Annotated in this window: 235 protein-coding genes and 2 pseudogenes (1 of these 237 running past the window's edge); 134 read left to right on the forward strand and 103 right to left on the reverse strand. The window is 63.7% G+C overall.

What is annotated here, in order from left to right; translation table 11 throughout:
• Together BLV27_RS04400 and BLV27_RS04405 are read right to left on the reverse strand one after the other, a co-directional pair.
• Positions 1–276 (reverse strand): annotated as a pseudogene (locus BLV27_RS04400) (transposase); the annotation flags it as partial.
• A 381-nt stretch (positions 277–657) separates the two neighbouring features.
• Positions 658–2,937, reverse strand: coding sequence for an adenosylcobalamin-dependent ribonucleoside-diphosphate reductase (locus BLV27_RS04405; RefSeq protein WP_092643039.1), 2,280 nt, complete (start codon positions 2,935–2,937; stop codon positions 658–660).
• 78 nt (positions 2,938–3,015) lie between these two features.
• Here BLV27_RS04405 and BLV27_RS04410 point away from each other — a divergent pair, with 78 nt between their 5' ends.
• From BLV27_RS04410 to BLV27_RS04420, 3 genes are all read left to right on the forward strand, one after another.
• Positions 3,016–3,438 carry a DUF1489 family protein gene (locus tag BLV27_RS04410; protein ID WP_092643042.1) on the forward strand — a complete coding sequence of 141 codons (423 nt, stop codon included), beginning with the start codon at positions 3,016–3,018 and terminating at the stop codon, positions 3,436–3,438.
• A gap of 96 nt (positions 3,439–3,534) precedes the next feature.
• Positions 3,535–6,033, forward strand: a complete 2,499-nt coding sequence (locus BLV27_RS04415; protein ID WP_092643045.1) for a GcvT family protein — start codon at positions 3,535–3,537, stop codon at positions 6,031–6,033.
• On the forward strand, positions 5,996–6,541 hold the full coding sequence (locus tag BLV27_RS04420; RefSeq protein ID WP_092643048.1) for a hypothetical protein: 546 nt from the start codon (positions 5,996–5,998) through the stop codon (positions 6,539–6,541). Before BLV27_RS04415 ends, BLV27_RS04420 begins: the two co-directional genes overlap by 38 nt.
• 18 nt (positions 6,542–6,559) lie before the next feature.
• Here BLV27_RS04420 and BLV27_RS04425 read toward each other — a convergent pair whose 3' ends face one another.
• Positions 6,560–7,528 carry a DUF2125 domain-containing protein gene (locus tag BLV27_RS04425; protein ID WP_170831347.1) on the reverse strand — a complete coding sequence of 323 codons (969 nt, stop codon included), beginning with the start codon at positions 7,526–7,528 and terminating at the stop codon, positions 6,560–6,562.
• 67 nt (positions 7,529–7,595) lie between these two features.
• Between BLV27_RS04425 and BLV27_RS04430 the strand changes: the two genes are divergently transcribed.
• From BLV27_RS04430 to BLV27_RS04440, 3 genes are all read left to right on the forward strand, one after another.
• Positions 7,596–8,138, forward strand: coding sequence for a gamma-glutamylcyclotransferase (locus tag BLV27_RS04430; RefSeq protein ID WP_092643056.1), 543 nt, complete (start codon positions 7,596–7,598; stop codon positions 8,136–8,138).
• Positions 8,139–8,216: 78 nt separating this feature from the next.
• On the forward strand, positions 8,217–9,437 hold the full coding sequence (locus tag BLV27_RS04435; protein WP_092643059.1) for a biopolymer transporter ExbB: 1,221 nt from the start codon (positions 8,217–8,219) through the stop codon (positions 9,435–9,437).
• Position 9,438: 1 nt separating this feature from the next.
• Positions 9,439–11,502, forward strand: a complete 2,064-nt coding sequence (locus BLV27_RS04440) for a peptidoglycan -binding protein (RefSeq protein ID WP_092643062.1) — start codon at positions 9,439–9,441, stop codon at positions 11,500–11,502.
• Between the two features lie 4 nt (positions 11,503–11,506).
• Here the strand turns inward: BLV27_RS04440 and BLV27_RS04445 are convergent, their stop codons facing one another.
• From BLV27_RS04445 to BLV27_RS04465, 5 genes are all read right to left on the reverse strand, one after another.
• A complete protein-coding gene (locus tag BLV27_RS04445) occupies positions 11,507–12,352 on the reverse strand; it encodes an extensin-like domain-containing protein (protein WP_244504537.1) in 846 nt (281 codons plus the stop codon).
• Entirely contained in the window at positions 12,349–13,263 is a 915-nt protein-coding gene (locus tag BLV27_RS04450) for a prephenate/arogenate dehydrogenase family protein (RefSeq protein WP_092643827.1), read from the reverse strand. Before BLV27_RS04450 ends, BLV27_RS04445 begins: the two co-directional genes overlap by 4 nt.
• Positions 13,260–14,348 (reverse strand): histidinol-phosphate transaminase, encoded by a 1,089-nt coding sequence (gene hisC / locus BLV27_RS04455; protein ID WP_092643066.1) that lies wholly within the window; start codon positions 14,346–14,348, stop codon positions 13,260–13,262. Before hisC ends, BLV27_RS04450 begins: the two co-directional genes overlap by 4 nt.
• Positions 14,349–14,424: 76 nt before the next feature.
• Positions 14,425–16,614, reverse strand: coding sequence for a primosomal protein N' (locus BLV27_RS04460; protein WP_092643829.1), 2,190 nt, complete (start codon positions 16,612–16,614; stop codon positions 14,425–14,427).
• Between the two features lie 43 nt (positions 16,615–16,657).
• Entirely contained in the window at positions 16,658–17,287 is a 630-nt protein-coding gene (locus BLV27_RS04465) for a LysE family translocator (protein WP_092643069.1), read from the reverse strand.
• 82 nt (positions 17,288–17,369) lie between these two features.
• On the opposite strand from BLV27_RS04465, the gene fsa reads away from it, so the two are divergent.
• The 3 genes from fsa (at position 17,370) to BLV27_RS04480 (ending at position 19,771) form a co-directional block, all read left to right on the forward strand.
• Entirely contained in the window at positions 17,370–18,023 is a 654-nt protein-coding gene (gene fsa, locus BLV27_RS04470) for a fructose-6-phosphate aldolase (protein WP_092643072.1), read from the forward strand.
• Positions 18,024–18,149: 126 nt separating this feature from the next.
• Positions 18,150–18,848, forward strand: a complete 699-nt coding sequence (locus tag BLV27_RS04475) for a DUF484 family protein (protein WP_092643075.1) — start codon at positions 18,150–18,152, stop codon at positions 18,846–18,848.
• Positions 18,845–19,771: a tyrosine recombinase XerC gene (locus tag BLV27_RS04480; RefSeq protein WP_092643078.1), complete on the forward strand. Its 927-nt coding sequence runs from the start codon at positions 18,845–18,847 to the stop codon at positions 19,769–19,771. The genes BLV27_RS04475 and BLV27_RS04480 overlap by 4 nt, the downstream gene beginning before the upstream one ends.
• Before the next feature lie 119 nt (positions 19,772–19,890).
• On the opposite strand, the gene BLV27_RS04485 is transcribed toward BLV27_RS04480, so the two are convergent.
• The 5 genes from BLV27_RS04485 to BLV27_RS04505 form a co-directional block, all read right to left on the reverse strand.
• Positions 19,891–21,294: an alpha,alpha-trehalose-phosphate synthase (UDP-forming) gene (locus tag BLV27_RS04485; protein WP_092643081.1), complete on the reverse strand. Its 1,404-nt coding sequence runs from the start codon at positions 21,292–21,294 to the stop codon at positions 19,891–19,893.
• 4 nt (positions 21,295–21,298) lie between these two features.
• The gene (otsB, locus tag BLV27_RS04490; protein WP_092643084.1) at positions 21,299–22,084 is read right to left on the reverse strand and encodes a trehalose-phosphatase; all 786 of its coding nucleotides are present in this window, start codon (positions 22,082–22,084) and stop codon (positions 21,299–21,301) included.
• 20 nt (positions 22,085–22,104) lie between these two features.
• The gene (locus BLV27_RS04495; RefSeq protein WP_092643087.1) at positions 22,105–22,950 is read right to left on the reverse strand and encodes a UTP--glucose-1-phosphate uridylyltransferase; all 846 of its coding nucleotides are present in this window, start codon (positions 22,948–22,950) and stop codon (positions 22,105–22,107) included.
• Positions 22,951–23,091: 141 nt separating this feature from the next.
• Positions 23,092–24,504, reverse strand: coding sequence for a UdgX family uracil-DNA binding protein (locus BLV27_RS04500; RefSeq protein WP_092643090.1), 1,413 nt, complete (start codon positions 24,502–24,504; stop codon positions 23,092–23,094).
• A gap of 1 nt (position 24,505) precedes the next feature.
• A complete protein-coding gene (locus BLV27_RS04505; protein ID WP_092643831.1) occupies positions 24,506–25,735 on the reverse strand; it encodes a putative DNA modification/repair radical SAM protein in 1,230 nt (409 codons plus the stop codon).
• A 281-nt stretch (positions 25,736–26,016) separates the two neighbouring features.
• Between BLV27_RS04505 and BLV27_RS04510 the strand changes: the two genes are divergently transcribed.
• Genes BLV27_RS04510 through BLV27_RS04520 form a run of 3 tightly spaced genes read left to right on the forward strand, consistent with a single transcriptional unit; the run spans position 26,017 to position 27,811 of the window.
• Complete coding sequence (locus BLV27_RS04510; RefSeq protein ID WP_092643093.1) at positions 26,017–26,514, forward strand: hypothetical protein; 498 nt, start codon at positions 26,017–26,019, stop codon at positions 26,512–26,514.
• Positions 26,511–26,909: a phage holin family protein gene (locus BLV27_RS04515; protein ID WP_092643096.1), complete on the forward strand. Its 399-nt coding sequence runs from the start codon at positions 26,511–26,513 to the stop codon at positions 26,907–26,909. Before BLV27_RS04510 ends, BLV27_RS04515 begins: the two co-directional genes overlap by 4 nt.
• Positions 26,909–27,811, forward strand: a complete 903-nt coding sequence (locus BLV27_RS04520) for a DUF3618 domain-containing protein (protein WP_170831349.1) — start codon at positions 26,909–26,911, stop codon at positions 27,809–27,811. Before BLV27_RS04515 ends, BLV27_RS04520 begins: the two co-directional genes overlap by 1 nt.
• Positions 27,812–27,901: 90 nt before the next feature.
• Here BLV27_RS04520 and BLV27_RS04525 read toward each other — a convergent pair whose 3' ends face one another.
• Positions 27,902–28,249 carry a RidA family protein gene (locus BLV27_RS04525; protein ID WP_092643104.1) on the reverse strand — a complete coding sequence of 116 codons (348 nt, stop codon included), beginning with the start codon at positions 28,247–28,249 and terminating at the stop codon, positions 27,902–27,904.
• 65 nt (positions 28,250–28,314) lie between these two features.
• Here BLV27_RS04525 and BLV27_RS04530 point away from each other — a divergent pair, with 65 nt between their 5' ends.
• The gene (locus BLV27_RS04530) at positions 28,315–28,689 is read left to right on the forward strand and encodes a rhodanese-like domain-containing protein (protein ID WP_092643107.1); all 375 of its coding nucleotides are present in this window, start codon (positions 28,315–28,317) and stop codon (positions 28,687–28,689) included.
• Between the two features lie 856 nt (positions 28,690–29,545).
• Here the strand turns inward: BLV27_RS04530 and clpA are convergent.
• Entirely contained in the window at positions 29,546–31,882 is a 2,337-nt protein-coding gene (gene clpA, locus BLV27_RS04535; RefSeq protein WP_092643110.1) for an ATP-dependent Clp protease ATP-binding subunit ClpA, read from the reverse strand.
• Between the two features lie 157 nt (positions 31,883–32,039).
• On the reverse strand, positions 32,040–32,801 hold the full coding sequence (gloB, locus tag BLV27_RS04540; protein WP_092643113.1) for a hydroxyacylglutathione hydrolase: 762 nt from the start codon (positions 32,799–32,801) through the stop codon (positions 32,040–32,042).
• A gap of 56 nt (positions 32,802–32,857) precedes the next feature.
• Here gloB and BLV27_RS04545 point away from each other — a divergent pair, with 56 nt between their 5' ends.
• The 8 genes from BLV27_RS04545 (at position 32,858) to BLV27_RS04580 (ending at position 40,589) form a co-directional block, all read left to right on the forward strand.
• A complete protein-coding gene (locus BLV27_RS04545; protein WP_092643116.1) occupies positions 32,858–33,610 on the forward strand; it encodes a class I SAM-dependent methyltransferase in 753 nt (250 codons plus the stop codon).
• A gap of 570 nt (positions 33,611–34,180) precedes the next feature.
• Positions 34,181–34,741 (forward strand): F0F1 ATP synthase subunit delta, encoded by a 561-nt coding sequence (locus tag BLV27_RS04550; RefSeq protein ID WP_092643833.1) that lies wholly within the window; start codon positions 34,181–34,183, stop codon positions 34,739–34,741.
• A complete protein-coding gene (gene atpA / locus BLV27_RS04555; protein WP_092643119.1) occupies positions 34,741–36,279 on the forward strand; it encodes a F0F1 ATP synthase subunit alpha in 1,539 nt (512 codons plus the stop codon). The genes BLV27_RS04550 and atpA overlap by 1 nt, the downstream gene beginning before the upstream one ends.
• A gap of 12 nt (positions 36,280–36,291) precedes the next feature.
• The gene (locus BLV27_RS04560) at positions 36,292–37,161 is read left to right on the forward strand and encodes a F0F1 ATP synthase subunit gamma (RefSeq protein ID WP_092643122.1); all 870 of its coding nucleotides are present in this window, start codon (positions 36,292–36,294) and stop codon (positions 37,159–37,161) included.
• Between the two features lie 46 nt (positions 37,162–37,207).
• Positions 37,208–38,632 (forward strand): F0F1 ATP synthase subunit beta, encoded by a 1,425-nt coding sequence (gene atpD, locus BLV27_RS04565; protein ID WP_092643125.1) that lies wholly within the window; start codon positions 37,208–37,210, stop codon positions 38,630–38,632.
• Positions 38,633–38,635: 3 nt separating this feature from the next.
• Entirely contained in the window at positions 38,636–39,040 is a 405-nt protein-coding gene (locus BLV27_RS04570; RefSeq protein WP_092643128.1) for a F0F1 ATP synthase subunit epsilon, read from the forward strand.
• A gap of 130 nt (positions 39,041–39,170) precedes the next feature.
• Positions 39,171–39,521: an H-type lectin domain-containing protein gene (locus BLV27_RS04575; protein WP_092643131.1), complete on the forward strand. Its 351-nt coding sequence runs from the start codon at positions 39,171–39,173 to the stop codon at positions 39,519–39,521.
• Between the two features lie 90 nt (positions 39,522–39,611).
• Positions 39,612–40,589 carry a type I glyceraldehyde-3-phosphate dehydrogenase gene (locus tag BLV27_RS04580; RefSeq protein ID WP_092643135.1) on the forward strand — a complete coding sequence of 326 codons (978 nt, stop codon included), beginning with the start codon at positions 39,612–39,614 and terminating at the stop codon, positions 40,587–40,589.
• Here BLV27_RS04580 and BLV27_RS04585 read toward each other — a convergent pair.
• The 10 genes from BLV27_RS04585 to BLV27_RS04630 form a co-directional block, all read right to left on the reverse strand.
• Entirely contained in the window at positions 40,573–42,468 is a 1,896-nt protein-coding gene (locus BLV27_RS04585) for a beta-galactosidase (RefSeq protein ID WP_092643138.1), read from the reverse strand. The two genes, BLV27_RS04580 and BLV27_RS04585, sit on opposite strands and share 17 nt — an antisense overlap.
• The gene (locus tag BLV27_RS04590) at positions 42,465–43,328 is read right to left on the reverse strand and encodes an SMP-30/gluconolactonase/LRE family protein (RefSeq protein ID WP_092643141.1); all 864 of its coding nucleotides are present in this window, start codon (positions 43,326–43,328) and stop codon (positions 42,465–42,467) included. Before BLV27_RS04590 ends, BLV27_RS04585 begins: the two co-directional genes overlap by 4 nt.
• A complete protein-coding gene (locus BLV27_RS04595) occupies positions 43,325–43,945 on the reverse strand; it encodes a 2-dehydro-3-deoxy-6-phosphogalactonate aldolase (RefSeq protein ID WP_092643145.1) in 621 nt (206 codons plus the stop codon). Before BLV27_RS04595 ends, BLV27_RS04590 begins: the two co-directional genes overlap by 4 nt.
• Complete coding sequence (locus BLV27_RS04600; RefSeq protein WP_092643148.1) at positions 43,946–44,824, reverse strand: 2-dehydro-3-deoxygalactonokinase; 879 nt, start codon at positions 44,822–44,824, stop codon at positions 43,946–43,948. It abuts the gene before it with no gap.
• Position 44,825: 1 nt separating this feature from the next.
• Complete coding sequence (locus BLV27_RS04605; protein ID WP_092643151.1) at positions 44,826–45,596, reverse strand: SDR family NAD(P)-dependent oxidoreductase; 771 nt, start codon at positions 45,594–45,596, stop codon at positions 44,826–44,828.
• A 78-nt stretch (positions 45,597–45,674) separates the two neighbouring features.
• The gene (locus BLV27_RS04610) at positions 45,675–47,807 is read right to left on the reverse strand and encodes an alpha-galactosidase (protein WP_092643154.1); all 2,133 of its coding nucleotides are present in this window, start codon (positions 47,805–47,807) and stop codon (positions 45,675–45,677) included.
• A gap of 20 nt (positions 47,808–47,827) precedes the next feature.
• Entirely contained in the window at positions 47,828–48,676 is an 849-nt protein-coding gene (locus BLV27_RS04615; RefSeq protein WP_092643157.1) for a carbohydrate ABC transporter permease, read from the reverse strand.
• The gene (locus BLV27_RS04620; RefSeq protein WP_425283637.1) at positions 48,677–49,018 is read right to left on the reverse strand and encodes an MmcQ/YjbR family DNA-binding protein; all 342 of its coding nucleotides are present in this window, start codon (positions 49,016–49,018) and stop codon (positions 48,677–48,679) included.
• A gap of 5 nt (positions 49,019–49,023) precedes the next feature.
• The gene (locus BLV27_RS04625; protein ID WP_092643163.1) at positions 49,024–49,971 is read right to left on the reverse strand and encodes a carbohydrate ABC transporter permease; all 948 of its coding nucleotides are present in this window, start codon (positions 49,969–49,971) and stop codon (positions 49,024–49,026) included.
• Positions 49,972–50,088: 117 nt separating this feature from the next.
• Positions 50,089–51,294 (reverse strand): ABC transporter substrate-binding protein, encoded by a 1,206-nt coding sequence (locus BLV27_RS04630; protein WP_425283638.1) that lies wholly within the window; start codon positions 51,292–51,294, stop codon positions 50,089–50,091.
• Between the two features lie 159 nt (positions 51,295–51,453).
• On the opposite strand from BLV27_RS04630, the gene BLV27_RS04635 reads away from it, so the two are divergent.
• A complete protein-coding gene (locus tag BLV27_RS04635; protein ID WP_425283639.1) occupies positions 51,454–52,260 on the forward strand; it encodes an IclR family transcriptional regulator in 807 nt (268 codons plus the stop codon).
• A gap of 7 nt (positions 52,261–52,267) precedes the next feature.
• On the forward strand, positions 52,268–53,323 hold the full coding sequence (locus tag BLV27_RS04640; protein ID WP_092643166.1) for an ABC transporter ATP-binding protein: 1,056 nt from the start codon (positions 52,268–52,270) through the stop codon (positions 53,321–53,323).
• Between the two features lie 197 nt (positions 53,324–53,520).
• On the opposite strand, the gene BLV27_RS19285 is transcribed toward BLV27_RS04640, so the two are convergent.
• Both BLV27_RS19285 and BLV27_RS04645 read right to left on the reverse strand, forming a co-directional pair.
• On the reverse strand, positions 53,521–53,670 hold the full coding sequence (locus tag BLV27_RS19285; protein WP_170831351.1) for a hypothetical protein: 150 nt from the start codon (positions 53,668–53,670) through the stop codon (positions 53,521–53,523).
• Positions 53,670–53,957: a hypothetical protein gene (locus BLV27_RS04645; RefSeq protein ID WP_092643169.1), complete on the reverse strand. Its 288-nt coding sequence runs from the start codon at positions 53,955–53,957 to the stop codon at positions 53,670–53,672. The genes BLV27_RS19285 and BLV27_RS04645 overlap by 1 nt, the downstream gene beginning before the upstream one ends.
• 417 nt (positions 53,958–54,374) lie before the next feature.
• Here BLV27_RS04645 and BLV27_RS04650 point away from each other — a divergent pair, with 417 nt between their 5' ends.
• Genes BLV27_RS04650 through BLV27_RS04660 form a run of 3 tightly spaced genes read left to right on the forward strand, consistent with a single transcriptional unit; the run spans position 54,375 to position 57,344 of the window.
• Positions 54,375–54,941 carry a TRAP transporter small permease gene (locus BLV27_RS04650; RefSeq protein WP_244504539.1) on the forward strand — a complete coding sequence of 189 codons (567 nt, stop codon included), beginning with the start codon at positions 54,375–54,377 and terminating at the stop codon, positions 54,939–54,941.
• A 14-nt stretch (positions 54,942–54,955) separates the two neighbouring features.
• Entirely contained in the window at positions 54,956–56,248 is a 1,293-nt protein-coding gene (locus tag BLV27_RS04655) for a TRAP transporter large permease (RefSeq protein WP_092643172.1), read from the forward strand.
• Positions 56,249–56,276: 28 nt separating this feature from the next.
• Positions 56,277–57,344 (forward strand): TRAP transporter substrate-binding protein, encoded by a 1,068-nt coding sequence (locus BLV27_RS04660; RefSeq protein ID WP_092643175.1) that lies wholly within the window; start codon positions 56,277–56,279, stop codon positions 57,342–57,344.
• A 42-nt stretch (positions 57,345–57,386) separates the two neighbouring features.
• On the opposite strand, the gene BLV27_RS04665 is transcribed toward BLV27_RS04660, so the two are convergent.
• Together BLV27_RS04665 and BLV27_RS04670 are read right to left on the reverse strand one after the other, a co-directional pair.
• Entirely contained in the window at positions 57,387–58,952 is a 1,566-nt protein-coding gene (locus BLV27_RS04665) for a methyl-accepting chemotaxis protein (protein WP_170831352.1), read from the reverse strand.
• A 72-nt stretch (positions 58,953–59,024) separates the two neighbouring features.
• Positions 59,025–59,492 (reverse strand): tetratricopeptide repeat protein, encoded by a 468-nt coding sequence (locus BLV27_RS04670; protein WP_092643181.1) that lies wholly within the window; start codon positions 59,490–59,492, stop codon positions 59,025–59,027.
• Between the two features lie 12 nt (positions 59,493–59,504).
• On the opposite strand from BLV27_RS04670, the gene BLV27_RS04675 reads away from it, so the two are divergent.
• The 8 genes from BLV27_RS04675 to BLV27_RS04710 all read left to right on the forward strand — a co-directional run bounded on the left by BLV27_RS04675 (position 59,505) and on the right by BLV27_RS04710 (position 68,469).
• Entirely contained in the window at positions 59,505–60,770 is a 1,266-nt protein-coding gene (locus BLV27_RS04675; RefSeq protein WP_092643184.1) for a cytochrome-c peroxidase, read from the forward strand.
• Positions 60,767–61,609: a PfkB family carbohydrate kinase gene (locus BLV27_RS04680; protein ID WP_092643187.1), complete on the forward strand. Its 843-nt coding sequence runs from the start codon at positions 60,767–60,769 to the stop codon at positions 61,607–61,609. Before BLV27_RS04675 ends, BLV27_RS04680 begins: the two co-directional genes overlap by 4 nt.
• On the forward strand, positions 61,606–62,634 hold the full coding sequence (locus tag BLV27_RS04685; RefSeq protein ID WP_092643190.1) for a tagatose 1,6-diphosphate aldolase: 1,029 nt from the start codon (positions 61,606–61,608) through the stop codon (positions 62,632–62,634). Before BLV27_RS04680 ends, BLV27_RS04685 begins: the two co-directional genes overlap by 4 nt.
• Positions 62,634–63,971: a hypothetical protein gene (locus BLV27_RS04690; protein ID WP_092643194.1), complete on the forward strand. Its 1,338-nt coding sequence runs from the start codon at positions 62,634–62,636 to the stop codon at positions 63,969–63,971. The genes BLV27_RS04685 and BLV27_RS04690 overlap by 1 nt, the downstream gene beginning before the upstream one ends.
• On the forward strand, positions 63,968–65,059 hold the full coding sequence (locus BLV27_RS04695) for a Gfo/Idh/MocA family protein (RefSeq protein ID WP_092643197.1): 1,092 nt from the start codon (positions 63,968–63,970) through the stop codon (positions 65,057–65,059). Before BLV27_RS04690 ends, BLV27_RS04695 begins: the two co-directional genes overlap by 4 nt.
• A gap of 84 nt (positions 65,060–65,143) precedes the next feature.
• Positions 65,144–66,046: a hydroxyacid dehydrogenase gene (locus BLV27_RS04700; protein WP_092643200.1), complete on the forward strand. Its 903-nt coding sequence runs from the start codon at positions 65,144–65,146 to the stop codon at positions 66,044–66,046.
• Between the two features lie 20 nt (positions 66,047–66,066).
• On the forward strand, positions 66,067–67,020 hold the full coding sequence (locus BLV27_RS04705) for an aldose epimerase family protein (protein WP_092643203.1): 954 nt from the start codon (positions 66,067–66,069) through the stop codon (positions 67,018–67,020).
• Positions 67,021–67,023: 3 nt separating this feature from the next.
• Positions 67,024–68,469: an NAD-dependent succinate-semialdehyde dehydrogenase gene (locus BLV27_RS04710; RefSeq protein ID WP_092643206.1), complete on the forward strand. Its 1,446-nt coding sequence runs from the start codon at positions 67,024–67,026 to the stop codon at positions 68,467–68,469.
• Between the two features lie 45 nt (positions 68,470–68,514).
• Here the strand turns inward: BLV27_RS04710 and BLV27_RS04715 are convergent, their stop codons facing one another.
• From BLV27_RS04715 to BLV27_RS04735, 5 genes are read right to left on the reverse strand one after another with little or no spacing between them, the layout of a single operon-like run.
• The gene (locus BLV27_RS04715; protein WP_092643209.1) at positions 68,515–68,991 is read right to left on the reverse strand and encodes a methylated-DNA--[protein]-cysteine S-methyltransferase; all 477 of its coding nucleotides are present in this window, start codon (positions 68,989–68,991) and stop codon (positions 68,515–68,517) included.
• Positions 68,988–69,938 (reverse strand): 2-hydroxyacid dehydrogenase, encoded by a 951-nt coding sequence (locus tag BLV27_RS04720; RefSeq protein WP_092643212.1) that lies wholly within the window; start codon positions 69,936–69,938, stop codon positions 68,988–68,990. Before BLV27_RS04720 ends, BLV27_RS04715 begins: the two co-directional genes overlap by 4 nt.
• Positions 69,935–70,270, reverse strand: a complete 336-nt coding sequence (locus BLV27_RS04725) for a tRNA-binding protein (RefSeq protein WP_092643215.1) — start codon at positions 70,268–70,270, stop codon at positions 69,935–69,937. Before BLV27_RS04725 ends, BLV27_RS04720 begins: the two co-directional genes overlap by 4 nt.
• The gene (gene proC / locus BLV27_RS04730) at positions 70,267–71,061 is read right to left on the reverse strand and encodes a pyrroline-5-carboxylate reductase (RefSeq protein WP_092643218.1); all 795 of its coding nucleotides are present in this window, start codon (positions 71,059–71,061) and stop codon (positions 70,267–70,269) included. The genes BLV27_RS04725 and proC overlap by 4 nt, the downstream gene beginning before the upstream one ends.
• 52 nt (positions 71,062–71,113) lie before the next feature.
• Positions 71,114–71,620, reverse strand: a complete 507-nt coding sequence (locus BLV27_RS04735) for a type III secretion system chaperone family protein (protein ID WP_092643221.1) — start codon at positions 71,618–71,620, stop codon at positions 71,114–71,116.
• Positions 71,621–71,856: 236 nt separating this feature from the next.
• On the opposite strand from BLV27_RS04735, the gene BLV27_RS04740 reads away from it, so the two are divergent.
• Genes BLV27_RS04740 through BLV27_RS04750 form a run of 3 tightly spaced genes read left to right on the forward strand, consistent with a single transcriptional unit; the run spans position 71,857 to position 73,970 of the window.
• A complete protein-coding gene (locus tag BLV27_RS04740) occupies positions 71,857–72,510 on the forward strand; it encodes a DUF3047 domain-containing protein (protein WP_092643224.1) in 654 nt (217 codons plus the stop codon).
• A 45-nt stretch (positions 72,511–72,555) separates the two neighbouring features.
• On the forward strand, positions 72,556–73,314 hold the full coding sequence (locus BLV27_RS04745; protein ID WP_092643227.1) for an SDR family NAD(P)-dependent oxidoreductase: 759 nt from the start codon (positions 72,556–72,558) through the stop codon (positions 73,312–73,314).
• Positions 73,311–73,970 (forward strand): GNAT family N-acetyltransferase, encoded by a 660-nt coding sequence (locus BLV27_RS04750; protein WP_092643230.1) that lies wholly within the window; start codon positions 73,311–73,313, stop codon positions 73,968–73,970. The genes BLV27_RS04745 and BLV27_RS04750 overlap by 4 nt, the downstream gene beginning before the upstream one ends.
• Here the strand turns inward: BLV27_RS04750 and BLV27_RS04755 are convergent.
• The gene (locus BLV27_RS04755) at positions 73,967–74,665 is read right to left on the reverse strand and encodes a response regulator (RefSeq protein ID WP_170831353.1); all 699 of its coding nucleotides are present in this window, start codon (positions 74,663–74,665) and stop codon (positions 73,967–73,969) included. The genes BLV27_RS04750 and BLV27_RS04755 overlap by 4 nt on opposite strands.
• Before the next feature lie 139 nt (positions 74,666–74,804).
• Between BLV27_RS04755 and mce the strand changes: the two genes are divergently transcribed.
• Both mce and BLV27_RS04765 read left to right on the forward strand, forming a co-directional pair.
• Positions 74,805–75,209 carry a methylmalonyl-CoA epimerase gene (gene mce, locus BLV27_RS04760; protein ID WP_092643236.1) on the forward strand — a complete coding sequence of 135 codons (405 nt, stop codon included), beginning with the start codon at positions 74,805–74,807 and terminating at the stop codon, positions 75,207–75,209.
• On the forward strand, positions 75,209–75,487 hold the full coding sequence (locus tag BLV27_RS04765; RefSeq protein ID WP_092643239.1) for a DUF1467 family protein: 279 nt from the start codon (positions 75,209–75,211) through the stop codon (positions 75,485–75,487). The genes mce and BLV27_RS04765 overlap by 1 nt, the downstream gene beginning before the upstream one ends.
• Here BLV27_RS04765 and BLV27_RS04770 read toward each other — a convergent pair.
• From BLV27_RS04770 to BLV27_RS04780, 3 genes are read right to left on the reverse strand one after another with little or no spacing between them, the layout of a single operon-like run.
• A complete protein-coding gene (locus BLV27_RS04770) occupies positions 75,484–76,170 on the reverse strand; it encodes an EI24 domain-containing protein (protein WP_092643242.1) in 687 nt (228 codons plus the stop codon). The genes BLV27_RS04765 and BLV27_RS04770 overlap by 4 nt on opposite strands.
• A complete protein-coding gene (locus BLV27_RS04775) occupies positions 76,167–76,763 on the reverse strand; it encodes a nitroreductase family protein (protein ID WP_092643245.1) in 597 nt (198 codons plus the stop codon). Before BLV27_RS04775 ends, BLV27_RS04770 begins: the two co-directional genes overlap by 4 nt.
• A 25-nt stretch (positions 76,764–76,788) precedes the next feature.
• Complete coding sequence (locus tag BLV27_RS04780; protein WP_092643248.1) at positions 76,789–77,667, reverse strand: serine hydrolase domain-containing protein; 879 nt, start codon at positions 77,665–77,667, stop codon at positions 76,789–76,791.
• Here BLV27_RS04780 and BLV27_RS04785 point away from each other — a divergent pair.
• From BLV27_RS04785 to BLV27_RS19515, 5 genes and pseudogenes are all read left to right on the forward strand, one after another.
• Positions 77,666–77,854 carry a hypothetical protein gene (locus tag BLV27_RS04785; protein ID WP_092643251.1) on the forward strand — a complete coding sequence of 63 codons (189 nt, stop codon included), beginning with the start codon at positions 77,666–77,668 and terminating at the stop codon, positions 77,852–77,854. The two genes, BLV27_RS04780 and BLV27_RS04785, sit on opposite strands and share 2 nt — an antisense overlap.
• A gap of 32 nt (positions 77,855–77,886) precedes the next feature.
• Positions 77,887–78,009, forward strand: coding sequence for a hypothetical protein (locus tag BLV27_RS19990; RefSeq protein ID WP_280140287.1), 123 nt, complete (start codon positions 77,887–77,889; stop codon positions 78,007–78,009).
• Positions 78,010–78,102: 93 nt separating this feature from the next.
• Positions 78,103–78,249 (forward strand): annotated as a pseudogene (locus BLV27_RS20280) (SMP-30/gluconolactonase/LRE family protein); the annotation flags it as partial.
• Positions 78,250–78,395: 146 nt separating this feature from the next.
• Complete coding sequence (locus BLV27_RS20185; protein ID WP_425283640.1) at positions 78,396–78,848, forward strand: SMP-30/gluconolactonase/LRE family protein; 453 nt, start codon at positions 78,396–78,398, stop codon at positions 78,846–78,848.
• Positions 78,731–78,979: an SMP-30/gluconolactonase/LRE family protein gene (locus BLV27_RS19515; RefSeq protein ID WP_244504541.1), complete on the forward strand. Its 249-nt coding sequence runs from the start codon at positions 78,731–78,733 to the stop codon at positions 78,977–78,979. The genes BLV27_RS20185 and BLV27_RS19515 overlap by 118 nt, the downstream gene beginning before the upstream one ends.
• Positions 78,980–79,032: 53 nt before the next feature.
• Here BLV27_RS19515 and topA read toward each other — a convergent pair whose 3' ends face one another.
• From topA to tldD, 3 genes are all read right to left on the reverse strand, one after another.
• The gene (topA, locus tag BLV27_RS04795; protein ID WP_092643254.1) at positions 79,033–81,690 is read right to left on the reverse strand and encodes a type I DNA topoisomerase; all 2,658 of its coding nucleotides are present in this window, start codon (positions 81,688–81,690) and stop codon (positions 79,033–79,035) included.
• 200 nt (positions 81,691–81,890) lie between these two features.
• Positions 81,891–83,054, reverse strand: a complete 1,164-nt coding sequence (gene dprA, locus BLV27_RS04800; protein WP_092643257.1) for a DNA-processing protein DprA — start codon at positions 83,052–83,054, stop codon at positions 81,891–81,893.
• A gap of 114 nt (positions 83,055–83,168) precedes the next feature.
• On the reverse strand, positions 83,169–84,590 hold the full coding sequence (gene tldD / locus BLV27_RS04805) for a metalloprotease TldD (RefSeq protein WP_092643261.1): 1,422 nt from the start codon (positions 84,588–84,590) through the stop codon (positions 83,169–83,171).
• Between the two features lie 474 nt (positions 84,591–85,064).
• On the opposite strand from tldD, the gene coxB reads away from it, so the two are divergent.
• The 11 genes from coxB (at position 85,065) to BLV27_RS04860 (ending at position 94,817) form a co-directional block, all read left to right on the forward strand.
• A complete protein-coding gene (coxB, locus tag BLV27_RS04810; RefSeq protein ID WP_092643264.1) occupies positions 85,065–85,934 on the forward strand; it encodes a cytochrome c oxidase subunit II in 870 nt (289 codons plus the stop codon).
• A gap of 6 nt (positions 85,935–85,940) precedes the next feature.
• A complete protein-coding gene (cyoE, locus tag BLV27_RS04815) occupies positions 85,941–86,882 on the forward strand; it encodes a heme o synthase (RefSeq protein ID WP_092643267.1) in 942 nt (313 codons plus the stop codon).
• Positions 86,882–87,079, forward strand: coding sequence for a hypothetical protein (locus BLV27_RS04820; RefSeq protein WP_244504542.1), 198 nt, complete (start codon positions 86,882–86,884; stop codon positions 87,077–87,079). Before cyoE ends, BLV27_RS04820 begins: the two co-directional genes overlap by 1 nt.
• Positions 87,076–87,672 (forward strand): cytochrome c oxidase assembly protein, encoded by a 597-nt coding sequence (locus BLV27_RS04825; protein ID WP_092643270.1) that lies wholly within the window; start codon positions 87,076–87,078, stop codon positions 87,670–87,672. The genes BLV27_RS04820 and BLV27_RS04825 overlap by 4 nt, the downstream gene beginning before the upstream one ends.
• A gap of 11 nt (positions 87,673–87,683) precedes the next feature.
• Positions 87,684–88,487, forward strand: a complete 804-nt coding sequence (locus BLV27_RS04830; RefSeq protein ID WP_092643273.1) for a cytochrome c oxidase subunit 3 — start codon at positions 87,684–87,686, stop codon at positions 88,485–88,487.
• Between the two features lie 67 nt (positions 88,488–88,554).
• Positions 88,555–89,217: an SURF1 family protein gene (locus BLV27_RS04835; RefSeq protein ID WP_092643277.1), complete on the forward strand. Its 663-nt coding sequence runs from the start codon at positions 88,555–88,557 to the stop codon at positions 89,215–89,217.
• Between the two features lie 14 nt (positions 89,218–89,231).
• Complete coding sequence (gene thrC / locus BLV27_RS04840) at positions 89,232–90,611, forward strand: threonine synthase (RefSeq protein WP_092643280.1); 1,380 nt, start codon at positions 89,232–89,234, stop codon at positions 90,609–90,611.
• A 13-nt stretch (positions 90,612–90,624) separates the two neighbouring features.
• Positions 90,625–91,884 (forward strand): M16 family metallopeptidase, encoded by a 1,260-nt coding sequence (locus BLV27_RS04845; protein ID WP_092643283.1) that lies wholly within the window; start codon positions 90,625–90,627, stop codon positions 91,882–91,884.
• Entirely contained in the window at positions 91,881–92,468 is a 588-nt protein-coding gene (locus BLV27_RS04850) for a GNAT family N-acetyltransferase (protein ID WP_092643286.1), read from the forward strand. The genes BLV27_RS04845 and BLV27_RS04850 overlap by 4 nt, the downstream gene beginning before the upstream one ends.
• 121 nt (positions 92,469–92,589) lie before the next feature.
• The gene (locus tag BLV27_RS04855) at positions 92,590–93,393 is read left to right on the forward strand and encodes an MBL fold metallo-hydrolase (RefSeq protein WP_092643841.1); all 804 of its coding nucleotides are present in this window, start codon (positions 92,590–92,592) and stop codon (positions 93,391–93,393) included.
• Positions 93,393–94,817 (forward strand): FAD-binding oxidoreductase, encoded by a 1,425-nt coding sequence (locus BLV27_RS04860; protein WP_425283641.1) that lies wholly within the window; start codon positions 93,393–93,395, stop codon positions 94,815–94,817. Before BLV27_RS04855 ends, BLV27_RS04860 begins: the two co-directional genes overlap by 1 nt.
• 152 nt (positions 94,818–94,969) lie before the next feature.
• Here BLV27_RS04860 and BLV27_RS04865 read toward each other — a convergent pair whose 3' ends face one another.
• From BLV27_RS04865 to BLV27_RS04875, 3 genes are read right to left on the reverse strand one after another with little or no spacing between them, the layout of a single operon-like run.
• Positions 94,970–95,506, reverse strand: a complete 537-nt coding sequence (locus BLV27_RS04865; protein ID WP_092643289.1) for an adenine phosphoribosyltransferase — start codon at positions 95,504–95,506, stop codon at positions 94,970–94,972.
• A 3-nt stretch (positions 95,507–95,509) separates the two neighbouring features.
• Entirely contained in the window at positions 95,510–96,226 is a 717-nt protein-coding gene (locus tag BLV27_RS04870) for a DUF2927 domain-containing protein (RefSeq protein WP_170831354.1), read from the reverse strand.
• Between the two features lie 2 nt (positions 96,227–96,228).
• Positions 96,229–97,086: an S-methyl-5'-thioadenosine phosphorylase gene (locus tag BLV27_RS04875; RefSeq protein WP_092643296.1), complete on the reverse strand. Its 858-nt coding sequence runs from the start codon at positions 97,084–97,086 to the stop codon at positions 96,229–96,231.
• 445 nt (positions 97,087–97,531) lie between these two features.
• Between BLV27_RS04875 and BLV27_RS04880 the strand changes: the two genes are divergently transcribed.
• The gene (locus BLV27_RS04880; RefSeq protein ID WP_425283642.1) at positions 97,532–99,142 is read left to right on the forward strand and encodes a SulP family inorganic anion transporter; all 1,611 of its coding nucleotides are present in this window, start codon (positions 97,532–97,534) and stop codon (positions 99,140–99,142) included.
• A gap of 185 nt (positions 99,143–99,327) precedes the next feature.
• Here BLV27_RS04880 and BLV27_RS04885 read toward each other — a convergent pair whose 3' ends face one another.
• Positions 99,328–99,930: a flavin reductase family protein gene (locus tag BLV27_RS04885; protein WP_092643299.1), complete on the reverse strand. Its 603-nt coding sequence runs from the start codon at positions 99,928–99,930 to the stop codon at positions 99,328–99,330.
• 336 nt (positions 99,931–100,266) lie between these two features.
• Here BLV27_RS04885 and BLV27_RS04890 point away from each other — a divergent pair, with 336 nt between their 5' ends.
• The 4 genes from BLV27_RS04890 (at position 100,267) to BLV27_RS04905 (ending at position 102,894) form a co-directional block, all read left to right on the forward strand.
• On the forward strand, positions 100,267–100,737 hold the full coding sequence (locus BLV27_RS04890; protein ID WP_092643302.1) for a GNAT family N-acetyltransferase: 471 nt from the start codon (positions 100,267–100,269) through the stop codon (positions 100,735–100,737).
• Positions 100,738–100,773: 36 nt separating this feature from the next.
• Positions 100,774–101,544 carry an EcsC family protein gene (locus tag BLV27_RS04895; protein ID WP_092643306.1) on the forward strand — a complete coding sequence of 257 codons (771 nt, stop codon included), beginning with the start codon at positions 100,774–100,776 and terminating at the stop codon, positions 101,542–101,544.
• Positions 101,545–101,856: 312 nt separating this feature from the next.
• Positions 101,857–102,132, forward strand: a complete 276-nt coding sequence (locus BLV27_RS04900; RefSeq protein WP_092643309.1) for a hypothetical protein — start codon at positions 101,857–101,859, stop codon at positions 102,130–102,132.
• A gap of 75 nt (positions 102,133–102,207) precedes the next feature.
• The gene (locus BLV27_RS04905; protein ID WP_092643312.1) at positions 102,208–102,894 is read left to right on the forward strand and encodes an SDR family oxidoreductase; all 687 of its coding nucleotides are present in this window, start codon (positions 102,208–102,210) and stop codon (positions 102,892–102,894) included.
• A gap of 9 nt (positions 102,895–102,903) precedes the next feature.
• Here the strand turns inward: BLV27_RS04905 and BLV27_RS04910 are convergent, their stop codons facing one another.
• Positions 102,904–103,221: an ArsR/SmtB family transcription factor gene (locus BLV27_RS04910; protein ID WP_092643314.1), complete on the reverse strand. Its 318-nt coding sequence runs from the start codon at positions 103,219–103,221 to the stop codon at positions 102,904–102,906.
• Positions 103,222–103,413: 192 nt separating this feature from the next.
• On the opposite strand from BLV27_RS04910, the gene BLV27_RS04915 reads away from it, so the two are divergent.
• The 6 genes from BLV27_RS04915 to BLV27_RS04940 all read left to right on the forward strand — a co-directional run bounded on the left by BLV27_RS04915 (position 103,414) and on the right by BLV27_RS04940 (position 106,934).
• Positions 103,414–103,770: an AtpZ/AtpI family protein gene (locus BLV27_RS04915; protein WP_092643317.1), complete on the forward strand. Its 357-nt coding sequence runs from the start codon at positions 103,414–103,416 to the stop codon at positions 103,768–103,770.
• Complete coding sequence (locus BLV27_RS04920) at positions 103,763–104,518, forward strand: F0F1 ATP synthase subunit A (protein WP_092643321.1); 756 nt, start codon at positions 103,763–103,765, stop codon at positions 104,516–104,518. Before BLV27_RS04915 ends, BLV27_RS04920 begins: the two co-directional genes overlap by 8 nt.
• A 61-nt stretch (positions 104,519–104,579) precedes the next feature.
• Complete coding sequence (locus BLV27_RS04925) at positions 104,580–104,819, forward strand: F0F1 ATP synthase subunit C (RefSeq protein ID WP_092643324.1); 240 nt, start codon at positions 104,580–104,582, stop codon at positions 104,817–104,819.
• A gap of 80 nt (positions 104,820–104,899) precedes the next feature.
• Positions 104,900–105,454, forward strand: a complete 555-nt coding sequence (locus tag BLV27_RS04930; RefSeq protein WP_092643327.1) for a F0F1 ATP synthase subunit B' — start codon at positions 104,900–104,902, stop codon at positions 105,452–105,454.
• Positions 105,455–105,457: 3 nt separating this feature from the next.
• Positions 105,458–106,012, forward strand: a complete 555-nt coding sequence (locus BLV27_RS04935; RefSeq protein ID WP_092643330.1) for a F0F1 ATP synthase subunit B — start codon at positions 105,458–105,460, stop codon at positions 106,010–106,012.
• A 118-nt stretch (positions 106,013–106,130) separates the two neighbouring features.
• Positions 106,131–106,934, forward strand: a complete 804-nt coding sequence (locus BLV27_RS04940; protein WP_244504543.1) for an alpha/beta hydrolase — start codon at positions 106,131–106,133, stop codon at positions 106,932–106,934.
• Positions 106,935–106,977: 43 nt separating this feature from the next.
• Here BLV27_RS04940 and hrpB read toward each other — a convergent pair whose 3' ends face one another.
• Positions 106,978–109,320 (reverse strand): ATP-dependent helicase HrpB, encoded by a 2,343-nt coding sequence (gene hrpB, locus BLV27_RS04945; protein WP_092643333.1) that lies wholly within the window; start codon positions 109,318–109,320, stop codon positions 106,978–106,980.
• Positions 109,317–110,036, reverse strand: coding sequence for a DUF3108 domain-containing protein (locus BLV27_RS04950; RefSeq protein WP_092643335.1), 720 nt, complete (start codon positions 110,034–110,036; stop codon positions 109,317–109,319). The genes hrpB and BLV27_RS04950 overlap by 4 nt, the downstream gene beginning before the upstream one ends.
• 101 nt (positions 110,037–110,137) lie before the next feature.
• Here BLV27_RS04950 and meaB point away from each other — a divergent pair, with 101 nt between their 5' ends.
• From meaB to BLV27_RS04965, 3 genes are all read left to right on the forward strand, one after another.
• A complete protein-coding gene (gene meaB / locus BLV27_RS04955; protein ID WP_092643845.1) occupies positions 110,138–111,118 on the forward strand; it encodes a methylmalonyl Co-A mutase-associated GTPase MeaB in 981 nt (326 codons plus the stop codon).
• Between the two features lie 91 nt (positions 111,119–111,209).
• Positions 111,210–111,512, forward strand: a complete 303-nt coding sequence (gene rpmB / locus BLV27_RS04960) for a 50S ribosomal protein L28 (RefSeq protein WP_092643338.1) — start codon at positions 111,210–111,212, stop codon at positions 111,510–111,512.
• A 123-nt stretch (positions 111,513–111,635) separates the two neighbouring features.
• Positions 111,636–112,364, forward strand: a complete 729-nt coding sequence (locus tag BLV27_RS04965) for an aspartate/glutamate racemase family protein (protein WP_092643846.1) — start codon at positions 111,636–111,638, stop codon at positions 112,362–112,364.
• Here BLV27_RS04965 and BLV27_RS04970 read toward each other — a convergent pair.
• From BLV27_RS04970 to BLV27_RS04985, 4 genes are all read right to left on the reverse strand, one after another.
• Positions 112,361–113,041 carry an NAD-dependent deacylase gene (locus BLV27_RS04970; protein ID WP_092643341.1) on the reverse strand — a complete coding sequence of 227 codons (681 nt, stop codon included), beginning with the start codon at positions 113,039–113,041 and terminating at the stop codon, positions 112,361–112,363. The two genes, BLV27_RS04965 and BLV27_RS04970, sit on opposite strands and share 4 nt — an antisense overlap.
• A gap of 99 nt (positions 113,042–113,140) precedes the next feature.
• Positions 113,141–113,650: a hypothetical protein gene (locus tag BLV27_RS04975; RefSeq protein WP_139176553.1), complete on the reverse strand. Its 510-nt coding sequence runs from the start codon at positions 113,648–113,650 to the stop codon at positions 113,141–113,143.
• Positions 113,643–113,984, reverse strand: coding sequence for a hypothetical protein (locus BLV27_RS04980; RefSeq protein WP_244504544.1), 342 nt, complete (start codon positions 113,982–113,984; stop codon positions 113,643–113,645). The genes BLV27_RS04975 and BLV27_RS04980 overlap by 8 nt, the downstream gene beginning before the upstream one ends.
• A gap of 122 nt (positions 113,985–114,106) precedes the next feature.
• A complete protein-coding gene (locus BLV27_RS04985; RefSeq protein ID WP_092643347.1) occupies positions 114,107–115,426 on the reverse strand; it encodes a DEAD/DEAH box helicase in 1,320 nt (439 codons plus the stop codon).
• 457 nt (positions 115,427–115,883) lie between these two features.
• Between BLV27_RS04985 and BLV27_RS04990 the strand changes: the two genes are divergently transcribed.
• The 5 genes from BLV27_RS04990 to BLV27_RS05010 all read left to right on the forward strand — a co-directional run bounded on the left by BLV27_RS04990 (position 115,884) and on the right by BLV27_RS05010 (position 120,804).
• Positions 115,884–116,264, forward strand: coding sequence for a VOC family protein (locus BLV27_RS04990; RefSeq protein WP_092643350.1), 381 nt, complete (start codon positions 115,884–115,886; stop codon positions 116,262–116,264).
• A gap of 53 nt (positions 116,265–116,317) precedes the next feature.
• A complete protein-coding gene (locus tag BLV27_RS04995) occupies positions 116,318–117,364 on the forward strand; it encodes an alcohol dehydrogenase family protein (RefSeq protein ID WP_092643352.1) in 1,047 nt (348 codons plus the stop codon).
• Between the two features lie 82 nt (positions 117,365–117,446).
• Entirely contained in the window at positions 117,447–119,249 is a 1,803-nt protein-coding gene (gene lepA / locus BLV27_RS05000; RefSeq protein ID WP_092643355.1) for a translation elongation factor 4, read from the forward strand.
• A 128-nt stretch (positions 119,250–119,377) separates the two neighbouring features.
• On the forward strand, positions 119,378–120,403 hold the full coding sequence (locus tag BLV27_RS05005) for a hypothetical protein (protein WP_092643358.1): 1,026 nt from the start codon (positions 119,378–119,380) through the stop codon (positions 120,401–120,403).
• Between the two features lie 92 nt (positions 120,404–120,495).
• Positions 120,496–120,804: a TraR/DksA family transcriptional regulator gene (locus BLV27_RS05010; protein WP_092643361.1), complete on the forward strand. Its 309-nt coding sequence runs from the start codon at positions 120,496–120,498 to the stop codon at positions 120,802–120,804.
• Positions 120,805–120,867: 63 nt separating this feature from the next.
• Here the strand turns inward: BLV27_RS05010 and BLV27_RS18995 are convergent, their stop codons facing one another.
• Genes BLV27_RS18995 through BLV27_RS20000 form a run of 4 tightly spaced genes read right to left on the reverse strand, consistent with a single transcriptional unit; the run spans position 120,868 to position 121,457 of the window.
• Positions 120,868–120,999 (reverse strand): entericidin, encoded by a 132-nt coding sequence (locus BLV27_RS18995; RefSeq protein ID WP_244504545.1) that lies wholly within the window; start codon positions 120,997–120,999, stop codon positions 120,868–120,870.
• Positions 120,999–121,133, reverse strand: a complete 135-nt coding sequence (locus BLV27_RS19995; protein WP_280140288.1) for a hypothetical protein — start codon at positions 121,131–121,133, stop codon at positions 120,999–121,001. The genes BLV27_RS18995 and BLV27_RS19995 overlap by 1 nt, the downstream gene beginning before the upstream one ends.
• 58 nt (positions 121,134–121,191) lie before the next feature.
• Positions 121,192–121,323: an entericidin gene (locus BLV27_RS19000; protein ID WP_244504546.1), complete on the reverse strand. Its 132-nt coding sequence runs from the start codon at positions 121,321–121,323 to the stop codon at positions 121,192–121,194.
• Complete coding sequence (locus tag BLV27_RS20000; RefSeq protein WP_280140289.1) at positions 121,323–121,457, reverse strand: hypothetical protein; 135 nt, start codon at positions 121,455–121,457, stop codon at positions 121,323–121,325. The genes BLV27_RS19000 and BLV27_RS20000 overlap by 1 nt, the downstream gene beginning before the upstream one ends.
• Positions 121,458–121,670: 213 nt before the next feature.
• Between BLV27_RS20000 and BLV27_RS05015 the strand changes: the two genes are divergently transcribed.
• Entirely contained in the window at positions 121,671–122,147 is a 477-nt protein-coding gene (locus BLV27_RS05015) for a pyridoxamine 5'-phosphate oxidase family protein (protein WP_092643364.1), read from the forward strand.
• Here the strand turns inward: BLV27_RS05015 and BLV27_RS05020 are convergent.
• Positions 122,144–122,563: a VOC family protein gene (locus BLV27_RS05020; RefSeq protein WP_092643367.1), complete on the reverse strand. Its 420-nt coding sequence runs from the start codon at positions 122,561–122,563 to the stop codon at positions 122,144–122,146. The two genes, BLV27_RS05015 and BLV27_RS05020, sit on opposite strands and share 4 nt — an antisense overlap.
• A 74-nt stretch (positions 122,564–122,637) precedes the next feature.
• On the opposite strand from BLV27_RS05020, the gene BLV27_RS05025 reads away from it, so the two are divergent.
• Together BLV27_RS05025 and BLV27_RS05030 are read left to right on the forward strand one after the other, a co-directional pair.
• The gene (locus tag BLV27_RS05025; RefSeq protein WP_092643370.1) at positions 122,638–124,656 is read left to right on the forward strand and encodes a M3 family metallopeptidase; all 2,019 of its coding nucleotides are present in this window, start codon (positions 122,638–122,640) and stop codon (positions 124,654–124,656) included.
• A gap of 232 nt (positions 124,657–124,888) precedes the next feature.
• Positions 124,889–125,725, forward strand: coding sequence for an inositol monophosphatase family protein (locus BLV27_RS05030; protein ID WP_092643373.1), 837 nt, complete (start codon positions 124,889–124,891; stop codon positions 125,723–125,725).
• A gap of 59 nt (positions 125,726–125,784) precedes the next feature.
• Here the strand turns inward: BLV27_RS05030 and BLV27_RS05035 are convergent, their stop codons facing one another.
• Positions 125,785–126,300, reverse strand: a complete 516-nt coding sequence (locus tag BLV27_RS05035; RefSeq protein WP_092643848.1) for an SH3 domain-containing protein — start codon at positions 126,298–126,300, stop codon at positions 125,785–125,787.
• 100 nt (positions 126,301–126,400) lie between these two features.
• Between BLV27_RS05035 and BLV27_RS05040 the strand changes: the two genes are divergently transcribed.
• Positions 126,401–127,387 (forward strand): 2-hydroxyacid dehydrogenase, encoded by a 987-nt coding sequence (locus BLV27_RS05040; protein ID WP_092643376.1) that lies wholly within the window; start codon positions 126,401–126,403, stop codon positions 127,385–127,387.
• 61 nt (positions 127,388–127,448) lie between these two features.
• Positions 127,449–129,068 carry a saccharopine dehydrogenase family protein gene (locus tag BLV27_RS05045; RefSeq protein ID WP_092643379.1) on the forward strand — a complete coding sequence of 540 codons (1,620 nt, stop codon included), beginning with the start codon at positions 127,449–127,451 and terminating at the stop codon, positions 129,066–129,068.
• Between the two features lie 6 nt (positions 129,069–129,074).
• Here BLV27_RS05045 and BLV27_RS05050 read toward each other — a convergent pair whose 3' ends face one another.
• Entirely contained in the window at positions 129,075–129,893 is an 819-nt protein-coding gene (locus BLV27_RS05050) for a sulfotransferase family protein (protein ID WP_092643382.1), read from the reverse strand.
• A gap of 115 nt (positions 129,894–130,008) precedes the next feature.
• Between BLV27_RS05050 and BLV27_RS05055 the strand changes: the two genes are divergently transcribed.
• From BLV27_RS05055 to BLV27_RS05110, 12 genes are all read left to right on the forward strand, one after another.
• The gene (locus BLV27_RS05055; RefSeq protein ID WP_092643385.1) at positions 130,009–131,586 is read left to right on the forward strand and encodes a DUF5928 domain-containing protein; all 1,578 of its coding nucleotides are present in this window, start codon (positions 130,009–130,011) and stop codon (positions 131,584–131,586) included.
• A gap of 22 nt (positions 131,587–131,608) precedes the next feature.
• On the forward strand, positions 131,609–131,974 hold the full coding sequence (locus BLV27_RS05060; RefSeq protein WP_092643388.1) for an HIT domain-containing protein: 366 nt from the start codon (positions 131,609–131,611) through the stop codon (positions 131,972–131,974).
• Positions 131,975–132,002: 28 nt separating this feature from the next.
• Positions 132,003–133,292, forward strand: coding sequence for a hypothetical protein (locus BLV27_RS05065; RefSeq protein WP_092643391.1), 1,290 nt, complete (start codon positions 132,003–132,005; stop codon positions 133,290–133,292).
• Entirely contained in the window at positions 133,289–134,029 is a 741-nt protein-coding gene (locus tag BLV27_RS05070) for a DUF3750 domain-containing protein (RefSeq protein ID WP_092643394.1), read from the forward strand. The genes BLV27_RS05065 and BLV27_RS05070 overlap by 4 nt, the downstream gene beginning before the upstream one ends.
• Positions 134,030–134,208: 179 nt before the next feature.
• Entirely contained in the window at positions 134,209–134,418 is a 210-nt protein-coding gene (locus tag BLV27_RS05075; RefSeq protein ID WP_092643398.1) for a DUF6732 family protein, read from the forward strand.
• Positions 134,415–135,620: a sirohydrochlorin chelatase gene (locus BLV27_RS05080; RefSeq protein WP_092643402.1), complete on the forward strand. Its 1,206-nt coding sequence runs from the start codon at positions 134,415–134,417 to the stop codon at positions 135,618–135,620. Before BLV27_RS05075 ends, BLV27_RS05080 begins: the two co-directional genes overlap by 4 nt.
• Positions 135,617–136,246 carry a precorrin-8X methylmutase gene (locus tag BLV27_RS05085; RefSeq protein ID WP_092643405.1) on the forward strand — a complete coding sequence of 210 codons (630 nt, stop codon included), beginning with the start codon at positions 135,617–135,619 and terminating at the stop codon, positions 136,244–136,246. Before BLV27_RS05080 ends, BLV27_RS05085 begins: the two co-directional genes overlap by 4 nt.
• An 87-nt stretch (positions 136,247–136,333) precedes the next feature.
• Positions 136,334–137,539 carry a precorrin-6y C5,15-methyltransferase (decarboxylating) subunit CbiE gene (gene cbiE, locus BLV27_RS05090; protein ID WP_092643408.1) on the forward strand — a complete coding sequence of 402 codons (1,206 nt, stop codon included), beginning with the start codon at positions 136,334–136,336 and terminating at the stop codon, positions 137,537–137,539.
• A complete protein-coding gene (gene cobI, locus BLV27_RS05095) occupies positions 137,536–138,231 on the forward strand; it encodes a precorrin-2 C(20)-methyltransferase (protein WP_092643411.1) in 696 nt (231 codons plus the stop codon). The genes cbiE and cobI overlap by 4 nt, the downstream gene beginning before the upstream one ends.
• Positions 138,222–140,024, forward strand: coding sequence for a precorrin-3B C(17)-methyltransferase (gene cobJ, locus BLV27_RS05100; RefSeq protein WP_092643414.1), 1,803 nt, complete (start codon positions 138,222–138,224; stop codon positions 140,022–140,024). The genes cobI and cobJ overlap by 10 nt, the downstream gene beginning before the upstream one ends.
• Positions 140,021–140,788 (forward strand): precorrin-4 C(11)-methyltransferase, encoded by a 768-nt coding sequence (gene cobM, locus BLV27_RS05105; protein ID WP_092643416.1) that lies wholly within the window; start codon positions 140,021–140,023, stop codon positions 140,786–140,788. The genes cobJ and cobM overlap by 4 nt, the downstream gene beginning before the upstream one ends.
• Before the next feature lie 130 nt (positions 140,789–140,918).
• Positions 140,919–141,293: a hypothetical protein gene (locus BLV27_RS05110; RefSeq protein WP_139176554.1), complete on the forward strand. Its 375-nt coding sequence runs from the start codon at positions 140,919–140,921 to the stop codon at positions 141,291–141,293.
• 4 nt (positions 141,294–141,297) lie between these two features.
• On the opposite strand, the gene BLV27_RS05115 is transcribed toward BLV27_RS05110, so the two are convergent.
• Positions 141,298–142,089, reverse strand: a complete 792-nt coding sequence (locus tag BLV27_RS05115) for a M15 family metallopeptidase (RefSeq protein ID WP_092643422.1) — start codon at positions 142,087–142,089, stop codon at positions 141,298–141,300.
• A gap of 62 nt (positions 142,090–142,151) precedes the next feature.
• Between BLV27_RS05115 and BLV27_RS05120 the strand changes: the two genes are divergently transcribed.
• Positions 142,152–143,006, forward strand: coding sequence for a D-amino-acid transaminase (locus BLV27_RS05120; RefSeq protein WP_092643425.1), 855 nt, complete (start codon positions 142,152–142,154; stop codon positions 143,004–143,006).
• Positions 143,007–143,095: 89 nt separating this feature from the next.
• On the opposite strand, the gene BLV27_RS05125 is transcribed toward BLV27_RS05120, so the two are convergent.
• The 3 genes from BLV27_RS05125 to BLV27_RS05135 form a co-directional block, all read right to left on the reverse strand.
• Complete coding sequence (locus tag BLV27_RS05125; protein WP_092643428.1) at positions 143,096–143,347, reverse strand: hypothetical protein; 252 nt, start codon at positions 143,345–143,347, stop codon at positions 143,096–143,098.
• Position 143,348: 1 nt separating this feature from the next.
• Positions 143,349–143,663: a hypothetical protein gene (locus BLV27_RS05130; protein WP_092643432.1), complete on the reverse strand. Its 315-nt coding sequence runs from the start codon at positions 143,661–143,663 to the stop codon at positions 143,349–143,351.
• Positions 143,664–143,745: 82 nt separating this feature from the next.
• Positions 143,746–144,057, reverse strand: a complete 312-nt coding sequence (locus tag BLV27_RS05135) for a DUF1244 domain-containing protein (protein ID WP_092643436.1) — start codon at positions 144,055–144,057, stop codon at positions 143,746–143,748.
• Positions 144,058–144,261: 204 nt separating this feature from the next.
• Between BLV27_RS05135 and pyk the strand changes: the two genes are divergently transcribed.
• Both pyk and BLV27_RS05145 read left to right on the forward strand, forming a co-directional pair.
• Positions 144,262–145,707: a pyruvate kinase gene (pyk, locus tag BLV27_RS05140; protein ID WP_092643439.1), complete on the forward strand. Its 1,446-nt coding sequence runs from the start codon at positions 144,262–144,264 to the stop codon at positions 145,705–145,707.
• A gap of 53 nt (positions 145,708–145,760) precedes the next feature.
• The gene (locus BLV27_RS05145) at positions 145,761–146,021 is read left to right on the forward strand and encodes a hypothetical protein (RefSeq protein ID WP_092643441.1); all 261 of its coding nucleotides are present in this window, start codon (positions 145,761–145,763) and stop codon (positions 146,019–146,021) included.
• A gap of 16 nt (positions 146,022–146,037) precedes the next feature.
• Here the strand turns inward: BLV27_RS05145 and BLV27_RS05150 are convergent, their stop codons facing one another.
• Positions 146,038–146,634 (reverse strand): peptide-methionine (R)-S-oxide reductase, encoded by a 597-nt coding sequence (locus tag BLV27_RS05150; protein WP_092643849.1) that lies wholly within the window; start codon positions 146,632–146,634, stop codon positions 146,038–146,040.
• Positions 146,635–146,848: 214 nt separating this feature from the next.
• Here BLV27_RS05150 and rpmI point away from each other — a divergent pair, with 214 nt between their 5' ends.
• Together rpmI and rplT are read left to right on the forward strand one after the other, a co-directional pair.
• On the forward strand, positions 146,849–147,049 hold the full coding sequence (gene rpmI / locus BLV27_RS05155; protein WP_092643444.1) for a 50S ribosomal protein L35: 201 nt from the start codon (positions 146,849–146,851) through the stop codon (positions 147,047–147,049).
• 12 nt (positions 147,050–147,061) lie between these two features.
• Complete coding sequence (rplT, locus tag BLV27_RS05160; RefSeq protein WP_092643447.1) at positions 147,062–147,421, forward strand: 50S ribosomal protein L20; 360 nt, start codon at positions 147,062–147,064, stop codon at positions 147,419–147,421.
• Between the two features lie 323 nt (positions 147,422–147,744).
• Here the strand turns inward: rplT and BLV27_RS05165 are convergent, their stop codons facing one another.
• Both BLV27_RS05165 and BLV27_RS05170 read right to left on the reverse strand, forming a co-directional pair.
• A complete protein-coding gene (locus BLV27_RS05165; protein WP_170831355.1) occupies positions 147,745–148,026 on the reverse strand; it encodes a DUF1330 domain-containing protein in 282 nt (93 codons plus the stop codon).
• A 13-nt stretch (positions 148,027–148,039) separates the two neighbouring features.
• On the reverse strand, positions 148,040–149,146 hold the full coding sequence (locus BLV27_RS05170) for an NmrA family NAD(P)-binding protein (RefSeq protein ID WP_092643454.1): 1,107 nt from the start codon (positions 149,144–149,146) through the stop codon (positions 148,040–148,042).
• 82 nt (positions 149,147–149,228) lie between these two features.
• On the opposite strand from BLV27_RS05170, the gene BLV27_RS05175 reads away from it, so the two are divergent.
• The 5 genes from BLV27_RS05175 (at position 149,229) to BLV27_RS20005 (ending at position 153,538) form a co-directional block, all read left to right on the forward strand.
• Entirely contained in the window at positions 149,229–149,891 is a 663-nt protein-coding gene (locus BLV27_RS05175) for a winged helix-turn-helix transcriptional regulator (protein ID WP_092643457.1), read from the forward strand.
• 206 nt (positions 149,892–150,097) lie between these two features.
• Positions 150,098–150,775: an SGNH/GDSL hydrolase family protein gene (locus BLV27_RS05180; protein WP_092643460.1), complete on the forward strand. Its 678-nt coding sequence runs from the start codon at positions 150,098–150,100 to the stop codon at positions 150,773–150,775.
• Positions 150,776–150,903: 128 nt separating this feature from the next.
• On the forward strand, positions 150,904–151,641 hold the full coding sequence (locus BLV27_RS05185) for a MauE/DoxX family redox-associated membrane protein (protein ID WP_092643463.1): 738 nt from the start codon (positions 150,904–150,906) through the stop codon (positions 151,639–151,641).
• Between the two features lie 57 nt (positions 151,642–151,698).
• Positions 151,699–152,763, forward strand: a complete 1,065-nt coding sequence (pheS, locus tag BLV27_RS05190; protein WP_092643466.1) for a phenylalanine--tRNA ligase subunit alpha — start codon at positions 151,699–151,701, stop codon at positions 152,761–152,763.
• Positions 152,764–152,938: 175 nt separating this feature from the next.
• Positions 152,939–153,538 (forward strand): methyl-accepting chemotaxis protein, encoded by a 600-nt coding sequence (locus BLV27_RS20005; protein ID WP_092643850.1) that lies wholly within the window; start codon positions 152,939–152,941, stop codon positions 153,536–153,538.
• Here the strand turns inward: BLV27_RS20005 and BLV27_RS05200 are convergent.
• From BLV27_RS05200 to BLV27_RS05255, 12 genes are all read right to left on the reverse strand, one after another.
• On the reverse strand, positions 153,535–154,773 hold the full coding sequence (locus BLV27_RS05200; RefSeq protein ID WP_092643470.1) for a lytic murein transglycosylase: 1,239 nt from the start codon (positions 154,771–154,773) through the stop codon (positions 153,535–153,537). The genes BLV27_RS20005 and BLV27_RS05200 overlap by 4 nt on opposite strands.
• Before the next feature lie 32 nt (positions 154,774–154,805).
• Positions 154,806–157,049 (reverse strand): ribonuclease R, encoded by a 2,244-nt coding sequence (gene rnr / locus BLV27_RS05205; RefSeq protein WP_092643473.1) that lies wholly within the window; start codon positions 157,047–157,049, stop codon positions 154,806–154,808.
• A 29-nt stretch (positions 157,050–157,078) separates the two neighbouring features.
• On the reverse strand, positions 157,079–158,107 hold the full coding sequence (locus BLV27_RS05210; protein ID WP_092643476.1) for a DNA recombination protein RmuC: 1,029 nt from the start codon (positions 158,105–158,107) through the stop codon (positions 157,079–157,081).
• Entirely contained in the window at positions 158,104–159,897 is a 1,794-nt protein-coding gene (gene mutL, locus BLV27_RS05215) for a DNA mismatch repair endonuclease MutL (protein WP_244504547.1), read from the reverse strand. The genes BLV27_RS05210 and mutL overlap by 4 nt, the downstream gene beginning before the upstream one ends.
• Before the next feature lie 60 nt (positions 159,898–159,957).
• Positions 159,958–161,274: a M16 family metallopeptidase gene (locus tag BLV27_RS05220; protein ID WP_092643482.1), complete on the reverse strand. Its 1,317-nt coding sequence runs from the start codon at positions 161,272–161,274 to the stop codon at positions 159,958–159,960.
• Positions 161,271–162,659: a M16 family metallopeptidase gene (locus BLV27_RS05225; RefSeq protein WP_425283643.1), complete on the reverse strand. Its 1,389-nt coding sequence runs from the start codon at positions 162,657–162,659 to the stop codon at positions 161,271–161,273. The genes BLV27_RS05220 and BLV27_RS05225 overlap by 4 nt, the downstream gene beginning before the upstream one ends.
• Before the next feature lie 104 nt (positions 162,660–162,763).
• On the reverse strand, positions 162,764–163,153 hold the full coding sequence (locus BLV27_RS05230; protein WP_211605479.1) for a Rid family hydrolase: 390 nt from the start codon (positions 163,151–163,153) through the stop codon (positions 162,764–162,766).
• Between the two features lie 7 nt (positions 163,154–163,160).
• Complete coding sequence (locus BLV27_RS05235) at positions 163,161–163,673, reverse strand: DUF3035 domain-containing protein (RefSeq protein ID WP_092643485.1); 513 nt, start codon at positions 163,671–163,673, stop codon at positions 163,161–163,163.
• Between the two features lie 57 nt (positions 163,674–163,730).
• Positions 163,731–164,207, reverse strand: a complete 477-nt coding sequence (gene lspA / locus BLV27_RS05240; protein ID WP_092643488.1) for a signal peptidase II — start codon at positions 164,205–164,207, stop codon at positions 163,731–163,733.
• Positions 164,207–165,781: a bifunctional phosphoribosylaminoimidazolecarboxamide formyltransferase/IMP cyclohydrolase gene (gene purH, locus BLV27_RS05245; RefSeq protein ID WP_092643491.1), complete on the reverse strand. Its 1,575-nt coding sequence runs from the start codon at positions 165,779–165,781 to the stop codon at positions 164,207–164,209. Before purH ends, lspA begins: the two co-directional genes overlap by 1 nt.
• Before the next feature lie 16 nt (positions 165,782–165,797).
• Complete coding sequence (locus tag BLV27_RS05250) at positions 165,798–167,591, reverse strand: heparinase II/III family protein (protein ID WP_244504548.1); 1,794 nt, start codon at positions 167,589–167,591, stop codon at positions 165,798–165,800.
• A gap of 9 nt (positions 167,592–167,600) precedes the next feature.
• A complete protein-coding gene (locus BLV27_RS05255) occupies positions 167,601–168,881 on the reverse strand; it encodes an RsmB/NOP family class I SAM-dependent RNA methyltransferase (RefSeq protein WP_244504549.1) in 1,281 nt (426 codons plus the stop codon).
• 66 nt (positions 168,882–168,947) lie between these two features.
• Here BLV27_RS05255 and BLV27_RS20190 point away from each other — a divergent pair, with 66 nt between their 5' ends.
• Positions 168,948–169,244 (forward strand): DUF1674 domain-containing protein, encoded by a 297-nt coding sequence (locus tag BLV27_RS20190; RefSeq protein WP_425283644.1) that lies wholly within the window; start codon positions 168,948–168,950, stop codon positions 169,242–169,244.
• 51 nt (positions 169,245–169,295) lie between these two features.
• On the opposite strand, the gene BLV27_RS05265 is transcribed toward BLV27_RS20190, so the two are convergent.
• Entirely contained in the window at positions 169,296–169,637 is a 342-nt protein-coding gene (locus tag BLV27_RS05265) for a hypothetical protein (protein ID WP_092643494.1), read from the reverse strand.
• A gap of 42 nt (positions 169,638–169,679) precedes the next feature.
• A complete protein-coding gene (gene dapB / locus BLV27_RS05270; RefSeq protein WP_092643497.1) occupies positions 169,680–170,501 on the reverse strand; it encodes a 4-hydroxy-tetrahydrodipicolinate reductase in 822 nt (273 codons plus the stop codon).
• A gap of 112 nt (positions 170,502–170,613) precedes the next feature.
• On the opposite strand from dapB, the gene rbfA reads away from it, so the two are divergent.
• From rbfA to BLV27_RS05295, 5 genes are all read left to right on the forward strand, one after another.
• Complete coding sequence (rbfA, locus tag BLV27_RS05275; protein WP_092643500.1) at positions 170,614–171,039, forward strand: 30S ribosome-binding factor RbfA; 426 nt, start codon at positions 170,614–170,616, stop codon at positions 171,037–171,039.
• Positions 171,036–171,749 (forward strand): phosphodiester glycosidase family protein, encoded by a 714-nt coding sequence (locus BLV27_RS05280; protein WP_092643503.1) that lies wholly within the window; start codon positions 171,036–171,038, stop codon positions 171,747–171,749. The genes rbfA and BLV27_RS05280 overlap by 4 nt, the downstream gene beginning before the upstream one ends.
• Positions 171,750–171,751: 2 nt before the next feature.
• Complete coding sequence (gene truB / locus BLV27_RS05285) at positions 171,752–172,651, forward strand: tRNA pseudouridine(55) synthase TruB (RefSeq protein ID WP_092643506.1); 900 nt, start codon at positions 171,752–171,754, stop codon at positions 172,649–172,651.
• A 188-nt stretch (positions 172,652–172,839) separates the two neighbouring features.
• On the forward strand, positions 172,840–173,334 hold the full coding sequence (locus BLV27_RS05290; RefSeq protein ID WP_092643509.1) for a hypothetical protein: 495 nt from the start codon (positions 172,840–172,842) through the stop codon (positions 173,332–173,334).
• A gap of 42 nt (positions 173,335–173,376) precedes the next feature.
• Positions 173,377–173,898 carry a DUF1643 domain-containing protein gene (locus BLV27_RS05295; RefSeq protein WP_092643512.1) on the forward strand — a complete coding sequence of 174 codons (522 nt, stop codon included), beginning with the start codon at positions 173,377–173,379 and terminating at the stop codon, positions 173,896–173,898.
• A gap of 956 nt (positions 173,899–174,854) precedes the next feature.
• On the opposite strand, the gene BLV27_RS05305 is transcribed toward BLV27_RS05295, so the two are convergent.
• Positions 174,855–175,847, reverse strand: coding sequence for a calcium-binding protein (locus BLV27_RS05305; RefSeq protein WP_092643518.1), 993 nt, complete (start codon positions 175,845–175,847; stop codon positions 174,855–174,857).
• 306 nt (positions 175,848–176,153) lie between these two features.
• On the opposite strand from BLV27_RS05305, the gene rpsO reads away from it, so the two are divergent.
• Together rpsO and pnp are read left to right on the forward strand one after the other, a co-directional pair.
• Positions 176,154–176,423, forward strand: coding sequence for a 30S ribosomal protein S15 (rpsO, locus tag BLV27_RS05310; protein ID WP_092643522.1), 270 nt, complete (start codon positions 176,154–176,156; stop codon positions 176,421–176,423).
• 351 nt (positions 176,424–176,774) lie between these two features.
• On the forward strand, positions 176,775–178,907 hold the full coding sequence (pnp, locus tag BLV27_RS05315; RefSeq protein ID WP_092643525.1) for a polyribonucleotide nucleotidyltransferase: 2,133 nt from the start codon (positions 176,775–176,777) through the stop codon (positions 178,905–178,907).
• Between the two features lie 422 nt (positions 178,908–179,329).
• On the opposite strand, the gene BLV27_RS05320 is transcribed toward pnp, so the two are convergent.
• Genes BLV27_RS05320 through BLV27_RS05330 form a run of 3 tightly spaced genes read right to left on the reverse strand, consistent with a single transcriptional unit; the run spans position 179,330 to position 182,099 of the window.
• A complete protein-coding gene (locus BLV27_RS05320; protein WP_170831356.1) occupies positions 179,330–181,039 on the reverse strand; it encodes a methyl-accepting chemotaxis protein in 1,710 nt (569 codons plus the stop codon).
• On the reverse strand, positions 181,032–181,349 hold the full coding sequence (locus BLV27_RS05325) for a hypothetical protein (protein WP_092643531.1): 318 nt from the start codon (positions 181,347–181,349) through the stop codon (positions 181,032–181,034). The genes BLV27_RS05320 and BLV27_RS05325 overlap by 8 nt, the downstream gene beginning before the upstream one ends.
• 48 nt (positions 181,350–181,397) lie before the next feature.
• Entirely contained in the window at positions 181,398–182,099 is a 702-nt protein-coding gene (locus tag BLV27_RS05330) for a glutathione S-transferase family protein (RefSeq protein WP_092643534.1), read from the reverse strand.
• A 145-nt stretch (positions 182,100–182,244) separates the two neighbouring features.
• Here BLV27_RS05330 and mscL point away from each other — a divergent pair, with 145 nt between their 5' ends.
• Entirely contained in the window at positions 182,245–182,676 is a 432-nt protein-coding gene (gene mscL / locus BLV27_RS05335; protein ID WP_092643537.1) for a large conductance mechanosensitive channel protein MscL, read from the forward strand.
• 62 nt (positions 182,677–182,738) lie between these two features.
• Here the strand turns inward: mscL and ald are convergent, their stop codons facing one another.
• Complete coding sequence (gene ald / locus BLV27_RS05340; protein WP_092643540.1) at positions 182,739–183,854, reverse strand: alanine dehydrogenase; 1,116 nt, start codon at positions 183,852–183,854, stop codon at positions 182,739–182,741.
• A 140-nt stretch (positions 183,855–183,994) separates the two neighbouring features.
• Here ald and BLV27_RS05345 point away from each other — a divergent pair, with 140 nt between their 5' ends.
• Positions 183,995–184,453 carry an Lrp/AsnC family transcriptional regulator gene (locus BLV27_RS05345; protein ID WP_092643856.1) on the forward strand — a complete coding sequence of 153 codons (459 nt, stop codon included), beginning with the start codon at positions 183,995–183,997 and terminating at the stop codon, positions 184,451–184,453.
• A gap of 5 nt (positions 184,454–184,458) precedes the next feature.
• Here the strand turns inward: BLV27_RS05345 and BLV27_RS05350 are convergent, their stop codons facing one another.
• Positions 184,459–184,782, reverse strand: coding sequence for an AzlD domain-containing protein (locus tag BLV27_RS05350; protein WP_092643544.1), 324 nt, complete (start codon positions 184,780–184,782; stop codon positions 184,459–184,461).
• Positions 184,779–185,474 (reverse strand): AzlC family ABC transporter permease, encoded by a 696-nt coding sequence (locus BLV27_RS05355; RefSeq protein ID WP_092643857.1) that lies wholly within the window; start codon positions 185,472–185,474, stop codon positions 184,779–184,781. The genes BLV27_RS05350 and BLV27_RS05355 overlap by 4 nt, the downstream gene beginning before the upstream one ends.
• A 61-nt stretch (positions 185,475–185,535) precedes the next feature.
• On the opposite strand from BLV27_RS05355, the gene BLV27_RS05360 reads away from it, so the two are divergent.
• From BLV27_RS05360 to BLV27_RS05375, 4 genes are all read left to right on the forward strand, one after another.
• Complete coding sequence (locus BLV27_RS05360; protein ID WP_244504550.1) at positions 185,536–186,360, forward strand: formate dehydrogenase accessory sulfurtransferase FdhD; 825 nt, start codon at positions 185,536–185,538, stop codon at positions 186,358–186,360.
• A gap of 243 nt (positions 186,361–186,603) precedes the next feature.
• A complete protein-coding gene (mobA, locus tag BLV27_RS05365; protein ID WP_092643548.1) occupies positions 186,604–187,203 on the forward strand; it encodes a molybdenum cofactor guanylyltransferase MobA in 600 nt (199 codons plus the stop codon).
• Positions 187,200–187,673: a molybdopterin-guanine dinucleotide biosynthesis protein B gene (mobB, locus tag BLV27_RS05370; RefSeq protein WP_092643551.1), complete on the forward strand. Its 474-nt coding sequence runs from the start codon at positions 187,200–187,202 to the stop codon at positions 187,671–187,673. Before mobA ends, mobB begins: the two co-directional genes overlap by 4 nt.
• Positions 187,661–189,691: a molybdopterin-binding protein gene (locus BLV27_RS05375; RefSeq protein WP_092643554.1), complete on the forward strand. Its 2,031-nt coding sequence runs from the start codon at positions 187,661–187,663 to the stop codon at positions 189,689–189,691. Before mobB ends, BLV27_RS05375 begins: the two co-directional genes overlap by 13 nt.
• Before the next feature lie 70 nt (positions 189,692–189,761).
• Here the strand turns inward: BLV27_RS05375 and BLV27_RS05380 are convergent, their stop codons facing one another.
• The 3 genes from BLV27_RS05380 to irrA form a co-directional block, all read right to left on the reverse strand.
• On the reverse strand, positions 189,762–190,715 hold the full coding sequence (locus BLV27_RS05380) for an NAD(P)-dependent oxidoreductase (protein ID WP_280140290.1): 954 nt from the start codon (positions 190,713–190,715) through the stop codon (positions 189,762–189,764).
• Complete coding sequence (locus BLV27_RS05385) at positions 190,673–191,425, reverse strand: SDR family NAD(P)-dependent oxidoreductase (RefSeq protein ID WP_092643562.1); 753 nt, start codon at positions 191,423–191,425, stop codon at positions 190,673–190,675. Before BLV27_RS05385 ends, BLV27_RS05380 begins: the two co-directional genes overlap by 43 nt.
• An 87-nt stretch (positions 191,426–191,512) precedes the next feature.
• The gene (irrA, locus tag BLV27_RS05390; protein ID WP_092643566.1) at positions 191,513–191,932 is read right to left on the reverse strand and encodes an iron response transcriptional regulator IrrA; all 420 of its coding nucleotides are present in this window, start codon (positions 191,930–191,932) and stop codon (positions 191,513–191,515) included.
• A gap of 145 nt (positions 191,933–192,077) precedes the next feature.
• Here irrA and fabA point away from each other — a divergent pair, with 145 nt between their 5' ends.
• The 8 genes from fabA to BLV27_RS05430 all read left to right on the forward strand — a co-directional run bounded on the left by fabA (position 192,078) and on the right by BLV27_RS05430 (position 198,602).
• Positions 192,078–192,587 carry a bifunctional 3-hydroxydecanoyl-ACP dehydratase/trans-2-decenoyl-ACP isomerase gene (gene fabA, locus BLV27_RS05395; protein ID WP_092643569.1) on the forward strand — a complete coding sequence of 170 codons (510 nt, stop codon included), beginning with the start codon at positions 192,078–192,080 and terminating at the stop codon, positions 192,585–192,587.
• Positions 192,588–192,817: 230 nt separating this feature from the next.
• Positions 192,818–193,303, forward strand: a complete 486-nt coding sequence (locus BLV27_RS05400) for a P-loop nucleotide/nucleoside kinase family protein (protein WP_092643572.1) — start codon at positions 192,818–192,820, stop codon at positions 193,301–193,303.
• A gap of 146 nt (positions 193,304–193,449) precedes the next feature.
• The gene (fabB, locus tag BLV27_RS05405) at positions 193,450–194,679 is read left to right on the forward strand and encodes a beta-ketoacyl-ACP synthase I (protein ID WP_092643575.1); all 1,230 of its coding nucleotides are present in this window, start codon (positions 193,450–193,452) and stop codon (positions 194,677–194,679) included.
• A 5-nt stretch (positions 194,680–194,684) separates the two neighbouring features.
• A complete protein-coding gene (locus BLV27_RS05410; RefSeq protein ID WP_170831357.1) occupies positions 194,685–195,464 on the forward strand; it encodes an enoyl-ACP reductase FabI in 780 nt (259 codons plus the stop codon).
• 190 nt (positions 195,465–195,654) lie between these two features.
• On the forward strand, positions 195,655–196,086 hold the full coding sequence (locus BLV27_RS19520) for a hypothetical protein (protein ID WP_211605480.1): 432 nt from the start codon (positions 195,655–195,657) through the stop codon (positions 196,084–196,086).
• Positions 196,087–196,168: 82 nt separating this feature from the next.
• Positions 196,169–196,858, forward strand: a complete 690-nt coding sequence (locus BLV27_RS05420) for a haloacid dehalogenase type II (RefSeq protein ID WP_092643859.1) — start codon at positions 196,169–196,171, stop codon at positions 196,856–196,858.
• Positions 196,858–197,688, forward strand: coding sequence for an alpha/beta fold hydrolase (locus BLV27_RS05425; protein ID WP_092643581.1), 831 nt, complete (start codon positions 196,858–196,860; stop codon positions 197,686–197,688). The genes BLV27_RS05420 and BLV27_RS05425 overlap by 1 nt, the downstream gene beginning before the upstream one ends.
• Positions 197,670–198,602, forward strand: coding sequence for a threonine ammonia-lyase (locus BLV27_RS05430; protein ID WP_092643584.1), 933 nt, complete (start codon positions 197,670–197,672; stop codon positions 198,600–198,602). Before BLV27_RS05425 ends, BLV27_RS05430 begins: the two co-directional genes overlap by 19 nt.
• On the opposite strand, the gene BLV27_RS05435 is transcribed toward BLV27_RS05430, so the two are convergent.
• The 4 genes from BLV27_RS05435 to pobA form a co-directional block, all read right to left on the reverse strand.
• Complete coding sequence (locus BLV27_RS05435) at positions 198,569–199,774, reverse strand: TCR/Tet family MFS transporter (RefSeq protein ID WP_092643589.1); 1,206 nt, start codon at positions 199,772–199,774, stop codon at positions 198,569–198,571. The two genes, BLV27_RS05430 and BLV27_RS05435, sit on opposite strands and share 34 nt — an antisense overlap.
• 118 nt (positions 199,775–199,892) lie before the next feature.
• Positions 199,893–201,176 carry a lyase family protein gene (locus BLV27_RS05440; protein WP_092643592.1) on the reverse strand — a complete coding sequence of 428 codons (1,284 nt, stop codon included), beginning with the start codon at positions 201,174–201,176 and terminating at the stop codon, positions 199,893–199,895.
• The gene (gene pcaD / locus BLV27_RS05445) at positions 201,173–201,931 is read right to left on the reverse strand and encodes a 3-oxoadipate enol-lactonase (RefSeq protein ID WP_244504551.1); all 759 of its coding nucleotides are present in this window, start codon (positions 201,929–201,931) and stop codon (positions 201,173–201,175) included. Before pcaD ends, BLV27_RS05440 begins: the two co-directional genes overlap by 4 nt.
• 11 nt (positions 201,932–201,942) lie before the next feature.
• The gene (pobA, locus tag BLV27_RS05450; protein ID WP_092643599.1) at positions 201,943–203,115 is read right to left on the reverse strand and encodes a 4-hydroxybenzoate 3-monooxygenase; all 1,173 of its coding nucleotides are present in this window, start codon (positions 203,113–203,115) and stop codon (positions 201,943–201,945) included.
• Between the two features lie 122 nt (positions 203,116–203,237).
• On the opposite strand from pobA, the gene BLV27_RS05455 reads away from it, so the two are divergent.
• Genes BLV27_RS05455 through BLV27_RS05465 form a run of 3 tightly spaced genes read left to right on the forward strand, consistent with a single transcriptional unit; the run spans position 203,238 to position 205,868 of the window.
• On the forward strand, positions 203,238–204,302 hold the full coding sequence (locus tag BLV27_RS05455) for an alcohol dehydrogenase catalytic domain-containing protein (RefSeq protein WP_092643602.1): 1,065 nt from the start codon (positions 203,238–203,240) through the stop codon (positions 204,300–204,302).
• Positions 204,299–205,555, forward strand: a complete 1,257-nt coding sequence (locus BLV27_RS05460; protein ID WP_092643605.1) for a mandelate racemase/muconate lactonizing enzyme family protein — start codon at positions 204,299–204,301, stop codon at positions 205,553–205,555. The genes BLV27_RS05455 and BLV27_RS05460 overlap by 4 nt, the downstream gene beginning before the upstream one ends.
• Before the next feature lie 49 nt (positions 205,556–205,604).
• Entirely contained in the window at positions 205,605–205,868 is a 264-nt protein-coding gene (locus BLV27_RS05465) for a hypothetical protein (RefSeq protein ID WP_139176556.1), read from the forward strand.
• A gap of 387 nt (positions 205,869–206,255) precedes the next feature.
• Here BLV27_RS05465 and BLV27_RS05470 read toward each other — a convergent pair whose 3' ends face one another.
• Positions 206,256–207,791 carry a DEAD/DEAH box helicase gene (locus BLV27_RS05470; protein WP_092643612.1) on the reverse strand — a complete coding sequence of 512 codons (1,536 nt, stop codon included), beginning with the start codon at positions 207,789–207,791 and terminating at the stop codon, positions 206,256–206,258.
• Positions 207,792–208,021: 230 nt separating this feature from the next.
• Between BLV27_RS05470 and BLV27_RS05475 the strand changes: the two genes are divergently transcribed.
• Positions 208,022–208,447 carry an OsmC family protein gene (locus BLV27_RS05475; RefSeq protein ID WP_092643615.1) on the forward strand — a complete coding sequence of 142 codons (426 nt, stop codon included), beginning with the start codon at positions 208,022–208,024 and terminating at the stop codon, positions 208,445–208,447.
• Positions 208,448–208,500: 53 nt separating this feature from the next.
• Here the strand turns inward: BLV27_RS05475 and BLV27_RS19525 are convergent, their stop codons facing one another.
• Complete coding sequence (locus BLV27_RS19525; protein WP_211605481.1) at positions 208,501–208,836, reverse strand: hypothetical protein; 336 nt, start codon at positions 208,834–208,836, stop codon at positions 208,501–208,503.
• Positions 208,837–209,111: 275 nt separating this feature from the next.
• Positions 209,112–209,480: a hypothetical protein gene (locus tag BLV27_RS05485; RefSeq protein ID WP_092643621.1), complete on the reverse strand. Its 369-nt coding sequence runs from the start codon at positions 209,478–209,480 to the stop codon at positions 209,112–209,114.
• 303 nt (positions 209,481–209,783) lie between these two features.
• Here BLV27_RS05485 and BLV27_RS05490 point away from each other — a divergent pair, with 303 nt between their 5' ends.
• Complete coding sequence (locus tag BLV27_RS05490; protein ID WP_092643624.1) at positions 209,784–209,999, forward strand: hypothetical protein; 216 nt, start codon at positions 209,784–209,786, stop codon at positions 209,997–209,999.
• 140 nt (positions 210,000–210,139) lie between these two features.
• Here BLV27_RS05490 and BLV27_RS05495 read toward each other — a convergent pair whose 3' ends face one another.
• The gene (locus tag BLV27_RS05495) at positions 210,140–211,762 is read right to left on the reverse strand and encodes a peptide chain release factor 3 (RefSeq protein ID WP_092643628.1); all 1,623 of its coding nucleotides are present in this window, start codon (positions 211,760–211,762) and stop codon (positions 210,140–210,142) included.
• Between the two features lie 108 nt (positions 211,763–211,870).
• On the opposite strand from BLV27_RS05495, the gene BLV27_RS19530 reads away from it, so the two are divergent.
• Positions 211,871–212,137, forward strand: coding sequence for a hypothetical protein (locus tag BLV27_RS19530; protein ID WP_211605482.1), 267 nt, complete (start codon positions 211,871–211,873; stop codon positions 212,135–212,137).
• A 319-nt stretch (positions 212,138–212,456) separates the two neighbouring features.
• Here the strand turns inward: BLV27_RS19530 and BLV27_RS05505 are convergent, their stop codons facing one another.
• The 3 genes from BLV27_RS05505 to clpS are packed head-to-tail and all read right to left on the reverse strand — an operon-like array spanning position 212,457 to position 214,607.
• Positions 212,457–213,269, reverse strand: coding sequence for an SDR family NAD(P)-dependent oxidoreductase (locus tag BLV27_RS05505; RefSeq protein WP_092643634.1), 813 nt, complete (start codon positions 213,267–213,269; stop codon positions 212,457–212,459).
• The gene (locus tag BLV27_RS05510; protein WP_092643637.1) at positions 213,266–214,246 is read right to left on the reverse strand and encodes a class I SAM-dependent methyltransferase; all 981 of its coding nucleotides are present in this window, start codon (positions 214,244–214,246) and stop codon (positions 213,266–213,268) included. Before BLV27_RS05510 ends, BLV27_RS05505 begins: the two co-directional genes overlap by 4 nt.
• Before the next feature lie 16 nt (positions 214,247–214,262).
• Entirely contained in the window at positions 214,263–214,607 is a 345-nt protein-coding gene (gene clpS / locus BLV27_RS05515; RefSeq protein ID WP_092643640.1) for an ATP-dependent Clp protease adapter ClpS, read from the reverse strand.
• Between the two features lie 79 nt (positions 214,608–214,686).
• Between clpS and BLV27_RS05520 the strand changes: the two genes are divergently transcribed.
• Entirely contained in the window at positions 214,687–215,382 is a 696-nt protein-coding gene (locus BLV27_RS05520; protein ID WP_092643643.1) for an HAD family hydrolase, read from the forward strand.
• A gap of 30 nt (positions 215,383–215,412) precedes the next feature.
• On the opposite strand, the gene serS is transcribed toward BLV27_RS05520, so the two are convergent.
• Positions 215,413–216,705 carry a serine--tRNA ligase gene (serS, locus tag BLV27_RS05525; RefSeq protein WP_092643645.1) on the reverse strand — a complete coding sequence of 431 codons (1,293 nt, stop codon included), beginning with the start codon at positions 216,703–216,705 and terminating at the stop codon, positions 215,413–215,415.
• A gap of 169 nt (positions 216,706–216,874) precedes the next feature.
• Here serS and yajC point away from each other — a divergent pair, with 169 nt between their 5' ends.
• The 4 genes in view from yajC to BLV27_RS05545 are tightly spaced (at most 7 nt apart) and all read left to right on the forward strand, a layout consistent with a single transcriptional unit that may run on beyond the window.
• The gene (gene yajC / locus BLV27_RS05530) at positions 216,875–217,195 is read left to right on the forward strand and encodes a preprotein translocase subunit YajC (RefSeq protein ID WP_092643648.1); all 321 of its coding nucleotides are present in this window, start codon (positions 216,875–216,877) and stop codon (positions 217,193–217,195) included.
• A 1-nt stretch (position 217,196) separates the two neighbouring features.
• A complete protein-coding gene (gene secD, locus BLV27_RS05535; protein WP_092643650.1) occupies positions 217,197–218,864 on the forward strand; it encodes a protein translocase subunit SecD in 1,668 nt (555 codons plus the stop codon).
• Position 218,865: 1 nt separating this feature from the next.
• Positions 218,866–219,831, forward strand: a complete 966-nt coding sequence (gene secF, locus BLV27_RS05540) for a protein translocase subunit SecF (RefSeq protein WP_092643653.1) — start codon at positions 218,866–218,868, stop codon at positions 219,829–219,831.
• A 7-nt stretch (positions 219,832–219,838) separates the two neighbouring features.
• Positions 219,839–219,986, forward strand: the start of a protein-coding gene (locus BLV27_RS05545) for a sulfite exporter TauE/SafE family protein (protein ID WP_170831358.1). The gene runs 596 nt beyond the window's last position; the window shows 148 of its 744 coding nt (coding positions 1–148); its start codon is at positions 219,839–219,841; its stop codon lies off the right edge, out of view.

A 219,986-nucleotide genomic window follows, 5' to 3' on the forward strand; every position in this document is an offset into this window, starting at 1 on the left:
TCATCTTGCATCCTTGGCGAAGTACGCGGCTGCCTTTTTTAAGATATCGCGCCCCTCAGTCATCCGCGCCAGCTCGCGCTTGAGCCTCCGGTTCTCAGCCTCGTGGTCCACAGATGATGCCTGTGACGCGGCTTTCGCATACAACTTCATCCATTTGTAGAGCGAGTAAGTGCTGACGCCTAAGCGCTCTGAAACCTCACGAACGGCGTACCCCCGCACTGCAATCTGATGCACCGCATCACGCTTAAAATCTTCACTGAAATTTGGCTTCCCCATAACGGCCTCCCTGCCTCAAAATTAGGGAAGAAAGCGTCTACAATACTAAGGGCTATTCAGAGATCTGGCACCGACATCGTCTAACTTCTGAGCTACGGATGCCAATCGCTCAGGATGAGCTGAGGGTCTGAAAGAAGGCTGAAATCAGAAACAGGATAGGCTGCGGATAATCTGCGGCCTGTTTTTGTTTTCTGGCTCGTAGCCGATAACTTGCTCTGGTGTTCAGCCCGGCCTACGTCTGTGAAGCAGTGACGCGATGTCGACGCCCTCGGTCCCCGGCCACCTCGTCAATGTGCACGGATTTCTTGTAAAATGTGCGCGAAACTATCCAAAGAGTGGAAAGTTTGCTTGGCGACACAGCTCAGGGCGGAGCCTGCCCGCTCAACTGCACTTCGAATAGCCGCAGCTTGCGCAGGTCGCGCAGCCTTCTGCCATGTGTACGTCAAAGCTGCCGCAGTTCGGGCAGCTCGGGCCCGGCGGCGCGGTCGGCCTGATGTCGGCCTGCGCGTGGGCAGGATCGATCTTCAGGCCGAGACCCTCGCCCTTCAGGAACCCCGTCGCGACCATATGCTTTTCGATCACGCCGCCGATGGCTGCCAGAATCGAGGGGACGTATTTTCCTTGCATCCAGGCCCCGCCGCGCGGGTCGAACACCGCCTTCAATTCCTCCACCACGAAGGACACGTCGCCGCCACGCCGGAAGACCGCGCTGATCATCCGGGTCAGGGCAACGGTCCAAGCGAAATGCTCCATGTTCTTGGAGTTCACAAAGATCTCGAACGGGCGTCGCTTACCTTCCAGCGTGATGTCGTTGATCGTGATATACAGCGCATGTTCCGACTGTGGCCATTTGATCTTGTAGGTCTCGCCCGTCAGGCGTTGCGGCCGGTCGAGAGGGTCGGCGAACGTCGTCTTCGTGGCGGGGACGGAGGGTTCGGGGGACGCTTCCTCGCTCAGGACACTTCCTGTAACTGCATTCGGGCGATAGGTCGTACATCCCTTGCAGCCCTGTGACCACGCCTGCATGTAGACGTCCTTGAAGGCATCGAAGTCGATTTCCGCGGGGACGTTGATCGTCTTGGAGATGCTGGAATCCACCCAAACCTGCGCGGCGGCCTGCATGGCGACGTGATCGGCGGGGGTCAGGTCGGCAACGCGAACCATGTGCCCGGGCAGGGGCAATGTGCCGTGCAGTTCGCGCCAGAGTGCGACAGCGTAATCCTCAACCACCTCCTCGGTTCGGGTGCCGTCGGGTTGCAGGACCTTGCGGGTGTAGCTGTGCGCGAAGATCGGTTCGATGCCCGAAGATACGTTCCCCGCCAGCAGGCTGATCGTGCCGGTGGGCGCGATGGATGTCAGCAGGGCGTTGCGCAGCCCGTGTTCCGCGATCAGGGCGCGCGTGTCGTCGGACAGTCGCCGTATCATCGGCGCGGCCAGGATCGCATCGCGATCATAGAGCGGGAACGCCCCCTTTTCGGCGGCCAGCCCGGCGGAGGCGGCATAGGCGGAATTGGCGATCACCTCCAGCCAATCGCTTGTGGCGGCCACGGCGTCCGGTGCACCGTAGCGCAGCCCGCACATCGCCAGCGCATCGGCCAACCCCGTGACACCCAGCCCGATGCGCCGCTTGGCGCGCGCCTCCTCGGCCTGCTGGGGCAGGGGGAAACGGCTGGCATCGACGACGTTGTCCATCATGCGGATCGCGGTGGCTGTCAGGTCGGCAAGTTCGGTTGGGTCCAGCCTAGCCTCCGCCGTGAATGGATCACGGACCAATCGCGACAGGTTCACCGATCCCAGCAGACAGGCACCGTAGGGCGGAAGGGGTTGCTCGCCGCAGGGGTTGGTGGCTGCTATCGTCTCGACATAGGAAAGGTTGTTGGTGGTGTTGATCCGGTCGATGAAGATCACGCCCGGTTCAGCATAGTCGTATGTCGCCTGCATGATTGCATCCCAAAGATCACGGGCGCGGATCGTGGTGTGGGTCTTGCCCCCGAAAACAAGCGGCCAGTCGGCGTCGATCTCCACCGCCTCCATGAACGGATCGGTGACGAGGACTGACAGGTTGAACATCCGAAGCCGCGTGGAGTCGGACTTGGCCGCCACGAAGTCCAGAACATCGGGATGATCGCAGCGCAAGGTCGCCATCATCGCACCGCGCCGGGATCCGGCGGACATGATCGTGCGGCACATCGCGTCCCACACATCCATGAACGACAATGGCCCCGAGGCATCGGCGGCCACCCCCGTGACTCCCGCGCCCTTTGGCCGGATGGTCGAGAAGTCATAGCCGATACCGCCCCCTTGTTGCAGGGTCAGCGCAGCTTCGCGCAGGGCGGTAAAGATTCCGGACATGCTGTCTTCGATGGTGCCCATGACAAAGCAATTGAAAAGCGTGACTGCGCGCCCCGTGCCCGCGCCCGCGACAATGCGCCCCGCTGGCAGGAAACGGAAATCCTGCAAGGCGTCGCGGAAGCGGTCCTGCCAGGCGGAGGGATCCTGCTCCGGGTCGGCGAGGGCTTTGGCGACCCGATCCCAGGTGGCGTCGATATCGGCATCTATCGGGGCACCGTCTGCTGATTTAAGCCGGTATTTCATGTCCCAGATCTGCTCCGCTATGGGGGCGGCAAAGGTTGAGGACAGTCGGCGGGCGGTGTCGGGCATCACAGTCACGTTTCGCTAGGGATGGTTGCGCGCATGGGTGGGAAGTCTAGATATACGTTATCCGCCGGGAGAATCCTAATGATCAATCTCATAAAGCTGTCCGTGGGCACCGAGGGAATCGAGGACTTGGCAGCGTGGCAACAGACCCCGCGTGCCCGTGCCAGCGACGGCTTGCCGCGCCATGTCACCCGCATGTGGCCCAAGCGCGAGACGGAGATCCTGGATGGCGGTTCGATCTACTGGGTCATCAAGGGGGCGATCCAGTGCCGTCAGCCTATCGTTCGGTTGGATGAGGTGATCGGTGGTGATGGTATCCGTCGTTGCGCCATCGTCCTCAAGCCCGGCCTAATCCCTGTTGCGGCGTCCTTGAAGCGGCCGTTTCAGGGTTGGCGCTACCTCAAGCCCGAAGATGCGCCCATCGACCTCGATCCGGCCCGCGCTTCGGAGCAGCCTCTGCCCGCCGAACTCTCGGTTGCGCTTGCGGAAATCGGCGTGCTCTGAGCGCGCAGGTCGCAAATCGCCCCCGTCCCGTCGGACCCGATTGCGTCCCCTTCGCCCGATCCGTCAGATTGGCGGCATCACGAGCGAGGACGGTCCATGAAATCCCATGTCAAAGCATTGATCGTCGGCGGCGGTGCCGTGGGCACGGGCATCGCGTATGCGCTTTCCAAGGCGGGCTGGCGTGACATCGTTCTTTTGGAGCGTGACGAGCTGACATCCGGATCCACCTGGCATGCGGCGGGTCTGCTACCACTGTTCAACATGGGCTATGCCACCAGCCACATCCACGACCACTCCGTGAAGATGTACAAGCAGTTGGAGGAGGAAACCGGTCTGAACCCCGGTTTCAGCGTCGTCGGAAACCTGCGCATGGCCCAAAGTCAGGAGCGTATGGACGAATATGCGCTCTATGCTTCCACCGCCGAGACGGTGGGCATTCCGTATGAATGGATGACGCCTGATCAGATCAAGGAGCGCTGGCCGCTGGTGCGGACCGACGACCTGAAGGGTGCGATCTTCCATCCGACGGACGGCTATATCAACCCAGCGGACGTCACGATGGCCATGGCCAAGGGGGCGCGCGACCGGGGTGTCACGATCGAGCGGCGCTGGCAGGTGGACGGCTATGACTGGCAGGGCGACCATTGGGCGGTCACCGTCACGAAGATGGTCGAGAAGGGGGGCAACCTGATCCCCTCTGAAGAGCAGACCGTGATCCACGCCGAGCATGTCGTGACAGCGACCGGCAACCACGCGCAGCGCACCGCGCGCCTGCTGGGCGTAAAGATCCCCGCGATCCCGGTGGAGCACCAGTTCATCGTGACCGAGCCGGACCCGGCGCTGGTGAATTACCGCAAGAGCAACCCGGAGCATCCCGTCCTGCGCGATGCCGATGGCAAGTGGTACGTGCGCGAAGAACGCGGCGGCTGGATCCTGGGCCCGTACGAAAAGAACGCGCCCGCGCGTTTCCTGTATGACGTTCCCGACAGCTTCCGCGCCGATCTGTTCCCCTTGGATCTGGAGCGGATCGAGGAGGAGTACATGTCCTTCATCCACCGCATTCCGTCTTCGGAGACGACCGGCCTCAAGGATGATTATAACGGCCCCATCTGCTACACGCCCGACGGTAACCCACTGGTTGGTCCGGTGCCGGGCCTGCGCAACTTGTGGCTGGCCGAAGGGTTTTCGTTCGGCATCACCGCCGCCGGTGGCGCGGGGCATTACCTCGCCCAGATGATGACCGAAGGCGAGGCCGAGATCGACATGGCCTCGCTCGACCCGCGCCGGTTCGGACGGTGGATCACGACGGAATACGCCGCCCGCAAGAACGAGGAGGCCTATGACCACGTCTATATCCTGCACCACCCCGACGAGGAGCGGCCCGCCTGCCGCCCTCTGAAGACCGCACCCAGCTATGACCGGATGAAGGCCCGCGGCGCGCAGTTCGGCTGCGTCAACGGTTGGGAGCGCCCCAATTACTTCGGGCCGCTGGATGCGCCCGACAGCTTCGACCACGACGCCCGGTCTTTCCGCCGGGGTGGCTGGTGGCAGCATGCCGTGGATGAGGCGCGCGCCGTCCGCGAAACCGCAGGCATGATCGACGCGACCGCCTTCACCAAGCACAAGCTGCGCGGGCCGGGGGCGGCGGCGTTCCTAGATTGGTTCACGACGAACAAGCTGCCCAAGGTCGGGCGTATCAACCTGACCTATGCGCTGACGGCGACCGGCACGACACGCACGGAATACACCATCGTTCGGCAGGCCGAGGATACTTTCTATCTGGTCTCCGCAGGGGCGTGGCAGAGCTACGACAGCGATTATCTGGCACAGGCGATGAACGACACCGTGGACCGTTTCGGGCCGATGTGGCTGGACGATTGCACGGCGCAGCATGGCGTTTTCGCGCTGGCCGGGCCGACGTCCCGCGCGCTCCTGAACGAGCTTGTGCGGGATGCGGATGTGTCCACGGTCCTGTCGAACAAGCGTTTCCCTTGGTTGTCGGCCCGTCGGCTTGAGCTGTTGATGTGCCCGGTGAACGCGATCCGCGTGGCTTATACTGGTGAGTTGGGGTGGGAGCTGCATCACCCGATGGAGATGCAGAACTATCTGTTCGACCGCCTGATGGAGGCCGGGGAAGGTCACGGCCTGAAACTGGTCGGAGCGCGGGCGCAGAACTGGCTGCGGCAGGAGAAGAGCTACCGCGCCTTCGGAACCGAACTTGGCCGCGATGCCTCGCCGCTTGAGGCCGGGCTGGACCGGTTCGTGGACCTGTCCAAGGATTTCCACGGCAAGGACGCGATGCGGGCCATCGGCATTCGGTCAAAATGCGTCACCGTCCTGATCGACGGTCCGTCCGACGCAGACCCGTGGGGGCGCGAGGCGCTTTATATGGGTGACGAAAAGGTCGGGCGCTTAACCTCGGGCGGCTATTCGGTCGCATTCAACAAGAGCATCGGGATGGGCTACGTCCGCCCGGAGCTTGCCGTTCCGGGCACCAAGTTGAAGGTCCGGATGCAGCGGCAGCTCTGGGACGCGGAAGTGACCGAGGACAGCCCCTATGACCCGACGAACGCGCGGATTCGCCAAGACGGTTAAGCGCCTGATCCTGCTGATCCTGGCCTTTGCCGCCGGGGCCGCGACCCACCGCGCTATTACGCCGATTTCGCCGCATGACGTACACGTCAGCGGGGACGGGGCTGCCCAATTGGCCGAGGCGCTTTTCACTTGGCCGGGCCCCGAGCGTGCCGGTGATGCGGCGATCGCGACGACGCAGGTCATCACCGTGCGTCGCTGGCAAAACCTTGAGGGTTTGACCGATATCGCGCGGCTGTGCGGTGTGGCCTGCGACGGGCGAGCGGGTGTCGTGATCCTTCGTCGGCCATCCCTCAACGGGTTGACGCGGGTCGTTTTGGTCAATCTCGGCAATTACGGTGCAGGCGAGATGTTGGACGCCGGGCAGCCGATGCCGGATCAAATCGTCGCTTGCGTCGTGCAGGGCATCGAAACCGCGCGCAACGACGGGCGAGTCAATGTCACTGAGTGCGATGTGCCGGAGCACGTAACATTGCTCCGCCCCCGGCTCTGGACACCAAGACCCCAGTAGCCGGAGATCCTGCGAGCTTTACAGGCGCGGCAACACCGCGATCGGCAGGCCCAGAACGCTCAGTTGCCCATCTGCCAGCGTGACGGGCACCTGCGCTTCGCCGTCGCTTCTTGCCAGCCCGCCGATCCCGCCATTCAGGACCGCGGCCTCGCCGGGTGTCAGCAGACCCTGCGCGACGGCGTTCAGGATCAACGGTTCCCAATTGCGCAGGCCCAGCATCAGGGCACCGGCGGGAAAGCCGTCGCTCCCGACCGATACCTCTCCCGCCAGGTTGGCGCGTGTTTCGCCCCATGTGACCTCGGCCCGGCGTATCAGAACGCTCTGCACCTGCGGCGTGCGGCCCGGACCGACTGCGTCCGTGAGACCGACCTCGACCTCGATTTCCACCCCGTCAATCAGCTCCGGCAATCGCTCGGCCGGGTCCAGTGCGGCGCGGACGCTAGGTGAGAGGGTCAGCCGGGAAAGCGACAGTGCCACGTCATGCGCAGTCTCTCCCCCCGCCTGCCGGGTTGCGAATCGGCCTGTCGCAACTTCAACCCAGAGGTCGGCCAGGGCCACGCGCAAGGCCTCCATCGTCACGGTGGACCGGTCAAGCACCGGCTGCGCCGAGGCGGACAGGACAACCGACGCACGCAGGTCGGCGTTTGTCACGTCGATAGCCTCCCCGGGTACCTCGAAGGACATCCGGGGTGGGGCGACCGCGATCACATGATTCAGCCGGTAGGCCAGCGAAAAGACCTGCACGAAGGGTGCCGACCATTCGACCGTGCCATCGGGCGTGGTCACACGCGGTTCGCTCACCGTGGTGTCGAATCGGTTTGGAAAGCCAGCGACAGAAAGGTCATCATAGGCGATGGTCCAGCCCTGCGCGCGGGCCGCGTCGATTCCGGCAATCGCGCCCTGTTGGGCGGCGCGCGATCCGATGAACCACCACCCGCTCCAAAGTGCCGCGACCACCACGGTCACGATTGTCATCCACTTTGCCATCCTCGGCCCCTTCACCATTCCGCGCGCCCCGTCTATCGGGGGGGAACACCACGCGAAAGGACCGGAGATGACCAATCCCGACGAACTCTGGGTGTTCGGCTATGGCTCGCTCATCTGGAACCCGGGGATCGAGGTGGCCGAAATGAAACTGGCTTCGCTCGCCGACTTCCGGCGCAGCTTCTGCATGTGGTCCATCCACCATCGCGGGTCCGAGGAAGAGCCGGGTCTCGTCCTGGCTTTGGAGCCACACGCGGGGGCGACCTGCACGGGGCTGGCCATTCGCGCGGCGGACCCCGACGCCGCGCTGGCGGAGTTGCGCGCGCGGGAGTTGATTTCCTCGGCCTACTACGAGCAGCACATCACGCTGCTGGATACGGATGGCACCCCGATTACCGCGCTGGCCTATGTCATCGACACGAACCACACACAGTATTGCCCCGACCTGACGCTGGAACACCAGGCCCAGATCATCGCCAACGCGGTGGGTGGTCGCGGGCCGAACCATGAATACCTGACCCGGACATCCGCCGGGTTGACGACTCTGGGCATACAGGACGACGACATGGGGTGGCTGGTCACGCGTGTGCAACAGATCATGGATGCCAGATGAGGCCCCATTGTGAGGGGGCGGTGCCCCGGCTAGGGTTTTTTGCAATCACAAGGGTCCGCACGGGGCCACAAGGGGCAGATGTCACGCGAACCGCTTGAAACAGGCACGCAATTCTCTCAGCCGATCCGTCAGATCGTCCAGATGCTGGTCGTGCTGGGGGCGGTCACGGGCGGTGTGGTGCTGGCCTATCCGCAGGTATCGCCGATCTTCGCCGCGAATCCTTGGCTCAATGGCACGATCATCCTCGTGTTCTTTCTTGGTGTGCTGGCCTGTTTTGCGCAGGTGTTCCAGCTGTTCAGCTCCGTAAGCTGGATCGAGGGATTTGCCGAACAGCGCCTGGGCCATGACATCACACGCCCGCCGGGCCTGCTGGCCCCTTTGGCCGCCTTGTTGCGATCTAGGTCGGCACGCAGCCAGATATCCTCATCCTCGTCGCGCTCGATCCTCGATTCGGTCGGTGCGCGGATGGAAGAAGCCCGAGATATTACGCGGTATATCGTCAACACGCTGATTTTTCTGGGTCTTCTGGGCACGTTCTGGGGGCTGGCTACGACAGTTCCCGCAGTCGTCGATACGATCCGCAATCTGAATCCCGACAGTGGCGAAGGCGGCGTCGCGGTCTTCGGACGTCTGATCGGCGGTTTGGAAAGTCAACTCGCGGGTATGGGTACGGCCTTCGCGTCGTCCCTGCTGGGTTTGGCCGGATCGCTGGTTGTGGGCCTTCTGGAATTGTTCGCGGGGCATGGCCAGAACCGCTTCTACCGCGAGATGGAGGACTGGCTGTCGTCCATCACCCGCGTGGGCCTCGTGGGCGATGGTGGCGAGGAGACCATCGACCAGTATTCGCTGGCCGCCGTTCTGGACCATATGAATTACCAGATGGAGAGCTTGCAGGACATGTTCGCCAAGGCCGAGGCCGGGCGTTTGGCGGCCGACAGCAAGATGGCCAGCCTTGCCGAGTCGGTGGGCGCGATGGCCAGCCGGATGGACGGCGGGGCCGGGACCGCAGAAGCGCTGAACCGGGTGGCGGAAGGCCAGCAGAACATCGTGACCGTTCTGCAGGGGTCGGTGGGCGGAACTGGCGATGGCGGATTGGACGCCGAGAGCCGGATGCGCCTTCGGTCGATCGACGTTCAGCTTCTGAAGGTGTTTGAAGAACTGCAGCAAGGTCGTCAGGCCGCCATCGACGATCTGCGCGGCGATCTGGGGTCCCTGACGCGGACGATGCGCCAAATGAACCGCCTTTTGCAACTGTCGTCTGGGCAGGTCCATCGGGACAACGGCGAAGGCGGGGGCTGACATGGCCTTCACCCGGCGTAGCGGACAGCGGTTCACGGCCAACGTGTGGCCCGGCTTCGTCGACGCGATGACGGCGCTGCTTCTGGTGCTGATGTTCGTGTTGTCGATTTTCATGATCGTGCAGTTCGTCCTGTCGGAAACCATTGAGGGGCAGGGTCAGGAGTTGGACGCGCTTGGCGAACAACTGGCCTCTCTCTCGCTGGCGCTGGGATTGGAGAACCAGCGGGCCGCTGCCTTGGAGGACGACGTCGCGGCGCTGGGGGCGGAACGGGACAGTCAGGCCGCGATGATCGCGACGCTTTCGGCGCAACGCAACGATCTGACCGCCCGCGTCGCCAGTTTCGAGGAGCAGGTGGCCAGTCTGATCGCCACGCGCGACCGCCTGAGCACCTCGCTGGAGGAGACCGAAGGCGAACGCAGCACACTCGCCGGGCAACTGGAGACGACGCAGGGAGAGCTGACGCGTATCATCGACGAGCGGGAGGCGTTGCAATTAGCCCTTGCCGCAGCTCGCGAGGAGATCGACGCCGAAGCCGAGGCCGCGCGCCTGGCCGCCGCACAACGCGACGCCACCGAGGCGCTTCTGGCCGATCTGCGGGCCGAGGCGCAAACGCGGGAGGCGACGCTGGCCCAGACGCTCGCCGCGCTAAACGGTCAGCAGGCGCAGGCCGAAACCTTGCAAGCGCGGGTCACCGATCTGGAAGCGTCGGTTGACGAGGCCGAAGCCGCCCGCCTCGCCGAACTGGCCGCCGCCGAGGCTCTGCGCGCGCGGCTGTCCGATGCAGAAACCGAATTGACCGAAGCGGAAGCCGCGCAGCTTGCCGAAGCCGCGGCCGCGCAGGCTCTGCGGGATCGGTTGGCTAATTCCGACGCTGAGCTGACGGCGATGACGCTGGCGCTGGAAGAACAACGGCAGGCGGCGGAGGACACCCTGACATTGCTGGCTGCGACCGAGGTGGCGCGTGACGACCTGACCGATCGGTTGTCGCAGGCGCTGGTCGACCTCACGGCCAACCGGGACGCGGTGACGTCGATGGAAGAGCGTCTTTCGGTGGCGTTGGCCAGCCTGAGCGAAAGCGAGGCGACCGAAGCGGAACTGCGGGCTGAAGTTGCGCGATTGCAGGCGACCTTGGACGCGCGGGGGGGCACGGTTGCCGAGGCCCAAGCGCGTCGGGCCGAGTTGGAGTTGCGGCTGAACGATGCGCTGGCCGCGCAGGAAGCGGCGCGGGCCTCAGAAGCCGAGCTGCGCGATGCGCTGGCTGCGGAACTCGCGCAGCGGCTGACCGCTGAAGGCGAGATGGATGCGGCGCTGAGCGATGCCGAGCAGACGGCGATCCTTCTGGGCCGGGCGCGTGCGGAGCTGGCCGAGGTTGACGGCGAACGCATCGCCGCCCAGCGGGAGGCGGCCGTCCTGAACCAGCAGGTCGCCGAACTGCGTGCGCAGCTGGGCGGGTTGCAGACCCTTCTGTCCGACGCCGAGGCGCGCGACGCCCAGGCGCGGGTGCAGATTGACAGCTTGGGAAGTCGCCTGAACGCGGCCCTTGCCCAAGTCGCCGCCGAGGAGAAGGCCCGCGCTGAACGCCTGGCCCGCGAGGCGCAGGAGTTGGAGCGCTTCAAGTCGGAGTTTTTCGGCCAGCTGCGCGACGTTTTCGCCGGGCGCGACGGGATCGAGGTTGTGGGAGATCGCTTTGTCTTCTCGTCCGAGGTGCTGTTCGCGCCGGGCGACGTGCAATTGCAGAACGCAGGACGGGAGCAGATCGCGCAGGTTGCGAGTATCATTCTGGGCGTGGCCGATCAGATCCCGGCGGACATTGATTGGGTGCTGCGTATCGACGGACACACCGACGACGTGCCGCTTCTGGGGCTGGGAAAATACGCCAACAACTGGGAATTGTCGCAGGGCCGCGCACTTTCGGTCGCGCTCTACATGATCAACGAACTGGGCGTTCCGCCCGACCGGGTCGCGCCCACCGGTTTCGGCGAATTTCGTCCCGTCGATCCGCGCCAAACACCCGAGGCACGCGCCCGCAACCGGCGGATCGAGCTGAAGCTGACGGAGCGCTGACGCCCTAGCGGCAGTAAGGACCAGAGCGGTAACTGGCCACATCAAAGTGGAAATGGTCGCGGTGGAAGCGGTCGCTCTCGGGCCCCAAAACCGTGCCGAACGGCCCGCAGGCCCGCACCCAAAGCCTGCGCAGAAGCTGCCCCTTTGAGCTGCGCCCCCAATCGTCGAGGACCGTCAGCCGCTCACCGTTGGCCAGCTCGATGGCCGAGATGTCGATGGCATTGCCCTTGGAGTGTTCGCTGAGCTTCGCGCCGGCTTGGCTGTTGCGCGTGCGACAGCTGTAACCGGCAGCGACCTGCAGGGCGACAGCCCCGCCTCCGGTACGCCCGATCGTGGGCAGTACGCCCTGCTGCACCCAATCGTCCAATGCGCGGGCCGTGGTGCAGTTCATACGGGTTGGCCGGCTCAGCGCGACGCCGCCGACGCCGGTAATGCGTACAGGGTCTGCGATGCCGCAGGCCCCGGCCCCTTTGACCGGCTCGACCCGCGTTCCCTGAATCGAGTTGCGGCCGCATGTCCCGCCGCTGTCTTGGGATCTGCGAGGTGTGCGGCTGGCGGCGAGGACCGGGCCGTTTGGGCGAGATATCGGGCGGGCAGATTGGCGCAGACCGCTACCTGCGTCGATGCCCCGTGTGGGCGAAGGGATCGACGCCGGGTTCATCAGGGCCAGCCGGTCGTCCGCCGAAAGGCGCCTGACCGGGCGGATCGAGCGGGGGATCGCGGTGACGACCCCGGCGTCCGTTGTGCCGCGCGTCGACATCAATTTGACCTCAGGCATCGGACGGGGCAGGGGGCGGACCTCCGCCGCGGCGGGGACAGCCAGAAGGGCAAGTGCGAGCAACCACTTCAAGACGCATCCCCCCGACCGAAGTTGGGCTTGTCGGTGTCCTGCCCCGCCTCGATGATCCCGCGGCGGATAGCGCGCGTGCGGGTGAAGTAGGCGTGCAGGTGGTCACCGTCGCCCTTGCGGATCGCACGTTGCAAGGCAAACAGTTCCTCGGTGAAGCGCCCGAGGATCTCCAGCGTCGCCTCCTTGTTGTTTAGGAATACGTCGCGCCACATCACCGGATCGCTGGCCGCGATGCGGGTGAAGTCACGGAAACCGGCTGCTGAGTACTTGATGACTTCGCTGTCCGTGACACGGCGCAGATCGTCCGCCACGCCCACCATCGTGTAGGCGATCAGGTGTGGCGCGTGGCTGGTCACGGCAAGCACGCGGTCGTGGTGATCCGGCTCCATCGTGTCGACGTTCGACCCCATCGCACGCCACAGTCGCGCCAGGCGGTCCGCCGCCTCGGGTGCGTCGCCGGTGGGTGTCAGCAGGCACCAGCGGTTATCGAAAAGCTCGGGAAAACCGGACCGGGGGCCCGAATGCTCGGTCCCGGCCAAAGGGTGCGCGGGGATGAACGCGACCCCTGCGGGCAGGTGTGGGGCAACCGCGTCGATAACCGCCCCCTTGACCGAGCCGACGTCGCTGACGGTGGCACCGGGCTTCAGGTGTGGAGCGATCTCCCGCGTGACGGTTTCCATAGCGCCGACCGGCACACACAGGACGACAAGATCGGCGTCCTTCACGGCCTCTGCCGCCGTATCTGTCACGCGGTCGCAGAGACCCAATTCGATCGCGATGCTCCGAGTCTCGGGCGAGCGGGCGGTGCCGACGATCTCCCCGACGAGCCCGTCCCGTTTCATGCGCAGCCCCATCGAGCCGGCGATAAGCCCTAGACCGATCAGGGCGACGCGTTCATAGAGCACATTCATCGGTTCTGCGCGCGCCATGCCGTCAGCGCCTCCAGCAGGCGGGAGGTTCCGGCTGCGTCGCCCACCGTCATCCGAAGGCAATGCGGTAGGCCGTAGTTAGCTGGGTGGCGCACGATCACGCCCATCGATTTCAGGAAGGTGTCGCAGGCGCGCGCCTCGTCCGCGTCGGCAAAGCGGGCGAGCACGAAATTTGCCTCTGAGGGGTCGGAGGGCAGACCGAGGTCGGCAAGACCGGCGCGCAGACGGGCGCGTTGCTCGGTGTTGTCAGCCAAAGACAAGGCGGCGAAGTCCCGGTCGCGCATCGCGGCCTCGGCGGCAGCCAGCGCCACGTTCGACAGGTTGAACGGCCCGCGCAGCCGGTTCAGCACGTCGATGATTGCCTGCGGTCCATATCCCCAGCCCACGCGCAGGCCGCCCAGTCCATACATCTTGGAGAAGGTCCGCGTCACGAAGACGTTGTCCCGCGTTGTCGCCAACCCCAGCCCGCCATCGAAATCGGGCACGTACTCGGCATAAGCCCCGTCCAGCACCAAGAGGCATCCGTCGGGCAAACCGTCGGCCAGCCGTGTGACATCCTGCCCGTTCAGGAACGTGCCGGTGGGGTTCGCGGGGTTGGCAATGAAAACCAATTTCGTGTCGTCCGTAACACCCGCCAGAAGGTTGTCGACATCAACGGTCCGGTTTGTCTCGTCCACCTGCACGGGCGTGGCCCCGGCCCCGCGCGCGCTGATGGCGTACATCAGGAAGGCGTATTCGGTGTGCAGTACTTCGTCCCCCGGACCGACATAGGCTTGGCAGAGCAGGTGGATGATTTCGTCCGATCCGACGCCGCAGATGATGCGATCGGGGTCCAGCCCGTGCACCTCGGCAATGGCGGTGCGCAGGCCCGCGTGGTCGGTGCTGGGATAGAGGTGCATCGTCTGCGCGGCCTCGGCGGCTGCGGCGCGGGCGCTTTCGGGGGCACCGTGGGGGTTTTCGTTGGACGACAGTTTCAGGATGTCCGTCACGCCATCCACCTTGGATGCGCCGCCCACGTAGAGGTCGATCTCCATGATCCCCGGCTGGGGTTTCGGTGCGGCGGTCATGTCGTGGCTCCGGGATAGGTCGGGGGTGTTCTAAGCGCCCCGGACCGACGGGGCAATCCTGACGGTATGTCGCGCATCACAGGAAGCTTTGCGGGTCGATGTCGATGCTCAGGCGGGTGGAGCGGGGCAGGGTGATGCGAGCGACCCACTCGGCCAGGGCGGGCTGGATCGGGGCCTGTCGCGGGGCCTTGACCAGAAGTCGCACACGGTGCCGCCCCCGGATGCGCGCGATTGGTGCCGGGGCGGGGCCGAAGACCTCCGCGCCTACCTGGTCCAGCGGCTGCGTGTTCCGCGCCAGCGCGTTGCCCACGTCGAAGGCGACCGCGCCATCCGGATCCGAGATGACGATCCCGGCCATCCGGCCGTAGGGCGGCACGCCCGCCGCGCGGCGCTGATCGGCCTCCTCGCGCAGGAAGGCCTCCTCGTCGCCCGACAGGATCGCGCGAATGACGGGATGTTCGGGTTGATACGTCTGAAGCAGGGCAACACCCGGCTTGTCGGCGCGGCCAGCCCGACCCGAGACCTGTCGCATCAACTGGAACGTGCGTTCCGCGGCGCGCAGGTCGGAGCCTTGCAGGCCGAGGTCCGCGTCGATCACTCCGACCAGCGTGAGCTTGGGGAAATTGTGCCCCTTGGCCACCAGCTGCGTGCCGACGATGATATCGGCCCCGCCCTGGGCGATTTCCTCGACCTTGGCTTTCAGGCTGCGGGCCGAGCCGAACAGGTCCGACGACAGGATCGCGACGCGCGCTTCGGGGAAGAGCGTGGCGACCTCCTCGGCCATGCGCTCCACACCGGGGCCGACGGCGGCCAGCTTACCCTCCACCCCGCAGGACGGGCAGGCGGGCGGCATCGGGGCCGTCTCGCCGCATTGGTGGCACATCAGCCGTTTCTGAAACCGGTGTTCGACCATCCGCGCGTCGCATTGGTGACAGGCGACCTGCTGGCCGCAGGCTCGGCAGAGCGTGACGGGGGCATAGCCGCGACGATTCAGGAAGATCAGGCTTTGTTCGCCCGCGATGATCCGCGCCTCGATCGCCTGCTTCAGGGTTGGGGAAATCCAACGCCCACCCGGCACTTTCTCGTCCCGCATGTCGATGGTTGACAGCTTGGGCAGAACCGCCTCCCCGAACCGCGACGTGAGGTCCAGACGCTTGTATTTGCCCAATTCCGCGTTAGCCCAACTCTCAAGGCTGGGCGTCGCCGTGGCCAGCACCACCTGCGCCGCTTCGCAGGACGCGCGCAGCACCGCCATGTCGCGGGCGGAGTAGAGCACGCCGTCTTCCTGTTTGTAGGACGTGTCATGTTCTTCATCCACGACGATCAGCCCAAGGTTCTGGAACGGCAGGAACAGCGATGATCGCGCGCCCACCACCAAACGCGCCTGTCCCGTGGCGACCTTGGACCAGCAGCGGCGGCGTTCGGCCTGTGTCACGCCCGAATGCCATTCGGCGGGGCGCGCGCCGAAGCGGGCCTCGACCCTGTGCAGAAATTCGCCCGTAAGCGCGATTTCCGGCAACAGGACCAATGCCTGAAGGCCCCCTGCCAGCGCCTCTGCCACGGCCTCCAGGTAGACTTCGGTCTTGCCCGATCCGGTAACGCCCTTGAGAAGGGTCGTGCCATAGGTGTCCGAGCGGACGGACGCCCGCAGGGCGCTTGCGGCGACCATCTGATCCTCCGCCAGTGCCTTGCCGGCGCGATCCGGGTCGAGCGTCGGATAATCGGCGTCACGCGGTGTGTCTTGTTCCAGAACGGCCCCGGACTTTACCAGCCCCTTCACCACGCCGGTCGATACACTGGCCATGTCCGCAAGCTCCGACAGGGCGAAGACGTCGCCGGGGCGTTCCCTCAGCGCGGCGATCACGCGGGTGCGGGCCTCGGTTGCGCGATCCGGCTCTCCGGTGCCGAGGGCGTAGACGCGGCGCTTGCCCGGCGCTTCGCCCAGACCTGGCGCGCGCAGGCCGAGTCGCAGCATCGCGGAAAGGGAGGTCAGGGTGTATGCGGCGGCCCGTTCTGTGAAGTCGCGGAAGGCGTCTGACATCGGCGGCACGGGAAGGATACGCAGGATCGGGCGCAGCTTCTCCACCGGCCAGTCACCCGCCGCCTTGCCCCAGACGACGCCCAGTACCTTGCGGGGCCCGAGCGGCACCTCGACATAGGCCCCGTCTTCGATGCCGCCGGCGGGCGCGCGGTAATCCAGTGCGCGGTCCAGCGGCTGGGTGGTGAGCACGGCGACGGGGGTGCCGGGGGCATGAAAGTGCGACATGGGGGTCATATCGCCCCTGCGGGCCTCCATTGCCAGAGGGTGTTCAGGCGGCCCGCCGCGTCAGGGCCATGACCAGACCCATTCCCATCAACGCGATGCCGCCGCCCTGCGTCAGCCGGCGCAAAACGGCGGGCCGCTTCAGACCCGCTCGCATCCGGTCAGCCAGCAGGGCGTAGGCGATGGCATTGACTGTCGCGAGGCCCACGAACGTCGTCGTCAGGATCGCGAACTGTGGCATGAGCGCAGCGTCGGGACGGATGAATTGCGGCACGAAGGCGATGAAGAAGACGATGGACTTGGGGTTGAGCGCGGTGACCACCGCGGCATGACCGAAAACCGCTCGCGCCGGAACGTCCGCCGCGCGCCCTATATCGCTTAGTCTGGCGGACCCCGCAGAGCGAAACAATTTCCATCCCATCCAGATCAGGTAAGCCGCGCCGATCCACTTGAGCACGGTGAAAAGTGTGGCGGACGCCAGCACCAGCGCGCCCAGACCCGCAAGCGACGCCGACATGGCGATCGCATCGCCCAGGGCGACTCCGGTGGCAGAAGCGATAGCGACGCGCCGGCCTTGGCTAAGCGCATAGCTCATCACCAGCAGGATCGTCGGACCTGGGATCAGCAGAAGGGCGGTTGAGGCGGCTACGAAGGTAAGCCACAATGTCATATCCATTGACGCCTGGTCCTTAAGTTATGTTTGCGATAACATCACACCGTAACTGATAAGACTGAACCACACCCACCCCGAGGACAAAATGAAATTCTTCGTTGATACCGCCGACATCGATGCCATCCGCGACCTGAACGAAACCGGCATGGTCGATGGCGTGACAACCAACCCGTCGCTGATCGCCAAGTCGGGTCGCGACATTATGGAAGTGACCAAGGAAATCTGTGATCTGGTGGATGGTCCGGTCTCGGCCGAGGTCGTTGCACTTGACCACGAGTCGATGCTGGCCGAAGGTCGCCACCTTGCCAAGATCGCCGACAACATCTGCGTCAAGGTGCCACTGACATGGGCCGGTCTGCGCACCTGCAAGATTCTCTCGGACGAGGGCACCAAGGTGAACGTCACCTTGTGCTTCAGCGTCAATCAGGCCCTGCTGGCCGCCAAGGCCGGGGCCACCTACATCAGCCCCTTCATCGGGCGTCTGGACGACCTGAACCTCGATGGAATGGACCTGATCCAGGACATTCGCACGATGTACGACAACTACGGCTACGAGACCCAGATCCTTGCCGCGTCGATCCGCACTGCGAACCATATGAAGGACGCCGCCTTGATCGGGGCCGATGTCGCCACCGCGCCGCCCGGCGTCATCAAGGCGATGGTCAATCACGTGCTGACCGACAAGGGCCTGGATGGTTTCATGGCCGACGTGAAAAAGGCGGGCATCAAGATCCTGTAGGGGGCCGGTCGGGCCTCAGGGTCACACCCGCGCGCAATGACAGGGCCGGGGGCGTTTTTGCGTCCCCGGCTTTCGTTATCCGTGGTATCCCGCTCGGAAACCGGCATCAGACCGAAGAGAGAGCAGATGGCAGAAAACACCGCCCGCATCGCGGCACCCGATTGGCGTGACCGCGTTTTGACCAACCCCGATTTGATCCTGGAAGACCGCGATTTGATGCGCGCGCTCATCGCCGCGAACGAACGGCAGATGGGCAAGAACATCGTTGACCTGCGCGGGATTGCGATGGAGCGGCTGGAGGCACGGCTGGACAGGCTGGAAGATACGCACCGCAGCGTGATCGCCGCCGCCTATGAGAACCTCGCAGGTACGAACCAGATCCACCGCTGCGTCCTCAAGTTGCTGGAGGCGGAAAATCTGGCGCATCTTCTGGACCTGCTGCCGGGCGACTTGGCCGATATCGTGCGTGTGGACCGTGTGCGGCTGGTGCTGGAAAGCCCCGCCCCGTCCAAGGCCCCCCACCCGACCGTCGCTCCCGTCGACCCCGGGTTCGTGGCTGAATACATCACCCAACGTCGCGCCGTGCCCGTGCGCCAGGTCACGCTGCGGCAGTGCAACCCCGCGTCTGAATGGGTGTTCGGCGAGGATGCCGGCTGGATCCGGTCGGAAGCCCTTTTGAAGATCGACCTCGGCGAAGGCAAATTGGGCGCGATGTTGGTTTTCGGAGCCGAGGATCCGCACCAGTTCCGCGCCAACCAGGGCACCGAACTGCTGACATTCTTCGCACAAGCCTTCGAGTGCGTTTTGCGCAGGCATCTGGGGTGACAATCGAGATCTCTCCGGGTGCGCGCGATGCATTGTCCGCCTGGATTGATCACATGCGCGCGTTGGATGGGGCGGCAGAGAATACGCTGACCGCCTATGCACGAGACGTTACAGCCTTTCTGAGCTTTCAGGCCGGGCATCGCGGCGGGCCGATGGGCCTGTCGGAGATCGCGTCAATTCGAACGCCCGACATGCGTGCCTGGATGGCTGATCAACGGTTGCGCGGCACCGGCCCCCGGTCGGTCGCGCGCCACTTGTCGGCGGTGAAATCCTTTTTCCGCTGGCTGTCCGAGCGGGAAGGCTTTGATCCCACCGCGATTCTGTCGACCCGCGCGCCGAAATTCCGCAAGCCACTGCCTCGCCCGGTCTCCAAGGGCGCGGCGAGAGACCTGATCGAAACAGTGGGGATGCAGCACGAGACGCCTTGGATCGCGGCGCGAGATGTGGCCGTTGTGACTGTGCTTTACGGGTGCGGGCTTCGCATTTCCGAAGGTCTGTCCCTGACTGGCGCGGATGCTCCGCTCAAGGACATGCTGCGCATTCGTGGCAAGGGCGGCAAGGAGCGTCTGGTTCCCGTACTACCCGCGGCGCGCGCCGCCGTTGACCGCTACGTCGCTGCCTGTCCCTTCGACCTAGCCGCCGAAGGCCCCCTCTTTCGCGGTATGCGGGGGGGCGCGTTGAACCCCCGGTTGGTGGCCGGCGTCATGGAGCGGGCGCGGATGCAGTTGGGCCTGCCATCCTCGGCGACGCCCCATGCCCTGCGGCACAGTTTTGCAACGCACCTGCTGGAGGCGGGGGGCGATCTGCGCTCCATCCAGGAACTTCTGGGCCATGCCAGCCTGTCCACGACGCAGGCCTACACCGCTGTCGATCAGGTGCATCTGATGGAAACCTACGCTCGCGCCCATCCGCACGGTCGTTGAGGCTCAGTACCTAAATCACTGCGCCTTTCACTGTGTTTGGAACTGACGTGGACAGCTTGGGTACATGGATGCCGCGTCGCTCAACCTTGTGGGCGCAGGTCGCGGAGCGGCACTGACGGTCAGTCGGGGTCTGAGTAACCCCGCGGCACGCCGCGCAGACAGGTCAGGAAGCTGTTTGTCCACCAGGCTATATCCTGTTCGAACACGGTCTTGCGCAGGACGGCATGCCGGTCCCGTCGTTCGTCCAAGGGCATTTCGATCGCCCGCTCGATCGAGTCTGCAAACCGATGCCTGTCGAACGGATTGACGAGGATTGCTGCCGACATTTGTTCGGCGGCCCCCGCGAAATGCGACAGGATCAGCACGCCTGGATCTTCCGGGTCCTGCGCGGCCACGAACTCCTTCGCGACAAGGTTCATCCCATCGGCCAAGGGCGTCACCAGTGCCGCATCGGCGCGGCGATACAGGCCCGCAATCACATTGCGTTCGAAGCTGCGCCGGACGTAACGAATCGGTGTCCAATCAAGGTCCGAATGTGCCCCGTTGATCGACCCGGAGGCGCATTCCAGTTCCTCGCGAATGTCCTGATACGCTGTCACATCCTCGCGCGAGACGGGGGCAATCTGAAGGAATGTCGGACGGACCGAACCTGACTTGCGGCGCGACAGGTAGTCGCCGAACGCCTCGAACCGATGAACGAGGCCCTTGGAATAATCCAGCCGGTCGACGCCGATCAGAAGCGGTGCCTTGGGGGCCAATTGCAATTCGGGTGTCGGAGCGGATTCGGCGGTGTCGCTGAATCCCTTTGCGTCGATCCCGATCGGAAAGCTTAGAAGACGGAACGTCCGGTTCTCCCTCCGCCAGCAGCCATTCGGCAACTGCTCCGCCTTTGGGTCGTGGCGCAATGTTTCATCGGCGGAGGCGACATCGCGCATGGTTTGCAAGCCAAACACGTCATGGGCCGCGATCCAGGACGACAGGGCCGCCACTTGGGGCAGGGCCATTACGTCGGTCGGGTTTGGAAAAGGGATATGCAGAAACAGGCCGGTGGGGTTCTTCACGCCCAGATACCGCAACTCCTGTGCGACCATCAGAAAATGGTAGTCCTGAATCCAGATCACGTCGTCTGGCTCGGCGATGTGGGCGATTGCTCGCGCCACACGCCTGTTCACGGCCGCATAGGCCTCAAAATCACCGTCTTGAATGTCGAGAAGGTCGGGGCGGTGGTGGAACAGCGGCCAGAGTACCGAGTTCGCATATCCCAGATAGAAGCCGTGATGCTCCTCCTCGGTGATGGCAAAGGTCGCCCTGTCATAAATGCCCGACCCGATCGGGGTCAGCCCGTCAAGAGCCTGTTCGGTTGGGTCAGCAGCTCCAATCCACAAACCGCCGCCGCCGGACAATGCCTCGTGTATCGCGAAAACGAGACCACCCGCAGGTACGTCACCCTTTGGAATGCGGTTCGAGACGACGATGATTCGACCCGGTCTATTTGTACCGTTGCTTGTCCTGGCAGGGTCCATTGTTTCAGGAGAGCCAATCATCCAGTATTTTCAACAGGGCGGCCGGGTCGTGCAGGCGGGCCTTGGCGACCGATTCTGCCTGCCCGATCTTGATCCCCGTCCCGCCCATTTCCTGGACCAGTTCCAAGGCAGGTTCATCTGTGAGGTCGTCGCCCGCAAACACCGGAATTGTTCCCTGGAACATTGGCAGGTCAAGCAAGCGCTTCAGGGCGATGTCCTTGCCCACACCTTCCGGTTTCAACTCGTATGCCATGAGCGCGGGTTGCAGGCGAAACCCGTCCGCCGCCATCGCCAGGCTTTCCATGAATCGCAGGGCCAGCGCACCGTGGTGGTCGGCTTGGCGGTAGTGCAGCACGACGCCCGACGGTTTCGGTTCAACAAGGAACTCGGGCCGTAGAACCGCAAAGTCCTCGGCCAGTCGAGTTAGGAGGCCGATCGTATTGTGGTCGAGACCGATCGTATTCTCGTGCTTGCCTTCATGGCGAATTTCCGCCCCGTGCGTGCCGATCAAAGTGCCCCGAAAGGTCGGTAAGAACCGTTCGATGGTTTCGATTGACCGCCCCGACACGAGCGCGACACGACCGTTCAGGCGGTTCATCGCGCGATCAAGGATATCGCTTACCTCGTCCGACACGAGAATCCCTTCGGGACGCTCGGCGATATCTACAAGTGTTCCGTCGAAATCCAGAAGAAGCGTGGCTTTGTCGAGTGGTGGCAGCGCGGTTGACAGATCCTCGTCTTCGACCGCGTCGGGCTGTCCCATGAATCCGGTCATTTGATAGAATTCCATCGGTTCGCTGCCTCCATATGTTACTCGGCTGCAATTTTCAGTGCTGGCTCTTGTCGCAACTCCTGTACGGCGAGAGTCGCTTCTACAATACCATCTGGATTGCCGCAGTCGAACCGCTTTCCTGAAAACCGGAAAGCGTGGATGCCACCGCTGATCGCGATTGCGTCGGTCAACTGAATTTCGCCGCCCGCACCGGGGGCTGTGCCGCGGAGCGCGTCGAACACATCCTTGGTGACAATGTAGCGTCCGACAGCCGCAAGCGTGGAGGGCGCGTCGGCCGGGGAGGGTTTCTCGACCAGACCGGCCGCGGCCGTTACCGCAGACGCCCCTGGCGTGCAGTCGAAGATGCCGTAGCTCGACACGCGATCGCGGGCTACGTCCTGCGCGGCGATCAGGCTGGTCATGCGACCTGCGTCGAAGGCGGCACCCATTTCGGCCAAGCACGGTTCGCCAAGCATCAGGTCATCGGGCAAGACGATCCCGATCGGTCCGTCCAACAGGTGATCGGCGGCCTGCAGCACGGCGTGACCCAAGCCGAGAGGCTCGGGTTGCATGACGAAAACGACGTCTACGTCATCGGGGACGGTCGCATTCCGTACTGCCTCCAACAGGTCATCCTTGCCCTTCGCCTTCAGCCCCGTTTCCAAACGCAGGTCGGGGCGCAGATAATCCTCGATGGCCGATTTGTCGGGGTGCGAAACGAAGATCAGTCGCTTGGCCCCTGCGGCTAACGCCTCCTCAACGGCAAATTGCAGCAACGGCGTATCGTAGACCGGCAGCAACTCCTTTGGGGTGGCCTTGGTCGCGGGTAACATGCGTGTGCCCATGCCAGCGACGGGAAAAATTACTGTGGCGAGGTTGGTCATGGCAATTATCCTGTCAATTTGTCAGACATCATTCGTATAGCCGAAGAACCCCCGAGAGGCTTGGCGGGTTCCGCCGGGTTCGGGTTGCAGCCCGCGATACGGCCCATTTTTCTGCGGTTGCAGCGTTCAGGGCGAATATGCCTAATTTTTGAGCAGGTGCGGAATGCGGGACAGATCGCCTCGCATATCCCGAGTCGCACTCTCCCGTGCTTCGGGCACCCGCAATCGCATCAGATAGCTTGGATGTAATGTGACCAGCAGGGGGCGTCCGTCTTTCGTGCGCTCGATAGTTCCGCGCCGACGCAGCAAGTCCCGCCCGTCACCCGTGAGCGCATGCAGGGCCGTCGCGCCCAATGCCACGACAAGTTCGGGTTCGACGGTCGACAATTCGCGGTCCAGCCACCAGCGGCAGGCATTCACTTCTCCGGTGCTGGGAGTTTGGTGCAGGCGGCGCTTGCCCTTCTGGACAAACTTGAAATGCTTCACAGCGTTGGTGACATAGGCATTCTGGCGGTCCAGCCCCGCCTCTTCGGCCAGCTGGTCGAAAAGCTGCCCGGCGGGACCGGTGAAGGGTCGCCCCTCGATATCCTCCCGGTCGCCGGGCTGTTCGCCCACGATCATCAGGCGCGCATCGGCGGGACCCTCGCCGGGCACAGCCTGCGTCGCCGGGCCGTACAGGGGACAGCGGGTGCAAGCGTCAATCTCACCGTGCAGGGCGGGCAGGCTGACAGGCCGGTGGATCATCGGCGCAGGCACCGTCTGATCGACCCGCCGACCCGGACGCGGCGCGCTGGCACCGGCGTTGTGCATCGCCTGTGTTCGGGCGCGCGCGCTCGCGATCAACTCGGGGATGACCTGCGCCTCGGGCAGGTTTTTCCAGTATTTCTTAGGCATCTCCGCGCGCATTGCGCCGGGCTTCAACCGCGCCGGATTGAAGATGTTACTATAGTATGTCGTCCAGAGCTGTTCCAGCGGGTCGTCCGTGTGGGGGCGTCGACTGTCGATCGCGTGCAGTGTCAGGTTCGCATCGTGGAAGCGGATCGTCACCTCGGGCGTGACAATCGTCCAGTCCATGTCACCGAAACGGTTGACGAAGAAATCGGCCACGGGCTCCTCGATCCGGTGGGTGGGCTCGAACCAGGCGGCGAACCTGCGTTTTCCTTCACCGGAAACTTCGCGGAACCGGACGAAAGCATGCATTTTATGCAGATCGCGGTGGATCGACTTGGCGATGTCGCGGGCTTGCGCCACGTCGCGGTCCGCCCGGTTCGACAGCAGTTTCGGCTCTTCCTGCAACCGCATGAGCAGGACGTAGGCCAGAGTCATGCCTTTCCCCGTCCGTTCGGGGATCAGGCTACGGGTGAGGTCGGTGAAGCTGGTCGGCACCCTTAGGTCGCCTCGTTCTACTGGCAGCGGAGCGTTGAACATCGAGGCGTCGTCGCCCTCCAGTCCCCATTCGACCTGAGCGGCGGGGACGCCGGCGCGCGCCAGACGCCGCGCCATCCCGCGCCAAGCGGCATGCGTCCCGATGCGTGGCAGCCGGGGGGCGTACACCTCAGAACAGTTCCATCTGTTTGGGTTTCACAAATCGCGCTCGCAGATCCGACGCGTCCAGCATCTGCCCGGGTGTGTGCCCTCGCGCCACGACGAAGGACGAGGCTTGCTTCACGCGACCGCCCATCCGGCGAATGTCTTGCAGCGCCAAGGCTCCGTTGCGCCGGGCGGCAATGATACGCTGTACGATCTTGGTGCCGAAGCCCGGCACACGCAGCAGGGCCTCCTTGTCGGCCCGGTTCACATCCACTGGAAAACGGTCGCGGTTGGCCAGCGCCCAGGCCAGCTTGGGATCGACGTCAAGGTCGAGCATCCCCGCCCCATCGCGGGTCACGATTTCGTCCAGCCCGAAGTCGTAAAACCGCAGAAGCCAGTCCGCCTGGTACAGTCGGTGCTCGCGCATCAGTGGCGGATCGACCAACGGCAGCACGGCGCTGGCATCCGGGATCGGCGAGAAGGCCGAATAATAGACCCGCTTCAGGCCATATGCTCCGTAAAGCCGGCTGGCATTGCCTAGGATCGTCGCATCGTTCGCCGCGTCCGCCCCGACGATCATCTGGGTCGACTGTCCGGCGGGCGCAAACTTGCCGCGCCGCCGGCCGGTATGGGTTCGGTCGGCATAATCCTCCTTGGTCAAACGGACCTTGCCCATGGCCTGACGAATGCCCGCGGGGTTCTTTTCAGGGGCGAAGGCGCGCACGCTCGCATCTGTTGGAAGCTCCACGTTGATCGACAGACGATCGGCGGCCAAGCCGGCGCGCTCGATCAACTCGGGTGAGGCGTCGGGAATCGTCTTGAGATGGATGTACCCGCGAAACCCGTCAGACCGCAGCCTTTCAGCAATGCGCACCATCTCCTCCATCGTGTAGTCCGAAGACTTCAGAATGCCCGACGACAGGAACAGCCCCTCGATGTAATTGCGGCGGTAGAATTCGGTCGTCAGCCAGACTACTTCGCCCACCGTGAAGCGCGCGCGCGGGACGTTCGATGAGACGCGGTTGACGCAATACGCGCAGTCGTAGACGCAATAGTTCGTCATCAGGATCTTGAGCAGACTGATGCAGCGGCCATCGGGTGCATAGGCGTGACAAATGCCCGATCCAGTGGTCGAGCCGAGGCCCTTGCCATCCCGCGACCCGCGCTTGGTCGTTCCCGAACTTGCGCAACTGGCGTCGTATTTCGCAGCATCGGACAGCAGCGCCAGCTTATCCTGAATCGTCATTTTAACCATGATGTTCACACTATGTTCCACTTTAACCCCAAGCAACCCGGAAAGATCGCCGGAACATTTTGCCGCACCCCGGTGTTAACCTGAGGAATGAACTTCGTGGCACGTCGCGATATGAGGCAACGCTGCCAGCCACTGGGAGGAAAGGAGATTCCGAAATGAATAGCATCTTCTACGTCATTGGCGTCGTCGTCGTGGCGCTTGCCGTCATAAATTTTATCGCCTGACAGCGAGTCATCCGACGGTCCACCCGCTCAAATCAGATACGAACATGGAGATTCCCAATGGCTGACAAGTCGACACCCGCAAAGAAAAGCCCAGCAGCGAAGCGCACATCGTTCAAAACAGTGTCCGAGGCGTCAGTGAATTCGCCCGCCGCAAGGGCCAGTCTCGATAAGACTGACGAACGTGGTCCCGATCTTGGAACACAGGCCCGCGCCAAGGCTGAAAAGCTTGCGGATCAAGCCAAGGTTGCTGCTGGTGCAAAGGCCGATGACGTCAAAGACAAAGCGGGTCACCGGATATCCGACACCGCCGACACCATTCGGAATGCGGGCCGCGAATTTGGGGCCGACAGCTATCAGGCGTATGCCGCCGACTATCTGGCCGACAGCCTGAACAAGGCGGCTGAACGCATCCGGACGCATGATCTCGAGGGCGTCGCCCTTGAAGCCAGTGCTTTCGCCCGCCGTAATCCCGCGGTCGTGTTGGGCGGGGCCGCTCTTCTGGGCTTTGCTGCGGCGCGCCTGCTCAAGGCATCTGACAGTCGGGGGCGGGCATGAACGATCAGTCCCCCAACTCCGGCAAAGGCCCTGTCAATTTGATCAACGATATACTGACGCACGTGACGGCACTGATCCGAAAGGAATTCGACCTTGCCCGCGCAGAGATATCAGAGAACATCAATCGCGCTGCCGTGGCTATCGGCCTATTGGTCGGCGCGCTGATTGTCGCGCTGGTATCTTTGAACGTTTTGGCCGGGGCGCTGGTTGCCGGGGTTGCGAAGCTTGGCGTTGCACCCGGATGGGCGGCGCTGATCGTGGGGGGAATCATGGCACTCGTTGCGGCCGTGATGGTCGCCAAAGGCGTGCGTGATCTGAAACTGGTCAGCCTCGCCCCGACCCGGATGGCCAAGAACATCCGCCGCGATGCCGAAGCCATGAAGGAGTCGATATGATGTCCAAAAATCAATCCACCGACGAAATCGAACGCGACATCGAGGGCGAACGCGTTGCGCTCGCCCGTGCGGTGGAGGAATTGCAACGCCAGCTTTCCCCCGACGCCATTGCCATACAGGCCCTCTCGGTTCTCCGTTCCAATAGCGGCGACATGGTGGGCTCCATTGTCCGGCAGGCCCGCGAGAACCCCTTGGCCTTGGCCGTGACCGGAGCCGGGCTTGCCTGGTTGATTACTGGTCCAGCCGCGCGGTCGAATGCGACAGTCGGTTCACCCGATCCGAAGGTCGACTATGACCGAAGCGAGCACCCAAAGGCCCCCGGTCTTCGCCGTTCAACACCTGACGAGAGCTTCGAGACGCGCGTCGGGCACGCTCACAAAGAAAGTCATAGCTACGATCCGACAATCCGCGCAGATCCGGAGCAATCGTCGGAAACAGAAACCAACACCGCGCCGGGTGATTGCAGCCTGCGTGACCGTTTGATGGAGGGAACTGAAATGATGACCGATGCCGCACGTGACCGCGTGATCGCCGCCCGCGAAGCCGCCATTGCTGCCGAGCGGCGTCTCGAGGCGCAGGCGCGGGACTATGGCTCCGCCGGCAAGGATGCGTTCGAGGGACACCCCTTGATGGGTGCGCTCGTCGCCTTTGGTGTCGGTGCCTTGGCCGGTGCGCTATTGCCGCGCACGCGGGTCGAGGACAGGAACCTTGGTGCCGCCCGCGATCATGCGCAGAAGGAAGCGGAGAGCGTCTACCGCGCCGAAGCAGCGAAGCTTCGCGCGCGAATGGAGGAGACGGCAGCAGATGGCATTACCGCTGTATCCGACCCCCATCGCAATCAGGCGGATGAAAAGACCGGCAAAGCCGATCATGACGAGAGCAAGGGGACGACCGTCAACTAAGGATCAATGGCCCCAAACTCGAAAGGGCGCGCCTTGGCTGGACACGCCTTTTCACATTTCACTATGGTCGGCAGCTCCGAAAGCGAAGTTTCAGCCCCTTGCGGCGATGACCAAGACTTCGACTCGCAAATCGGCGCGGGCCAGCCTCGCTTCCCCGCACGCGCGAGCGGGGGCGTGCCCCTTGGCGACCCAGGCATCCCAGACGCCGTTCATTTCCGCGAAATCAGCCATGTCCGCCAGCCAGATCGTAGATTGGAGTATCTGGGTCTTGTCGACGCCGGCCTCGGCCAGCAGCGTGTCAATCTTGTCGAGGCAGGATTGCGTCTGCGCCGCGACGGTTTCCCCTTCGCCGACTTGCCCGGACAGGTAGATGGTGTCGCCGTGCACGACAATCTGGCTCATGCGCTGACTGGTGTGATGACGAGCGATGTCAGTCATGGGGATGTCTCCGATAATGCACCATGGGGCTTGCGCCCAAAGCGGGCCGGGGTCAACGTGAGGCTATGAAGACAGTAAAAGATATGGTTGCTGCCGCCCGTGCGCAGATCGAAGAATGGGACGCAGCAAAGCTGAAGGCTATGCCTGACGCGGTGATCGTCGATATCCGCGACGTGCGTGAACGGGCCAAGGGCAAGATTCCGGGGTCGGTGCACGCGCCGCGCGGGATGCTGGAGTTTTGGTGGGACCCCACCTCTCCCTATCATCGCGACGTGTTTGCCGGGCCAGGCCCTTATGTGCTGCATTGCGCATCGGGTTGGCGGTCGGCCCTTGCCGCGGCCACCTTGAAGGACATGGGGTTCGAAGTCGCACACCTGCGCGGCGGCATGAGTGAGTGGGTAGAATCGGGCGGCACTGTCGACGTGCCAGATGAGAAGTAGTGCCAGGTTCCATTTCTTGGGGGTAACCGGGGACACGATCCGGCCCTGGCCTCAGCCGTCGCGAGGCCGCCATTGTTCCGATACTGCACCCATTCGCCGACTTGAGCGCCGTCAGGCGTCGTCGGGTCCCGCAGAACAGCAATGCGGCGGTACGCGCTCCGATTGAATCAGCGCCCTGCAAGCATCGTGCCCGGAGGGGATGATGAACATCAGGATGATGACATCGCTTGGTCGTTTCCTGAAAGTTGAAGCGCTCTTGTTGCGGGCCTGCGCGTAGACCGGTAGCGCACCGCAACCGGCACGTCCGTCTTGATCTCCGTGACCTCTGCGAGGGCATTAACCAGTGGCCCTACTCGTAGTCCGGTTCGTTCAGCCGCCGATCCGCAGAGAAAGGATCGACAATCCAGAGGTGTTTTTGGATGGCCATCCGGGTGCGGGGATTCTGCGCACGCGATCCATACATGTTTCGCGGGGTCGGCTGCCCCGCGCGCCATGTCGTTCTTTACGAACTGCAACAAGCAAGTGACGAAATGAAATAGGGGGCCTTTCAAAATTTTTGGCGTGACCGATGCCGTTCGGGCCATCGCGACGCTTTTGGCGGATTTTATTCGGGCTCATCGTCGCGGTGGGTGACCCGCGCGCGACCTAGGTCCCGAGACTGACAAGAAATGCCTGTAGGCGTTGTGGCTTAGCGATCTGTCGGTGAAGTCGTGTGCCCGATCCTGGGTCTTGCATGTCGCTGATTGAAACAGGCGTCGACGGTGTGCGGTCGTGGGAAATGCCGGTCAGATCATCCGCCCAGATATTAAGAACCCCCGCCTCATTTCTGACGCGGGGGCTGTTTTCGAAATCCGGATCATTCGGCCGTAAGAAGCGGTGGCTTCTTTTTGGTGATCTTGCCCGGTCCGGGCTCGGAGAAGCGCAGGTCGAGCTTGCCATCCTTGACGCCGACTTTTACCAGGCCGCCCTTGGCAAGCTTACCGAACAGCAATTCTTCGGCCAGTGGCTTCTTGACGTACTCTTGAATAACGCGTCCCAAGGGGCGCGCGCCCATCTTGTCGTCGTAGCCCTTGTCCGCGATCCATTCCGCAGCGGCCTTGGTCAACTCTATCGACACGTTGCGATCCAAAAGCTGCGCTTCCAGCTGGAGGACAAACTTCTCGACCACCTGCAGGATTGTATCCTTGGGCAGCGCGCCGAAGCTGATAACGGCGTCCAGACGATTGCGGAACTCGGGCGTGAACGTCCGTTCGATCGCGGCTGTATCCTCGCCTTCGCGCTTGGACCGTCCGAAGCCGAGTGGTTCGCGCGCGGCGTCGGATGCACCGGCGTTGGATGTCATGATGAGCACCACGTTGCGGAAGTCGACGGCACGACCGTTGTGATCGGTCAGTTTGCCGTGATCCATGACCTGCAACAGGATGTTGAAGACATCCGGATGGGCTTTCTCGATCTCGTCGAGAAGCAGCACGCAATGCGGATGCTGATCAACGCCATCGGTCAGCATTCCACCCTGGTCGAACCCAACGTAACCCGGAGGCGCGCCGATCAGACGTGAGACCGCGTGCTTCTCCATGTATTCCGACATGTCGAAGCGCAGCATTTCAACGCCCAGCGTATCCGCCAACTGCTTGGCCACCTCGGTTTTGCCGACGCCGGTGGGCCCTGCGAAAAGGTAGTTACCGATCGGTTTTTCGGGTTCACGCAAACCGGCGCGCGCCAGCTTGATCGCGGATGACAGCGCTTCGATGGCTGCGTCCTGTCCGAAGACGACGCGCTTCAGGCTGCCCTCCAGATCACGCAGAACCTCCGAATCATCCTTGGAGACGGTCTTTGGCGGAATGCGCGCGATCTTGGCGACAACATCCTCGATCTCTTTCACGCCGATCGTCTTGCGGCGTCTGCTGTCGGGCAACAGAGCCTGGGCCGCGCCAGCCTCGTCGATCACGTCGATCGCCTTGTCGGGCAACTTGCGATCATTGATGTACCGCGCCGACAGTTCCACCGCGGTCTTTATCGCCTCGGCGGTGTATTTGATCGAGTGGTGATCTTCGAAATAGGTCTTCACCCCTTTCAGGATCTTCACGGTATCCTCGACCGAGGGCTCGTTCACGTCGATCTTCTGGAAGCGGCGGCTCAGCGCGCGATCTTTCTCGAAGTGCTGGCGGAACTCCTTGTATGTGGTCGACCCCATCGTCCGCAGCTTGCCACCGGCCAGCGCGGGCTTGAGCAGGTTCGAGGCATCCATCGCGCCGCCCGACGTGGCACCCGCACCGATCACGGTGTGGATTTCGTCGATGAAGAGAACGGCATCGGGATGCTCTTCCAGCTCGGTGACGACAGCCTTCAAACGCTCCTCGAAGTCACCACGATACCGCGTCCCAGCCAGCAACGCGCCCATGTCGAGGCTGTAGATCGTGGCACCCGACAAAACCGCCGGGACTTCGCCCTGCACAATCTTGCGGGCCAAGCCTTCGGCGATTGCGGTCTTGCCCACGCCGGGGTCACCAACGAGCAGGGGGTTGTTCTTGCGCCGACGGCACAAGACCTGAATTGCACGTTCCACTTCGTGGGAGCGGCCGATCAAGGGGTCTACGTCGCCCTTTTCGGATTTCTTGTTCAGGTCGACCGTGTATTTGGCCAGTGCGCTCTCGCGGTTTTCGGAAGGATTCGGACCCGAAGCTTCGGCTTCGCCGAAACTGTCGCTCTCGTCTTCATCGCCCTGCAAGGGGCGATGGTCGCCGAAATCCGGGTCTTTGGCCACGCCGTGCGCGATGAAGTTCACCGCGTCGTAACGGGTCATGTCCTGCTCCTGCAGGAAGTAGGCCGCGTTGGATTCCCGCTCCGCGAAAATCGCGACGAGCACGTTGGCCCCCGTAACCTCCGTCCGGCCGGAAGATTGGACATGGATCGCGGCGCGCTGGATCACGCGCTGGAAGGCCGCGGTGGGGACCGCTTCGGATCCTTCGACGTCTGTCACGAGAGTCGAGAGGTCATCTGAGATGAACTCTTCAACAGTCTTCTTCAAATCGTCGAGGTTTACGCCGCAGGCCTGCATGACGCGGGCGGCATCAGGTTCGTCTATAAGGACAAGCAGGAGATGCTCCAGCGTGGCCAACTCGTGACGACGGGCATTGGCTTGGGCCAGGGCCGCATGAATGGCTTGTTCCAGTGTGTTCGAGAACGAGGGCATGGTGCTCTCCTGCCTGTATGCGGTTCACGGGAGTATGGACCGCGTTTCTTTAAGTTTTGGTTGTCAGCGACGTGTCTTCAAGCTTTTTTCTTGTTTTATCGCTGATCCGTGATCGCGTGATGAAAGGGCAACGCATTATTTCAGTCGGATCGCCGCTTCAGAAGGCATCCTTCGCGCGGCGAGCCGCAGCGAACGTGTCGACGTCTGGCTGCCCGGTGGTTCCTGTCGCGGCCTTCAGATCGGGGTCATGCGCCCGCAGGAACGGGTTGGTGTGGCGTTCTGCCATCAAGGTGGACGGTACGGAAGGCTGACCCCGGCTCCGCAATCCCTCCACTTCGGCTAGTCTAGAAATAAGCGCCGGGTTGCCCGGTTCAAGGGACAAGGCAAAGGTCAGGTTCGACGTTGTGTATTCGTGACCCGACGCGATCAGCGTCGCATCCGGCAAGTCCGCGAACTGGGCGAGCGAAGTGTACATCTGTTCAGGCGTGCCCTCGAACAGACGCCCGCACCCCGCGGCCATCAGGCTGTCGCCGGTGAAGGCAATGCCGTCGAACAGGTAGGCGATGTGATTTATCGTGTGCCCGGATACGTCGATGACATGCCCGGTTTCCGTGCCGAGCGTGACCTCGTCGCCGGGCGACAGCGGGTGGTCCAACGTCGGCAGGCGGTCCGCGTCCGCCTTGGCACCCCAGACTTGTGCGCCGGTGGCGGCGACCAGATCGGCCACGCCATCAACGTGATCCCAGTGATGGTGGGTCAGCAGGATGTCCGTCAGTTGAAGGTCGTGGTCCTTCAGCGCGGCAAGGATCGGGGCGGCATCGGGTGCGTCGACCACGGCCACGCGATCGCCCGACCGAATGATGAATGCGTAATTGTCCGACAGGCAAGGAACCGTGATCATCGTGTCGGAAAGGGTCATGGTAATCTCCGCTGGTCTGGATAGCATGACAGGTAGGAGCGGAAGGGCAATGAACAATGCATCTCGACGTGTTGGACCTGCGGCAATTCTATTATCGCACGCGCCTGGGCCGTGCTGCGCAGAAGGCTGTGCGCGACCGGCTGGTCGAGCTGTGGCCCGAGGCCAAGGGACAAACAGTGGTGGGATTCGGCTTCGCGGTCCCGCTTCTGCGCCCATATTTGGCGACGGCGCGCCGGGTGATCGGCCTCATGCCGGGGCCGCAGGGCGTGATGCATTGGCCTGCGGGGATGGCAAACGTTTCGTTGCTGGTCGAGGAGACGCTATGGCCGTTGGACACGGGGGCGGTGGACAAACTGGTCCTGCTCCATGGGTTGGAAACATCCGAAAATCCGACTGCCGTTCTTGATGAATGTTCGCGCGTGCTGGGGCCGGGGGGGCGCGCCGTGTTTATCGTGCCCAATCGTTCGGGCCTTTGGGCGCGGCGCGATGGGACGCCGTTCGGCTTTGGTCGCCCCTATTCACTGGGCCAGCTTGAGGCGCAGGTGAAGCAGGCCGGCCTGATCCCGGAGCGTCACGCCGCAGCGCTGTTCGCGCCGCCTAGTGACGGCAAGTTCTGGCTGCGGTTTGGCGGCTGGTTCGAGCGTCTGGGGCAAAGACTGTCCCGTTCCGGAGGAGGCGGGGTCATCCTGCTAGAGGTATCGAAACAAGTGCCCGCAAGGCCGCGTGCGGGGTTGGCTTCGCGCGTGCGCCAACCGCTTCGTGTGCTGGAGGGCGTGCCGGAGCCGGTCGCGGCCGGTCGCAGCAGTTGATGCGATCCGATCCCGGCGCAACGCGCGATCTTGCATCAATATATTCATCTCGGACCTGATGTGCCGATCCGGCAATGCCCCGGCGAAAGCAATTGAGCGCAACAAGACCCCGAACGCCGCATGGGGAAGCGACTCAATTTCTGCCGGGATAATAGCCGAGTGAGCGCAAAAATTCAGCACCTGGTGTCCCGATGAAGCCTGACACCCCGGTGATGCAGGCAGATTTCGGTATGCTGACCTGCAAGGCAACAGTCCTGACGTGGTGGGGCCTTGATCCAGTGCATGACGTTTGCAGCGACCGCCCTGGCGGGCCGTGCGCTCTTTGTGCGCCTGCTGTTTTCACTGGAGGGCGAATCGCACCCGGTTTCGACGCGGCACCTATCACGAAACCAAAATCAGCCCCGCGCAAGGCTGATGATCGGGATGGAACTGCGGCGTTCAAGCGCTGTTGCAGGGTGCGAACCCCTCTGCTAGAGGAAGCGCGATTTCGTGATCCGGCCCCTCTCGGGACGGGTCTGTATAGGGTCGGCCAACGCTGGTCGCGCCAAAAAGACTGTCGAAAGGGTGGACGTGTCCGAACCAGCTTCGATTTCCACGGGGATTGCCGCGCGATACGCGCGCGCTGTCTTCGACCTCAGCCGCGAAAGCGGCGATCTCAAGGCCCTCGCAAGTGATGTCGCGGCTCTGGACGAGGCGATCAAGGCCTCGCCCGAACTGCGCGGCGTCCTGACCTCGCCGGTCATTTCGCGCGAAGAGCAGGGCAACGCCGTCTCCGCCGTCGCGGCCAAGATGGGGCTCGGCGCGGTTGTGGCGAACACCCTCAAACTGATGGCCTCCAAGCGCCGTCTGTTCGTGACGCCGCAGATGGTCGAGGCGCTCAAGGGCATGCTCGCCGACGACGCCGGCGAGGTAACTGCCGAGGTGCGCGCGCCCAAGGCGTTGACCAAGACACAGTCCGAAAAGCTGTCCAAGGCGCTGAAGGCGTCCACCGGCAAGGACGTGAACCTAGATGTCACCATCGACGACGGCCTCATCGGCGGTCTCGTGGTCAAGATCGGCTCGCAGATGATCGATACGTCGGTCCGCGCGAAGCTCAATGCACTCCAGAATACGATGAAAGAGGTCCGGTAATGGCGATCCAGGCAGCGGAAATCTCCGCGATCCTCAAAGATCAGATCAAGAACTTCGGGCAGGACGCCGAAGTCGCCGAGGTCGGACGCGTGCTGTCCGTCGGTGACGGTATCGCCCGCGTCTACGGTCTGGATAACGTCCAGGCCGGCGAGATGGTCGAGTTCCCCGGCGGTATTCAGGGCATGGCGCTGAACCTCGAAGCCGACAACGTCGGCTGCGTGATCTTCGGCTCGGACCGGGACATCAAGGAAGGCGATACCGTCAAGCGCACGAACTCCATCGTGGACGTGCCCGCCGGTAACGAGCTTCTGGGCCGCGTCGTTGACGGTCTGGGCAACCCGCTGGACGGCAAGGGCCCGATCAACGCCTCCGAGCGTCGCGTCGCCGACGTGAAGGCCCCGGGCATTATCCCACGGAAGTCGGTTCACGAGCCGATGGCGACCGGCCTGAAAGCCGTCGACGCCATGATCCCGATTGGTCGCGGCCAGCGCGAGCTGATCATCGGCGACCGTCAGACCGGCAAGACAGCCGTCGCTCTCGATGCGATCCTTAACCAGGCTTCCTATAACAAGGCAGCCGGGGACGACGAGAGCAAGAAGCTCTACTGCGTCTACGTCGCAATCGGTCAGAAGCGTTCGACCGTGGCCCAGCTGGTGAAGCGTCTGGAGGAGACGGGTGCGATCGAGTATTCGATCGTCGTCGCCGCCACCGCCTCTGATCCGGCACCTATGCAGTTCCTGGCCCCCTATGCCGCGACCGCGATGGCCGAGTTTTTCCGCGACAACGGCCGCCACGCCCTGATCATTTATGATGACTTGTCCAAGCAGGCCGTTTCCTATCGTCAGATGTCGCTGCTGCTGCGCCGCCCGCCCGGCCGTGAAGCTTATCCCGGCGACGTGTTCTATCTCCACTCGCGCCTGCTGGAGCGGTCGGCCAAGCTGGGCGACGATTATGGCAACGGATCGCTGACGGCCCTGCCGATCATCGAAACTCAGGGCGGCGACGTTTCGGCGTTCATCCCGACCAACGTGATTTCGATCACCGACGGCCAGATCTTTCTGGAAACCGAGCTGTTCTATCAGGGCATCCGTCCCGCCGTGAACACCGGTCTGTCAGTGTCGCGCGTCGGGTCCTCGGCCCAGACCAAAGCCATGTCTTCGGTTGCGGGCCCGGTTAAGCTTTCGCTGGCCCAGTACCGCGAGATGGCCGCCTTCGCGCAGTTCGGCTCGGACCTGGATGCCTCCACCCAGCAACTGCTGGCCCGTGGCGCGCGTCTGACCGAGTTGATGAAGCAGCCCCAGTATTCGCCGCTGACCAACGCCGAGATCGTCTGCGTCATCTATGCGGGGACCAAGGGTTACCTCGACAAGGTTGCTGTAAAGGACGTCGGTCGTTGGGAGGCGGGCCTGCTGGCTCACCTGCGCAACAAGCACCCCGAAGTGTTGGCCGACATCACTGAAAACGACCGCAAGGTGAAGGATGATCTGGCCGACAAGATCGGTGCGGCCATCGACGGTTTCGCCTCGAACTTCGCTTGAGGGGGCAGATAAATGCCCAACCTCAAGGACCTGAAGAACCGGATCGCGAGCGTTAAATCGACGCGCAAGATCACGAAGGCCATGCAAATGGTCGCGGCGGCCAAGCTTCGCCGCGCCCAAGATGCGGCCGAGGCGTCGCGCCCCTACACGGAACGGTTCAATGCCGTTCTGGGTGGTCTGGCGGCGTCTGTCGGCGGCTCCGACACGGCCCCTCTTCTGCTTTCGGGCACCGGGTCCGAACAGACGCAGTTGCTGATCGTCATGACCTCCGAGCGGGGGCTGTGCGGTGGCTTTAACGCCAACATCGCCAAGCTGGCCAAGACCCACGCTGACAAGTTGCTGGCGCAGGGCAAGACAGTGAAGATCCTGACTGTTGGCAAGAAGGGCCGCGAGTCGCTCAAGCGCGAGTATGGTCAGTATCATACCGGGCATGTCGACCTGTCGAACGTGAAGCGCATCGGCTACGCAGACGCCGTTGGTATTGCCACGGACGTGCTCAAGCGGTTCGAGGAAGGCGACTTCGACGTCGCGACGATCTACTATGCGCAGTTCCAGTCGGTGATCAGCCAGACGCCGACCGCGCAACAGATCATTCCCGCCAAGTTTGAAGCGGGCGATGAAGTTTCGACCCTGTACGACTACGAGCCCAGCGAAGAGGCCATTCTGGCCGATCTGCTGCCGCGCGGTGTCGCCACGCAGATCTTTGCGGCTCTGCTGGAAAACGGGGCGTCCGAACAGGGCGCGCGGATGTCCGCGATGGACAACGCGACGCGCAATGCGGGCGAAATGATCGACAAGCTGACGATCGAGTATAACCGCTCGCGCCAGGCCGTCATCACCAACGAGCTGATCGAAATCATTTCGGGCGCCGAAGCGCTCTGACATTGGCCGGTGCCTCGGCACCAGAGAAACCGGAGAGACATACGACATGGCAAATGCAGTCGGAAAAATCACCCAGGTCATCGGCGCCGTCGTCGACGTGCAGTTCCCCGATGAACTGCCGCAGATCCTGAACGCCCTCACCACCGAGAACGGGGGTAAGAACCTAGTCCTCGAAGTGGCCCAGCACCTTGGCGAGAACACGGTTCGCACCATCGCGATGGACGCCACCGAAGGTCTGGTTCGCGGCCAGAAAGTCACCGATACCGGCGACCAGATACGCGTTCCCGTGGGCAATGCGACCCTTGGGCGGATCATGAACGTTACCGGCGAGCCGGTGGACGAAAAAGGCGAAGTGAAGACAAAGGAAACGCGCGCGATCCACGGCGAAGCCCCGAGCTTTGCCGAGCAATCGACCGAGACCGAAATCCTCGTGACGGGCATCAAGGTCATCGACCTGATGGCCCCCTACACCAAGGGCGGCAAGATCGGCCTGTTCGGCGGTGCCGGGGTGGGCAAGACGGTTCTGATCATGGAACTCATCAACAACATCGCCAAGGTGCACTCGGGTCTGTCCGTGTTCGCGGGCGTCGGGGAGCGGACCCGCGAGGGGAACGATCTCTACCACGAAATGATCGAATCCGGCGTTATCGTTCCTGATGACCTCGAAAAGTCCAAGATCGCTCTCGTCTATGGCCAGATGAACGAGCCTCCGGGTGCGCGGATGCGCGTTGCCTTGTCCGGCCTGACCTTGGCCGAACAGTTCCGCGATCAGTCCGGATCGGACGTTCTGTTCTTCGTCGATAACATCTTCCGGTTCACGCAGGCAGGCTCCGAAGTGTCGGCCCTGCTGGGTCGTATCCCGTCGGCAGTGGGCTATCAGCCGACGCTGGCAACCGATATGGGTGCCATGCAGGAGCGGATCGCGTCGACGCGGTCGGGGTCCATCACATCGGTTCAGGCCGTTTACGTGCCCGCCGACGACCTGACCGACCCAGCGCCGGCCACGTCGTTCGCGCACCTTGATGCGACGACGGTTCTGGACCGTTCGATCTCGGAAAAGGGCATTTATCCGGCTGTGGATCCGCTTGGTTCAACGTCGCGTCTCATGGACCCGGCGATCATCGGCGAGGAGCATTACGAAGTTGCCCGCGATGTGCAGGGGGTGCTTCAGCGCTACAAGTCGCTGCAGGATATCATTGCCATTCTCGGAATGGACGAACTCAGCGAAGACGACAAACTGGCGGTGACGCGGGCGCGCAAGATTGAGCGTTTCCTGTCGCAGCCCTTCGACGTCGCCAAGGTCTTCACCGGCTCCGACGGCATTCAGGTGCCGCTGGCCGACACGATCGCCTCGTTCAAGGCCGTTGTTGCCGGTGAGTACGATCACCTGCCGGAAGGTGCCTTCTACATGGTAGGTGGCATCGACGACGTGAAAGCCAAGGCCGAGCGCATGGCTGCGGAGGCCGCATAAGCCATGCAGTTTGAACTCGTCTCACCCGAGCGGCGGCTGGCCTCAGAAGAGGTCACGGCCGTTCGCATCCCCGGCGCGGACGGGGACATGACCGCCATGGCGGACCACGCGCCGACGATCACGTCGCTGCGGCCCGGCATCCTGACCATCGAGACATCGGGCGGCGAGGATTCCTTCGCCGTGACCGGTGGCTTTGCCGAAATCGGCGAGGGTGTGACCGTTCTTGCGGAACGCGCCCTGCACGTTTCCGATGTGACGCAGGCGGTTATCGATGACTGGGTTGCGGAAGCTCATGCCAAGCACAAGGAAGCCAGCGGCGATGCGATAGATGTCGCGGCCAAGCTTCTGGCAGACATGGTGGCCATGGGCGGCCATATTGGCCTGTATCCCTCTCAGGGCAATTCGTGATCTGGACTCACCGGTTGTGCTGCATCCGACACGTCACATTCAAAGGCCCCTGCAGAGATGCCGGGGCCTTTGCTTTTGCCAAGCTACTTGGCCTATGAATATTCGGGCGAACGCTGACCTAAGGTTTTGAATGCGCAGATTATCCAACCATCTGATCGGCATTCAGCAGGGCAGCCACGTCATGTTCTCGGATTTCGAGACCGGTGGCCCGATGTGGTCCGGCACCGGCACGCGAGAGGCGCGTTTGCGCGTCGAGTTCGAGGAAAGCTTCAAGGCCCCGCCCGCGATCCTGACGGGGCTTGCAATGTTCGACATGGACGAAGGCTCCAACCAGCGGGCTGACCTGAGTCATGGGAACGTCACCGAGGCAGGGTTCGACCTTATCTTTCGCACTTGGGGCGATACCCGAGTCGCCCGCGTCCGCGCCGACTGGACCGCCATCGGTGAAGTGCGCGCCGTGGATGAATGGGACGTGTATTGAGACATTTGCGTCTTTGACATTGCCCGGCTCGCGCCCCCAGAGAAGGCGGGCACGGCGACCTTGGTCGTGCGGAATTGCCTGGGGCTGACCATGAAGACCTTCATCAACGGCTTTGGGCGTATTGGCCGGTCGATCCTGCGCGCGCACCTGACAGGAGCGGGGCAGGGCTGCGACGTGGTTGGCATCAATGATATCGCGCCGCTGGAGACCTGTGCCTACCTCTTCAAGTACGACAGTGTCTTTGGCCCATGGCCCGGAACCGTCGAGGCAAAGGACGGGGCACTGGTCATCGATGGGCGATCCATTCCCTTCCACCGAACCCCCGATCTGCGAACCCTGTCGCTGGGCGGTGTGGAGCTGGTGATGGAATGCACCGGCCACGTAGACACCCGGCCCGAGGTGGAACGCGGATTGCTTGCGGGCGCGTCGAAAGTGCTGATGTCTGGCCCGTCCGCCGTGGCTGACGCGACAATCGTCATTGGGGCAAATGACGTGGCGCTGAAGCCTGCGCATCGCATTGTCTCCAACGCCAGTTGCACCACCAATGCGGTCGCGCCGCTGCTGGCGGTGCTGGATCAGGCCTTCGGCGTCACGACCGGATCGATGACGACCATTCATTGCTACACTGGCAGCCAGCCGACTGTGGATATGGCCCTGGGTGGCCCGCTGGCCCGGTCGCGCGCAGCGGCGCTGTCGATGGTGCCCACGACGACCAGCGCGGGACGCCTGGTGGACGAAGTTCTGCCCCACCTCGCGGGGCGCGTGCCCTGCCAGTCGGTCCGGGTCCCGGTCGCCAGTGTCTCTGCCGTTGACCTGTCCTTCGTGCCCAAAACCCGTGCGACCGTGGCCGAAGTTAACGCTGCCCTTTATGCCGCGGGCGGGGTCATCGGGGTCGAGGATGGCCCGCTGGTCAGCTCTGACCTGCGTGGACGCCCTGAAAGCTATATCCACGCCAGCGGGGAAACACGTGTCGGGCAGGGCGGATTGATCCGTGTATTCGGCTGGTACGACAACGAGTGGGGCTTCGCGAACCGGATGTTGGAGTTGGGCCTCAGAATGGCCGGCTGAGGCGCAGGACGCCTGCGGGTTCCACGGTATGGCCGTCGTATTCCGACGGATGGCTGGCATAGTTGAAAACGAACCGTTCCGTTGCCGTATCGCGTACGCGTAGCCCTTCGGGCAGGAACGTCACCCTCAGCCCCACCTCCCGCGCCAGAGCGCCCATGATCCGACGCGCCGCTGCCTTGTTGGGCCAGCCCGCCAGATGCAGACGCTTGCCTGCCCGCAACAGGACGGCTGTACCGTCTATCGTCCGTTCGATCACCTGTGCGTCGCTTTCCAGATGTTCCAGCCATAGGCCGATGCCGCCGCCATTCTCTAACCCGCGCGGAGAATCGGGCGGGAAGGTCTCTTCCATCAGCGATGTCGCCTCCAACCCCGGAAGGTTCGGCCCAATCGGCATGGCGATTCCCAGTTCGGCGGTCTTCAGATCGGTGCGGGGGCCTGTCAGCACGAGACCCTTCGCCGTTTCGATTGCCGTGCGCAAAGGTTCGGAAAGGGTGAGCATTCCCGGCACAAGCGTCAGGGCATAGCGATCCAAGCAAGCTGTGTCCGGCGAGAGTATATCGACGGATAAACCTAGGCTGCGCAGCGCACGATACAGGTCCAGGCAAAGTGCGAAATGGTCGAAACCCGCCCCTTGTGGCTGCACCTCCCACGCCCATTGGGAAACGTAATCGAAGATCAGCGCGACCGGGGCCTGCGCCGGGACGACATCGGGCGCGTCGCGCAACTCTGCGGCGACCTGCGCGGCTTCGGCAAAGCCCGATGCCTCGGTCGAGTCCCGGCGCAGCAGGCCGGCGTGCTGTTGTTCCTGGCCCTGCGGGAACTGTCGCCAGCGGAACCAGCAGACCGCCTCAGCGCCGTGGGCGAACGCCTCCCATGACCAAAGGCGCACCATACCCGGCAGGGGGGCGGGGTTCCACGGGGCCCAGTTCACCGGCCCCGGCTGCTGCTCCATGATCCACCAGCGTCCGTTTCCACAGGCGCGGTACAGGTCATGGTGAAATGCCTGAAAATCCGGGTCTCCCTGCCGCAGGTACGCCGCCGTGTCGCCGCCGGGCACGCGGTCCAGCAGAAAGCCCAACGGGTAGCTGTCCCAGGTCGCGATCTCCATCTGGCGGCCCGTTGCATAGTGGTCGAACTCCGTCACCCGGCCCATGTAGTTGTGCGATATCGGCGCGTTTGAATGCGCCCGGATCGCTTCCACCTGCGCCGCGTTCCAAGTAACGACCATGTCCGAGGCGAAGCGCCGAAAGGCGAGTGCATGGGCGGGGTTCGGCTCGGTCACGGTCAGATTGGGTAGGTCGATCTGATCGAAGCTGGAGTAGGTCATCGACCAGAATATGTTTCCCCACGCCTCGTTCAGGGCCTGAATGGTTCCGTATTTGTCTGCCAGCCAATTCCGGAACGCGTCGCGCGCCACCGGTGACCAGCTGCGCACCGTATCGTGGCAACCGTATTCGTTGTCGGTCTGCCAGGCGGCAACCCGGTTGCCGTACCGCGCGGCCATCCGTCCGGCCATCGCAGCGGCGGCGTTCCGGTAACCGGCGTGGGCGAAATCGTAATGGCGCCGCGATCCAAAGGCGCGCGGTCGCCCCTCGGCGTCCCAAGCCAGCATGTCTGGGAACCGATCCAGCATCCAACGGGGCGGCGTCGCCGAAGGCGTGCCCAGCACGACCGACAGCCCTGCTTCGGTCAATACATCGATCGCCCGGTCAAGCCAGTCCCAGTTATAATCGCCGGGTGCGGGCTCCAACATGCTCCAGGCGAATTCGCCGATCCGTACCCAGGTCAGGCCCAGTTCCGCCATCCGGCGCGCGTCCTCGGGCCATTGGGATTCGGGCCAATGTTCGGGATAGTAGCAGACGCCGAGGGTGCGTTTCACAGGATGACTTTCCGTTCCGGGATACCCCTGACCGGCATATCGGCGACCCAGGTGCGACCGCCGCCGGAATGATGATCTTGCGCGTTGTCGTCCAGACCTTGCGTGGCCGAGGTCACAAAGATCTGCCCCAGTTTCTCCCCGCCGAAAGCGGGACAGGTCGTATGCGCCGCGCCGCAGGGCAGGGCCATGCGGAAGCGTCCATCCGGCCCATGGCAAGCGACGCGCCAGGCCCCCCACTGTGCGATCCACAGATTGCCCTGTGCATCGCAGACGGCACCGTCCGGGGCGAGGCCCACGCCCGAGAAGTCGATGAACAGCTCCGGCTTGCCCGAGGGCCAGCCCGCGCGGTCGATATGCTGCTTCCAGATCGCCCCTTTGGCCGTATCGGCGAAATAGGCCGTGTCGCCGCCCGGCGAGAAGCAGATCGCGTTCGGGATCGTGATGTCGCGGAAGATCTGCCGCACCTCGCCCCGGAAATAGCGGTAGATCGCGCCCGCGCCCTCTTCGGCGTTCCGGCCCATCGTTCCGATCCAAAAGCCGCCGACCGGGTCCGCGCGGCCGTCGTTCGACCGTGTATCCGGCTGATCGGCCTCCAGCGGAGCGATGATCGCACGCGTCCCGGTTTCAATGTCAAACGACCAGAGCGCGCTGGCCCCCGCCACCATAAGGGTATCGCGGTCGATCCAGCCTGCGGCGCTGACGGGCTCGTCGAAATCCCAGGCCAAGGCGTCGTCGCCCACCCGCGACAGCAGACGCTGGCCCGTGATGTCGAACCAGAACAACTGCTCCCGCTCCGGATGCCAAAGCGGACCTTCGCCAAGCGCGCAGGTGCGATCGTCATAGATGCGAACGGGCGTCATGCCATGCTCCCGCGTCCCGCTGCCTTGTCAAAGGCCGCGACGATCCTGTGCGCTCGGGCTGCGATCTCTTCGATCGGCAGATCAGGAATATAGGCCGCGGTCCCCAGTCCGAACCCATCGGCCCCCGCGTCGAGCCATTCGCCGAAATTCTCGGGACCTGCACCGCCCACGGCATAGACCGTCGTGCCCACCGGCAGAATTGCCCGGATCGCCTTCAGCCCCGATGGCCCGGCCACCGAACCAGGGAACAGTTTCAGGCCTGTCGCCCCGGCTTTCAGTGCGGAAAACGCCTCGGTCGGGGTGAAGACCCCCGGCCAGCTTTCCATCCCGAGGTTTCGTGTGGCCCGGATCACGTCGGGATCCGCGTTTGGCGATACGATGATCCTGCCCCCGGCGTCTGCGACCGATTGCACTTCCTCAACAGAAAGGACGGTGCCTGCTCCGATCAGCGCCTGCTGGCCGAAGGCATCGGCCATCGCCGCGATGGAGGAGAGCGGTTCGGGCGAGTTAAGTGGCACCTCGATCTTGGTGATGCCAGAGTTGAGCAGCGCCGCGCAGGCAGGGATGGCGTCGGGCGGGGTGATCCCGCGCAGGATGGCGATGAGGGGGCGTGTCATTCAGGTGCCTTTCGCAGCGGTCAGCCCGGCAAGCGTCATGTCTCGGGCAGGCAGGATTTTGGGGTTCAGCCCCTGGGAGGTGAGGGCGGCGGCATAGGCGCGGGTTGTCTTGTCGGAGCCTGTGATGACGATGTCGCGCCCCATCCACCACGGCTTCGTGGCCGCCAGTTCCGCACCGATCAAGAGACCCGACAGGATGCCACGCCCGATGGCGGCGTCCTGCCCATGCAGAAGGTCGGCGGCGCGCAGTTCGAACATCTTCGCAATTAGCGTCTCGGGGCGCGACAGGGCATCCGACACGGCAGCGAGGAACGCATCCTCGTCCCAGCCGTCCCCGCTCAGAGAATGCCGCAGCACGGTTTGGCCGGTCAGGGTTGCGAACAGCTCCCCGGTCATCACAGTGCGGAAGCTGACGATTTCGCCGGCCGACAGATGCGCCCATTTCGTGTGGGTGCCGGGCAGGCAGGCGACGCCCTCGAACTCCGGCAGCTTGGCCAGGATGCCCGCGATCTGCGTTTCCTCGCCGCGCATGACATCCGGGTGGGGCTTCAACTGGCGCACGCCCGGCACGATGGAGACGTCCAACCGGGCGTCCTGCGTCGTCACTTTCGTCAGTCCGCTGTCCAGCGGTGTGCAAGGCAGGCTGCGATAAGCTGCTTCGGCCCAGCCCTGTCGCGCGCCGACCATGCCGCAGGCGATGACCTGCGTCGGCCCGTCGATCCAGTCGCCGGCCATCGCCAGCAGCGCAGGCTCGAACTGCTCGCGCGTCAGGGTGTTCATGCCCTGGTCGCTCTCTCGCGTCTCAAGGGCACGCGTCCCGTCCATCCGGGTAATGCGGAGCGTTGTGGTGCCCCAGTCGGCCGCGATCCAATATGTCATGTCAGCCCGTTACCACGACGCCGCCATCCACCACCATGGCCTGCCCGGTCATCATTCTTGATGCGTCAGACGCAAGGAACAGCGTCGGGTTCACAATGTCCGCCGGTGTCAGATGCTCTTTCAGGCAGGCGCGATCCAGATGAGCCCTGAGGCTTTCCGGATCGGCCCAAAGCTCCAGCTGCTTGGGTGTCAAAACCCATCCGGGAGCCAGCGCATTCACCCGGATTCCGTTCGGCCCGAACTCGCGGGCCAGGCTGCGGGTCATGCCCGTGATGCCTGCGTTCGCCGTGGTATAGATCGCGTATCCCGCGTTCCCCATCATGTAGCTGATGGAGGAGAAGTTAACGATGTGCCCTCCACCGACGGTTTTCATGCCGCGAATGGCGTTCTGACAGGCGAAGAAATAGGCCTTCAGGTTGATCGCGATGGACCAATCCCAGAAGGCCTCGTCCACCTCCAGCGAGGCGTGGCGTTTATCGTTGGCCGCATTGTTGATCAGTCGGGTGATTGGCCCGTGGGCATCGGCGGCGGCGTCCATTGCACCGCGCAGGGCACCCAGGTCGGTGATGTCGCCTTGGACGAACAGGGGTTTGTTCCCGGTCTCTTCGGTCATTCGCGCGACGAAATCGCTCGCATCCGAGCGCCCGATGAAGGCGACTTTTGCCCCCTGTCTCAAGAACCCTTCGGTCAGGTCCGCGCCGATGCCGGATCCGCCACCGGTGATGAAAACGGAGGCACCGTCGAGATCCGGGTAGGTCGCTGTCTGGGTCATTTCGGCTTCCCTTCAGGATTGGTTTGTCGCGGGCATTGGGTGCATCTGCACTTTATTGTCTGGGCGGGGCAACGGGCATCACAGACGGTGCCCTTCGATCACCCACATGGTCTCCGGGAAGCTCCATGGCAGGGTAACTCCGTGTTGCATCAACCAAGCGCCGGAGACGTCCATCGGCCCCTCCTTGAGGATCGGATCGCCCCGCGAAAGGTCGGGGGCATCATTTCGATTGATCAATTCGATCCGGTAACGCGCGGCCGGATCAAGCGCCGTCAGCCGCAGGGGGCGCGGCGCGATCTGGTTGGAGGTAGCCGCCTTGCCGGCGAAGACGACGAAGCGGTGCCCGTCACGCGGCATCTGCTGCTCGGCCAGAATGGCGGGATCGCTGCTGTCGAGGCGAAGAATATCCGCCAGCGTGGTCCAGTCGCGGTTGGCCTTCCACCAGGCCGTCACCTCGGTCAGGACGGCGGCCTCGTGGTCGGTCAACTCGCGGGGGTCCATCTCGAACCCCAAATGGCGTTGGGCGGCGACCCAGGCACGGAAGCTGATGTCAAAGACGCGCCCTGACGTGTGGCATCGGCGCGGACCGACGTGACTGCCCGAGACGGCCATCGGCAGGAACAGCGCCGCGTCGTGCTGAATGCGCAGGCGTTCCAGCGCGTCGTTGCTGTCCGACAGCCAGACCCGCTGCGCGCGTTTAAGAATACCGAAGTCGATGCGTCCACCACCGCTGGCGCAGCTTTCGATTTCCACGTTCGGGAAATCCGCCCGCAGCCGATCGAGAAGGGCATAGGAGCCGCGCGTCTGTTCCGCGTCGGGCATCGGCAGCACGCGATTGTGGTCCCACTTGATGTAGTCGATTTCATGGGCGGTCAGGATCGCGGCCATCCGGTCGAAGATGAAGTCCCGCACCTTGGGCAGGGCCATGTTTAGGGCCTTCTGCTGGCGGCCCAGGGTCTGATCCTCCGCGCCCAGTGTCCATTCGGGGTGCGCGCGGTAGAGGTCGCTATCGGGGTTTATCATCTCGGGCTCAAACCAGATGCCGAAGGTCATGCCCGTACCGTGCACGTGGTCGATCAGCGGGCCGAGGCCGTCCGGATATTTGCGCGGGTCCACGGTCCAGTCCGAGAGGGACCGGGTGTCGTCGTCGCGCTGCCCGAACCATCCATCGTCCAGAACGAACCGTTCGGCCCCGAGTTCGGCGGCGCGGCTGGCGATGTCTTTGAGGACGGGCAGGTCGTGGTTGAAATAGACTGCTTCCCAGCAATTGTAGTGCACCGGCCGGGGCACGCCGGGTCTGGGCCAGTTAACGATGCGGTCGCGCAGGTGCCGCTGAAACGCGGTCGCGCACCCGTTCAGCCCGGTTTGGGAACAGGTTACGTAGAGAGTTGCACTCTCGAACCGCGTGCCCGCCCGCGTCTCCATCCGCGCGGCATGGCCCCATTGGACCTGGCGGCGCCCGTCAGGGAGTTCTTCCGCGATCATCCTGTGCCCACCGGACCAGCCGTAGTGGAAGCCGTAGGCCTCGCCCTGGGTGTTGGTCGCCCCGGAGCACGGGATCAGAAGGCCCGGAAAATGTTCGTGCCCGGTGCGCCCGGTCCGGTTTTCGCGGGCACGGATGCCGGGGGACCAAGCGGTGCGGTTGAGCTGAAACTCCCCGCACCAGCGCCCCGTGACGTCGATCATCTCGTCCGAATGTTGCGGCGCGGGCAGGACCGGCGCGGCCAGCCAATGAAGGTGGACCGGGGTTCTTGCCGTCAGAACCGTCTTCGCCGTGATGACCCGCGTCGCCGCGTCGGTCGTGAAGCGGAACCTGAGGGTAAGCCCGGCGTCGGCATCGCCATAGGTGAAGTCAAGGGACGTCGGGCCTTGGGTGGCGTCGCGGTAGGCAAATCGGGGCAACATCGGCACGCCGTTCCCGTCGCGCAGGATCAGGCCGGGCTGGCCGGGAAAGGACCGCGACGCCTCGGGGCATAGGCCCAGGTCGGGGTTGGCGTCCAGCATCCCGCCGGTGACGTCGATGGCATTGGCGCGGGCAACGGTCTCCAGGTTTTCGTCCATGGGCAGGGGCGCGCCCCAGTAGACAACCTGCGGCTGGCGGTCGCCCGCGGCCGCCAGGACCATGGTCTGACGCGCCCCGTTGGTCGGATCATGATCGTCAAGGCGCCAGGTGCGGATCAAGGGGGCACCCGCGGAGGTGGAAGAAGTCATCGGCAGGTCCGAGGTGGGGGTTATTTGACGGCACCCAGCGTGAGGCCCGCGATGAAGTGCTTCTGCATCAGGAAGAACATGGCCACGGGCGGAAGGGCGGCGACGATGCTGCCCGCGCTCATCAGGTGGTAGGCCGCGCGGTATTGCGAGTTGAAGGCCGTGATGCCCGCCGTGACCGGCTGGCTGTCTGGGCCCTGAGTCAGTACGATTGCCCAGAAGTAATCGTTCCAGATGAAGGTGAAGATCAGCACCGAGAGAGCCGCGATCGCGGGCTTCATCAGGGGCAGCACGACATAGACGAAGATGCGCCATTCGGAGACCCCTTCGACCCGCGCGGCCTCGATCAGGGGGAAGGGGAGCGCGCGGATGAAATTGCGCATGAAGAGGGTGCAGAATCCGGTCTGGAACGCGATGTGGAACAGCACGAGGCCGGTCTTCGTGTCGTACAGGCCAAGGTCCAGCGTCAGGTCGCGAACAGGCACCATCAGGATCTGAAACGGCACGAAGTTACCCGCGATGAACATGAAGAAGATCAGAAGGTTGCCCTTGAACCGGTAGATGCCCAGCGCGAAGCCGGTCATGCACGACAGGGCCACCGCACCGATCACCGTGGGAATGGTGATCAAGGCAGAATTGAGCAGGTAGCGCGGCATGTCGCTCTCGAAGAAGACCTTGCCGTAGTTGTTGAACAATTCGAACGAGCCGGGGACGCCCCAGTAGTTGCCTTGGGTGAAATCGGTATCGGGTTTGATCGAGAAGAGCATCACCGCAATCAGCGGCAGCAGCCACAGGATCAGCGCGATCGGCAGCAGGCCCTGGTAGGTCAGTTGCCACTGGCGGGAGGATTTGGCGATGGGGGTTGGAAACATCTACAGCGCCTCGCGCGTCGCTTTGGGCAGGTTGGCCCGGATGGTGTCATAGCTAACTCGGATGCGGTGCTCGGCCTCGGCCACCTCTGTCGTGGCATACGGCAGGCGTACCCAATCGGGCCCGAAAGACGGTGAGCGGACGGCCACGCCTGCGTCGATAAGCATGGCCGCTGTCTCTTTATCCGCGCATTTGACCGAGACGCGGTTTCCCCCACCCGGCCCCCCGAAAGCCACGAACGTCCGGCCGGCCAGTTTCCAGCTGTCGAATTCCCCCGGTCCAGACGGGTTGGCACTGGGCAGCGCGGAGCAGAGTGCGTCGATATCGGACCGTTCGAGAGGCAAGCCAATCACCGCGCCGCCCTTTCATCCCGCCACATGGACCACAGGAAATATCCGATGAAGATCAGCATCAAAAGGAACAGCACCACCGCGATGGCCGCGCCGTAACCCATGCGGAAGCCGTATTCCGACAGCGCCTTTTCGAACATGTAGAACGACAGCACGCGGGTCGAACCGAAGGGGCCACCATTCGTCATGATCGAGATCAGATCGAAGGACCGCAGCGCGCCGATGATGGTGACGACAAAGGCGATGAAGGTGGCCGGTTTCAGTTGCGGGATGATGATGTACCAAAGCATCTTCCAGCGCTTTGCGCCGTCAAGGCGCGCGGCCTCGATCTGTTCGGGGTCAACTGCGTTCAGGCCAGTGAGGTAGAGGATCATGCAATAGGCCGTCTGTGGCCAGATACCCGCCGCGATGATGCCATAGGTCGCGGTGTCGGGGGAGCCGAGGATGTTAACGCCGGTGATCCCGAACCACTCCAAGACGATGGCCAACATGCCGACGTTGGGCAGGTAGAACCATGAGAACACGAGGCCGACGACAACCTGCGAAATCACGAATGGAAAGAAGAACAGCGACTTGTAGAGGCGGATGCCCGTCACTGTCTGGTTCAGGAACAGCGCGATGGCCAGGCCGAGCGGGATCGCCAGCAGGTACAGCAGCAACCATCGGATATTGTTCCAGAAGCTGATCGAGAAATTCCGGTCGCTGGCCAGCTCGCGGTAATTCTCCAGCCCGATGAACTTTCCTTGTTCGGTCAGGTCGCCAAGTCCGTCCCAGCGATAGAAACTGACCTGGAAGGACTGAAAGATCGGCAGGATCACATAGGCCGCGAAGAACAGCACGCCCGGCAGCAGGAACAGCCACGGCGTCAGCGCGATCTCGTTGCGCTTGTACCAGCCGCGCCTGGGTTGTGACGCGTGGGTCGTGGGAACGGCGGTGGCATTGGTCATTGCATTGCCCTCGGGTCAGCGGCTCGGATTGTCTGCGGCACATGCGGAAACCCGATGGGCGCTTGCGGATGGGCCGCTTGGGTCGGCCCTAAGGCCGACCCGGTTGGCTGCGCTCGATTATTGCGCGTAGATGCGCTCACGGGCCTGCTCAAGTCGCTGAAGAATGTCGTCCAGGTTGTCCGGGAACACCATGAACTCCTGAAGTCCTTCCATGCCGATCGACGCCATCTCGGCCGGGAAGTCCCGATCGAAGAACTGGGCGATGCCGCCCGGCGCGTTCGATGTCAGCATCTCGAACCCCTGGTTCAGGAACTCGTCATCATCCACTGAGGATGCCGCGTTGACGGGCAACTGGCCCAATGCATCGCCCGCGTTGATCGCGGTCTGCACCTCGGCACTGGTCACGAATTTGAGAAATTCGCGCGCGGCGTCCTTGTTCGTCGCTCCCGACGGGATGTGGAACGTGTCGATCGGCGCGTCCTCGCCTTTAGGGAAGTCGCCGATTGTCGGGAACTGATAGAAGTCGAGTTGATCGTCGGTCAGGCCGCCTTCACGCATGGGGGCGACCGCGAAGTTGCCCATCAGGTAGGCCGTGGCCTCGCCGTTGAGCATGAAGGGCAGCGCCTCCTGCCAGGAATAGTTCTGGTGGTCGTCGATGTAGGCACCCATGTCGATCAGCTTGCGCCAATTGGCAAAGGTTTCGCGGACGCGATCATCGGTCCACTCCACCTCGCCGCGGGCCAGTGCCATGTGGAAGTCAAAGCCGTTGGTGCGCATGTTGAGGTAGTCGAACCAGCCGCCCGCGGTCCACAGGAACTTCGTTCCGATGGTGTAGCACTTACGGCCCGAGTCGATGATGACCTGACAGTTGGCCAACTCTTGCTCGAAGGTCTCGGGCTCCTCCAGGCCAAGTTCGGCGAAGATGTCCTCGCGGTAATAAACGCCCCACTGGTAGTAGGTATAGGGCACGCCCCACTGTTTGCCGTCGATGGTCAGCGCGCCTTTCACGGAGTCCAGCCCCTCGATCTCCGCCCAGGTGTCGGACACATCTTCGAACAGGCCGGCATTGACATAGGGCCCCATGCGATTGGCGGCGTACCAGTTGATCAGATCGGGCGGATTCGACGTCAGCGCGTTGCGGATCTGGGATTTCCAGCCGTCGCGGTCGACCACCTCCAACTCGATGTTGAGGTCGGGGTGCATCGCGCCGAAGTCCGCGACCAGACCCTCCATCACGGCGCGGGGCGCGGGGTTGGACATGTCGGAGATGATCCGCAAATCGCCTGACAAGGCGTGGGCGTCAGCATAGGCGGCGCCGGACATGAGGGTTGAAGCGGCAAGAGCCGTAAGAATGGATCGCATAATTCCTCCCGAATTGCATCCCGTTGGTTCCATTTAATGAAACCGTGTTTCTTATATTGAAAACGATGCGACCTTCCGCCTAGGCTGTCAACAAGTTTGCGGAAGGGGAGGTCCAGCAGCGTGAATATCCAGCCAGACGCGGTGCGCGAACGGGGCGACGGCACTGTGGGCAAAGCGCTCGACGTGCTCGATCGCGTGTCGGCCTTTGGCCGGCCCGTGCGGTTTTCCGAACTGCTGGAGACTGCGCCCTTCCCCAAGGCCACGCTCTATCGTCTGGTCCAGACACTGACATCACAGGGGATGCTGCGTTTCGACGCCGACCGGGGAACCTATGCGCCCGGAATGCGCCTTGTGCGCATGGCCCATGCTGCTTGGGCGCAGTCCAGCCTGGCCCCGATCGCACGCGATCATCTGGATGGGCTCAGCGCGGTGGTTGGCGAGACGGTTCACCTGGCGCAACTTGATGGGGGGCAGGTTCTTTACGTCGACAAACGAAACGCCGCGCGCCCGGTTCGGATGTATTCCGAGGCGGGCAAGATTGGACCCGCCTATTGCACGGGCGTCGGTAAGGCCATGCTCGCCTACTTGCCCGAATCGGTCCTTGATAAAGTATTGGTCCAGCAAAGCTGGCACCGTTTCACCGATACCACCCTGACCGACGCTGATGCCATGCGCACCGAGATCTTGGCCATTCGGGCCGCTGGCTTCGCGCTCGACCGTGAGGAGCATGAGCCGGGTATCCACTGCATTGCCCTGCCGATCCTGTCGGCGACAGGCCAGGTCATGGGCGCGCTCTCGGTTACCTCGTCGACTGACCGCGGCACGCTTACCGAAATGGAGCGTTATTTGCCCCAGATGCGGCTGGCGGTTGAAAAAATTTCCGGGGATATGCGTGATTGGCGCTTCCCCGATCAACGGGAAGGATAATCCGAATATGGCAGGCGTCGAACTCACCAATGTCGTCAAGCGATACGGCGACGTGCAGGTCATGCACGGCGTCGATCTGAGCATCGAAGAAGGCGAATTCTGCGTCTTCGTCGGCCCGTCGGGTTGTGGCAAATCCACTCTTCTCCGCATGATCGCGGGGTTGGAGGAGACGACCGAGGGCCGGATCACCATCGGGGGCCGCGATGTGACCCGCGAAGACCCGTCGCAACGCGGCGTGGCGATGGTGTTTCAGACCTATGCCCTTTATCCGCATATGACGGTGGCCGACAACATGGGGTTTGGCCTCAAGATGAACGGCCACCCCAAGTCCGAAATCGACAGCAAGGTTTCCGAGGCGTCGCGCATCCTTAAGCTCGATGAGTATCTCAAACGCAAGCCCGCGGCCTTGTCTGGGGGCCAACGACAGCGCGTCGCCATCGGTCGCGCCATTGTGCGGGGACCGGAGGTCTTCCTGTTTGACGAGCCCTTGTCGAACCTCGACGCCGAATTGCGGGTCGAAATGCGGGTCGAGATCGCGCGCCTGCACAAGGAAATCGGCGCGACGATGATCTATGTCACCCACGATCAGGTCGAGGCGATGACAATGGCCGACAAGATCGTGGTGTTGCGGGCGGGCCGGATCGAACAGGTCGGCGCGCCGCTGGAGTTGTACCGAAACCCGAACAATCGCTTTGTCGCGGGCTTCATCGGGTCGCCCTCGATGAACTTCCTGAAAGGCAAGGTGACCGGAGGTGGAGTCGAGGTGCCGGGGCTGCAAACCACCGTCACCCCCGCCGTTACCCTGCCAGCCGAGGGCACGGACGTGATCCTTGGCATGCGCCCGGAGCACCTGAGCGTGGAGGACGGCGACACCCTTACCGTGGATCTGACCGAGGCGCTGGGCGGTGTCAGCTACGCCTATCTGACCACCGACACCGAAGAGAAGATCATTGTCGAGGAGCGCGGCGACATCCGTTCCGACGAAGGCGACCGCATCGGGCTGAGTATCGATCCGGCGCGCATCCTGGTCTTTGATGCCAAGACGGAATTGCGCCTGCGGTGAAACTGCGCCCGGGATGTGAAACGGGGGCTGCGAAACGGTCCCCGGTCAGTCTCGCGAATTGCTACGTCTCAGACCTTGCGTAGGATGCCGAAACTCACCTTCGTGTATTCGAACTTAGCGCGCACGTTGTTGGCTGCGGCAGAGCCTTCGAGACGCTCGTCGCCGAAGCCCATGTAGAGGCCCTGCGCCCGCATCGTCTAGCTATCGTTGAGCGGGCCTTCGAGACCGAAGCCGACCGCGAAGCCGAAGCTTGTCTCGTCAAGTTCGCAGATGACAGAGCCGCAGGCACCGGTGTCGGCTGTCGCCGATACCTTGCCCACTGCAAGACCGGAGGTCACATAGAGCATCAGTCCGTTCGGGAGCGCAATGCCATAACGCGCGCGAACCGTGGCCACCGCATCGAAATCATTGGAGCAGGCTTCACCGAAAATGATTCAGGGTGCGTTCCACCGACGGCGAAGCCATCGGCATTCGATGCGCTCAGATCGCCCTGGTAGCCGAACACCGAAGCACCGGACTGCCAATTGCGACCGTAGATCAAGCCGAAGGTCGCGCCATCCACGTCGACGTTTACGCCGCCTGGCGTGGCGACCCAAGAGTGGTCATCGTCGCCCGTCAGATAGCCGATTTCCACCCCCGCATATCGCCCGGCCCAATCCGGGGCCAAGGCTGGGTGCCGATCATAAGCGCAAAGGTGATCGCGGTGGTGATCGCTCCGGGTGTCACGTGGCGGTCTTTCATTTCGGCCAATAAGGCATTTTGGGGGTTGCGGTAGCCCAAGCGAAGGCGCGCGTATCATTATGTCGAGTAATGTATGGGGCGAAAGCGATTTGTTTGCAGTTCTGACTTGGGAATCCTTCTGATTTTTTCTGACGGGCCGCTACGAATCCGGGAAGTTGCGCTCGCCGCTGCGTGGGTCAAAGACCGAACGGAGATGATGTTGTCTACACGCTAACTCGGTTGACGTGGCGCATCTGACCGCGTTCAGTCAATTTGCAGCCCGCGTCTTTGGCGCGGTCGTCACGAGCGGGGAGGGCGCGTGCGAGCATTCTTGGCAGCATTGTATGCTTTGGGGGCCATAAACGCCGGTGTCCTGGCCGTTGGCCGTTGGGTCGGCATCGCCTGTATGGCCGTGATGGTGATCTTCATCCTGATCCAGGTCTTCTGGCGTTACGTTCTCTCCAACCCGCTTCCCTGGCCCGAGGAGGCCGCGCGTTTCCTGATGCTTTGGCTGATGGTTGTCGCCCCAACAGCACTGCGCCGGGGCGGCTTTGTCGCCATCGACATGGTTCAGCTTGTCCTGCCGCGCGGGGTTGGCGCGACGCTGAATCTGATCCTGATGGCGATCTCGCTCATCGTTCTGGTTGTCGCGGTCCAGATCGGCTGGTCCGAGGTCACCGGCTTTTCGGGCCGTTTCAAAACGTCCTCTCTCTTTTACCCCACCGGTGACGGTTTGGAAAAGATACCGCGCAGCTGGATGATGGCCTCCCTTTTGGTGGGCATCGCGATGATGATTTCCGTGATGGTGGAGTTGATCGGGCGGCAGATCGCAGTCATGGCCGGGCGAGGCGATCAGCTGATTGAAATTCCCGAAACCGCGACCGTGGGGGCGGAATAGATGCTGAGACCGCCATGCTAGTCTGGTTCCTACCACTTTTTCTTGTGCTGCTGATGATCGGTCTGCCGGTCTTTTTCGCCCTGCTGGCCGCGCCCGGCGCTCTTCTTTGGTTGAACGGCCAAGAGAAGGACCTCGTCCTGCTTTACCGTAACACTTACAACGGGATGGACAGCTTCCCGCTGATGGCGATCCCCTTTTTCATGCTGGCCGGCGAGATGATGAACCGGGGCGGCATCACGATGCGGCTTGTGGAGTTCTCGCAGGCCCTCGTCGGGCACTTCCGGGCCGGTCTGGCGCAGGTCAATATCCTGTCGTCGATGCTGTTTGCGGGGCTTTCCGGGTCGGCGGTGGCGGATACATCCGCGCTGGGCTCCATGCTGATCCCGGCGATGGAGAAGGAGGGGTATACCCGCAAGTTCGCCGCCGCCGTCACCGCCGCGTCTTCCGTCATCGGTCCGATCATTCCGCCGTCGGGCATCATGATCATCTATGCCTACGTGATGGAACAATCCGTCGCCGCATTGTTTCTGGCGGGCATCGTGCCGGGCGTGCTGGTGGGCGTCGGGCTGATGACGGTGACCAATGTCATGGCGCGCCGAAACCCGGGCGGCTTCCCCGAGCTCAAGCGCCGGGCCACGTGGGGCGAAAAGGGGCAGGCGTCGCTCAAGGCATTCTTCCCTTTGCTGACCCCTGTCATCATCCTGGGTGGGATCCTCGGTGGCATCTTCACCCCGACGGAGGCCTCGGCCGTGGCTGTGGCCTACGCCGCCGTCGTCTCGCTTTTCATCCTGCGGGAGATGACCTGGCGCGACCTGCCGGACGTTCTGGGCAAGTCGGCCCTGATCTCATCGGTGGTTCTGCTGCTGGTGGGCGCGGCGCTGGCGTTCAAAACGGTGGTCGCCCTGTCCCACGCGCCCGAAGCGCTGGCCGCGATGATCCTGTCGCTGTCGTCGAACCCGCTGGTTCTGCTGCTGCTGATTAACCTGCTCTTGTTCATCGTCGGCATGTTCCTGGATGCCGGACCCGCGATCATCATCCTCGGCCCGATTCTGGGCCCGATTTTTACCTCGCTGGGCGTGGACCCGGTGCATTTCGCCATCATCATGTCGGTCAACCTGACCGTCGGGCTTGCCACGCCACCAATGGGGCTGGTCCTCTTCGTGGCGAGTTCTGTTTCCGGCGAACGGGTTGAGACCATCGCCCGCGCCATCCTGCCGTTCCTTGCTGTCGAAGTTTTCGTGATCGGCCTGATCACCTACATCCCGGCCATTTCGCTGGCGGTGCCACGCTTCTTCGGCTTCCTGTAAATATCGGTCCAAAAGGGAGAGAGACCAAATGAAACTAACCAACATCCTGAAAGCGGGCGCATTGGCTGCGATCACGGCCCTTCCGTCTCTGGCCTTCGCGGACGCGCATGCCATCAACATTCGCGCCACCGCCAACTCCAACGAAAACGACGAGGATTATGACGGTCTGGTCGTCTTCAAGAACTATGTCGAAGCTGCGTCGAACGGTGCGGTCACCGTCGAGCTCTTTATCGGGACGCAGCTTTGCTCGAACGGCGCGGAATGTCTGCAAGGCGTGGCCGATGGCTCGATCGACGTTTTCGTGACGACGTCGGGCGGCGCGGCGGGCATCTTTCCCTATGTGCAGATCTTCGACCTGCCATACCTGATGTCCGACGACCGCATCGCGGAGGAAGTCCTGACCGCCACCGACCTGACGGCGCAGCTTCGCGCCAAGGCGCTGGAGGATTCGGGCGACACGATCCGCATCATGACCGTGGGCAACACAGGCGGCTGGCGCAACTTCGCCAACACGCAGCGCCGCGTCGCGACGCCCGATGATATCGCCGGTCTAAAGATCCGCACGGTCGTGGCCGATCTGCCGCAGGAGCTGGTCCGCGCGCTGGGGGCCTCGCCCACACCGATCCCGTGGCCAGAACTGTTCACGTCGCTTCAGACCGGTGTTGTCGAAGGCTCCAAGAACGGAATCACCGACATCATGGGCATGAAGTTTCCCGATGCGGGGCTTCAGTATCTCACGCTCGACGGTCACGCCTACATGGCCGCCATCTGGGTGATGAACAACGAGAAGTTCCAAGCGATGGATGACGGCATGAAGCGCGTCATCGTTGATGGCTTCGCGGCATTGCAACAGGCCACGTTTGCCAGCCCCAAGCGCAAGTCGATCCAGGCCTACGAGGATTTCGTGGCCGGGGGCGGCGATCTCTACGTGCCCACACCCGAGCAGAAGCAGGCTTTCCAAGAGGCCGCGAGCCCGGTCTATGACTGGTTTGCGAGCAACGTGGACGGGGGGGATGAGATGCTGGCAAACTTCCGCGCCGCGATCGCATCGGCCGAAGAGAGCGTGAACGCGCGTCGTATGTCCGACATGCAGTGATACGACCGGTTGCGGGCGGCTTGTCGCTCGTTGCCGACCGGATCAGGCGGCGGACGCGTCGCCCGGTTTTGTCATATCGGGTTTGCCGCCTGACGCGGGTCCAGGATCCCGCTCGAAGCTGCTGATCACCTCGGTCAGGTCGCCGGTGGCGGCCGACATGGTCCGGGCCAGCATCACCCCTTGCTCTGACGCCTCGACGTTGCGCTCAATAGATCGGGACATGGACACCATGGTCGCCTCCAGAACGCTGAATTCCGCAGCCTGCGCCTCGTTGGTGGCGATGATGCCGTCGAAGACCGACCTGATGTCCGCCATTTGTTTCTGCAACCGGGCGAGGACTGTCCCGGTCTCCTCGGTGATCTCGCGTCCGGCTATAACCTGCAGGGCGTTGTCGGTCACCAGCGTCCGGATGTCTTCCGCGCCGTTGGCGACGCGCGTCGCAAGTGCGCGGACTTCCGTGGCGACGACGGCGAATCCAAGCCCCGCGTCACCGGCTCGCGCCGCTTCGACCGCAGCGTTGAGAGAAAGCAGGTGGGTCTGGTGGGCGATCGTGTCGATCAGGTCGGCGAGGCCTTGGACCGCGACGCTGCCTTCTTCGATCCGGGACATGTTGGACGTGATGCGATTGATGCCCGTGCCCGCATTGGCCGCTTCCGCCGCGATTGCATCAAGGGCGGCCTGCGCCTGCCCGGCGGCATCCCTGTTGGCATCAAGGGTATCGCGCATTGCCGCTGATCCACTGTTCAGCACACTGATATTCGTTTGCTCCGTCGCCGCGCGTTCCCTCAGGCCGGATGCCTGTTCGCGCAGGGCATCGGAGGCGGACATGATCTGCTCAGCGGCCGATCCGATCCGCGAGAGTGCATGGTCGACGGCTCCGACGGTCGTGGCGATATTGTTCTGCAATTTTCTGAAGTCGCCCGAAAATGTGCCCGCCATCTGCGCGTTGAGCCGCCCCTGTGCCAGGTCGTCGAGGGCCAGCATCGCCGACCGCAGGCCTGCGCCCAGCGTCTCCATCAGGGCGTTCAGGTCGGCCCCGATTCCGGCCAACACAGGGTCGGTCAGATCCCCCTCGACACGGTGTGCGAGGTTCCCGTCCTGCGCGCCGCGCAGGACGGTTCCGAGCGATCTGCGAAGCTGGTCCTCCAAGGCCTCGCGCTCCCGGGCACGGGCCTGCGTTTCCAGATCGTTGAAGGCCTCCAGTATGGACATCTGTTCCCTGTTCATAACCCGCAGAAATATGTCCGCACCCTTGGGGCCAAGGCCCAGGTACCAGGATGTCCGTTGCAGCAGTGATCCGAGCATGAGTGTCTGAAGGTGTTGATGACGTTGCGAGAAATCCTGAAACGTTCGCCCGTGGGCGATAAGGCTCCGCGCCATGGCCAGATGGTTTCGCGCGCGCTCCGCGTCGTCCGGGTTCAGGAACGCATCCGTCACACGCTGGATCGTGCGCGCGACATCGCTTTCGCTGGCCGGATCGGAGATGGCCTCGGTGCTTTTGGCCAGAACCGTCCGGACGTGGGCCTCCAGGTCGTAGGCGCAGATGCGGAATACCCTCTTGGGGGTGTCCGGTTGTGTCGGGCGTGGGAATTTGGGGGCTGCATTCATCATAACAGCTCGCGGAGAGGAAGATTCGCCCGAGCTTATCCGCTTCGCCTGAATATGACCTTAACGCCCAGTTCAGCGGAAAGGATACATCCAGACCTTGTAGTCGTCGATCAGCTCGTGCGCCTTGACGATCTGCGCGCGCGTCATCTTCTTGACGACCTCTTCCTGGCTGATCGCCGCGTCAGGGTCGCCTCCGATGGCGCTGAGCGCGTACCACATATAGGCGCGGATCAGGTCGGAGGCAGGCATCCCCAGCCCGACTTCGTAGTACCAGCCGACGCCGGATTGCGCGCCGGGATGCCCCTTCATTGCCGCCCGCAAGTACCATTCAAAGGCACGGATCTCGTCGCGGTCAACGCCCAGGCCCAGAGCGTACATCACCCCGATCAACTCCTCCGCGTCCGCATTTCCCGACCGGGCCGCAGGCCAAAGCGCTTCGCGTGCTTGCGCAAACTGACCCGCCTCCATCAGGTCGCGCGCATCTTCGATGTCGGCCAGCGTGGGCGTCGCAAGCAGCAACGCAAAGGCAAGGTATTTCATCGTCTCCTCCTGATGATCACCTTGGTCGCCGGGCCCGCAGCGGCGCAAGAGGTGACATTCCACCCCTACGACGAAGCCCGTGCCGCCATTGGTCGGTTGCTTTTCTACGATCCAATCCTGTCGGGCAACCGCAACATCAGTTGTGCAACCTGCCACCACCACGAGACCTTTTCTGCCGACGGCTTATCGCTTGGCATCGGCGAGGGCGGCACGGGGATCGGACCCCAGCGTGCGGTGGCTGACGGGGGCATCGTCAAGCGTATCCCCCGCAACGCGCCGGGTCTTTGGAACGTTGGTGCGACTGAATTTACGACCTTTTTCCATGACGGGCGCGTGTCGCAGTCGAACGCCTATGGCACCGGGTATGACAGCCCGGCCGAAGAATGGCTGCCGCCGGGTTTGCCCAACCTTCTGGCGGTTCAGGCGCTGTTTCCCCTGACCGCGCAGTTCGAAATGGCGGGCAACGTGGGCGAGAACGAGGTGATCGGAGCGGTCAGCGACCGGATCGACGGGGGCTGGCCGATCCTGGCGAAACGTGTGCGCACGATCCCGGCCTATGCAACTGCTCTGACGTCGGCCTTCGGACTGGCGCATGCCGAAGACATCCGCATCGGGCACATTGCCGTCGCCTTGGCCGACTTCATGAACGCGGAATGGCGCAGCCTTGATGCGCCGTGGGACAAATGGCGCGCGGGGCAGGGAAGGCTGACGCCCGCACAGCATCGGGGGCGCACCCTGTTCTTCGGCAAGGCCGATTGTGCGTCCTGCCATTCGGGGCCGCTGTTCACTGACCACGACTTTCACGCGCTGGCCCTGCCGCCGTTCGGACCCGGCCGGACGCGGCGGTTCGACCCGATGCCGCGCGATGTCGGGCGGATGGCAGAAAGCGACGATCTTGATGATGCCTATCGCTTCAGGACACCGAGCCTGCGCAACGTGACCCTGACCGCGCCCTACGGGCACAACGGGTCCTATCCGACGCTGGCGGGGATAATTCGGCATCATGCCGACCCTGCGCGCGGGTTGGCTGGCTGGACGCCCGACATGGCCCGGCTTCCCGAAGCGCCCTGGCTTGCGGCGACCGATTTCGTGATCCAGTCTGATCGGCGGGAAATGCAGCGTGTGGCCGCGCGCATCGATATCCAGCCGATCGACCTGTCCGAGGCGGACATCGCCGATCTCGTCGCCTTTTTGGGAGCCCTGGAGGGCACCGCCAGCAAATACGGACGTCTCGGCGTGCCGGAATCCGTGCCTTCGGGGAGTGAGGTGGAGCGATGACACGCTTGTTGGTCTGCGGCATCGCCGTCATGGACTACGTCCACCGGGTCGAGACGCTGCCCACCGTCGAGGGCAAGCACCGCAGCACCTCGTTCGAACGGATCGGCGGCGGCTGTGCCGCGAATGCAGCGGTCGGAGCCGCGCGCCTTGGGGCGGAGGTGACGCTGATGACGCGGCTGGGGGCGGATGCGACCGGTGACGAACTGGCCGCGATGTTCGCCGACCGTGCCATAACGCCAGCTTTTGCGCGCGGCGGGCGCACGCCGCTCAGCTCGATCCTGATCGATTCCAGGGGTGAGCGGATGATCGTCAATTTCCCCGGATTGGACCTGCCGACCGCCCCGCCGTCCCCGCCGGAATTCGATGTCGTCCTGTCGGACTGCCGCTGGCCCGAAGCGGCCGACGCGGCTCTGCGCGCGGCGCTTGACAGGGGCGTGCCCAGCGTCCTTGACGGAGAAAAATACACGCCCGAACCCCTTGCGGCATTGGCCAGCCATGTGGTTTTTAGCGCACCGGGACTGCGCGATTTCACCGGCATCCACGACCTGCCCCGCGCGCTGGCTGATGCCGCTGCCCGGCTTCCGAACCGCGTTGCCTATACCGATGGGCCGAACGGGGTGTATTGGGCAGATGGGCCTCATGTCCCGGCACCGCGCATCATGCCCGTCGACACTCTGGGAGCAGGGGATCTGTGGCATGGGGCCTTTGCTCTGGCTCTTGGTCGAGGGCTGGATCTGATCGCCGCGTCGACTTTCGCCAATACCGCCGCCGCGCTCAAATGCACCCGCGCGGGCGGCTGGGATCACTATCCGACATCAGACGAACTGGAAAATGCATGACGACCCAACTCACCCCCGGCAAGCAACTGGGATTTCGTCGCATGGCCGATGCCGCGGGCCGCTTCAAGATGACAGCAGTGGATCAGCGCCCGCCTATCAAATCGTCCGTCGAGGCGCATCATGGCGGGCCGAACTGGGACGACGTGGCGCGCGTGAAGACCGAGCTTTTGGCGGCGTTACAACCCTCGTCCACGGCAATGCTGATGGATCCGCACTATGCGATCCCGCATGGCTGGACGGTGTTCGACCCGCGCAAGGGATTGATCGTGACGCTGGAGGACAGCCAGTTCCGCGATACCGGACAGGGGCGCTTCTCGGCGGAGATCGACGACTGGTCCGTGGGTAAGATCAAGCGGATGGGCGGCGACGCGGTCAAGGTTCTGGCCTGGTACCGGCCCGACATCTCGCAGGAGGTGCGCGAGGCGCAACACGACTTCGTCAAGCGCACGGGCGAGGCCTGTGCCAGGTATGACATTCCGTTCCTGTTCGAACTTCTGGTCCATCCTGTCGACAGCGACGCCGAGCAGACCAGCGAGTATACCGAGATGGCGACGAAGCATTCCGATCATGTTCTCGCCTCGGTCGAGGCTTTTGCGGGCGCGGACTACGGCGTGGATGTCTTCAAGCTGGAAAGTCCTGTTCCGGCCAAGGGCATCACCGGCGGCGACGCGTCAGTGCAGGTTCTGTTCGACCAGATGGGCCGGTTGGCGGCCCGGCCCTGGGTCATGCTCTCGGCGGGTGCGGGCAAACCCGACTTCAAAACGGTGCTGGAGTACGCCTATGCCGCAGGGGCCAGCGGCTATCTTGCCGGTCGGGCGATCTGGCTCGATGCGTTCAACAGCTATGCCGACTGGGATGCAATGAAGGCGGGCCTCGCACGCGATTCCGTTCCGTACATGGCCGATCTGAATAGGCTGACCGACGCGCGCGCGACGCCTTGGCATGACCACGCCAGCTACGGAGGTGAGGGCCTGCGCTTTGTCGATCCGACGGCTGGCTTCCGCCACGGTTACGGAGATATCTGATGCGGATCGCCATACTGCCGCTGGGGCGGCCCACGTTCGATGTGCCCTATGCCGAGGAAAAGCTGGCCGCGATGCTGGCCCGGCTGGATACCTTCGCAATGAAGCAAGGGTACGAAGTCACGGGCCCGCGCACCCTTTTGATGGGGCCGGACGAGGTGGCGCTGGAGGCCGCGAAGGACGCGGATGTCTTGTTGATCCTTCAGATCACCTTCACCGATGCAGCCTTCGCCACCCGCGCCGCAGTCGCGCACGATGGCCGCGTCGCGATCTGGGCCGTGCCGGAGCCGCGGGTGGGCGGACGCCTGCGGCTGAACGCGTTTTGCGGATTGAACCTTTTGTCCCACGCACTCGGCCTGAACGCCCGGCGGTTTGCCTGGGCCTATGGCGATGAGGTCGACCTGTCCGCCTTGCTGACCGGGCCGCAAGTGACGCCGAAACGGGGGCTTCCCACAGATGCGTCCCCTGTCGCGATCCGTGGCGACCTGAAAATCGCCCGCATTGGCGCGCGGCCCGACGGGTTCGATACCTGTGCGTATGACAAGGCTGACCTAGCGGACCTGACCGGTGCGCACGTGACCGAATTGGATTTGCCCGACCTGTTTGACCGCGCGCGTGCCTTGCCCGATGCGGCTGTTGCACCCTACGCGGCAAAGGCCGCGCATCTGGGTGGCCTGGATACGTTGGACAAGGGTGAACTTGACCGTTCCCTCCGCCTGGCCGGGGCGTTGGATCAGTTGAAGTCCGAATATCACTTCGACGCCATGGCGATCCGCTGCTGGCCCGAGACGTTCACTGAATACGGCGGTGCAGTCTGCGGCCCGGTTTCCATGCTGGGCGAGGCACGGATTCCCTGCGCCTGCGAAGCCGACGTTTACGGCGCGGTTACCCAGATCATTCTGCAAGACGTGGCAGATGTGCCCGTGTTCCTTGCCGACCTGGTTGACATGGATGGCGACACGGGCGTGGTCTGGCACTGCGGACAGGCCCCCGTTTCCATGGCCGCCCGCGCGCCCGACGCCACGGTTCATACCAATCGCAAGCAGGCGCTCCTGCTGGAATTTCCGCTGAAGGCCGGGCGCGTGACGCTCTTCCGCCTCAGCCAGGCCTACGGCACGCCCCAGGTCGTGATCGCCACGGGGACGGTAGTGGATGCGCCGATGGCCTATACGGGGACCAGCGGTGTTGTCCGCTTCGACAATCCCGCCGGTGCCGTCTGCCAAGATATCATGGCGTCGGGCCTCGAGCACCACATGGCGCTGGCCTACGGCGATCATGCGGACACGTTGCGCGGTGTTGCGGCGGGGCTGGGTCTGACGGTGCTGGAGCTGGGTGCATGATCCGTTATGGGCTGATCGGTGCCGGCATGATGGGGCAGGAGCATATCCGCAACATCACTCTTCTTGACGGCGCGACGGTCGCCGCCGTGATGGACCCGGATGAGGGCATGCGCCGCGCCGCGATGACAACCGCCGGTGCGCAGGGGTTCTCGGACCCCGAGGCAATGATCGCGGCGGACCTGGCGGACGTCTACCTGATCGCCGCGCCAAACGACGTGCACGCGGGGCTGGTTCAACGCCTGCTGGCCACGGACAAGCCGATAATGGTGGAGAAACCGCTTGCCACCACCACGGCCGAATGCCGCGATCTGCTCAGCCAGGCTCAGGGGCGCGTGGCCCCGGTCTGGGTGGCGATGGAGTACCGCTACATGCCGCCCATTCAGCGCCTGATCCAGATGCTCGACCAAGGGGCGGTGGGGGTGCCGCGCATGGTCTCTATCCGCGAACACCGCTTTCCGTTCTTGCAGAAGGTGGACGCATGGAACCGCTTCAACGCGCGCACCGGCGGCACGCTGATCGAGAAATGCTGCCACTTCTGGGACCTGATGCGCTTGCTGCTCGGGGCCGATCCGATCCGAGTGTACGCCAGCGCCGGCGTCGACGTGAACCACCGGGACGAGCGTTATGCCGGGGGCATACCCGACATTATCGACAACGCATATGTCATCGTCGATTTCGCCAATGGAACCCGCGGGATGCTGGACCTGTGCATGTTCGCCGAAGGCTCTCACTGGCAGGAGTCGATCGCGGTCACCGGGCCAAACGCCCGGGTCGAGGCCCTCATTCCGGGACCCGCCCGTTTCGCGCCGGACGGCAAGCCGCGGGAGGCAGAGGTCGTGACTTCGATCCGCGCCCTTAGGAAAGAAGTGCGCGAGGTCGTGCATACGCCGGCGGAACTGCTGACCGCCGGTGATCATCACGGCTCGACCTTCTATCAACACAAGCGGTTCATCGACCTCGTGCGGCACGGCTCCGGCCTGCCAGAGGTCAGTCTGGATGACGGCTACTGGTCCGTGCTGGTCGGTGAGGCGGCGGAGGAATCCGCGCGTTCCGGTCAGGCGATCGATCTGCGGGGGCGCGGGGCCTGAGCGTGCTTCCCCTTGCCATAAATATCCTGGACCAAGCGCGGTCTGCCGCACCCGGCGGACACCACTTATAACAAAGGAATTAGAATGATCCTCATTACCGAATTCATGGACGAGACATGGGTCGACTGGCTGCGCGAGCGGGCCGAGGTCCATTACCAACCCGACCTGCCAGACTTCCCCGAGGAGTTGGCCCAGCATGCGCAACTGGCGCAGGCCCTGATCGTGCGCGACCGGACGCAGGTGCGCGGCGACTTGCTCTATGCCGGGTTTTCCTGCGTGGGGCGCCTTGGCGTCGGGCTCGACAATATCGACATGGCCGGATGCGCGGACCAAGAAATTTCCGTGTTTCCCGCCACGGGGGCAAACACATTGTCGGTGGCGGAATACGTGGTGACGACGGCGGGCATGTTGCTGCGTGGGGCCTACACGATGCGCCCGCAGATGGAGGCCGGTGACTGGCCGCGTGCGGCTGCCGGACAGGGGCGGGAGATGTCGGGCAAGACCCTGGGCCTGATCGGCTATGGCGAAATCGCACGCAAGACGGCTGAACTGGCTGCGGCTCTGGGCATGAAGTGCCTGGCCTCCGACCCCTATGCCGAAGACTTCCCGGGCGCGCTGGAAGGCACGGAGGAGGAGGTTCTGACGAAAAGTGATGTTATAACATTGCATGTCCCCCTGACCGAGGAGACGCGCGACATGATCGACGCGCAGGTCATAGCGTCCATGAAGCCGGGCACGATCCTGATCAACGCCGCACGCGGCGGGGTCATGGACGAAGCGGCTGTCTGCGAAGCGCTCCGCTCGGGGCACCTCGGCGGGGCCGCGATCGACACCCACGTGACCGAGCCGCTGGGCGCGGACAACCCCTTCGCGGGGGTGCCCAACCTGATCTTGACGCCGCACATCGGCGGCGTGACGCGCGAGGCGAATGCCCGCGTGTCGGAAATGACGGCGCGCAGGGTGGCGGGGCATCTGGGCTTGGACTAAGGCAGTCGCCGGAGGACATTATGAATCTGAACCGCTTTGCCATCGCCGGCCACGGGCTGACGGCGACGTTTACCGAATGGGGGGCATCGCTGGTCGATTTGCGGATGGACGGAGTGGATCATCCACTGGTTCTGGGCTTGGCCGATCTGGGGGACTATGCCGCCGGGCACGCCAACTACATGGGGGCTACGGTGGGACGCTTTGCCAACCGTATCGGCGATGCAAGGTTCACGCTGGACGGCGTGGAGCATCGGCTGGACCGCAACTTTCAGGAGCGGCACAGCCTGCATGGCGGGTCGAAGGGCATCGGCAAGCGCGTATGGGACGTGACCGCGCGAACCGACAGTTCCATCACCTTCTCCATCGCGCTGACCGACGGAGAGATGGGCTATCCGGGCCCGGTGCAGATCACCGCGACATTCACCTGCGCGCCGGGTGCATGTCTGGCGGTTCAGTATAGCGCGATCAGCGATGCGCCGACGATCGTGAACCTGGCGCATCACACCTATTGGAACCTCGACGGGACTGACGACGTGTCGCGCCACTACCTGACCGTCAAGGCGGACCGCTACCTGCCGGTGGACGAGGGGCTGATCCCGACCGGTGTTGCGACGGTGGCCGGGACGGACTTCGATTTTCGTGCCGGGCGGATGCTGCCCGGCCAAGGGCTGCTGGATCATAACCTGTGCCTGTCGGACGCACGGGTCGCCTTGCGCGACGTCGCAGTGCTGCACGCACCCGGCATGTCCATGACCGTGGCCACGACCGAACCCGGATTGCAGGTTTATGGGGGGGCCAAGCTGGCCACCCCCGTGCAGGGGATTGACGGGCGGACGTACCGGGCCCACGCCGGCGTCGCCTTGGAGCCGCAGAACTGGCCGGATGCGCCAAACCACGCCGATTTCCCGAACTGCGTCCTGCGACCGGGCGAGACATACGAACAGACAACGACGTTCAACTTCGTAAAAGGATAAAAAATGGCATTTCAAGACTGGATTAAGCAGGCGAACCTGATTGGTGGCGACTGGGTCGGGGCTGACAGCGGCGAGACGATCGACGTCGCTAATCCGGTTAATGGCGACGTGATCGGCACGATCCCCAAGGGCGGCACCGCCGAGGCGGACCGGGCTATCAAAGCGGCCTCCGACGCCTTCCCGGCGTTCCGGGACATGTCGCTGATGGAGCGGTGCAACCTGTTGTGGAAGCTGCACGACGCGCTGATGGACAACCAACGCGACCTGGCCGAGCTGCTGACGGTCGAGATGGGCAAGCCCATGGCCGAGTCCATGGGCGAGATCGCCATCGGCGCGCAATACGTCCGCTGGTTCGCCGAGGAGGCGCGCCGCGCCAAGGGCGAAATCGTACCCGCCGGCGTGAACGGCCGCCGCATTCTGGTGACGAAGCACGCCATCGGCGTGGTCGGCATGATCACACCTTGGAACTTCCCGTCGTCGATGCTGGCGCGCAAGGTGGCACCCGCGCTGGCCGTCGGTTGTACGGTGGTGGCAAAGCCCGCGACGGCGACGCCGTACTCCGGGTTGGCGTGGGGCAAGCTGTGTGAAGAGGTTGGCTATCCCAAGGGCGTGATGAACGTCGTGACGGGATCGGCCCGCGAGATTGCCAAGTCGATGATCGACAGTTTCGATGTCCGCAAGATCACGTTCACCGGTTCCACCGAGGTTGGCAAAGAGCTCATCCGCGGGGCCGCCGATACGGTCAAGAAAGTGTCGATGGAATTGGGCGGCAACGCACCTTTCGTGGTCTTCGACGATGCCGATCTGGACCGCGCGGTCGAGGGCGCGATGGTGTCCAAGTTCCGCAACGCGGGCCAAACCTGCGTCTGCGCCAACCGGATGTACGTCCAGTCGGGCATCCATGATGCCTTCGTCGCCAAGCTGACGGAAAAGACCAAGGCGATGAAGGTCGGTGACGGGCGCGATGCGGGCGTCGAACAGGGCCCGATGATCGACATGGACGCAGTCGAGAAGGTCGAGGAGTTCGTGGCCGACGCCAAGGCCAAGGGTGCGAAAATCGCCACCGGCGGCGAACGTCATGGCAATGGCGGCACGTTTTTCCAGCCGACCATCGTGACGGGGGCCACCCAGGCGATGAAATTCGCCAAGGAAGAAATCTTCGGACCGCTGGCCCCGGTCTTCAAGTTCGAGACAGAGGAGGAGGCGATCGCGATGGCCAACGACACCGTCTATGGCCTGGCCTGCTATGCCTATACGTCGGACCTGGCGCGGGCCTTCCGCCTGAACGAGGGACTGCAATACGGGATGATCGGCATCAATTCCGGTTTGATCACGACAGTCGAGGCCCCCTTCGGCGGGGTCAAGGAGTCGGGCCTTGGCAAGGAAGGCGGATCGCAGGGCTTGGAGGACTACCTGGAGACGAAATACGTCTGTATCGACGGGATCTGAACGGTTCGGACGGGTCTTCGCCGAAGGCCCGTCCAGTCGACCCAGTCAGATCAAGCGGCTTTGAACGGGCAAGGCCCCTTCCAACTCCAGCAGGTGGCGTTTGATGGCGGGTCCGTGCGCGTAACCGCCAGGGCCGCCATCCGCGGCAATCACGCGGTGGCAGGGGATCAGGATCGCGATAGGGTTCTTTCCATTGGCCTGCCCCACTGCCTGCGTACCGCCCGGACGTCGAACCGCCTGTGCCAGATCGGCGTAGGAACAGGTTTCACCCGGCGGTATCGCCTGCAAAGCATGCCAGACGCGGCGCTGAAACGGTGTGCCGCGTGGGGCAAGCGGCAGATCGAAATCCACACACTTCCTGTCGAAGTAGGCGTCGAGCTGGCGACGCGCTTGCGCGAATGCGTCGGGGCACTCTTGCCACTCCGCGTCGGGGGGCGCGTTGAGCCTTGCGTCAGTCAGCACCTCGCCTTGACCCGCAAGGCAAAGCGGGCCAGCCGCCGTCTCGTGTCGGACGAAGATCACCCAGACACTGGGTTTGGCGGGGTCCGGCCCTCGGCAATGGCAATCGCGTTTTCCATCGCCATGCGGCCCATATCTTCGCGCACTTCCAGCGCGGCGGTTCCCAGATGTGGCAGCAGGACGACATTTTCCATCGCCCGAAGCGCGTCTGGAACCAGCGGCTCCCGTTCGTAGACGTCCAGCCCCGCGCCCCCGATTTGTCCGGATTGAAGGGCCGTGATCAGGGCCGCTTCGTCCACCACGTCACCGCGTGCGATGTTCACCAGGATTGCGTGGGCTTGCATTGCAGCCAGCGTCCGTGCGTTCATGATGTGCTTGGTTTCAGCATTAGCCGCGACGGCGGTGACCACGATATCGGCGGCGGCGCAGACGTCAGCCACGCTGTCCAATTGCTCTGCCCCGTCGATCGTCTTGGCCGAGCGGTTCCAGAAGACGACCTTCATTCCGAAACCGGCGGCGCAGCGGCGGGCGATAGCCTGCCCGATCCGGCCCATTCCGATAATCCCGACGGTCTTGCCCGAGACATGCAGCCCCAGCATCTGAACCGGGTGCCAGCCCGTCCAGTCGCCCGCACGAACCATCCGCTCGCCCTCACCCGCGCGCCGTGCAGACATCAGGATCAATGTCATGGCCGTGTCCGCGGTGGCGTCGGTTACGGCACCGGGCGTGTTGGTCACGATCAGTCCGGCGGCGTGGGCGGCGCCCACGTCAATGTGATTGAAGCCTACCCCGAAGTTGGCAAGACCCATTGCGCGGATTTCGCCGGTAAAGGCATCAGGACCGAAGGCATCCCCAAGGGTGGGCAGCACGACGTCATAGCCTGCAAGCGCTGCCCGGCATTCATCCAGGTCCATCGGCTGCGTCGTGTCGCGGCAAGTCACGTCGAAATGGTTGGCCAGTGCCGACATGATGCTGTCGGGCAGGGCGCGGGAAACGAGCAGGGTCTTCAATGCATCCGCCCTCCTTCGGGCACCTCTTGGTCGGGCGACAGCAGTACGACCTCCCCGTTTTCATCGGGTAGGCCGAGGACAAGCACCTCGGACATGAACTTGCCGATCTGGCGGGGCGGAAAATTGACGACCGCCACCACCTGTCGGCCCACCAGCGCCTCGGGCGTGTAATGTGCGGTGACCTGGGCGGAGGTCTTGCGCTCCCCGATGTCATCACCAAAATCGACCCACATCTTGATCGCCGGTTTGCGCGCTTCGGGGTAATGTTCCGCGCGGGTCACGCGACCCACGCGGACATCGACTTTCAGGAAGTCGTCAAAGCTCAGGTTCATCCCTTCAACTCCCGCGACCGTTCGGCTGCGGCCCCGACGGTTCGGGCCATGAGGTCGGGCAGATCCTTCATCAGTACCTCAAGCCCGGCCTGCGTGGTTCCGTTCGGGCTGGTGACGTTGATCCGGAGCTGGCCCGGCTCCTCGCCTGTCATCGCCAGCTCGCCTGCGCCTGCGACGGTGGCGCGCGCCAGTTGCAGCGCCAGGTCGGGCGACAGGCCCTGCGCCACGCCCGCGTCGCGCATCGCCTCGATCATGTGGAAGACATAGGCCGGGCCGGAGCCTGACAGGCCGGTAACCGCATCCATCTGGTCTTCGTGCTCCAGTCGTACGACCTCGCCGACGGCGGACAGGAACCCTTCGGCCAGGTCCAGGTCTGCGGGGCCGGTTTGTGGGTTGCCGATGATCGCGGTGATGCCGCGACCCACGGCGGCGGGCGTGTTGGGCATGGCACGCACGATCCGGGCATCTGATCCGAAGACGGCCTCGAACGCGGAGATCGGTGTGCCCGCCGCGACCGAGACATAGAGCGTGTCGGTCAGGCTTTGCAGCGCGGGAAGCGCGTCGCCCATCATCTGCGGCTTTACCGCGATCAGCGTGATGGCCGGCGCGTCGGGCAGGTCGGTGTTCAGGTTCACGCCGGTGCCCTGCAACCAAGCGGATGGCTTGGGGTCGAGAACGGTGACGGCAGCGGGGCTCAGCCCCTTGGCCAGCCATCCGGCCAGCATCGCGCCACCCATCTTGCCGCATCCCAGAAGCACGACACCGCGTGCATTGATATCTGTGAAGTCCATAGTGGTCCCCTTTCAGCGCGCACCCTAGGGGCCGCGCCGCAGGGTGCAACCCTCAGGCGTGGCCGTAGGCTTCGGCCATGGCGATTTGGATGGCGTCCGTCGGCGCGCGCCCGCCCCAGCAGACCAGTTGGAACGCGGGGTAATACCGCTCGCCGGTCAGGATCGCCTCGGCGACGATATGATTGATCTGCTCGACCTGCGCGCAGGCACCGCCCGCCAAGACCAGACCGTAGCGCCAGACCATCATCTTCTGCGCGGTCCAATAGGTGAACGAGCCGGACCAGCTTTCGTCGTTGGCAAGGTTGAGCACTTCGTAGAGCTTGGGAAGGCTTTCTTCTGGCGGCTCCATTTCGAAACAACACACGAGCCGCAACGTCTCGTCCATTTCGGACCAGGCCAGAGTTACGGAATAACTGCGCCACTGGCCTTCGACGACCATCGATATCTGGTCTTCGCCCGTGCGGTCGAAGTCCCAGTCGTGGGTCTCGGCCACCGTCTCCACCAAGTCGATTGGATGAAGGTCACCGGTCTCCGAGAACTGATGTCGCTGATGCAGCATGGTCGGCCTTCCGTTGTCGCCCATAGGGCTTGTGTAGAACGCGACCCCTATGTTTGGCGTCGGCCCCCCGATACAAGATATGGTGGAGTGGCGCGGAGTCTCTGTAAAGGGTGGTTTTCCCTTCTCCACAGCTTTCCGACCCTTGGCACCGTATTCCACAGGCCTGTGAGCAGTATTGCGCGCATTTCACGGCCATGTGACGCCCCACATCCGGCTGTCGCCCTAGGTAAACCGCTATGAAACACATCCTTTCTGCTTCAAATGTCGCTCGCGCGCTGTTGTTTATCTTGGCTGTGCCTGCTGCGGCGCAGCCGTTATCCTTCGACGGGAGTTGGAGGGAGCAAGGTTTCTTGCGCTTCTCCTCCAACAATTACGTGCAGAACGGCGGATCTTTGCAGGTGGTCTCGGACGGGACGGTCTCGCTGCTGTGGCGCGCGGTCCCCGAAAGCTTGCGCGGGTCACGCTCGGCCAGCTGGACTTGGGCCGTTGCGGAAGGCGTGCCCGCGACCGACCTGCGCCGGAAAGGCGGAGACGATCGCAACCTAGCCATCTATTTCGCATTTACCGATGCCGCGACGGCGGCGACCGCGAACGCGAACCGCGCGACGGCGTTGTTGCGCGATCCAAATACCAAGGTCTTGGTCTATGTATGGGGCGATGACGAGCCGCGTGGCACAAACTTCGACAGCCCCTACCTGCCGGGGTTGAAGACGGTCGTGCTGCGACAGGCGGGGAGCGGCCAGCATACGGAGAGTGTGGACTTGGCTGCGGATTACGACCGTGCATTCGGCGGCAGTCCCGAGGTCTTGATCGGAATGGGCATATCGGCCGACAGCGACGACACCAACACCAAGGTTCGTGCCTCGATCACCGCGCCCGACTTGCGCTGACGCCCCGGGCCGCTACCGTCCCGTCCAACGCAAACGGAGGGCAGGATGGACTTGAACGGATGCAGGGCGGCGATCACCGGCGGGGCCGGGGGGCTGGGCGAGGCAACGGCGCGGCATGTGGTGGAGGCGGGCGGAACGGTAGCGATTCTTGACCTTGACGCGCGCGGGGCAGACCTTTCCGAGGAGCTTGGCGGTACGTTTCACAAACTGGACGTGACCGATGCGACGGCCTGCGCGGACGTTCTTGCCAAGGTGGCGTCGGGCGGTCGTCTGGACCTGATGGTGAATTGCGCCGGCATCGCACCCGGGGCCAAAACGGTCGGGCGAGACGGGGCGCATGATCCCGCGCTTTTCGCCAAGGTGATTGCGGTCAATCTGATCGGCACGTTCAATTGCGCATCGGCTGCGGCCGCAATCATGTCTGCGCAGGATGGGCGCGGGCCGGATCAGGAGCGGGGCGTCATCGTGAACACTGCCTCCGTCGCCGCATTTGAGGCGCAGGTTGGACAGGTCGCATATGGTGCGTCCAAGGGCGGCGTCGCAGCCATGACCTTGCCGATGGCGCGCGACCTAGCCAAGCTGGGCATTCGCGTCGTCGCAATCGCGCCAGGTCTGTTTCTGACGCCGATGCTGGAGGGGCTACCGCAAGACGTCCAGGACTCGCTGGGGAACCAGGTCCCATATCCCTCACGCCTCGGGCATCCGTCGGAGTTTGCTTCGCTGGTCGGCCATATCGCGACCAATCCCATGCTGAATGGTGAGGTGATCCGCCTTGACGGTGCGATCCGCATGGCTCCGAAATGACCGATCTGTCGAATTGGCAGCCCTTGGGCTGGTTCCCGCCTGCCACGCTGGAGGGCAATTTCACCCGGCTGGAGCGGTTGACCGTGGCTGGCCATGCCGCCGCCCTGCACGCGGCAAATCCGACCGACGCGGCGCACTGGGCCTATATGCCCTACGGCCCGTATCCTGACCTCGATGTCTACCGCCTCTGGGCTGCGGGGGCGGAGTCCAGCGACGATCCTGTCTTTTACGCAATCCATGGGCCGCAGGGCTGGGGTGGGGTTGCTTCGTTCATGCGGATCGATCGGTCGAACGGCGTGATCGAGATCGGGAACATCGCCCTGTCCCCCGGATTGCAGCGCACACCGGCCTCGACTGAAGCGATCCACCTGATGATCGATCACGCCTTTGCCGCCGGGTTTCGCCGTGTGGAATGGAAGTGCAATGCCGAGAATGCGGTGAGTCGCCGCGCGGCCCTGCGGTATGGGTTTACGTATGAAGGAACGTTTCGTCAGCACATGGTGGTGAAGGCGGCGAACCGAGACACCGCCTGGTTCGCAATCGTCGACGGCGACTGGCCGCGTCTGCGCGCGGCGCATCGCGCATGGCTCGATCCGGAGAATTTCGATACCTCGGGGCGGCAGAAAGAGTCTCTGGCGGAGCTGACGGCGCGCTAGATAATTTGCCGGTCCTGCAATCGGTCGGTGATCAGGGCACGCAACTCCGGACGCAGTTCTTCAAGCGTGCGGTTGGCAAGGCCCTGGGTGCGGTGCAGCAGGTCCATATCGTTTCCCGTGCGCGCCAGCCCGGTCAGGAAATCGGCGACGAATGCCGGAGCAACCCGGTTTTCTGTCAGCAGGCGTTGCGCGTAGATCAGGTCCTCGCTGAGCGCGAATGTATCCGGCTCAACGGATTCCGAGCCGACGACGCGCAGGCCCTTGGGCCAGAATTCCGCAGGCAAATGACGCATGATGGCCATCTGGAACGCGGCGAGGCTTTCGATCGGTTTGGCGAGGAGGCCATCCGCCCCGGCCTCCATCGTCGCCTGCTCCACCTCCGAGGCGTCGCGACCGGATGTGCCCAGCAGGACATTGGGGCGCTGCCCCGCGCGGTCCAGCCGACGGATCAGATCAAGCCCGGACCCATCGGGAAGGCCAATGTCGATGATCGCAATGCCCGCACGATAGGTCAGCAGGTGACGTTCGGCCGATGCGATGCAGTCCGCCCGACGAATCCGTGCGCCGGACCGCAGGGCCAGAAGCCGGACCGCTTCGGAGGCATATCGGCTGTCTTCTACCAACAGGACGGTCTGTCCCAGCAGGGGACGTTGCGGCGTAGGTACGGGGCGGATCATTAAGTCCGATTCGGGCATTGATATTCTCCGGCAGATGCCTGTGCAGGATGCGCTGAACAACGTTAATGAAAGTTGAATGACACGCGACATATCGCGCCTGCCGCTTGCGGGCGGGCCGGGACGTCGCCTATGTCGCCTGCAACGAAGGGAGTCTGACATGATCGGAAATCTCAACCATGTGGCCATCGCCGTCCCGGATCTGGAAGCCGCTGCCGCGCAGTATCGCGACACGCTTGGCGCGAAAGTGAACGCGCCGCAGGATGAGCCCGATCACGGCGTCACGGTCGTGTTCATCGAACTGCCCAACACCAAGATCGAATTGTTATACCCGCTTGGAGATGACAGCCCGATCAAGGGATTTCTTGAAAAGAACCCCTCGGGAGGGATCCACCATATCTGTTATGAGGTCGAGGATATCCTGGCCGCGCGAGACAGACTGATCGCTTCAGGCGCGCGCGTTCTGGGCAATGGAGAGCCGAAGATAGGTGCGCACGGCAAACCCGTCCTGTTCCTGCATCCCAAGGATTTCACCGGCACCCTGGTCGAATTGGAGCAAGTCTGATGTCCGTCTTTTCCGCGATCGTCGTCTTCATGATGATCTGGGCCATGGTTTTCATGCTGGGTCTGCAGGTCGGGCAGAAAACGCAGGGCGATCAGGGCAAGGTTTCAGTCGGGACACATGCGTCCACCCCGGCAAACCCGATCCGCGTCTGGCGTCGGGTCGGCTGGGCGACGGTGATCACATTGGTTATGTGGGTGCCGCTGATCTGGTTCATCACCTCGGGCAACTTGACGATCGACGACCTGCGTCGCTGGACCGGGCGGGAGGCCCTAGGCTAAGCCCGGCTCAGACGATGGAACAGGTGAGCGAAGCTGGCCACGCCCACGACCGGCACAAGAAGATTCAGGACCGGGACGGACAGGGGCACGGCCATCAGGATGCCCATCGCCCAGATCGCCCCGCGATTGCGGCGGCGGAAGGCGGCGGTCTGATCCGCTGACAGGCACCGGGCGGCGACCATCTGCGCGTATTCCCGGCCGAGAAGGAATCCGTTGACTGCCCAGAAAATGAAAAGCGCGAACGGGGCCAGAAAAATATAGGCGACCAGCGCCAGCAGGTTGATACCCACAACCAACCCGAGGAACCCGGCGCTTTCCGTGATCATCTCGGTCCAGCCTTGGGCGCGGGCGGGGGGCAGGCCGGGATAGTGCCGGTCCTCCACCGCGTCGACGATGCGGTCCAGAAACAGCCCCGTGAACGCCGAAGCGACGGGCACCATCAGGAAGACCGACGCAATCAGCGTGAACGGTACGGCCGCCCAGCCTGCGACATTGTTCAGCCAAGTCACCTCGCCAAACCATGGCAACGTGACCGACGGCCCAACCAGCGCCGTTGCCCCCCAGATCATCAGCGCGGAAAACCCGATCAACAGGACAAGCGACAGACCGACGCCCGTCAGCAGCACCCGGCGGAACCGCGGATCGCCCAGCTGTCCGATCGCCCTGAGGACGTCGTCGATCATTCGTTGACCCAATCAGTCACGGCACTCAGGTTCGGGCGGGGCCGGTCGGATGGAACGATCGTCTCGGTGCCCAGAACGATAAAGCCAGCGACCCATTCGTCGGGTGTCAGCTTCAGCCCATCGCTGAGCCATGCGCGGTCGGTTGCCATCCAGCCCGTCAGCCAGTTCGCCCCCCAACCGGCGGCAAGACCAGCGTTCACGAGGGCCAGGCACACGGCACCCGCCGAGAGAGTCTGCTCAACTTCGGGGATCTTCTCCGACGGTTTGGGGGAGGCGACGACGGCGACCATCAGGGGGGCTGCGTCGAACATCGCCCGCGCCTTGGTCAGCTTGTCGGCGTCCAACCCGAGCTCCGTGCCGATCTCGGCCGTCAGCGCGCCCAGTCTTGGCAATGCAGCGCCCTCCAGAACAATCAGGCGCCAAGGCTCCAGCTTGCCATGGTCCGGGACGCGCAGCGCAGCGGTCAGCAGTTGCCTCAACGCGGCGTGGTCGGGGGCGGGGGCCACCAACGTCTTCGCGGGGCGGGACCGGCGCGCCAACAGGAATTCGATTACATCGGGGCGCGGTGTCAGGGGGGCGATGGCATCGGGCATGGGCGCTGTCCTTTTGGGTCGTTCATCATGTCGCGTGGCGTGATCCGGGTTTCAAGGCGCGCGCCATTCGCAGGGCGGCATGTTCCGCCGGTGCCTCGTCCCCGCCAGCGACGAAGGTCGCCACCACGGGGGTGCCCGGACAATCGGGAAAGGCATAGACGGCGTTGGCGGAAAAGGGCCCGCCGCCCGAGTGGCCGATTGCCCGCCCCGCCGGTCCTACCCGCCCGATCATCAGGCCCAGACCATAGCCCGTTTCTGTCCAGGGCCGCCCCGCAACGTTGGCATCCACAGGCAAGGCTATCTGCATTCCGGTCAACGCTGGGTCATGCAGGATTGCGCGCAATAGGCGCACCGCATCCGATGGTGTGCCCATCAGGCAGCCATGCGCCACCCATCCGGGATGATAGCCGCCAGCCGGAAAAGGCAGATCGGCGAAATCCTCGGCAGTCTGCGCCAGCCGCACCGAAGTCAGGCCAAGGGGCGCTGTCAATCGATTCAACAGGGCGGCCAAGGGTTGACCTGTGACCGTTTCCAGCGCCTGCCGCGCCAACAGGTAGCCGATGTTGGAATAGGCGAAGCGGGTTCCCGGCGGCGTGTCAGGTTTGTCTGGCGGGACGACCCGTAGGAAATCCGCCGGGGTCCAGATCGGACCGCCCGTTGCAATGGCCCGGTGATAGGCGGGCACGGCGAAATAGTCGCCCAGCCCGGCGCGGTGGCCCAGCAGGTCGCGCAAGGTCCACTCATGACCGGGGCAAGGCGAATCGAGATCGACCTCGCCGCGCGCGGCGGCCCCGACCAGAAGCGCGGCGATCACCGTCTTGGAAAAGCTCCACCACGGGAGCGGAGGGGCATCTGCCCCGGTCAGGTGTCCGTCGGCGGTCAGGCGGGCGGTGAATACGGTCATGCTGAATCCTCTGCTGCGTGTGTGGGCCATGCAGCGGCGAGCGCTCCTTCTGCGGATTCACGCCATTACCGACCTCAGCGCAACTCGAATCGAAGAAAATCTGGAAACGGCAAAAGGTGGCGGAGCGGCACATGCCGCAAGGGCGAGGAAGAGCATGACAAAGATCTATCCAAACCTGTCGCGCTGACCGTAGTTGCCGCGCGGGCCCAATCGACGGCCGTGGAGCCGCTGACCACCATAACGATGCCGAGCCGTGATTTCGGCCCGGATGCGCAGCCGAACGTCTGCTTCTGGGACCTGGACCTGGTGGCCGCCGACGACCGGTTCTGGGGTATGATGTAGCCGATCGCCTCGATCGAGCGGCTGTGGACAGGAGCGCGCTGGGCCGAAGGCCTTGCATGGAACAGCGTTGGCAAGTTCCTGATCTGGTCGGACATCCCCGAAAACCGGCAGATGCGCTGGCTGGACGAAGATGACCACGTCAGCGAATTCCGGATGCCGTCCAACAATTCCAACGGGAACAGCCTCGACCGCAGCGGTCGGCAGCTTTCGGCGGAGCATCTGGCACGCAGGGTCATGCGATATGAACATGATGGGTCGGTTACGATCCTGGCCGATATGTTCGAGGGAAAGCGGTTCAACTCGCAAACGACATCATCGAACATACCGATCGCAGCATCTGGTTCACCGATCCGCCCTATGGCGGCCAGTTGTATGAGGTGCCCCGGATGCGCCGGCGGGCCGTCGAATGCCGCCAGCCTGCTGAACCCGCGTCTGGGACAGCCGCCAGAATTCGGCGATTACGTCCGCGAGGTGGAGACGGCGACCTACCGGATCGGGACGGACGGGGGATCACCCGCGTGCCAACCGAAGCCGATGCGGCGGATCCGAACGGGCTGTGTTTTTGGCCTGATCACAAGACCCTCTACATCGCATCGACGGGCAAAGGGCCGCGCGATGCCGGTCCGGGCGGTCAGGGAGAGGTCATCGCGCTGGACGTGGCGGATGACGGCACAAGTTCGAACCAGCGGGTGTTTTCGGACTGCGAGGTCGACGGCGTGAAATGTGGGCCGGATGGGTTGCGAACCGACGTGGCGGGCAACCTCTGGGAATCATCGAACGCGGGCGCAACGTGGGCTACTCGGGCGTTACGGTCTGGGCCCCGGACGGCACGCTGCTGAATCGGATCCGTTTACCGGAAATCTGCGGCAACATCTGTTTCGGCGGGCCGAAGCGCAACCGGCTGTTCATGGCCGCATCGCAGTCGATCTACTCGGTCTTTAACGGCACGCAGGGGGCAGGCCCCGCCTGACGCGCCCCACCCGCGCCCCGGTTACGCCACCCAAGCGCCGACCGGGGGGCGGATCACTCGTCAGATTTCGCCGCAGCGGTCGTTTTCGCGGCGGGTTTCTTCGCCGCAGGCTTTTTTGCCGCTGTCTTCTTCGCCGCAGGCTTTTTGGCGGCGGTCTTTTTCTTGGGCGATTTGGCGGCCTTGGCGGCGATCAATTCGATCGCTTGCGCCATGGTTACGTCTTCGGGCGCAACGTCCTTGGGCAAGGTCGCGTTGACCTTTTCCCACTTGATGTATGGCCCGTACCGGCCTTCCATCACGCTGATCGGCCCACCGCTCTCGGGGTGTTCGCCCAATTCGCGCAAGGGTGGCACCGCTTGCCCGCGTCCGCCGCGCTTGGCCAGCTTTTCGGCCAGCAGGTCCACCGCGCGATTGATGCCGACGGTGAAGATCTCTTCCTCCTCGGGCAGGTTGGCGTAGACCTTGTTCCACTTCACATACGGTCCGTAGCGGCCCAGGTTTGTCTCGATCGGCTCCCCGTCCTCGGGGTGCGTGCCGACCAGTCGGGGCAAGGACAAAAGCTGCATCGCGCGGTCGAAATCAACGATGTCCGGTGACCAGCTCTTGGGCAGGCTGGAGCGCTTGGGCTTCTTGTTCTCCTCGGTCACCTCGCCCAGTTGGACATAGGGGCCAAAGCGACCTGTCTTGAGCCAGACTTCCTGACCTGACTCCGGCTCCACGCCCAGCATGCGTTCGTCGCCCTGCTGCTCGCCTTCCATGCCGGGTGGGCCGAAGGGGCGAGTGTAGCGGCACTCGGGATAGTTCGAACAACCAATGAAGGCACCGCCCGATCGCGCCGTGCGCATCGACAGGCGACCCGCTTCGCATTTCGGGCACAGGCGCGGGTCCTTTCCGTCGCCTTGGTCTGGGAAGATGTGGGGCGACAGGACCTCGTTGATCTTGTCGAGAACCTCAGTGATGCGCAGCTCCGACGTCTCGCCGATGGCGGCAGAGAAATCGCGCCAGAACCGGTCAAGCACGTCCTTGTAGTCCCGGTCGCCGGCAGAGACCTGATCCAGTTCCTCCTCCAGCGCGGCGGTGAAGTCGTAGCTGACGTACCGGCGGAAGTAATTGGACAGGAACACCGTCACAAGACGGCCTTGATCTTCGGGGAACAGGCGGTTGCCTTCCTTGCGGACGTATCCGCGGTCCACGATCGTGGACAGGATCGACGCATAGGTTGAAGGCCGCCCGATGCCCAGTTCCTCCATCTTCTTGACCAGCGTCGCCTCGGTATAGCGGGGCGGCGGCTGGGTGAAATGCTGCTGGCCCAGAACGGCGTTTGACGGGGCCTTGATCATCTTGTTGTCCGAAGTCTCGCCCTCGTAAGCGGCGACCTTCTTGGCGGCGTCACCCTCGTGGATCGCGGGCAGACGCTTGTCGTCGTCGCCGGTGGCCGCGTCGTCGTCGCGGCCTTCGGTGTAGACTTTCATGAAGCCGTCAAAGACAACGACCTGACCGGTTGCGCGCAACTCCACCTGCTCCGCACTGTCGCGGATGGTGACGGTCGTGCGCTCCATCTTGGCGGCGGCCATCTGGCTGGCGAGGGTGCGTTTCCAGATCAGGTCGTAAAGCTGTTTCTGGTCCTTCTCCAGTCGCAGTTCGTCGGCGGCCTTGGTCATGTCGGTGGGGCGGATGCACTCGTGCGCTTCCTGCGCATTTTTGGCCTTGTTCTTGTAAACGCGGGCCTCGGACGGAGTGTATTGCTTGCCGTAGCGGTCTTCGATGGCCGCGCGGGCGTCGGCGACAGCCTCGGGGGCCATGTCGATGCCGTCGGTCCGCATATAGGTGATGAGCCCGGCTTCATACAGACGCTGTGCCGTCGACATGCAGGCCTTGGCCCCCATGCCGAACTTGCGGCTGGCTTCCTGTTGCAGGGTCGAGGTCATGAAGGGTGGGCTAGGGTTGCGCGTGGCGGGCTTGGCTTCGACGGCCGCGACGGTCAGGTCGCGGCTTTCGACGGCCTGGACGGCCAGTTCGGCCTGCGTCTCGTCCGAAAGGTCGAACCGATCCAGCTTCTTGCCGGCCAGGGTAACGAGGCGGGCCTCGAAGGACTGGCCGCGGGGCGTTTCCAGCGTGGCGCGCACCGACCAGTATTCGCGCGCATCAAACGCCTCGATTTCCATCTCTCGGTCCACGACCAGTCGCAGGCAGACCGACTGGACGCGGCCTGCCGATTTCGACCCCGGAAGCTTGCGCCACAGAACCGGCGACAGGTTGAAGCCTACCAGGTAGTCCAGCGCGCGCCGTGCCAGGTAGGCGTGAACCAGCGGCGTGTCGATCTCGCGCGGGTTGGCGATGGCATCCTGCACGGCTTTTTTGGTGATCGCATTGAAGGCGACGCGGCTGACCGGCATGTCCTTCTTGATCCCCCGGCGGTTGAGCAATGCCTCCTGAAGGTGCCAACTGATCGCTTCGCCTTCCCGGTCCGGGTCGGTTGCGAGGATCAGGTTCGGGTCATCGGCCAGCGCGTCTGCGATGTCCTTGATGCGCTTCTTGCTGTCGGCGGGCACTTCCCAGGTCATGTCCCAGCCGCCTTCGGTATCGACTGAGCCGTCCTTGCCAACCAGGTCGCGGACGTGGCCATAGCTGGCCAGGACGGTGTAGTCCTTGCCCAGATAGCCGTTAATGGTCTTGGCTTTGGCCGGTGATTCGACGACGACGACGGGCATGGGTGGTGACCTCGGAACTGTTCGATCTGGGGTGCGGGAGGGTGCGAGATTTGCCCGATCCCCTTGGGCCGCGGACCATGTGGGGCCTGCCCGGGTATTGTCAATGGTGGTCGGCCGGACCCGGCTCTGAACGAGCGAGGGCATCCCTCCGTCGATAAAATGGCGCGTTTCCCGGCATATTTGCGAAGTCAGGACGCCGGTCAGAGGCGGACGAGGCCACCTCCGGGCCGCCGCCCGACTTGACCGGAAATCTCCAACTCCGACAGGTGCGCCGATAGGTGATGGGCGGCGACATCTCCATCCGGGGACAGATCGCGGAGCAGTTGATCCTCCGCGACGGGCACCGGGGACAGGAGCGATAGGATGCGTTCCTGCAGCGCGCCTTGCGCGGGGATCGGCGCAGGGCCTCCCAGGGGTGGCGGTGCGGTCTGCGTGGGGCCCGGGGCGAGATCGTCGAGATACTCCAGAACGTCCGCGGCCCCGCGCACCAGCGTCGCTCCGTCGCGCAGCAGCAGGTTGCACCCGGATGCACGCCCGTCGAACGGATGCCCAGGCACCGCCATAACCTCGCGTCCCAGGTCCAACCCATCGCGCGCCGTGATCATGGAGCCGGACTTCGCCGCGGCCTCCACCACCACGACGGCCTGCGCCACACCTGCGACGATGCGATTGCGCCGGGGAAAGTCGCGTGCCTGCGGGGCGAGGCCGAATGGCCGTTCGGACAGGTTGCAGCCCCCTTCGGCGATTTTCGCGGCCAGTTCGGCATTTTCCGCGGGGTAAACGCGGTCCAATCCACCCGCATGGACTGCGACCGTATGCCCGACGAGGGCGGCGTCATGCGCCACGGAGTCGACGCCGCGCGCCAGTCCTGAAACGACTGTCACCCCGGCCTCGGCCAGATCACGGCCCAAGGCGCGGGCCATGCGCAGCGCAAGCGAGGAGGCGTTGCGCGTCCCAACGATGGCTACGGTCGGGGCCGTCAGGATCGACGGGTCGCCCTGCGCCCAGAGCACCGAGGGGGCCGATCCGACCTCTGACAGACGCGCGGGATATCCCGGAGCACCCAAAGTCAGCAGGCGCGCACCGTGTTTGCGGGCGGCGCGGATTTCACGCCGGACAAGGGTTTCGTCGGCCACCGCGTAGTCCGCGTCCCCTGCGGCACGGGCGATTTCGGGCAGCACTGCCAGGGCTGTTTGCGCATCACCATGTTCTGCGATCAGCCTACGAAAAGTTGCGGGGCCGATGCGCCGCGACCGCGACAAGCGCAGGCGCGCGAAGAGTTCCTCCTGCGAAGGGGGGCCTTCGAAGGCAGGCAAGGGGGCTTCGGCCAAGTCATCGGGCAGACGGAGCAAGTCATCGGGCATCGCGTAATTCATGCCCGGATGGTGGCGCGTTCAGATTTAGGAATGGTTAATGCTGTCGACGCATTCTGACGGTTCAATGTCTTTCAGGCAGGCCCTGCGCAGCAGCACGCGCGGTCATGCCGCCGAGCCGCCCACGGTCAGCCCGCCGATCAGCAGGGTCGGCTGGCCGACACCCACGGGCACCCACTGGCCCGCCTTGCCGCAGTTTCCCATGCCCGGATCCAGCGCCATGTCGTCGCCGATGGCGCGGATGTTCGTCAGTGCGGTTGCCCCGTCGCCGATCAGGGTCGCGCCCTTGACCGGGTCGCCGACGACGCCGTTCTTCACGCGATAAGCTTCGGTGCAGGAAAAAACGAACTTACCGTTGGTGATATCAACCTGACCCCCGCCGAAGCCGACGGCATAGACGCCGTCCTTCACGTCAGACACGATGTCGCCGGGAGCCACGTCGCCGCCCAGCATGTAAGTGTTGGTCATGCGCGGCATGGGCGTGTGGGCATAGCTTTCGCGCCGCCCGTTGCCGGTGGCTGCGACGCCCATCAAGCGCGCGTTCTGACGGTCTTGCATGTAACCGACAAGGATGCCGTCCTCGATCAGGGTGTTTTTCGCCGATGGCGTGCCCTCGTCGTCGACGGTGATCGACCCGCGGCGGTCGGGGATGGTGCCATCGTCCAGCACTGTGACGCCGGGGGCGGCGATCCGTTGACCCATCAGGCCGGCGAAGGCGGACTGGTCCTTGCGGTTGAAGTCGCCTTCCAAACCGTGCCCGATCGCTTCGTGCAAAAGGATGCCAGGCCAACCTGCCCCCAGGGCCACGTCCATCACGCCCGCAGGGGCCGATACGGCTGACAGGTTCACGACGGCGATACGCAATGCCTCGCGCGCCAACCCCTCCCAGTGGTTGCGGTCCATCAGCCCGGTCAGGCCCAGACGCCCCCCGCCGCCCGCGGTTCCGGATTCGCGTCGGCCGTTCTGTTCGACGATGATCGACACATTCAGGCGGACCATCGGGCGCGCGTCCGAGACCGAGGCACCTTCGGGGCGCAGAATTTCGACCTCTTGCAGGGAGGCGGACATCGAGGCGCTGACCTGCACCACCCGGGGGTCGAGTGCGCGGGCGTAGGCGTCGATCTCGCGTAGGGTGTCCAACTTGACGTCAAAGGCGACGCCGGTGATCGGGTTATCGTCGGTATAGAGTTTGCGGTTCGTCCCCTGCGGTGCCTCGGCCAGCGTGCCGCCCCCGCCGCCAACGGCCAGGCGCGCGGTTTCGGCGGCGCGTTTCAGGGATTGCTCGGAAATTTCGGTGGAATGGGCATAGCCCGCCGTCTCGCCGCGCACGGCGCGCAGCCCGAACCCTTCGGATGCGTCATAGCTGGCCGTCTTGATCCGACCATCGTCGAAGACCACCATTTCGGAGCGGCGACGCTCCAGAAACAGTTCTCCGTCATCGGCCCCGGACAGGGTTTTGCGCAGCAGGGTCAGGGCCGCGTCGCGGTCCAGAAGCGTCTCGAAGGGGCGGAAGGGAGTGTCGGTCATTGTGGCGTCCTCGGGCATCGGTCCGCTTGGATATAGGGCGCTTTCTGTCCGGACCCCAGAGGCCGGTCGTGGAAATCAAGGATGGACGGCATGGAAACGACCAGGGGCGGGGCTTGCGCGAACGAAGGTGCAGGTGGCCGTCGTTGCGAGCACGATGCCCCTCCCAGAGCCGAAACCTGAGGCGGCCCGTCGTCATGATGTCGATCCGAAAGAGCGAACGCCGCCGCCTTGTAACATTGAGGGCTCAGGCTTTCGTGGAAGATCCGGGTCTACTCATGTTCGGTTACAGCACGGATGGCGATCCTTCCGTTCGGAACGGTAGAAAAGGTTTCCGCGAAAGCGCTTCGCCCCCCTGCGACCCGTGCGACATATGGCGCTGAGGTCTTGCGGACTCGGGTCGAGATATGGTCTTAGGCGTTCCAAACGACATGCGCTGCTGCGACCTGCGGCGCCCCGCTACACAGGATAGACATCATGCAGATGCCCTCGCTCAAGGCCACCGGCCTGTTCGCCGCCACAGCGCTCGCTCCGTTCGCCGCAAGTGCCCAGTCGATGCTGGGTGACCTGCCGATCATCGGTCAGCCTCAGGCCGGGGGCATCGGGTTTCAGCCAGCCGTGACCTCCCTGGCAGAGGAGATTCACTGGCTGGATGGCTTCCTGCTGGTCATCATCACGATCATCGCGCTGTTCGTGACGGGCCTGCTGGCTTGGGTTGTCGTCCGGTTCAACAACAAATCTAACAAAGAGCCGGCGACCTTCACCCACAATTCGCCGCTGGAAGTGGCCTGGACGATCGTGCCGATTCTGATCCTCGTGGGAATCGGTGCCTTCTCCCTTCCGGTGCTGTTCGATCAGCAGCGCATCCCCGAAGGTGAAGTTGTCGTGAAGGTCACCGGCTACCAGTGGTACTGGGGCTATGAGTATCCCGAGGAAGAGGGTGTCGAGTTCTCGTCCTACATGATCGGTGCCGACGCCGGGAACATGATGACCGCCGAGGTGTCCGAGCAGTTGACGCAGGCAGGGTATTCCGATGACCAGTTCCGTCTGGCCACCGATACCGCCGTTGTCGTGCCCGTGGGCAAGACGGTTGTGATGCAGGTCACCGGCGGCGACGTCATCCACTCTTGGACAATCCCGGCCTTCGGCGTGAAGCAGGACGGCATCCCCGGCCGCCTTGCCCAGCTTTGGTTCAAGGCCGAGGAGGAGGGCATTTACTTCGGTCAGTGCTCGGAGCTTTGCGGCATCGCCCACGCTTACATGCCGATTACCGTTAAGGTCGTCTCGGAAGAGAAATACGCCGAGTGGCTTGAGGCCGTGAAGGCCGGCGAAATTGAGACCTGGTAAGGTCAATTGACCGACCTCTCGCTTCATATCGCAACCGCTGAGAGCCCGACCGAGGAGGCCGGGCTGCGCGACTACTGGCAGCTATTGAAGCCGCGCCTGATGTCGCTGTCGGTGTTTACCGCGCTGGTCGGTCTTCTGGTCGCGCCGGTCGGGGTGCACCCGTTCATCGGAGCGACGTCGATCCTTTGGATTGCGCTGGGGGCCGGGGCATCGGCGGCATTGAACATGTGGTTCGATGCGGACATCGACCGCGTGATGAAGCGCACCCGGAATCGCCCCATTCCGTCGGGTCGGGTACAGCCGGGCGATGCGCTGGCGCTGGGTCTGTTCCTCACGGCGGTGTCGGTGGTCATGCTCGGCCTGACGGCCAACTGGGTCGCGGCGGGCTGGCTGCTTTTCACGATCTTCTTCTACGCCGTCATTTATTCGATGTGGCTCAAGCGAACGACGTCCTGGAATACGGTCATTGGCGGCCTTGCCGGGGCCTTCCCGCCGCTAATCGGCTATGCTGCGGTGACCGGGACAACTCCGATCGAGGCCTGGCTGATGGTCGGCCTGATCTTCATGTGGACGCCGCCGCATTTCTGGGCGCTCGCCCTGTTCGTCAAACTTGACTACCACGAGGCCCGCATCCCTATGCTGACCGTGACGCATGGCCGTGAGGAGACGCGCCGGCAGGCATGGTTCTGGTCGCTGGGTCTGGTTGCGGTCTCCTTCGCGACGGCCTTCACGGCAATCGGCGGGCCTTTGACGCTGGTGGTGGCGACCGGTCTAAACGTCGTATGGTTGCAGCGGGCCTGGGCAATGTGGCGGCGAACCGACGCCGACAGCGAGGCCGACAAGCACTTGGCCGAGCGCAAGTTGTTCAAATGGTCGCTGATTTATCTTTTCGCGCATTTCGCGGTCTTCGTGGGGGATGCCGCGCTTGGCCCCTATGGAGGCTGGTGATGCATCAGGACCATGAACTCCACATTCGCCGTCGCGGCCGCAACTTCGGTCTTCTGGCCGTCCTCCTGGCGTTCATCGTGGTGATCTTCGGTCTGACGGTCGTGAAGGTGACATCGGGCGGTTTCTCGGAGGCGTTTGACCATGTGGCGCGCCCCGCGCTGGTGCCCGATGCGTCGCTAAACGAGGTGACAGAATGAAGAACTGGTGGAAAAACCTTACCGATAACGGTCGCGTCGTCGCGATGACCCTCTGCACGGTTTTGGGCATGGGGTCGCTCGGCTGGGCGGCAGTTCCGCTTTATGACCTCTTCTGCAAGGTCACCGGCTATGGCGGCACCACCGCGCGTGCGGAGGCGGAATCGTCGGAGATCCTTGAGCGGACGGTTCTGGTGCGCTTCGACGCCAGCAAGGAACGCGGGATGCCGTGGGAGTTCAAGCCCGTGCAGGCCAAGATGCGTGTGCGAATCGGTGAGACGAACCTGGCGTTCTACGAGGCGACGAATCCGACGGACGAACCGGTTGCCGGCACGGCCAGCTTCAACGTGGCCCCCTATGCCGCTGGCCCCCATTTCGTGAAGATCGCCTGTTTCTGCTTCGAGGAGCAGATACTGGCCCCCGGCGAAACCGTTTCGATGCCTGTCACCTTCTACGTCGACCCCGCGATGGTCGACGACCCCGAGGCGACAGGTATCCCCGAAATCACACTGTCCTACACGTTCCACGTGACGGACTTGCCCGAAGACTACGCCGCGCTTAACAGCAATGCAGATGCGGCGACGCAGACCAACTGAGAGGCGACCAAATGGCCCACGCCAAGAACCACGACTATCACATCCTTCCCCCGTCGATCTGGCCGTTCCTTGGGGCCGTGTCTGGCTTCATCATGCTGGTCGGTGCGGTCTTCTGGATGAAGGACCACTCCAACCCGTGGATGTTCGCGGTGGGTTTCGTCGGCGTTCTGGGCGTCATGTTTGCCTGGTGGTCGGACGTTGTAAGGGAATCGAAAGTCGGCGACCACACCCCCGTCGTCCGCATCGGCCTGCGCTATGGCTTCATCTTCTTCATCATGTCGGAAGTGATGTTCTTCTCGGCTTGGTTCTGGAGCTTCTTCAAGCATGCGATCTACCCGATGGGTCCCGATTCGCCTGCCGTCGACGGCGTCTGGCCGCCTGTCGGGATCGAAACGTTCGACCCTTGGCATCTGCCGCTGATCAACACGCTGATCCTGCTGTGTTCGGGGGCTGCGGCGACCTGGGCGCACCATGCACTGGTGCATGAGAACAACCGTCAGGACATGAAGTGGGGCCTGATCCTTGCCGTGGCCCTGGGCGCGTTGTTCACCGCGTTCCAGCTCTACGAATACAGCCACGCGGCCTTTGGCTTCGCAGGCAACATCTATGGCGCGAACTTCTTCATGGCGACGGGCTTCCACGGCGTGCATGTCTTCATCGGGACGATTTTCCTGCTGGTGTGCCTGTTCCGTTTGCAGGCCGGGCACTTCACGCCGACCAAGCACATCGGCTTCGAAGCCGCTGCCTGGTATTGGCACTTCGTTGATGTGGTGTGGCTGTTCCTGTTCGCTGCGGTCTACGTCTGGGGCGGCTGAGCTTTCTATCCGACGACGGCTTGAGCGGCGCGGATTTTCCGCGCCGTTCTCCATTTGAGAGGTCTCAATGCGTTTCGTGATCCCCGCACTTTTCGGACTGACCGGCTTTGCCGTGCTTTGCGCGCTGGGCGTCTGGCAATTGCAGCGGATGGATTGGAAACACGCCATGATTGCCGAGATCGCCTCGCGCATAGATGCAGTGCCGGTGCCGCTGCCCGACAAGCCGGTCGAGAGCACCGACAACTTCACGCCGGTGACGTTGACGGGCACGGTCGATGGGGAACCGTTGCGGGTGTTGGGCGCGTGGCGTGCGGCTGGAACGGGGTTCCGTATCATCGCACCTGTCTTGACCGATGGCCGGCGCGTCATGGTGGATCTGGGCGTCCTGCCGGTTGATGCAGCCGATACGCTGGTTCTGCCGCGAACATCTCTGCGGATCACCGGCAACCTGAACTGGCCCGACGATCAAAATGCCGGCACGCCCGAGCCGGACGGCACGAACTGGTACGCACGCGACGTCGGCCCCATGGCGCAGGCGCTGGGCACCGAGTCGGTGATGGTCGTCGCCGCGCAGGTTGAGCCGCCGCTGCCGATCACGCACGTACCTGTGGGCATCGACGGCATCCCCGACAACCACCTCGGATACGCGATTCAATGGTTCGGGCTGGCCGCTGTCTGGGTGGGGATGACACTCTTCCTGCTGTGGCGTATCAGACGCCGCACCATTTGAAGGCGGACGATCCGATGCGTTACATCTCGACCCGTGGCGAAGCCCCCGTTCTGGGGTTCGAAGACACCATGCTGACCGGCCTCGCGCGGGATGGCGGGTTGTATGTCCCCGAGGAACTTCCGGTGATGAGCCGGGGCGACATCGCAGCGCTGGCAGGCCTGCCCTATGAGGAGGTCGCGGTGCGCGTCATGGCCCCCTTTGTAAAGGACGCCTTCGACGAGGCGACTTTCGCAGATCTGGTCGCCAAGGCCTATGCCGGATTCGGCCATGACGCGCGCGCGCCCCTGGTGCAGCTTGGCCCGAACCATCATCTGCTGGAACTGTTCCACGGGCCGACGCTGGCGTTCAAGGACTTCGCGATGCAACTGATCGGACAGATGTTCGAGCATTCGCTGATGAAGCGCGGCGAGCGGGTGACGATCGTCGGTGCCACGTCCGGCGATACCGGGTCGGCCGCGATGGAGGCGTTCCGGGGACTGGATGCCGTAGACCTGTTCATCCTCTATCCGCATGGCCGCGTGTCGGAGGTGCAGCGCCGCCAGATGACCACGCCGTCCGAGTCGAACGTGCATGCGCTCGCCATCACCGGACATTTCGACGACGCACAGGCCCGCGTGAAGGACATGTTCAACGATTTCGATTTCCGCGACCGGGTGCGTCTGGCCGGGGTCAATTCGATCAACTTCGCCCGCGTGCTGGCGCAGGTGGTGTATTACTTCACCTCCGCGACGGCCCTTGGCGCACCGCACCGCGAAATCTCCTACACGGTGCCCACCGGCAACTTCGGCGATATCTTCGCGGGCCATATCGCCAAGCGCATGGGCCTGCCGATCAGGCAACTGGTCGTCGCCACCAATCAGAACGACATCCTGCACCGGTGCCTGACGACGGGCGACTACCGCCCCGGCACGGTAGAGCCGTCGATATCGCCGTCGATGGATATTCAGGTCAGCAGCAACTTCGAACGCGCGTTGCATTTGGCCTACGGCGGTGACGGGCGGGCCATCGCGCAATTGATGGCGGAGTTGAAGGACGGCGGATTTACCGTCAGCCAAGGGGCTTTGCAGACGCTACAGGACACCTATTTATCAGGAAGAGCGACCGAAGCGGAAACCTCTGCTGCGATCGCTGACTTCCTGAACCGCACGGGTGAACTGCTGTGCCCGCACACCGCCGTGGGCACCCACGTGGCTGAGGCGCATCTGGGCGATACGCCGATGGTGACACTGGCGACGGCGCACCCGGCCAAGTTCCCCGACGCGGTCGAAGCCGCAACCGGAATCCGCCCCCCCTTGCCTGCGCGAATGGCCGATCTGTTTGACCGGGACGAGCGGATCACGCGGGTCGAGAACGACCTGTCGGCCATCGAGGCCATCATCGATGCACGAATCTGAAAGGTTCATCTGAATGAGCACCCGCTTGCACCGCCTGTCGAACGGTTTCCGCGTCGTGACGGAGTACATGCCCGGTCTGCAATCGGCCAGCGTTGGCGTCTGGGTCGGTGCCGGAGGGCGCCACGAGGCTGTCGAGCAGAACGGCATCGCGCATTTCCTTGAGCACATGGCGTTCAAGGGCACGGCGCGCCGGTCGGCACTGCAAATCGCCGAGCAGATCGAGGACGTGGGCGGCTATATCAATGCCTACACCTCGCGAGAGGTGACCGCCTATTACGCCCGCGTGCTCAAGGAAGACGTGGCATTGGCCACGGATCTGATCGCGGACATCGTGCTGAATCCGGTGTTCGATCCGCGAGAGATCGAGATCGAGCGCGGCGTCATCCTGCAAGAAATCGGTCAGGCGCTGGATACGCCCGACGACATCATCTTCGATTGGCTGCAGGAAGCGGCCTATCCCGAGCAACCCATTGGTCGCACCATCCTTGGCCCTTCCGAACGGGTGCAGACCTTCAACCGGGCGGACCTTGAGCATTTCACGGCGCAGCATTACGGCCCCGAGCAGATGATCCTGGCGGCCGCCGGGGCCGTCGATCACGATGCGCTTTGCAAGATGGCCGAAGATCTTTTCGGTCACCTGAAGCCCAAGCCGCTGTTGATGCCTGATCCGGGGCTGTTCAAGGGCGGGGAGATTCGCCACGCCAAGGTGCTTGAACAGGCGCATGTCGCGATCGGTTTCGAGCAGCCGGGCTACCGCGATGACGGGATCTATGCCGCGCAGATCTTTGCGGGTGCGATGGGCGGCGGCATGTCGTCCCGGCTGTTCCAGGAAGCGCGCGAAAAGCGGGGCCTCTGCTATACCATCTTTGCCAGCGTGGGGGCGCATTCTGACGGCGGAATGCTCACCATCTATGCGGGAACCGGGGCCGAGGATGTGGGCGATCTGGCCCACCTGACGATCGACGAATTGAAGCGTGCCGCCGAAGACATGACCGAGGTGGAGGTCGCCCGCGCCCGCGCCCAGATGAAATCGGGCATGCTTATGGGACTGGAGTCGCCCTCCAGCCGGGCTGAACGGCTGGCGCGGGTCGTCGCTGTCTGGAACCGCGTGCCGCCCCTGTCCGAGGCGATCGAGAAAATCGACGCGGTGGACGTGGCCGCCGTGCGCGCCCAAGCTGAGGCCCTGACGCAGACGGCCCCGGCGCTGGCCCTTTACGGGCCGGTCGACGCGGCCCCCGACGTCGACAGCCTGCGCGCAAGGCTGGCCGCATGATCTTCGGGGCCCTGCGGAAACCCCGCATCCAGACCGAACGCATGATCCTGCGCTTGCCGCAGCATTCCGACTACCGCGCCTGGGCCGCATTGCGCGAAAGTTCCGCCGCGTTTCTGCAACCCTGGGAACCGGAGTGGGCCCCCGACCATCTGAGCCGGAAAAGCTTTACCAACCGTGTCTACTGGGCCAGTCGCAGCCACGGGCAGGGCAGCGCGCTGGCGCTTTTTCTGACGCGGAAGTCCGACGATTCGATCCTGGGCGCGATCACGCTCGACAATGTGCGCCGCGGGCCTGCTCAGTCTGGTACGCTGGGGTATTGGGTCGGCCAAAATCACGCGCGGCAAGGCTACATGCGCGAGGCGATCCTTGCCGTATCGCACCACGCTTTCGTCCGCTTGGACCTCAGCCGTCTGGAGGCCGCCTGCCTTGAAGGCAACACCGCCTCGCGCGGTTTGCTGGAGCGGTCGGGGTTCAAGTACGAAGGCGTCGCGCAAAGCTACCTTCAGATTGCGGGGCGGTGGCGCAATCATGTGCTCTACGCGATGTTGCGATCCGATCGGCGCGGCCGCTCCGACGCGGGCTGACCTCATCCAAGGATTCATTTTCAACTGCGGCTGGATGACCTCTGGCCCGAAAGGTCTGATTGGGCAACACTCTGGGCAGGAGGGAATGCCCGTGTCGAGAACGTACCTTTTCGTCTTTGCCATGTCGCTTTTTCTGCCCGGCTTCGCCGCCGCGCAGGACCAGGGTCGCCGCCCCAGCCACTGCATCGCCATCGCCGACGCGCCGGGCATCGAATATCTGCACAAGGCCGCTTTTGCCGCGCCTCTGCCGGATTACACCGTCCGCCTGAACTATGTTGATCACTCGATGTTCATGCTGGAAACGCAGGGCGGCCTGCGCGCCGTTACCGATTTCGCGGGGTTCATCGGTGCCACCCGTTTGCCGGATGTGGTAACCATGAACCGGGCGCATATTTCTCATTGGACGCCAGTGCCCGATCCGGACATCCCGCATGTCCTGCCCGGATGGTCGGATCGCGTGGGCGAACCGGCTGATCATCACCTCGACCTGGGTGAGATGCTGATCCGGTCCGTTTCGACCGACATTCGGTCACGCGCCGGGGGCGGCATCGAGGTCAACGGCAATTCCATCTTCGTGTTTGAAGTCGAGGGTCTGTGCATCGGGCACTTGGGCCACCTGCACCATGAACCCGATGCAGCGCAGTATGCCGCACTTGGCCGACTGGACGTGGTGATGGCCCCGGTTGATGGTGGCCTGACGCTGGACTTATCTTCGATGATCCGGGTCCTGCAGCGCCTGCGCTCCTCGGTGGTGATCCCGATGCACTGGTTCGGGCCGGGATCGCTGGACCGCTTCGTGGAAGGCATGTCACAAGACTTCGACATCGACCGCCGCGACACCAGCTTCATCGAGGTTTCGCTCAATACTCTGCCGCGCCGACCGACCGTGGTCGTCCTGCGCCCCTCTTATCTTACGGACCCTTAGTGACATCTGATCTGACTGCCGCCACCGGCCCCTTCGCAGACGACCTTCGGTCCAAACTGCCCGCCGCCACCTTTCGTGACATGGAGGCCCGTTACCTCGAAGAACCACGGGGCCGCTGGGCCGGGACCGACGGCTTGCTGCTGGCCCCTGCGACGACGGAGGAAGTCTCGCTGATCGTGACAGCCGCGGCAAAGGCGCGCGTAGCGGTGATCCCATATGGCGGCGGTACCGGTCTGGTCGGCGGACAGGTCAGCGCGGATTTGCCAGCGCCCGTGATCCTTTCGCTGGAACGAATGACCAAAGTCCACAAGGTCGATGCGACCGAGAACGCGCTGACCGTCGAGGCGGGCGTGATCCTGCAGCACGTGCAGGAGGCGGCCGAGGCGGTGGACCGTCTGTTCCCGCTGACCATCGCGGCGCAGGGCTCGGCCCGGATCGGCGGCATCCTGTCGACCAATGCGGGCGGCGTGAACGTGCTGCGCTATGGTAATGCGCGCGACCTCTGCCTGGGGTTGGAGGCGGTGATGCCTGACGGCAGCATCCTCAACGGCCTGTCGCCGCTGCGCAAGAACAACACCGGCTACGACCTACGCCATCTTCTGATCGGGGCCGAGGGCACGCTGGGCATCATCACGGCGGCGACGCTGAAGCTGTTGCCGCGCCCGGCCAAGACGGGTGCCGCAATGATGGCGATCCGCGATCCGCAGGCCGCGCTGGAGCTTTTGAACATGGCGCGGGCGCAGATCGGTGAGGGGGTCTCGGCATTCGAGCTGATCGGGAAGACCGGCATGGACTTTCTGGCCGAGACGATGCCCGAGGTGCGCCTTCCGCTTGGAAACCCCGATTGGTCGGTGCTGATCGACCTGGGGCTCGGAGCGTCGGGCGATCCGGCGCAGGCCTTGGAAGACCTCTTTGCTACCGCACACGAGGCTGGCCTCGTGACAGACGGTGTGATCGCGCAATCCGAACAGCAGCGTCGCGAATTCTGGCAGGTCCGAGAGTCAATCCCCGAGGGCAATCGTCGCATCGGGTCGGTCAGCAGCCACGACATCTCAGTGCCCACCGCGTCGATCCCCGACTTTATCAAGGACGGTCCGGGCGTGATCGGAAGAATCGGTGACTTCCGCATCAATTGCTTTGGCCACGTGGGCGACGGGAACTTGCACTACAATGTTTTCCCCATGCCCGGTCGCGCGCGCGCCGACCACGATAGCGAACGCGAAGCGATCAAGACTGCGGTCCACGATCTTGTGCACGCATACGGTGGGTCGGTCAGCGCGGAACATGGGGTTGGACGGCTCAAGGTCGGCGATCTGGAGCGTTACGTGGATCCGACGAAATTGGCAGCGATGCGCGCGATAAAGGCCGGCTTGGACCCGGCCGGAATCATGAACCCCGGCGCGGTGCTACGGTGCGCAGTCTGAGAGGCGTACTCCCAAAGAAGGGCGCGCCCTGCCAAGGGAAGACAGGGCGCGGGGGATCCGTGAGGTCTGGTAAAACACCCACTCCAGAACAATCGCAGAAAATCCTTACCAATAAGTTTACGCCGGGCCTCCAAGGCGGTTCATTCGAACGCTCATTCCCCTTCGAAATCGCATAGCGTGTGGATCTGCATGTTCATCGCTTCCAGCGCCTTACGACCGCCAAGTTCCGGCAGGTCGACGACAAAGGCGCAGCCGACGACCTGCGCGCCCAACCGCTCCAGCAAGGCTATCCCGGCGCGCGCCGTGCCGCCGGTGGCCAGCAGATCATCCACCAGCAGGACGCGGGCCCCGGCGGGCAGGGCATCTCGGTGAACCTCCACCGCCGCGGTCCCGTATTCCAGCGCGTATTCCTGTTCATAGGTCGCACCCGGCAGCTTGCCCTTTTTTCGGATCGGCACGAAGCCGCAGCCCAGCTGATGCGCCACTGCGCCCCCCAGGATGAAACCGCGCGCCTCCAGCCCGGCGACTGCATCGATCTCCTCTCCGGCCCAGGGGGCCAGCAGCTGATCCACGCATAGCCGCATGCCTCGCGCATCGGCGAACAGGGTGGTCACGTCGCGGAACATGATCCCCGCGTGCGGAAAATCGGGAATGGTGCGGATGTAATCCTGAACGGTCTTCTTTTGCATCTGTCAGCTTTCCTCGGCCTTTGGCCCGGTTGGTTTGTCTGTCGTCCTCCGCACGGCGGTTTCGTCACTGTGCGTTCCGGGGGCGTAATGGCGACGGAGTGCCATTGCATCCTGCCCCCTAAGGCGCGTTACGGAATTGCCGTCCTCCGAGAACAGGCTGCGGCGATAGGCAGGGCCGCGGATGTCCGTCATCAGGCCGAGACCTTGAACAACTTCCTCCAGCAGGACCGAGGCGATCTCCCGTCGCCGTGCTTGGGCCGAGACGGCGATCAGGGCTTCGCGGATTTCGCCATTCCGGACTCGCAAGGCGACCCGCCCCAGCGACAGGAGCGCGCCGTCAAGATCGGGCACGCCGGTGTCTTGCATGACTTCGCCGGGTGGGGTGGCGACGACATGGACCTCGATATCCGCATTTTCAGATGCGCGCGACAGGCGCACGCCTGCATCCAGCGTATTGATTTGTGCCACCGCATTGTCCAGCCCGCGTTCGTAAAGCGCACGTTGCCAGCTCTCCAGTCCGGCACTGACCGAGATGAGGGCGACGGTCAGATCCTCGCGTTTTGCGTTGGACCAATGCAGGAACGGCTTGCGGCACGCCTCTCCGGGGGCGGCTGCACAGGCCACTGCGCGGTAGAAAGCGTCATCGCCCAGCGGACCGGGAACGGCAACGAACTCCTGCGCGAACGTGGCTCCGGGCAGCAGCAGAAGAGCAGCCCACATTCTCACAGCACGCGGCCCGCGATCGTTTGCAGGCGGACCACCATGTCGGGATCGCGCGCGTCCGGCGCGGTCATCACCGCATGGTTCAGGGCATGGTCGCATCCCTCCGCGCAGGGTGCGTCCCGTACCAGACCTGGCAGGGCGGCAACCATTGCGGCGGCACGCCCGACGTTGCACTGAAGGGTTCTTATGACATCGCTGACCTGAACCGAGCCGTGGTCGGGGTGCCAGCTGTCGTAATCGGTGACCATCGCAACGGAAGCGTAGTGAAGTTCCGCCTCTCGCGCCAGCTTGGCTTCGGGCATGTTGGTCATGCCAATCACGTCGCAGCCCCAGTCGCGGTAAAGTCTGGATTCGGCCAGCGTCGAAAACTGCGGGCCTTCCATCGCCAGATAGGTGCCGCCGTCGTGAACCGTGGCACCGGCCTGCGTGGCAGCTTGTGAACAGGCTGCCGAAAGGGCGGGGCAGACCGGATGCGCGACCGACACATGCGCCACAAGGCCGGGGCCGAAGAACGTCTTGTCGCGGGCAAACGTGCGGTCGATGAATTGGTCCACGATGACGAAATCACCTGGGGCCATGTCTTCGCGGAAACTACCGGTGGCCGAGACCGACACCAGGTGCGTCACCCCGGCGGCCTTCATCGCCGCGACGTTCGCGCGGTATGGGACGGTCGAGGGCGTGTGGACATGCCCCCGCCCGTGGCGCGGCAGAAAGACCATTCTTGTACCGTCCAGCGTTCCGTGCAGCAGCGCGTCCGACGGTCTGCCCCAGGGCGTGTCGGCGTCACGCCATTCCGCGTCCCGCAATTCTTCCACCGCATAGAGGCCCGAGCCTCCGATGATCCCGATGACCGGCATCCGTCTCTCCTGTGTTGCCGGCGCACCCTAGCAGGCGGCGGGACGGGGAAAAGGTGTCAATCGCGTTCTCGCTCGATCACATTGGCGTGGTGGCGGTGGGCGATGCCTTGCCCTGCCGCCAGACCTGCACGCGTGTCTCTTGGTGCGCCGACCTGTTGCGGGCAGCGGCGGTCAAGCAGACCCCAAGGCCGACCCGGCAACGATCTGGTATCCAAGCCCGGAGATGGAAGCTCCTTCGCCGTCTTGGAGCGCCCTGATAGGTATCAAGGCGGATTTGGAAAAATCGGCGCGGAACAGGGCATGTAATGGCATCGCGATGAGGCCAATGCGGTTGGGAGGGTGCGCCGGTTCCACATCCGGGTAACCGACACGCCTCAAGGGCTGTAACCCCGCGCGAAACCCTGCTATCGCGATCAAAACCCGACACGACCGAAAGATCTGAACCTTGAACAGCCCCTCCCTGCTGGCAAGATTTGCCAACCGTTTCGACGCGCCCGACCTGCGCGTCGCGCCCACCTCGACGCTGACATTCGCTGGCATCCGTATCGAGGTGTTGGCCGGCCTGACGGTGGCCCTTGCATTGGTGCCGGAAGCGGTGGCCTTCGCCTTCGTGGCGGGTGTCGGCCCGCTGGTGGGGCTTTATGCGGCATTTATCGTGGGGCTTGTGACGGCGCTGATCGGTGGGCGTCCGGGCATGATTTCAGGCGCGACGGGCGCGCTGGCGGTCGTGATGGTGTCGCTGGTGGCGCAGTTCCCCGAAGGCGTGGGCGTTCAGTACCTTTTTCTGACGGTCGTCCTGATGGGGATCATTCAGATATTCGTGGGCATCATGCGCTGGGGCAAGTTCATCCGGCTGGTGCCGCACCCGGTGATGCTGGGCTTCGTTAATGGCTTGGCGATCGTGATCGGCAAGTCGCAGATCGGGTTCTTCAAAACGGCAGACGGATCTTGGATGGCGTCAAGTCAGCTGATACTGGTGCTTGCCCTCGTGGCGCTGACGATGGCGGTCATCTGGGGCGTGCCCAAGCTGACCAATGCGATCCCCGCGCCGCTGGCCGGGATTGCGATCACGGCTGCAGTGGTGATCGGTTTTGGCCTGCCGGTCCCCAAGGTGGGCGACCTGGCTTCGATCTCGGGCGGGTTGCCGCAGTTCGCGCTTCCGGATGTCCCGCTGAATTGGGAGACGCTTCAGATCATCGCGCCCTATGCGTTGATCCTGGCTGCAATCGGCCTGATCGAGAGTCTGCTGACCCTGAACCTCGTCGGCGAAATCACGGGCCAGCGCGGTGGAGCCAGCCAGGAATGCATCGCCCAGGGCGCGGCCAACACCGTGACCGGTTTCTTCGGCGGCATGGGCGGTTGCGCCATGATCGGCCAGTCGATGATCAACGTGAATTCGGGCGGACGGACGCGCATCGCGGGGGTGGCGGCGGCGCTGTTCCTGTTGTTGTTCATCCTGGTTGCCTCGCCGCTGATCGAGCAGATCCCCCTGGCCGCACTCGTGGGTGTGATGTTCATGGTCGTAATCGGGACATTTGCCTGGAATTCGCTAAAAATTCTGTTCCGCGTGCCCAAGATCGACGCGATGGTCATCATCCTGGTGACCATCGTGACGGTGATGACCGACCTTGCTATCGCGGTCGTCGTGGGCGTGATTGTCAGCGCGCTGGCCTATGCATGGCAGAACGCGACGCGCATTTATTCCAAGGCCCACACCACGCCCGAAGGGGCCAAGGTCTATGCGGTGCAGGGGCCGCTGTTCTTCGGCTCGGCCACCGGTTTCATCGAAATGTTCGATATTCAGAATGACCCGGCGCTGGTGATCGTGGACTTCGCCGACAGCCGCGTGGCCGACCAGTCGGCGTTGCAGGCGATCGAAGCGGTCGCCGCCAAGTATCAGTCCGCTGGCAAGTCGATCCAGCTGCGCCACCTTACACGCGACTGTCACCGCCTCCTCACGAAGGCCGGGCACCTGATGGTCGACAGCGACGACGACCCCGACTACGCGGTCGCGGCGAACTATGGTGTTCGGACGGGGATCTTGGGCGGTCACTAGGCCCCGGGGCCGGGGATGACCCTGACCACCGTGCAACGCATCGGTCTGTTACCTGTCCCGACGGATTATAGCCGCTCTGCGCGGCAAGGACCGGGCTGACACCGTCGCCGTTCGACTCGCGTTAGAGGACGACAACGGCTGAAGCAGCAGGCAGGGACGATGATCTGCTCCGCGACGTCCACCGATTATTCGTCGGGGCGGGCCAGTGAAAACAGTCTTTCGACGCGCGTGTAGTCCTTGTAGCCCAGCCGGGCCAAAGGGCTGAAGGACATCACGTCGAATATGCCATCCTTCAGGCAGTCGTCGCGGATATGCACGCCCGTCACCTCGCCGAAGACGGCTACGTTGGACGCGCCGGGCAAGGTCACGATCTGCGTCACCTTGCATTCCAGCGACGCGGGCGCGCCGCCGACGCGAGGGCAGTCGATCGTATCGCATTGCACCTTCTCGACACCTGCGATGGCGAACTCGTCCTCTCCGGCGGGCAGGGCGGCGGACGAGGCATTCATCGCGTCGCGCATCGCGTATTCCACGATGTTGACGCAGAACACGCCCGATTCCCGCAATTGGGCCATGCTGTCCTTGGTGTTGTCGCGGTCAGGCTTGGCCGAGGTTGAGGCGAACATGACCTGCGGCGGTACATAGGCGACCGCATTGAAGAATGAATAGGGGGCAAGGTTGTCGCCCAGCGTGCTTCGCGTGCTGATCCAGCCGATGGGTCTGGGCGAGACGATGGCGTTGAACGGGTTGTGCGGCAGGCCGTGGCCATCCTCGGGGCGGTAGAACATTGGGGTCCTCTCAGGTGTCTGCGACAGACTAGGGCGCGCCGCGAATGGGCGAAAGCCCCAAAACCTGTGTGTTCGCAAGAGCTATGCGAATTTCGCCCCCGCACTTGCGCCGGCTCTGGGCCGCGCCGCCTCCACACCCGGTCACGGGCTCCCCTTTATGACGTGTCCGTGCCGGCCAACGCCCGCAGGTGCCGGGCGCGCTACAGATTGCTTGCTCCAAGGCTGTGCCGGCCAATCTTCTGTCACGCTTTGAGTTAGGATGCCCGGGCGAGCGGGGCGGCGAAAATCCTGCTTCGGAGGCTGGCCACTCCGCGCCGTTCGGGCAACAAGACCCGCATGGAATTGCACCGCGAAACCGAAGACGACGCTTGGGAAGTGGAAGCGCTCCTCGACACCTGTTTCGCTCCGGGACGGACTGCGCTGTCGTCTTACCGGTTGCGCGAGGGCGTGCCGCCGGCGCGCGACTTGTGCCTGGTGGCGCGTGGCTCGGCTGGCGAGGTCGCGGGCGTGATCCGCTTTTGGCCCGTGCGCGTGGGCGAGCATCAAGCGATGCTGCTCGGCCCGATAGCAATCCACCCGACGCGGCAGGGGGAGGGGCTGGGGGCATTCCTGCTGCAATCGGGCCTCGACCGCGCGGCCGTCGCAGGCGTGGACCGCGTGCTGCTGGTGGGCGATGAGCCGTACTATGGCCGTTTCGGCTTTACCCGGTTGCATGGCGTGACCATGCCACCGCCGACCAACCCCGACCGCGTTCTGGGTGTCTGGGATTGGGACGGAGTGACCGGGGACGTGACGCGCGGGGCCTGACTTGCCTTGGGCGCGGAGTATTCCCATCTGTTGACGATGGCCCAGAAACACCGCTCCCCTGCCAACCCCCAGATCTTCCCACCCCTGAATCGGGAGGCGGAGCTGGATCGACTGGCGCTCAAGATGCGAACGGCCTCCGGCGTTGGAATACAGTTGCTCGGCCTGATCGGGACCCAGGCCGAGAACCTGCTGGACATGCTGCCGGCACCCGCTCGCGCCGGGCTTGAAAAGGCGACGGCTGCCGCGCTGGAGCAATCTTTCAATGCCGCGCAGGCTACGCGCAAAGGCCGCGTGGCCGACGCGCCCGACTGGCTCAGCCGTGCGATTTCAGTGGGCACGGGGGCGGCGGGTGGCTTTGGCGGCTTGCCGTCGGCGTTGGCAGAATTGCCGGTAACGACCACCGTGATCCTGCGTGCGATCCAATCAATCGCCGATGAACATGGGCTGGACCCGGCCCTGCCCGAGGTGCGCGCCGCCTGCCTGCGCGTCTTTGCCGCCGCCGGGCCGCTGGACGATGACGATGGCACCGATCTCAGCTTCCTGACGTTGCGCCTGAGTGTCACGGGCAGTGCCGTGCACGGGCTGATCACCAAAGTGGCTCCACGTCTGGCGATCCCGATGGGGCAGAAGCTGGCCGCACAGACCGTGCCCCTGATCGGGGCCGCCGCCGGGGCCGCGACGAATTACATCTACACCAGCTATTACCAGGACATGGCGCGGGTGCAGTTCGGCCTGATGCGCTTGGGCGCGCAGACGGGTGAGGACATGGAGACACTTTCGGCCGCGTTGAAGCAGCGGCTGGCGTAACGGGGGTATCGCCGCCACCTTGGCCTGTGGCGAAACGCCCGCACGCCGCCCAAGTCTGGTCTTGCTCCATGTCCGACCGTCTTCGCATCCTGATGATCGCCTCCTAATCTGTCAGAGGATTTGACGGGGAAGCGTATGTGGGCTTCCGGTGGGCCAAGGCGCTGTCGCCGCTGGTCAACCTGACCGTGGCCACGTTCCAGAGCCCGAAACACAGCCTCATATCGGATCAGTTGCCGCAGGCCCGCACGGTCACTTGGCCCTCGCCGCGCCTCATTCCGCGCGGCGGGCGGTCGTGTCGATGTCCAAGCCCGAGTGGCCGATTTTCGTGGGTCACATCTGGCGACACCGGCGCGCCCACGTCGGCGACTACGACATCGGACATTAGATCATGCCGCCGGCAATGCACCATCCCAGGCAGCCGCCGCAACGATCGGCAGCCCCCAGCGCATCGCCGCGGCGCGGCACCGCCTGATCGACGATCCGGGGCTGCGGCTGGGGCGGCACGCACGCGCCAAGGTCGCGGCCGAGGGCCTTTGGCCCAACAAGGCGACGGGTTTGGTCGAATTGTACCGCAAGGTGTTGGCCTGACCTGACGTTGGACATGCAACCGGATGGCGCGCCCGTGTGTTGGTCCCCGACTCAACACACGGGCGGAGAAATACCATGGCCGACAGCAAAACCCTTTTCATCACCGGCGCATCCTCGGGCATCGGGGCGCAGACGGCCCGGCAGGCGGTTGCCGCGGGTTGGAACGTGGGCCTTTTCGCCCGCTCCGAAGATAAGATCACCAAGCTGGCAAAGGAACTGGGACACGCCGCGCTTGTTCTTCCCGGCGACGTCGCCGATCGCGATGTGCAGGCCGCAGCTCTGGATGCTCTGGCGGACAAATTCGGCGGCATCGACGCGGTGTTCGCCAATGCCGGTACGGGTGTCCAGACGGCGGGCACCCAGAACGGAAACCCCGAGGAATGGCACGAGATGATCCATGCCAACGTGATGGGCGTGCTCTATACTGCGCATGCCGCGCTGCCCCATCTGCGCAGGACCAAGGGGCATTACGTCGTCACGGGGTCCGCAGCCGGGCGCAGACACATCAAGGGCTCCATCTATGGCGCGACCAAATGGTTTGTACACGGATTCGCCGGCAACCTGGCGGAAGAGATGACCGAATGGGGCGGGCGCTGCACTGTCATCTCGCCCGGAATGGTTGATACGGAATTCTTCGACGAGGCTGACCCGACTCGCCTGCATCCGTCGGACGTGGCCGATGCGGTGATGCATGCACTGAGCGCGCCGGGCCGGGCGGATGTGCGGGAAATCCACCTCATGCCCAACCGGAACGCGGGCTGAACCGACAGGTCAGGTGGGGTCGCCCAGCAGCGCCTCCAACGCGTCGAGGTCGAGGTCGTCGAATTGCCCAAACCCTTGCATCCAGGCGCTTGCTCCGCGCATCGCGTCGGGGTCCAATTTGCACCAGACGACGCGCCCGCGCCTCTCCTGCTGGATCAGGCCGGCGCGGGCCAGCACGCCAAGATGCTTGCTCACGGCAGCCAAGGAGACAGGAAAGGGGGCCGCGACGTCGGTGACGGCCATGTCGTCCTCCAGCAGCATCGCCAAGATTGCGCGGCGAGTGGGATCGGCCAAGGCAGCGAAAACGGAGGAGAGGGCGTCGGACATGCCCCCTGCGATGCACCGGCCCGCACCATCCGTCAACGACGTTCAACCTTTGCGTTGAATGTCCGAATGGCGTGGCAGTACGTCGCGGGGACCAAATGGTGCACCATATCATATTGAATCTGATGATAATTTGGTGCCGTTGACTCGAGTGGCGGCGAGCCGTAAACCGCCAACGACTTCCGGGGGTGCCCCATGTCCGACAATTCCGACGCTGATCGTCTTGCAGCCCTTGAGGCGAAGCTGGCGGCAAAGCGGCCAAAGCCGGACAAGCATCACATGGAGGAGCACCATTCTCAGGCGCAACTTGCCTGGCGGATGGTCATCGAATTGGTTGCGGGCTTGGGGATCGGGTTCGGGATCGGTTACGGACTAGACTTTCTGCTGGGGACGACACCTTGGCTGATGGTTGTGTTCGTACTTCTGGGCTTTGCGGCCGGTGTGAAGACGATGATCAGCTCCGCGAAAGAAATGCAGGGGCAGCTTGATCCGGCTGCCGCGTTGAACGAACCGGGCGCGGGCGCGCCGAACGATGGGGACAAAGATGGCTGAATCAGCATCCGAAGGCGGCCTGAGCTTCCACCCGATGGACCAGTTCATGATCAAGCCGTTGCTCGGCGAATACGGCGAGCCGGTGCAGTGGTACACGATCACGAACTTGACGTTGTGGATGGCGCTGGCCGTTCTGTGTGTGGTCGGATTGTTCATCTTCGGAACGCGCGGTCGGGCCATCGTGCCGGGACGCGGACAATCGGTGGCCGAACTGGCCTACGGTTTCGTCTACAAGATGGTCGAGGATGTGACCGGCAAGGATGCCGTGCGTTATTTTCCGTATATCTTCACGGTCTTCCTGTTCATCCTCTTTGCCAACTTCCTTGCGCTGATCCCGACATCCTTTTCCACCACCAGCCATATCGGCGTGACCGCCGTTCTGGGTTTTGGTGTGTTCTTTGCCGTCACGATCCTCGGGTTCGTTAAGAACGGCCCGTCGTTCCTCGGCCTCTTCTGGGTGAGCTCGGCCCCGCTGGCGCTTCGCCCGGTCCTGGCCGTGATCGAGATCATTTCATACTTCGTTCGCCCGGTAAGCCATTCCATTCGTCTTGCGGGCAACATCATGGCCGGCCACGCGGTTCTGAAGGTCTTCGCGGGCTTTGCCGCCATCACGGCCATCGCGCCGGTGTCGGTCCTTGCGATTACCGCGATCTACGGGCTGGAGGTGCTGGTCGCCTTCATTCAGGCCTACGTGTTTACCATTCTGACGTGCGTCTACCTCAAGGACGCGCTGCATCCGCATCACTAACGCGGTGGGCCAGCCGGCTCGCCTCACCTATCGCTAAGCTTCCATCGTAAGGAGATAACACATGGAACTCGAAGCCGCTTCCGCCCTGGGTCAATTCGCTGGTGCGGGCCTTGCCGCCATCGGTTCGGGCATGGCCGCCATCGGCGTGGGTAACGTCGCAGGTAACTTCCTGGCCGGTGCCCTGCGCAACCCCTCGGCTGCCAACGCGCAGACCGCCACGCTCTTCATCGGCATCGCCTTCGCCGAGGCTCTGGGCATTTTCGCCTTCCTCGTCGCGCTGCTGCTGATGTTCGCCGTCTAAGACAGCGATATCATCCTTACGACTGGCGGGGGGCTTTCGGGTCGCCCGCCGGGAACGAAACGACCTGACGGGACGGAATAATGGCCACCGAACCATATCAACAAGATCTCGCTGGCGAATGCGTCAACAGCATCGGCAACGCCATCGGCATGCCGCAGTTGTGCGATTCCTGGTTCGGCAACCAGATTTTCTGGCTGCTCGTCGCCCTTGTCGTGATCTACCTGATCCTGACCCGGATCGCCCTGCCGCGCCTCAGCGCCGTGCTGGCCGAACGGTCGGGGACGATTTCAAATGACCTTGCGAGTGCCGAAGATCTGAAGCGTCAGGCTGTCGAAGCCGAAGCCGCTTACGAGCAAGCGTTGGCCGATGCCCGCTCGGAGGCCCAGCGGATCGCGGACGAAGCGCGCGCCTCGATCAAGGCGGACCTTGATGCCGCCATCGCCCAGGCGGACGAGAAGATTTCCGCCAGATCCGCCGAGAGCGAGGCGCAAATCGCTGAGATCCGCGACGGTGCCGCGGCCAGCGTTGCCGAAGTCGCGCGCGACGTGGCAGCAGAAGTCGTAAAAGCGCTTGGTGGCAAGGCCGACGCCGACACCGTGGCCGCCGCCGTCGATGCCCGTGTGAAGGGGAACTGAACCATGCGTATGATCCTGCCCCTGGCCGCGCTGACGGCGACGCCCGCGTTCGCCGCGTCCGGCCCGTTTTTCAGCCTGTCGAACACCGATTTCGTCGTGACGCTCGGCTTCCTCGTGTTCATCGGTATCTTGTTCTACTTCAAGGTGCCGACGCTTCTGATCGGTCACCTCGACGCCCGTGCCGAGGGCATCCAGAAAGACCTCGACGAGGCAAAGGCCCTGCGCGAAGAGGCTCAGGCCCTCCTCGCCTCCTACGAGCGCAAGACCCGTGAAGCGCAGGCCAAGGCAGACGAGATTGTCGCCGCCGCCAAGTCCGAGGCGACCGCCGCCGCCAAGCAGGCCAGGGCCGATCTGGAAACCTCTGTTGCTCGCCGTATGGCGGCCGCTGAAGACCAGATTGAAAGCGCGCAGAACGCCGCCATCCGAGAAGTGCGTGACAGCGCCATCACCGTGGCTATTGCTGCAGCGGGCGAGGTGGTTGCAAAGCAGCTGACCGCGACCGAGGCGAACGCCATGATCGACAGTTCGATCGATCAGGTTGCAGCAAAGCTGCACTGACCCGCTTCTCGAGTTACAGATTGAAGGGCACCCCGGCGGGTGCCCTTTATCATGTCGGTCCAGGCTTGAGCCTGCCCGCATCCGGCGCAATTCGGGCCACAGGGAGAAGGAGCGCGCGATGATCGGCTGGCAGGACATGGACCAAGCGGCGCTGGACGACGCCTACGCCAATGCCGCGTATATCGACGGCGCGATGGAGTTCCCACCACGTTGGGCCGCCGAAGCCGCCGCGTTCCGGGCGTGTACACATGCGGACCTCGATGTCGCCTACGCGGATACGCCGGGGGCCGCGCTGGATCTTTTTTACCCTGACGGTGCACCGCAGGGCCTCGTCGTCTTCGTTCATGGCGGCTACTGGTACCGCTTTGGCAAGTCCGACTGGTCTCACTTCGCCGAGGGGGCGCTGGCACACAAGCACGCTGTCGCCATCGTGGGCTATCCGCTCGCTCCAAGTGTGCGGATATCCGAGATTACTCGCTTTGTATCCAGTGCCATCGACGCTGCCTCCGCGCGCATCCCGGGTCCGATCCGCCTGACCGGTCACAGCGCGGGCGGTCACCTTGCCGCGCGGGCAGTCATGCCCGACGCGGCCCCAGCCTGCGCTGGGCGCATCGCCACCTGCGTCCCCATCAGCCCCCTGGCCGACCTGCGGCCGATCGTCCCGCAGAGCATGAACGCGGACTTGCGCTTCGACGCGGTCGAGGCCGCTTCCGAAAGCCCAGTCCTTGGCCGACCCATCGACGGTCCGCGCATCACCGTCCACGTTGGCACAGACGAGCGCCCCAGCTTCCTATGGCAAGCCGAGGCCCTGGGAACTGCCTGGTCAGTCCCGGTCCGGCGGGTTCGCGGCGCACATCATTTTGATGTCATCGACACGCTGCGCGACCCCGGCTCGCACGTCCTTGCCGATCTGCTCGCCTGACAGTTCTCTGTTTTCCGAATACTCCCGCCGAAGGGGGCCGCAGTCAGGTGCGGCGTGGTTTCGCCCGCGTGGTCGGGTCGGCCTCGGTCGGGTCCTCCGGCCAGGGATGGCGCGGATATTGGCCCCGCATGTCCTTGCGCACATCGGCATAGGACCCGGCCCAAAACCCCGGCAGGTCCTGCGTGATGGCGATCGGACGCTGCGCCGGGGACAACAACTCCATCCGCAGGGGCACGGTGCCGATCATCGGATGCCGCGTCTCGCCCAACACCTCCTGCAGGCGGAGCGATATGGTCGGGATTTCGGGCGCGTAGTCGATGGATACCTTGCGGCCCAGTGGCGTACGGTAATGCGCCGGTGCGGCGGCATCGACCTTCTGCATCGCGTCCCAGCCCAGCCAGCCTTGCAAGGCATCGAACGGGTCAAGTCGACCCAGCCCCTCCGCGTCCTTGATCCCATCCACAACAGGCAGCAACCAACCCTCCAACGCGTCCATCATTGCGTCGTCTGATACATCCGCGACACCCGAGGCTGCGATCCGCGCGCGGTACAGCCGTGCCCGTTTCGACCACCCCAGACACCCCAGCCCCAGCGACCGCACCCCGTCCAGAACCGCCGCTGCAACCGCGTCCGGCGGCGCGTCGGTCCAGACGCGGTCGTCCAGCGCGATAGCGCCAAGCCGCTCCTGCCGCCGGGCCTCGACCCGGCGATGGCGCACGGACCAGTGGCAGCCGTCGACCCAGGCAATCCGGTCGTCCAGCACCTCTCGCAACTCGTCCTCGGAAATAGGCAGGGCGCGGCGTACGCGCGCCTCGGTCGGGTCCCCGTCAAGATCGCACGCGACGATCAGGCGCGTGCTCGCCAGCGCGCTACCCTTGTCCATCTTCGCGCCCTTCCCCCCCGACAGCAGCCATCGCGCGGCGTCGCCCGACCGGCGCAGACCCACGCGATCGGGATAGGCCAGTGCAAGCCGCTGCGCGTCCGACAGGTCGGGCCCATCTTCGAAGCGGCGGAGCCGCTTGGCCTCGGCCCGTGCCTCGGCCGAGGGACGCCGCAGAACCTCGCCCAGATCCACTGATCCCGGCGGCATTCGTGCTGATAGAATGCCGGCCAGCATGGCCGCGCCACGCCCGCCGCGCAGGACCATGTGTCCAAGGCGCGGATGCAGCGGCAGACGCGCCAGCGCCCGTCCGTGATCGGTGATCCGCCCATTCTCCAATGCGCCAAGCTCGGTCAGCAAGGCGCGCGCTTCGGCCAATGCGCCTTCGGGCGGGGGCGTCAGGAAAGCGAGATCGTCCGAGCCCCAGACCGCGAGTTCCAAGGCCAGCGCGGCAAGGTCCGCCGCCGCGATCTCCGGGTCGGGGAAGGCGCGCATTGCCCCCTCCTCCCCGCGGGTCCAATTGGCGAAGGCCATCCCTTCGGCCACGCGACCGGCGCGGCCCGCCCGCTGCGTGGCTTCCGCCCGTGTTACGCGTTCGGTGACCAGCCGGGACATTCCGCTGGCCGGGTCAAACCGGGCGCGGCGCGCGCGGCCCCCATCGACCACCGCACGGACGCCTTCGATTGTAAGCGAGGTTTCGGCGATCGACGTGGCGAGTACCACCTTGCGTCGTTGGCCGGGGTGGATGGCGGCCTGTTGCTCGGCAAAGGGCAGGGCTCCGTAGAGGGGGCGCACGTCCGCCGTCACGCCCTGCAGCAGCCCCGCACAGCGCCGGATCTCGCCTTCGCCGGGCAGGAAGGCCAGCACGTCGCCCTCGACTACCTCCAGCGCTTCCACCACCAAGGCGGCGACCTGCGCCTCCAGGCGTTGGCCGTCGGGGGGCGGGCGGTCGCGCCAGCGGCGTTCGACGGCAAAGCTGCGCCCTTCCGACGTGACCACGGGCGCGTCCAGCATCTCTGCCACGGGCCCCGCGTCCAGGGTGGCCGACATTACCAGCACGGCCAGGTCCGGGCGCAATGCCTGACGCGCCTCCCAAGTCAGGGCTAACCCTAGGTCCGCATTCAGGGACCGTTCGTGAAATTCGTCGAAGATCACCGCGCCCACGCCCGGCAGTTCGGGGTTGGCCTGTATCATGCGGGTCAGGATGCCCTCGGTTACGACCTCGATCCGTGTGGACTTCGACACTTCGGATGCGCCGCGCATTCGGTAGCCGACGGTCTGACCGACCGCCTCGCCCAATGTTTCGGCCATGCGGACGGCGGCAGCACGGGTGGCAAGGCGGCGTGGTTCCAGCATGATGATCCTGCCCGTCACCACCGGCAGCAGCGCCAGCGGCACGCGGGTTGTCTTGCCCGCCCCGGGCGGAGCCTGAAGCACGCAGAGGCCCCGGTCGCGCACCGCCGCCAGAACATCGGGCAGGGCGTCGTCAATCGGCAGAGGGGTCATCGGCGGCGCAGGACCGCGTCGCCCAGTCGCGACGTTGCACGGATTTCCGTCACCTGCACCCGGCCAAAATCAGCAGGACCGTAGATCACGGTCATCGGCACGCGGGACCGTTTGGTCATCTCCTCCGGTGTATAGCCGCGCAGGCGGAGATATTCTGCCGCACAACTGATCGTTCCGTCGTCGCCCACCTGTGCCGCCCCCAGCGTCAGGCGCGACACGTGACGCCCGTCGAACAGGTCATAACGCTGGTTGCAGGCCCGGTCCGGGGCCGTTGCCCGCACCATCAGGTAGAGCGCGCTCAGCGTGTCGATAACGCCGGACTGCGCTGTCGGGTCAATATCGTGAGGTTCGGGCGCGCGCGGCGGATCGAAGGTGACCCCCGTCGGCCGCCCGTTGCGAAATCGCATCTTGGCCCCGGTCAGTTCGCCGCTGTCCAACTCCTGTTCCTCATAGGTTGTCACGGCATGGCGACCGCCGCGCACGATCCCTCGCGCCGTTCCGTCGTATTGGTATTCCACGATGGCACCGATCACCCCCGTCGGTCGCCCCTGGGCCGAGACGACATAGGCACCGCCCTTCTCGTTCGCGCTGATGGCGATCTGCCCGCCGACGATGCCCCGGAACGACACGTCGAACTTTGCGTCCAGCGTGGATTGGGCGAACGCGGGCAAGGCGGTCAGGATAGTGAAAGCAGCGGCAAACAGGCGGAACGGCATCGGGGCCTCCTTGGGGTCAGCTGTTTATCTAGCGTGCCCGCTGTCCGCCGTCACGTGGCCGGCATCTTGCATTGGCGGCCCCGCGCGGGCATCCCCGGATGATGGACATACGCGACCCACTGCATGACCCCGTCCTGGCTGGCGACCGCCGGGCGCTGGCCCGTGCGATCACGCTTGTCGAAAGCACGCGCCCCGATCACCGGGAGCGCGCCGCAGCCCTTCTGGACAGTCTGCGTGGGGAAACCGGCGAGGCCCTTCGCATCGGCCTGTCGGGCACGCCCGGCGTGGGCAAGTCGACGTTCATCGAAGCCTTCGGCCTGATGCTGACTGGACAGGGCAAGCGCGTCGCCGTCCTGGCCGTGGACCCCAGCAGCGCGCGCACGGGCGGATCGATCCTGGGCGACAAGACCCGGATGGAGCAGCTCAGCCGCGATCCCGACGCGTTCATCCGCCCGTCCCCCGCCGCCAGCCACCTGGGCGGCGTCGCGCGTCGTACGCGGGAGGCGGTGGCGCTGTGCGAGGCGGCCGGGTTCGACGTCGTCCTGATCGAGACGGTGGGGGTGGGGCAGTCCGAAACGCTGGTCGCGCAGATTTCGGACCTTTTCGTGCTCCTGCTGGCCCCGGCGGGGGGCGACGAACTGCAGGGCGTCAAGCGCGGCATCATGGAAATCGCTGACCTGATCCTGGTGAACAAGGCCGACGGTGACCTGAAGTCCACCGCCACGCGCACCGTTGCCGACTATGCCGGGGCGCTGCGCCTTCTGCGCAAACGGCCCAACGACCCCGACGGTTTTCCCAAGGCGTTGGCGGTCTCGGCTCTCGAATCGTCGGGGCTGGAGACGGCCTGGCACGAGATGCAGGCCCTCGCGACATGGCGACGCGAAACTGGCCATTGGGACCGGACCCGTGCAGAACAGGCCGCCCATTGGTTCGCCGAGGAAGTGCGCGCCGGCCTGCTGGCGCAGCTGGACGCGCCTGAAACCCGTGCGCGCATGGCCGAAATGGCGCGCGACGTCGCTTCGGGGCGGCGCGCGGCGCGGGCGGCGGCCACCGATTTGCTTGAAACGCTGCGCGGCGCTTGACCTCGGGCCCATGCGGGACTATCCAGCCGCGACCGCGGGGCCGTTTTCGGCCCTGCACCTGTTTTACAACCCTTCAACCTGAGGTCCCGCCATGTCGCGCGTCTGCGAACTCACCGGAAAAGGCCCGATGTCGGGCAACAACGTCAGCCACGCGAACAACAAGACGCGTCGCCGGTTCCTTCCCAACCTGAATGACGTCACCCTTCAGTCCGAGGCCCTGGGCCGCAGCTTCAAGCTGCGTATTTCGGCCGCCGCACTGCGCACCGTCGACCATCGCGGTGGTCTGGACGCCTTCCTGGCCAAGGAGAAGGACGTGAACCTTTCGGACCGCGCCCTGAAGATCAAAAAGAGCATCGCCAAGTCTTCGGAAACGGCAGCCGCCCTCGAGGCCTGATCGTTCCAAGCCGCGAAACAGTAAAGGAATTGGCCCCCACGAGGGGCCTTTTTCTTGTCTGTCAAAGTCTTGCACCGTCCCGGTCTCGTCTGGCACGGTGACAGCCCAGACCTGGAAATTATTATGTCCGATGTCGCGCGTCCCTTACACCAGAAGACCATCGGAATCCTCGGCGGGGCGTCCAACGTGGCCACCGGTGAGTACTACAAGTTCCTGAACGCTGCCGTGAACGATCGCCTTGGCGGCTGGGACATTGCCGAGACGCTGATCTCGGGCATGAATTTCGGCAACATCGAAGCGTTTGTTCGTGCGGGCAATTGGGATGCGCTGGCCGCATACATGGATGCGAAGGTTGCGGCGCTGGTCGCGGCCGGGGCAGACGTGCTCATCTGCGTTTCGAACACCCTGCATGCGCCGTTGGAGCCGATCTGCGCGCAGCATGATATCCCGCTCATCCACATCGCCGATCCGACCGGAGAAGCAATCGGTGCGCAGGGTCTGACCCGCGTTGCCCTGTTCGGGACGCGTCCGGTGATGGAAACGAAGTATTTGCGCGATCGATATCGCGACGTTCATGGTCTTGAAGTCGTCATTCCGTCCGAGGCCGAACGGGCAGAGATCGACCGCATTATTTTCGATGAGCTGGTCAAATCCGACATTCGGGAAACCTCCCGCCAGACCTATCTTTCGATCGCCGACCGCCTCGTGCGGGAGGAAGGGGCTCAGGGCCTCGTCCTCGGCTGTACCGAGATATTCCTGTTGCTGCGCCCTAAAGACGCGCCTGACCTGCCGATGTTCAACACGGCCGAACTGCATTGCGAAGCGGCGGTGGCGGCGGCATTGGACGTCTAGCCGGCCATCATCTCTGCCACCCAGTCTGGCACTACCTTGGTCGCCGGGCCTTCCCGGACCGCGTCGAATGCCCCGCCCGAGGCAACCAGGTTCAATTCCAGCGTCCGCGCCCCCCCGCGCCGCGCAAGGTCCACGAACCCCGCCGCAGGATAGACAGTGCCTGATGTTCCTATGCTGACGAACAAGTCCGCCTGCGCCAGCGCCTTCTCGATCCGGTCCATGTGATATGGGATCTCACCGAACCAGACGACGTCGGGGCGTATTGCCGTTGTGCGGCAGGCGGGGCAGGGGGCCTCCGAATCCATGACTGCCGGCGCATCCCATCGTGCGCCGCAGCTGTGGCACAGCGCACGCGACAACTGCCCGTGCATGTGGACCACGCCCTGCGCTCCGGCACGCTCCAACAGGTTGTCTACGTTTTGCGTGACCAACGTCACTCCGGGCATTTTCGACAGGCGTGCCAGCGCCACATGCGCGGCATTAGGCCTCGCTTGGGCCATGTTCGCCCGTCTCGCGTTATAGAAATCATGCACAAGCGCCGGATCGCGCGCGAACCCTTCTGGCGTCGCGACCTCCGCGAGGTCGAAGCGCGTCCACAACCCGTCAACGTCGCGAAACGTTCCCAGCCCGGATTCCGCACTCAGACCCGCGCCTGACAAGATAACAACAGGGTTCATGGCAATGCACTCCTCTGTCGGCGATGTGGATCCTCCGCGCCCGCCCCGGAGTCTTGTGGTTCTACCGGCGATCACTTGCCCGGATGGTCGATCTTGGCGCTAGCTGCATCCGTCCTGATCGCAGACCTGCAGCGCACGGATCCAGTCCGTCCATTCGGTCAACTCTTCGCCCGGCGGACTGATGACCCAACTGCGCTGAATGGCGAACAACGTGCCGTCATGACCTTCGATCACGCGGAGCAGGTCGACTTCCGGCCGACCACTCATGTCCATGTTCGGGCAGGCGTGGAGCGACAGTGTCGAGGTGCGCCCCCCCGCATCGAAGATATCGGGGTCCATGTCGAAGGCCTGGCTACACCCGGTTGCAAGGTCGGCCGACAGGCGGGCAACGTAGTCGACCGCGCCCAGTCCGGTGCCCCGTACTTCGGCCACGGTGATCGCGTTGGTCCAGCCGTCCAGCGCCTCTCCCTCATGAACGTATTCGGTCAACTTGACGGTGCCGGTGTCGCTGGTGTGCACGCCGGTAAAGCCTTCGGGCGGGAAGAAGCGCAATGTCTCGGCTTTGGCCGGCGTTGCCATCACGGCTAGTGCGATAAGCACGTTACGCACAATTGCGCTCCGCGGTTGCGACGAATTCCTTGTAACGCCGCCAGAACCGCTCGTCCCCGGCGCGGTCCGACTGTCGCGTGACCTGCGCCAGGTGCGGTTGGCGGAAAAAGGCGACCGCGCGGGACTGCTCGCCTCGGTTCAGCGTTGAATTCGCGGTGGCCTGCACACAGCCACACAGGCTGTTTGACGAGGCCCTACGGTCGGATTGCAGGCAGGCGGTATGAATGGGCCCAGTCGCAAACGCGCGACCGGTCGATGGCGCGTCCAAGCGCCCGCCGCAGGCTGACACCAGAGCGACAAGGCTCAGGGCAAAAGTGATCTTGGTCGGATTCATGGGCTGCTCGGCCTCCGGTCCTATGTTTTCGCACAGGATGCCAGAGGCGGCCCGGCCTGACAATCGGTCAGGCGCGGGCCACGGTGCGATCCTGTGCCACAGGGGCGCGGAACAGGCGGATTTTATCCCGCGCTCTGGCGAGTGCGCCGGCGCTGGCCACCACCGGGCTTCGCGCCGCCGGGCTTGCCACCGCCGCCGGCGTTGCCGCGCCGCTGACCGCCGCCGCCACCGCCTGCACGCTGGCCACCGCCGCCGCCACTGCGACGGCCGCCGCCACCGCGCTGCTGCTTGGGCTTGGCCTCTTCCTGCGATGCGGTCCAACGTGACCCGGTTGCGACCGGGATCTGCGTCTTGATGATCTTTTCGATGTCCTTGAGCTCACCCATCTCGTCGGGTGCGCACAACGTGATCGCGGCACCCTCACGTCCGGCGCGGGCCGTCCGGCCGATGCGGTGGACATAGGTTTCGGGGACATTCGGTAGTTCGTAGTTGTAGACGTGCTTGACCACCGGGATGTCGAGGCCGCGTGCGGCCACGTCCGTGGCCACCAGAACCGGTGCCTCACCGTTGGTGAAGGCCTCCAGCGCGCGAGTCCGCTGACCCTGGCTGCGGTTGCCGTGAATCGCGACGGCATTCACACCGGCGTTGGTCAGCTGTTTGGCCAGGCGATCCGAGCCGTGCTTGGTGCGCGCGAAGACCAGCGCCGCCTCACCCGGATGTGCCTTGAGCAGGTCCAGAATCAGGCCTGGCTTTTCAGCCTTGGCGATGAAGTGGATCGACTGCTCGATCTTGTCGGCGGTCTGGCCGGACGTGGCGACCTGCACGCGGACAGGCTTGTCCAGGTAAGTTGCGGCCAGGCTTTCCATGTCCTTGGGCATAGTTGCCGAGAACAGCAGCGTCTGGCGATCCCTCGGCAACTTCGGCTCGATCTGCTTGAGGGCGCGGATGAAGCCCATGTCCAGCATCTGGTCGGCCTCGTCCAGCACCAGGAAATGGCTCTCGGACAGGTTCACGGCCCCGCGGTCCATCAGGTCGATCAGGCGCCCCGGCGTGGCCACCAACAGGTCCACGCCCCGCTCCAACCGCTTGATCTGCGGGTTGATGCCAACCCCGCCCACGACGCGCGCGACCTTCAGGTGGCTGCCCTTGATGTATCCGGCCAGACTCTCGGTGATCTGGGCCACAAGCTCGCGCGTGGGGGCCAGGATCAGGGCGCGGGCACAGCGCGGCTTGGGGCGTACATCGCCCTCCAGCAGGTGCTGAACCAGTGGCAGGCCGAAGGCGGCCGTCTTGCCTGTGCCGGTCTGGGCCAGGCCCATCACGTCGCGACCGTCCAGCGCGGGCGGGATCGCCTGCTTCTGGATGGGGGTCGGGTCCTTGATGCCCATTTCGGTCAGGGCCTCGATGAGGCGGGGCTTCAGCCCCAGCATGTCAAAATCCATGTAAATTCCTTTGCGTCCCGGTGGACGCAGGCTGGCACGCCGCATGGCGCGCGGTGGGGGGTCACGGACGCCCCGACGGGGTCGTTCCGCGCTACCCTGGCGTGATCCTTGGGGAAGCAAACCCGCCCGTCGCTGACATTGTCCAGAACGGGACAATCGGCTCACGCGGCCCGAGGGGCGGGGTTGCCGTCCAAATGGGGCAGGGCGCGCGATGTGTCAAGCGCACTGTCCTGTCATGCGCCGGAAACGTTGCATTGCCCTATGCCGCCGCGTGCGGTTGCCCCGATGCCTGCGCCGAAATCGCGTGGGAAGTGTCCGGGCAGACCCGCGGGAATGACTTTGCACCACCAAACGCCCAATGTGGGCGTCGCAAGCTGCCTGACACCCATCGGCCTGTTTCCCATTCCGGGAAAGGTGCGCCCGGTCTAAAAGGGTGCAACAATACGAGGAACGCGCCATGCAAATCCACCGCCTAGACCACGTCAACCTGCGCACAAGGCAGATGGCCCGCATGATCGCGTGGTACACCGACATTCTGGGTCTGACCGTCGGCCCGCGCCCCGCGTCCTTGACCCCCGGGGCGTGGCTTTATGCGGGCGACACGGCGGTCGTACATCTTGTCGACGTCGGAAAAGAGGATGGCATCGGCGGCGAATCCCTTTTGAAACTGGAACATTTTGCATTCACCGCGTCTGGGGCTGAAGCGTTTCAGGCGCGCCTGACAGCCGCAGGCGAACACCACAGCCGCAGCGATAACGCGCAAACCGGCACGACCGCCTTCAATGTTCGCGATCCGGATGGCACACATATCCACGTCGATTTCCGGCTGGACGAATGACCGCGCCTGTTGCAGGCAGGCCCTCCCGATCCGTTTGCCGCAGGAGTGCCGCGATGTCTTTGCCCTCAATGATGTCCGGCGTCGTGCTCACGGGTCACGGGGGGGCGGACTGCCTGTCGTGGCGCGACGACTTGCCCGTACCCCTGCCGGGACCGGGCGATGTCCTGATCCGCGTCGCGGCGGCCGGGGTCAACAACACCGATATCAACACGCGCATCGGGTGGTATTCCAAGGGCGACCACGCCGCTGACGATGCCGCCTGGACTGGCACGCCCCTCGGGTTGCCGCGCATCCAAGGTATTGACGTGTGCGGCCACATCGTTGCCGTCGGAGATGGCGTGGACGCGGCGCGCATCGGCCAGCGCGTCCTGATCGAGCCCTGCCTGCATGAGGCGAACGGCCAGATGTTGGAGCAGCCCTGGTTCCTCGGCTCCGAATGCGACGGAGGTTTCGCGCAGTACTGCCGTATCGCCGCCCGCCATGCCCATGCCATCGACTGCGCCCTGACCGATGAGGAGCTTGCCTCCTTCCCCTGCTCGTATTCCACCGCCGAGAATCTGCTGACGCGGGCACAGGTGCAGGCTGACGACCGCGTTCTGGTGACCGGGGCTTCGGGCGGCGTCGGGTCGGCTGCGGTCCAACTGGCGCGCGCTCGTGGTGCCACCGTCATCGCGATGACCAGCCCAGCCAAGGCGCAATCCCTTCTGGATCTTGGCGCGGACCGCACGATCGCCCGCGATGCTGACCCGGTTGCCGAACTCGGCCAAAACGCGGTGGACGTGGTGATCGACGTCGTCGCCGGGCCGGAGTTCCCGTCCCTTCTGGACGTGCTGCGCCCGCGCGGGCGCTACGCCGTGTCCGGCGCTATCGCCGGCCCGATCGTCGACCTCGACGTGCGCACGCTCTACCTAAAGGATCTGACCTTTTTCGGCTGCACCGCGTTGGAGCCACATGTGTTCGGGGCGCTGATCGCGCGTATCGAACGGGGCGAGGTCCGCCCATTGCTTGCGGAAACATACCCCTTGGCCGAAATTGCTACCGCCCAGGCCGCGTTCGCCGAAAAGGGGCACATCGGCAAAATCGTTTTGCGGGTCCCCTGATCGACCGCGACACCCAGCCCCCTTCCACCGCCCGCACCCCCGGTGTATCCCCGGCCAAACCCCTGAACACAGGCCGCCCCAAATGACGACCGATCTCGCCCGCATTCGCAACTTTTCCATCGTCGCCCACATCGACCACGGCAAATCCACACTGGCCGACCGGTTGATTCAGGAGACGAACACCGTTGCCCTGCGCGACATGAAGGAACAGATGCTCGACGCCATGGATATCGAGCGGGAGCGTGGCATCACCATCAAGGCCAACACCGTCCGGATCCAGTTCACCGCCGCTGACGGGCTGGAATACACGCTTAACCTGATCGACACGCCGGGCCATGTGGACTTCGCCTACGAGGTCAGCCGCTCCATGCGCGCCGTCGAAGGCTCGCTTCTGGTCGTCGACTCCACCCAGGGGGTTGAGGCGCAGACGCTCGCCAACGTCTACCAAGCGATCGACGCCGACCATGAAGTCGTCCCCGTTCTCAACAAGATCGACCTGCCCGCATCCGAGCCGGACCGCGTGCGCGAACAGATCGAGGATGTGATCGGCATCGACGCCTCCGAGGCCCTGCTGGTGTCCGCCAAGACGGGGCAGGGCATTCGCGAGACGTTGCAGGCCGTCGTCGACCGCCTGCCCGCGCCCAAGGGCGACATCGACGCGCCGCTCAAGGCCATGCTGGTGGACAGCTGGTACGACAGCTACCTCGGCGTCATCGTCCTTGTCCGCATCATCGACGGCAAGCTGCGCAAGGGCGACCGCGTGCGCTTCATGTCCAACAACACCGTGCATCACGTCGACCGCATCGGCGTGTTCCGCCCCCCCATGACCGAGATCGACGAGCTTGGCCCCGGCGAGATCGGCTTCCTGACCGCGTCGATCAAACAGGTCCGCGACACCCGCGTCGGCGACACGATCACCCACGAGAAAAAGGGCTGCGACAAGGCTCTGCCGGGCTTCAAGCCGTCGCAACCCGTGGTTTTCTGCGGCCTGTTCCCGGTGGATTCCGCGCTGTTCGAGGACTTGCGCGATGCCATCGACAAGCTGGCCCTCAACGACGCGTCCTTCTCGTTCGAAGTGGAATCCTCGGCCGCGCTGGGCTTCGGCTTCCGCTGCGGTTTCCTCGGGCTGCTGCACCTGGAGGTCATCCGTGACCGGATCGAGCGTGAATATGATATCGACCTGATCACGACGGCCCCGTCGGTCGTCTACCACGTCCACATGCGCGACGGCACGATGGAGGAGTTGCACAACCCCGCCGACATGCCCGACCTGACCCACGTCGACCACGTGGAGGAGCCGCGCATCAAGGCCACCATCCTTGTGCCCGACGAATACCTGGGCGACGTGCTGAAACTCTGCCAGGACCGGCGCGGCATCCAGCTTGACCTGACCTACGCTGGCCCCCGCGCCATGGTTGTCTACGACCTGCCGCTGAACGAGGTGGTGTTCGACTTCTACGACCGCCTGAAATCGGTGACCAAGGGCTACGCCTCCTTCGACTACCAGATGATCGGGTACCGGGAGGATGCGCTGGTCAAGATGTCCGTGCTGGTCAACGAGGAGCCGGTGGACGCGCTTTCGATGATGGTCCACCGCGACCGCGCCGAAACCCGCGGCCGCGCCATGGTCGAGAAGCTGAAAGAGCTGATCCCCCGCCACATGTTCAAGATCCCGATCCAGGCCGCCATCGGCGGCCGCGTGGTGGCCCGCGAAACCCTGTCAGCGATGCGCAAGGACGTGACGGCCAAGTGCTATGGCGGAGATGCGACCCGGAAGAAGAAGCTTCTGGAGAAGCAGAAGGCGGGTAAGAAGAAGATGCGGCAGTTCGGGAAGGTGGAGATACCTCAGTCGGCGTTTATTAATGCGCTGAAGATGGATGGGTGAAAGCTGACAATCTTCAGTGCGGGTGGGCGGCAGCGTCTTTCGCGGAAAGGCGCGTGCCCACTCGGTTGAGAATAGGGTGGTAACGCTTCTAGTCGGAACACTTCGATGCTTGGAAGGTGAGTGGGTGAATGGTGCGAGAACCAACGATCAGGCTGCCGCATTACTCTCATCTGAAGGCGCTGTCCAAGTTCACGAAAGAAATTCTTGAGATCGACGAACTTGACGAGTTTCTAGTCGATACGGGGCGCACTCGATTTTTCACGCCAACATTTATGATGATCGCAGCAAAAGCCTGCCGAAGAAGAAGTCGTCTCTATCCCAGAGAAAAGATGCTGTACCAAGGCCTAGGGCGCCACGAGTACGCAAATAACCTTGGTTTTTCTCGTGCGCTCAAAATTGCTGGAAATAAATTTCCACAAGGTGCATTTGGTGGGCGCAGTTACATTCCAATGAGCCGGTTTGGGCGCGACCACATTGCGAAGATTTCTACGGATCATGGAATAGAGTTTGGAGACGCGATTCAGATAAAATGTGAGGACGTTGCTCAGATCATTTCTCAGGGTAAGTCGGAATCGCTTCGGCACAGTCTTTCTGTTTCGTTCCGAGAGATATTTCGAAATGTCTTTGAGCATGGGGAAACGGACACCGCTGGTTTTTGTGCTCAATATTGGCCTGCAGCAGACCGCGTTGAGATTTGCATTGCTGATCGAGGAATTGGGGTAAATAGATCCCTTCAGTCGAGTAAATACACGATCCCAGAGAATGATCGCCAGGCGCTTTACTATGCGTTAATGCTGGGCGTGTCGTCCAAGGCTTGGCGTGCAAAAAAGAAGAGGGCCTCATTCAAGAGCCAGTGGGACAATTCTGGATTTGGTCTATTTTTTGCACACCAGCTATTCCGGAAGTTCGGACATTTCTTCATCGCGTCAGGTAATACCGCACTGCATCTGACTGACGGAAAGTCGATGTCATATGATTGCGACGTCGAGGGGACAGTCGTGTCTATGTCTATTGATCTATCGAGTATTTTGGAAATTGAGGAAACCGTTCATGCCATAGGAGCGAAGGCGTTTGAAGTGAAGAAGCGGATAGGGGTGAAGAGTCTGGACTATGAGAGTGTTGTGGCGTTTATATCTGAAGACCAGCAAGCATAGTGCCCGTAAGTTGCCAACGTCCCCCCTCCCTTGACCCAAATCAACACCTCCACGCCGCCCCACCCCCATACTCCCCCAAAAGGGAGATCCACATGACCGACACCAAGACCCTCCTCCTCGCCCGCCGCAAGGAACTGACCGGCGATATCGCCCGGATCGAGGATCAGCTCGACGACCCGACCCCGAAGGATTGGGATGATGCCGCATCCGAGCGGCAGGGGGACGAGGTGTTGCAATCGCTCGGCCTCCACGACCGGACCGAGATCCGCGCCATCGACGCCGCCCTTAAGCGGATCGAAGACGGCTCCTACGGGACCTGCGCCAAATGCGGCAATCCGATCGCCGCTGAGCGGCTGGAGGCCGTGCCCACCGCCGCGCTCTGCCGCACCTGCGCCACCTGACCGCAGCCCACGAAAAAGGCCCCCGCCGTCCGGCAGGGGCCGCTTGATTGTCTGGAAATACGCTCAGTCGTCCAGTTCGTCCGCGACGGCCGATCCGAGGTTTTCGCTGTCCTGAATGAACCCTCTCGTCGTCTCGCAGGCGGCAAGGCCCGCGACGACGGCCAGCGCCAGCGCGGCGCGCATCAGGGCGGCCATCAGAACAGGTTCCCGCCTTCTTGCTCCGCCACCTCGTCGGCGGCGATGGCGGCTCCCGCTCCGATGGCGGCGGCGCAGCCCGAAACGGCGGGCAGCAGCATCATGAGGGGGAGAATGCGGGTCAGGCGGGTCATGGCAGTTCTCCGATGTACCGCGGCTTAGTCAACGCGCGGACTCGCGTTCCGGTTCCCGTCAGTCGTTCAACTCTTTCGCCACCACGCGCCCGACGTTCTCGCTGTCCCGCACGAAGCCCTTGGCCGTCTCGCAGGCCGCAAGCCCGGCCACCACGCTCAACGCGAGGACCATCCGCAACACGCCGGCCATCAGAACAGGTTCCCGCCGTTATCCTCGGCCACCTCGTCGGCGATGATGGCGCCGGCGGCTCCTAAGGCGGCGGCGGCGCAGCCCGACAGTGTCGGCAGCAGCAGGGCGAGGGCGAGAAGTCGGATCAGGGGCATTATGGTCTCCGGGGTGTGCGTTGTTCGCGTTGTCTTGGGTCAGTCGGTCCGCAGTTTCCCGGCGGAAGGTGTGACCGGTGTCGTCCGTTCATAGTACAGTCATAGCCCATGGTGAATACACCCCGTTTCGCCCCGGGTTCGCGCCGCCGATGGAACGCTCCGGCACGGTCACACGTTAGTTGGTCAACACGTACCAACACCGGAGGACCCGTTATGACGACCGATTTCGAAAAGAAGTTCTGGAAAGCCCTGAAGTCCGACATGACTGTCTTCCTCGGCTGCGACGGTGCCCTGCCGCGTCCCATGGGGGCAAGCGTCGACGAGGAGAAATCACCCATCTGGTTCTTCACCACCCGCCAGACGGATTTGGGCAAGGCCTTGAAAAACGGCCCGAAAAACGGGAATATGACGTTCTCATCCAAGGGCAATGACATCTGGGCCAGTGCCTCGGGCCAACTGACGATCGACAACGACCCCGAGATGATTGACCGCCTTTGGAGCCCCTTCGTCGCCGCCTGGTACGAAGGGGGGAAGACCGACCCGAACCTCGCCCTTGTCCGCTATGACGCGAAAGAGGCGCAGGTCTGGGAAAGTGGGTCCTCCATAATCGCGGGCATCAAGATGCTGATGGGGAACGATCCGAAAAAGGAATTCGAACACAACACCGCGCACATCCGCCTCGATACCTAGCGGACCTTCCCGTTGATCTCGATAAGATTGCCTTCGGGGTCTGTGACATAGACGTGCCGCAGGCCCGGAATCGCGAACTCCCCTGTCACCGAATGGGGAATGCCTGCGGCGACCAGCCGGGCAATCACGCCGTCCAGATCGTCCACCTGAAACGCCACGTGCCCGCCGACCGACGGATTGTGGATCAGGCCGTTCTTGTCCGCGAAGGCGGGGTCCGGCGCGATCAGGTGCAGGCCGGAATGGCTGTCCCGCCCGTCGCCCATCAGCGCGAGCTTATCCGGGTCGCCGGGCAGGTAGCCCCGTGTCTGTGGAAAGGCCCAGGGTGCTTCCTGCATCCCCAAGACGCTGGAATAGAAAGCTGCTGTCGCCCGAACGTCCTTTGCCTGAAGGTTAACGTGGTGAATTGACCATGGCATATGCGGTCCTCCTTGGCGGCGACCCTAGCAACCGGACCACGTGGAGCCTAGTTTGTCTTTCAAAGGAGACACACATGACCAACCCTCTGCTGACCGACTGGTCCGGCCCCTTCACGCTTCCGCCGTTTGCCGAGATTGAAGACGATCACTTTGGTCCCGCTCTGGATCGCGGAATCGAGGAAGGCCGCGCCGCCATAACTGCCATCGCCGACAACGAGGAGGCCCCGACATTCGAAAATACCATCGAAGCGTTGGAGCGGGCTGATGACCTTCTCAACCGCGTGGCGGGCGTGTTCTACAATCTGGCCGGGGCCGACAGTACGCCGGCACGCGAAGCGCTCATGCGTGACATGGCCCCGAAGCTTTCGGCCTACAGTTCGGAAATTACCAACAATGAAAAACTGTTCGCGCGGGTTGAACACGTCTGGTCTCGTCGTGAGACCTTGGACCTGACGGAGGAGCAGCAGCGCGTTCTTATGCTGACGCATCGCGGGTTCGTGCGGTCGGGTGCAGGCCTTGTGGGGATTGCCGCTGACCGCCTGACCGACATCAAATCCCGTCTTGCCACGCTGGGCACCGAGTTCAGCCAGAACCTGCTCGCCGATGAGCGGGACTGGTTCATGGATCTGTCGGAACAGGATCTGGAAGGTCTGCCTGACTTCGTAAAAAACTCGGCCCGCGCCGCAGGTAAGGATCGCGACCGCGACGGTCCGGTGCTGACGTTGAACCGCTCGCTCATCGTGCCGTTCCTGCAATTCTCGCCCCGGCGCGATTTGCGTGAAAAGGCCTACGAGGCGTGGACCGCGCGTGGTGCCAACGGCGGCTCTACCGATAATCGCGCCCATGCAGCTGAAATCTTAAAGCTGCGGCAGGAGCGGGCCGAAATCCTCGGCTACGACAGCTTTGCTGAGTACAAGCTTGAAACCGAGATGGCCAAGACGCCAGATGCCGTCCGCGACCTGTTGATGAAGGTCTGGGAGCCCGCGCGCGAGGCGGCCATGGCCGATGCCGAACACCTGGAGCGGATGGCGCGCAGCGATGGTATCACCGGACCGTTGGAGCCGTGGGACTGGCGCTACTACGCTGAGAAACGGCGGCTGGAGTTGCATGATCTGGACGAGTCTGAGCTGAAGCCCTTTTTCCAGCTCGACCGTATGATCGAAGCTGCTTTTGCCTGCGCGACGCGCCTCTTCAAGCTGGAGTTCACGCCCATCGACGGTCCGTTCTACCACCCGGACGTGCGCGGCTGGGAGGTGACCCGCGAGGGCGAGCATGTCGCGGTTTTCCTGGGCGACTACTTCGCCCGTGCCTCCAAGCGCTCGGGCGCGTGGTGTTCAGCCATGCGGTCGCAATCCCGGCTCGACGGCGACACGCGCCCGATCGTGGTCAATGTCTGCAACTTCGCCAAGGGCGACCCGGCGCTGCTGTCCTATGACGACGCGCGGACGCTGTTCCACGAATTCGGCCACGCGCTGCATCAGATGCTGTCGGACGTCACCTACCAGTCGATCAGCGGCACTTCTGTCGCGCGGGACTTCGTGGAACTTCCCAGCCAGCTTTACGAGCATTGGCTGGACGTGCCCGCCGTCCTGTCGGAATTCGCCACCCATGCCGACACCGGGGAGGCGATCCCAGACGATCTGCGCGACCGGCTGTTGGCCGCGTCCACTTATGACATGGGCTTTGCGACGGTCGAATACGTTGCCAGCGCATTGGTTGACCTTCACTTCCACGAGGGGGAGGCTCCGGCCGACCCGATGCAGAAACAGGCCGAAATCCTTGAAGATATCGGGATGCCGCGTGCGATCCGGATGCGTCACGCCACGCCGCATTTCGCGCATGTCTTCTCGGGTGATGGGTATTCTGCGGGTTATTACAGCTACATGTGGTCCGAGGTGATGGACGCCGACGCCTTTGCCGCTTTCGAGGAAGCGGGTGACCCCTTCGACCCCGCGTTGGCCGAAAGCTTGCGCACCAACATCCTCTCCACCGGCGGATCGGTCGACGCGGGCGAGCTTTACACTCGTTTTCGGGGACGCTTGCCCGGCGTCGAGGCGCTGCTTAAGGGACGCGGCCTGGACACCGCTGCCTGAGTGGTGGGCGGGGGGCATCGCCCCGCTCGACCCACTCTGGCCCAATTATGGCAGATAAGCCGCTGTGCCGACGTCCCCGGCGCATGGAGCACCTTGGGGCCGCCTGCGCGATGTGACGAACGCCCGGACCGCATGGCGTTCCAGATCTGTTTGGGGCAGTGGGTATCTGCCACGCCCGCCTGCGACGCCGGTCGCCGAAGTAAGGGATACATGTCTTGAAGAGGGACAACACATGCCGCTGACCGATATTCAGTCCGACGCCATCGTCGCAGCCGTCCGCGAGGTGGCGGCGGCAGAAATCCTTCCACGGTTCCGCAATCTTGATGCAAGTCAGGTCGACGCCAAGGGTGCCTTCGACGATCTCGTGACCGTTGCCGACAAGGCGGCGGAGGAGGCATTGACGGCCCGCATCCACGCAATACTGCCCGGTGATGCCGTCGTGGGCGAGGAAGCCGTGGCCGAAGATCGAGGCATCCTCGATCGCGTGGGGCAAGGCCGTGTAACGATCATCGACCCGATCGACGGCACCTGGAATTTCGCACACGGGATCGCGAACTACGGCGTGATCGTCGCGGTGGTGGAAGATGGCGTGACGGTTTTCGGCCTGCTCTATGATCCCAGCTTCGACGACTGGATCGTCGCAACCCGTGGCGGCGGGGCTGCGTACCATCGCGGTGGCAAGGTCCGTGCTCTGACCACCGATCAGGGTGACACCCCGTTCGAGCGTCTGCGCGGGAACACGGGCGGGTACCTCTACCCTCAGGCGGCGCAGCCCGGCTTGGCGGCAACGATCCCGCTGTTTCGACGGGCCAATTCGATGGGGGCCTCCCTGCACGAATACCGGATGCTGGCGTTGGGTGGATCGGACTTCTGCCTTAACGGGATGCTGAACGTCTGGGACCACGCGGCGGGCGTTCTGATCCTGCAGGAAGCGGGGGGTACCTCGCGCCTGCTTGACGGCAGCGCCTACCACCCGACGATGACCGAGGGTCGCCTTCTGAATGCGCGCAACGACCGCCTTTGGGACGCGCTCGCGCAGACGTTCAACGATGCGCTGAACGGCGACTGAGGTGTTCTGAGCTTTTTCAAAGCAGAGAAGCCGACGGACACCGCCGGTTACCCTGCACGTCAGTCGCGTGCTTCCTCGGGGGCCACGCCCCATAGGGCAGACTGCTCGGCCCAACCTTCCGCGCCCCTGACCTCAAGCGCGCACCAGCCGTTCCCGCATTCGCCCAGCCAGGCCACCACGCCCGCCTTGAGCCGGGCCGAAACCCGCGCGTCCGGCGACGGGCTGCGTCGCAGATCCAATTCCTCGCGTTCGACAATCACGCTGCGATTGCCCGACAACAGGGAGTAGTGCATCCAGCCGCCCGCGCCCTCCTGATCCTGGACGCGGCGCCATTGGCCGTACTCGTCCACCAGCAGAAGCGGCATGTTGCGCCGTTTGAACACCCAATCAATGCGATGGGTCGAAGAGGGGCCGCGCCGGGCATAGCCCTCGGCCGCCTTCATCGAAACGAACCGTGGCATCGGCAGCCCGGTGATCGGCCCCTTGCCGTCGTTTTCGGCAAAAGCCGACGTGCCAGTCAGCATCTGCAAGGCAAGGCAAGCGGCCAGAGCCGCTTTCAGGAGTGTCTTTCGCATATCCGCTCGTCCTGCGTCTGTGATCGGGGTCTTATGCCCCTTGCGCGTGTGTCTCATGATGCCATCATGGACGACGCTGACCAAGGGAGGGATGCGATCCATGCCACCAAAGCGCCTGAGTGTTGTCGTCACGCGACGCCTGCCCGCGCCGATCGAGGCCCGTATGGCGGAGCTATTCGACCTGCGCGTCCTCGGCGGCGACAAATCGCCCGACCGTGCGGCGCTGATCGAGGCGCTGCCCGAGGCTGATATTCTTGTGCCCACCATCACCGACGTGATCGACGCGCCGATGCTGGCGGGGGCGGGCGACCGGCTGAAGCTGATCGCCAACTACGGGGCCGGGGTCGATCACATCGATGTCGCCACGGCCCGGCAGCGTGGCATCCTTGTGTCGAACACGCCCGGCGTGCTGACCGAAGATACCGCCGATATGGGGTTGGCCCTGATGCTGGCCGTGTTGCGCCGCATGACCGAGGGCATGGCCCAGATGCAGCAGGGCGTGTGGGAGGGCTGGGCCCCCGATGCACTCCTGGGCACACGACTGGGCGGCAAGACGCTGGGTATTCTGGGGATGGGGCGCATCGGTCAGGCCATGGCCCGCCGGGCCCGTGCCTTCGGGATGGACATCCACTACCACAATCGCCGCCGTCTGCATTCCGGGCTGGAGGAGCCGCTGGAGGCGACTTGGCAGGAACGCCTCGACGCCCTGTGCGCGGTGTCGGATGTGATCTCGGTGAACTGTCCGCACACGCCTTCCACCTTCCATTTGCTCAACGCCCGGCGGCTGAAACTGCTCAAGCCGACGGCGGTCGTCGTGAATACCTCGCGCGGAGAGGTGATCGACGAGAACGCCCTGACCCGGATGCTTCGCGCCGGTGAACTGGCCGGGGCGGGCCTTGACGTCTACGAACGCGGGCAGGGCGTAAACCCACGCCTGCGGGAGTTGCCGAACGTCGTTCTGCTGCCGCACATGGGCTCTGCCACGCGGGAGGCGCGGCTGGAGATGGGCGAGAAGGTTCTCATCAACATGCAAACCTTCGCCGACGGGCACCGCCCGCCGGACCAGGTCGTGCCCTCGATGCTTTGACGCGAGACTGGGGCCACATGTCACGATGCCCCGGCGCGGCTTGCACGCTAGGTCGCGTTGCATGACAGAGCAAAAAATCACACGCATCCTTGTGATCGGTGGCACCGGCGTCTTCGGCTCGCGGCTGGTCGCGGGGTTGCGTCGGCAGTCGTTCGTCGAGGTCCGTATTGCTGGGCGCGGTGTCTCGAACGATGTCACGCTGGACAGGGCGTCGTCGGACGTCGGCGCGCGCATCGCCGCCGAAGCCCCCGACATCGTCATCGACGCCGCCGGCCCGTTTCAGGATCACGGCGACGATCCGTACCGCGTGGCGCGGGCGGCCATCGCGGTTGGCGCGCATTACCTAGACCTGTCCGACGATGCCGGGTTTACCGAAGGGATCACGAGGTTGGACGATGCCGCGCGAACGGCTGGGGTCGCCGTCATCTCGGGCGTGTCGACAGTGCCCGCCATTTCTTCGGCGGCGGTCGAAGTGCTGACCCATGGTCTGGACGATATTCACCTGATCGACAGCTTCATCGTGCCGGGCAATCGCGCCCCGCGCGGGCTGGCGGTGATGCGTGCGATCCTGTCACAGGCAGGCCAGAGGATGCAGGTCTGGCGCGCTGGCCGTCTGACGACGGCTCGCGCTTGGGGCGATCTGCGCCGCGTCGATTTTCCCGGCCTCGGGAAGCGATGGGTCAGCGGGATCGGCGCGCCCGACCTGACGATCTTCCCCGAGCGTTACCGCGCCCGCACCGTCATTTTCGGCGCGGGGTTGGAGCTGTGGTACATGCACCTCGGCCTCTGGGCGATGTGCTTGCCTGTTCGCTGGGGGCTCCTGCCGACGCTGGCCCCGACGGCGCGGCCGATGCGCTGGATCGCGGGCCTGTTCGAGCGGTTCGGCACCGATCGGGGCGGGATGCGCACGCGCGTTGTGGGCCAGGGTCCGGCAGGCGCGGAGCAGCGCGACTGGACGGTCGTGGCCGCTGCGGGAGACGGGCCGCACATTCCTGCGTTGCCGGGTCGGGTCATGGTGGCCAGGTTGATCGCGGGGCAGGTTTTGCCGGGGGCCCGCGCCTGCGTAGGGGAATTCACCCTGGCCGAGATGGAGGCGATGTCGACCGACCTACAGTTGACCTATGCCCGCGTGGATGCGCCGCTGACGCCCGTTTTCCAGCAGGCACTTGCGGAGGACTTTGACGGGCTGCCTGCGGCGGTGCGTGACCTGCACATGGTTTTGGCCCATCGCCGCTGGACCGGCACCGCGCGCGTGGATCGGGGCGATGGGCTGGTCGCGCGGATCATATGCGCGGCTGTCGGGTTCCCGCCCGCCAGCGAAGACACCCCGGTCGAGGTGACAATGGAGCGGCGTGGGTCAACCGAGACCTGGGTCCGCGATTTCGGGGGCCGCGTGTTCCGCTCGCACTTGCGGGCCGATGGGGGGCCGGGTGACGGAGTCGTCACGGAACGGTTCGGCCCACTGACCTTCCGGATCGGGCTGAAGGTTGCCGACGGGGCATTGACCTACCCGGTGTTGTCGGGGCGGTTCGGCCCGGTTCCGATCCCGCGCTGGATGCTGCCAGACAGCGACACGGTGGAGGCGGCCGAGGGCGAGGCTGCGACATTCGATGTGACGATCCGGTTGCCGGGTGTGGGGCTTCTCGTTCGGTATCGCGGGCGGATCACATCCGCAGGCTGATGCCGATCAATCGTTCAGCTTGGCGTGGATTTCCTCCAGGTCGACCTCGCCTTTGGGCATCTTGTTGGCCGGGTTTTCGAAGTCGTATTGGAACAGCTTGAAATCCCGGTGGTATATTTCCCAGACCAGGTGCATCGACAGGTCGTCGAAGTAATCCTCGACCGGGTGTTTGCGCTTTGGGCCGTGGCCTTCCGACTCGTTGAAGCGCGGCACCTGGGCCAGATCGACCTTTACCGGCGTCTCGATATTATCGAGGACGACCTGCATGCCCTCGTTGAACGTCTCGGTGAACACGACGTGGTCATAGCGGCCGCCGTTCGCCACGAACGTGCCCACGTGCCCGGCCATCGCCGACCAGTGAATGTCCGGGTCCATGGGTCGGCGGAACCGGATGGTGTCGCGCGCGAACAGAAGGAACCGGCGGAAGCTGGCGATCTGGTCGAACTCGAAATCGTCCTCGGGCGCGCCGACCTCTACCCCGTATTGCGCGCACAGCTTGGGCACCATGTTTCCGCGATACCGCTTTCCGTTGCGCTGGATGCCGGCGATCTTGTCGAAGAACGACGACAGGATCCGGGTGTAGGGATTGCGCACGCAGGTGAAGGCGTAGGACTTGTGGCCCTTGGCGTTGGCCTCGATCAGGGACTGGCTGTTTTCCTGGGCCCATTTGTGCAGGCCAGCGGTGCTGTCGTGAATGTCGCCGTCAAAGAAGCGGCCATGGTCCGAATAGAACAATATCTGACCGATCGACGAACAGGCGCACTTGGGCACCACGCGGTACAAGGCGCTTTCGCTCTCGGTCATCCATGTGCCGGGAAATCCCATCTTAACCCTCGTTAAACGAACCTGAGGTATCAAACCCGCATTCCCCGGTTTCTTCAACGCCCCGGAGCCGCTATTGCCTAGTAACTGTGGCTGAAGTTTGATTGTTTCATCGAATATGGCGAAGATCGCGTTCATCCTTCTGTGTCACAAGGACCCGGAGGCCATCATCCGGCAGGCCGAGGGCCTGACTGCTACGGGTGACTACGTGGCGATCCACTTCGACGCGTCTGCACCGGCTGCCGCCTTTGCTGCCATCGAACAAGGCACCCGCGAAAACCCGAACGTCGTGCTGGTTAAACGCCGGATGAAATGCGGATGGGGCGAGTGGTCGCTGGTCCGCGCCACGTTGGCAGCGATCGAGGCCGCCGTTCAGGCCTTTCCGCGTGCCACCCATTTCTACATGATCTCTGGCGATTGCCGACCGATCAAGTCGGCAGACCATGCCCATTCCTTTCTCGACGCCCGCGACACCGATTATATCGAAAGCTTCGATTTCTTCACCTCCGACTGGATCAAGACGGGCATGAAGGAAGACCGGCTGATCTATCGCCACTTCGTCAACGAGCGGACGAGCAAGGCGCTGTTCTATGGCCTTCTGGGGGTGCAGCGAAAGCTGGGGTTGGAGCGGTCCATTCCACACGACATCGACGTGATGATCGGTTCGCAGTGGTGGTGCCTGCGGCGCGCGACCATCGACAAGGTGCTGGCCTTCACGCGCGCCCGCCGTGACGTGATGCGCTTTTTCGCGACGACCTGGATCCCGGACGAGACGTTTTTCCAGACGCTGGTGCGCCACCTCGTGCCGCGCGCCGAAATCGATGCGCGCACGCTGACCTTCCTGATGTTCACCGACTACGGGATGCCCGCGACATTCTACGACGACCACCACGACCTGCTGCTCAGCCAGGATTTCCTGTTTGCTCGCAAAATCTCGCCCGAGGCGTTCGAATTGAAGGAGCGTCTGGACGACCTTTGGGCGTCCGGCCGGACCGACTTTCCCGTTGCTGGCGACGGGCGACGTCTCTTCACGTTTCTCACGCATCGCGGCCGGACTGGTCGTCGCTTTGCGCCCCGCTTCTGGGAGCGGGAGGCGACGCTGGGCCGCGACCGGGAACTGATCGTGCTGGTGTGCAAGAAATACCACGTGGCCAAACGGCTGGCGCAGGCCCTGCGCGACCACGATGTCCTGCCGACGCTGAACTACCTTTTCGACGAGGAAGACACGCCGATGCCCGACCTCGGCGGCATCGAGAGTACGTTGACCAAACGTCACCGCCATCGCCGCGCGCTGTTGCGGATGCTGTACCGCCAGATCGGCAAGGACCGGCTGGCCATCTGCCTCGATCCGGTGAACTTCGACCTGCTGCAGGACTTCTACGGCGACCGCGCCGAGATCCGGACCTTGCTGATCGATTGCCACTTCGATGAGGACTACCTTGAGGGTCACGCCGCGCGCAACGGCCTGATCGGGGACAAGACGCCGCGCACGACCATCGACCGCCTGCTGCCGACCGTCGCGCAGGATTTCGTCTCCGAGAGCCTTGCCATTCGTGAATCCGATTTGCCCGGCGTCTACCGCATTGCCGAAACTGCGACGCCCGAAACCAACGCCGCCGTCCTGAAGGCCGTATTCGACATCGACGCCGAAACCGCTAGGATTTTGGCGGGGACACCATATCTATTCGATGACTGACCGCTGCGAAAGGACCGCCGCCATGCCCGACTACGACGATCAGAACATCTTTGCTCGAATCCTGCGCGGCGAAATCCCCAACGACACCGTCGCCGAGAGCGATCATACGCTGGCCTTCAACGACATCATCCCGCAGGCCCCGTTGCACGTGCTGGTGATCCCCAAGGGGGCGTATGTCGATTACGCCGATTTCCACGCCAACGCGTCCGATGCGGAGATTGCCGATTTTCACCGGGTTGCCGCCGACATCTGCGCCGACCACGGGGTGACGGACACCGGTTTCCGTACCATCTCGAACGCCGGAGAGCACGGAGTGCAGGAAGTGCCGCACTTCCATCTTCATATCCTCGCCGGGCGCCCCCTGGGCCGGATGTTGGCCAAGGCCTGATCGAACAGTGACGATAGTGCAGTTTCCCATGTCTCTGGTTGGCCTTGCTTCAGCGCTGGATCTGCTTTCGTCGAACATAATCGTCGTTATCGTGATGACGCTGGCGCTTATCCCGCTGTTGACGCCGCACCTTTGGCGCAGGCGGCACTATCTGCTGATGCCGTCGGCCATCGTGTTGCTGTCTTGTGGTATCTACCTGGCGCGTGAAATCCTTGCGTCGCAGTCTCCCACGATTGTGGCCGGCGTTGCGGCGGCGCAGGATCTGGTTTCGTCGAACATCCTCATCGGTCTTGTGATGATACTGGCACTCCTCCCGCTCTTCGTGCCGCGCTTCTGGCGAACGTATCACTATCTGCTGCTGCCGTCGGCCATCGTGGTACTGGCCTGCGGCGTCTTTTTAGCGCGGGACTTCCTGATACGGCTGGCGAATGAGACGTTTCTCGCCGCCGACGTGAACTACGAAAACGAAAGCCAGCCGTTTACCGGGCGCAGCCTGTATATTCCATTTCCGTGCCAGGTCGCCGTGGCGGCCTACGGTCAGGAGGGCGACCCGGCTGACGGAACCTGTGGATTGCCGATTGCCGAGCGATTGCGTGAGGGTGCTCTCGATTTCATCGAGACTGGCGGTCGCGACGGTGCGGCCCTGCTCAAGTTTAGGCTGCGGGACGGCGACCCCTTGTGCAGCGCGCCCCCGCTCGGCCCTACGCGGCCCGTTCGGAACTACATGATCTCTGCCCCCTTCGGCATTTGTGTGCTGGTGGAGGTGGGCGAGTCGCCCCAGTCGGATTATTCGATCAGTATCACGTACGAGCGCGCGCCCCCGCCCGGTACCGTCTGGATCCGCCACGTGGAATTGCGCAACTACGAGACCGGAGACATCTTCGATCAGTTCGACGGCTGGCTGGGGGCCACGCCCTACGGCGAAGGCATTCGCCCGGCCGAGGGGCGCCGGCCCGGCTCGACGCTTTCCGTTCTGTTGGAGCGTTCGTCCGAAACGTCCATCCCGCTGCACCGCGCGACCTCGGAGCGGATATTGCAGGCGCGGGCACCGGACCTCACCATGATCCGCGCGGGCATTTCGGGCACCGATCCGACGTACCGGATCGAGACGCTTTGGTTCGCCTGTCGCGAGGATGTGCGCCCCGCACTGGATGCCGCGACGATCGACGCGCTGATTGCGGGGGGCAAAGGCCTGCTGACCGAAGCCCCCGATTTCGCCTTTCCCGAAGATTGTTCCCTGTTTGCGGCGCAGGATCCCGTCTCCGACGCACAGGACTACGACCTGCGCCTGTCGCCCCGCCTGCTGGCCTCCCGATGATCCGGCGCGTCGTTGCACGCCTGTTTCTTGCATTCACGCTGTGTTTCCTTCTGCCGATGACGGCGGCAACGATCTGGTGGACCACCGTGGACCGGCCCGGCAGTTGGCGCGCCGCCGACTGGGCCAGCGCGGGCGTGTTGCCCGCCGCCGACACCGTGTCCGAGGCGACTATCCACGTCATGGCCGCCCGCACCGGCGGCCTGAAAGGCGCGGCGTCGGTCCATTCATGGCTGGTCTGGAAACCCGCTGACGCCACCACCTGGACCCGCGCCGAGGTCGTGGGGTGGGGAAATCCCGTGCGGCGCGATGCCTATGCGCCCGATGCCCGCTGGTACTCGAACGCCCCGTATTTCGTCGGCTCGATCACCGGGCGGGCTGCTGCTGCGCTGATTCCGCGGATCGAGGCGACGGTCGATGCCTATCCCTTCGGTTTTCGCGGCGCTTACGTGATCTGGCCGGGCCCGAACTCCAATACTTTCGTGGCCCACGTCCTGCGTGAGGTGCCCGCCATCGGCATCGCGCTGCCGCCGCATGCTGTTGGCAAGGACTACATCGGCGACGGCCTGCGTGCCCACCTGGATGCTGGCGGCGATCTGCATCTGTCGGCCTGGGGCTATGCGGGGCTGTCTTTCGGTCCGCGCCGCGGGATGGAGATCAATCTTCTGGGGCAGACCTTCGGTATCGACATCCTTCAACCCGCCCTGAAACTGCCCGGCATCGGGCGCGTCGGCACCTGACCGCATCGCGTCGGGAATAGTATTGCACCCGATCACCGCCGCCGGTACGCCTTGGCCCAAGACGACGCCCCCGCCGGGGCCGGACAGGTGGCCTGATCGCGCCGACCCAGACAGGGGGCACGCGAAGGCATCGTCTGGATTCCCGAACCGGGGGCCTTCACCGTGTGAAAGGCCCGACAATGCGCTTCCTGCCCCTGATCTTCCTTGCCGCGCCTGCGCAGGCGCATACCGGTCACATTGCCGATCTGGGTGGGCATGACCACTGGACCCTGGGCGTGGGGCTGGGCGTGATCGTCGGGGCCGCAGTGCTGGGCTGGCTCAAGGGGGGGCGCAAGGGGGAGGAACCGGAGGAGGATATCGCCGACGAAGAAGAGGAGCAGACCGCATGACGACCGCGCGCCGGACGGGCGTGATGATCTGCGGCCACGGCAGCCGGTCCCAATCTGCGGTCGATGAATTCGCCACATTGGCTGAAAAGCTGCCTGCATTCCTCCCTGACGACTGGCTGGTCGATTACGGCTACCTTGAATTTGCGAACCCGGTGATCCGCGACGGTTTGGACCGTCTGAGGGAGGCAGGCTGCGACCGCATCCTCGCCGTGCCGGGCATGCTGTTCGCAGCGATGCATGCCAAGAACGACATTCCGACAGTGCTGAACACCTATGCTGCGAAACATGGCATCATGGTCCAGTACGGGCGCGAGCTGGGCGTCGACCCCAAGATGATCGCCGCCGCCGGCGCGCGGATCGAGGCGGCGATGGCGCAGGCCGATACCGATCACGGCCCGGTCGACCGCCACGATACGTGCCTGGTGGTCATCGGGCGCGGTGCCTCCGACCCCGACGCAAACGGCAACGTCGCCAAGATCGCGCGTATGCTACATGAAGGGCTGGGCTTCGGCTGGCTGGAGGTCGGCTTCTCCGGCGTGACCTTCCCGCTGGTTGAACCCTGCCTGACCCATGCGGCCAGGCTGGGCTACAAACGCATTGTCATATTCCCGTATTTCCTGTTTTCCGGCATCCTGATCGACCGGATCTATGGCTTCACCGATCGCGTGGCCCAGGCGCATCCGGGCACGCAGTTCGTCAAGGCGGGCTACCTGGGGGATCACCCCAAGGTCCTCGAAACCTTCGCCGAACGCGTGATCGAACAGACGGGCAGCAATCCGCCGCCCAACTGCGGGACCTGCGCCTATCGCGCACAGGTTCTTGCCTCCGGAGGCGGCAAACCCGTCACTATCCCCGCGTCCGCGCGTGCGTCCCACCCCGCGTTTTCGGACACCCCGCCGCCGACCTGCGTTCTGTGCAAGTACCGCACGGCCGTTTTGGGCTTCGAGGGCGAAGTGGGTGCCGTTCAGGAATCCCATCATCACCATGTCGAGGGGCAGGGGGCCTCCGCCCCCGGCTCCAATGTGGTGGACTGTACGCTTTGCGACACCTTCTGCACCGGTCTGTGCCGCTTGCAGGCGCAGGATCATCACCACCATTCCCATGGCCACGATCACCACCACGATCACGACCATCACCACCCGGTCTATCCCCACGCCAAACACCCCCATGGCCCGGAATCGGCGCGGAAAGCCCGGACATGAGGCCTTACGAAAAAGATCCGCAGGCGATCTATGCCGCGTCCTTCGCGACCGTCCGCAACGAAGCGCCGCTGACACGATTCCCGTCGGACATTGCGGAAGTCGTGATCCGCGTCATCCACGCCTGCGGCATGATCGAGATCGCAGACCGACTCGACTACTCCGAAGACGTCGCCACCTCGGGGATCGCGGCCCTCAAGGCGGGTGCCCCGGTCTATGCCGACTGCGAGATGGTCGCCTCGGGCATCACCCGCCGCTTGCTGCCGGGCACGGAGATCCGCTGCACCCTGAACGACCCGCGCACGCCCGACATGGCGCGCGATTTGGCCACCACCCGCTCCGCCGCTGCGGTCGACCTCTGGGATACCGACGGTGCGGTCATCGCCATCGGCAACGCACCGACAGCACTTTTCCGCCTGCTGGAGCGTCTGGACGAAGGTGCACCGAAACCCGCCGCGATCCTCGGCTTCCCGGTGGGCTTCGTCGGGGCCGCCGAGAGCAAGGCCGAACTCGGCCAGCGCCCGCGCGGCACCCCGTTCCTGACTCTGAGGGGCCGCAGGGGCGGCAGCGCAATGGCGTCGGCGGCCGTCAATGCCTTGGCCATCCTTGCGGGTGGGGGGGTGCAATGACGACTTCTCTGCTTCAAAATTACTCAAACTCCACGTCGGACGCAGATCACCCGTTCGTCACCCGTTCGTCACCCGTCGATATCTTCCATGCCTGACGCCCCTTGGCTCCACATCGTCGGCATCGGCGAAGACGGTCTTGTTGGCCTGTCCCCCGCCACTCGCGCCGTGGTCGAGGCGGCCGAGGTGATCATCGGCGGGGACCGGCATCACGTGTTGTCCGAGGCGATTACCGCCGAGCGACTGGCTTGGCCCAGTCCCTTCGATGCGCTGATCAACCAGTTGATTTCCCTGCGCGGTCAGCGTGTTGTGGTGCTGGCGACCGGCGATCCGCTTTGGTTCAGCGTGGGCGCGCGCATCGGCCGGGCCATCCCGCCGGGCCAGATCGTCTACCACCCGCAACTCTCGGCCTTTCAACTGGCCGCCGCCCGCATGGGTTGGTCCATGGCCGACATCGAGACGCTGACGGTTCATGGACGCCCCGTCGAACAGATGATCGCCTTCATCCAGCCCGATGCAAGGCTCCTGATCCTGACAACGGGCGCGCAAACCCCTGCCCAGATTGCGAAATTCCTGACTGAACGGGGCTTTGGAAAGTCCCGCCTGACCGTCCTCGCCAACATGGGCGGCTCCGCCGAGGCCCGTTTCGACGCGTCCGCGGAAGACTGGACGCACGAGGTTCCGGCCTTCAATACCCTTGCCGTCGATTGCATCGCTGCCCCCGATGCGGCGCTGCTGCCAAGGGTTCCTGGTCTTGATGACGCGCTGTTCCGGTCGGACGGCACGATGACCAAGCGCGAGGTCCGCGCGGTAACGCTCGCCAAGCTGATGCCCATGCGTGGGGCCTTGCTGTGGGACATCGGCACCGGATCAGGATCGGTCGCAATCGAATGGATCCGCGCTGCACGCTCGGCCCGGGCGATCGGCATCGAACCCCGCGCGGATCGCCGCGCCATGGCCGCCGAGAATGCGCTGGCATTGGGTGCCCCGCGCCTGGACCTGCGCGACGGCGAAGTGCCCGAAGCCCTTGAAGACCTGCCCGCGCCTGACGCCGTGTTCATCGGCGGCGGCCTATCCGAGACCGTGTTCGACCATGCCTACGCTTCCTTGAAGCCGCTCGGGCGGCTGGTGGCGAATGCGGTCACGTTGGAGTCGGAGGCGATCCTGATTGGGCTTCACCGGAAGCACGGGGGCGATCTTGCGCGCATCTCCGTCGATCGCGCGGAACCCGTGGGCCGCTACCACGGCTGGCGTCCCGCGATGACCGTGACGCAGTGGTCGCTGGTCAAAAGATGAGCGGCACGTTCTATGGCGTCGGCCTTGGGCCCGGCGACCCCGACCTGATCACCCGCCGCGCCGCGCGGCTAATCGAGAATGCGACGATTATAGCCTATCCGTCCCTTGCCGGGGGGGACAGTTTCGCGCGCTCGATCGCCGCGGACCTGATCCCGGCCACGGCCCGCGAAATCCGTATGGACGTGCCGATGACACGCCAGCGCGCACCGGCGCAGGCGGCCTATGACGTTGGGGCCGCACAGATCGCGGAGGCGCTGGTCCAAGGCCATGACGTCGTCTGTCTCTGCGAGGGCGATCCGTTCTTCTATGGCAGTTTTATGTATCTTTTCGCGCGGCTGAAGAGCCGATTCAGGGTCGAGGTCGTGCCCGGTGTCACTTCCGTCACCGCTTGCGCCGCCGTGGCTGCGATGCCGCTGACCGCGCGCAACGAAGTGATGACCGTGCTGCCCGGTCCTTTGCCAGACGTCGCTTTGCGCGACCATCTGCGCGCCGCCGACACGCTTGTGGTGATGAAGGTCGGGCGGCACCTTGCACGCCTGCGCACGCTCTTGGCGGACGAGGGGCTGACCGGTACCTACATCGAACGCGCGACCCTCGGCTCGGAGGTGGTTCTTCCGCTCTCCGAAGCCCCGGACGACGCACCGTATTTCTCAATGATCCTCGTGACGAAAGGAGCCGATCCATGGCTCTGACCCCAATCGTTCTGGCGCTGAACGCCGCTGGAGAGGCCACCGCGCGCAAAGTGGCGGCGGCCCTCGGCTGCCCGCTGCATGGCCGCGTGGGACGCACGCAGGCCGAGGTGACCTTTCCGAATGCCTTGGACCACGCACGGGACCTGTTCGCCGCCGGACACGCGGTGATCGGGGTCTGCGCCAGCGGTATCCTGATCCGGGCCGTGGCCCCGATCTTGTCCGACAAGACGACGGAGCCTCCGGTGATCTCGGTTTCCGACGATGGCGCTGTCGTCGTACCGCTGTTGGGGGGGCACCGGGGCGCAAACCGGTTGGCACGGCAAGTTGCGCTGACACTTGGCGGAACGGCTACGGTGACAACGGCGGGGGACGTGGCGCTGGGTGTTGCGCTGGACGAGCCGCCGGTGGGCTATCGCCTCGCCAACCCCGAGGATGCGAAGGGCGTGATGGCGGCGCTTCTGTCCGGTGGCGGCGCGCATCACACGGGCGAGGTATTGTTCGACCTGCCCCAAGGGGATGCGGTCGAGATTTCCGTTACCGAACATCCCGCGACGGGAGGGCCTGCAAAGTTAGTCTATCATCCGCAGCGCTTCACGCTGGGCGTCGGCTGCGCGCGGGACGCGGATGCGGGGGAGCTTTGGGAAAACGTCCAAGCCGTCCTGACCGATGCCGGTGCGGCACCGGGGGCGGTGGCGTCGGTGAACACGCTGGATCTGAAACTGGACGAGCCTGCTATGAACGCCTTGGCCGCGCGTCTCGGCGTGCCCCTGCGCGCCTTCACCGCCGAAGAGTTGGCCGGAATCGAAGTGCCCAACCCCTCGGACGTGGTGCTGTCCGAAGTGGGCACGCGGTCGGTGTCGGAGGCGTCTGCCCTGCGCGCATCGGGGGGCGCGATCGTCGTCCCCAAGCGCAAGACCGCGAACACCACAGCGGCATTGGCGCGCGCCGCCGATCCGATTACCGACCACAAGGGCCGTGCGCGCGGACGCCTGTCGATCGTGTCGATCGGACCGGGGCAGGCAACGTGGCGTACCCCGGAGGCCAGCCGGCTGGTGCAGGAGGCGGAAGAGCTGGTGGGTTACGGCCTTTATATCGATCTGCTGGGGCCGCTGGCGGCGGGCAAGCCGCGCTCTGACTATCCGCTGGGAGGAGAGGAGGCGCGCTGCCGTCATGCGCTGGAACGGGCGGGCGCGGGGCGCAATGTCGCGCTGATCTGTTCGGGCGACGCGGGTATCTATGCCATGGGCGCGTTGGTGTTCGAACTCATGGCACGCGACGCGGCGGACCCGTCAGCAGTCACCGATGCCGCACGGCGGGTGGAGGTGGTCTGCACGCCGGGTGTCAGCGCGCTTCAGGCTGCTGCGGCACGGGCGGGTGCCCCCTTGGGGCATGATTTCTGCGCGATTTCACTATCCGATCTGCTGACCCCGCGCGAAGACATCGTGAAGCGTCTGAACGCCGCGGCGCAGGGCGATTTCGTGATCGCCTTTTACAATCCCGTGTCCAAGCGCCGTCGCACTCTGCTTGCCGAGGCGCGCGATATCCTTCTGGCACATCGTCCGGACGACACGCCGGTCCTGTTGGCGACTTCGCTGGGGAGACCGGAAGAGAACGTCCGGTATCGTCGCTTGGCCGACCTGCAGGTCGATGAGGTGGATATGCTTACCGTGGTTCTGATCGGGTCGAGTCATTCGAAGCTGGTGAAGACGGGCGACGGCGCGCGGATGTTCACGCCGCGCGGCTATGCGCGCAAGATGACGGGCGGCGATCTTGCCCCGGGAGAGACGGCATGACGGTACATTTCATCGGGGCGGGGCCGGGCGACCCGGAGCTTCTGACCCTCAAGGCGCAACGTCTGATCCGGACCTGCCCGGTCTGCCTTTATGCTGGATCGCTGGTGCCCGAGGCGGTGGTGGCCCAAGCCCCCGAAGGCGCGCGGGTGCTGGATACGGCACCGATGACATTGGACGAAACCCATGCCGAGATCGTGGCCGCGCACGGGCGAGGCGAGGATGTGGCACGGGTGCATTCGGGTGATCCATCGCTTTATGGGGCGATTGCGGAGCAGATTCGGCGGCTCAGGGCCGATGGCATCCCCTATGAAATCACGCCTGGCGTTCCCGCCTATGCCGCGGCAGCAGCTGCCTTGGGACAGGAACTGACGGTGCCGGAAGTCGCGCAGTCGATCATCCTGACGCGGGTCAGTATGAAATCGACGTCGATGCCCGAACGGGAGACGTTGGAAAACTTCGGTCGCACCGGTGCGACGCTTGCGATCCATCTGGGCATCCGCAATCTGCGAGAGATCGAGCGCGTCCTGACGCCGCACTACGGGGCCGATTGCCCGGTGGTCGTCGCGTACCGCGTCGGATGGCCGGATCAGACGTTCCTGCGCGGCACCCTGTCGGACATCCATGCGAAGGTCCGTGCCGAGAAGATTACCCGGACCGCGCTTATCCTGGTCGGGCCCGTCCTTGGGGACATTGCTGATTTCAAGGAGTCGGCGCTCTACGACCCTGCAACGCCCCATGTTCTGCGGCCGCGGGTGCGGGCCTGAGGCCGCACTCATCCGAAGTGTCACGATTAGTTTCGAAAGGCTTCATTGACTCTTCATGTTTGCGTGTCACGCTTTTCAAAGCGTTCGCCTGCTGCAGGAGCAGCGCATCTCGAATTTGTGGAAGGCCGTTATGTCAGAGTCCGATCTCTACCATCTGCCCAAGGACGTTCGCGACGGGCTTGCCCTTGCCCGCGAACGGGATCGCAAGGCCACGGGTGGTCGACTGCGTGTCCAGATGGGCGACACCTGGTATCCGATCATCACCTTCGACGAGGCAGGGTTTGAAGTGCTGCTCAGTGCCTTTGACGGTGCGCCCAACCTTCGTGGTCTGGTTGATATTCACGAGGGTCCGCGGATGATTCGTACAGTGCTGATCGTCGCCGGAGAACCTTCGGGCGAGACGATGCGCTATGACTTCAAGCGTGCGACTGCACCGCGAACGCAGGCCCCGGTTGATTACGAGCGGAAGGTCGATGCGCCTGCGGGGTACCTGGGGCGGACCTGAGGGCTCAGGGAAGGGGCGCGGTCGAGTAATAGGCCGCGGCTTCGCCGGAAATGCGCGCCCACATCTGATCGCCCTTGGAGAAGTGCCACCATTCGGTCGGGTTGTTGGCGAAACCGGCCTCCACCATAAGCCAGTAGAGCAGACGTCGATTGGCGCGCGCTTCCCGATGCGAAAAGGCCAGGTCCGCCGGGTCCGTTTCCAATGCGTCGGTATTCGATGCCTCCGAAACATCGTCAAAAATCGTCCCCATGAACAGCTCCGGCCCGTCGATTTGACGGATCGTCAGGTCCACCGCCGAACCCGTCGCGTGAGGTGGCGGTGACAGCGGGTCGATGGCACCATCTGCCCCGCGTGCCCAGTATCGTTCGGTTTCGGATGCGATGCGGGCGGAGTCCCAATCGGGGCGCAGCGCGCGCAGGCGGTCGGGCATCCAATGGTCGTGGAAGTAGTTTTGTACCGCGATCGGCCGCCAGCCGTCGAACACCCAAAGCTCCAGACCATACTCGGCCAGCCTTTCGTTCACACCGATCAGTCGGTCGATCAGCGGCCGGCGCAACAGCAGGTCGGGCGTGCTGCCCTTGATCGGCTGGTGATAGGGGGCGGTTGGCGTGTGGTAGGCGTTGGCACCCTTGATCCCGTGATCGCGCACCTCTTCCATCGGGTCGTCGATGCGAGGATCGGACAGATCGATGGCGTGATCGCGGTATCCGGGGCGCAGGGCTGCGGCTTGTGCCACCTGCGGACCAAGGGGCCGATTGCGCAGTTCGGCCAGCGGGCCTTGGATCAGGGTCAACATGGAAGCAGGCTTGACCGCGCGCGCCGCACTTCGCAAGAGGGTGTGTGCCCAAGGAGGATACGATGCGGACAGTCTATGTGAACGGTGAATATCTGCCCGAGGATCAGGCCAAGGTGTCGGTCTTCGACCGCGGCTTCCTGTTTGCCGACGGCGTCTACGAGGTGACCAGCGTGCTGGACGGCAAGCTGATCGACTTCGCGGGCCACGCCAAGCGCCTTCAGCGATCCATGGACGAGCTGGATATGAAGGCCGCGATCGACATGGACGATCTGCTTGGCATTCACCGCGAACTGGTCGTGCGCAACGACCTGAGCGAGGGGCTCATCTATCTCCAAGTGACGCGCGGTGCCGCAGATCGGGACTTCCTGTACCCGGCGGAGGACACGCCGCCGACGATCGTCCTGTTCACTCAAGCCAAGCCTGGGCTGGCGGCAAACCCGATGGCCAAAACGGGCATGAAGATTGTTACGGTCCCCGACCGTCGCTGGGGCCGTCGGGACATCAAGACGGTCCAGCTGCTCTATCCCAGCATGGGCAAGATGGCGGCCAAGGCACAAGGTGCCGACGACGCCTGGATGGTCGAGGACGGGGCCGTCACCGAGGGCACCTCGAACAATGCCTACATCGTCAAGGACGGCGTGATCGTCACTCGTCACCTGGGCGAGGAAATCCTGCACGGGATTACCCGCAAGGCCGTGCTGGCCCTCGCGCGGGAGGCCCAGATGAAGGTCGAGGAACGGGCCTTTACCCTTGAGGAAGCATTGCAGGCGGACGAGGCTTTCATCACGTCGGCCAGCAGCTTCGTGATGCCGGTCGTGTCCATCGACGGAGAGACCGTCGGCACCGGCAAGCCGGGCAAGATCGTGGGCCGCTTGCGGGAAATTTATCTTGAAGAGATGCGCAAGGCGGCTGTCTGACCCCAAGGTCTGGCATCGCCCGGTCTGGTCCGCCCTAAACTGGCACAATCGTTGCGATCGGCTTTCCGCCGGGGTCGAAAGCCGTTCCTTCAGTCCCAGCCGAGGATTACCTTGATCTGTGCCAGGGTGTTCATGCGGTTGAACCCGCCGACCGACAGCGCCGAGCCTTGCAGGTGCATGTGCAGGGCCGCGATCTGACGGGTGGTGAGCGTGCTGGCATCGACGCCCGCGAACCCGAGCAGGTCCAGCCGCTGTTGAACCGAGGCGACCAACTGCGCGTTGGGTGCCGCCATTATCGGGGTCGCGAGGCCGAGTGCCACGATGAGGAGCAGCGCCCGCATGTCAGTTCTTGTCGATGATGCGCTGCAAGAAGCCCCCGCGTAAAACGGCCCGGATGCGCGCCTGCGTGTCGCCAACCGATCTGCCGTCGTGGAGTGCCGAATCGATCAGCGAAATCTGCTGGTTCGAAAGGCGCGTCGCATCGACGTCGAAGCCGTAGTGCCGCATCTCGCGGGCGACCCGCCCATGCTTGCCGGTCAGTTCAGGTCGGTCCCCAACAATACCGGGCGGTGGTGGGACAAAGACACCCTGCGCGTGGACCGGGGTGGCGAACGGTGCGGCGACCGTGATGGCGAAGGCGAGTGAAAGACGGATCATGTGAAAAGCTCCTTTGGTCGGCAGTCTAGCTACGCAGGGCGCGGGGCGCAAAATGATCCCTGCGTAATCGGCGTCGCGCGGGTCATGGCTTGCCGACGTTCTCGGCGAAACTGGTTCTGAATGCAGCCTGCTGGTCGGGCGACGCCTCGGTCTGGTGCTGCGCCTTCCATTCGGTGAAGGGCATGCCGTAGAAGATTTCGCGCGCTTCTTCCTTGGACATCTCGATACCGTGCTCAGCCGCAGCTTCGCCGTACCACCTCGACAGGCAGTTGCGGCAGAACCCGGCAAGGTTCATCAAATCGATATTCTGGGCGTCGGGACGATCTTCCAGCAGGTGCTTGCGCAGGCGGCGGAAGGCGGCGGCCTCTAATTCGGTGCGGGTGGCATTGTCCATGGAATCCTCTGGGCTGTCGATTTGCGGCAGATTGCTGTCGAATTGGACATGTGCTCCTTTTCATGCCCAATCAAGTCGTCGCGGGACTTGGTTCCGTGTCATCTGGCCACTAGGGTGCGCAAAATCGTCCGCACTGTTGCACATCTCCGAAGGGCGATGCAGAGGTGTGAGCGCTAACATCTCGATCCTAAGGAAAGCGCCGCCATGAGACGCCATCGCAACGTCAAGATCGTCGCCACCCTCGGGCCGGCCTCCAGCGACTACGATACGATTCGGGCGCTGTTCGAAGCGGGTGCCGACGTGTTCCGGCTCAACATGAGCCACGGAGACCACGATGATATCCGGTCCCGCCACAACATCATCCGCGACATCGAGCGCGACACCGGGCGTCCGATCTGCATTCTGGCCGATCTTCAGGGGCCCAAGTTGCGCTGCGGCACCTTCGAGGGCGACTCGGCCGAGATCGAGGAGGGGCAGAAGTTCCGCTTTGACCTCGATGACGCGAAGGGCGACGCGACTCGCGTGCAACTGCCTCACAAGGAAATCTTCGACGCGCTGGAACCGGGCGGCACACTTTTGGTGAACGACGGCAAGCTGCGTCTGAAGGTCGACAAGTGCGGCAAGGACTATGCCGATTGCACCGTGATTACAGGCGGCACCATTTCCAACCGAAAGGGTGTGAACGTGCCCGACGTCGTGCTGCCGTTGGCGGCGCTGTCGGAAAAGGACCGCAAGGACCTTGAGTTCGTCTGTGAGTTGGGCGTCGACTGGCTCGCTCTTTCTTTCGTTCAGCGCGCCGCCGACGTGCACGAGGCGCGGGACCTGGCCAGGGGGCGCGCGGCGATCCTTTCCAAGATCGAGAAGCCCGCCGCTGTTGATGCCTTCGACAGCATCCTTGAGGTGTCGGATGGAATCATGGTGGCCCGAGGTGATCTGGGCGTCGAATGCCCCGTTCAGGCCGTGCCGCCGATCCAGAAGCGTTTGATTCGCAATTGCCGGGCCGCCGCCAAGCCTGTGATCGTCGCAACACAGATGCTGGAATCGATGATCGACAGCCCGATGCCGACCCGCGCCGAAGTTTCGGACGTGGCGACTGCGATCTACGAGGGGACCGATGCGATCATGCTCTCGGCCGAATCCGCCGCGGGCAGCTACCCGATCGAAGCGGTCCAGACGATGAACAACGTCGCGATCGAGGTCGAATCCGACGGCACCTACCGCGAGATCATTGAGGCCAGCCGCTCGGCCAAGTTGTCGTCGACTGCCGACGCCATTGTCGCCGCCGCGCGCGAGATTGCAGATACAACGGACATCAAGGCGATCTGCTGCTTCTCGCACTCGGGTTCCACCGCGCTGAAGGTATCGCGCGAACGGCCTCGCGTGCCGATCATCGCGTTGACACCCATAACAGAGACGGCGCGGCGCATGGTCCTGTCCTGGGGTACACATTGCGTTGAGACCCAGACTGTCGAGCGCTTCAAGTTCGCCGTCGTCTCGGCTGTACGCGCCGCCAAGGCGTCCGGCTTCGTGGATCTGGACGATCAGGTCGTCGTCATGGCGGGCATCCCGTTCAACATGCCCGGCTCGACCAACATCCTGCGCATCGCGCCCTGCGACGAGCGTCTGATCTTCGGTGGTGAGGGTGACTGAACTTGGAGGAGGTCGGCGGCGTCCTCGATTAGATCGGGGAATGGTGGGCGTCGTTGCCCGCCGTCCCCGACCTCGATCTGCCGGTGCCGTCCGATCCGGACCTACTTCTTGCGATTGCGACGGTTGTTGCCGCGCTCGGACTGATGGGCCTGATGACGGGCTGGGTCGAAAAGCAACTGTCCCATGTCTCCTTGCTCGCCGCGCTGATTGGCGCGGCGCTGTTCTTCTGGGTATGGGAGACTGACCGGGAGAGTTTCGGCTGGATAGCCCTCCCCGAGGCCTTCATCGAACTAGTCGCGCGCGTATTGCGCTAAGCGGACGTGGGGGCGCTCAGGCCGCTTCAGGCGCGAAGTTCAGGCTGATGCCGTTGATGCAGTAGAGCATCTTGCGATCAACCAACAAATGGTGGCCCAAATGGGATGCGCAGCGACGGCAATGCACCTCAATCGCCAGCAAGCTATCGAGCAGTTCTTGTTCCTCTGCGGAGAATGCCTGTTCCTCGGGCAAATCCGGACCCATCATCGGAGATGCGTCGCCGCTGCGCGCTGCGAACTGGTCGTAGACTGCCCGGTCGATTGACGTCAGAACCGAATCCGTTTCGGCCAGCCTGAAGAACAGCCATCCCTTGTCCAGCACGACCTTGTGGCGCGCATCGAAAGTTGGAAGGTCGCACCCTTTGCAGCGATAGATTCCGGCCTCGGAGCTGTCCCATTTGGGATCGGAGCGCGGCGCTTCCGTCGCGCCGTCGCGCAGGACGAGGTACTCATCATCGGTCAACATCGCGCGCCATTCCGCTTCGGTCCGCGTGACCTCAAAGGTGAAGGCGTCTACGCCGTTGGTTGCGGCGAAAGCTTGGGGGGCGACAGCGGTCGCGCCAAGCACACCGGGCAGGGTCGTGAGGATCGCTCGTCTGGTTACCTTGGACATATCAAACATCCTTCTATCCGTGGAGGCAGACCGATCCTAGCGGCTGAACCCCTCGCGAGATATGAACGAGTGCGTGATGCCGCCCGCGCAGGCGGCTGGCCAAGGTGCTCATGGGTGGTTGCAAAGCCAATCCATCCCCGATATGTGCCGCGCTCGAATACCCGCACGTCCGGCGATTGGGATGCCGAGTCGTGCGTTGAAGAAGGAGACCGAAATGCCCAAGATGAAGACAAAATCGAGCGCCAAGAAGCGCTTCAAGATCACGGCAGGTGGCAAGGTCATCGCCGGTCAGGCGGGCAAGCGCCATGGCATGATCAAACGCAGCACCAAATTCATCCGTACCGCGCGCGGCACGACCACTTTGTCCGCACCGGACGCCAAGATCATCAAGGGCTTCATGCCCTACGATCGATAAGGAGGACACACCATGAGCCGCGTAACCTCCGGTAAGGTCACCCACGCCCGCCACAAGAAGGTTCTGACTGCTGCGAAGGGCTATTATGGCCGTCGCTCCACAACCTTCAAAACCGCCACTCAGGCCGTCGACAAGGCGAACCAGTACGCCACGCGCGACCGTAAGAACCGCAAGCGCAGCTTCCGCGCTCTCTGGATTCAGCGGATCAATGCCGCCGTGCGTGCCCACGACGCCGAGATGACGTATTCGCGTTTCGTCAACGCGCTATCGAACGCAGGCATCGAAGTTGACCGCAAGGTTCTGGCCGATCTGGCCGTTCACGAACCCGAGGCCTTTGCCGCGATCGTAGATCAGGCTAAGGCCGCCGCGTAAGCGACCGCTTGGCGATCTGAAGAAGGGCCGTCCTCTGGGGCGGCCCTTTCTCGTTTCATTCAGCGACCGCAACCACTTCGGGACATCGAAACTGATGGACGAACGAGACGGTGTCGCCGCCGGGCACGGTGTCGATCAGTAGAGCTGCTGAACCGAAACCCGCATTGCATCCACGAGTGAGGCCATGGCGCAGACCAGTGCTCTTGCGCCGCCAAGAATCCATGCGATGTCGAGCCTGATTGCAGGAAGTGTCTTGGCGTGCCTGCGGGTGGTGGATGTGTTCCCGGCTTGCGTTTCTGGGCAGGCGGAGGGCTGAACTGCGCTCAGTCCATCGGCCCGTAGGCGGTCATGGTCTGAACCGAGCTGGAATCGCGCAACGCGACAAGCTCCTGATATTCGGGAGATGCATTCCACCTCTTGAGCGTTTCGAGGTCAGGAAAACTGACCACGACGACCATCTCGCCATGCGATGGGCCGCCGGCCAGTGTGGCGCTGTGCTTGCCGCGATACATCATTTCGGCCCCGAAGGGGCGCGCCACCTCCTGTGTTCTTCGCATGTAGTCCTGAAACTTCAGCGGATCGGTTACGGTAATGGTGGAAATCATCAGCGCGGTCATATCAAGCGGCCTTCTTTGAACTTTTCGTTTTCGGGTTTGCGGCGTGCGTCTGGGTCCACGCCACATCGTCTTGGGTGAAGCGCGGCGCGGCGATTTGAACGAAGTCGCGGTTGGCCTCGATCAGGGCCAGGTTTGGTGGTCGTGTCAGCAGCATCTTTGCAAAGCCGCCAAGTGCTCCCAAAGTGCGCGCGGCACTGCGCCCAAGATCGCTGCGGGCGGCAATTGTGCGGCGCACGATGCTCGTGAAATCCTCGGGTGCCTGTCCGCCGATTTCGGCCACCACATCGGTCGGCGCATTCACCGCAAAAGCACCGCGCCGATACTCGTCGGCGTAAATAGCCAGTTGCGATACCGCAGCTTCGGAGTAGTTCGACGGCGGCATGGCCTTAAGCGCCTTTAGCATCATCTTTTCAGATATTTCGCGGTAACTGACTCGTCTTCCCAATGCTCGCCCCATTGCCGCGGCAATGTCATTTGGTGACAAAAGTGCCGGACCCGTGGGGCGATAGGAGTTGCCCGCGTGTGTTTCGGGGTCGATCAGTGCCGCGACCGCGACCCGGGCAATGTCCTCGTTGGACGGGGGGGCGTTTTTCTTGATCTCGCCGTTGCCAAGGGGCATCGCCAGAAGGCCGAGATGCGCGGCCATATCAAGGACCATCAGGTAATTGTCGGCGAACCAGCCGGGGATGACTGTCGTGACGGACATTTCGGCGCGCATTCCGATCAGGACGTCGCTGATGTAGACTTCGCGTGTGAAGAGCGAGGGGTGATCGACACTGGAAAGCCATTGCCCCAGCGTGACGACGTGTTCCAACTTCGCATCGTATGCGGCCGCCGTGAAAGCCGCGTTGAAGTGCAATCCATTTGGCGCGGTCGGGGCACATTGATAGGCCCGCTGCACGCCTTTCATCGCCGCGCGCAGATCGGAAAGAGAATACTGGTTGCCCACGAAGATGTCGGCTCCCGCACTCTTCAACAAGTCTGCGCGGTGATCCTGGCGGCGCACGAAGGCACGCACGCGGGCACCTTTTTCAAGTAATTGAAGCGTCACCCGCATGCCGGTTTTACCGCCTGCGCTGGTGACGAGAATTTTGGGGAGTGTTGACATGGAAAGACCTCTGGCTCATCGCTCCATTGGATATTTAAAGTGGATACTTTATATTATAAAGTAAAAATATTGTGAGGTTCTGATGGCGAAGCCGCGTAGTTATGGACTGCTGTGCCCGATTGCGCGCGGGCTGGATCGCATCGGGGATCGGTGGACATTGCTGATCCTGAGGGATTTGCTTGCCGGGCCAGCCCGTTTCACGGACCTGCAAAAGGGACTGACCGGGATTGCCGCGAACCTGCTCACCGATCGTCTGGCCAAGCTGTTGGCCGACGGGCTGGTGGCCAAGGTTGAGGGCGCGCATGGCGCGATGCTCTACGAACTGACGGACCGCGGGGCGGCCACGCGCGACATCATCTTCGAATTGGCGATCTTCGGTGCCGGCTTCGACCCGGAAGGGGATATAGTAGCCCCCGGTAATCTACGGACGGTGGCCGTGACCCTGGGAACGGCCTGCCAGCGCGTTGTCACAGCAGCATATGATTTCGAGGCTGCGATCGTCATCAATGGAGAGCAGATGACCCTGAAGGCTAGAAATGGTCGGGCGGAGATGCTTTATCGCGCTTCGACAGCACCGGATGTCAGCCTCGAAACGTCCTACGATGCGCTGCTCAAGGTCTCCGAGGGGGAGTTGGACCTGACCGCGTTTGTTACGGACCGTTGCCTGGTGAACGTCCGGACGCCGGGCAAGGATACGGAAATGTTCGCATTGCTGACCTCGGCCATAGGTGAGTTCAGCGGTTGAGGCGCACCCTCCGGCGCGGCTCTTTCGCGACCGATGGAGGATGACGCCAGGGGCCTTTTTGCGCTGGCCTTCCGGGCACCTCCAAGGTCTGCCTGTATCCTCCGGGAGATGAACCAATCGCGTCGCGGACTGCCTTGGTGCGGGTCGGTTGAAATTCACCCCGTTCGCCGCATCTTGCCCGTAAGACGTTACCTTTAAGGATCAAAATGCGCCATATCGCTCTTCTGCCGCTTGTCCTGTCCGCCTGCGTCAGCGCCGGATCCCCGCCCTCCGACACGTCGATTCTCGCCATAGGCGACAGCGTCATGGCTTGGAATGGCGCTCAGGGTATCCCCGAAGCGGTTCAGGCGCAGCTTGGTCGCCCCGTCTTGGATGAGGCGCAATCGGCGGCGCATTTGACCCATCCGAATGGCGTGGCGGGCGCGCTGGGTTTCGACATTACCGAGCAATTCGCCGGGGACGGATGGGATTGGGTGATCCTTACCGGCGGCGGCAATGACCTGCGCGGAAACTGTCGCACGGCGGCGGAAGCAGACATCCTGAACGGGCTGATTTCGCCCGGCTTGGGGGGTGATATCCCCGATCTGATCGACCGTATCAGGTCGACGGGTGCAAAGGTTGCCTTTGTCGGTTATTACGATGGGGCCGATGCCGCCTCTACCGGGTTCACGCCCTGCCAAGGAGCATTCGACACGATCAACGCCCGCATGACGCAATTGGCCGCGCGGGATGCCGGTCTGTTGTTCTTCGACTCGGGAACCGTAATCGATACGGCGGACCGGAGCCTGTATTTCCGCGACCTGATTCACCCCAGCCCGCGGGGCAGCGCCGTCATCGGCGAAAATCTGGCACGTGCGATGCAGGAATTCGAACGTGCCTCTTGACCCTCCAGTGACTGGAGGCCCTATCTCCCCATCACGACACCGTTCTGCGGCTTGTGCGCGTGCGGTGAAGGTGTCGCAGACATTGTAAAAACACGCGGCAGCGCAACCGCTGCCGGAAAGGACGACCGATGACCAAAACAGCCACGCTGCACCGCATGGTGATGGAAAAGCACACTTGCCCCCACGGCCTGAAGGCCAAGGCCCTTTTGGAGCGCAAGGGATACAAGGTCGAAGACCGTCAGCTGGTGGACCGAGCGCAAATCGATGCACGCAAGGCCGAGATGGGGGTGGATAAGTTCCCTCAGGCGTTCATCGAAGGCGAGCGGATCGGCGGCTTTGACGACCTGAAGCGCCATTTCGGCCAGACGGTTCGCGATCCGAATGCGACCACATATCGCCCGGTCCTGATGATCTTTGCCGTATCCTTCCTGATCGCGATGGCGATCAGCTGGCGCGTGGACGGTGTGCTGTTGCAGGGGCAGGTGGTTCCGTGGTTCGTGGCGACCGCAATGTGTTTCCTCGGCGCGCAGAAACTGCAGGATGTCGACAAGTTCGCGACCATGTTCCTCAACTACGATCTGCTGGCGAAACGCTGGATTCGCTATGGCTACATCTACCCCTTTGTCGAGACGGGCGCGGGCGTGCTCATGATCGCGGGGCTCCTGCATTGGCTGGCCGTGCCTGCGATGCTGTTCATCGGAACTGTCGGCGCGGTATCGGTGTTCAAGGCCGTCTACATTGACAGGCGGGAACTGAAATGCGCTTGCGTCGGCGGCGGATCAAACGTGCCGCTCGGGTTCGTGTCCCTGACTGAAAACCTGGCGATGATGGCGCTGGGGCTGTGGGGGGTGACGCAGCTGGTCTGACGGTTGCGCGCGGGGCCTGCCCGGGCTACCTAGCCACCGTTCTGATAGGGGCACGACATGGACGACCTTCGCGACAAGTACCTGGGCCAGATCACCGCCGCCGGTGATGAAGCCGCGCTGGAAGCCGTGCGCCTGGCCGCGGTCGGCAAGAAGGGCGAGGTCGCGCTGAAGATGCGCGAGTTGGGCAAGATGACACCCGAGGAGCGGCAGCAGGCTGGCCCCGCGCTCAACGCCCTGAAGGAGGAGATCAACTCCGCGATCGCTGCCCGCAAGGCAGGGCTTGAGGATGCCGCGCTGGACGAGCGGTTGCGCAATGAGTGGCTGGACGTCACCCTGCCGACCCGTGCACGTCGCCAAGGGACGATTCACCCCGTCAGCCAGGTTACCGAAGAAGTCACAGCGATCTTCGCCGATTTGGGTTTTACCGTGGCCGAAGGTCCGCAGATCGAGACGGATTGGTATAATTTCGATGCCCTGAACATTCCCGGTCACCACCCCGCGCGGGCCGAGATGGACACGTTCTACATGGCCCGTGGCGAAGGCGATGATCGCCCGCCGCACGTGTTGCGCACGCACACCAGCCCGGTTCAGATACGCTCGATGGAAAAATCCGGTGCGCCAACGCGCATCATCTGTCCCGGTCGCGTCTACCGTGCCGACTACGACCAGACGCATACGCCGATGTTCCACCAGGTCGAGGGGCTGGCCATCGACACCGACATCTCCATGGCGAACCTGAAGTGGGTTTTGGAAGAATTCTGTCGCGCCTTTTTCGAGATAGACGAGATCGAACTGCGATTCCGCGCAAGCCACTTCCCCTTCACCGAGCCGTCGGCCGAAGTGGACATCCGGTGCAGCTGGGAAGGCGGTACCTTGAAGCTGGGAGAGGGCGACGACTGGATGGAGATTTTGGGCTCCGGTATGGTGCACCCCAAGGTCTTGGCCGCGGGCGGGATTGACCCAGAGGTGTACCAGGGATTCGCCTTCGGCATCGGAATCGACCGACTTGCGATGCTGAAATACGGCATCCCCGACTTGCGGGCCTTCTTCGACAGCGACCTGCGCTGGTTGCGGCACTATGGGTTTTCGGCGCTGCATGCCCCTGCGCGTCACGTGGGTTAACCGTCTGGAAAGCATGGACTGATACATCCTCTGGCAATGAGTCGAGAGGATATCGCCGGTGAATACAACTTTGCGTGCCAGGCCCGCGATCGCAGGCAAGACTTCCACTGATGGGAAACTGCCCGAAATACTTCGCATTATTGGCCGGTGCCGTGGGTTCGCGCTCAATGCGGGGATGTTGGCCGTGCTCGTGACGACAGCCAGCGATGAAACGGAGCGCGCCGCTTTGGTCGAAGAGTTCCTCGGCACCCGCGCCAAATATGTCGCCGCTATGACCGAGATCAATCAGCTCGGGGCATTCCTAAAAGACATCAAGGAGATCGCTCGACAAAGACGGATTCTGTTTGGCTTCGGGAGAACGTTGGCCGAGTTACCCGACGACCGCGTGGATCTTACGCGAGCGGAGGCGGCAAAGCTGGCCTGTCGTGCGCGGCACGAAGTATTTCCGGATATTGTCGCGATCATTGAGCATTTGGGAGAACTGGAAAACGTGGAAACGGAAGCGCATCTTGCCCGCGCCGCTGAGAAGGCAGCTTTGGTAGACGGCATGTTAACCGAAATGGGGCGGATTGGGCGAATGATCGGCCTGATCTCCATCAATGCCTCGGTCGAGGCGGCTCGCGCTGGCGGCGAGTCAGGGCGATCATTCCAGGTTATCGCAGAAGAGGTCCGTAGCCTGGCCCGACAATCGTCAGAGGTTTTGCAACGGATGAAGAACCGCATGGCAGAAGACGAAGCAGCCGATCGCCTGCGACGGAGCCGAACCTTCACCTAGGGCTGCACACCCTCCGTGACAGCCCGCAGCCGCGTCAAGAGGCGTGGACTGGCATAGCCATCGGGTTTCAGTGCCAGCGACGCCTGCCAGCGCTGGATCGCGTCCAGGGTGTCTGGCCCGATCTTCGCGTCAATCTTCAGCGGGTCGAAGCCGGCCTCGCGCAAGCGCAATTGCAGGTCGATCCGCTCATCAAATGTCAGCGCCCGATCCTGACGGGGCCAACCTGATAAGATCGGTGGTCCGCCCGCAAGCCGATCGGCCAGGTGCCCGACGGCGATCACGTATGCATCCGCCGTGTTATAGGTCTCGATTACGCGAAAGTTTGAAAAGGTGAGAAATGCTGCTCCTTCATGGCCGGCTGGCACACGGATGGACGCCGGGCCAGCATCGGGCAGCGGCATTCCGCTGGCACTTCGCACCTCAAGCGCCGCCCACTCTGCCGGCATTTTCTCGACCTGTTCCCCGGTCAGCAGGTAGTCGAAGTCTCCGGGAAGACGCACTTCAACGCCCCAGGGTTGACCGGCCACCCAGCCGTTCGCCTTCAGATAAGCCGCCGTAGAGGCCAGCGCGTCGCTCGGGTCGTCGCCCCAGAGATTGCGCTGCCCGTCACCGGTAAAGTCGACGGCATGATCGCGGAAAGATGTTGGCATGAATTGCGTGTGACCCGAGGCCCCGGCCCAACTGCCGCGCAACGCGGCGCGCGTGGTATGACCATCATGCAGAATGCGAAGGGCCTCGATCAATTGATCTTCGAAAAAGTCTGCGCGGCTTGACCCGATAGCGAGCGTGGTCAGGGCGGACAGCGTGGAGATGCGCCCTCGAAATGCGCCGTAGCTGCTCTCCAGACCCCAGATTGCTGCGACCACATGGCGGTCGACCCCGAACTGAGTTTCGATCTGGTCCAAGGCGTCGGCATGGCGCGCGACCGCTGCGCGGCCGTTCGCCACGCGCAAGTCGCTGACAGCGGTGTCCAGATAGTCCCAGATCGTCTTGGTGAATTCCGACTGGCTTGCATCGCGGCGGATAACGTCGTGCAGGTATTCGACCTCTGCCATTGCCGGATCAAAGGTCTCCGCGTCGATTCCCGCGGCCAGAGCCCGAGTCCGGAAATCGCGCACCCAGATGGTCACATCGGCTCCCTGCGCCACCCACGGGCGAACCGTCGGTCGGGGGCTGAGCTGCTGCGCGGCGGCAGGCAGTGTCAGCAGGATCGCAAGCAAGAGGAAAACGCGCATGACCCGACTCTAGGGCGTGGTTTCGCGTGATGCTAGCGTCGACGAGGGGCCTTCTTGTATTTGCGCTTCTTCGCCCCTTTGCCCCGCGGTGGACCGCCGCGCGCGGGCTGCACCTTGCGAGGCTCTCCTTCGATCGAGAGCAACTCCAGGATCAGGCCACCGGTAACCGGCATGGCTTCGGCCAGCCGCACCGTCACCCGTTGGCCCAACCCGATTTCGGTGCCTGTCGACGTGCCGGTCAGCACCTGTTCATCACGGTCGTAACGAAAATATTCGCTGCCCAGACTGCGCACCGGGATCAGGCCGTCGGCCCCGGTTTCGTTCAGTCGCACGAAGACCCCGAAGGCCTGTACGCCCGAGATGCGGCCCGCGAATTCCGCGCCCACCTTGTCTGACAGGAAAGCCGCGAGGTAGCGGTCGTTCGTGTCGCGTTCTGCCACCATCGATCGACGCTCAGCCTCGGAAATCAGCTTGGCGGTGGTTTCGAGCTGTTCGATGTCGGCAGGTGCCAGTCCGTCCCGTTTCGGGTCAGGATCCCAGCCATGCGCCGTGATCAGGGCCCGGTGCACGATCAGGTCGGCATATCGCCGAATGGGCGATGTGAAATGCGCATAGGAGCGCAGCGCCAATCCGAAATGCCCCAGGTTGCCAGGCGCGTAATAGGCCTGCGTCATTGCGCGCAGTGTGGACATTGAAATCAGCTCCGACAGCTCGGTGTCGGCCGCCGCCTGCAGCAGGCGGTTCAAGTTCTCGGTGCGCAGGGTCTGCCCCTTGGGCAGGCTGAACCCGCTGGCCTTGGCGGTTTGGCGCAAACTGTCGATCTTGTCCTCGCCCGGCTCCTCGTGGATGCGGAACAGAAGGGGGGTGCGCAGGCGTTCCAACTCCTCGGCGGCGGCAACATTGGCGAGGATCATGAACTCCTCGATCAGGCGGTGGGCATCCATCCGTTCGCGGAACGCGACGGAGGTGACTTTGCCGTCGTCCGAGAGAATGATCTTGCGTTCGGGCAAGTCGAGGGCGAGCGGTTGCCGCCTGTCGCGTGCGATCTTCAGGGTATCGTAGGCAGCGTAGAGGGGCTTTAGCACGCCCTCAAGAAGCGGAGCTGTCCGATCATTCGGCGCGCCGTCGATCGCCGCCTGCACCTCTTCGTAGCAGAGGGCCGCGGGTGATTTCATCAACCCGCGCACGAATTTCTGCGCGGTTTTGTGGCCGTCCGCATTGACGGTCATGCGCACGGCGATGCAGGCGCGTTCAACCCCTTCGTGCAGCGAGCACAGGTCGCCGGAAAGGGCGTCGGGCAGCATCGGGACGACACGGTCCGGGAAATAGGTGGAGTTGCCCCGTTCCCGCGCTTCCCGGTCCAGTGCGGAGCCGGGCGTCACATAGGCCGCCACGTCGGCGATGGCGACCCAGATGACATGCCCGCCGGGGTTGGCCGGATCGGTGTCGGCCTGTGCGAAGCAGGCGTCGTCATGGTCGCGCGCGTCCGACGGATCGATGGTGATCAGGGGCAGGTCGCGCAGGTCGGTGCGACCGTCGAGCATCGGCGGCTCCGCGTTCTCGGCCTCCTCGATGGCGTCCAATGGAAACTCGTCACGGATGCCGTGCTGGTGGATTGCGATCAGGCTGACGGCCTTGGCGGCACCGGGGTCACCCAGCCGCGTGATGATCCGGGCCTTGGGCAGGCCCACGCGCCCCTTGGGGCCGGTTTGCTCGGCTTCAACCAACTCGCCGTCGCGCGCGCCGCCCGTGGCTCCGGCGGGAACGATCCATTCGTCCATCACGCCCTTGTCGACCGGCACGATCCGCCCACCCTCGGAGGTGGCGCGGAACACGCCGAGGACCTTGCGCGGTCCGGTCGATAAACGGCGGATCAACCGGCCTTCGTGGCTGTAATCCTCGCCCTTTACTTCGATCAGGCGCATCAGCACGCGGTCGCCCTTGGCCAGCGCGGGGTCATCCTTGGCAGGAACGTGCAGGATTCGCGGCTCGGGCGCGTCGCCCTGCCAGTCGTGCGGGGCAAGGAACAGATCGCCATCGGCGTCCGGCCCCGTGACCTTGAGTACCGCGACTGGTGGCAGGCGGTTCGGGTCGTCGTAGCTCTTCTTTCGTTTGCTCAGATGTCCCTCTGCCTCCAACTCGCGCAGAAGGCGCTTCAGGTCGATACGCGCAGCCCCCTTGACCCCGAACGCCTTGGCGATGTCACGCTTGGAGGTCAGGGCGGGATTGTCGGCGATCCATTGCAGGATCTGCGGTTTGGTGGGGATCTGGCTCATTCCGGGGCAGCTAGCACGGCACCGGGGGCTTATCCACGTCGTATCACCGGCGCAAGGCGGGGTTTCGCGGCGTCTTCCTCGAAGTCGAACGTATCAAGCCGTTCGGCTCGCTTGCCCGCGCGTTCTGCGGCAGTCGCGATGCCCTCTACATCGCGCCGGGCCTGATCGAAGTGGGTCTCCAGCTTGGCCGCGCGTTCGACGATCAGTTCCACGTCCCGCCCCAAGGCGGCCAGGGCGCGCCGGATGTCGCCCGCCTGTTCGCGCATCCGGTGGTCCTTGAGGATCGCGCGAAGCGTGTTCAATGTCGCCATCATCGTCGTGGGCGAAACGATCCAGACGCGCGCGGCAAAGCCTTCGCGCACGACCTCGGGGTGGTGCGCGTGCAGTTCGGCATAAATCGCTTCCGAGGGCAGGAACAGGCAGGCACCGTCCGCCGTTTCGCCGGGTAGGATGTACTTGTCGGAAATGGCCCGGATGTGGGTGCGGATGCTGGCGCGGAAGGTGGTGACGCGTGCCTTGTCGGCCGGGTCGGCCAGCATAGACTCCCACGCTTCCAGTGGGAACTTGGCGTCGATCACCAGCGGACCGGGCGGGTCGGGCATATGCACAAGGCAATCGGCCCGGCGTCCATTGGAAAGCTGGGCCTGCCAGGTAAAGCTGCCTGGCGGGAGGGCCTTGGCGACCAAGTCGTGTAGCTGGATTTCCCCGAAGGCACCGCGCGTCTGCTTGTTGGACAAGATGTCCTGAAGGCCCAGGACGTCGCCCGACAGCGTTTCGATCTTTTTCTGCGCCGCGTCGATCACGGCAAGGCGTTGCTGCAACTCACCCAGTGTCTGTGCGGTTCGTGTCGCGCTGTCCCCCAAGGCTGCGCCGACCTGGGTTTCGGACCGCCGCTGCGCATCGGTCAGGGCTGAAAGGCCACCTGTCAGGTGTACCTGTGTATGGGTCAGATCACGCAATCGGCCCAACATCATCACGACCAGAAAAATCAGGATCAGAACGATCAACCCACCGACGATCGCAACCAGAACAAGCGGGTCCGACAGGTTGAGCGTCATGAACGTCCGAACAGGCGTTCGATGTCCGAAAGCTGCAACTCGACATACGTGGGGCGGCCGTGGTTGCACTGCCCCGAGTGGGGCGTCGCCTCCATCTCGCGCAGCAGGGCATTCATCTCGGGCGCGGTCATCCTCCGGCCCGTGCGCACGGAGCCGTGGCAGGCCATGCGCGAAAGGATCGCATCAAGCCGTGACTGAAGCGAGAGCGGGTCGGCGTCGTCATCGTCTTCCAACTCCTCGATCAGGTCCTGTACCAGCGCCTTGGCCGAGCAGTTTCCAAGGATCGCCGGTGTCTCGCGGACGGCCACGGTGCCGGGACCGAACCCTTCTAGCACCAGCCCGAGCTTTGACAGGTCAAGGTCCAACAGACGCTCGGCCATGGATCCGACTTCCATCACTTCCGGGATCAGCAACGCCTGCGCCCGGATGCCGTGGTCGCGCATCTGTGCCTTCAGCTTCTCATAGACCAACCGTTCATGCGCTGCATGTGCGTCGACGATGATCATTCCGGTTTCAGTCTGTGCCAAGATCCAGTTCTCGTGCATCTGTGCGCGAGCCGCCCCCAGGGGCATCGACTCGGCCGGCGTTTCAGAGGCTCGCTCTTGCACAGGGTGTTCCATCCGGGCGGAGCGTTCGGCGAAGCCTGGCATTTCAGGCCTCTGCGCGGCATAGGAGGCCGCGCGCGCGCCAAGGCTGGGCCGGTCCATCTGGTAGACGGGGGAGGCGGGCCGCTCTGGCGTCATCGCGCCAAGCGTCGCTTTGGCAACGGTGGTCGACGCCCGGTGCCCGGCCCCGGCCAAGGCATGGCGCAAACCCGAGACGATCAGGCCACGGACGATGCCGGCGTCGCGGAACCGCACTTCGGTCTTGGCGGGGTGCACGTTGCAATCGACCATCGTCGGATCGCACGTCACGAAAAGTACGGCGACGGGATGCCGATCCTTCGACAGCACATCCATGTAGGCCCCGCGCAACGCACCCGTCAGCATCTTGTCACGGACGGGCCGGCCGTTGACGAAAAGATACTGGTGCACCGCATTACCGCGCGAATAGGTCGGCAGGCCGGCATGCCCTGTCAGGCGGACCCCGTCGCGTTCGGCATCGATAGCCAGCGCATTCGCAGCGAAATCGCGCCCCAGAACGGTCGCCAGACGATCGGCTAGCGTGGCGGCGGCGTCGGCGCGGAACACAACGCGGTCACCCCCATCAGAGGTGTCACGCAGGATAAAGCTGACGCCGGGTTCTGCCATGGCCAACCGCTTGATCGTGTCAGTGACGGCCATCGTCTCGGACCGCTCGGTTTTAAGAAACTTGAGTCGCGCCGGGGTGGCGTGGAACAGGTCACGCAATTCGACGACCGTGCCTGCCCGCAGGGCGGCGGGTTTCGGCGGGTCGATCCGCCCGCCTGATACATGGATCATCGCCGCGCCGTCGCTGCCGGTCGCGCGCGACGTGATCGTCAGGCGCCCAACAGCCCCCAACGACGGCAAGGCCTCACCACGAAACCCGAACGAATGGACGTTGAGCAGGTCGCTGCCGTCAATCTTGCTGGTGGCGTGGCGAGACAGGGCAAGCGGCAGGTCGGCGGCAGCGATTCCGTGTCCGTCGTCGGTGACACGGATCAAAGTGCGCCCGCCGTCGGAAATATCGACTTGGACGCGCGTTGACTGCGCGTCCAGCGCGTTCTCGACCAGCTCTTTCACGGCAGATGCTGGGCGTTCGACCACTTCGCCAGCGGCGATGCGGTTTACGGCCCCTTCGTCTAGCTGACGAATTCGAGGAAGGATCATCTTGTGTTCATGCGCGCCCATGCCCCTAGGGATAGCACGGGCGCAGCAGATTCGGAAAGCTCAGAAGCTGCCGGATTCGAGGCCTTCAGGCTGTCCCACGACCACGAAGTGCAACTTCGCCGGATCAAGCAAACGCGCGGCCACCCGACTTATATCGTCCAGTGTCACAGCCTCTATCCGGTCGTTCCGGGTCGGAATGTAATCGACCGGAAGGCCGATTGACTGCATCCCCGTCAAGATACCGGCAATGCGTGAATTGCCGTCGAAACGCAGCGGATAAGCTCCCGTCAGGTATGTTTTGGCGGCGTCCAGTTCCTCGGCGGTCACGCCTTCGCTGGAGATCCGGGCCCACTCGTCGCGGACGATCTCGATTGCCTCGGCCGCCTTGTCATTGGAGGACGAGAACTGGCCAAGCAATTGCTCCGCCTTGTCGCGCGGGGCGAGATAAGTGCCGATGCCATAGGTCAGGCCGCGCTTTTCCCGGACCTCGGTCATCAGACGGCTCTGGAAGCCGCTTCCGCCCAATATGTGATTCAGGATGAAGGCCGCGAAGTAGTCCGGATCTTCGAAGGCGATGCCCTCCTGGCCGAACAGGACGACCGACTGCGGCGACGGAAAGTCGACCACGGTCACGCCGCCGCCGAGAACGGTAGTAATGGCGGGCACATCGGCAGCATCGCTCTCGGGAAGGTCGCCCAGCAACCGATCCAGCAGCGGGGCAAGCTCCTCGGCGGTGATGTCGCCGGTTACGCCCACCTTTACCCGGTCGCGGGTCAGAGCGCGGGCATGCGCTTCACGCAGGTCCGCAATGGACAGGGCGGCGACCGTCTCGGGCGTGCCCTTCATCGCCGAGCCATAGGGATGGCTGGGAAAGCTCATTGCGCTGAAGGTTCGTGCGGCGATTTCGTTTGGATCGCGCGCGTCGCCGGCCAGACCGGCCAGTACTTGTTCGCGGACCCGTTCGACGGCGTCTGCATCGAATCGCGGGTTTGTAAGGGCGGCGCGCATAAGGTCGATGCTGGCATCGCGGTTTTCGGTCAGGAAGCTCAGACCGATCGTCACGCTGTCGTTCGCGGCGTTGAAGCTGGTCCGCGCTGCCAGAGTTTCCTCTGCCTCGGCAAAGGCACGGGCATCCATGTCTCCTGCCCCCTCTTCGAGCAGGCCCGTCATCAGGTAGGTTGCACCGCGGGCTTCGGGCTTGTCTTCATTGGCACCGCCCTCGAATTGCAGCTCGATGGCGGTGAAGGGAATGGAATGTTCCTCGACCAGCCAGACCTCAATCCCGCCGGGCGTGGTGATTTCCTTGATTTCAACAGCTGCAAGCGCGGGCATTGGCAGGCTCAGGGCGATGATCGCTCCCAGGATGCGCGGGGTCATTGGTCGGCCTCCGTCACGGCTGCGGGCGTCACGACGGCGTCCTCCGAAGCGGGCTTGGTCAGGTATCCGGTCACGGATTTCTTCATGTCGAACACCTGCTTTGCGGCTGCCACGATATCGTCTTCGGTGACAGCAGCGAGAATGTCGGGCCAGTCCAGAACGTCCTGCACGGTCAGACCACTGGTTACGGCGGTTCCGAATTCACGGGCGCGGCCCTGCAGGCTGTCGCGTTCGTAGATGGTAGCGGCCTGCAGCTGAGTCCGGACCCGGTCCAGTTGCGCCGGATTGATCCCGTCCTCGATGATACGGGCGATTATCCGGTCCATGTCTGCCTCGGCCTGCTCCAGCGTCCGGTCGGGCGTCGGCATGACCAGTACGGAAAACTGCGTATCGTCATAGCGCGTGCCGGAGTAGAATGCCGCCGTGTACAGCGCCACGCCCTCTTCCTGTTCCAGCGTCCGACCCAGCATCGACGTGGCGGAGGAGCCGCCGAGGATCTCGGCAAGGACGGTCAGGGCTGCGGCGTCGGTCTGATTGCCCGCATCCCGTTCGGGGGCAAGATAGGTCCGCATGACATAGGGGTTGGAAACGCGCTCATCTTCGAATGTCAGGCGGCGCGCGGCCAATTGCGGCGGCTCGGACGGACGCGCGCGTTCGGTCAGCCCTGGGGTCGGTTCGACGGGGCCATAATGTTTCAGCGCCAGCGACTCCACCTCGGCGGGGTCCACATCGCCTGCCACGATCAGAGTGGCGTTGTTGGGGGCATAATAGGTGCGATAGAAATCGAGCGCGTCCTGAAGCGTCAGCTTCTCGGCCTCGTGCTTCCAGCCGATAATCGGGACACCGTACGGATGATTCATGTACTGCGTCGCGTTGCGCATCTCGCCGAACAGGGCACCGGGGTTGGAGTCAGTGCGTTGCGCCCGCTCTTCCAGCACGACATCGCGTTCGGTCAGCATGTCCTCGTCATCCAGGACCAGATCGCGCATCCGGTCGGCCTCCATCTTCATCATTAATTCCAGACGATCAGCGGCGACACGCTGAAAATATCCGGTATAGTCGTTTGACGTGAAGGCATTGTCGGATCCGCCCTGCGCCGAAACGGTCTGGCTGAATTCGCCCGGTGCCAGCTCGTCCGTGCCCTTGAACATCAGGTGTTCCAGGAAATGCGCGATACCTGATTTGCCGGCCGGTTCGTCGGCGGACCCGACGTTGTACCAGACCATGTGCACCACGACCGGTGCGCGATGATCTTCGATCACGATGGCATCCATGCCGTTGGGCAAGGTGAAGGTGGTAACCGTGTCGTCGATGGCCTGGGCCGGAGCCTGGCTGGCAAGGACCAGCGGCAGGGTGGCAGCGGCGACAAGAGTGCGAATGCGCAAGAGCGTCTCCTTCGGGCGTCAGAAAATAACTCTCCCCTCAGGTATGCGATGCGGGGCAGGAGTCAAAGGCAGATGACGCGCCCGTGACCTACTTTCGGGGGCCGTCACCCAACAAAAGCCGTCACTTCGATTTCGACACGGGCCGTCGAGGGCGAGAGGCGAGTAACCTGAACGATGGTGCTGGCGGGTAAGGCCACCTGAAAGGCCTTGCGATGAAGGGGTTTGACCGCGTCCGCGTCGTCCATATCTATCAGATAGACGGTGGAGCGGACTACGTCATCGAACCCAGCTCCGGCTTCCTTCAAAGCATCCTCGACCATCCGTAGGCAAGCGGCGAATTGCGCCTTGGTCTCCAGCGACAAATCATCGCCCCGCGCCGTCGTCCCCGAGACCCAGACATGGCCCCCCATCCGAACCGCGCGGGAATATCCGTACTCATCCTCAAAGGCATAGCCCGAACGAATGCGCGTGCGGCCCCCGGCGTCAATCGTCACGGACGGGTCATTCCGTGGTCGCGGGGTCAGGCGGAGCCGCAACCGTGCGCACGCCGAGGTTCCGCAAGCGGTAAAGTTCCGCGTATTGGTCGAGCGCCTGACTGCGATACGCCTTGAAATAGGTGGATACGTTGAACACGCGCTCCAGCAACCGCGCGTCGTTGGCGCGGCGGAAGTCCAGGTCTTCGGCCGCCAGCTGGCCACGGATACCAGGGGTCACGCCGTAGCGTTGCACACTGGCGAGTAGACCGCGGTCGGCCCCGCTCCCGCGTTCGATGTTCCCGCCCAGGGCCGCGACGGCCTCGGACTGAGGTGCGCGATCGACGCGGTTGACCCCGCCCGGCGTGGGTGTGGGCAGCGCGGCCAAGTCTGGGGGCGTCTGCAAAGGGGCTGTCGGCAGGATCGAGAATTCATCCGGCGAGCGGTCCTGCTTGCGGATGTTGAACAGCGTCGGGTCCTCGCGTTCACACGCGGCAAGTGTCGCGACCAGAGTTCCCACCAATGCCAGCCGTCCGAACATCCCAAACGCCCCCTTATTCTGCGTGTTGCTTGTTCCTACCCCAAGGGGCGGTCTTCGTCACGGGGTCTTTGCGGCCTTATCTTTCCCTTCCTCTGCGAACAGGATCAGGCCGACCGCGCCAAGGAAGATGAAAACGTCGGCCAGGTTGAACGCATAGGGGTTGTGGATGCCGCAGCAGGACATGTTCAGAAAATCCGCCACCGCCCCATAGATTACCCGGTCCAGCGCATTGGCCAGCGCCCCGCCGACGACGAAACCGGCACAGACGAAGGCCACGGGCCGCGTGAAGGCCCGCGCCCAGCGGACAAGGAAGATACTGACGACCACGGCCACCGAGATCAGCAGCCAGCGCGCGCCCGCCCCCGAGAGAAGGCCGAAATTGATCCCGTCGTTCCAGCCCATGATGAAAACCAGGTAGGGCGGCAAGACTTCGATCACTCCGACCGTCTGAAGGTCCATCAGGTGAACGATCAGCACCTTTGAAAGCTGGTCGATGCCGAAAGCGGCCAGCGCAGAGATCCACAAGTTCCGCATCAGTGACGGAAGTGCCGCATGCCGGTGAAGACCATGGCCAGACCCGCGTCGTCCGCCGCCTTGATGACGTCGTCGTCGCGCATCGATCCGCCCGGTTGGATCACCGCCGTGGCCCCGGCTTCGGCCGCGGCCAGCAGGCCGTCGGCAAAGGGGAAGAACGCATCCGAGGCCACGACCGAACCAACCGCCGCCGATTGCCCCAGCCCCAGAACCTCGGCCACGTCGAGCGCCTTTCTTGCGGCGATCCGGGAGCTGTCGAGGCGGCTCATCTGGCCCGCGCCGACGCCTACGGTCGCGCCGTCCCGGGCATAGATGATTGCGTTGGATTTCACGTGCTTGGCCACGGTCCAGGCGAACATCAGATCACGCATCTGCGCATCCGTGGGTGCCACATTGGTGACGACCCTGAGTTGATCGGGGCTGATGAAGCCTGTGTCCTTGTCCTGAACAAGCCAGCCGCCTGCGACCTGCTTCATGGCGCGAATCGCGGTTCGGGGGTCGGGCAGTGTCCCGGTGGTCAGCAGGCGCAGGTTCTTTTTCTCCGCGAAGATGGCCTTTGCGTCGTCGGTGGCATCGGGTGCGATGACGACTTCGGTGAAGATGCCGGCCATCAGCTCCGCCGTCTCCGCGTCCAGAGTACCGTTGAGCGCCACAATCCCGCCGAAGGCCGAGGTGCGGTCGCAGTCGAAGGCCCGCTGATAGGCCTGCGCCAGCGTCTCGCCGGTGGCGACGCCGCAGGGATTGGCGTGCTTGATAATGGCGACGGCGGGACGGTCACCGAATTCCGCGACTAATTCCACTGCCGCATCGGTGTCGTTGATGTTGTTGTAGCTCAGCTCCTTGCCCTGGTGCTGCTTGGCTGTGGCCACGCCGGGGCGCGCGCTGCCGTCGGTATAGAATGCGGCCGACTGGTGCGGGTTTTCCCCGTAGCGCAGCGTCTGCGTAAGGGTGCCGGCGGCGGCGATGCGGCGCGGCGTCTCCTCGAACCGGGCCATCCAGGTGGCGACGGCGGCATCATAGGCGGCTGTGCGGCCATAAGCGATGGCCGACTGCCGCTGGCGGAAGGGCAAGGTCGTGGCCCCGTCGTTGGCGTCCAGTTCGGTCAGCAGGGCGTCGTAATCCTCGGGGTCGGTCACCACGCAGGTGAAAGCCTGGTTCTTGGCACCTGCCCGAATCATGGCGGGGCCGCCGATGTCGATGTTCTCGATGCAGGTGGCCTCGTCCGCGCCGGACGCAACCGTGGCCTCGAACGGGTAAAGGTTCACCACCAGCAGGTCGATGCCGCCGATCTCGTGCTCCTTCATGGCCTTCGCGTGGTCGGGGTTGTCGCGCAGGGCCAACAATCCGCCGTGCACCTTCGGGTGCAGCGTCTTGACCCGTCCGTCCATCATTTCGGGGAAGCCGGTCACCTCGGCCACGTCTTTCACCGTCAAGCCCGCATCCCGCAGTGCCCGGGCAGATCCGCCCGTTGAGAGAATCTCGACCCCGCGGGCGGCAAGCGCCTGACCCAACCCGATCAGCCCCTCCTTGTCCGAGACGGAGATCAGGGCGCGTTTAAGCGGAACAGACGTCATTGCGGTCTTCCTATGGTCAAAGTCCATCTTCGGCGCGGGAGGGCGAAGAGTCCGTCGCCTCCTGAGCGCGAGTCAGGGTCCAGTCGATGGTCGCGGCATAGGACACAAGGGCGTCGGATAAAACCACCTGTTGCGCGGGACGCGGCTTCAGGCGCCCCGACTCAAGGTGTACCGATGGCTCCAGCGTCAGTTTCAGGTTGCCGAGGGGGCGAAACACCCAGATTTCGCCCGATGGCAAGGCCAGAGAGGCGGCGCGACCACCCATGTCGATCTCCGCGTCCGTATCGGGATGCAGGTGAAACCGGATCGCGAAGGGCAAACCGTGCGGGCCCATGTCGTGGCGCGTGTCGTCCAGCCGGTCCTTGTCGGCGTTGCTCATCGCGCGCAGCGAATCCTCACCTTCGAGCTTGCGACCGTCGGTCGACAGGACCAGGCGCCGCAGATGGGTCAGCCCGTGCGTCTCGCGGTAGCCGTCATGGGACAAAACAAGCGTGGATGCCCGGCGTGAGTCGCTGCGTTGCCATTGCACGTTCTTGGGCGGCAGGATCATCGGGGCGATCTGCCGCTTGCCCACCGTCAGCAGGGGGCCGACCCGGGCCGTTGACCAGCCGGTCACCTCCAAAGTGGAATGGGATGCCGTGGCGCGGCTGGCCCGGTGCCAGTCTGGACCGAAGGCCCCGCCGGGGCCGCAGTTCGCGACCACCGGGCAATTGCCCGACGTCAATTCGAACGCCAGGGTTGAGGCGTGGGCGGATCCGCTGGCCGCCCCGGTCGCAGGGGCCTGCGCATCGGCGATCAGCGTGGTCCTGCCGTGCGCGACGGGGGCATAGCCCATTGCCAGCCCGCTGTTGTTGCGTTCCCGGATGCCGGAGGTGGCCAGGACGCGGTCAAGCCGACCGGGTCGCCCCTTGCCGCCGCCATGGAATCGCGCCAACTCGCCGTTGGCATGGCGCAACGCCCGCAGGGTCGGCACCATGCGCGCCTGCGCCGCCAGCAAATCGTCGGGCGGCGTGTCCTTCGCGCGAAGCGCGTCGATCGCCCACCCCAGCAGCATCGCCATCTCCAGAAGGGCCTCGGGATTGCGCGAGGCGATACCGCCGTCCGGCAAAATGTCCTCCCGGGCCGCCTTGGTCAGTGCGAGGGTCGCCGTCGGGGTTACCTCGGCCATCCCTTCCAGCGTCAGCCCGGCGTAGAGCAGTCCGGTCAGCGCCTCCATCCGGGCCAGCCCCGCAGGGGCCTCTGTCCATTCTGCGCTGAGGTAGGCCGCCTGCCGGTAAAGAAGGTCGAAATACGTGGCTTGATCGCGCGCTTCCATGCCCGACAGAAGCGTCGGAGCATGGCTGATCTGGCGTAGAAGCCGCCGACCGGTCAGCGCGGCATCCCAGCCCGGCCCCTTGCCGCCGCCAAAGCGTTTCGCCCAGTCCAGCACCCAGAGCTGCGCGGTCGTGCGGGCTTTGCGGCCACCAGAGGCCATGATGTCATCCAGCCAGCCTTGTCCGTGCAATTGCATCTCGAATGGGGTCGACGGGGCCTCCAGTTGCCAAGGCGTCTTGCCTGGTGCCTCGACCAGTTGCCCGGCCATGTGCCACAAGCCCGACAACATCTGTTGCCCCTTGCGGACAGATCCCGTGCCGCGTGGCTCGGGTTGCCAGACCAGCGTACGCGGTCCGCGACGTGGGCGCGACCTGGCCATGCGCCATCGCGTGTGTACCCTGTCTGAAAAACTCTGACCGCTCATTTCGTGTGCCCGGCTGCGGACCTGTTCCGGCCCTTCGAAGTGCAGGTTACGCCGCGAGGCGCGATCTGTCACGCGGGCGGATCATGCGGATGTCTCGGGCCGTTTCAGAACCGACATGAAAAATCCGTCCATGCCGCCCCGCTCGGGCCAGAGGTCGGGCAAGAGACGCAGGCCCTGCGCCACGGCGGCCTCTGCCGGCAGGCCCAGGGTGACTGGGTCCGCCGGCTCAAGCGTCAGCCCGGGATGGCGCTTGAGCGCTGCGTCAATCTGGTTTTCCCCTTCGACCGGCAGCAGGGAACAGGTGCAGTAGACCACGCGCCCACCGGGTTTGACGAAGCCAAGCGCCCGGTCCAGCAATTGGTACTGCAGCTTGGTGAGTGCCTCCACGTCCCGCGACTCCCGCAGGTGCGGCAGGTCGGGGTGTCGGCGAATCGTACCCGTCGCGGTGCAGGGCGCGTCCAGCAGAACGGCGTCGAAGGGCTCCTCCGGCGACCACTTGAGCGCATCGGCTTCAAGCACGTCGGCCTGCAACCCTGTCCGCTCAAGGTTCTGAAAGACCCGCCGCATCCGCTTGGGTGACACGTCCAGCGCTGTCACCTGCGCGCCCGCCGCCGCCAGTTGCATCGTCTTCCCGCCGGGGGCCGCGCAGAGGTCCAGCACACGCATGCCGGTAACATCGCCCAGCAGACGCGCAGGCATCGCGGCGGCGGCGTCCTGTACCCACCAGTCCCCTGTTTCGAACCCGGGGAGCAGCGACACCTGACCGCCAGCCAACCGCAGAGATCCGGTCGGCAAGACGACCGCGCCCTCGATTTCGACCGGGCGCTGCGGCGTCAGGTCAAGCGGGGCACCGGCCAGATGCGCCGCCTCGATCGCTGCCAGCCTGTCCTGCCCCCACATCTTCGCGACGGGCTTGCGCAGCCAGCCGGGCATCGCGGGTGCCGGAAGCGCATCCCATGCGCTCCGGTCATCGACCATCTTGCGCAACACGGCATTGACCAGCCCCGACTGCTTGACGGTACGCGGCGACATCCGCGCCATGGCGACGGCATCGTTGACCACGCCGTGCTGTGCCGCCCCGTCCACGAACACCTCGACCAGTGCAAGGCGCAGGATATCGCGCACCTTCGCGGCCGGCTGCCGGTCCATGTGGGCGCGCATCATCTCGTCAGCCTGCCCCATATGGCGCAGCACCAGCCCGGCCAACCTGAGCGCCCGCGCCGCTGCTGGGCCGGTCAGCCCGCTTGCCCCGTCGCCCAGCATGCGTCCGTCACGCAGCACATGCGCCAGCAGGCGGATCGCACCCATCCGGGCGGCCAGGCTTTCGGGCATCTCGCGTTTGGGTGCGGCGGCGTGCGACATGGGTTGTCCTTGCAGATGAAGCCCCGGGGCGTATATCCAAACGTAGTTCCCGGCAAGGAGAGCGAGATGACCGAACCACAGCGCATGTCCGTCGACCCCGACGCCATTCCGCAGGCCGCCGATGACGCGCCGGCCTGCCCGACCACCCCGCGCGACCGTGGCATCGACCTGACGCCACTGGATGCCGAAGCGGAGGCCGCGCGCCGTGCCGCGCTTCCCGACGTCGCGCGCCGCGCGCTAGAGGAAGCCGAAGCTCGCAAGCAGGCTGAACTGAACCTGCCCGTGGAACTGGGCGGTCGTTCAGGGCCCGAGCCGGTGCGGTACGGCGATTGGGAACTCAAAGGCCTCGCCATCGATTTTTGACGTGGCTTCTCTGCTCAGGAAATATTCAACCGAGATCGCCGGAAACGGGCGTCAACGCAGGGTTAGATCGGCTACGTCCCCGGTACCTTGATCCGCCTGGAATCGCACGACGTCGCCCTGCACGGCGACCGTCTGACAGTTGCGCGGAAAGTCCCGGATCATGGAGGTCAGCGTCCGGCAGAAATATCGCCCCTGCCACTCCCAATCGCCGCTCACCTTGAAGCCGAAACCGCGTCCCGTGATCGCGCCATCGTTGCTGACGATCAGGCCCACACCATCGCCGGTCAGGCGCTTGCCCTCAACGATGGCAACGAAGGTATCTCGGTCCGTCACCGGTTGAAACGCGGCGGCGGTCGTGGGCAGGAGCAGGGCGGCAGTCAGCAGGGCGCGCATCGGAAACCTCTTCAGCTATTCCATTGCGAACTTAGTGCGCCATCAGCGCAGGCCCAGTACGTCCAGCATGTCATAGGCCCCCGGCGCGCGACCTTTCGCCCAGATCGCGGCCTTGAGCGCGCCCCGCGCGAAGACGCTGCGATCCGACGCCTGGTGGCGGAGGGTCAGACGCTCGCCATCGGCCATGAACATCACATCGTGGTCCCCGATAACGTCACCACCGCGGATCGCGCTGAACCCGATTGCTCCGCGGGCCCGCGCCCCGGTGATGCCATCACGGCCCCGGTCGGCCACGGCGTCCAGTGCTACACCGCGCCCGGCAGCTGCGGCCTGACCCAGCATCAGCGCCGTGCCGGACGGGGCATCGACTTTGTGGCGGTGGTGCGACTCCACGATCTCGATGTCGTAATCCGCGTCCAGACTGGCGGCGACCTGTTGCACCAGCTGCGTCAGCAGGTTGACGCCCAGTGACATGTTCCCGGCCCGCACGATTGCAGTCTTCGCGGCGCAGGCGTCGATCTGCGCGATGTCCTCTGACGTCAGGCCGGTGGTGCCAATAACATGGGCGCACCCGGCCTCGGCGCAGAGCTTCGCCATCGCGACGGTGGCACTTGGGGTGGTGAAGTCGATCACGGCATCCGCGCCGCGCAGCGCGGTCGCGGCATCGTCCGTCACGGGCACGCCGCTCGGCGCGCCACCCGTGGCCGAGCCGAAGTCCTGCCCCGCCCAGTCGTGACCCGGTGCCTCGGTCACCGCGACCAGCCGCATCGCGTCGGATGCTTCGATCACCGAGCACAGCATCCGGCCCATGCGTCCCGACCCGCCCATCACCACCAGCCGCGCGGCTTGCTCCTCGTCCTGCATCGCGTCCGCTCCTATTCTTGTGGTGCCGGTTTGCGGGAACCGCGCCGCCCATGCAACGCTTGCACTCGGGCGATGGCGCAAATATCTGCCACCCCCTCAGGAGGCGTATCCCATGGCACGATCCAACCAAGACCCCCGCGGCCCGTCGCAGCGTCAGTTGCGCGTGGGTGAATTGATCCGGCGTAAGCTGTCTGAAATCCTGATGCGGGGCGAGGTCCACGATGAGGAACTCAACAGCCTGATGATCACCGTGAACGAGGTGACCGTCAGCGCCGACCTGAAAATCGCGACGGCCTGGGTGCTGCCCTTAGGCGGCGACAAGAAGGAGGAGGCGATTGCGGCTCTCAAGCGCTGCAAGGGGCAACTGCGCCATCTGACCGGCAAGGACATGACCCTGCGCCATTCGCCCGACCTGCGGTTCCGGATCGACGAGACGTTCGACCGGATGGACGCCGCCCGTGCACTGTTCGCCGATGAAAGAGTGGCCCGCGACATTGCCGCCCCCGACGACGACACGGAAGGGAACGGCGGGGAATGATCCGGCTGGCGGCTCTGATATTGGCCCTAACCACGGGTTTTGCGGCTGCTTGCCAGCAAGTCGATCACCGTGGGCGCGCCTTTACTGTTTGCACCGCCGACCTTGCGATCCAGACCATCGAGATGCGGCTGTTGGGCGATGATGGGTTACCGCTGGGCAGTTTTGCCACGTTGGAGCAGCAAACTGATGCGCCCATCGTCTTCGCCATGAACGGTGGGATGTACCATCCTGATCGCCGACCGGTCGGCCTTTATATCGAAGACGGAGTCCGCAGCAAGAACATCGTGACCCGTGAGGGTCCGGGCAATTTCGGTCTTTTGCCAAACGGCGTATTCTGCGTGCGCGAGGGCCGTGCAGACGTCATCGAATCCCGCGCCTTTGCCGCCGACCCACCCGCCTGCACCCAGGCGACGCAATCAGGGCCGATGCTGGTCATCGACGGGGAGTTGCACCCCCGGTTCCTGTCCAATTCGGCTTCGCGCAAGCTTCGCAACGGCGTGGGGGCTACACCCGGAGGCAGTACCGTACACTTCGTGATTTCCGATGAGCCCGTGACGTTTCACGAACTGGCAACGTTCTATCGCGACGTGTTAGGCTTGCGGGACGCGTTGTTTCTCGACGGCTCGGTGTCCCGGCTGCATGACCCCTCAACCGGACGCAGCGACGGCGGCCGGCAGATGGGCCCGATGATCGTCGTGACGGAGCGCTGAAGATGGGTCGACGCAAGAAGGGCAATCCGGTTCATGGCTGGATGGTGGTGGACAAACCTGCCGGCGTCACCTCCACGCAGGTCGTGGGCAAGGTTCGTTGGGCGCTGGACGCGCAAAAGGCCGGACATGCCGGCACGCTCGATCCGGACGCGACCGGAGTTCTGGCCGTTGCATTGGGCGAGGCGACGAAGACCGTGCCCTTCATCACCGATGCGCTCAAATGCTACCATTTCCGCGTGACCTGGGGGGCGGAGACCTCGACCGACGATGCATCGGGCGAGATCACGCGGACCTCGGATGCGCGCCCGGATGCCGTGGCGCTGGAAACCGCTTTGCCTGCGTTCCGGGGCGACATTCAGCAGATTCCGCCGCAGGTTTCTGCCGTGAAGGTCGAAGGAGAGCGGGCCTATGACCTCGCCCGTGAAGGGGTCGAGATGGATCTGGCCGCGCGCCCGTTGTTCGTCGACCGGCTGATGGTCGTGTCAAAGGATGCAGAGGGTGCCGAGCTGGAGATGGTTTGCGGAAAGGGCGGTTACGTCCGCGCAATCGCGCGCGATCTTGGCCGTACGCTGGGTTGCCTTGGTCACGTCGCTTGGCTGCGCCGCACATGGGCCGGACCCTTCGAGGCCAGCGAGGGCGTCACCCTGGAACAGATCGAGGCGATGGCCCGAACGCCCGACTTGCACGCCCGACTGCTGCCGCTGGAGCTCGGCCTCGACGGTTTGACCGAAGTGGCGGTGTCAGAAGCCGCCGCCAGCCGTCTGCGCCATGGAAACCCAGGCGATGCCCTTCAGGGGGCAGAGTACGGGGAGGCCTGCTGGGCGTCGCACAAGGGCCAAGCCGTGGCCGTGGGAACGTACCGTGCGGGGGCGGTTCACCCTTCCAAAGTGTTCCAGACCTGAAACATTAGTGGCGCGCCGCGCGCCTATTGCGCTCAATTGTTACAGTCAATCACGAAACTTAGCGATCCCATCCTTGCACATGCACCACTGCGTGAGGCTGGCTACCGCGGTGACGTCCTGTCGCGATAGACCTTGGTGAAGTTAACATCGGGCCACCTGAAGGCACCGAAAGCCCAAGGAACACACCCATGACCCCGACCCGCTCGCTTCCAGATCTCGCCTGGACTGTACTGATCGCCGGTGCCTTGGCCACGATCGCCTTCGATCTCTTCGGCAAAGGCCTCTCACCCCTGCTGGGCTTTGCCAAGCTGGCCCCGGTGCCGCTCGCACAATCCGCGCTCACGGTTATCTTCGGCGGGGCACCGTCCGGTGCCGCCGACGTGCTGCACATCCTGACGGGCCTGATCGCCTATCCATTGGGATATATCCTGATTGCCCGACCGATCGCCGCCCGTGTTACACCTTGGCTGCATTGGTCTTTGGTCGCCGTGGCCTATGGTGTTGGGCTATGGATCTTCGCGCTTTACGTCATGGCCCATCTGGTGGCCGGTAATCCGCCATTCCTCGGTTTTACGGGCATCACCTGGGTGGCGCTCTGGGGGCATATCCTCTTTGCCTATGTCGCTGTCGGCGTGATCGAACGCCGCCTGCCGCAGGGTGCCGCGGCCCCTGTCGGCACGTGACGCCACTTGCCAGCCCCCGCGCGGGGCTGGCACACCGGCTGTATGATTACCCGGACCCACACCAAGGGCGATGCCCCCTCGACTGCGACCTATTCCGAAGACGAGAAATATCGCTACGTCCTGACGCGAACGTGGGATATCTCCGCCCGGCGGGTGACCTTCGTCATGCTGAACCCCTCAACCGCGACAGAACAGCAGAATGACCCCACGGTCGAACGCTGCGAACGCCGGGCACGGGCACTTGGCTTTGGCGCGTTCCGCGTCACCAATATTTTCGCCTGGCGTGCCACTGATCCGCGCGACATGCGCGCGCAGGCGGACCCGGTCGGGGGCACGGCCAATGATGCGGCGATTCGGGACGCGGCGCTCTGGGCCGATACCGTAGTCTGTGCCTGGGGAACCCATGGGGCGCACCTGAACCGGGGAGTCCAAGTCGAGGCGTTGCTGCGGCAGACGGGTAAGCCGCTGACGACGCTGGGCCTGTCGAAGGATGGGCACCCAAAGCACCCACTCTATATCGGCTACGCAGTTCAGCCCGTGCCTTGGGTGTCTGTGCCTGTCTGATCAGACAGAATATTCCCGCAGCCAACCGCGCGAGTGTTGCCCCGAGAAGTGGGAAAGGCACCGCATGATCTGATTGCATGGGGTCGTGTGTGCCACCGCGCCCTGGCTGCGAGGCCAAGAGAACAGCAGCTGCATCAGCTGGCGATGACGAGCTCACGACTCGTTGGGGCTGTCGTGTGGTCTGCGAAGCCGTCGCCATAATGAAAGCGTTTTCGATGGGCCAGAAGAAGCCGGGGTAACGGCAAGGGCGTGAGCCGGCCATCGATTCGCGCTTGATCGCCGCCTTTCGCGGCGACTCGGAAAATCTAACCGGCGGAGGCCGATGAGTCCCGAAACTGCCGTGCGCAGACAGCTTCTTTCGTGGAGCTTTTCACCTGAGCGGTCCGATTTTCTAGGGCGACGGATTGCTGCAGGCCCGGACCGTTCCAAGACGCGGCCCTTATCGCGTCAACGGCTGGCGCAAGCCGCTACTCCGGTCATCGAGCCATGTCCTGGGCGCTCATCAATCAACATGCGCATTCGTCGCCCGCACCCAGCTGTAGACCGGCACGGATTGGCAAACTTCGGCGGAAACGATCACGCGGGTCGGTGCCCAATCCGGCCTTTCCAAGATGAAGGGCGTGCCGGGTAAAGTCGCACGTCTCCTTCGGCATAAACGTCCTGGTCATCACCGCACCGAACGTAACGAACGGCACCGTCAAAGACGCCCGCCAGATCAGGAATAGTCCCGTCAAGACCCGCAGGCCTGTCATTGTTTGACATCACGAAGAGAGGAGAACGCCGCGTGTCGATCCGTTTCAGTATCCGGGCGGACCTTCGAAAAGGTCTGGACGGTCTGGCGGTGTTCGTTTCTGTTCGCCCCGAAATTTCGCCCAGCACGCAAATTGAGCCGCAATCCTGCGGCGCTCTTTCGTAAAGCGGAAAATCGGGGCGATCCGACAGAGTTCCAAGCGTGATCAGCGGGCTGCAATCAACCTGATATGGCTCGCGTCGAGACTCTGCACTCCGCTGAGCCGCGCCACCAACACATCGTCAAGCATCACTCCAGTTTCGCCTTCCGTTTCAACGATGCTCAAGGCGGGAACGCTAGCACCCGTATAGTCTATTTCGATCCTGTCCACGGCCGGATCAAAATCCTCGATCAGCGGGACATTGTCCAAATCGCCGTCTAGCCCCGAGGTCGGTTCGGTCGGAGCGCGAAGCAGAAACAGATCCGATCCGGACCCACCGCTCAGGCTGTCGCCCTGACCGCCAGCAAGAGAGTCGTCGCCGTCCCCGCCGGATATTCGGTCGGCGTCGTCGCGATCCCTACCTGCATCGTCCAGCACTGAGCCATCCAGAAAGTCGTCACCCGCGCCGCCGGCAAGCGTATCACGGCCTTCGCCGCCAATCAGGCTGTCGGACCCGGTGCCGCCGATCAGGTCGTCGTCGCCGTCGCCCCCGGACAGCAAGTCATCGCCCGTTCCGCCATGAAGAGTGTCGTCATCGGCGTCGCCGTGAAGTATATCGTCATTATCGCCACCGTGCAGGATATCGTCGCCGCGGCCGCCCATCAGGACATCGCGGCCCGCCAGGCCATCCAATGTGTCAGCCCCATCATTGCCGATAATGAAGTCATTCTCTGCAGAACCACCGATCTCGTCATCCGATGCGTTGCCGAGTACCGCATCGCTCTGGACGGCGATCGGGGTGGCGGAGGTTCCGCCCAGCCCGTCCCCGAGGTGCGCACCGCCGATCTGATCACGCGTGGCAAGGACCGGTGGTTCTTCGGGATCGAGAAGATCGCGGGGCGATTCTTCCGCGTCCGCGCCCTCAGCCTCCGATGTCCTGATCTCCTTCTGATCGTCCGGCCCGTCCCAACCGTCGACGTCGTCTTCAGTCCCGGACACCGGAAGCGCGACCATTACACCGGATATGAAAAGGCCGACCAGGCCTGCCATCAGCAACATTTCATGATCTCCCTCTGGTGGCGGCGTAGTGCCCGGTCACGTTTTCATTCGCTTGACCCACACTGGATGCGGCGAGAAGCGGGCGTCGTGGACCGGCATAGGTCGCGTCTGCACGTCGATGCCTACGGTGCAGAGCGTCGTCGGGTCCAACTGGAAATGCCTAAAACGATACCGATCCCTGGCCTTATTTGGTCGCCAAGGGGGCTTTCCAAGGCTTGGGAATCGGTGTAGCGGGACCCCTCTCCAAGGGCCCTGCTGGACGACATCCCGGCTTGCGCCATTTCTTTAACCTTCAAGGAGCCCCCGATGTCGATCACCGTCGAAGAGAAGAACCGCCTGATTAAGGAATTCGCGACCAAGGAAGGCGACACCGGTTCGCCCGAGGTCCAGATTGCGATCCTGACCTCGCGGATCACCACCCTCACCGAGCACTTCAAGACCCACAAGAAGGACAACCATTCCCGACGTGGCCTTCTGATGATGGTCGCGCAGCGCCGCAAGCTGCTCGATTATGCCCGTGGCAAGAGCGAAGAGCGGTATCAGGATCTGATCAAGCGCCTCGGCATCCGTCGCTGATCCGTTTCAATACTCATTCGAGAGGCCGTGCTTCCCGCGCGGCCTTTTTTCGTTCTGACCGGCGGTCGTTCTGCTCTCACAATTCTCTCGCTGACCCTGAATGGCACACCGTTTCGCATTCGCTCGGTTGTCCTTCTGCGTGCCGTGTTGCGTCGGACGGTGGCCATTCGTCTTGATTGCGGTCGACGGACGCGCGACCTTCCCAATCCCGAGCAATTCCGCTACACGCCCCATATCTGAGACGTGACGCTTTGATCCCGGCGCATGACATGATGAAGGGGGTCGGCGGCAATGGGGCCGCTATTCAACGACGCACTGGCAGGGGCCAGGAGGCGTCAGACAGGATACGAAATGTTCAACATCGTTAAAAAAGAGATCGAGTGGGGGCATGATACCCTTTCGCTCGAAACCGGCAAGATTGCCCGTCAAGCCGACGGTTGCGTCATCGCCACCTATGGCGAGACGTCGGTCATGGCCGCCGTGACTTACGCCAAGTCGCCCAAACCGGGTCAGGATTTCTTCCCCCTGACCGTTCACTACAATGAAAAATACTACGCGGCCGGCAAGGTCCCTGGTGGCTTCTTCAAGCGAGAAGCGCGTCCGACCGAGAAAGAGACGCTGACTTCGCGTCTGATTGACCGTCCGATCCGCCCGCTGTTTGTCGATGGCTTCAAGAACGAAGTCCTCGTGATCTGCACCGTTCTGTCGCATGACTTGGAAAATGACCCCGACGTCGTTGCCATGATCGCCGCTTCGGCCGCTCTGACGATCTCCGGCGCGCCCTTTATGGGCCCGATCGCTGGTGCCCGCGTGGGCTTCGTCGATGGCGACTATATCCTGAACCCGTCGGTCGACGATATGCAGGATCTCAAGAACAACCCCGAGCAGCGCCTCGACCTGATCGTTGCCGGCACTAAAGATGCCGTGATGATGGTCGAGTCCGAAGCCTATGAGCTGTCGGAATCCGAGATGCTGGGTGCCGTGAAATTCGGCCACGAGCAGATGCAGCCCGTGCTGGATCTGATCGTGTCTCTGGCCGAAGACGCCGCGAAGGAGCCGATGGACTTCAAGGCTCCCGATTATTCGGACCTGCTGGCCCGTGTGATGACCTTGGGCGAGCAGAAAATGCGCGATGCCTATGCCATCACCGACAAGCAGGAGCGTACCTCTGCCGTGTCCGCGGCCAAGGAAGCCATCAAGGCAGAATTGTCGGAGGAAGATCTGGAAGACGCGAACCTTGGCACCGCGCTGAAAAAGCTTGAATCCAAGGTTCTGCGTGGCGATGTCGTCAAGAACGGCAAGCGGATCGACGGGCGCGCCCTTGATACGGTGCGTCCGATCGTCTCCGAAGTAGGCCTGCTGCCCCGGACGCACGGCTCCGCGCTGTTTACCCGCGGCGAAACGCAGGGTCTGGTCGTAACCACGCTGGGTACGGGCGACGACGAGCAGTTCATTGATGCGCTGCACGGCAACTTCAAATCCAACTTCCTGCTGCACTATAACTTCCCGCCCTATTCGGTCGGCGAAGTGGGTCGTTTTGGTCCTCCGGGTCGCCGCGAAATCGGCCACGGTAAGCTGGCTTGGCGTGCTCTGCAGGCGGTTCTGCCGTCAAACACCGACTTCCCCTACACCATCCGTCTGGTCTCCGAGATTACGGAGTCGAACGGCTCTTCCTCGATGGCGAGCGTCTGTGGCGGATCGCTGTCGATGATGGACGCCGGCGTGCCGCTAAAGGCACCGGTCGCGGGTGTGGCCATGGGCCTCGTGCTGGAAGATGACGGCGATTTCGCGGTTCTGACCGACATCCTCGGGGATGAGGATCACCTCGGCGACATGGACTTCAAGGTTGCGGGCACTGAAGCGGGAATCACCTCGCTGCAGATGGACATCAAGATCGCAGGTATTACGCCAGCCATCATGGAAAAGGCGCTGGAACAGGCGAAAGCTGGCCGCGTTCACATCCTTGCGGAGATGGCAAAAGCCCTGACCGAAGCGTCCGAGTTCTCGGAGCACGCGCCCCGGATCGAGACGATGCAGATTCCGACCGATAAGATCCGTGAAGTGATCGGCTCGGGCGGGAAGGTCATTCGCGAGATCGTCGAGATGTCCGGTGCCAAGGTCGATATCAACGACGATGGAATCATCAAGATTGCGTCGGCCAACGGCGAGGCGATCAAGAAGGCCTATGAAATGATCCACTCGATCGTTGCTGAACCCGAAGAGGGCAAGGTCTACAAGGGCAAGGTCGTCAAGATTGTCGATTTCGGTGCTTTCGTGAACTTCTTCGGGAAGCGCGATGGCCTGGTGCACGTCTCCCAGATTGAGAACCGCCGTCTGAACCATCCGTCGGATGTGCTCAAGGAAGGTCAGGACGTCTGGGTCAAGCTGCTGGGCTTCGATGATCGCGGCAAGGTCCGTCTGGCCATGAAGATGGTCAATCAGGAGACCGGCGAGGAAGAGACCGCGACCGAAGGCGCAGAGTAATATCCGCGCTTCGAAATCAGGGCCCTGGCATCGCTGCCGGGGCCCTTTTTGTGTGGATGATGCAAGCGGGAAGAGACCGGATTTCCGTAGGCCGGGTAGAAAGCAATCCAGTCCGATACTGCGACCAAGAGCGTCTGATGATCCGGTGCCAGCGGCAGTCAAGTTCTTTGCTTGATCCGCTCCGCGCCCGAGTGGTTTGTTCGCGATCCTTTCGCTGAGCCCCGGAATGGCCGCTCTCAGCGCGATTGCCCGGTGCGAAAAGTGCCGCACTATCGTCCGGTTATTTGGCTTTCACCTGTCGCTAAATAATGTCCTAAGCAAACGGAGAGATCGACGGTGTTGCCTGATGCAGGATTGGTCTTGCCCCTGCGCCCCAAGCTTCCGGGTTGGGCTGAATTTGCAGCAGCAAGTTCGCTTCGTGTTCACGCGGCCCGAACTCCCTCATCGATAATTGCGTCTTGTGTCCCGAAGTTCTGGATTGCTGCAGACAGGCCATGCGCGCTGGTGCGAAGGGTTTGACAGGCTGCTGTCGTTTCTTCGAACATACTGGCGTTCTGCTGTGACACGCGATCCAGATCGCGCAGCGCTGCATTGATCCCGTTCACGCCCGTGGCCTGTTCTTCGGAAGTGGCGGCGATCTTGCTGATGCGCGTGGTAACTGTTTCGACCGCATCAATGATCTTCTCAAGCGCGCCGCCGGTATCATGCACAAGCGTGACGCCACGTTCGATCTGGTCGCCTGACTGTGCGATCAAGGCATTAATCCGGTTTGCCGCCTCGGACGAGCGTTGGGCCAGCGCGCGAACTTCCGATGCAACAACCGCGAAGCCGCGGCCTGCGTCGCCGGCTCGCGCTGCCTCGACGCCTGCATTCAGGGCAAGCAGGTTCGTCTGGAAGGCGATGTCCTCGATCATGGAGGTGATCTTGCGCACCTCTCCGGCGGAGGTCTCGATTTCGGCCATGGCCGCGATGGCCTGATTCATAATCTCGGCCCCGGTTTGGGCTTCCGTGCCGGTCGTGACCATGACGGCCTCGGCCTGACCGGCATCCTCGGCAGTCGCGCGGATGAGTTGGGTCAGCTGTTCGGTAGAAGTCGTGACTTCCTCAAGCGTAGCCGCCTGACGTTCTGTCCGTTGAGAGAGATCTGCTGCCGCAGAAGCGATTTCGTCGGTTTCGCCCGTGATCGTGCTCGAAACTTGCCGAATATCACGGAGCGCATGATCCAAGGCCTCAAGCGTGCTGTCAAATCGGTTTCCGATATCTTCATAGCTTTCGGGGAGTGTGCCGGCGATGCGGATTCCCAAATCCCCCTGTGCCAGATGGCTCAGGGCGTTGCGAAGAATGTGCATCGCCTCGGTCTGGTTGGCCTGCTCCCGGGATTTCCGTGTCTCTTCCTCCAGTCTCCGTTCGTATGCCGCAGCATCAACTGCCTCTGCGCGGCGCTCCTCCTCCAGCCTCCGGGCCAAGGCGTCCTCAGCTTGCGCACGGGCGACGTCCGCCGCGGCGCGTGCAGCTTCCGCGTCTTTGAGCGCCTCGGCGGTCCGCTGCTCTGCGGCGAGCGCATGGTCCTTGGCGATGCGCGTTTCTTCCTGGGCTCGCTCAGCAGCTTTCACAAGTTTGAGGTGCATATGGCTTGCGGCCCCCAGACCGACAACAATCATCCCCACTGCCGTTGCGTGAATGATTGTCCGTTCGACGCCCAGGTATGACGTACTGTCGGAGACGCCGTAGATAAGCACTGGCATCGCGAAGGTCAGAACCAAGTGGTGGATGATCACCGAAACCGCGGACACGACGACGGCCCGCAGATCGACCATCGCCGCGATGGCTCCGAGCACGACGAAGTAGTACATGTGAGTGTCGAGTTGCCAAGGATGCTCCTGCATGGCAGCGGTCAGCAGCATCACCTGACAGGTCAGCGCGAGGGCAACGGACACGCGCGCCAAGCCCCGATCCAGAAGCCGGACAAGAAATGCGACGGCCGGCATGCACAGCGAAAGCACTATGATCAGCCCGGGTGAGGAGCCCGTTGCAAAGGCCGCCAGGGCGACGGGTACTACGCTGACACCTGTTACGATCAGCAGGAATTGCGCGACTTTATCGCGGCTCAGGGCAAAGGAGGAGTCAGGCATATCGACCACATAGAAAATTGGGGAGCTTGTCGGCATTGAGCAAAAGGAACGGGCCGGATGCCCGCAGGTTTGTCAGGAAATCTGGATTCTGCGAATGTGCGACCTGTCCGAAGGCTGGGCGAAAAAATCCCACCGGGTAGCCGCCGGCTCGCGCTACCAGGTCCTTGGGGTCGCCAAACCCCGGAAGGCCGATGACAAGGACCGGACTGGAAGCCGTCGCGGCCGGCAAAGTCGACAGCGCGGCAAGAGCCCCCATGAGGGGAAATAACACAAGCAGAAGGCGCGCGGCCCATTGGCGAAGGTTTTTCATCCCCTTCGCCTAGCAGGCGATTCTTTCGGAAGCCTTAAGCCCAGTTCACTATCCCTCGCGCGGTGGGGTATCCAGTCCGGCCTGCACGCCCTCGCGCGCCATGAAGCGATCCAGATAGGTTTGCAGGCTTGGATACTCGGACCATCCCACGAGGTCGCGTGTGCCGTAATATGTCAGCGCGTTCAGCCATGGCACGATTGCGATATCCGCGATGGAAAATTCCGTCGCGATCCAGTCACGCTCTCCTAGTTCGCCGGCCAGAACCCGCAACAGGCGGCGGCCTTCGACAGCAAACTTTTCGCGTGGGCGCGGGTCATCGATCTCCTTGCCGGCGAACTTGGTGAAATAGCCGAGCTGTCCGAACATCGGGCCCAGGCCGCCCATCTGCCACATGACCCATTGGTTCACATGCGCGCGCTCCGAAGGTGTAGAGCCGCCAAGTTTCCCGCTCTTTTCGGCAAGGTAGATCAGGATTGCGCCGCTTTCCCACAGGCCAATGGGCGCACCGTCGGGACCGTTCGGATCGATGATTGCGGGGATCTTGTTGTTGGGGTTCAGGGACAGGAATTCGGGTGACCGTACGTCTGTCTCCGACAGAGTCACCCGATGCGCCTCGTAGCGCAGGCCCATCTCCTCCAGCGCAATGGAAACCTTCAGCCCATTGGGCGTCGGAAAGCTGAACAATTGCAGAACCGTCGGGTCCTGCGGTTGCCAGCGTCGTGTAATCGGAAAGGCGGAAAGGTCGGCCATGAGTGTTCCCTGAAAGTTTCGAAATGCACCCTACTGACTTCGCCTGTGAAGAAAACGGGTGACTCGCAAGCATGGAACAACGATCACCTTTTGGAGATCTGTCGAAATCGTCAGGCAGACCCGAAATGCGTAAGGGAATAGGAAAGTGATAAATGAATTCAAGGACTTCGTTGCCAAAGGCAATGTTATGGACCTGGCCGTCGGTATCATCATCGGAGCGGCCTTCACGGCAATCGTCAGCAGCCTCGTCGGCGATCTCATCAACCCGATAATTGGTCTGATCTTGGGTGGTGTCGATTTTACGAGCATGTACGTGGTTTTGTCAGGTGAGGTCCCTGCAGGTGTCGGCTTGGATGCGGCGCGCGAAAGCGGCGCGGCGATCTTTGCATACGGGGCCTTCATAACAGCCTGTATCAACTTCCTGATCATAGCCTTCGTGGTCTTCATGCTGGTCAAGATGGTCAACAGACTGAAATCCGTGGCCGAGAAGCCCGAAGACATCGTCCCCGAGGTTCAGACTGGCCCTTCGGAACTGGATGTCCTGCTGGAAATCCGCGACAGCCTGAAACGCGACTGATTAGGGCAACCGAACTGAAAAGGGCCCGCATCGGCGGGCCCTTTGAAATCATATCGGTCGGGTCAGGCCAGCAGGGTGTCGGGGTCGACAGACTCCATCCCGAGCGCCTCGCCCACGGCGGCATAGGTCAGCATGCCCGCGTGCGCATTCAGCCCATTCTTGAGGTGCACGTCATCGGCGCAGGCCTTTTTCCAGCCTTTGTCGGCCAGCGACAGCAGGAACGGCAGCGTCGCGTTGCCAAGCGCAAGCGTGGATGTGCGTGCGACCGCGCCGGGCATGTTGGCCACGCAGTAGTGCATGATGCCGTCGACTTCGTAGATCGGATCCTGGTGCGTCGTGGCGCGGGATGTCTCGAAGCAGCCGCCCTGGTCGATGGCAACATCCACGATGGCCGCACCGGGCTTCATGTGGGCCAGGTCTGCGCGCTTGACCAGCTTTGGCGCGGCGGCTCCGGGGATCAGGACGGCACCGATCACCATGTCCGCCTGCATGACCAGTTCGGCGGTATTTCCGGCGCTGGCGAAGCGAGTCTTGAAGACCGAGCCGAACGCATCGTCCAGGTAGCGCAGGCGAGGCAGCGACCGGTCCAGAACCGTGACGCTTGCGCCCATACCGGCGGCGATGCGCGCCGCATGCGTGCCGACAACGCCGCCGCCGATGACGACAACATCCGCCGGGCCGACGCCGGGGACACCGCCCATCAGCGTGCCACGGCCGCCGTTGGCTTTCTGCAAGGTCCAGGCCCCGACCTGGGGGGCCAAACGTCCCGCCACTTCTGACATCGGAGCGAGCAGGGGTAGGCCGCCCGAGCGGTCGGTCACGGTTTCATAGGCGATGCAGGTCGCGCCGGAGGCCAGAAGGTCCTTCGTCTGCTCGGGGTCCGGGGCCAGGTGCAGGTATGTGAACAGGATCTGACCCTCGCGCAGGCGGGCGCGCTCGACGGCCTGGGGCTCCTTCACCTTCACGATCATCTCGGCCTGGGCGAAGACATCCTCGGCGGTGTCCACGATCCGGGCCCCGACGGCTTCGTACTGCGCGTTGTCAAAGCCCGACCCGTCGCCGGCACCGCTTTCGATGATAACCTCGTGGCCGTGAGCAATCGCCTCCAGAGCGGCCATGGGCGTCATGCCGACGCGAAATTCCTGCGGTTTGATTTCCTTGGGGCAGCCGATGAGCATCCTGGTTCTCCCTGAATAAGATTTGGCCGGAGCATAGGGGCAGGGCGCTGCGTTTTCGTCTTTATATTCGGCGTGAAGTGGCCTAATTTCGCGGCAAAATCGTGCATTAGCTAATTTATGAGAGAGAATATCGCGTGCAAGTGCAGATCGACGACACCGACGCCCGTCTGTTGCGGCTGGTTCAACGCGATGCCCGACTCACCGCCGTGCAACTGTCAGAAAAGCTGAACCTGTCGCCCTCGGCTTGTCATCGCCGCCTGCAACGGTTGGAGGCGTCGGGCGTGATCACGGGCACCGTCGCCCTGCTGAACTCCCGTGCAGTGGGGCGGCCCACGATCGTTTTCGTGGAGATCAGCCTTGCCACGCAGGCCGATGATGTCCTCGACGCCTTCGAGGCGGCGGTCGCGCGCATTCCGGATGTTCTGGAATGCCACTTAATGACGGGATCTTATGACTACCTGCTCAAGGTCGTCGCCCGCGACTCCGAGGATTTCGCCCAGATCCACCGCCGCCATCTGGCCCGCCTGCCGGGGGTGGCGAAATTGCAGTCGTCCTTCGCATTGAAAACCGTCTTCGCGACGACCGCCCTGCCTGTCTGACGCGGCTAGCCCAGTAGCCAGCCCATCGCCGCCATGGTCAAGCCGCCCGCGATCACCGCCTGGATCACGTCCTTGCGCCAGATGCCGACCGCCAGCGCCGCGCCAGCCGCGATCAGGCGGGCAGCGTCAGGCTCCCCCCCATTCGCCTCGGGCCACAGGATCAGCGGGGCCACCAAGGCAGGCAACACCGCCACGCCTGTGAACCGCAGATGCCGCAGGATCCACGGGGGCATGGGGCGATCGCCCACGATCCCGAGGAATATGAACCGCGTCAGGTAGGTCAGCACACCCAGGCAGGCGATGATGAACCAGATCGTTCCCGAACTCATGCCGTGGTCTCCGTCATCCGCCGGTCGACTTCGGCCCCGACAATCATTCCTGCAGTCGCCGCCAGGATCAGGCCCAGGTTGTATGGCACCCACCAGAGTGCCAGCGCCCCGATCACCGACAGCAGGGCTGCCGCGAGATGGGCTCGCGACTTCAGCATGGGCCCGACGAGGGCCACGAAGGCCAGCGGCAGTGCGAAATCCAGCTGCCAGCTCTCGGGGACCTGCGTGCCCAGCACCGCACCTGCCCAGGTCGACCCGACCCATGCGGGAAAGACGGGCAGGGCTACCCCCGCAAAATAGGCGACCCTGTCCTCCACCGTCCAGCGCGCCTCCGCGTCGAAGGCGCCCTGCGCAAGCGCATAGGTCTGATCGACCATGATGTAGGAAATCAACGCCCGCTGCCACAACGGGGCCGCCCCCAGGTACGGGACCATGCTGGCCGAATACATCACCATCCGCAGGTTCACGGCCAACGCCGAGAAGATCACGATCACGGCCGGCACCGCGTCCACGATCAGCTGGACGGCGGTGAACTGCGACGCCCCCGCGATCACCAGCACCGAGAACGCCATGACCTGCGTCAGGGGCAGTCCGGATTCGACGCCCAACACACCGAAGAGTGCACCGAAGGGCACCATGATCACCATGAACGGCAGGCCTTCCGCCACACCGCGTGCGAATGGGGGTCTCATCTTGCATCCTGCGGTTCGGGGCGACACGGTGGGGCGTATCCGTCCCAACCGAAGGCCGCAAGTGTCCACCGAAATTTTCCCGTCCCTCAGGGTTGTCCCCAACCCCGCCGACCCCCGGTTGACTCGTCCTGTCACCGGGGTGGACCAGACTGGTGCGCCGGTCGATCTGCGCGTGGTCGAGGAGCGACCGTTGACGATCTATCTGAATTCGCGGGAGATCGTGACGGCGATGACCATCGGTGATCACCCGGAATGGCTGGCCTTGGGGTTCCTGTGCAATCAGGGCATGGTGCGCGCACAGGACGAGGTGACCGGCATCGACTACGACGAGGAACTGGAGACCGTCGTCGTCCGCACCGCCATCGAGACGGACCACGAGGCCAAGCTGGCCCGCGCGACCCGTACCTCGGGCTGCGCCGTGGGTACTGTCTTTGGCGACATGATGGAGGGCCTGGAGGGACTGACCCTGCCGCCGACGCCGCTCAGGGTTTCGGATTTGCATTCCCTGTCCAACGCCATCAACCGCACCCCGTCGCTGTACCTGGAAGCGGGGGCGATTCACGGCACCTGTCTGTGTCAGGGCCCCGACCCGCTTGCCTATTTTGAGGATGTGGGCCGCCACAACGCTGTCGACAAGCTGGCCGGCTGGATGCGCGACGGGAACGTCAGCGCGGGCGACAAGACGCTCTATACCACGGGGCGCCTGACGTCCGAGATGGTGATCAAATGCGCCCTGATGGGCATTCCGTGCCTCGTATCCAGATCGGGCTTTACCGCCTGGGGCGTGGAGATCGCGCGGCAGGTCGGCCTGACTGTCGTGGGCCGCATGAAGGGTAGCCGTTTCATCTGCCTGTCCGGGGAGGACCGGGTGCAATGGGACGTATGACGCCCAAATTAGGTGCCCGCTGGAGGAGAAGGCGTTTCTTCTCGGGTATTCGGCTGTTTGGCCCAGCCGGTGAGGGCAAATGAAACGCCAGCAGCTTTGTGTTCTCGCCGCTAATCCGGTGATGGTGCAGATCGGTAGAGGTCGGGCACGCGCTGCAATCTCGGCTGACGCAGACAAGCCGCGCGACCGGCCGTCCGATGTCTGCAATCCCGTCTTTTCCTCCTTGCTGATACGAGCCGAACCATGATCCAACCTCACGGCCTCATACTTGCCGGTGGCAAGGCGACCCGTATGGGCGGCGGGGACAAGGGGCGTCTGTTGGTCAGGAACCGCAGCCTTATCGTCCGCGTTATCGACACGCTCGGCCCTCAGGTCGATCGACTGGCGCTGAACGCCAACGGCGATCCGGCGCGTTGGTCCGATCTGAATTTGCCTGTGCTTCATGACACCGTACCGGACCATCCCGGCCCCTTGGCGGGGGTGCTGGCCGGTCTGGACTGGGCGGCATCGTTAGGCTGTCCGCATATCGTGACCGCCGCCGCCGACACGCCTTTCCTGCCGCCTGACCTGGTGCCCCGGCTGCTGGCTGCGGCCGCGCCGTCGGGCCTGGCGCTGGCCGCCACGCAAGACGGGGTGAAGACCTGGCCGCAGCCCACGTTCGGCCTCTGGCCCACCGAACTGCGCGACGATCTGCGCCAAGCCCTTGCCGGTGGTACGCGCAAGATCCTGCATTGGACCGACCGTCACGGCGCGGGCTTGGCCGTCTTTCCGACCGAACCATGGGATCCGTTCTTCAACGTCAACACGCCGGAAGATCTGGCGCAGGCCGAGGGTATGGCATGATCCTGATGGGCATCATCGGCCACAAGAACGCCGGGAAAACCACGTTGACTGCAGCTCTCGTCACCGAACTGACGGCGCGGGGCCTGACCGTCAGCACCCTTAAGCGCACGCACCATGCGGTTGACCTGGAGCAACCCGGCACCGACACATACCGCCACCGGATGGCTGGGGCGGCACAGGTCATCCTTGCTTCGGATATCCGCCTGACCCTGATGGAGGAAGTGGTACAGCCGAGCATCGACCACCTGCTGTCACGCTTGGCCCCCTGCGACGTCGTTCTGGCCGAAGGGTGGAAGCACGGAACCCACTCCCGGATCGAAGCCTGGCGCCCCGAGACGGGAAAATCCCCGTTGGCCGCTACTGATCCCGCCATTCGCGCCGTCGCGTGCACGGGAAACCCGCAGGTGGACCAACCGACGCTTGACCTGGATGACATCGGATCAATCGCGGATTTCATATGTTCGACCTGATCCTAATCGCGGATTGGTCCGCCTCCAGCAAGCGTGACCCCAAAACCCCCAAGGCCGACGCCATCTGGGTCTGTGCCGATCTGCATGGCGATCAGACGGTTGAATACTTCCGCACACGACAGGCCGCGCTGGCCTTCATCAATGGTTGGCTGAACCGGGGGTACCGCACGCTTTTGGGATTCGACTTCGCGATGGGCTGGCCAGCCGGGTTTGCCGAAACGCTGACGGGGGAGCCGCGCGCCCTGGCCGTGTGGGACTGGCTGGCCACGCGCATAACTGACACCGATGACAACCGTAACAACCGCTTCCACGTCGCCGAGGAGATCAACCGCGCCTTCCCGGGTATCGGCCCGCTTTGGGGCCGCCCGGCGACGCATGGTCACCCCGACCTGCCGGACAGGGGGCGCGCACGGAAGGGTCATGGCGTGCCCGACCATCGAACCGTGGAAGGGTACACCCCCTCGGCGCAATCGGCGCTGAAGCTCTTCACGACCGGATCGGTCGGCTCACAGGCGCTCATGGGCTGTGCTGCCCTGTCGACGATGCGCCGTCGCCACCCCGATCTGCGCGTCTGGCCGCAGGAGACGGGCTTCGTCCTGCCGACGTCGGGCAACCTCCTGGTCGAGGTGTATCCCAGCCTGTTCGATCCCGCCCCGCACGAGGTCAAGGACGCGGGTCAGGTCATCGCCACGGCGCGCGCTCTCCGGGCCGCCCCCGCTGCCTGGTTCACGGCCCCCGGGGTCGAGGCGGGGGCCGACCGGGTCGCGCGCGAAGAGGGCTGGATCCTTGGCGTCTTGCCACCGTCGTCCTGCTTTGCCTTGCCGCCCGGCACCGACTGGACGTCGGTGGACACCGCCCTTGAAACCCTGCGCGCAGCCTGTCCCGCGATTGCAGGTTCCGAAACCGTCCCGGTGGGTGCCGCGGCAGGTCGCGTTCTGGCGGAGGATGTCATTGCAACCCGCTCCAACCCGCCCGCAGCCAATGCCGCCGTCGACGGCTGGGCTTTCGCCCACGCCACCCTCCGGCCCGGCCCGATCCCCATCGCACCCGGTCGCTCCGCCGCGGGGCAACCCTTCTCGGGGGCCGTCCCGCCGGGGCACGCCCTTCGCATCCTGACCGGGGCCGAGATTCCGGCGGGCACTGATACCGTTGCGCTGCAGGAGGATGCTCTGATCGAAGGCGACGCGCTGCGCCTCAAGGCCATCCCCAAACCGGGGGCCAACACGCGCAGGGCCGGTGAGGACGTGCGCGTGGGGACGCCGGCGCTTGCTGCCGGGACCGTCCTGCGCCCCACAGACATCGCCTTTGCCATCGCGGCAGGGCATGGGCAGGTAACGGTCCGCACGCGTCTGCGCGTCGGCGTTCTTTCCACCGGCGACGAAATTACCGCGCCCGGCAGCCACCACGGTATTCCGGACGTGAACCGCCCGATGCTCCTCGCGATGTTGTCGGCTTGGGGCATGCAACCGGTCGATCTGGGTCATTCGCCCGACGACGGGGAAGCCCTTACCGCGAAGCTCGATTCCGCTGACACCGACGCCATCCTGACGTCTGGCGGGGCCAGCGCGGGGGACGAGGATCACCTTTCCCGGCTTTTGCGTCAGCGGGGCGGCGTTCACCACTGGCGCATCGCGATCAAACCGGGCCGGCCGCTTGCCTTGGGGCATTGGAACGGGACCCCACTGTTCGGTTTGCCCGGCAACCCGGTTGCCGCCTTCACCTGCGCCGCGCTGTTCGCCCGGCCCGCGCTGCTCCAAATGTCCGGTGCGGGGTGGCGCGTGCCGCTGGGCCTGACTGTTCCCGCCGCGTTCTCCAAGCGCAAGAAGGCTGGTCGCAGCGAAGTCCTCCGCGCCCGGATGCGCGACGGTCAGGCCGAGATATTTCGCTCCGAAGGCTCCGGCCTCGTCTCGGGACTCAGCTGGGCCGAGGGCTTCGTCATGCTTGACGACAATGCCGCGCAGATCGACCCCGGCACGCCTGTTCGCTACATCCCGTTCAGTGAACTCGGCCTGAGTTAATGGCGTATGACGCAGAGCCCAATGTGTTCAATCGCTCGTCGTCCACACGCGAAGGGAGGTAGCCGAAGCCTTAACGCGTGATCCCGTTTGCCTTCGCTACGAAATCCACGAGGTGCGGAACGTAGTCTTCCCTGCCGTCGCCGCCGGTGTTCACGGCCATCGCCAGGCTGTTCTTCACTGCGCCCTGCACCGGGTTTGCCACCCCTGCGCCATCGGCCATCGCGGTCAGGTATCGCATGTCCTTCAACGCGTTGGTCAGGGTGAACTTGTGCGCTTCGCGGTTGCCCTCGACAGCGTAGCCCATGAACGTCTGGTAGAAGCCGCAATCCATCCGGCTGCCGCGGATCACGCGGTCGAACATCTCGGTGCCGACGCCGGACTTTTCGGCCATGGCCAGCGCTTCGGCATAGATCGCGCCGTAACCCAGAGACAGGAAGTTGTTGAGAAGCTTCATCTTGTGCCCCGCGCCGGGGTCACCGATGCGGACGATGGCCTTGGCCCAGGTGGCGATGACCGGCTCCACCCGTGCGAAGGTTTCCGCGTTCGCCCCGACCATGGCCGACAACTCGCCCGTTTCGGCCTGCGCGGGCGTCCCCCCCAGCGGCGCATCGGCCCAATGCAAACCTGCCGCCTCCGTCTTCCCGGCAAGCATCTCCGTCGAGACCGGGTTGGAGGTGGAACAGTCGACGACCACCCCGCCCTTGGCCATGTGGGCCAGCAGAACCTCCACGATGGCTTCCACCTGGGGCGAGCCGGGCGCGCAGATGTGGACGATGTCAGAGGCCTGGGCAAGCTCCTCAAGACTCCCCGCCTCGGACGCGCCCTTGCCGACCAGATCTTCGACCGGGCCCCGGTTGCGGTGCGCGATGACGGTCAGCGGGTGCCCCGCCGCCAGCAGGTTGGAGGCCATGCCGTGCCCCATGAGGCCCACGCCGACGAAACCAATCTTTTCCATGTCTCTCTCCCTTTGCGGCGGGCAGCTCAGATCGAGCCGGCCTCGACCATGTAATTGTTCGCGCTGCACATCATCGCGTCATCTGAAGCGAGGAACAGGACCATCCGGGCCACATACACCGGGTCGATGAGGTCGGGCAGGCATTGCGATTGACGATGCGCCTCCAGGGCCTCGGGCGTGGCCCAGAGTGCCTTCTGCCGCTCTGTCATTATCCAGCCGGGAACCACGGTGTTCACCCGTATGCGGTCATGCCCCAGGTCCCGCGCCATCGTCCGGGTCAGCCCGTGCACGGCGGCCTTGGCAGTGGCATAGGCCGGGAAGTTGCCCACGGCCTCCCACCACGAATTCGACCCCATGTTGATGATAGACCCGCCGCCCTTGGCTGCCATATCCGGGGCGACGGCCTGAATGGCGAAGAACATGTGACGCAGGTTGGTGTTCATCCGCTCGTCCCAATAAGCGGGCGTGACATCCCGCCAATCGTGACGGTCGTCGCGGGCCGCGTTGTTGACCAGTATGTCTGCCGGGCCAATGCGGTCCTTGAGAGCGGCAAGACCGGCTTGCAGCGATCCAATGTCGCGGAGGTCGCAGACCTCGTGCGTGACCTGCTCATGGGCCGCGCAGATCGCGGCACCGGCTTTGTCGTCAATGTCCAGAAATCCGACTTTTGCACCCTGGGCGGCAAATGCGGCGACGATTTCGGCTCCGATGCCGGACGCACCGCCGGTCATCATCACAGACTTGCCATCAAGGCTGGGATACTTGGCGAAGTCGGGCATGTTGGATCCTCCTGCCAAGGTTGTGTCAAGCCGCGGCACCTGCCGCAAGGGCAGGCTCGCAAGAGCGACCATTCGGGAGGGGAGGTTTCAGCGTTTGGTGCGCAGCCTGATGACGACGTCGACCTTGGCGACTTCCATTCCGTCGGGCGCGTCGGGCAGGTTCACGATTTCCAGCGCTTCCGATCCGGCGTCCGACAGCCGTCCCTCGTCTTCCCAGTAGAAGTGGGGGTGATCGTCCAGCTTGGTATCGAAGTAGCTTCCGGTGCCGTCGACGGTGATTTCCTGCACCAGCCCTGCATCGGTGAACGCCCGCAGCGTATTGTAGACCGTCGCGAGAGACACCTTGTCCCCGGACGAGCGCGCGGCGTCGTGCAGCCATTCCGCCGTCACATGGCGGTCACGCCCGTCACCCACAAGGAGCGACGCCAAAAGAACCCTTTGCCGCGTGGGCCGAAGGTGCGCGCCGGTCAGCCACGCTTCGCCGCGGGCCCTGGAAGTGTCAGTCATAGTCATCACCTGCAATATAGGGTGGCCTGTGAATGATTTTCAAACGGATTCGCGCAGGCTGCGTTGACCTGGCCGCAATGCGCGCAGGGTTGCGACGTTGAAACAGGGGGTGCTAGGGGGGCACAACTGACCACGAGGGGGCGAAATGAGCCAGTATCCGACGAGTTTTGATCGCGACGACCTCCTGAAGTGCGCTCGGGGGGAGTTATTCGGTCCCGGCAACGCGCAACTTCCGGAACCACCGATGCTGATGATGGACCGCATCACCGAGATTTCGGGTGACGGGGGTCTGCATGGCAAGGGCCATGTGATCGCCGAGTTCGACATCACCCCCGACCTTTGGTTCTTTGATTGTCACTTTCCGGGGAACCCGATCATGCCCGGATGCCTGGGCCTCGATGGATTGTGGCAACTGACGGGATTTAACCTGGGCTGGCGCGGCTGGCAGGGGCGGGGTTACGCCCTCGGCGTGGGCGAGGTGAAGCTGACGGGCATGGTCCGTCCCGACCGCAAGATGCTGACCTATAAGGTGGATTTTACCAAAGCGCTTCAGACGCGCCGCCTGACCATGGGCGTGGCTGATGGGATTGTCGAAGCCGATGGAGAGGTCATCTATATCGTCAAGGACATGAAGGTCGCTCTGAGCGAGAGCTAAGCAGTAGGCTCTCTTTTGGATGATGCCGCTCTTGGATCGTCGATGTAGCCTGCATGCACTCTCATTGAACCTGGAGTTGCTGCGTGTCATTTGCTCCTGCGCTAGAATCCGCGTTCAGAAATTCGGTATCCATTGCCGAGATTGGATTTCGGTCCCGGCGTGAGAAGCCGGGCAGCAGAATTCGTATCCGACCGTCTGTTGCGCACTGCGCTTCTAGCAAGGGCATTCTCATGTCTCCTAAATTGCCGACCCTGCACCTGCTGTGTGGAAAAATTGCCTCAGGAAAATCTATACTTGCTGCCGAACTCGGTAGCCTCGACGGAACTGTTGTTATTGCTGAAGACGATTGGCTGAACGCTCTCTATTCCGAGGAAATGTCTTCAATACCAGATTATGTACGTTGCACTTCGAAACTTCGCGGGATCATGGGCCCTCACGTTGCGTCCTTGTTGAACGCAGGCCTGTCGGTCGTTTTGGATTTCCAGGCGAACACAATTGAAGCACGCAAGTGGATGCGGAGCGTCTTGGAACAGACAAACGCAGATCACCAGCTTCACGTGTTGGATGTTCCCGATGAAGTTTGCTTGGCAAGATTACAAGCGCGCAACGCGCAAGGCGAACATCCGTTCGCTGCAACGGAGCAGCAGTTTCGTCAGATTTCCATGCACTTTGTTGCTCCGTCTCCTGATGAGGGATTCAATATGGTGCTGCATTAAGCTGAGCTACGTTTTTAAGCAAAGTCGCGCTTCGTGCACGGTCCGGGATGTCGCGATATGGCGTCGTAGTCATCACTGTCCATCCGTCTTGCCCCGCCTTGCCGCGCAGCCTAGACAGGCAGCGACTTGCTGCGAAGGAGAAGCCCATGCGTCGTGTTGTCGTCACCGGGATCGGGATTGTCTCGCCCATCGGAAACACCCCCGACGAGGTAGAGGCCTCTTTGCGCGCAGGTAAATCCGGCATCACCTTCTCGGACAGCTATGCCGAGCATGGTTTCCGCAGCCAGGTCCATGGGGTTCCGGATATCGTTCTGGAAGATCACATCGACAAACGGAACCTGCGTTTCATGGGGCCGGGGGCCGCCTATAACTTCATCGCCATGGAGCGTGCGATCGCCGACTCCGGGTTGGAGCCAAACGAGGTGTCTAACGAGCGCAGCGGACTCGTGATGGGCTCCGGCGGGCCGTCGACGTCGAATTTCTTCACTGCCTTCGACACCGTCATCAATAAAGGCTCGCCCAAGCGTATGGGCCCCTTCATGGTGACCCGGTGCATGTCGTCCACCAACTCTGCCTGCCTGGCCACGCCATTCGGGATCAAGGGCGTGAACTATTCCATCACGTCGGCCTGTACGACCTCGCTGCACTGCATGGGCAACGGGGTGGAGCAGATCCAGTTCGGCAAGCAGGACATCGTCTTCGCCGGCGGCGGAGAGGAAGTCGACTGGACCTTGTCGTGCCTGTTCGACGCGATGGGCGCGATGTCGTCGAAGTATAACGACACCCCCGAAAAAGCCTCCCGTCCATATGATGCGACGCGCGATGGCTTCGTCATCGCCGGCGGCGCAGGTGTCGTGGTGCTCGAAGAGCGGGACCGCGCCATCGCGCGTGGTGCCAAGATCTATGGCGAGGTCACCGGCTATGGTGCCACCTCGGACGGGGCCGACATGGTCGCACCCTCAGGCGAGGGCGGGGAGCGGGCGATGCGTCTGGCGCTCAGCCAGCTGCCGGAGGACCGTAGCGTCGATTACGTCAACGCCCACGGCACCTCGACCCCGGTGGGCGACATCAAGGAGATCGTCGCCCTGCGTAACATCTTCGGCGAAGGAAAAACGCCGATCGTGTCGTCGACCAAGTCGATGACAGGACACTCGCTGGGCGCGACCGGGGTCCAGGAGGCGATCTATTCGATGCTGATGATGAACAGGGGCTTTATCGCGCCGTCGATCAACGTGACCCAATTGGATGAGGCGCTGTCGCCCTCCGAGATCAACACGGATCTGAAGACGGACGTGGAGATCGACTCGGTCCTGTCGAACTCGTTCGGCTTCGGCGGCACAAACGGGACCGTCATCATCTCCAAGCATCGGGACTGATCCTCATGAACATGCAGGGCAAGCGCGGACTGATCATGGGCGTGGCCAACGAGCGCTCAATCGCCTGGGGCATCGCCCGCGCGCTGGCCGAGGCCGGGGCCGATCTGGCCTTCACGTACCAGGGGGAGGCATTTGGCAAACGTCTCGCTCCCTTGGCCGAAGGCATCGGTTCTACTACCCTGCTGGACGTGGACGTGACCGATGACGCATCGCTCGACGCGGCCTTCACCGAGTTGGAAAAGGGCGGCAAGCTTGACTTCGTGGTCCACGCTATCGCCTTTTCTGACAAGTCGGAGCTGACGGGGCGGTTCGTGAACACCAGCCGCGCGAACTTCAAGCATTCGCTCGATATCTCCTGCTACTCCTTGATCGAGGTGGCGCGGCGGGCGGCCCCCCTGATGACCGAGGGCGGGTCGATCCTGACGTTGACCTTCGACGGCTCCCAGCGGGTCATGCCGTTCTATAATGTCATGGGCGTCGCCAAGGCCGCGCTGGAGGCCTCCGTTCGCTACCTTGCATCCGACCTGGGGGCCGAGGGTATTCGTGTGAATGCCATTTCTCCGGGGCCGATGAAGACCCTGGCCGGGGCTGCAATCGGCGGCGCGCGAAAGACGTTCCGCCACGCCGAAACGAACGCGCCCCTGCGGGCCAACGCCACGCTTGAGGCAATCGGGGGTACCGCGCTTTACCTGTGTTCCGATGCCGGGGCCTGTACTACGGGCGAAGTGATTCACGTCGATGGCGGATATCACGTGATGGGCATGCCGAGGCCTGAGAACATCTGACGTTAGGGGTGGCCGCTACGGTTGGAGCGACCTTTGGCGCGACAGTCAAATGCGATCTGGCGGGGTTGTTTCCCAAGCGGCTTCCTGTGCGACTTTTTTTAATTATTCTGTGTCCATTAATCCTATTTTAGCGACTCATAGCCATTCTATACTGAACTGGTACAAGATGTGGTTTGGTTGAGTGTTTCTAATGTTAACGAATTTCATACGTGATGAACGTGCTGCCATAAGTTTCGACTGGATTGTCCTGACCGCCGTGCTGGTTGCCACCGGTATGGCAGTGGTTCGCACGGTGTCGGGCGGTATAGAGACTGTATCGTCCGACAACCGCCCGCAGCTGCGTGGCCAGATTGTTCAACAAAGCTTCGGTCCTGACTCCCTCTGTTCCGCTGGCATCGACGGGCTGCGCGCGCGCGAGGCGAAACGTGTGTCCAACGGTGGGTCGGATCCGGTGGATGTGGATACCTGGATGCTCACGAATGCAGAGGCCTTGAACGACGGCGCGCTGCTTCGGGAACGCGACCGTCTTGCGGCGCTGACCAAGGGCGACGACACTGTCTGGGTCCGGGACCACACGTTGCAGGGCCTTCTGGAATGCGGAATGGCCCAACGCGGGATCTGACGCTGCCGGTCGCACGTTGGCCCCTCGACGCGCAAGACGCTGCATGGCAGGGTTGCCCCGATTGATATTTGGGGTGCATCACATGGCCATCGATACTTGCATCTTTGACGCTTACGGAACCTTGTTCGACGTCACCTCCGCGGCGCGCCGGACCGCGGAGGATGGAACGTTCCCGCAGCTGACCGACACGTGGCAACGTCTGGCCGCCGACTGGCGCGACAAACAACTGCAATACAGCTGGATCCGTGCGATCACCGGCGCTCATTGCGACTTTTGGCAGGTAACGAAGGAAGCGCTGGACTATGCGCTGGAGGCGTCCGGCCTGACCGGCGAAAAGGCCCTGCGGGAGCGATTGCTCAAGCTCTACTGGGAGTTGTCCGCCTACCCCGAGGTTCCCGACATGCTGGGTGCGTTGAAAGACGCGGGCAAGACCACAGGCATCTTGTCCAACGGCTCGCCCGAGATGCTCCAGGGCGCGGTCAAGTCGGCAGGTGTGGGGCGCCTGCTCGACCACGTGCTGTCGGTGGAAAGTGTCGGCATATTCAAGCCCGACTCGCGCGTCTACGATATGGTGGGTCGCGCATTCGGCTGCGAAGCAGACAGCGTCCTGTTCGTGTCGTCGAACGGGTGGGACGTGGCGGCGGCGACGGGCTATGGTTTTACCACCGCGTGGGTGAATCGCACTGGCCTGCCGATGGACAACCTGCCGTGGACCCCCACGCATGTGCTGACCGACCTGACGGGAATTCCCGCACTGGCCGAGAGCCTCTGATGCCCGAGTTCAAGTCCTCCGACAATCTGCGGCTCTGGTACGAGGATCAGGGCGATCCGGATGATCCGCCGATACTGTGCCTGTCGGGTCTGACCCGCAATTCGACCGATTTCGACTACGTGCTGCCATACCTGTTGAGTGAACACCGGGTCATCCGCCTCGACTATCGCGGCCGGGGCAAGTCGCAGCGAAGCCCTGACTGGCGAACCTATACCATCCCGACGGAAGCGCGGGACGTGATCGAACTGCTCGACCATCTGGGGTTCGCGCGCGTGTCAATCATCGGAACATCACGCGGTGGCCTGATCGCCATGGCGCTGGCCCTGATGGCCAAGGACCGGTTGAGCGGCGTGTGTCTGGTGGATATCGGCCCGGAGCTGTCGCCTGAGGGGTTGGACGTCATCCGGGATTACATCGGCAAGAACCCGTCGGCGCGGAACCTTGAGGAAGCCGCGCTGATGCGTGCAACCATGCTCAAGGGGTTTGCCAATGTTCCGGCGGAGCGATGGCGCGCAGAAGTCGAGAAGCATTACCGGGAGACCGAGGACGGGCTGGTCATCACCTATGATGCCAAGCTGCGTGACGCTGTTCTGGAAGCGGGGGAGCAACCTGCCCCCGACCTCTGGCCCCTGTTCGACGCGCTGGCGGGCGTGCCATTGGCGTGTATCCGTGGGGCGAACTCGGACTTGTTGTCGGCGGAAACCTTCGCCGAGATGCAGCGCCGCCGCACCGATATGATCGTGGCCGATGTGCCAGATCGGGGGCATGTGCCCTTCCTGGACGAACCCGAGGCGCTGGAGGCGCTGAATGAATGGACGATGTTGATCTAAATGCCATTCGCGCCGCCGCCGACCGCCTTCGCGGACAGGCGGTGCGGACACCCCTGCTGAACGCGCCAACGCTGGATGCTGCTTTCAACCGTCGAATCTACATCAAGGCCGAGTGCCTGCAACGCACCGGCAGTTTCAAGTTTCGAGGGGCGTTCAACACCCTGAGCCAGATCGATGGCGACGTGGTGGCCTATTCTTCAGGCAATCATGCGCAGGGTGTGGCTCATGCAGCCCAGCTTCTGGGCAAGCACGCGGTCATCGTGATGCCATCGGACGCGCCTGCGGTGAAGGTGGCCAACACGCGCGGTTACGGCGCGGAGGTTGTCCTGTTCGACCGCGCGACCGAAAGCCGGGAAGAAATCGGTGCGGCATTGGTAGCGGAACGCGGCCTGTCGCTTGTGCGGCCGTACGACGATCCGCGCGTGATCGCGGGGCAGGGCACCTGCGGCCTGGAAATGGCCGAGGACCTGCCGGAAGCCGTGTCGGAAGTGCTTGTCTGTTGTGGTGGCGGGGGCCTGACGGCGGGCGTGGCCCTAGCGCTGCAAGGGCGCGCCACGGTGCATTCGGTGGAACCTGCGGGCTTTGACGATGTGGCCCGCTCCCTCTCCAGTGGCAAGCGGCAGGTGAACCCTGCGCTGACCGGATCGATCTGCGACGCCATCTTGACCCCGACCGCCGGTGAGATCACCTTGCCGATCATGGCGCGGCTTTGCGGTGCCGGGATCGTCGTGACCGATGCGGAAGCCCTGCGCGCCGTCGCATTGGCGTGGCAGCATCTGCGGATCGTGCTGGAGCCGGGCGGGGCTGTCGCCCTCGCCGCCGCGCTGTTTCACCACAAGGGAGATGTCGCGGTCGTGGCCTCGGGCGGGAACGTCGATGCTCAGGTCTTCAGCGAGGCTCTCAGGTCCCTTTGACTGCGATAGAGCAGCCATGCCACTATCATCAACCCGCAGGCCGAGAGGAAGGGCGCGCCCGGGAAATGCCGATCGCCTTCCGTGGCGATATTGAAGATCCGCGTCATCAGCAGCGGGGAAACGATCGCAGCAATGGCTGTGATCGAGGCCAGAACCCCCTGCAGTTCACCCTGCGCATCGTCCGCCGTGACTCGGCTGGCGACCCCTTGGATCGCGGGTTGCACGATCGCCCCCAAAGCCGAGAACGGCGTTAACAAAAGCATCAGCCAGCCGTGGGGCACAAAGGCCACGCACAAAAGGATCACCGCGTTGTAGGGCAGGAACCAGCGCAGCGTGGTCCGTTCGCCCAGGCGGGGGATGATCCAGCGTATCAGCACGCCCTGCACCACCACCATCGAGATGCCGTAGACGGCGAGCGAGACGCCGACCATCCGCTCGGTCCAGCCGAAAGCCGACTGCGTGAAATACGCCCAGATGGCGGGATAGACCCAATTCGCAACCTGGTAGAAAAAGAACACCAGCAACAGCCCACCCAGCCCCGGAAGGGCCGTGACTGCGCGCAGGCTGCCCAACGGGTTCGCGCGGCTCAGGTTGAACGGCCGGGGCTTGCGCAACGTCTCGGGCAGTACGATGAGGCCGAAAACAAGGTTCGCGCCCGACAGGATTGCGGCGGCCCAAAACGGTGCGCGGGGGCCCCACTCGGCCAACAGACCCCCGATGGCCGGGCCCAAGACGAACCCCGCCCCGAAAGCCGCCGAGACAAGGCCAAAGTTTGCGGCTTTCTTCTCGGGTGTGGAGATATCTGCCATGAATGCCATGGCCGTCGACATCGTGGCCGCTGCGATACCCGCGATGATCCGCCCGATCAGCAGCAGCCAGATCGTATCGGCGAGAACCATCAGGACGTAGTCGAAAAAGATCACGGCCAGCGATCCCAGCAGGACGGGTCGTCGCCCGAACCGGTCAGACAGGTTGCCGATTGCGGGCGAGAACAGGAACTGCATCAGGGCATAAGACGACGCCAGAAGCCCGCCCCAGAGCGCGGCCTGGCTGAGGCTGGTGCCCTGCACCTCCCGCAGCAGGCTGGGCATGACGGGCAGGATCAGGCCGATGCCCATCGCCTCGATCACCATGGTCACGAGGATGAAGACGATTGGCAGGCGCGGTGTCATTGGTCACTCCTGGCGCAAAGATGGGGGGCATTCGAGGCCAGATGGTGGCAGCTGGGCGTGGCACGAGACCGGGCAAAAGGGGATGGCTGCCGCATTGCGTATTTCGGGAGCGGAGAGATCAGATCCGAGCTGCCCGGGCAAAGCGACGGGCAAGCGCCGGAGCCTCGCCCCACTGGGCCTCGGGGGTGAATCGGTCGGAGGGGAGGCCGGACTTCTCGATAAGTGAGCCGCCCTCGGTGCGGATCTCGCCAACCCAGGCCTTCACCTTTGCCTGCGCCTCCGGGCGCGGCAGGTCGAGGGCGAAGCTGATGGCCTCGGCATGGATCAGGCCGGAAGGCTCGTCGAGCGGTGCGCGCAGGCGGGCGGCATCGGGCGCTACCGTCATCCCGGATAGCAGGGAGAGCGCGCGCGCCGTTGCCGCAACGAGCTGCGGCAGGGCAAGCCATTCGACGAACCATTGCGCGCCGTCCCGGTGGTCCCACGGAGCCGTCGAGAGAGCCTGCGTCAACGCCTGACCGTGCAGCGCCAATGCGCGGATCTGGCTGGGGGCGACGGGGTTCGATTTCTGCGGCATAGTGGAGGAGCTGCCGCCTGTCCCGAGCGTTACCGATCCATCTCGGGTGAGCAATAGCAGGTCGGAGGCCGTCTTGTCGGCCGCAGCCAGTGTCTGACCCAGCCACCCGGCCAGCGCGCGGATGTGACTGCGCTCCGCATGGCGGTTGTCTGTCGCATCGGCCAGACCCAGACCGCGGGCTAGGTCGGCCCGGATCACCGGACCGGCTTTGCCCATGACCGACAGGGTCCCCCCCGCGCCATTCAGCGTCACCACCTGCACAAGATCACGAATACGCGGCAGGTCGGACCGCTGCGCAAGAAAGCCGTTGCCCCAGATCGCGACCGTGGCACCGAAGGTCGTAGGCGTCGCCAGTTGCCCGTAGGTGCGGGCGGGCATCGGAGTTTCGGCATGGGCTTCGGCCAGATCGGCCAGCATCGCGACCGTCGCGTCCAGCCCCCTCGCGATGAAGCCAAGCGCCTGCCGCAGCCGCAACGCAAGCCCGGTATCGATGATGTCCTGACTGGTGGCCCCGTGGTGCAGCCATTGCGCGTGTTCGGGGGCCTGCATTTCGGCTCGAAACTGAGCGGCGAGCGCGGGCACGCAGACGCCGTTTCTCGCGGTATCTTGCGTCAGCGCACCTGGATCGATCTGAATTTCCAGCGTGGCGCGATGAATCGCTTCAGCAGATTCGCTTGGGATCTGACCGTGCGCCGCCTGCGCACGCGCCAACGCGCCCCAGGTGATCAGCATCGCCCGCAACTCCGCACTGTCGGAAAACAAGCGGGCGATGTCCGCGTCGGCAAAGCCGCGCCCGTGCAGAGTGCTGTCGAAAGGTGTGATGGTCACAGGAAACCCCCAAGGATGCGGGCGTATTCGGCCGGGTTTTCGATGCAAGGCAGATGGCCTGCCCGGCGGATCAGTGCAAACTGCGATCCGGGGATCAGGTCGGCCGTTTCGCGCACGAGGTCCGGAGGGGTGGCACCGTCCTCCGTGCCAGCAATTGCCAGCGTAGGCAGGCGCAGACCGCTGGTCGGGGTATAGAAATCGGTGCCGCGGATGGCCGCGCAGCATCCGGCATAGCCTTCGGGCGGCACGGCCACGAAGCGCGCACGCCAAGTGGCAAGGTCCGGGCCGTCGCGGAAATCGCGGCCGAACCAGCGCTCCATCACGTTGTCGGCGATGGCCTCCATTCCATGCGCGCGGACGGCGGCGATCCGGTCGTCCCACAAGGCGGGTGTGCCGATCTTGGCCGCCGTATTCGAGAGGACCAGACGCGCCACGAGGTCCAGCCGTTTGATCGCCAGCCCCTGCGCGATCATTCCTCCGATACTGAGGCCCACGAAGGTCGCTCCTTTGACCCCCAGATGGTCCATAACCGCCTCGGCGTCGGCCACAAGCGTGCCCATGGCGTAGGGTCCATTCGGCACGTCCGATTTCCCGTGCCCACGCTTGTCGTAGCGGATCAGGCGAAAGTCACCGGGCAGCAGGGGCAGCAGGGCATCCCAGAGCCGCATGTCCGTGCCCAGCGAATTGGCAAAAACCACCGCGCGGCCGTCGCGAGGCCCGTCTTCGGCCACGTGAATGCGGGTTCCGTCTTTCATTGTTACGAACATCAGTATGGCAATCCGACATAGTTTTCGGCCATGACCGTCTGCGCGGCACGGGAGCCTTCCAGATAGTCGATTTCGGCCAGTTTCATGCGCTGGCCGAAATGGCCGTCTTCGGGAAAGCGGTGCATCAGCGTGGTGAACCACCAACTGAACCGCGTCGCCTTCCAGACGCGGGCCAGCGCGTGCTCCGAGTAGCGGTCCAGCCCCTCATCGTCGCCCGCATAGTGCCGGATCAGACCATCGCTTAGGTAGTGCACGTCCGAGATCGCCAGGTTCAGGCCCTTGGCCCCGGTGGGCGGCACGATGTGGGCCGCGTCCCCCACGATAAACAGGCGGTTCCAGCGCATCGGCTCGGCCACGAAGGATCGCAGGGGCGCGATGCTCTTCTCGATCGAGGGGCCGGTTTCTATCGCTTCGGCTACGTCGCTGGGAAGGCGGCGGCGCAATTCGTCCCAAAAGGCGTCGTCGGTCCACTTTTCCAGCGGATCATCAGCAGGGGCCTGAATGTAATAGCGGCTGAGATTTGCGTTGCGCATCGAGGCGAGGGCGAAGCCCCGGTCATGGTTGGCATAGATCAATTCGTGATCGGCCGGTTTCGTGTGGCTCAGGATGCCGAGCCAGCCGAAGGGATAGGTGCGCTCGGTGGTGCGCAGTACGTCTTGGGGGATTGTCTTGCGACTGACCCCGTGGAAGCCGTCACACCCGGCGATCCAATCGCAATCGATGCGGTGCTCGGTCCCGTCGCGGTGATAGGTGACATAGGGCGTGCCGCCGGCATCGTGGATGGCGACATTGGCGGCCTCGTGAACCACGACACCGCCCATCGTGTCGCGCGCATCGTAAAGGTCTTTCGTCACTTCCGTCTGGCCATAGACAATTACCTGCTTGCCCGTCAGCGCTTCAAAATCAACGCGGAAGCTGCGGTTCCGGGCGGCGATATAGGTGCCGGAATGGAGAAAACCCTCGGTATCCATGCGCGCACCCACGCCGGCCTCGCGCAGCATCTGCATCGTGCCGCCCTCCAGCACGCCCGCGCGGATCCGGCCCAGCACATAGTCCCGCGACCGCCGTTCCAGCACGATCGTGTCGATCCCGGCACGGTGCAGGATCTGCGAAAGCAGCAGGCCGGATGGGCCTCCTCCGACGATGCAGACCTGTGTGCGTGTTGTGCTCATGCGGCTCCCCATATCCTGTTCATGACCGCGCGGGGGCCGCTGGGCAAGGGACACGACCGATCAGGTTGCAAGGGCGTACCGTCTGTGGCCTGACTTCAGTTCCAACGGAACGGGACAACACTATGCGACAAATTCGGGCGGCAGTCTGCCGCGACTTCACGGCACCACTGATGATCGAAACTGTGGAATTGCCCGACCCTGGACCGGGTGCGGTGGCAGTGGATATCGAGGCCTGCGCCATTTGCCATTCCGATATCACCTTCATCGATGGTGGATGGGGCGGCGCGCTGCCTGCGGTCTACGGCCACGAGGCCGTGGGTCGCATTTCGGCACTTGGGCCGGAAGTGCGGAGCTATGCGGTGGGCGACCGTGTCCTTGTGACGTTGATTCGGTCCTGTGGCAGTTGTTCGACCTGCGCCGGTGGCCGTCCAACCCAATGCGCCGACCCGGGCAACCATCCCGGCCTGTCGGACGGCACGGTGACGGCAGCGATGAATTGCGGGGCCTTCGCCGAGGCAGTGGTCGTCGACGCCAGCCAGCTTGCACCGATCCCCGACTCGATTCCGGCAGAAGCGGCCTGCATCCTGTCCTGCGGCGTGGTCACGGGATTGGGCGCGGTTGTGAACACGGCGCAGGTGCGACCCGGCGATTGGGTTGTGGTGATCGGGACCGGCGGCGTGGGCCTGAACGCGGTGCAGGCGGCGCGGCTGTCCGGGGCGGCCCGCGTCGTTGCGGTGGACCTCACGGATGAGAAGCTGGCCGCGGCGCGGGAATTTGGCGCGACCGATGGCATTTTGGCGGGCACCGACGGGCACCCGGCAATGCAGGCCCTGGGTCGCCTGGCCGACCATGTCTTTATCACCGTTGGTGCCGGTCCTGTCATCGACGGCGCGCTGGACTGGCTCGCCCCGCACGGCACCGCCTATCTTGTGGGGATGCCGCATTCGGGCACAGTCGGACATTTCGATCCGGTTGCGGCCAGCTACTACGGTCATGGTTTGCGCGGTACCCGTATGGGCGACGTGGTGTTGCGGCGGGACATGCCCTGGCTTCTGGACCTGCACGCGCAGGGGCGGCTCAAGCTCGAGGAACTGGTCTCGGGTACATTCCCTCTGGACCGGATCAACGATGCAATCGCCGCGACACGCGCGGGGCAAGGGCGTCGCAACGTCGTGGTCATGGCATGAAGCTGGCGCATCTTGAGATTTTCGTTGTCGCCCCGCCGGCTCCCGGCTGGGGCGGGCGCTACTGGATCATCCCCAAGCTGACGACGGCCTGCGGGATTACTGGATATGGTGAATGCTACGCCAGTGCGGTCGGCCCGGACGCGATGCGCGCGGTGATAAGGGACGTCTTTGCGCGCCACATGGAGGGCACCGACCCCGAGAACATCGAGCTGATGGCCCGTCGCGTCTGGGGCTCCGGCTTTACCGGGCGGCCCGATCCGACCGTATGGGGGGCGTTTGCGGGGCTCGAGATCGCTTGTTGGGATATTCTTGGCAAGGCGCGGGACCGGCCCGTCTGGGCGTTGATGGGCGGTCGGCTGAACGAGCGGGTGAGGGCCTATACCTATCTCTTTCCCTACGAGGGCATGGGCGATGCATTCTGGACCTCGCCCGAATTGCAGGCACAGGTCGCCGCCGACCGCGTGGCCGAAGGGTGGACGGCTGTCAAGTTCGACCCGGCGGGGCCCTATACGATCTTTGGCGGGCATCAGCCGGCGGGCCGCGACATCACACTGTCGGTCGAGATGTGCCGGGCGATCCGGGCCGCCGTGGGCGACCGGGCCGACCTGCTGTTCGGCACCCACGGGCAATTCACCGCCGCCGGGGCAATCCGGCTGGGCCGGGCCATCGCCGAATTCGATCCACTGTGGTTCGAAGAACCGGTGCCGCCGGATACGCCCGAAGCCATGGCCGAAGTCGCGTGCGCGGTGCCGATCCCGGTGTCCGGGGGCGAGCGGCTGTGCGGTCTGTCGGAATTCGCGACATTGTTGCGTTTGGGTGGAGCCGCGATCGTGCAACCAGCCCTCGGGCGGCTGGGTGGACTGCTGGCGGGTCGCAAGTTGGCGGCGCTGGCGCAGGGGTTCGGGGTCCAGGTTGCACCACATCTTTACTGCGGCCCGGTGGAATTCGCCGCGAATGTGGCGCTGGGGGCGACGATCCCGAACCTGCTGATGGTGGAAGCGATCGAATCACCGTTCCACCATGCGCTGGCCGGGGCACCGCGGGTGGAAGTTGGCTACGTCACGCCGTCGGAAGAACCAGGGCTGGGGATCACCTTTGACGAGGATCTGGCCCGCGCGCACCCTTACACGAGCGACGCGCTTCATCTTCAAATGCAGGATGCGCCTTGCGACTATGTTCGCGGCAATGCCTTCACCGGCGGCGCGGCCGACACGGTGCATCAGGGGGCGACCGGACAAAGGGAGACGGGCTGAGAGCCGCGACGAAAGGTCTGCGACGTACTTGAGGCAGGTGCTCGACGGCGTGATCTACTGGGAGATGCCTTTCGCTCAGTGGCCTGTCCTTTTGATCTCGGTGGTGGTCCTCAGGGGTGCACAATTCGTTGCGACCACGATCTATGGCTCGCGCACGCTTCGGTCCGGCTCAGCTATCTTGTGGGCTGACGCGTTTGGTGGTGTTGGTTCGAAACTTGCATCGCGCGATTTGCCGACGGTCCCGAAATTCAAGAGTGACGACGATATGCTGTCGCTTGTCCTGCAGGCTGGGCCGAAAATTCGAGAGGTCTGAACCGGGTCTCGACTGTAAACGCGGGGCACCGGGGTCGAAGGGCCTGTTGCCCTGTCGCCTGACTATGACAGCTACTGAATGAGGTGCCTGATCCGAAAAAGCCGCTTGCCGCGGTTCGTCGCTATCGGGCGGCCGTAGGTAGATGACGCCGCCCTGATGCCCGACACTGGCGTTGGTCCCGGATGGATTGTAACGGGCAATATCACGTTCCGATGGGGACTGTCACCGACATGGTCAAAGCGTTCGACGAGATGCATGGATGATCGTTCTGCTTGTATGGGCTCTGTTGCCATTTTGGACACACCGCCCCATGCATTCATGACCTGTGCAGTTTGCGACCCACCCGTTTCGCGCATCTCTTGGAAATCGAAATGCGCCACGCGGGTGTCACTTGTCGTTGCGGCGTTCGTCGAAGCTCATTTCGATAAAGCCGGGGACATGGTCGCCCAGGCCGACCACGCGTGGGCCGCGGTCTTCGTTGCGTCCTCGTCCCCCGCGGGAGCGGCCGGAGTTGCGCGTATCGCCGTTGCGGTCGCTCCGATCATTGTCAGCGGGCGCGGGACGCGGCGCCTCAGGGCGTGATGCTTCGGTGCGCGGGGCCTCGGTCTTGGCTGCTTGCGGAGCGGGCGCAGGCGCGGCGGCTACCTCAGCAGGCTTTTCTTCGCTGGCCTTCTTGCTGCGCGACCGCGTGCGGGAGGAGGCACGCTTCGGTGCCGCCTCTTCTTCCTCGGCCTCGTTGCGGGCCGGGCGGTCGCCGGGGGGTGTCCAAGGGTTTTCACCCCGTGGGATCTGAGTCTTCACGAGGCTTTCGATGGCATCCAGATATTTCTGATCCGACGGTACCGAGATCGTATAGGCGGTGCCCAGCTTGCCGGCCCGACCCGTCCGACCGATGCGGTGAACGTAATCCTCTGCGTGGCTGGGAACGTCGAAATTGAAAACGTGGCTGACATTCGGAATATCGAGACCGCGCGCGGCCACATCCGAAGCGACGAGGAACTTGATGCTGCCATCGCGGAATCCGTCGAGGGTGCGCGTCCGGTGCGACTGCTCTAGGTCGCCGTGAATCGGCTCGGCGTTGTAGCCGCTCTTCTTGAGTGACTTCGCGACGATATCCACATCGACTTTCCGGTTACAGAAGATGATGGCGTTGCGCAGCGGATTGTCGGCCTGCGCCGCATCACGGTCGATGATTGCGCGCAGGATCTCGCGCTTGTCCTTCGCGGTCATAGAGCGGTTTTTCGGCGTGTGTTCGACCAACACCTGCGTGATCGTCTCGGACGTGGAGTTTTGGCGTTCGACCTCGATCTTCACGGGGTTCGAAAGGAACTTGTTGGTAATCCGCTCGATTTCCGGTGCCATCGTGGCCGAGAAGAACAGAGTCTGGCGCGTGAACGGTGTCATTTCGAAGATGCGTTCGATGTCGGGGATGAACCCCATGTCGAGCATTCGGTCCGCTTCATCGACGACCATGATTTCCACCCCGGTAAGCAGCAGCTTGCCGCGCTCATGATGGTCAATCAGGCGGCCGGGCGTCGCGATCAGGACGTCGACGCCCCGATCGATCAAACGATCCTGCTCCTTGAAGGACACGCCGCCGATCAGCAGGGCCTTCTTGAGGCGGCTGCCCTTGGCGTAATTGTCGAAGTTCTCGGCCACCTGCGCGGCAAGTTCACGCGTCGGGGCGAGGACGAGAGAGCGCGGCATCCGTGCACGGGCGCGTCCCTTGCCCAGCAGCGTGATCATCGGCAGCGTGAAGCTTGCGGTTTTTCCGGTGCCTGTCTGTGCGATTCCCAGAACGTCGCGACCTTGAAGGGCGGGCGGAATGGCACCTTCCTGAATCGGTGTGGGTGTCGTGTAGCCTGTGGCCTCGATGGCCTTAAGAACCTTGGGGTCCAGGTTCAAATCGGAAAAGCTGGTCATGTGCGTCCTGGTTGGAGCCGGGCCGGATGCCCGCTGCTCTGGGGGTGGCGGGACGCCGCTTGATCTTGCGCCCCAGTCTAAACATCGTGCGGATCATGCTGATCCCGCGTCGCTGCGATAGCAAAGGGGGCCACCGCGGTCAACTTGGCCCGTTTGCGACTTATTTTGGAACGCAAGACCTTTCGGCTGTGTTCCCTTCACGACACCACAACACAACCAAGGAGGGTACGATGCCCAACAACCACGGAACGGCACATTGGCAAGGTGGACTGAAGGACGGAAAAGGCACCGTCTCAATGGAGTCCGGGGCGCTTAAGGATCAACCCTACGGCTTTAACACCCGGTTCGAGGATGCGCCGGGGACCAACCCCGAGGAAATGGTCGCTGCCGCACATGCATCTTGCTTCTCCATGGCACTGTCGATGGTGCTGGGCGAGGAGGGAATGACCGCAGATGCGATCGATACCAAGGCGACCGTAACGCTCGATCAAGTTAATGGCGGCTTTGCCGTCACCAAGTCGCATCTCGACGTCACGATCTCGGTGCCCGGTGCAGACAAGGAAGCCGTGATGCAGGCGGCTGAGGGTGCAAAGGCGAACTGCCCGATTTCCAAGTTGCTGACGGCAGAGATCACAATGGACGCGAAGGTCGTCTGACATCTGCCGGATGGCCGGAGGTCTCATGCGTCAATCCTGATTGGATAGGCTGACTACCGCGCGATCAAGCTTGGGTGGCGGCGGGGGCAATAGCCTGCCGCCAATACCGCTTGCATCACCGGACAAGTCAGCGCCCAAACCCGCCCGTTCGGTACCGGGACGGCCACACCGTAGCCGTCGGGCGAGTACCGATAGGCGTGGCCAGACCATTTCAGGAAATCCTGTCCCTCGTGCCGGAACAACGTGCCGTCTGGCAGGGCTTCGCCCATCGCGTCGTGGGTCCGAAGGAGCCGCGCGCCGGGTCTGGCGCGGGACGTGTGAAGGCTTCGGTCGACCGCCTTTGGGTCGGGCCAGGTACCCAAGGCGCGCATCCACGCGGCGCTGAACAATTTGTAATCCGCTCGTCTGCATTGTCCGCATGGCCGATGACCTGCGGCCATTGCGACCGCCTCATCCAAGAAGAAGAGGGCGGTCCAACGCCCTGACGGCATAATCGGACGCCAGCGCCCGCGGTAGGAAAGTTCACAACAAACCCAAGCCCGGTGTCTCCACCGCGCGGCTCCGATTCCGTTGCCGTCGTGGAGGACGCCGCGATTGCCGGTAAGGGTGCCTCGTGCCGGGGTCGCCAGAAATGTACCGTCCGGCTGCACCCGGTTCGGGTACGTCATTGCCCGTCTGTCGCCGCGATCAGCATGGTGAGGCGCGGGTCGGACGCGGCCCGCTTTTCGATCATTCTGGACGTTGCCGCGTCCCGTTCACCTAAGTCTGCCAGCACGTCGGACAAAACTTCAGCCCCGTCCAGCCGCGCGCCCTCAGCCAAGGCATCCAGTGCGAGATCGGGATCGTCGGAAATCAGCCGATCCATTACCGCGCCGGTCCAGGCGTCCGGCGTTTCCGCATCGGCGTCAGGCGTACCAAGGTACCCGATCAGCCGGGCCGCGAACCGGTCGAGCGGCAGGTCGCCGGGCGGCAAGGAATTAGTATCCGCAGGCAGCCCGAGGGCTTCGGCAACGATTCTGCGCGGAATTGTCATCGGGGTCGACCTTGGCAAAGCTCGGTTTCGGCGAGACCCGCTTGGGTGTTCGCGGAATGGTCAGAGGTGTATATCAACTCGCTCTCCAATGTGTTCGCCTCGGTCAATTCCCGGTGCATGCCGCAAATTGACGGCACAGATAATCATGCCGCAAGCCCATTCTACAAGGCGACCTGACACAGCGTTGGATTTGTTTGCTCCGTTAATCGAAGAAGTTTCTCGGTACGAATTGCGATCAGTTTGAAACCTTGGCCCGTCGGATCCGTGTCTTCTGATGTTAAACAGCTCAACTAGGAGAAAACTATGTTTCGTATCATCATGACCGCGACTGCCGTCAGCGCCGTTGCCGCGACCGGTGCCTTTGCCAAGGGCCACGACCAAGGTCGAAACGAAGGCCAGCCCGAAATCAGTACCGGCCAAACCGTCGGTGCCGCGCAGACTTTGGGGGGCAGCCAAGGAAATCGGCCCGCCGACAGGGGACCGACCAAGTCGCAGGGATCGGCAAACGCCGGGAATTGACGGTCTCCTGAGCGACCTTGTGACTTTGCCCGTCGGTGCGATCCGGCGGGCGCATTTCATGGCTGGCTAAAGGCCACTGGTGACAAACGGCTGCGCGGAGGCACCTCCCGCAGACACCGCCACTGCAACAAGCGTTTCGTTTACACCATCATTTCCTTGGTCGCGGACAAGGTGACATCCGGATGGTCGCGCTCGATTCGGTCGATGTCCCATTGAAGCCGGGTCAGGAAGACAGGGTCGCCGTCGTTGTCGTGGGCGATATGCTGTGTGTTCTTCTTGATGACCTCATCGACCGCATCCTTGGGGCCGCTGATCCAGCGGGCTGATTGGAACTGCGAGTTGTCGAAGCGCACGGGCAGGCCGTATTCAAGCTCGATCCGGCTGGCCAGAACCTCGAATTGCAGCGCACCGACGACGCCAACGATGAAGCCCGAGCCGATGGCTGGCTTGAAAACCTTGGCCGCCCCTTCCTCGGCAAATTGCATCAACGCCTTCTCTAGGTGCTTGGCCTTCATCGGGTCGCCCGCGCGCACGCCCTGCAGAAGTTCGGGCGCAAAGCTGGGGATGCCGGTGAAGCGCAGGGCCTCTCCCTCGGTCAGGGCGTCGCCGATGCGCAGCTGGCCATGGTTCGGGATGCCGATGATGTCACCGGCCCAGGCCTCTTCGGCCAATTCGCGGTCGGCGGCGAGGAATAGCACGGGGTTTGAAATCGCCATGGGTTTCTTGGTGCGCACATGGGTCATTTTCATACCGCGCTGGAAGTGCCCGGACGCCAGCCGTACAAAAGCCACGCGGTCGCGGTGCTTGGGATCCATATTGGCCTGCACCTTGAAGACAAAGCCGGTCACGGCCTTTTCGTCCGCCCCCACCTGACGTGGCTTGGCGCGCTGGGGTTGTGGTTCGGGGCCGTATTCGGCGATCCCGGCCATCAGCTCTTGAACGCCGAAGCTATTGATTGCGCTGCCGAACCAGATCGGTGTCAGTGAGCCTTCGAGGAATGCGGCGTGATCCATCGCGGGCATCAGCTCCCGCGCCATCTCCAATTCCTCGCGCAGCTTCTCCAGCAGGTTGGCGGGGACATGCTCGGCCAGCTTGGGATCGTCGAGGCCAGAAATTTTGATCGTTTCTGCAACCTTGTTGCGATCGGCTCGATCCATCAGTTCCAGCCGATCATGGAGCAGATCGTAACAGCCGATGAATTCGCGACCCACCCCGATGGGCCATGACGCGGGCGTCACGTCGATGGCGAGGTTTTCCTGAATCTCGTCGATGATCTCGAAGGTGTCGCGGCTTTCGCGGTCCATCTTGTTGCAGAAGGTCAGGATCGGCAGGTCGCGCATGCGACAGACCTCGAAGAGCTTTTGCGTCTGGCTCTCGACGCCCTTCGCCCCGTCGATCACCATGACCGCCGCATCCACGGCCGTCAGTGTGCGATAGGTGTCTTCGGAAAAGTCGCTGTGACCGGGCGTGTCGACAAGGTTGAAGCGGAAATCCCGCTCCTTGGTGTGAAAATCGAACGACATGGCAGAGGCGCTGACCGAGATGCCCCGGTCCTGTTCCATCTTCATGAAATCCGAGCGCGTGCGCCGCGCTTCGCCCTTGGCGCGCACCTGGCCCGCCATTTGGATCGCGCCACCGTAGAGCAGGAACTTCTCGGTCAGGGTGGTTTTCCCGGCGTCCGGGTGACTGATGATCGCGAATGTTCTGCGTCGCCCGATCTCGGGCGGCAGGGGGGCGCGGTTGGTCTGGGGGCTGTCTGACATGGACGCGGATATAGGCGCGGCGACGGTCCGCCGCAATCAAGCAAGCGGTGTTAACGACTTCTCGGCATTTGGCCCTTCCGATCTGGGGCAAGGTGCCGGAGGATCGTCATGAGCGCAGTTCGCGATTCCACGGGCCTATCGGTCGCGCAGCGGCCCCGTTTCGACCGGGCCCAGCCATCAGAGGGACGTGCTGGCCCGCCCCTACCACGTGGCGTCATGAACGGTACCGTCGATCTGGCCTTCGTCTGTTCGGCCAAAAGTTTGCCCAGGCTGGGCACCCAGGCCGGCACGTTGGACCACAGACCGGACCACGGTATCGCGGCCAGGGGACTTGCACATGTGCGATGCCCGTCGGTTTGCCGCGATGTCGCATAGCGTTTCCAGGCGCTTGTTGCCGCGCCAGTCGGGCAGCAGCAATGTCTTCGGCTCGAGGCTCTGGACGACGGCACCATCGTCGGCGCGCGGCCTGGCGTCGGTGCCTTCAGGGCCAACAGTCGAGGGCACATAGAACTTCGCCCCAGAACTCCACCGCGCGTAATGCGGTGTAAGATGTATCGCTACCGTGTCGAGGGAAGCCGTGTCAGGAGCGCGGCAGAAAGCGACAGCGTCGTGATATCCGTAATTGCATTCGGATGGCCTCTGAAACCGTAACCTTGCTAGGGCTGCGATTGGACCCACAAGCCGTTTAAGAAGGTCAATGCGCGGGTTCGACAACCGGGTCGATCAAGGTGCGCCCGCCGTCGACGGTCAGAACCTGTCCCGTCATGAAGCCTGACGCTTCGGAGGCCAGGAACTGGACGGTTTCCGCAAGTTCCGACGGCGCAGCGATGCGGCCCATAGGCGTCGCTTCGACGATGGCCTTGCGCAGGCCTTCCGTCTCTCCGAGCCGGGTCGTGAGGTTTGCTGACATGACCGAGCCAACCGCGACCCCGTTTACGCGAATCCGCTCCCGCGCCAGATTGACGGCAAGGCTGCGGGTGGCCTGATCCAGCGCGGCGGCGCTGATCGAATAGGCCAGCAGATCCGGCTGGGTCCGTCGCCCGACGATGGAGCTGATGTTGACAATCGTGCCGACTGTCCCTTCGACCCGCCCGTCCTCCTTGGCCTGATGGATCATGCGCTTGGCGACAGCCTGGCTCAGTCGCAGCGCGGTCATCAGGTTCTGTTCCAGAAGAATGGAGACGCTGTTGTCTTCCGGGTCCAAGGGGTCCGTCACCATGATCTGACGCGAGGCGTTCACCAGTATATCGACCCGCTCATAGGCGTCGATGGTTGCCGACAGCAGGTTTGCAATCGTCAGTCGTTCACGCAGGTCGCCCGCAAAATAATGCAGTCGCGCGCCATCCTCTACCTGTGCGTCGCCAACTTCGGCGGTCAGGCGTTCCTCGTCGCGGTCGGCGAACATGACGTTCGCGCCCTGCTCAACGAAATGCCGGGCAATGGCCAGTCCGACGCCATTCGCGGCCCCGGTGACGATGGCCGTCTTGCCTTCGATGGAATTGGTCATTTGCGTCCCCGCTGGCGCTTGGGTTTCTTCGCTTCGATCACCTTGAATCCGCCCTGATCGGTCAGGACGCGGACTTCGGCAAACGTGGCGTTCAGCGTTTCCTCATAGGGCAGATGCCGGTTCGCTACCATCAGCAGTCGTCCCTGCGGCGTCAGAATGCGCGCGGCAGCGGTGATAAAGGCCCGCCCCAGCGACGGGTCGGCCTTGCGCGCGGTGTGGAATGGCGGGTTCGAGACGACAACGTCGAAGGCCCCTCCAGTCCAGCGCGTCGCATCCTCCCAATGGAACGTGGCGCGCGCATCGTCGATGTTGGCCCGCGCGCAATCGAGTGCATCATGCTCGGCCTCGATTAGGGAGCAGGACGTGACGTCCGGTTGTGCGAGAACGGCGCGGGACAGGTAGCCCCAGCCAGCCCCGAGATCGCAGACCCGGCCCGACACGCCGGTGAGATGTTCGGCCAGCAGGGCGGAGCCGGCGTCGATCCCGTCGGCGGAAAACACACCGGGTCGCGTGACGAACCCATCCTTGGTCGCGGGCATCGCGGCCCAACCGTGCGGCGCGGTACTGGACGGGAAGGAGAATGTCTTGCCGTGCGCTTTGGAGTAGACTTCGCCCACGTCGAAGAATTTGCGGCAGTGGCGCAGAACGGAGTCGACGCCATCGACCTTCTGTCCGTCGACAACGATCGTCGCGCCTTCGGGAAGCTGCGCACAGGCCAGAGCGATCAGATCGTACGTCAGCGCCTTGGCGCGGGCCACGAACACAACCGCGGCGTCATGGGATCCATTTAGGTCGGGTGAAACGGAGAGCCCGCGCGCGGCAAGGGCATCGTGGTCGGGTTTGAAACCCTGCACAGCGACCGGATCGCCCGGCAACCCTTCCAGGTGGAGGTCGGACGGCGGGCGCAAAAGCAGGATGCGACCCTCAGGCAAGGAGACAGCTTCGACCGCAAGGGCCAGGGACAGGCGTTCGTTCATGTAGGGCGGCGGAGGGTCAGTCCTCCTTCTCCATCGTGCATTGCAGCGGATGCTGATGGCGGCGGGCAAAATCCATGACTTGCGCGACCTTGGTTTCCGCAATCTCGTGGCTGAAGACGCCGACCACGGCCAAACCCTTTTTGTGGACGGTCAGCATTATCTCGACCGCCTGAGAATGATTGATCCCGAAAAACTTCTCCAAAACGATCACCACGAATTCCATCGGTGTGTAGTCGTCGTTCAGCAGCAGCACCTTGTAGAGTGGCGGCTTCGCGGTTTTCGGAGTGGTCTTGGTGACAACGGTTGTGTCGCCATCACCGTCGTCCGGGGTGTCGCTCATCATGAAAGGCTCAGGACGCATGTCGCTCACATCAGGGTCTGGGGGTGACGGGATAGATGGCACAATATAGGCAAAGGGCTGCAAAGGAAAAGGGGGTGCGATTGTGACGATCACGACGATTGGGTTCGATGCGGACGACACACTTTGGCATAACGAGGTCTTCTTTAAGGGAACGCAGGCGAAATTCGCGGCCCTTCTGGCCGATTACGCAGACCCCGATCACCTGATGGACCGTCTTCTGGAGGCCGAGCGGCGGAACCTCGGGCATTACGGATTCGGGATCAAGGGGTTCACCCTCTCGATGATCGAGACCGCGATCGAGGTGACAGAGGGGCGCGTTCCCGCCTCCGTTCTGTCGCAGATCCTCGCAGACGGTCGCAAGATGTTGCGCCACCCCGTCGATTTGATGACGGGGGTGGAGGCCTGCGTCCGAGCGCTGGCGGTTGACCACAGGCTCGTGCTGATTACGAAAGGCGACCTGCTGGACCAAGAGCGTAAATTGGCCGAGAGCGGGTTAGGCGACCTGTTCGACGGCATCGAGATCGTGTCGGACAAAGTCCCGGAAACCTACAGTCGCGCATTCGACGCTCACGGCGACGGCGCTGCCCAAGCGCTCATGGTCGGGAATTCGATGAAATCCGATGTTGTCCCGGCGATCGAGGCCGGGGCCTGGGGCGTCTTCTGTCCGTCGGAGCATGAATGGGAATTGGAGTGGGCGGAGGAGCCCGTGACCGCACCGCGTTATCGCCGGATCAAAACACTTGCCGAACTGCCGCAGCTTATCGCCGGTCTGTAGGGTGGGCAAAAGAATGCCCACCAGACACCTTCATGACAGAACGCCGTCGGCCCCTAGTGTCATCTTGCCACCCAGATAGGGGGCCAGCACGTCAGGCAAGATGACCGAGCCGTCTGCCCGTTGTCCGTTTTCGAGCACCGCGATCAGGCAGCGACCCACGGCGAGGCCCGAGCCATTGAGCGTGTGAACGAACTCCGGCTTGCCCCCCGCGGCGGGTTTGAACCGTGCATTCATGCGCCGCGCCTGAAAGTCGCCGGTCGTCGAGCAGCTTGAAATTTCGCGGTAGGTGTCCTGGCCGGGCAGCCAGACTTCTATGTCGTGCGTCCGTCGCGCGCCGAATCCCATATCGCCGGTGCACAGCACCACCGTGCGATACGGCAGGCCGAGTTTTTCCAGGATACCTTGGGCGCAATTGGTCATGCGATCCAATTCTGCCCGGCTGTGGTCGGGGTGGGTGATCGACACCATCTCAACCTTCTCGAACTGGTGCTGACGCAACATGCCCGACGTGTCGCGGCCGGCCGAACCGGCCTCCGAGCGGAAGCAGAGCGTATGCGCCACCATCCGGCGGGGCAGGGCGGCTTCGTCCAGAATGTCGCCCGCGATGGAATAGGTCAGCGTGACTTCGGATGTCGGGATCAGCCAGTACCCCTCGCGCGTCAGAAAACTGTCATCGCCGAACTTGGGCAGCTTGTCGGTGCCCAGCATCGCGTCGTCGCGCACCAGAACGGGCGTCATGTGCTCGACAAGGCCGTTTTCCTCGGTGTGGGTGTCGAGCATGAATTGCGCCAGCGCCCGGTGGATGCGAGCGACGGCCCCGCGCAGCAGCACGAACCGCGCACCTGACAGTTTCGCGGCTGTCTCGAAATCCATCCCGGGTTTCACGCCCGTGATCTCGAAATGCTCCACCGGGGTGAAGTCGAGCGCGCGGGGCGTGCCCCAGCGGGTCACCTCGACGTTGTCGTCTTCATCCGCCCCGTCGGGCACGTCGGCGTCCGGTAAGTTCGGGATTTCCAGCAACGATTGCCGGAGTCGTTCTTCGATATTCCGCCTAGCTTCTTCTAGCTCTGCGATCTTCTCTTTGTTCTTTGCGATTGTCGCGCGAAGCCTTTCGAAGCCCTCGTCGTCTCCGGCTGCCTTTGCGGCTCCGACCTGCTTAGAAGCCGCATTTCGCTGAGCGAGCGCGCCTTCCGCGAGTTGGATATGCGCGCGCCTCTGTTCGTCGAGAATGAGAAGGTGCGCCGATATCGGCTCCAACCCCCGCCGGGCCAGCGCGGCGTCGAATGCTTCGGGGTTTTCGCGGATCTGTCGGATATCGTGCATGGGGGGCTCGCTCGTGTCGGGGCTCGTGTCCTGGGGGCCACATGCCACAGGCCAGCGATCCGTGCCAGAGGTTGCGCCGCGCGCTTGCGCCCCCCAGATGGCGCTTATAGGTTGCCGCGACTTCAAAAGGGGTGTGCGTCGACACCCCGTGACAACCAAGGGATCTCTGATGTTTGTAACCCCCGCCTACGCCCAGTCCGCCGGAGGTGTCGCCGGCACGTTCGGCAGCTTCGTTCCCCTGATTGCGATCTTTGCGATCATGTACTTCCTCCTGATCCGTCCTCAGCAGAAAAAAATGAAGGAACACAAGGCATTGATCGCAGGTCTGCGCCGCGGTGACCAAGTCGTGACGCAGGGCGGGGTCATCGGAAAGGTCGTCAAGATCAAGGACGACGCCGAGGTCGAGGTCGAGATCGCCGAAGGCGTGAAAGTCCGTGTTGTACGCGCCACGATCACCCAGGTTCTCAGCAAGACCGATCCGGCCGCCTGACATGCTCGAAATTGCGCTCTGGAAACGGCTGTCGATTCTGATCGTCTGCCTTGCTGGTTTGGCGATGGCCTTGCCCAACGTCTTCTATACCCGTGCCGAGCGCCATAACGACGCCGTCACCGCGATTGAACGCGGCGCGGTGATGACCGACGAGATGCAGGCCGGGCTGGAGCAATGGCCCGACGTCCTGCCGTCGTCGGTGATCAACCTGGGGCTGGACCTGCGCGGCGGTGCGCACCTGTTGGCCGAAGTCCAGCTGGAGGATGTTTATGCCTCCCGCATCGACAGCTACTGGCCCGAGGTGCGCGACACCCTGCGCAATTTGCGCGATCAGCTGGGGGGCATCCGGCGCGTGGGCGACGGCCCCGTGGACGAATTGCGCGTGCGCGTTTCCAACGCCGACGGGCTTCAGGCCGCGGTGGACGCCGTGCGCGGTCTGGCGCAGCCTATCGTCTCGTTGTCCGGTGTGGGTCAGACCGACATTGACGTGTCGGGCGCGGGTGACATCGTGACGCTGCGCTTGTCGGATGCCGAACGGGCCGCCACCGATGACCGGACGATGGCGCAATCACTTGAAATCATTCGCCGTCGCGTGGACGAGGCTGGAACGCGGGAACCGACTATTCAGCGGCAGGGCAATGACCGCATCCTGATCCAGGTGCCGGGCATCGGCTCGGCGCAGGAACTTAAGGAGCTAATCGGAACCACGGCGAAACTGACCTTCCATCCGGTGATCCGCCAGACGACAGACGGAACCGAGCGCGTCGGGGGCGAAGAACTTCTGGCCCCGTCGCTGGATGATCCGGGCATCTATTACATTTTGGAGCGAACCCCCGTCGTCACCGGCGACGACCTGACCGACAGCCAGCCCGCTTTCGATCAGCGCGGGCAGCCTGCTGTGACATTCCGCTTCAACCCTGCCGGCGCGCGCGCCTTCGGTGTTTATACCGCAGAAAATGTCGGCGCGCTTTTCGCGGTCGTGCTGGACAACGAAGTCGTGACCGCGCCCCGCATCAACGAGCCGATCCCCGGCGGATCGGGCCAGATCACCGGCAACTTTTCTGTTGAGGAAGCAAACCGTCAGGCCATTCTGCTGCGCGCGGGTGCCTTGCCGGCCGGTATGGAATTCTTGGAAGAACGCACCGTCGGCCCCGAATTGGGGCAGGACAGCATCGACGCTGGCAAGATCGCGTCGCTGGTGGCGATGGCAGCCGTCGTCGTCTTCATGATCCTGAGCTATGGCCTGTTCGGAGCCTTCGCCACGATCGCGCTAGGCATTAACGTGGCACTCATCTTCGGGGTGCTTTCGCTTATCGGGGGGACGCTGACACTTCCCGGAATCGCGGGGATCGTGCTGACCATCGGCATGGCGGTCGACGCCAACGTGCTGGTATTCGAGCGCATCCGGGAGGAGCTCAAGACGGCCCGCGGTCCCGCACGTGCCATTGCCCTGGGCTATGAGCGCGCGCTCTCCGCCATCGTGGACGCGAACATCACCACCTTTATCGTCGCCGTGATCCTGTTCACGCTGGGCTCCGGCCCGGTGCGGGGCTTCGCCGTGACCCTCGGAATCGGAATTCTGACATCTGTCTTCACTGCGATCTTCGTGACGCGCCTGTTGATCGTGTTCTGGTTTGAACGCCGCCGCCCCAAGCAGATCGAGGTCTGACATGCGCCTGAAACTCGTCCCGCTGGAGACCAACTGGGATTTCATGAAGTACCGGAAGTTCACCTTCGGTGCCTCTGTCGTCGCAATGATCGCGTCGCTCATCATCTGGCTCACTGTCGGCCTGAACTTTGGCATCGACTTCCTTGGCGGCACGACCATCCGCACGGAATCGACGCAGGCTGTGGACGTCGGCACCTACCGTGACGCCCTGACGCCGCTTGGCCTGGGCGACGTCGCGATCACCGAGGTCTTTGACCCCACCTTCGCAGCCGATCAGAACGTGGCCCTGGTCCGCATCCAGGCGCAAGACGGTGCTGAAGCGGTGACGCCTGAAACAATCGCGGCGGTTGAGGCAGCGTTGCAAGCCGTCGATCCGTCGATCACCTTCCCATCGGTTGAGTCCGTAGGGCCCAAGGTCTCGGGCGAGTTGATAACCACCGCCCTCTTGGCCGTGGCCACATCTTTGGTGGCGATCCTGTTCTACATCTGGCTGAGGTTTGAGTGGCAGTTCTCGGTCGGCGCGGTCGCCGCCCTTTTTCACGACGTTATCCTGACGATCGGCGTGTTCAGCCTGCTCCAGATCCGCTTTGATCTGGCGACGATCGCGGCGCTGCTGACGATCATCGGATACTCAATCAACGATACCGTCGTGATCTTCGACCGGCTTCGCGAAAATCTGATCAAGTTCAAGAAAACGCCCTTGATCGATGTGATGAACCGGTCGGTGAACGAGACCCTGTCGCGGACGTTGATGACGTCGGGCACGACCTTGCTTGCTCTCGTGGCGCTCATCGTACTGGGCGGAGATGTAATCAGGGGTTTCGTGTTCGCGATTCTCTGGGGCGTTGTCGTGGGGACCTATTCATCGGTCTACGTGGCCAAGAACGTTGTGCTGATGCTGGGCATCAACCGCGACCCAAAGAAGCCGTCTGACGCGGGCACCCAATTCGCGAACATCGACGCCTGACGGGCAATTGACCGCGTTCGGCCTCTCCGCTGGCGACCTGTGCTGGTTGGCTGGCGTTGCGGCTCTGGCAGGATTGGTCCGCGGATTTTCCGGGTTCGGCACCGCCCTGATCTATGTGCCGCTGGCGTCACTGTCGCTTCCGCCGCTTTGGGTGC

The sequence above is a fragment of the Jannaschia faecimaris genome, from assembly GCF_900107415.1.
Lineage (GTDB): Bacteria > Pseudomonadota > Alphaproteobacteria > Rhodobacterales > Rhodobacteraceae > Jannaschia > Jannaschia faecimaris.

Excerpts from the sequence above, each read along its gene's own strand:
- BLV27_RS05020 (WP_092643367.1), bottom strand. The coding sequence starts at position 122,563 with ATGCCATGGTCAATTCACCACGTTAACCTTCAGGCAAAGGACGTTCGG.
- BLV27_RS04725 (WP_092643215.1), bottom strand. The coding sequence starts at position 70,270 with ATGAACCTGAGCTTTGACGACTTCCTGAAAGTCGATGTCCGCGTGGGT.
- BLV27_RS04590 (WP_092643141.1), bottom strand. The coding sequence starts at position 43,328 with ATGACGCCCGTTCGCATCTATGACGATCGCACCTGCGCGCTTGGCGAA.
- BLV27_RS04830 (WP_092643273.1), top strand. The coding sequence starts at position 87,684 with ATGGCCCACGCCAAGAACCACGACTATCACATCCTTCCCCCGTCGATC.
- BLV27_RS05430 (WP_092643584.1), top strand. The coding sequence starts at position 197,670 with ATGGACGATGTTGATCTAAATGCCATTCGCGCCGCCGCCGACCGCCTT.
- BLV27_RS04615 (WP_092643157.1), bottom strand. The coding sequence starts at position 48,676 with ATGTTTCCAACCCCCATCGCCAAATCCTCCCGCCAGTGGCAACTGACC.
- BLV27_RS04465 (WP_092643069.1), bottom strand. The coding sequence starts at position 17,287 with ATGGATATGACATTGTGGCTTACCTTCGTAGCCGCCTCAACCGCCCTT.
- BLV27_RS04680 (WP_092643187.1), top strand. The coding sequence starts at position 60,767 with ATGACACGCTTGTTGGTCTGCGGCATCGCCGTCATGGACTACGTCCAC.
- cobM (WP_092643416.1), top strand. The coding sequence starts at position 140,021 with ATGACGGTACATTTCATCGGGGCGGGGCCGGGCGACCCGGAGCTTCTG.
- tldD (WP_092643261.1), bottom strand. The coding sequence starts at position 84,590 with ATGACCGACACTCCCTTCCGCCCCTTCGAGACGCTTCTGGACCGCGAC.
- BLV27_RS04630 (WP_425283638.1), bottom strand. The coding sequence starts at position 51,294 with ATGTCCGGCGCCGCCTATGCTGACGCCCACGCCTTGTCAGGCGATTTG.
- BLV27_RS05265 (WP_092643494.1), bottom strand. The coding sequence starts at position 169,637 with ATGCGCGCCCTGCTGACTGCCGCCCTGCTCCTGCCCACGACCGCCGCC.
- BLV27_RS05210 (WP_092643476.1), bottom strand. The coding sequence starts at position 158,107 with ATGACGCTCAACCTGTCGGACCCGCTTGTTCTGGTTGCGATCGTCGGT.
- BLV27_RS20190 (WP_425283644.1), top strand. The coding sequence starts at position 168,948 with ATGACCGAACCACAGCGCATGTCCGTCGACCCCGACGCCATTCCGCAG.
- BLV27_RS04820 (WP_244504542.1), top strand. The coding sequence starts at position 86,882 with ATGCATCAGGACCATGAACTCCACATTCGCCGTCGCGGCCGCAACTTC.
- cbiE (WP_092643408.1), top strand. The coding sequence starts at position 136,334 with ATGCCTGACGCCCCTTGGCTCCACATCGTCGGCATCGGCGAAGACGGT.
- BLV27_RS05120 (WP_092643425.1), top strand. The coding sequence starts at position 142,152 with ATGCGGACAGTCTATGTGAACGGTGAATATCTGCCCGAGGATCAGGCC.
- BLV27_RS05290 (WP_092643509.1), top strand. The coding sequence starts at position 172,840 with ATGACCCCGACCCGCTCGCTTCCAGATCTCGCCTGGACTGTACTGATC.
- BLV27_RS04695 (WP_092643197.1), top strand. The coding sequence starts at position 63,968 with ATGATCCGTTATGGGCTGATCGGTGCCGGCATGATGGGGCAGGAGCAT.
- BLV27_RS05055 (WP_092643385.1), top strand. The coding sequence starts at position 130,009 with ATGGCGAAGATCGCGTTCATCCTTCTGTGTCACAAGGACCCGGAGGCC.
- dprA (WP_092643257.1), bottom strand. The coding sequence starts at position 83,054 with ATGCCCGATGACTTGCTCCGTCTGCCCGATGACTTGGCCGAAGCCCCC.
- BLV27_RS05170 (WP_092643454.1), bottom strand. The coding sequence starts at position 149,146 with ATGTCAACACTCCCCAAAATTCTCGTCACCAGCGCAGGCGGTAAAACC.
- BLV27_RS04575 (WP_092643131.1), top strand. The coding sequence starts at position 39,171 with ATGCGCAGATTATCCAACCATCTGATCGGCATTCAGCAGGGCAGCCAC.
- BLV27_RS04605 (WP_092643151.1), bottom strand. The coding sequence starts at position 45,596 with ATGACCCAGACAGCGACCTACCCGGATCTCGACGGTGCCTCCGTTTTC.
- BLV27_RS04670 (WP_092643181.1), bottom strand. The coding sequence starts at position 59,492 with ATGAAATACCTTGCCTTTGCGTTGCTGCTTGCGACGCCCACGCTGGCC.
- BLV27_RS04425 (WP_170831347.1), bottom strand. The coding sequence starts at position 7,528 with ATGGCAAAGTGGATGACAATCGTGACCGTGGTGGTCGCGGCACTTTGG.
- BLV27_RS04980 (WP_244504544.1), bottom strand. The coding sequence starts at position 113,984 with ATGAATCCGACCAAGATCACTTTTGCCCTGAGCCTTGTCGCTCTGGTG.
- BLV27_RS05010 (WP_092643361.1), top strand. The coding sequence starts at position 120,496 with ATGACCGACACCAAGACCCTCCTCCTCGCCCGCCGCAAGGAACTGACC.
- topA (WP_092643254.1), bottom strand. The coding sequence starts at position 81,690 with ATGCCCGTCGTCGTCGTCGAATCACCGGCCAAAGCCAAGACCATTAAC.
- gloB (WP_092643113.1), bottom strand. The coding sequence starts at position 32,801 with ATGACCCTTTCCGACACGATGATCACGGTTCCTTGCCTGTCGGACAAT.
- cobJ (WP_092643414.1), top strand. The coding sequence starts at position 138,222 with ATGGCTCTGACCCCAATCGTTCTGGCGCTGAACGCCGCTGGAGAGGCC.
- BLV27_RS04625 (WP_092643163.1), bottom strand. The coding sequence starts at position 49,971 with ATGACCAATGCCACCGCCGTTCCCACGACCCACGCGTCACAACCCAGG.
- BLV27_RS04515 (WP_092643096.1), top strand. The coding sequence starts at position 26,511 with ATGAACGATCAGTCCCCCAACTCCGGCAAAGGCCCTGTCAATTTGATC.
- BLV27_RS05510 (WP_092643637.1), bottom strand. The coding sequence starts at position 214,246 with ATGAACGAACGCCTGTCCCTGGCCCTTGCGGTCGAAGCTGTCTCCTTG.
- BLV27_RS05070 (WP_092643394.1), top strand. The coding sequence starts at position 133,289 with ATGATCCGGCGCGTCGTTGCACGCCTGTTTCTTGCATTCACGCTGTGT.
- BLV27_RS05075 (WP_092643398.1), top strand. The coding sequence starts at position 134,209 with ATGCGCTTCCTGCCCCTGATCTTCCTTGCCGCGCCTGCGCAGGCGCAT.
- BLV27_RS04855 (WP_092643841.1), top strand. The coding sequence starts at position 92,590 with ATGTCGCTTTTTCTGCCCGGCTTCGCCGCCGCGCAGGACCAGGGTCGC.
- BLV27_RS05040 (WP_092643376.1), top strand. The coding sequence starts at position 126,401 with ATGCCACCAAAGCGCCTGAGTGTTGTCGTCACGCGACGCCTGCCCGCG.
- atpD (WP_092643125.1), top strand. The coding sequence starts at position 37,208 with ATGGCAAATGCAGTCGGAAAAATCACCCAGGTCATCGGCGCCGTCGTC.
- BLV27_RS05425 (WP_092643581.1), top strand. The coding sequence starts at position 196,858 with ATGCCCGAGTTCAAGTCCTCCGACAATCTGCGGCTCTGGTACGAGGAT.
- BLV27_RS04905 (WP_092643312.1), top strand. The coding sequence starts at position 102,208 with ATGGCCGACAGCAAAACCCTTTTCATCACCGGCGCATCCTCGGGCATC.
- BLV27_RS04890 (WP_092643302.1), top strand. The coding sequence starts at position 100,267 with ATGGAATTGCACCGCGAAACCGAAGACGACGCTTGGGAAGTGGAAGCG.
- BLV27_RS04995 (WP_092643352.1), top strand. The coding sequence starts at position 116,318 with ATGTCTTTGCCCTCAATGATGTCCGGCGTCGTGCTCACGGGTCACGGG.
- proC (WP_092643218.1), bottom strand. The coding sequence starts at position 71,061 with ATGGACTTCACAGATATCAATGCACGCGGTGTCGTGCTTCTGGGATGC.
- BLV27_RS05220 (WP_092643482.1), bottom strand. The coding sequence starts at position 161,274 with ATGACCCCGCGCATCCTGGGAGCGATCATCGCCCTGAGCCTGCCAATG.
- BLV27_RS04755 (WP_170831353.1), bottom strand. The coding sequence starts at position 74,665 with ATGCCCGAATCGGACTTAATGATCCGCCCCGTACCTACGCCGCAACGT.
- fabA (WP_092643569.1), top strand. The coding sequence starts at position 192,078 with ATGAGCCAGTATCCGACGAGTTTTGATCGCGACGACCTCCTGAAGTGC.
- clpS (WP_092643640.1), bottom strand. The coding sequence starts at position 214,607 with ATGCGTCCTGAGCCTTTCATGATGAGCGACACCCCGGACGACGGTGAT.
- BLV27_RS05280 (WP_092643503.1), top strand. The coding sequence starts at position 171,036 with ATGATCCGGCTGGCGGCTCTGATATTGGCCCTAACCACGGGTTTTGCG.
- rpsO (WP_092643522.1), top strand. The coding sequence starts at position 176,154 with ATGTCGATCACCGTCGAAGAGAAGAACCGCCTGATTAAGGAATTCGCG.
- BLV27_RS04750 (WP_092643230.1), top strand. The coding sequence starts at position 73,311 with ATGACCGATCTGTCGAATTGGCAGCCCTTGGGCTGGTTCCCGCCTGCC.
- BLV27_RS04765 (WP_092643239.1), top strand. The coding sequence starts at position 75,209 with ATGTCCGTCTTTTCCGCGATCGTCGTCTTCATGATGATCTGGGCCATG.
- BLV27_RS04560 (WP_092643122.1), top strand. The coding sequence starts at position 36,292 with ATGCCCAACCTCAAGGACCTGAAGAACCGGATCGCGAGCGTTAAATCG.
- BLV27_RS04485 (WP_092643081.1), bottom strand. The coding sequence starts at position 21,294 with ATGGACCCTGCCAGGACAAGCAACGGTACAAATAGACCGGGTCGAATC.
- BLV27_RS04775 (WP_092643245.1), bottom strand. The coding sequence starts at position 76,763 with ATGCCCGATGCCATCGCCCCCCTGACACCGCGCCCCGATGTAATCGAA.
- BLV27_RS04685 (WP_092643190.1), top strand. The coding sequence starts at position 61,606 with ATGACGACCCAACTCACCCCCGGCAAGCAACTGGGATTTCGTCGCATG.
- BLV27_RS04850 (WP_092643286.1), top strand. The coding sequence starts at position 91,881 with ATGATCTTCGGGGCCCTGCGGAAACCCCGCATCCAGACCGAACGCATG.
- BLV27_RS04440 (WP_092643062.1), top strand. The coding sequence starts at position 9,439 with ATGGCCTTCACCCGGCGTAGCGGACAGCGGTTCACGGCCAACGTGTGG.
- cobI (WP_092643411.1), top strand. The coding sequence starts at position 137,536 with ATGAGCGGCACGTTCTATGGCGTCGGCCTTGGGCCCGGCGACCCCGAC.
- BLV27_RS04520 (WP_170831349.1), top strand. The coding sequence starts at position 26,909 with ATGTCCAAAAATCAATCCACCGACGAAATCGAACGCGACATCGAGGGC.
- BLV27_RS04985 (WP_092643347.1), bottom strand. The coding sequence starts at position 115,426 with ATGGATTTTGACATGCTGGGGCTGAAGCCCCGCCTCATCGAGGCCCTG.
- BLV27_RS04950 (WP_092643335.1), bottom strand. The coding sequence starts at position 110,036 with ATGCCGTTCCGCCTGTTTGCCGCTGCTTTCACTATCCTGACCGCCTTG.
- truB (WP_092643506.1), top strand. The coding sequence starts at position 171,752 with ATGGGTCGACGCAAGAAGGGCAATCCGGTTCATGGCTGGATGGTGGTG.
- BLV27_RS04580 (WP_092643135.1), top strand. The coding sequence starts at position 39,612 with ATGAAGACCTTCATCAACGGCTTTGGGCGTATTGGCCGGTCGATCCTG.
- coxB (WP_092643264.1), top strand. The coding sequence starts at position 85,065 with ATGCAGATGCCCTCGCTCAAGGCCACCGGCCTGTTCGCCGCCACAGCG.
- BLV27_RS04530 (WP_092643107.1), top strand. The coding sequence starts at position 28,315 with ATGAAGACAGTAAAAGATATGGTTGCTGCCGCCCGTGCGCAGATCGAA.
- BLV27_RS05115 (WP_092643422.1), bottom strand. The coding sequence starts at position 142,089 with ATGTTGACCCTGATCCAAGGCCCGCTGGCCGAACTGCGCAATCGGCCC.
- lspA (WP_092643488.1), bottom strand. The coding sequence starts at position 164,207 with ATGCGGAACTTGTGGATCTCTGCGCTGGCCGCTTTCGGCATCGACCAG.
- BLV27_RS04770 (WP_092643242.1), bottom strand. The coding sequence starts at position 76,170 with ATGATCGACGACGTCCTCAGGGCGATCGGACAGCTGGGCGATCCGCGG.
- BLV27_RS05030 (WP_092643373.1), top strand. The coding sequence starts at position 124,889 with ATGCCGCTGACCGATATTCAGTCCGACGCCATCGTCGCAGCCGTCCGC.
- BLV27_RS04875 (WP_092643296.1), bottom strand. The coding sequence starts at position 97,086 with ATGCCGGTCATCGGGATCATCGGAGGCTCGGGCCTCTATGCGGTGGAA.
- BLV27_RS19285 (WP_170831351.1), bottom strand. The coding sequence starts at position 53,670 with ATGCTCTATGTGACCTCCGGTCTTGCAGTGGGCAAGGTATCGGCGACA.
- serS (WP_092643645.1), bottom strand. The coding sequence starts at position 216,705 with ATGCACGATATCCGACAGATCCGCGAAAACCCCGAAGCATTCGACGCC.
- BLV27_RS04435 (WP_092643059.1), top strand. The coding sequence starts at position 8,217 with ATGTCACGCGAACCGCTTGAAACAGGCACGCAATTCTCTCAGCCGATC.
- BLV27_RS04825 (WP_092643270.1), top strand. The coding sequence starts at position 87,076 with ATGAAGAACTGGTGGAAAAACCTTACCGATAACGGTCGCGTCGTCGCG.
- BLV27_RS19520 (WP_211605480.1), top strand. The coding sequence starts at position 195,655 with ATGTTAACGAATTTCATACGTGATGAACGTGCTGCCATAAGTTTCGAC.
- pnp (WP_092643525.1), top strand. The coding sequence starts at position 176,775 with ATGTTCAACATCGTTAAAAAAGAGATCGAGTGGGGGCATGATACCCTT.
- BLV27_RS05035 (WP_092643848.1), bottom strand. The coding sequence starts at position 126,300 with ATGCGAAAGACACTCCTGAAAGCGGCTCTGGCCGCTTGCCTTGCCTTG.
- BLV27_RS05165 (WP_170831355.1), bottom strand. The coding sequence starts at position 148,026 with ATGATTTCCACCATTACCGTAACCGATCCGCTGAAGTTTCAGGACTAC.
- BLV27_RS04835 (WP_092643277.1), top strand. The coding sequence starts at position 88,555 with ATGCGTTTCGTGATCCCCGCACTTTTCGGACTGACCGGCTTTGCCGTG.
- BLV27_RS04895 (WP_092643306.1), top strand. The coding sequence starts at position 100,774 with ATGGCCCAGAAACACCGCTCCCCTGCCAACCCCCAGATCTTCCCACCC.
- BLV27_RS05050 (WP_092643382.1), bottom strand. The coding sequence starts at position 129,893 with ATGGGATTTCCCGGCACATGGATGACCGAGAGCGAAAGCGCCTTGTAC.
- BLV27_RS05295 (WP_092643512.1), top strand. The coding sequence starts at position 173,377 with ATGATTACCCGGACCCACACCAAGGGCGATGCCCCCTCGACTGCGACC.
- BLV27_RS04870 (WP_170831354.1), bottom strand. The coding sequence starts at position 96,226 with ATGTGGGCTGCTCTTCTGCTGCTGCCCGGAGCCACGTTCGCGCAGGAG.
- BLV27_RS05025 (WP_092643370.1), top strand. The coding sequence starts at position 122,638 with ATGACCAACCCTCTGCTGACCGACTGGTCCGGCCCCTTCACGCTTCCG.
- BLV27_RS05355 (WP_092643857.1), bottom strand. The coding sequence starts at position 185,474 with ATGAGACCCCCATTCGCACGCGGTGTGGCGGAAGGCCTGCCGTTCATG.
- rnr (WP_092643473.1), bottom strand. The coding sequence starts at position 157,049 with ATGAGCCAGATCCCCACCAAACCGCAGATCCTGCAATGGATCGCCGAC.
- rpmI (WP_092643444.1), top strand. The coding sequence starts at position 146,849 with ATGCCCAAGATGAAGACAAAATCGAGCGCCAAGAAGCGCTTCAAGATC.
- BLV27_RS04665 (WP_170831352.1), bottom strand. The coding sequence starts at position 58,952 with ATGAATGCAGCCCCCAAATTCCCACGCCCGACACAACCGGACACCCCC.
- BLV27_RS05150 (WP_092643849.1), bottom strand. The coding sequence starts at position 146,634 with ATGTCCAAGGTAACCAGACGAGCGATCCTCACGACCCTGCCCGGTGTG.
- secF (WP_092643653.1), top strand. The coding sequence starts at position 218,866 with ATGCGCCTGAAACTCGTCCCGCTGGAGACCAACTGGGATTTCATGAAG.
- pheS (WP_092643466.1), top strand. The coding sequence starts at position 151,699 with ATGGACGACCTTCGCGACAAGTACCTGGGCCAGATCACCGCCGCCGGT.
- BLV27_RS04705 (WP_092643203.1), top strand. The coding sequence starts at position 66,067 with ATGAATCTGAACCGCTTTGCCATCGCCGGCCACGGGCTGACGGCGACG.
- BLV27_RS04845 (WP_092643283.1), top strand. The coding sequence starts at position 90,625 with ATGAGCACCCGCTTGCACCGCCTGTCGAACGGTTTCCGCGTCGTGACG.
- BLV27_RS04505 (WP_092643831.1), bottom strand. The coding sequence starts at position 25,735 with ATGGTTAAAATGACGATTCAGGATAAGCTGGCGCTGCTGTCCGATGCT.
- BLV27_RS05410 (WP_170831357.1), top strand. The coding sequence starts at position 194,685 with ATGAACATGCAGGGCAAGCGCGGACTGATCATGGGCGTGGCCAACGAG.
- BLV27_RS20000 (WP_280140289.1), bottom strand. The coding sequence starts at position 121,457 with ATGCCCCTGATCCGACTTCTCGCCCTCGCCCTGCTGCTGCCGACACTG.
- BLV27_RS04420 (WP_092643048.1), top strand. The coding sequence starts at position 5,996 with ATGACCCGACGAACGCGCGGATTCGCCAAGACGGTTAAGCGCCTGATC.
- BLV27_RS05125 (WP_092643428.1), bottom strand. The coding sequence starts at position 143,347 with ATGCGGGCGCTGCTCCTCATCGTGGCACTCGGCCTCGCGACCCCGATA.
- BLV27_RS19515 (WP_244504541.1), top strand. The coding sequence starts at position 78,731 with ATGTGGGCCGGATGGGTTGCGAACCGACGTGGCGGGCAACCTCTGGGA.
- BLV27_RS04660 (WP_092643175.1), top strand. The coding sequence starts at position 56,277 with ATGAAACTAACCAACATCCTGAAAGCGGGCGCATTGGCTGCGATCACG.
- mutL (WP_244504547.1), bottom strand. The coding sequence starts at position 159,897 with ATGATCCTTCCTCGAATTCGTCAGCTAGACGAAGGGGCCGTAAACCGC.
- BLV27_RS05485 (WP_092643621.1), bottom strand. The coding sequence starts at position 209,480 with ATGACAATTCCGCGCAGAATCGTTGCCGAAGCCCTCGGGCTGCCTGCG.
- BLV27_RS04970 (WP_092643341.1), bottom strand. The coding sequence starts at position 113,041 with ATGAACCCTGTTGTTATCTTGTCAGGCGCGGGTCTGAGTGCGGAATCC.
- clpA (WP_092643110.1), bottom strand. The coding sequence starts at position 31,882 with ATGCCCTCGTTCTCGAACACACTGGAACAAGCCATTCATGCGGCCCTG.
- BLV27_RS04965 (WP_092643846.1), top strand. The coding sequence starts at position 111,636 with ATGTCCGATGTCGCGCGTCCCTTACACCAGAAGACCATCGGAATCCTC.
- BLV27_RS05505 (WP_092643634.1), bottom strand. The coding sequence starts at position 213,269 with ATGACCAATTCCATCGAAGGCAAGACGGCCATCGTCACCGGGGCCGCG.
- BLV27_RS04495 (WP_092643087.1), bottom strand. The coding sequence starts at position 22,950 with ATGACCAACCTCGCCACAGTAATTTTTCCCGTCGCTGGCATGGGCACA.
- BLV27_RS05235 (WP_092643485.1), bottom strand. The coding sequence starts at position 163,673 with ATGTTCGGACGGCTGGCATTGGTGGGAACTCTGGTCGCGACACTTGCC.
- BLV27_RS04410 (WP_092643042.1), top strand. The coding sequence starts at position 3,016 with ATGATCAATCTCATAAAGCTGTCCGTGGGCACCGAGGGAATCGAGGAC.
- BLV27_RS05330 (WP_092643534.1), bottom strand. The coding sequence starts at position 182,099 with ATGGCCGACCTTTCCGCCTTTCCGATTACACGACGCTGGCAACCGCAG.
- BLV27_RS04510 (WP_092643093.1), top strand. The coding sequence starts at position 26,017 with ATGGCTGACAAGTCGACACCCGCAAAGAAAAGCCCAGCAGCGAAGCGC.
- BLV27_RS04785 (WP_092643251.1), top strand. The coding sequence starts at position 77,666 with ATGCTGAATCCTCTGCTGCGTGTGTGGGCCATGCAGCGGCGAGCGCTC.
- BLV27_RS04675 (WP_092643184.1), top strand. The coding sequence starts at position 59,505 with ATGATCACCTTGGTCGCCGGGCCCGCAGCGGCGCAAGAGGTGACATTC.
- BLV27_RS20005 (WP_092643850.1), top strand. The coding sequence starts at position 152,939 with ATGTTGGCCGTGCTCGTGACGACAGCCAGCGATGAAACGGAGCGCGCC.
- BLV27_RS05495 (WP_092643628.1), bottom strand. The coding sequence starts at position 211,762 with ATGTCAGACAGCCCCCAGACCAACCGCGCCCCCCTGCCGCCCGAGATC.
- BLV27_RS05060 (WP_092643388.1), top strand. The coding sequence starts at position 131,609 with ATGCCCGACTACGACGATCAGAACATCTTTGCTCGAATCCTGCGCGGC.
- BLV27_RS04925 (WP_092643324.1), top strand. The coding sequence starts at position 104,580 with ATGGAACTCGAAGCCGCTTCCGCCCTGGGTCAATTCGCTGGTGCGGGC.
- BLV27_RS05400 (WP_092643572.1), top strand. The coding sequence starts at position 192,818 with ATGTCTCCTAAATTGCCGACCCTGCACCTGCTGTGTGGAAAAATTGCC.
- fabB (WP_092643575.1), top strand. The coding sequence starts at position 193,450 with ATGCGTCGTGTTGTCGTCACCGGGATCGGGATTGTCTCGCCCATCGGA.
- mobB (WP_092643551.1), top strand. The coding sequence starts at position 187,200 with ATGATCCTGATGGGCATCATCGGCCACAAGAACGCCGGGAAAACCACG.
- BLV27_RS19995 (WP_280140288.1), bottom strand. The coding sequence starts at position 121,133 with ATGACCCGCCTGACCCGCATTCTCCCCCTCATGATGCTGCTGCCCGCC.
- BLV27_RS18995 (WP_244504545.1), bottom strand. The coding sequence starts at position 120,999 with ATGGCCGCCCTGATGCGCGCCGCGCTGGCGCTGGCCGTCGTCGCGGGC.
- BLV27_RS04595 (WP_092643145.1), bottom strand. The coding sequence starts at position 43,945 with ATGACACGCCCCCTCATCGCCATCCTGCGCGGGATCACCCCGCCCGAC.
- meaB (WP_092643845.1), top strand. The coding sequence starts at position 110,138 with ATGGACATACGCGACCCACTGCATGACCCCGTCCTGGCTGGCGACCGC.
- BLV27_RS04920 (WP_092643321.1), top strand. The coding sequence starts at position 103,763 with ATGGCTGAATCAGCATCCGAAGGCGGCCTGAGCTTCCACCCGATGGAC.
- lepA (WP_092643355.1), top strand. The coding sequence starts at position 117,447 with ATGACGACCGATCTCGCCCGCATTCGCAACTTTTCCATCGTCGCCCAC.
- BLV27_RS05185 (WP_092643463.1), top strand. The coding sequence starts at position 150,904 with ATGACCAAAACAGCCACGCTGCACCGCATGGTGATGGAAAAGCACACT.
- BLV27_RS05325 (WP_092643531.1), bottom strand. The coding sequence starts at position 181,349 with ATGAAAAACCTTCGCCAATGGGCCGCGCGCCTTCTGCTTGTGTTATTT.
- BLV27_RS05375 (WP_092643554.1), top strand. The coding sequence starts at position 187,661 with ATGTTCGACCTGATCCTAATCGCGGATTGGTCCGCCTCCAGCAAGCGT.
- BLV27_RS04600 (WP_092643148.1), bottom strand. The coding sequence starts at position 44,824 with ATGACATATTGGATCGCGGCCGACTGGGGCACCACAACGCTCCGCATT.
- BLV27_RS05420 (WP_092643859.1), top strand. The coding sequence starts at position 196,169 with ATGGCCATCGATACTTGCATCTTTGACGCTTACGGAACCTTGTTCGAC.
- BLV27_RS04865 (WP_092643289.1), bottom strand. The coding sequence starts at position 95,506 with ATGCAAAAGAAGACCGTTCAGGATTACATCCGCACCATTCCCGATTTT.
- irrA (WP_092643566.1), bottom strand. The coding sequence starts at position 191,932 with ATGACTGACACTTCCAGGGCCCGCGGCGAAGCGTGGCTGACCGGCGCG.
- BLV27_RS04885 (WP_092643299.1), bottom strand. The coding sequence starts at position 99,930 with ATGTTCTACCGCCCCGAGGATGGCCACGGCCTGCCGCACAACCCGTTC.
- BLV27_RS05065 (WP_092643391.1), top strand. The coding sequence starts at position 132,003 with ATGTCTCTGGTTGGCCTTGCTTCAGCGCTGGATCTGCTTTCGTCGAAC.
- BLV27_RS05130 (WP_092643432.1), bottom strand. The coding sequence starts at position 143,663 with ATGATCCGTCTTTCACTCGCCTTCGCCATCACGGTCGCCGCACCGTTC.
- BLV27_RS04930 (WP_092643327.1), top strand. The coding sequence starts at position 104,900 with ATGGCCACCGAACCATATCAACAAGATCTCGCTGGCGAATGCGTCAAC.
- BLV27_RS04780 (WP_092643248.1), bottom strand. The coding sequence starts at position 77,667 with ATGACCGTATTCACCGCCCGCCTGACCGCCGACGGACACCTGACCGGG.
- BLV27_RS04460 (WP_092643829.1), bottom strand. The coding sequence starts at position 16,614 with ATGTCGCACTTTCATGCCCCCGGCACCCCCGTCGCCGTGCTCACCACC.
- BLV27_RS04655 (WP_092643172.1), top strand. The coding sequence starts at position 54,956 with ATGCTAGTCTGGTTCCTACCACTTTTTCTTGTGCTGCTGATGATCGGT.
- BLV27_RS04450 (WP_092643827.1), bottom strand. The coding sequence starts at position 13,263 with ATGAATGTGCTCTATGAACGCGTCGCCCTGATCGGTCTAGGGCTTATC.
- BLV27_RS05200 (WP_092643470.1), bottom strand. The coding sequence starts at position 154,773 with ATGCGCGTTTTCCTCTTGCTTGCGATCCTGCTGACACTGCCTGCCGCC.
- BLV27_RS05135 (WP_092643436.1), bottom strand. The coding sequence starts at position 144,057 with ATGGACAATGCCACCCGCACCGAATTAGAGGCCGCCGCCTTCCGCCGC.
- BLV27_RS05490 (WP_092643624.1), top strand. The coding sequence starts at position 209,784 with ATGTTTCGTATCATCATGACCGCGACTGCCGTCAGCGCCGTTGCCGCG.
- BLV27_RS05320 (WP_170831356.1), bottom strand. The coding sequence starts at position 181,039 with ATGCCTGACTCCTCCTTTGCCCTGAGCCGCGATAAAGTCGCGCAATTC.
- thrC (WP_092643280.1), top strand. The coding sequence starts at position 89,232 with ATGCGTTACATCTCGACCCGTGGCGAAGCCCCCGTTCTGGGGTTCGAA.
- BLV27_RS05385 (WP_092643562.1), bottom strand. The coding sequence starts at position 191,425 with ATGCCCGACTTCGCCAAGTATCCCAGCCTTGATGGCAAGTCTGTGATG.
- BLV27_RS04700 (WP_092643200.1), top strand. The coding sequence starts at position 65,144 with ATGATCCTCATTACCGAATTCATGGACGAGACATGGGTCGACTGGCTG.
- BLV27_RS04990 (WP_092643350.1), top strand. The coding sequence starts at position 115,884 with ATGCAAATCCACCGCCTAGACCACGTCAACCTGCGCACAAGGCAGATG.
- BLV27_RS04545 (WP_092643116.1), top strand. The coding sequence starts at position 32,858 with ATGCATCTCGACGTGTTGGACCTGCGGCAATTCTATTATCGCACGCGC.
- pcaD (WP_244504551.1), bottom strand. The coding sequence starts at position 201,931 with ATGAAAGACGGAACCCGCATTCACGTGGCCGAAGACGGGCCTCGCGAC.
- rbfA (WP_092643500.1), top strand. The coding sequence starts at position 170,614 with ATGGCACGATCCAACCAAGACCCCCGCGGCCCGTCGCAGCGTCAGTTG.
- BLV27_RS04525 (WP_092643104.1), bottom strand. The coding sequence starts at position 28,249 with ATGACTGACATCGCTCGTCATCACACCAGTCAGCGCATGAGCCAGATT.
- BLV27_RS20185 (WP_425283640.1), top strand. The coding sequence starts at position 78,396 with ATGCGCCGGCGGGCCGTCGAATGCCGCCAGCCTGCTGAACCCGCGTCT.
- BLV27_RS05455 (WP_092643602.1), top strand. The coding sequence starts at position 203,238 with ATGCGACAAATTCGGGCGGCAGTCTGCCGCGACTTCACGGCACCACTG.
- BLV27_RS05180 (WP_092643460.1), top strand. The coding sequence starts at position 150,098 with ATGCGCCATATCGCTCTTCTGCCGCTTGTCCTGTCCGCCTGCGTCAGC.
- otsB (WP_092643084.1), bottom strand. The coding sequence starts at position 22,084 with ATGGAATTCTATCAAATGACCGGATTCATGGGACAGCCCGACGCGGTC.
- hrpB (WP_092643333.1), bottom strand. The coding sequence starts at position 109,320 with ATGACCCCTCTGCCGATTGACGACGCCCTGCCCGATGTTCTGGCGGCG.
- BLV27_RS05175 (WP_092643457.1), top strand. The coding sequence starts at position 149,229 with ATGGCGAAGCCGCGTAGTTATGGACTGCTGTGCCCGATTGCGCGCGGG.
- yajC (WP_092643648.1), top strand. The coding sequence starts at position 216,875 with ATGTTTGTAACCCCCGCCTACGCCCAGTCCGCCGGAGGTGTCGCCGGC.
- BLV27_RS04570 (WP_092643128.1), top strand. The coding sequence starts at position 38,636 with ATGCAGTTTGAACTCGTCTCACCCGAGCGGCGGCTGGCCTCAGAAGAG.
- pyk (WP_092643439.1), top strand. The coding sequence starts at position 144,262 with ATGAGACGCCATCGCAACGTCAAGATCGTCGCCACCCTCGGGCCGGCC.
- purH (WP_092643491.1), bottom strand. The coding sequence starts at position 165,781 with ATGACGTCTGTTCCGCTTAAACGCGCCCTGATCTCCGTCTCGGACAAG.
- BLV27_RS04935 (WP_092643330.1), top strand. The coding sequence starts at position 105,458 with ATGCGTATGATCCTGCCCCTGGCCGCGCTGACGGCGACGCCCGCGTTC.
- BLV27_RS05460 (WP_092643605.1), top strand. The coding sequence starts at position 204,299 with ATGAAGCTGGCGCATCTTGAGATTTTCGTTGTCGCCCCGCCGGCTCCC.
- BLV27_RS05005 (WP_092643358.1), top strand. The coding sequence starts at position 119,378 with ATGGTGCGAGAACCAACGATCAGGCTGCCGCATTACTCTCATCTGAAG.
- rpmB (WP_092643338.1), top strand. The coding sequence starts at position 111,210 with ATGTCGCGCGTCTGCGAACTCACCGGAAAAGGCCCGATGTCGGGCAAC.
- BLV27_RS05080 (WP_092643402.1), top strand. The coding sequence starts at position 134,415 with ATGACGACCGCGCGCCGGACGGGCGTGATGATCTGCGGCCACGGCAGC.
- BLV27_RS05475 (WP_092643615.1), top strand. The coding sequence starts at position 208,022 with ATGCCCAACAACCACGGAACGGCACATTGGCAAGGTGGACTGAAGGAC.
- BLV27_RS05435 (WP_092643589.1), bottom strand. The coding sequence starts at position 199,774 with ATGACACCGCGCCTGCCAATCGTCTTCATCCTCGTGACCATGGTGATC.
- BLV27_RS05470 (WP_092643612.1), bottom strand. The coding sequence starts at position 207,791 with ATGACCAGCTTTTCCGATTTGAACCTGGACCCCAAGGTTCTTAAGGCC.
- BLV27_RS04915 (WP_092643317.1), top strand. The coding sequence starts at position 103,414 with ATGTCCGACAATTCCGACGCTGATCGTCTTGCAGCCCTTGAGGCGAAG.
- secD (WP_092643650.1), top strand. The coding sequence starts at position 217,197 with ATGCTCGAAATTGCGCTCTGGAAACGGCTGTCGATTCTGATCGTCTGC.
- ald (WP_092643540.1), bottom strand. The coding sequence starts at position 183,854 with ATGCTCATCGGCTGCCCCAAGGAAATCAAACCGCAGGAATTTCGCGTC.
- BLV27_RS05015 (WP_092643364.1), top strand. The coding sequence starts at position 121,671 with ATGACGACCGATTTCGAAAAGAAGTTCTGGAAAGCCCTGAAGTCCGAC.
- dapB (WP_092643497.1), bottom strand. The coding sequence starts at position 170,501 with ATGCAGGACGAGGAGCAAGCCGCGCGGCTGGTGGTGATGGGCGGGTCG.
- BLV27_RS04430 (WP_092643056.1), top strand. The coding sequence starts at position 7,596 with ATGACCAATCCCGACGAACTCTGGGTGTTCGGCTATGGCTCGCTCATC.
- BLV27_RS04710 (WP_092643206.1), top strand. The coding sequence starts at position 67,024 with ATGGCATTTCAAGACTGGATTAAGCAGGCGAACCTGATTGGTGGCGAC.
- BLV27_RS05110 (WP_139176554.1), top strand. The coding sequence starts at position 140,919 with ATGTCAGAGTCCGATCTCTACCATCTGCCCAAGGACGTTCGCGACGGG.
- BLV27_RS19000 (WP_244504546.1), bottom strand. The coding sequence starts at position 121,323 with ATGGCCGGCGTGTTGCGGATGGTCCTCGCGTTGAGCGTGGTGGCCGGG.
- BLV27_RS19530 (WP_211605482.1), top strand. The coding sequence starts at position 211,871 with ATGAGCGCAGTTCGCGATTCCACGGGCCTATCGGTCGCGCAGCGGCCC.
- BLV27_RS04940 (WP_244504543.1), top strand. The coding sequence starts at position 106,131 with ATGATCGGCTGGCAGGACATGGACCAAGCGGCGCTGGACGACGCCTAC.
- BLV27_RS05255 (WP_244504549.1), bottom strand. The coding sequence starts at position 168,881 with ATGTCGCACGCCGCCGCACCCAAACGCGAGATGCCCGAAAGCCTGGCC.
- BLV27_RS04745 (WP_092643227.1), top strand. The coding sequence starts at position 72,556 with ATGGACTTGAACGGATGCAGGGCGGCGATCACCGGCGGGGCCGGGGGG.
- mce (WP_092643236.1), top strand. The coding sequence starts at position 74,805 with ATGATCGGAAATCTCAACCATGTGGCCATCGCCGTCCCGGATCTGGAA.
- hisC (WP_092643066.1), bottom strand. The coding sequence starts at position 14,348 with ATGACCGCCGCACCGAAACCCCAGCCGGGGATCATGGAGATCGACCTC.
- BLV27_RS04910 (WP_092643314.1), bottom strand. The coding sequence starts at position 103,221 with ATGTCCGACGCCCTCTCCTCCGTTTTCGCTGCCTTGGCCGATCCCACT.
- atpA (WP_092643119.1), top strand. The coding sequence starts at position 34,741 with ATGGCGATCCAGGCAGCGGAAATCTCCGCGATCCTCAAAGATCAGATC.
- mobA (WP_092643548.1), top strand. The coding sequence starts at position 186,604 with ATGATCCAACCTCACGGCCTCATACTTGCCGGTGGCAAGGCGACCCGT.
- pobA (WP_092643599.1), bottom strand. The coding sequence starts at position 203,115 with ATGAGCACAACACGCACACAGGTCTGCATCGTCGGAGGAGGCCCATCC.
- BLV27_RS04405 (WP_092643039.1), bottom strand. The coding sequence starts at position 2,937 with ATGCCCGACACCGCCCGCCGACTGTCCTCAACCTTTGCCGCCCCCATA.
- BLV27_RS04475 (WP_092643075.1), top strand. The coding sequence starts at position 18,150 with ATGGCAGAAAACACCGCCCGCATCGCGGCACCCGATTGGCGTGACCGC.
- BLV27_RS05085 (WP_092643405.1), top strand. The coding sequence starts at position 135,617 with ATGAGGCCTTACGAAAAAGATCCGCAGGCGATCTATGCCGCGTCCTTC.
- BLV27_RS04735 (WP_092643221.1), bottom strand. The coding sequence starts at position 71,620 with ATGCTGCATCAGCGACATCAGTTCTCGGAGACCGGTGACCTTCATCCA.
- BLV27_RS05305 (WP_092643518.1), bottom strand. The coding sequence starts at position 175,847 with ATGTTGCTGATGGCAGGCCTGGTCGGCCTTTTCATATCCGGTGTAATG.
- BLV27_RS04690 (WP_092643194.1), top strand. The coding sequence starts at position 62,634 with ATGCGGATCGCCATACTGCCGCTGGGGCGGCCCACGTTCGATGTGCCC.
- BLV27_RS05045 (WP_092643379.1), top strand. The coding sequence starts at position 127,449 with ATGACAGAGCAAAAAATCACACGCATCCTTGTGATCGGTGGCACCGGC.
- fsa (WP_092643072.1), top strand. The coding sequence starts at position 17,370 with ATGAAATTCTTCGTTGATACCGCCGACATCGATGCCATCCGCGACCTG.
- BLV27_RS04640 (WP_092643166.1), top strand. The coding sequence starts at position 52,268 with ATGGCAGGCGTCGAACTCACCAATGTCGTCAAGCGATACGGCGACGTG.
- rplT (WP_092643447.1), top strand. The coding sequence starts at position 147,062 with ATGAGCCGCGTAACCTCCGGTAAGGTCACCCACGCCCGCCACAAGAAG.
- BLV27_RS05350 (WP_092643544.1), bottom strand. The coding sequence starts at position 184,782 with ATGAGTTCGGGAACGATCTGGTTCATCATCGCCTGCCTGGGTGTGCTG.
- BLV27_RS04415 (WP_092643045.1), top strand. The coding sequence starts at position 3,535 with ATGAAATCCCATGTCAAAGCATTGATCGTCGGCGGCGGTGCCGTGGGC.
- BLV27_RS04610 (WP_092643154.1), bottom strand. The coding sequence starts at position 47,807 with ATGACTTCTTCCACCTCCGCGGGTGCCCCCTTGATCCGCACCTGGCGC.
- BLV27_RS04740 (WP_092643224.1), top strand. The coding sequence starts at position 71,857 with ATGAAACACATCCTTTCTGCTTCAAATGTCGCTCGCGCGCTGTTGTTT.